The sequence below is a fragment of the Pseudomonas sp. Irchel s3h17 genome, from assembly GCF_900187505.1.
Taxonomy (GTDB): Bacteria; Pseudomonadota; Gammaproteobacteria; order Pseudomonadales; family Pseudomonadaceae; genus Aquipseudomonas.
Window position 1 is genome coordinate 188,724 of record NZ_FYDL01000004.1, and the last position, 198,429, is coordinate 387,152.

Genomic DNA, 198,429 nt, shown 5'->3' on the forward strand with positions numbered 1-198,429 from the left:
ATCGTTGCTCCCACAAGGAGCCCTGTGGGGGCCTGACCGGCACTAAACAACGACCCTGGCACGGCGCAGCGCTGCAATCTGTTCCTGGCTGTACCCCAACTCACTCAGCACCTGATCGGTATGCGCCCCCAGTGCCGCACCAATATGTCGAGGTTCAGGCAGCCCCTCGGAGAATTTCAACGGGCAGGCCATCTGCGCCTGTGTGCTGCCGTCACTGCGGGGCACCTGAGTCAGCAGTTCCCTCGCTTTGAGCTGGGGATGTTCCACCGCTTCGGCCAGGCTCAAGACCGGCTCGACGCACGCATCGACCCCGGCGAACAACTGGCACAGCTCGGCGAAGTCGTGTTTCTCGAACTCGATCTGCAACGCCAGCTTCAGTGCCTTTTGCTCTTCGGGCCGGGGCGACAATCCCTGCGCCGCCAGGTGCGGCTGGCCTAGCGCCGTACACAATTGCTGCATGAAGCCGGGTTCCAGGCTGCCCACCGACAACCAGCGTCCGTCGCGCGTGCTGTAGTAGTCGTAGAAGCTGCCACCGTTGAGCATCTGCTCCTCGCGCCCCGGCGTCACGCCGCACGCCAGGTAACCCGCACCCGCCATCGCATTCAGGCTGAACGCGCAATCGGTCATGCTCACATCCAGGTGCTGGCCCTGCCCGCTGTGCTGGCGGGCAATCACCGCCGCCAGCAAGCCGATGACACCGTGCAGCGATCCGCCGGCGATGTCCGCCGCCTGAATCCCCAGCGGCAATGGCCCGCTGTCCTTTCGCCCGGTGTAACTGGCCACTCCCGCCAGCGCCAGGTAGTTGATGTCGTGCCCGGCGCGATCCTTGTACGGACCGGTCTGGCCATAGCCGGTGATCGACACGTAGATCAGCCGCGGATTGATCGCCTTCAACGCCTCATAGCCCAACCCCAGGCGCTCCATCACGCCGGGGCGAAATTGCTCCAGGACAATGTCATGGTCTTGCAGCAACTGCTTGACCACCTCCAGCGCCTCGGGCTGCTTGAGGTCCAGCGCCAGGCTGCGCTTGTTGCGATTGAGGTAGGCGTGGCTGGCCGAGGTGCCCTGGTCGTGGGGCGGCAATACCCGCAACAGGTCCATGCGGGTCGGCGACTCGATGCGCACTACCTCGGCGCCCATGTCCGCCAGCAACAGCGAGGCAAACGGCCCCGGCAACAGTGTCGAGAAATCCAGAACCTTGAGTGATGCCAATGGACCCTGCATAAACCTTCTCCTTGAGCGATACCTCAAGCCTAGGCAGACGATGGCCCGGCGGCAATCACCTTTAGCATCAGCGCGAGTGACCGTTGCGCTCAAATCAGGGGCAAGAAAAAACCCGCCGTAGCGGGTTTTTTCATCGACTTGGGTGAATTACTTCACGGAAGTCGGGGTTGGGCCTTCAGCCACACCCAGGTCGTCGACTTCACGGGTGTCGGAGATACCGCGACCACCGGAAGCCAGCTCGACCTGCAGCTTGTCTTCGTCCAGCTCCTTGACCCACTTGGCCACGACCAGGGTGGCAACCGCGTTGCCCACCAGGTTCGTCAGGGCGCGGGCTTCGGACATGAAGCGGTCGATACCCAGGATCAGCGCCAGGCCGGCAACCGGCAGGTGGCCTACGGCGGACAGGGTGGCGGCCAGCACGATGAAGCCGCTACCGGTCACGCCCGCAGCACCTTTGGAAGACAGCAGCAGCACCAGCAGCAAGGTGATCTGGTGGGTGATGTCCATTTGAGTGTCAGTCGCCTGAGCGATGAACACCGCCGCCATGGTCAGGTAGATCGAAGTGCCGTCGAGGTTGAACGAATAACCCGTCGGGATCACCAGGCCCACTACCGATTTCTGTGCGCCCAGGCGCTCCATCTTGATCAGCATGCGCGGCAGTGCGGACTCGGACGAGGAAGTGCCCAGCACGATCAGCAGTTCTTCACGGATGTAGCGGATCAGTTTCAGTACGCTGAAACCGTGAGCGCGGCAGATCGCGCCCAGTACCACCACCACGAACAGGACGCAGGTGATGTAGAAGCAGATCATCAGTTGCCCCAGCTGCACCAGCGAGCCGACACCGTAGGCGCCGATGGTGAAGGCCATGGCACCCAGCGCACCGACGGGCGCCAGCTTCATGATCATGTTGATGATGTTGAACATCACGTGGGCAAAGCGATCGATGAAGTCCAGCACTGGCTTGCCATAGGCACCCAGGCGATGCAGGGCGAAACCGAAGATCACCGAGAACATCAGCACTTGCAGGATGTCGCCGTTGGCAAAGGCACCAACGATGGTGTTCGGGATCACATTGAGGATAAAGCCGACAATGCTCTGGTCCTTACCGGCAGTGACGTAGGCGGCGACCTTGGAGGCATCGAGCGTCGACACATCGATGTGCATGCCGTTGCCCGGCTGCACGACGTTGACCACGACCAGGCCGATCAGCAGCGCGATGGTGGAAACGACTTCGAAGTACAGCAACGCGTAGCCGCCGGTTTTACCGACCGACTTCATGTTCTGCATGCCCGCGATACCGCTGACGACGGTACAGAAGATGATCGGTGCGATGACCATCTTGATCAGTTTGATGAACCCGTCACCCAGTGGCTTGAGCGCCACCCCGGTCTGCGGATAGAAGTGACCGAGCAAAATGCCGATAACGATGGCAACGATCACCTGGAAATACAGGGATTTGTACAGTGGCTGACGAGTCGTCATTGCAAAGTTCCTCAAGAGCACCGCGCTGCAATCATCCATCTGATGCAAGCGACGCCTACCGTGCGAACCCTCCTGCACTGGAGGGATTTGTTGTGTCGAGCTGCACGCTGGCAGACCTCTCGCTTCTAGTGCAAACCCCGCGCCATCTTTCAAAAAACCCTCGAAAGCCTTTTGCTACAAGGGCTGCAGCAAATCTTCCCTTGCCGACCGCGTCGTTGCCGATGGCGGATTCCCGCCCACCCACCGAACCCCGTCCTACAATTTGGCGGATATCCGCCTTGCCCCACCCCGGGGTGATGGCTAAGATCCGCCACTCAATGGACGGACCACCCCCCATGCGCGAACGCACCATTGCCAGTCATTTTGCTCGTGCGGCCACCGGTGGCGCGCGCCGGGCTGGCTACGACTGTTCAAGCCTGCTGCACAGGCTCGGGATCAGCGCCGAACTGCTCGACGAACCCCGTGCCCGGATCGCACCGGAGCAGTTCACGGCCCTGCTGCAAGGCCTGTGGCTGGCGCTGGACGACGAGTACCTGGGGCTCGCCCGCCGCCCAAGCAAGCGCGGCACCTTCGCCATGATGTGTCACGCCCTGATCCACTGCCGCAATCTGGAAAAAGCACTGGAACGCGGCCTGTTGTTCTACAGCCTGTTCCCCGACGCGCCGAGCCTGACCCTGAGCCGCGAAGGCGAATGGGTGCGCTTGAGCCTGGATGATTCACAGCTTCTGGATCCGGATCACTTTCTCACTGAAAGCCTGCTGGTGATCTGGCATCGCCTGGGCAGCTGGCTGATCGGCCAGCGCATTCGCCTGGAGCAAGCCTGCTTCAGCTACCCGAAACCCGGGCACGGCGCCGAATACGACCTGCTGTTTCCCTGCACGCTGGCGTTCGGCGCCGAACACAGCGGCCTGCTGTTTCACAGTCGCTACCTGGCCATGCCCCTGCTCCAGGACGAACGGACCCTCAAGCACTTCCTTGAGCACTCGCCAGCCGACCTGCTGTCGCGACCGGATGACGGCGACAGTTTGAGCAGCCAGCTACGACGCCTGCTCAGCCGCGACAGTGCTCGCTGGCCGGATCTGGAGGCCGTTGCCGCGCACCTGCACATCAGCCCGCAAACATTGCGTCGGCATTTGCGTGAGGAAGGTTCGAGTTTTCAGGAGTTGAAGGATCAGCTACGTCGCGACATCGCGATTTATCACCTGAGCCGCGCCGACCTGTCATTGCAACAGATCGCCGAGCAGCTGGGTTTCTCGGAGCCCTCGGCGTTTCACCGGGCGTTCAAGAAGTGGACCGGGTTAACGCCGGGGGCCTATCGGGCCCAGGAGAACTGAGGATGATCATGGCCCCCCTCCCGTAGCGAGGTGGGCTTCACAGCGCCGGGAAATGAATCCGGAACGCCGCGCCACCCAGGTCAGAATCCCCCAGCGTCAACTGCGCGCCATAGCTTTCGATGATGTCCTTGACCACCGCCAGACCAATACCCTGCCCCGGATGCTGACGGTCCAGCCGTTCGCCACGCTGCAGAATTCGTGCTCGCTGATCCACGGGGACACCCGGACCGTCGTCTTCCACGCACAACTCGATCCCTGCCAATGTCTGGCGCAGGCTGACGTGCACTTCGCCCAGGCACAGGCGATAGGCGTTTTCCAGCAGGTTGCCGAGCATTTCCAGCAAGGCGCCCTGCTCGATCGGTACATGGCACGAGGCAGGCAGGTCGAATGAGGCCTTGACCCGTTTGTCACGGTAGACCTTGTCCAGCGTATCGCACAGGCTCTTGAGCACCGGCTGCAACTGGACCTGATGACGCACCAGGCCACTTTTACGCAAGCTGGCGCGCTGCAACTGGTAGCTGATTTGCTGGCTCATGCGCTCGATCTGCGATTGCAGCACCCACGCCTGTTCCCGGTCTTCAGGTCGCTGGGCCATGTCTTCGCTGACCCCTTGCAGCACCGCCAACGGGGTTTTCAGGCTGTGGGCCAGGTCGTCCAGAGAGTCACGGTAGCGACTGCGTTGCTCCCTCTCGCTGCTCAGCAACCGGTTCAGGGAACCGGTCAGGCGTAACAGTTCCCGCGGGTGTTCCTCGCTGAGGCTTTCGCGCTCACCGCTTTCGATCTGGTCCAATTCCTGGCTCAAGCGCCGCAATGCCTTCAAGCCCCAGGTAAGGCCGATCCAGAGTAACGCGAGCAACACAAGCAACGCTGCGCCAAAGCCCAGGTAGAGATTCTCCCTCACCCCCTCAAGGGTCTGCTGGTATTCACGCACTGGCTGCAGCGCAACGATACTGAACGCCGCACTCTTGCCACCCAGCAGTTTGATTTCGACGTCATAGACGAAGAACTCCTGGCCGCTGTCATCGCGAATCCGCGCGAATTCATTTCCGCGTCCGTCGTAACGTGGCTTGTAGTCGATGTTCTCGTTCTGAGTGGCCCGCGAACGCCAGACCAGATGGCCTTCGCGGTCATAGATGTAGCCCAGCAGGCGGCTGTCGGCGAAATTGAAGCGCTCATCCGGCAACTGCGAGGGCATCTGCAGCAAGTTGTTTTCAACCCGTGCCGCAGAAATAAGGGTGGTGACATCCGAGGCCAGGCGCTGCTCGATCGAGTCTTGCAACGCCAGGCTGAAGGCGCCTTGCATCGCCGGCAACAGCGCCAACATGAACAACACCGCCAAGGTGGTGGCGGCCAGCATCAGCCGTAGCCGAAGCGAACGAATCACTTGCAGCGCTCATTGAACAGGTAGCCAAGGCCCCGCACGGTCTCGATCGGTTTGAAGCCGGACGGCGCCTCCAGCTTGCGCCGCAAGCGCCCGACCAACACTTCGATCACATTCGGATCGCGCTCGTCGTCATTCGGGTAGAGCTGCTCCATCAAGCGATCCTTGGCCACCACCTGCTGATGGTGGCGCATCAGGTACTCGAGGATTCGGTACTCATAGGCGGTGAGCGCCAACGGCTGGTCGTCGAGACTCGCCTGCTTGCGGTTGAGGTCCAGCAGCAACGGCCCGGCGACGATGGTCGACTGGGTGAAGCCACTGGAACGGCGCAGCAGCGCATTCAACCGCGCATCCAGCTCTTCGAACTGGAACGGCTTGACCACGTAGTCGTCGGCTCCGGCGGCCAGGCCTTCGACCTTGTCCTGCCAGTTGCCGCGCGCGGTGAGGATCAGGATCGGGAAGGTCTTGCCCTGAGACCGCAGCTGGCGAATCAGATCCAGCCCACTCATGCCCGGCAGGCCCAGGTCGATCACCGCCAGGTCATGGTTGAACTGGCCGGACTGGTACAAGGCCTCTTCGGCGTTGGCAACAGGCTCCACCACGTGGCCATTTTCGGTCAGGCGAGTGTGCAGGTGATGACGCAACAGCGCCTCGTCTTCGACGACCAGTAGTTTCATAACGCTCTCCCAGGCAAATCAACGTCTCCACGGGTGCCCCGCACCCAGCTTGCTGACACACCCGCGCCAGATCGCCCAAAGGTTGATCCGGCGCGGTTCGATGGTACCCGGATATCAGAACGCGTAGTTGGCGGACAGGTAGGTTTGTGCGCTGCTGGTCAGGCTCAACGAGCCCTGCTTGCTACCTTGGGTGCTCATTTCGGTGCTGGCATTGCTGCGCAGGTAACGGTAACCCAGTTCTACCGACGCATTCTTCGAAACCTGTTGCAAGATACCGGCCTGGACGCCCATGGCATAGCCGATGTCGCTGTCGCGGCTGTAGCCCGGCGAGTCCTGGGTCAGCTTGGTCAGGCCGGCGGTGCCGCCGCCGAACAGTTTGGTGGTGCTGGTCACTGGCAGGAACATATCGTAGCTGCCCAGGAGGTTTTCCTGGCGCAATTTGATGCCGTTATGACTGCCGGATACGTTGTCATAGGTCGCATAGTACCGACGCTCATCGTTTTGCTGACCCAGACGCACACCCCAGGTGGTGTCCTTGCTGATCACGCCATCGGTGTTCGGGTGATTCAGGTTGCGGTTCAGTGAACTGGATTTGCTGACCTTGTCGCTGGTCTGGCCCAGGGTCAGGCTGGCGAAGTTTTCGTCAGCGGCTTGAACAGCGGCGCTGGCGCCCAGTACGGTCATGGCCAGGATCAGTTTCTTGAAAGTAGTCATAGTGTGTTTCCTCGTTCGCATCGTGCTGTAGGGGGATGCGTGCAGGTTAACCACCCACCACTGAACTCCTCCTGAACACGCGCTGAACCTCGGCTGAACGAGTTCGACGGCGCTGAATCCACTGCGCGGGCCCCTGCCGAAGGATCACGCACCCCAGGGCTATCCAGCCCCAGGCCAACCCGGCAAAATGCCGATATGAACTCGCTCCCCCCTATCCCCGCTTGCTGCACGCCCCTCGACGCCCACTGGCCGTTGCCTGATGCACTGCCCGGCACGGTATTGCTCAGTACCCGGTTCGATTCGTCCCGCCTGGAATACGAGGATTTCCGCCGCTGCACCATCGAGCCGCCCCCCAGTATCCAGCGCTCGGTCGCCAAGCGTCAGGCCGAGTTTCTCGCCGGACGGGTGTGCGCACGCGCCGCACTGCAGCAACTGGAAGGGCTGGGCTGTGTACCGGCCATTGGCGAGGATCGTGCACCGGTCTGGCCAGCACACATATGCGGCTCGATCACCCACAGCACCGGCCGGGCCGCCGCGATCGTTGCCCACAAGGCGCAGTGGCGAGGCCTGGGCATGGACCTGGAAAACCTGCTCAGCACCGAACGCGCCGAGCGCCTGGCCGGTGAGATTCTCACCCCTTGCGAACTCGAGCGCATGGCGGCAGATAGCCGGGAGCAACGGGCGTTACGGGTCACCCTGACCTTTTCAGTCAAGGAAAGCCTATTCAAGGCGCTCTACCCCATCGTGCAAAAACGCTTCTACTTCGAGCATGCACAGGTGCTGGAGTGGACTGAGGACGGGCATGTACGCCTGCGCCTGCTGACGGACCTGTCCAGTGAGTGGCATAACGGCAAGGAGCTGGACGCGCAGTTCGGGATGAAGGACGGGCAGTTGCTGAGCCTGGTCAGCATCAAGGCCTGAACCCTCAGCGCTCGGCTTTTTCCTGATTGCGCGGCCAACTCAGGCTGAAACACGCCCCGCCCAGGTTTTTGCTGTTGCTGATCAATGCCCGGCCACCGTGCCAGTGCACGATTCGGCGCACGATAGACAACCCTAGCCCGTGACCACCCGAGGCTCGGGTGCGGCTGTCGTCGAGGCGCAAAAACGGCGTGAAGATTTTTTCCCAGGCACTTTCCGGCACGCCCGGGCCGTCGTCCTCGACGTCGACGCGACACCGTTGCTGGCCCACCTGATAACTGATCGAGACCTGCGCCTGGGCATGACGCATGGCGTTGCCCACCAGATTCTGCAGCGCACGATGCAGATAGCGCGGTTCGGCTTCGACCCAGGCACCGTCACAATCGGCCGCCGACAGGCACAGTCCGCGCTGCACCGTCACGTTGGCCCGCAGCGGCGCCAGCTCGCTGATCACCTGATTGATCAGGGCATCCAGGTCCACCCGCTGGAAGTTCAGTGCCGGCGAGCCCTGCTCCAGTCGCGCATAAGTGAGCATTTCATCCACCAGGCCATCCAGGTCCTGGATGTCGTGATCCATGCCTTCGAGGTACTTGTCGCGCGCCTGCGGCGTGGTTGCCGAACCGATCATTTCCAGGCCAAAACGCAATCGCGCAACGGGCGTGCGCAGTTCATGGGACACCGCGCGCACCAGCTCGCGCTGAATTGCCAGCAGTTGCTGCAGATGTTCGGCCATCCCGTTGAAGGCGGCTGCCAGGCGGCCGACCGAGTCCGCGCCACGTGTCGGCACCCGGGTCTCCAGGCTGCCCTTGGCAATTCGCGTCGCGGCCGACTCCAGGCCACTGAGCCGACGCTCCAGTTGTCGCACCAGCAAATAGACGATCAAGCCGATCAGGCTCAGCCCCAGCGCCGCGATCAAGATCAGCCACTCCGGCGGATAAGGGTTCATCTGATACAGCGGGCCGATTTCCAGTACCCACGGCGTGCCCACCATCCCGGAAAATACCCGGATCGAATCGCCGCCCTTGCCCAGCGCCATCACCGTGTCGCCCTCGGACACACGACGTCGCTGGTCCTCGTCCATGTCGGCCTGGTCCACCGTGACCAGGTTCAGCTCGAAGCCGAACCCCTTGTCCCTCTTCAAGGACTCCAGGCGCTTGGGCTGTTCAGCCACCGGGTAGCGCACCAACTCGTCGGCCAGCAGGTAAATAGTCGCCCGCGCCAGTTGCTCGCTGATCTGCTGCACCTCCCCGGTGAGCACCAACTGCTCCTTGTCGCTGACCAGGCGGTAGACCTTGGCCGCGTGCGGGCCTGTCTGCTCCACCAGCGCCTGGCCACGCAGCACACGGGTGCGCTGCCCCAGGTCGAGATCCGTCTGGCTGAAGGTCTGCACGCTCAACGGAATGCCCAGCAAACGCTCCCACACCAGCAGCGCCCGATGACGCTCGGTCTCGTTCATCGGCCGCAGGTTGTCGGCCATCAGCGAAAACGTGCCATGGGCCAGTCGCTCCCGGTATTGCTCGCTGCGCACCTCATTGAGCAGGTGCAAGGCCAGCACCCCGAGCACGGCCACCAGTATCAGCGCAGCGCACATGCCGCCGTAGATGCGCAGGAAGATCGAGTTCACAGGGGCTGGTCTGCACAGGCTTCGGGAACGAACAGGTAGCCCTTGCTGCGAATGGTCTTGATCAGGCGCGGGTGTTCCGGGTCATCGCCTATTTTCGGGCGGATCCTGGAAATGCGTACATCGATGGAGCGGTCCTGGCCGTCATAGCCAATGCCGCGCAGTGCGGTAAAAATCTCTTCGCGGGACAGAATCCGCCCGGCGTTGGCTACCAGCAGCCACAGCAGGTCGAACTCGGCACTGGTCAACTCGATGCCGTTGCCATGCAGCCAGGCCTCGCGCAACGCGTGGTCGACCACCAACGGGCCGAACTGCAAACGACGGAGCTTCTCGGGAGCCGCCGGCTCGGGCGCCTCGCTACGCCGCAGCAACGCCTGGATACGCGCCAGCAACAAGCGTGGACGTACCGGTTTGCACACGTAGTCGTCGGCCCCCATGTCCAGGCCCTGGATCTGGTCCATGTCGTCGGTACGTGCGGTGAGCATCAGGATCGGTCCGTCGTAGCGATCACGAACCTTGCGGCAAATCGTCAAACCGTCTTCGCCGGGGAGCATCAGGTCAAGGATCACCAGGTCCGGTTGCTCGTCGATGATCCGCGCCGCCGCCAACGCGCCATTGCCTTCGATGGCAACACGCAGTCCATTGCTTTCCAGGTACTCACGAGTCAACTCAGCCAGGCGCTGGTCATCCTCGACAATCAATACCTGCCAGGCTTCTTGCTCCACGGGTGACCTCTGCTTGCCAGAACACTATTAAGGAAGAATCCACCCGTCTTTTTGTAATGATTGGCGTGGATAAAACTGCATGGGCAGCAGCCGATTGTAGCAACGCCTCCCCTCGAGAACACAAGCTGGCAAATGCGCTCGGTAACTGCATTATTTTGTGGTAGGGTTCGCGCCCGCAAAAATCCGCCCCAGGCTATTTCCCAGGGTAAAAAACAGTGACAAACGGTCTACCCCAGCAAGGTCGCGGCCTACACGACGATCGACCGTTTCATACACATTTTACGCACAGCTTTATCCACAGGTAGTACGTTGCAATCACCCCCTAAAACGCATTATCTTGTAGCTCAAGTTCAAAAAATCCCTAGATGTAGGGTTTCGAGCTGAAAACCAAACACAAATCAGACAAGAAACTCAAGTGCTTTTCTTGCATGTTTTTGGTTGAACCAAACGCTTTTTCAGAAGCCCAAACCGCTCCCGCGGATGGCGACCGTTTTCCAGCTCAAAACAGCGAAAACGGTACGGGTGTTGCAGTCATTTACTGTCACCCAAACGGAATCCGGTTTTCAGCCCCTGGCTTGAAACCAAAGACTTCGGCATGGAAGCGGCGCACGACAGCCCCTTCCTACTGTCCCGAAGTTGTTATGTCCGGCGCTTGCCGGTTGTAGTGCTTCAGGACGGAACGGTGGGCACCGTGATGGTGCCCAAACAAACATAGAGAATGTGGAGACACCCCCCCATGCAAACCGACACAACTCGCGAGAACCCGCAAGGCACCTTGCCGCAGGGCGCTGATTCGAATTCGGATCTGTCCGCCACCGCGCCTGGCCAATTGCGCGTGATCAAGCGTAACGGCACTGTCGTTCCTTACACCGATGACAAAATCACCGTCGCTATCACCAAAGCGTTTCTCGCAGTTGAAGGCGGCACCGCTGCCGCTTCGTCGCGAATCCACGACACCGTTGCCCGTCTGACCGAACAAGTCACCGCGACCTTCAAGCGTCGCATGCCCTCGGGCGGCACGATCCACATCGAAGAAATCCAGGACCAGGTCGAACTGGCCCTGATGCGTGCCGGCGAGCAGAAAGTAGCGCGTGACTACGTGATCTACCGTGACGGTCGCTCGAAAGAACGCGCTGCCCACGCACCGGCCGAAGAAGCGGTCAACGCTCACCCGTCGATCCGCATCACCCGCGCCGATGGCACCTTTGCTCCTCTGGACATGGGCCGCCTGAACACCATCGTGACCGAAGCCTGTGAAGGCCTGGAAGAAGTCGATGGCGACCTGATCCAGCGCGAAACCCTGAAGAACCTGTACGACGGCGTGGCCCTGACCGACGTCAACACCGCCCTGGTGATGACCGCCCGTACCCTGGTCGAGCGTGAGCCAAACTACTCGTTCGTGACCGCTCGCCTGCTGATGGACACCCTGCGTGCCGAAGGCCTGGGCTTCCTCGGCGTCGCCGAGAGCGCCACTCACCACGAAATGGTCGACCTGTACGCCAAGGCGCTACCCGCCTATATCGCGAAAGGGATCGAATTCGAATTGCTGAACCCGGTCCTGGCGTCCTTCGACCTGGAAAAACTCGGCAAGGCGATCAACCACGAGCGTGACCAGCAGTTCACCTACCTGGGCCTGCAAACCCTGTACGACCGTTACTTCATCCACAAGGATGGCGTGCGCTTCGAACTGCCGCAGATCTTCTTCATGCGCGTGGCCATGGGCCTGGCGATCGAAGAGAAAAACAAGGAAGACCGTGCGATCGAGTTCTACAACCTGTTGTCGTCCTTCGACTACATGTCCTCGACCCCGACCCTGTTCAACGCCGGCACCCTGCGTCCACAGCTGTCGAGCTGCTACCTGACCACCGTGCCGGACGACCTGTCGGGCATCTACCACGCGATCCACGACAACGCCATGCTGTCGAAATTCGCTGGCGGCCTGGGCAACGACTGGACGCCGGTTCGTGCGCTGGGTTCGTACATCAAGGGCACCAACGGCAAGTCGCAAGGCGTGGTTCCGTTCCTCAAAGTAGTGAACGACACCGCCGTCGCCGTTAACCAGGGTGGCAAGCGCAAAGGCGCTGTCTGTGCCTACCTGGAAACCTGGCACATGGACATCGAAGAGTTCATCGAACTCCGCAAGAACACCGGTGATGACCGTCGTCGTACCCACGACATGAACACCGCCAACTGGATCCCTGACCTGTTCATGAAGCGCGTCTTCGATGATGGCCCGTGGACCCTGTTCTCGCCGTCCGAAGTGCCGGACCTGCACGACCTGACCGGCAAGGCCTTCGAAGAGCGCTACGAGTACTACGAAGCCCTGTCCCAGTACCCGGGCAAGATCAAGCTGTCCAAGACCATCCAGGCCAAAGACCTGTGGCGCAAAATGCTGTCCATGCTGTTTGAAACCGGCCACCCATGGCTGACCTTCAAGGACCCGTGCAACCTGCGCAGCCCGCAGCAGCACGTGGGCGTGGTGCACAGCTCGAACCTGTGCACCGAGATCACCTTGAACACCAACAAGGACGAGATCGCCGTTTGCAACCTGGGTTCGATCAACCTGCCGAACCACATCGTCGATGGCAAGCTGGACACCGCCAAGCTGGAACGCACCGTGAACACCGCCGTGCGCATGCTCGATAACGTTATCGACATCAACTACTACTCGGTGCCACAAGCGAAGAACTCCAACTTCAAGCACCGTCCGGTCGGCCTGGGCATCATGGGCTTCCAGGACGCCTTGTACCTGCAGCACATCCCTTACGGCTCCGACGCGGCCGTCGAGTTCGCCGACAAGTCGATGGAAGCGGTCAGCTACTACGCGATCCAGGCTTCCTGCGACCTGGCTGACGAGCGTGGCGCCTACGAGACGTTCCAGGGCTCGCTGTGGTCCAAAGGCATCCTGCCGCTGGACTCGCAACAGATCCTGATCGAAGCCCGTGGCCAGAAGTACATCGACGTTGACCTGAACGAATCCCTGGACTGGGCACCTGTGCGCGCCCGTGTGCAGAAAGGCATTCGTAACTCCAACATCATGGCCATCGCACCGACCGCTACCATCGCCAACATCACCGGCGTGTCGCAGTCGATCGAACCGACCTACCAGAACCTCTATGTGAAATCGAACCTGTCGGGCGAATTCACCGTGATCAACCCGTACCTGGTTCGCGACCTCAAGGCTCGCGGCCTGTGGGACTCGGTCATGATCAACGACCTGAAGTACTACGACGGTTCCGTGCAGCAGATCGAACGCATCCCGCAAGAACTCAAGGAGCTCTACGCGACCGCCTTCGAAGTGGACACCAAGTGGATCGTTGACGCGGCCAGCCGTCGCCAGAAGTGGATCGACCAGGCTCAGTCCCTGAACCTGTACATCGCTGGCGCTTCGGGCAAGAAGCTCGACGTGACCTACCGCATGGCCTGGTACCGTGGCCTGAAAACCACTTACTACCTCCGTGCCCTGGCCGCGACCAGCACCGAGAAGTCGACCATCAACACCGGTAAGCTGAACGCTGTTTCCAGCGGCGGCAACCACGGTGACGACTCGGTCCTGGCCGCTCCTGCCGGTCCTGCTCCAGTGCCGAAGGCTTGCGCCATCGACGAGCCGGATTGCGAAGCTTGCCAGTAAGCTGAGCCGGCAGGCGCCGCAAGGCGCCTGCCTGAAACCCCCGATAGACCCCCTGGGTTTATCGGGGGTTTTCTTTTGCCCCGGGAAAAGCGCTGACACCCCGCACCCGCCTCCACGCAAACCGGAGCAACGTGCGTCTACGCCCTCCCCCCCAAGCAACGGCTACACGGCCTCCAGAGGCTTTGTGCAGACGAAAAAAAACGCCTCTTGCGAGGCGTTTCTTTTACAAGCGAGTAACCGGGTTACTCAGCCAGCTTGAAGGTAATGAAGCTGGCACGACCCTGACGCAGAACCCGCATCGACACCGAACGGTTCTTCGGCAACGCCTTGGCGATCTCCGTGAACTCCTTGGCCGAACCGATGGCCTGGTTGTTCAGGTGGGTGATCACATCGCCTGGCTGCAAGCCAATCAGCGCGGCAGGACCTTCCAGCACTTCCTTGATCACAACGCCGCTCTTGAGGTCGAACGCTTTCTTCTGCTCATCGCTGAGCTCGACCACGGCCACGCCCAGGCGATTGCTGCTGCGCTCGACACCGGATTTATTAGCAAGGGCATCGAGCTCTTTGCCTTCTTCCGGAATCGCCCCGACGGTCAGCTCGACGTTTTTGCGCTTACCGTCGCGAATCACTTCAAGATTGGCCTTGGCGCCGGCCTTCAGCGCACCCACCAGGTGAGGCAGGTCCGCCGACATGACAATCGGCTGATCGTTCATGGTCAGAATCACGTCACCGACCTGCAAGCCACCCTTGGCGGCCGGACCATCGTCCTGAATCTGGGCCACCAGCGCACCGGCCGGCTTGTCCAGGCCAAAGGACTCGGCGAGATCCTTGTTCACTTCCTGGATGACCACGCCCAACCAGCCACGACTCACCTTGCCACCGGCTTTCAGCTGATTGGAGACATCCATGGCAACGTCGATCGGGATGGCGAACGAAACGCCCATGAAACCACCGGAGCGGGTGTAGATCTGCGAGTTGATCCCCACCACTTCGCCCGCCAGGTTGAACAGCGGACCACCGGAGTTACCCGGGTTGATCGGCACGTCGGTCTGGATGAACGGTACATAGTTCTCGTTCGGCAGGCTGCGCCCGATGGCGCTGACGATACCTTGCGTCACGGTGTGGTCAAAGCCGAACGGCGAACCGATGGCCACGACCCATTGCCCGGCTTTCAGGTCCTGGGACTTGCCCAACTTCAGGACCGGCAGGTCCTTGCCTTCGACTTTCAGCAGCGCCACGTCGGAACGTGGGTCAGTGCCAACCACTTTGGCCTTGAGCTCGCTGCGGTCCGCCAGGCGCACGATAATTTCGTCCGCATCGGCGATCACATGGTTGTTGGTCAGGACATAGCCATCAGGCGAGATGATGAACCCCGAACCGAGGGATTGCGCTTCACGCTGGCGATCACCACGAGGGGGGCGCGTCTGAGGCGGCATGCCACGCTCGAAAAACTCGCGCAGCATCGGCGGCAAGCCTTCCAGGTCAGGCATCTGCTGACTGGATACCTTGCGCTCGGGCAGTTTCTGGGTGGTACTGATGTTCACCACCGCGGGTGAGGCCTCCTCAACCAGCTGTGTGAAGTCAGGCAGCTCGGCTGCCTGGGCAGTGACGGCCTGACCCAGCACCAGCACAGAGGCAAAAATGGTCAGGTAGGATTTCAAACGTGGTATCGACATACGGCTCCCGTTACGACGAGCAGGGTTAAGCGATATGGAGCAATAAACACCGGGAAAACATGCACCGGTACTTTTGTTCCGGGAACAACTATACAAGGCCAGAGCCGAGGGACCCTGACCTATAAAAAAATTTAAGGTTTTTTGCAAATTGAAATGCTCACCAAACATTTCGACAGCTCGATTGCGACGTGGACATTGACTGACCTTGTGCACAAACGAGCTGTCGTTCGATCAGCGTCACCGGATCGACTTACTGCTTGACCGTAGCGGCGTCGGTGCGCATGGAGAGCGCAATCCGCTCAGCGGTACCGATGGGGATTTCCCCCACTACCGTGACCATGATCTCGCCCTTGGGAGTGGTCAGGCGCCGGGAAACGGCAACGGTTGGCCCCAGCTGAGTACGGGTATCGGTGACCGTTGCGCCATTGAGCGGCTCAAGGAATACCGAAAAGCGTGCCAGGCCATCGTCATACATCAGGCTGCTGACTTGGGCCTTGGTCTGGGGATCCTTGTGTGCGCCACTGGCGGTCAGCTCAAAGCCCGGCGGTAACCAGTCGGAATGCCAGTCCTGAGCGGCTTTGACAGCAGACGCCTTGTCGCCCTCGAGCACCACGGGCTTGCACTCGGCAGTGGCCTGCAGATCGTGATCGGTCGGTACGTCGGCCGTGTCCAGGCGAGTGAACTGGAATCGCTCCAGCAACTGCCCTTTTTCATTCAGCAACAATGACTTCAATGGCAGGCCGGTTTCGCGATCCAGGTGCAGTTCGAAACCATAACGATGCTGGTCACGGGGCGTCAGCGCAACAATCACTGCTGGCCGCCCGGCCACGCGCGACTTGCCGATGACGGCAAGGTCGTACCAATTCTTGAGCTTTTGCGAGTCCAGCGCACGAGCAGAGGTATCGGGCGTATCCCCCAGCCCCGCCACCAGGTTACCGCTGACGCATTGAGTATGCCCATCAATGCGTACGACTTCCTGGGCCGAGCCGTCGAGCTGAAGCAAACGCTCGAGGACTTTGCCTTCCTGGACACGATGCCAGATGGTGTGGGTAGAAAAACTACCGTTACGCTCGTAAACGAAAGTGCCTTGAAAGCTTTGCTGCTGCTCGGCCTGGCTCAGACGGGTCAACCATTCCTGAGCCTCATCGGCATGGGCTGGAACAACAAACCAGCCGCTAAGCAAAAGCGTAAGTAGAGGTATGGCGCGCATGATCCTCCTTAACGGTTTTCCAGGCTCGCTGCACGAGCGTAAGGCAGGGCACTTTCAGTGCCTTTGAGTGCAGCTTGTTGAGCATGTTGACGCAAATAGCCTGGCAGACGCTGATCGTGCCAGCCTGGCTGACCTTGCAATACGCCATTGGCCATGGGACCCGTGGCTTGCGAACCTTCATTGTAGCCTGCCAATACGGCGGGGCCTTTGACTTGAGGAACGCTCAGGCCAGGTTGAGTCGATTGCTGGGCCAGTTCGACACCGGCGATCTCGTCCTGGTTGTACAGGCGCACACCCGCCAGGACAGCAAGAGTCACCGAAGCGGCTACCGCCAGGCGACCCAGGCTACGCCAAGGTCCACGACTGGCTTTTGCCGGCACGGCTTCGTCAGCCAGCGCGGCCGAAACGGCCGAAGCAAGGTCAAGACGCGGGATCAGCAAGTCCTTGTGCATGACGGCACGAGCGATCTGGTAGCGAGCCCAGGTTTCGCGGGTTTCAACATCGTCAAAGGCATTCAATACCCGACGCAATTCCAGTTCGTCCGCTTCGTTATCCATCACTGCGGACAGCGATTCCTGCAGGGCTTCACGACTCATGGCGTTCCTCTCTTGGCTGTCGCCGCTGTCTCAGTTTTCCTGCAACAACGGCTGCAGGGCTTTATCGATGGCTTCCCGGGCGCGGAAAATCCGCGAGCGCACGGTACCCACCGGACACTGCATGACGCTCGCAATGTCCTCGTAACTCAGACCGTCGAATTCACGTAAAGTTAAAGCCGTACGCAAATCTTCTGGCAGTTGCTGGATGGTTCGATGGACGGTGCCTTCGATCTCATCGCGTAGCAATGCCCGCTCCGGCGATTCGAGGTCCTTGAGGCCGTGATCGCCATCGTAGAACTCTGCATCCTCGGTACTGACATCGCTATCCGGCGGCCGACGGCCGCGTGAAACCAGATAGTTTTTCGCCGTGTTGATGGCGATACGGTAAAGCCACGTATAAAACGCGCTGTCCCCGCGAAAATTACCAAGTGCACGGTAAGCCTTGATAAAAGCTTCCTGTGCGACATCCTGGGCTTCATGGGTGTCGTGCACGAAACGCACGATCAACCCGAGAATTTTGTGCTGGTATTTCAGCACTAGCAGATCGAATGCACGCTTGTCGCCGCGCTGAACGCGCTCGACCAGCTGCTGATCCTCTTCCTGGGTTAGCATGAACACTCCTCGATAAGCTCGGAGGAGGCTTGCATCACTAATCGATCAGGCTTGCAAACATAGACTCGTGCTTTTCGCAAAAGTTCTCCCCCTCCAGGCAAGTTTCCTGCGTGCTCTGATTTGGCACACACGAAAAGCGCAGCACCGGCTTGGCCGGCTGCGCCAATAATCTTGTCGTCGAATCCATTCGCAAGGACCGAAACACGGATCCTGCGCAAAACCGACGCTGTCCCTTGTCTCAGGTAACCGTCTATTGAGCTTGAGCGCGGTGCAAAAGTTCCCATGTTTTATCGTCGAACCAAACGGACAATGTGTAACCGTGAAGCGAACATGCGCGCTTTGTCCGCGATAAAGCACGCTTGACGGCCTTTCAACAGGTAAATCACCTGACACAACCTTCAGGCTTTTCCATCACGGTAGTCTCACATTGCCACGAAGGCCCGACTATTGTGCCGATCCACCCCTCTATATACTAGTAGGCTGTGTGGCTGCCTTGACTCGCCGAATCAGGTGTCTTGCGCCAACCCCGACCCGGGTCGCTTTGAGCGGAATCCTGAAATGAGCCAACAGTTTCAACACGATGTTCTGGTGATTGGCAGCGGTGCTGCCGGTTTGAGTCTGGCGCTGACGCTGCCCGACCATTTGCGCATTGCCGTATTGAGCAAAGGCAACCTCGCCAATGGCTCGACCTATTGGGCCCAGGGTGGCGTCGCGGCCGTCCTGGATGACACCGATACCGTTGAATCCCACGTTGACGACACCCTCAACGCTGGCGGCGGCCTGTGCCACGAAGACGCCGTACGGTTCACCGTCGAACACAGCCGCGAAGCCATTCAGTGGCTGATCGATCAGGGCGTCCCCTTCACCCGCGACGAACAGTCCGGGACAGAGGACGGCGGTTTCGAATTCCACCTGACCCGCGAGGGCGGCCACAGTCATCGGCGCATCATCCACGCCGCCGATGCCACAGGTGCCGCCATCTTCAACACCCTGTTGGCACAAGCACGGCTGCGCCCGAACATCGAACTGTTGGAGCAGCGGGTCGCCGTCGACCTGATCACCGAGAAGCGCCTGGGCCTGGCTGGCGATCGCTGCCTTGGCGCCTACGTCCTCAATCGCGGTACCGGCGAAGTCGACACCTATGGCGCGCGTTTTGTCATCCTCGCCTCTGGCGGCGCGGCAAAAGTCTACCTCTATACCAGCAACCCCGATGGTGCCTGCGGTGATGGCATTGCCATGGCCTGGCGCTCGGGCTGCCGGGTCGCGAACCTGGAGTTCAACCAGTTCCACCCCACATGCCTCTATCACCCGCAAGCCAAAAGCTTCCTGATCACCGAAGCCCTGCGAGGCGAAGGCGCCCACCTGAAACTGCCGAATGGCGAGCGTTTCATGCAGCGCTTCGACCCCCGGGCCGAACTGGCCCCGCGCGATATCGTCGCCCGGGCCATCGACCACGAGATGAAGCGCCTGGGTATCGACTGCGTTTACCTGGACATCAGCCACAAGCCTGAAGCGTTCATCAAGTCGCACTTCCCGACCATGTACGAGCGCTGCCTGGAATTCTCCATCGACATCACCAAGCAGCCGATCCCGGTGGTTCCGGCCGCGCACTACACCTGTGGCGGGGTCATGGTCGATCAACAGGGACGCACGGACGTGCCCGGGCTGTACGCCATTGGCGAAACCAGCTTCACCGGCCTGCACGGCGCCAACCGCATGGCCAGCAACTCGCTGCTGGAGTGCTTCGTCTACGCCCGCTCGGCGGCTGCGGACATCCTTGAGCAGTTGCCGCACATTGCCGTCCCCAGCACCCTGCCCGCCTGGGACGCCAGCCAGGTCACCGACTCCGACGAAGACGTGATCATTGCGCACAACTGGGACGAACTGCGGCGTTTCATGTGGGACTACGTCGGCATCGTGCGCACCAACAAGCGCCTGCAGCGGGCCCAGCACCGCGTGCGCCTGCTGCTGGACGAGATTGACGAGTTCTACAGTAACTACAAGGTCAGCCGGGACTTGATCGAACTGCGCAACCTGGCCCAGGTGGCCGAGCTGATGATTCGCTCAGCCATGGAGCGCAAGGAAAGCCGGGGCCTGCACTACACCCTCGACTACCCGGACCTGCTGCCGCAAGCACTGGACACTATTCTGGTGCCGCCCACCTACGCCGACTGAACTTGAGCCGCACCCGCAGGCGCCGGTGGACATCCGCCGCCTGCGCGTCGCGCGGCACACAGATCGAACGCACCCGCCGCTCCCCACGCAGTCGAAAGCGCAACACCACGATCAATGGCAAGGCCAGGCTGTCAGGGCGCAGCTGCACCGCTTGCCAACCGCTGGCCTGACTCCACAGCTGCCAGCCGTCGACATCGCGGCGCACACCGCGAATTGCACCGGGATGAGTCAGCAGAATCTGCCGTGGCAGCGCCCACGCCCCATGGGCCAGGCACAGCAAGGCGCCGGGCACGCTTGCCCACCCGGGAACATCGAGGATCAACAGCGACCCCAGCGCGAACAGCTGGGCGAGGAGATAAGCCGCCAGCAATTGCCGTGAGGCATGCCAGCGGCATTCAAACGAATTACTTGGGTTGGACACGGTCCAGGATCATGCGAACCATGCGCTGCAGTTCAGGATCTTCCGATTCGGAACGCTCCATGAACCAGCCGAACATGTCCTGGTCTTCGCATTCAAGCAGCCTGACATAGCACTCGCGATCAACCTGATTCAGGTGCGGATAAACCTCTTTGACAAACGGCACCAGCAACACGTCAAGTTCAAGCATGCCGCGACGGCTGTGCCAGTAGAGGCGATTGAGTTCAACATCTTCGACCATGGAGCGCTCCTCAAATAGGGCGCAAGTATACAGCCCCTGTCCCGGTCGAACAGTCGGCTTTGGTCGGTCACCCACGCTCCTTTGTGAACTACCCATTTCAACAGCGCCCCCTTATGATGTCCCCCAGACTTTTTTACCCTGCGATGACCCATGGCCGATTCCACTTTTTTCTGCACCTTGCCCCATGAAGGCGTTCTCGCCGTCCGTGGCTCTGACGCCAGCAAGTTTCTTCAAGGGCAATTGACCTGCAACCTCAACTACCTGAGCGACACCCGGGCCAGCCTCGGTGCGCGCTGCACCCAGAAAGGCCGCATGCAGTCGAGCTTTCGCATCCTGCTGGAAGGTGACGGGGTGGTGATGGCGATGGCCAGCGAGTTGCTGGAGCCACAACTGGCGGACCTGAAAAAATACGCCGTGTTCTCCAAATCCAGGCTCACCGATGAAAGCGCTGCCTGGGTTCGCTTCGGCCTGGCCGACGCCGACGCTGCACTGGCGGCGCTCGGGCTCGATGTACCGGCGGAGACCGACTCGGTAGTACGCCACAACGGCTTGATCGCGATTCGCGTGTCCCCTGGCCGTACCGAGCTCTGGGCCGCCGCCGACCAGGCGCAAACCCTGACCGAAAAGCTCTCGCCAACACTGGCCCAGGGTACGCTCAACGATTGGTTGCTGGGCCAGATCCGCGCAGGCATCGGCCAGGTCATGCCTGGCACCCGCGAGCTGTTCATCCCGCAAATGCTCAACCTGCAAGCCGTGGGCGGCGTCAGCTTCAAGAAAGGCTGCTACACCGGCCAGGAAATCGTCGCGCGCATGCAGTACCTGGGCAAACTCAAGCGCCGCCTGTATCGCCTGCAACTGGACGCCAGCGAACTGCCCGAGCCCGGCACCGCCCTGTTCTCCCCGACCCATGGCAGTTCCATCGGTGAAGTGGTGATCGCCGCCCACGCCGGCCAGGGCATTGAACTGCTCGCCGTGCTGCAAGCCGAAGCCGTCGACAGCGCCGACCTGCACCTGGGCGCGCTTGAAGGCCCCGCCCTGCACCTGCTCGACCTGCCTTACCAACTGGATCGCGATCTTGAGATCCAGCGTTAAAGCGTCAATAAGCAGCACCTTTTGGCAACACCCTAGAGAAACGAAATGAGCGAGCTGGCGGAAAAGATCCAACAGGACTTGGTTGAGGCCATCGATAACGATGACCTGGTTCTGCCAACGTTACCGGAAGTGGCCCTGCAGATTCGCCGGGCCGCTGAAGACCCGGAAGTCAGCGTCACCGCCCTGAGCAAAGTCATCGGCCGTGACACCGCGTTGTCGGCGCGCCTGATCAAAGTGGTCAACAGCCCCATGCTGCGCGCCACCCAGGAAGTGACCGACCTGAACGCGGCCATCACCCGCCTGGGCGTCAACTACAGCAGCAACCTGGCCATCGGACTGGTCATGGAGCAGATTTTCCATGCCCGGTCCGAGGTAGTGGAACAGAAGATGCGCGATGTCTGGCGCAAGAGCCTGCAAATCGCCGGCATCAGCTATGCCCTGTGCCGCAGCCACACCCAACTGAAACCGGACCAGGCCGCACTGGGCGGGCTGGTGCACCAGATCGGCGTACTGCCGATCCTGACCTACGCCGAAGACCACTACGAGCTGTTGTCCGACCCCGTGAGCCTCAACCACGTGATCGAGCACATTCATCCCCTGCTCGGCGACAAACTGCTGCAGGTCTGGGAGTTTCCGGAAAGGCTGGCCAAGCTGCCGGGCCAGTACCTGGACCTCAAGCGACAACCCCAGCAGGTCGATTATGTCGACCTCGTGCAAATGGCAACCGTGCACGGCTACCAAGGCACCGATCACCCGCTGGCACAGATTGACATCACCGCCCTGCCATCCTTCAAGCGACTCGGTCTCGACCCGAACAACCCGCTGCTGTGCAACGACCTGGAAGAGTCACAGTCGATGTTTTACTGAGCGGGTGCGCCGGCAGGGCCAGGGTTTGCGTGAGTCTCTCGGCAACCCCGTCCCAACCCAGCAAAAAATTCCCGATCCCCGGCAAAAAAATTCTATGCCGGCCAAAGCCCCATAAATGCTCGCTCCGTCTTGAGCAGCGCCCTCAATGGCCGCTTGCTAGGCGATTTCGTCGCACCACAAGCCCAAAAAAACACCTATAATGCGCCGGTAAATCGGGCCTGCAACACCTCCTTACATGAGAGTGAAAGCCACGCTGAAGCCACCACCGGAACTGACCCTGTCGATTCCGCCCTTCAGCGACTTCAGGACACCCGTAGACATTTCTGTTTTTTGCCTGCGTTCTGCTGCAACAAAACGATTCCTTTAGATCCACCGCGGCCACCACGCCGTGTGAATAACCGACCATCAGAGTTTTCACACGGGCATCTGGCCCTCACGCAGGAGACGACACGTCATGCTGAGCTGGGACGAATTCGACAAAGAAGACGGCGAAGTTGTCGCCAAGGGCGCCAATGCTGGCCACGCTACAGAAGCCAACATGGACCGCCTCGACAGCGCCGGTGGTGCTGCAGCGCTTGAAGCGCGCGCCGTAACCGCCACCGACTCGGCCGCGATCATTCGCGCCAAGGCCGCCCTCGACAAACTCGACATCGCCGAAGGCCTGGCCGAACTCGAAGGTGCCTCCGCCCGCGTTGCGGTCGACGAGAAGCGCATGATCAACTGCCGCGCCGACCTCAACCAACTCGTCCCGTTCAAGTACGACTGGGCCTGGCAGAAGTACCTGGACGGTTGCGCAAACCACTGGATGCCGCAAGAAGTCAACATGACCGCCGACATCGCCCTCTGGAAAAACCCGGAAGGCCTGACCGACGACGAGCGCCGCATCGTGATGCGCAACCTGGGCTTCTTCTCCACCGCCGACTCCCTGGTTGCCAACAACCTGGTACTGGCCGTGTACCGCCTGATCACCAACCCGGAATGCCGCCAGTACATCCTGCGCCAGGCGTTCGAAGAGGCGATCCACACCCACGCCTACCAGTACTGCATCGAATCGCTGGCCATGGATGAAGGCGAGATCTTCAACATGTACCACGAGATCCCGTCGGTCGCTAAAAAAGCCACCTGGGGCCTGAAGTACACCCGTTCGATCTCCGATCCGAAGTTCGAAACCGGCACCGTCGAAACCGACAAGGAGTTGCTGCGCAACCTGATCGCCTACTACTGCGTTCTGGAAGGCATCTTCTTCTACTGCGGCTTCACCCAGATCCTCTCCATGGGCCGCCGCAACAAAATGACCGGCGTCGCCGAGCAGTTCCAGTACATCCTGCGCGACGAATCCATGCACCTGAACTTCGGCATCGACGTGATCAACCAGATCAAGATCGAAAACCCGCACCTGTGGGACGCCGAAATGAAGGAAGAAGCCTCGCAGATGATCCTGCAAGGCACCCAGCTGGAAATCGAATACGCCCGCGACACCATGCCTCGCGGCGTACTGGGCATGAACGCTGCGATGATGGAGGACTACCTCAAGTTCATCGCCAACCGTCGCCTGTCGCAGATCGGCCTGAAGGAAGAATACCCAGGGACGACCAACCCGTTCCCGTGGATGAGCGAGATCATGGACTTGAAGAAAGAGAAGAACTTCTTTGAGACTCGGGTTATTGAGTATCAGACAGGTGGGGCTTTGAGCTGGGATTGATTCCTGGGGCTCATCTCTACTGAGTCAACGACCTGTGAAAGCCCTGAGCATGTTATGTGCCCAGGGCTTTTTTGTGGTTGAGATAAAAAGCCTGCTTTCTTGGCTACGGGATTACTCCCGAAAGACACAGCCTGACTCTTTGAAGGTAGCAACACTTCAGCCTGTAGGAAATTTCGTAGACAGCCATGATGGCCACTCAGTATCGTCCGAAGGTATTCAACCCTCGGCGATTGTATGGATATCGAAAAAGAAAAGAATGACTGGAGCGACGAGGAACTGGAAGCTGCAGTCGAAGGCTACTTGAAGATGTTGGCGATCGAGAAAAGTGACCAGAAGCTCAATAAGGCCCACGAGAATCGCCTTTTGCGCGAGGGGGTGCTGATGAGTCGCAGCAGAGTATCCATCGAGTATCGAATGCGTAATATTTCCACCGTACTCCATGATTTGTGCCTGCCTTACATTGTTGGATATCTGCCCGCTAAACATCTTGGCGCCGGAGTCACCCAACGCGTACGAGCAGCGATGATTGCAAAAGGTGCTTTCGATCCTGACGACTATGCACCTACTGCGAATGATCAAACGTTGAACACGAAGGTTCAAAAGCTTGAGCAGAGAGAGTTCATAGGCATCCCGCGAGGTATCGATAAACCACAACGGTTGAACGGTACGATCTCCACGTTCTTGCGCGATCCTCTGGTTAAAACTTGGGTATTGAAGGAGGCGAATGGCGTCTGTGAAGGCTGTGGTCAAGACGCACCGTTCAAGCAGGCTAACGGATCGCACTTTCTTGAGCTTCATCATGTTAAGCATTTGGCAGACCTTGGGTCGGATCGTCCTAGCAATGCTGTGGCGCTGTGCCCGAACTGTCATCGGCGTTGTCACTATTCGAGCGACCGGGATGAGTTCACTGCTTCGCTTTATACGAAGGTAGAGCGGTTAAAGCCTGAATAACTGACTGCTTGAGATTTGTGGCGAGGGAGCTTGCTCCCGTTCGGCTGCGGAGCAGTCGCCGAGCAAACACCTTGATCTGTCTGATGTACCGCGCTTGCCGGTTTTGGGGCTGCTGCGCAGCCCAGCGGGAGCAAGCTCCCTCGCCACAGTAAGTTGCGTTGCCACAGAGTGAGTGCAGGGCATATGGATCGAGTTGATGCTCGGAATCGCGAGCAAGCTCACTCCCACAGGCTTGGTGTTTTACCGCAGATTTTGTGGTGTATTGAAAACAGTCAGTGCAACCCGTCCCACCTCCCGCTATTAATCTCCTCCTCCCTCAAGGACCCGAGCCCGCCATGAAATTCGACCTCGCCTACTGCCTCAGCCTCGACGCCAAGCTGTCGATCTATGACGTGCGCGACCTGAATTTCGACGAGACGATGGCGTTCGATTCCGCCCGGGAGCACTTCCAGTGCCCCAACGATGCCTGTCGGGCGGCGTTGGGCGAGGCGAGTGTGCTGGGGACGTTCAATGCCAAGAATGTGAACTACATCAGGACGCCGCACTTCAAGAACGTGCCCAGTACCCGGCACGTTGAGGGTTGTCCTTATGCCAGCCTCAAGACATCAGGTTCCGAAGGTGCGGAAACGGACGATGGGCCGGAGGAGCATTTTCCGTCGGAGTTACTGCTGACCCGGCGTCAGTATGTGCGTAAGCCGTCCAGTCCGACGACGGCGACAGATGGGGGACAGGCTGCGTCGGAAACGCCTTCACCCGCTCGCCACATCGAGCACCCGCCCCAGGATTCGGCACCGAACAAGACCAGTGTCTTTGCCCATCCCGTGGAGTGCTTCGTTTCGAACTTCGATAACAAGGACCTGCTCAAGCGCATGCCGCTGAAGATCGGCGAGCACACGGCGTCTTACGGTGCATTCTTCAAGAAGATCGAGTACCTGCAGGACAACAAGGGGCTGATTTACTGGGGCAAGATCAAGGCGATCAAGGACTACAACACCAGTTTCCGCATCGATTTCGAAAAGAAGGTCTGGCTCGACAAGAAGCCCTACTCGGTGAACGTTTACCTGAGCAAAAGCCTGGTCGAGAACTACCGCAAGCGCAAAGCCTTCCTGGAGGAGATCAAGAGCGCCATCGACAGCGACCGGGAGTTGTTTTGCTTTTTCTATGGTGTGACGCCGGAGTTGAAGCAGGTGCCGAGCAAGAAAAACCCCGAGCAGACGTTCGGGGTGTTCAGTGGCGATATCGAGAATCTGGATCACTTCATCATTCGGGAGGTACCGGGATTGGAGGGCTGAGCACCCAATAGCCCCATTGCTTCACCACCACCGATCCCCCGCCCCGCGGGGCCGCGACGCCACCCATCAAAAAATTGAGTTTGATCCGGACGCAAAACAACTGTACAAAAACACAGTACTTGTTGATTTGCCACTCTCGACCCCGGAGAAAACCCATGGCCGCTCTTGCGATGAAAATTACCCTGGAACGTATCGCCCTGTTCCAGTTCACCCCCAAACACAGCACGCAGGCCCGTGCGTTGCTGGGTTGGTCTCTGGAGACGTTGTCCAGGGAGGCCGGGGTCAGCGTTGAAGCGATACAACGGTTCGAGGCCGGCGCTGAAGTGCTCGACGTCACCCGCCTGGCCCTCGCCTATCGGCTGGAGGCAGAGGGCCTGGTGTTCTTCCCGGGCTTTGCGCCGGGCAGAGCCATGAGTGTCCGGGGTTCAACCCCCGACCCGGTGGGACGCGCGGATTACGCGATGATTGAGTGATCGCGTTTCACGGCTTGACGATTATCCCTAAATAGGTATATTTCACATGAGTACAGGGAAGCCACTCTTGTGGGTCGGTAGCAGTAAAAAGGACCTGAAACAGATGCCTGAAGGCATATGGACGTTTTTGGGTTCGCCCTCCACTTGGCACAGGACGGCGCAAAGCATCCTCAAGCGAAACCATTGAAAGGTTTTGGTGGCGCGGGTGTACTTGAGGTCGTTGAAGACTTCAATACCAATACGTATCGAGCCGTATATACCGTTCGTTTTAAGACTGCGATTTACGTTCTCCACTGCTTTCAGAAGAAATCGACCAAGGGTATCGAAACCGCCCAGTACGATATCGAACTGATCAAAACGAGGCTGCTTGCGGCCCAGAATCACGCAAAGGGATCAGGACATGATTGAGATCGAAGAAAGCACAGGCAATGTGTACGAAGACCTGGGTGGGGCCGACGCCAACGAAATGCGGGTTAAAGCGCAACTCGCCACCAAGATCGGCGAAATCATCAAAGCTCGTCACCTGACCCAGGTTCAGGCTGCCGATATCCTGGGATTATCACAGCCCAAGCTTTCCGAAATGCTCCGTGGAAAATTTCGAGGCGTCAGTGAGGCCAAGATGATGGAATGTCTTTCCCGTCTTGGCCGCGATATACAAATCGTCGTCAAGACCGTGCCGAGATCAAGGCGCGAAGGGCGGATTGAAGTGGTCTTTGCCTGATCACTGACCATGGCGGAAGAACCAACGACTTCCGCCCGCCTCTCTAGCCGCTGACAACCACCGGCTCGACCTCCCCTTCAACCTCCAGCCACCAGGCTTCGCCCCGTTGCGGTTGACTCAGGCTGAAAGCCTCACCCATTTGCGGCGTGGCAATGGAGACATTGCGCTCCCAGGCCAGGGCCAGGATGCGATCGAAGGGTTCGTACCAGGCGTGCATCGACAGGTCGAAGGTGCCGTTGTGAATGGGTAGCAGCCAGCGCCCCTTGAGATCGATGTGGGCTTGCAGGGTTTGCTCCGGCTGCATGTGAATCAGTGGCCAGTCGACGTTGTAGGCTCCGGTTTCCATCAAGGTCAGGTCGAAGGGCCCGAACTGTTCGCCGATTCGCTTGAAGCCGTCGAAGTAGCCGGTATCACCGCTGAAGAAAATGCGCCGGTCGGCGTCGATGATCACCCAGGAAGCCCAGAGCGTGCTATTGCCATCGAACAGTCCGCGACCGGAGAAGTGTTGCGAAGGGGTGGCAATGAAATGAATCCCGTCGACCTGGGTGCCCTCCCACCAATCCAGTTGACGCACTTTGTTGGCATCAATGCCCCACTTGATCAGGGTATCGCCGACACCCAACGGGGTGAGGAAGTACCGGGTTTTTTCGGCGAGCTTCAAGATGGACTGATGGTCCAGGTGATCGTAATGGTCATGGGACAGGATCACCGCTTCGATTTCCGGCAGTTCATCGAGGCTGATCGGTGGCTGGTGGAACCGTTTGGGGCCGGCCCATTGCACCGGGGAGGCGCGCTCGGCGAACACCGGATCGGTCAGCCAGAATTTGTCGCGCAGTTTCAGCAGTACGGTGGAATGCCCCAGGCGAAACACGCTGTGATTGGGGGCGTCCAGCAGCTGTTGGCGGGTCAACCCCTGAACCGGCACGGCACCCGTTGGCCGTGTATTGGCAGGTTTGTGGAACAGCATGTTCCAGAAAACCCGCAAGCTCTTGCGCAAGCCCAGTTGATGGACGACCGCATGGTTGAGATAGCGCCCCTGTTCCTGTCGGGAGGTTTTCAGTTCCTTGGCGGTATCTGCCTGGTAAGAGAACGTGGCCATGTTGGTGGGACTCCAGAAAAACCAATGAGGCTGAGGGTTTTCTTTTCGGACGATAAATGGCCAATGCACGCACGCGTCAGCCGCAAACTCTAATTTTTTTTGCCGCACAATTACACTGTACGGTGTAGTTTCAAGATTGCATCAAAGCCGGGACTAAGTAAACTGTGGAGTGTAATTATCCATTTACCTTGCCGAAGCGTATTTATGACAGCTCTACAGCGCCTGACCGACCGTAAACGCGAAGCCATCGTTCAGGCGGCGATTGCCGAATTCCGCACCCACGGTTTCGACATCACCAGCATGGACAAGATCGCTGCGACGGCAGGCGTGTCCAAGCGCACCGTGTACAACCACTTCCCTAGTAAAGAAGAGCTGTTCGCGGAAATTCTGCAACGATTGTGGACCAACGTCACCGCGCAGGAAGACACCGTCTACAACCCCGACCTGCCGGTTCGCGAGCAACTCAGCCAGTTGCTTCACTGTAAATTGACACTGCTGGCAGACAACAGTTTCCTGGATCTGGCACGCGTGGCCATTGCCGCCACCATTCATACCCCGGAGCGGGTCCGGGACATGGTCTTGCGCATGGGCGAACGTGAAGAAGTACTCAGCGCCTGGATTCGCGCCGCTCAAGCTGACGGCAAGCTCAAGCCCGTCGATCCCGGCTTCGCCGCCCAACAAATGCACGGGATGCTCAAGGCCTTCGCCTTTTGGCCGCAGATTTCCATGAACGAACCGGCGTTATCTCCCAAGATGCAGACACAGGTCATAGAGTCGGCGCTGGACATGTTCCTGGCCTGCTACCAGCGCTGAACTCCGGACTATCCTGACAACTGATGCCCCCTCCACCAGCGACTGGCTGGCGAGGGTGTTGATGAACGCGCGTGCAATAAATGACACTATTGATGCGTGGCATCCGCTGGATGAACGCCCTGAATAAAACACAACAAAGTATTTCAGCGCGAACCGGGCACAGGGACTTATGGAAAACCAACGCGGCAAAGGGCTGTCGTTTGCCAAGCGCATCTACAAACCCCGCATCATCGGCCTGAGCATTGGCGCCCTCAGCGTAGCAGCGGCACTCCATCCACTACAGGTTCCCGCCTGGGTCTGGGCCGCGCTGCTGTTCAACGCCGTGGTCTGGCCACACCTTGCATATCTACTGTCGACACGCTCGCCGTTTCCGTACAAGGCCGAACGCCACAATCTGCTGTTCGATTCGCTGCTGGGCGGCTTCTGGGCCGCCAGCATGCAGTTCAACCCGCTGAGCACCGTGACCATCCTGTCAATGATGACGATGAACAACGTGGCAGCCGGTGGCGTGCGCCTGCTCGTGCAGGGCAGCCTGGCACAACTGACAGGCGTAGCGGTTTCATGGTTGCTGCTCGGTGCAGCCTTCTCGCCGACGGTCAGCCAGCTCCAGGTTTACGCCTGCCTGCCGATGCTGACGCTCTACCCCCTGGCGGTTGGCATGGTCTGTTATCAATTGGCGATCAAACTGTCCGAGCACAAACGCACCCTCAGTGCCTTGAGCCGTACCGACAGCCTGACCGGGTTGCTCAATCACGGTGCCTGGAAAGACCTGCTGCAGATCACGTTCCAGCAGTGCCAGCAGCAACAGACCCAGGCCACCGTTGGCTTGATCGACATCGATCATTTCAAACTCATCAATGACAACTACGGGCATATCGTTGGCGATACCGTGCTGCGTCAACTCAGCCTCGAGCTAAAACGCAACCTGCGGGAAAACGATCTGGCGGGACGTTATGGAGGGGATGAGTTCTGCGTGATTCTGCCCGATCTGCCGCTGGAACATGCCACCGCGGTCATGGAGCGCCTGCGTGAAGTGTTCGGCAATTATCGCCACCCGCAAATACCCGGGCTCAGGGTCAGCCTGAGTATCGGCCTGGCCACCTGCCAGCCTCACTTCACCGATGCCGCCAGCTGGCTGGATGCCGCGGACAAGGCGCTGTACAGCGCCAAGAGCAATGGCCGCGACAGAATCAGCAGCGCCGGCCGGTTCACGCCCTCAATCGCGTGAAAGGCGTCAGTGCGGCAAGCGAATGGCCCGCGCCAATTGATCAAACAAGGTCACCACCGAACGCAATGCGCGACAGTCCGGCCGGGTCAGTAACCACAGGCTGGTGTCGTAGCCTTGCAGGGGGTCGCTCAGGGGTCGCACGCCTTGCGCGGGATCGATCAGAAAGTCCGGCAGCGCTGCCACACCCAGCCCGGCGCGCACCAACTCGGTCACGGCGAGCATGCTGTTGCAGCGATAGCCCGGGATCACGCCAGGCAGTTGCTGACGACGCCAGATGACCGTCGGATGGTCGGGCAGAAAGTCATCCGGCGCGATCCAGCTCAGGCGTGACAAATCACCCTGATCCACCGCCTGCAAATAGGCGGTACTGGCGCACACCCTGTATGACACCGCCCCCAATCGCCGCCCTACCAGATGCTCCGGGGGAGAACGGGTCAGGCGCAAGGCGATATCGGCATCGCGACGGCTGAGGTTGGCGAAATCATTGGAGGTACTCAGCTCCAGGGTCAACGCCGGGTACGACGGCATGAACTGCGCCAAGGCAGGCAACAGCAAGGCATGCAACACCGAGTCGGTACAGGTCAGACGCACGGTGCCACTGATGACTTCACCGCCCTGCTCCACCCCGATACGCGCCGCTTCCAGCGCCTGCTCGGCACGCTCGGCCTGTTCGGCGAGGGTTCGGGCCAGGCTGGTCGGCAAGTAGCCCGCGCGGCTCTTGTCGAACAGCACCTGGCCCAACGCGGCTTCCAGGCGCCGCACCGCACGAAACACCGTGGACACATCGACCTTCAACAGTGCCGCCGCCCGGGCCAGGGAGCCGCCGCGCACCAACGCCAGAATCAGGGCCAGGTCAGGGTAGTCCAGTCGATAGTGCAGCGGTGCATTGATCACTTGGGCAAACGCCAATATTGATTGCGTGAACGCCAATTTATAGTGGCCTCCAGGAATCAACAAGCCTCGGGAGCCTCCATGCAAACGTCCCCTCACCTGCGCATCGCCCTGATCGGTGACTACGACCCACACGTCATCGCCCACCAGGCCATTCCTGTGGCGCTGAACCGGGCCGCGCAGCACGCCGACCTTGATGTTCGGTTTCACTGGCTGGCCACCGACCAAATCGACGCCGGTACCCGTTTCACTGACTTCGATGGCTTCTGGTGCGTGCCCGCCAGCCCTTATCGCCACACCAACGGCGCGCTGCGGGCGATTGAATATGCCCGTGAACAACGCCGGCCGTTCCTCGGCACGTGCGGCGGTTTTCAGCATGCGGTGCTTGAGTACGCCCGTAACGTGCTGGGCTGGGCCGATGCCGAGCATGCTGAAACCTCGCCGGACGCCGCTCGCGCCGTGCTCTCGCCACTGGCCTGTTCACTGGTCGAGGCCGTCGACCGCATTCACTTGATCGAGGGTTCGCTGATCGCCCGTGCCTACGTCAGCCACGACATTCAGGAAGGTTACCGGTGCCGCTACGGGGTCAATCCCGAGTTCGAGCGCGCGCTGCTCAATCAGGACCTGCATGCCACCGGCCACGACGCGGCGGGTGAGGTGCGAGCCGTGGAATTGCACGATCATCCGTTTTTCGTCGCGACCTTGTTTCAACCCGAACGCGCAGCGCTCGCCGGCAAACACGTGCCCTTGGTCGACGCCTTGGTCCAGGCCTGCGCGAGGCACCGCTGATGATTGCCAACACACCGGCGGCGCCTTACTACGCGGTCATCTTCACTTCGCTGCGCACCGCTGGGGATCAAGGCTATGGCCAGGCCGCGCAACGCATGCTCGACCTGGCCCGCGATCAACCGGGGTTTCTCGGCGTGGAGTCGGCGCGGGGTGAGGACGGGCTGGGGATCACCGTGTCCTACTGGGCCAGCGAGGCAGCAATCCTCGCCTGGAAGCATCACGCCGAACACAGTGCCATCCGCGAGCAAGGACGCTCGACCTGGTACGAAGCGTTTCACACCCGGGTGTGCAAGGTTGAGCGCGCGTACGGCTTCGAGCGGTAAGTTGCAGCACGCCTCAGGCGCCTTGAAACCCTCAGCCCTGCACCAGACTCCTCACCGCCGAGATCTCCGGCAGGTCCTCACGACGCATGTACACCCGCAACGGTTCGGTGATGTTGATCCGGTCATCGATATTCTGCTCCAGCAGCAACCGGATCAACTCACGCTTGAGGGTCATGGTCTGGCCGTCTTCGCACGCCCAGACGAACTCGCTGGCCGGGATGATGGCATCGTCGGCGACATCCATGCCGAACGAGTCTTCGCTGAAACGGACGATGTAGTGAGCGGTCTTGCGATTGAAGCCGACGAAACCGTTGAGTTGGTCGGCGGCCTGGCAGATGAGCTCGGACGTGATGCGCATGGTAAACCTCACAGGTGCGTCCCGAAGGACAGCTGAACGATGGTTTACACGCAGGGCGGGCTGAAGATTGTTGCGGGTTTCCCTCTGGCGGGGAAATGGCTGGAGCGGATCGTACTGCAAAGGACTGCACAAATGCGCGGGAAAAATCGCCCTCATGGATGTTTATGTCGGTCTGGCGATAGCACATCCTGCGCTCAATTGTTAAAAGGTACTCTTTTGCAATTGCATCTTACGAAAGGACCTCGACCATGCCTGTTACCTTCACTCAAAGCGCCCTGCTGCTGAGCCTGATGCTCGGCTTCGGCCAGGCACAGGCTACCGGCCAACAGAGCCCGACCGCACTGGCCACGGCCAACGGAATCCCGCATCCGGCCGTGATCGCCCACCGTGGTGCGTCCTTCGATGCACCGGAATCCACCGCCGCCGCCTACAAGCTGGCACGCGACCTGGGGGCCGACTACCTGGAACTGGACCTGCAACGCAGCAAGGACGGCGTGCTGTTTGCCCTGCACGACGACAACCTGCAACGCACCACCGATGTCGCCATCAAGTTTCCAGAGCGCAAGGACAGCCCGGCCAACGCGTTCACCCTCGCCGAACTCAAGACCCTGGACGCCGGCAGCTGGTTCAACACCGCCTACCCGGATCGTGCACGCGCCCACTACGCGGGCCTGAAAATCCTGACCCTGGACGAAGTCATCGACATTGCCCAGGGCAACCCGTTGCACAAACCCGGCCTGTACATCGAGACCAAAGAGCCGAAGCAGTTTCCGGGGATCGAGCGCGACCTCAAGGACAAGCTGCAAGACCGTGGCTGGCTGAGCCCGATTGGCTCCAAGCTGGCCAAAAGTGAACTGAGCGTTGGCCAGGGCAAAGGCAAAGTCGTCCTGCAGACCTTCGACAAGAGCAGCCTGGAAATGCTCCACAAAGAAATGCCGCAAGTGCCGAAGATCCTGCTGCTGTGGGTCGGCGTCGGCGGTATCGACGCGAAGTCCAACCTGAGCTTTGCCGAGTCCGGCGACAAGGACAAAGCCACCTACTACGCCAGGCAGGAACCCAAGGACAACGCCGCCTTCGAACAATGGGTCGACTACGCCAAGGCCCAGGGCGCAATCGGCACCGGCCCTTCGGCAACCTTGACCCAGCTCGGCGATCAGAGTTATTCGGACCTGGTGAAGCCATGGATGAACCGCTACGCCCACGACAAGGGCCTGTTGGTACACGTCTACACCATCGACGATGACGTGGATTACAAGAAGGTGATGGACGCCGGTGTGGACGGCATCTTCACTAACCGCGCCAGCGAGCTGCTCAAGTACTACAAGCGCCCGATGACGGGCAGCGTTGCCCAGTTGCTTGAGGTCAACGGCTACTGAGTCGTCATCTGCTAGTGTGCAAGATCGTTGCCGCGTACCGCGCGGGAACGATCCTGCTGCTGGACATCCACTCGGGGGAATTAAGGATCAATTAAGTTGCGCCGGTTAACCTGCCCCCACTTAAACAGCTCACCAAGGAATGCCCCCATGAAGAAGTTGACCACCCTGTTCACTGCCGCCGCCCTGACCCTGACCGCCGGTTTCGCCATGGCCGACGTGCGCCCGGACCTGATCCCGGGCCTGCTCAAGGCCGGCACCATCATGGACATGGAAAAGCTCAATCAGGCTGCATTGGCTCAGCACCCGGGCAGCACCGCGGCGAACATCGTCGACACTGAACTGGATCACACCGCTGCGGGTGCCTATGTGTACGAAGTCGAAATTCGTGACGCCAAGAACGTGAAGTGGGACGTAAAACTGGACGCCAAGACGGGCGCAGTACTGAGCAACAAACAAGACACTTGATCCACAGACGTCAACAGCCGCACCGCCTCAGGGCCGTGCGGCTTTTTTACGTCTTAGGCACTTAGGCGCGCGGTCACAGCATTGAGCTGGCCCGACAGGTCGTGCAGGTTGTTGCTCGCGGCTTCCGTACGCTGCACGTTGTCCAGGTTGGTACTGGCGATACTGGTGATCTCGGTCAGGTTGCGCGAAATGTCCTCGGCCACCGAGGTCTGTTCTTCCGCCGCGGTGGCGATCTGGCGGTTCATGTCGCGAATCGCTTCCACCGATTCGGTGATGCGCTCCAGCATGGCACCGGCCTCAGTCACTTGCTCGACACTCTCCTCACTGCGCGACTGACCGCTTTCAATCGCCTGCGCCGCATCCACGGCGCCCATTTGTACGCTCTGGATGATCTGATTGATCTCGATGATCGACGCCGCCGTGCGCTGGGCCAGGCTGCGCACTTCATCGGCCACCACGGCAAACCCGCGTCCGGCTTCCCCGGCCCGCGCCGCTTCAATGGCAGCATTGAGCGCCAGCAGATTGGTTTGCTCGGCAATACCGCGAATCACCTCCAGCACCTTGCCAATCCGGCCGCTGTCGGTTTCCAGGCGACGGATCACGGTCGCTGTGTTGGCGATTTCCTCGCGCATTTGCGTGATCGCATGAATCGTATTGTGCATCACCTTTTCGCCCTGCTGGGCCGACTGGTCGGCATCGTCGGCCGCCCGCGCCGCATCGGCGGCATGCCGCGCGACTTCCTGGGCCGTGGCCGACATTTCGTTCATCGCCGTCGCCACTTGATCCGTGCGGCTGAACTGTTCGCTGGTGCCGTGGGACATCAGGGTGGCGATGGAGTTGAGCTCGCCACTGGCGCTGTCCAGATCCGAGGCGCTGCGTTGCAGGCGGCCGAAGGTTTCGGCCAGAAAGTCGCGCAAGGTATTGGCCGCCACCGCCAACCGGCCCAACTCGTCCTGACGATCGCTGGCCACGCGCTCGGCGAAGCGCCCCTGGCTCAATTCGGCAACGTAGCCGATCAGCCGGCGAATCGGCTCCACCAGATGGCGGTTGACCAGCCACAAGCTCAGCAGGCCAATCAACAGCCCCGAGAGCAGCATCACCACAATACCCGCCAGCACGGTGCGATCGGCGTTGGCACTGATCAGCCTCGACTGCTCGTCACCCTGCTTGCGCAACGCATTGACCAACTCGCTCATCTGCTCGCTGGTCGCGCGGTCCACGCCTTTGACTGCGTTGTCACCCACTGCCGGATCGCCCCCGGCGGCCAGGTATGCGTCACGCCCCTTTTGATAGGCCATGCCCAGCATCCGATGCTCTTCACGCAAGCGTTCGATTCGGGCCTTGAGCGACGTGTCGATTGCCGGTTGACGGGTCAACTCGCCGAGGATGTTCCGCACATCGCCCTGACGGTCCTCGAATTGCTTCCAGTACTTGTTCAGGTCGGCCGGCTGCTTGCCGCGCAGCAGGACGTTTTTCCACTCCTGCACCTGCGCCTTGAACTGCAGGTTGGCTTCATCGATCAGTTGCGAGGTGTGCAACGGGCCTTCGATCAGGTTGCGATAGTTCTGCACCCCGTTGGAGAGGAAGTGAAAGCTGGCCAGCGCGATCAGCAACATCGCAAACAGGCTGCCACTCAGCAGTGCAAGGATTTGAGCTCTCAGGGACTTCTGCAAAAACATCGAGGGATATCTCACGACAGGAATAAGGCGGGCACCGGGGTGCGCAAACCAGCCTAGGCATCATCGGCGCCGCCGTGGATTTCTTGAGCGGCTCCGACCAGTGGTCCTGGGCTTTTCGCGGGCAAGCGAAGCGCCAGCGGCGCCCCACTCCCATACTGTGCGCGTACGCACTCATACCGATCAATCAAGCGTGAACGCCGTCCCGTGGCGAGCGAGCTTGCTCGCGCTAGGGCGCATAGCGCCCTCAACACGCCTATTGCAGGCGTTCAGATAAATCCCGGTGACCGGTTTTGGGGCTGCCGCGCAGCCCAGCGCGAGCAAGCTCGCTCGCCACGGGGCATGTGTTTGGCATCCCCACGCCTGACAAGACCATGCATCTGTTCAAGACAATTGCTCCCGCACTGATCGGCAATGCACACGCCCGCCACGGGGTTGAGAGGAGGTCGGATCAACGGATCTGCAAACATCCAAAACACTGACCCACCGCAGCGTTTGCGCAATGTTTAGCGCCGATCATGACGAACACCCCTCCTCTCCACAGGATTGTCCGGCAATGGCTACTCCCCTCTCGACTGCCGCCACCCCCTCTTCTGCTAGCGGCGTCAGCCCCAACGTCGATAAAAAACCCAGCGTACTGACCGTCGTGGTGTTCTTTTCCGTGCTGGCCATGGGGCTGTTGTTCACGGCCTACAGCCTGATGCATGACATCAATCGGGTCGGCACCACGATGACCACCTGGACCCCGTTTTTGCTGCTGGGCGTGGCGCTGCTGATTGCCTTGGGCTTTGAGTTCGTCAACGGTTTCCACGACACCGCCAACGCCGTGGCGACAGTGATCTACACCCATTCGCTGCCGCCGCAATTCGCGGTGGTCTGGTCGGGCTTCTTCAACTTCCTCGGGGTGCTGCTGTCCAGCGGCGCCGTGGCCTTCGGCATCATCGCCCTGCTACCGGTGGAGCTGATTCTGCAAGCCGGCTCCTCGGCCGGGTTCGCGATGATCTTCGCCCTGCTGATTGCGGCGATTCTGTGGAACCTCGGCACCTGGTGGCTAGGCCTGCCGGCATCCTCCTCGCACACCCTGATCGGCTCGATCATCGGCGTCGGCGTTGCCAATGCCCTGATGCACGGGCGCGATGGCACCAGTGGCGTCGATTGGGCCCAGGCCACCAAAATCGGCTATGCGTTGCTGCTGTCACCGCTGGTCGGCTTCGGGTTCGCCGCGCTGTTGCTCCTGGCCCTGCGCGCCTTCGTCAAGAACCGCGCCCTGTACCAGGCCCCGACCGGCAACGCCCCGCCGCCATGGTGGATCCGCGGGATGCTGATCCTGACCTGCACCGGCGTGTCCTTCGCCCACGGCTCCAACGACGGCCAGAAAGGCATGGGCCTGATCATGCTGATTCTGGTCGGTACCCTGCCGATGGCCTATGCACTGAACCGCACCATGCCCGCCGATCAAGCGTTGCAGTTCGCCGCCGTGGCCGAGGTGACCCAACAGGCGCTGGTCAAGGGTGCGCCACGACTCGCCCCCGCCGATCCACGTTCGACACTCACCGATTACGTGCGCAGCAAGCAGGCCACGCCCGAACTGGTCCCGGCCCTTGCCGCGCTGGCCGGTCATATCGGCAACGAAGTGAAGGGCTACGGCTCGCTGGCCAAGGTGCCGGCCGAAGCCATGGGCAACGTGCGCAATGACATGTACCTGGCCAGCGAAACCATCCGCCTGATGGACAAGAACAACGTCGGCCATTTCGATGCCGACACTACCGGCAAGCTGCAACTGTTCAAGCAACAGATCGACAGCGCCACGCGCTTCATTCCGTTGTGGGTGAAAATCGCCGTGGCGATTGCACTGGGACTGGGCACCATGGTCGGCTGGAAACGCATCGTGGTGACCGTCGGCGAAAAGATCGGCAAAACGCACCTGACCTATGCCCAGGGCGCCTCCGCCGAAACCGTGGCCATGCTGACCATCGGCGCTGCCGATATGTTCGGCCTGCCGGTCTCGACCACTCATGTGCTGTCGTCGGGGGTGGCCGGGACCATGGTGGCCAATGGGGGTGGGCTGCAGATGAAGACCATCCGCAACCTGTTGATGGCCTGGGTACTGACCCTGCCCGCGGCGATTGTGTTATCGGGCAGTCTGTACTGGTTGTTCACCCGGTTGTTCTGAACAATCACCGACTGCAGCCGAAAGAGCCGATGGGAACACCCATCGGCCCGGCCGGCAATTGGTCAACCGCAACTGTTCTTTCACCGGGTGGCAACTACGCCCTGGCCAATACCATCCGCTCACGCAGCACGTCGTAGGCCCAGTGGTAGATGTAGGTGTACGGCAGGAAGAACAGCAGTACCCCGATGTCCAGAATCAGCGCTTCCATCAGGCTGACCTTCAGCCACCAGGCAATCAGCGGGATACTGATCGCCACCAGGCCACCTTCAAACATCAGTGCGTGCAAGACCCGGGTCCCGGCACTGGGGACCAGCGCCAGACGCTTGAGCAGCCGATCGAACAGGCCGTTGAACACCACGTTCCAGCCCAGGGCGATCAGGCCAATGCCAAGCGTGACCACGCCCATGTCGACCATCGGTTTGTCCATCAGCCAGGCCAGCAGCGGAGTACACAGTATGATCGCGAGCACTTCGAATCCAATGGCTTGGAAAACACGTTCAGTGAAGGATTTATGGGTGCTCATCATCAAGCTCCTTGGTAAGTGTGGTTGCCATGATCTCTCACCAAGACGATACTTCATAATCAATAACCATCGATCAAGGCGATAGTTCATGCCCTCCCATGAAGTGCTGCTGGCGTTCGTCCAGGCGGCGACCCAAGGCTCGTTTTCCGCTGCGGCGCGCAAACTGGGCAAGAGCCAGTCCACCATCAGTGCTGCCGTCGCCAGCCTGGAAATCGACCTGAACGTGAAACTGTTCGACCGCAGCAGCCGCAAACCCGGCCTGACGTCGGCCGGGCATGTCATGTTGCAACGGGCCGAGGAGATCCTGGCAGCCACCAGCCGCCTGAAAATGACCGCCGCCCAACTGTCACAGGGTGTAGAGGCCAAGCTGACGGTGGCGCTTTCCGATACCTATCATTCCGATCGGTTTGATGCGGCACTGAGCAGCTTCGAACAGCGCTACCCGGACCTTGAGCTCGAATGCCTGATTGCCGAATGCGATGACTTGGTCGCCCTGGTGCAAAGTGGCCGCGCGCATATCGCCCTGGCCGAGATGAAGGACAGCTACCCCGCCGACCTGGACTGCGCGGCCCTCGACGAACGCACGGAGATCGCCTTGTTCGTATCGCCACGGCACCCGCTGGCGGCGTTGCACACGGTCGACCAGCAAACCCTTGCGCAACATCGCGAGCTGCGCCTGGCGACCATCATCAACCCCTACGAAACCCGCGCCAAGGGACGGGTGTGGTCAACCCCCAGCTATCTGATGCTGCTGGAAATGGCGCAGGGGGGTTACGGTTGGGCGCCCTTGCCGCGCTGGGTGGTTGCACGCTTTGGCGCCGGGACAGTGCAGGAACTCAAGGTGCGCGGCTGGCCAAAATCCGTATCGGTTCACGCACTCTGGTCACGGCTGCATCCACCGGGGCCGGCGGGGAGCTGGTTACTGGCCAAGATACTGGAGTGAGGCCTTCAAGCTGCCCCGACAGCGGGCGGCCGGTTGGTCTGGCAGTACTCGTGCAGGACGCGCACCGTGGGCAATTCAAGTGCCTGGGCGACGTAGCACAGCCCAACCCGACGCGTCGGCGCCGGCCCGTGCAAGGCCCGAGTGACAACCCGCGGGTGCCCATCCACCAACGACTGCGGCAACATGGCCACGCCAACGCCTGCAGCCACCATGCGCAGCGCCTGCATCAGTGACCCCGCATGCCCGGCCACCGCTTCCGGCGAGCGCCCGTAGAGCGCCATCAAGCGCTGATGGGAAACGTGTTGCGGGCAGGTGATCCAGTTCTCGATGGGGGCGGAATCTGCTCCCGAGTCGAGCCGGGCCATGGGATGCCCAAGGGGCAGCGCCATGACGTAGGGTTCTTCCCAGAGCGGCAGAAACAACTCGTCCTCGCAGCACAGCTCCTCCACTGCCAGTCGCGCATCGCCCTGACAACCTTCCTGCAATGTCAGCAACAGATTGGGCAACGCCTGGTGGATCATGCGGACAACCCCCTCGACCTGGCTGTCGGCAATATCACCCTCCACGCCCAGCTCCAACGATGCACGGTCTTCACCACCACGAAACAAGCGCCGCAGAGCGTCAGCCTCAAGCACCATCCGGCGTGCCTGCGGATAGAGCACTCGCGCCTGGTCCGTGACCTCCACACCGCGCGGCTGACGAGTAAACAGCGCCGCCCCCAGGTCCTCTTCAAGCTGCTTGATGGTGACCGACAGGGTTGGCTGGCTGATGAACAGCCGCTGCGCCGCGCTGGTGATGTTGCGCTCCTCGAAGACCGCGAGAAACGCCTTGAGGTGACGAATACCCATAGAGCATTCCGATAGCAGACAGAGAAACAAGGCATTTTTCAGCCTTGAAACTGGTAAATATACTGCGACCCAAGATCAGCCATCCGTTTTTATTATTTCAGGAGCCATTCCATGAGCAAGCCATTGATCATCATCACCGGTGCCAGTTCCGGCATTGGCGAAGCCTGTGCCCGTCTGTTTTCGGCAGCCGGCCACCCTTTGCTGCTACTGGCCCGACGCATTGAGCGCCTGGAAGCCCTGGCCCTACCCGACACGTTGAGCCGTGGCGTCGACATCACCGACCGTTCGGCCCTGATTCAAGCGGTCAAAGAAGCCGAGGCACAGTTCGGCCCAGCCGACGCCCTGATCAATAACGCTGGCGTCATGCTGCTGGGGGACATCACGACCCAGGATCCGGCACAGTGGGAGCAGATGCTCGACGTCAATGTGAAAGGCCTGCTCAACGGCGTTCATGCCGTGGTGGCCGGCATGGTCGAGCGCAAGCATGGCACGATCATCAATGTCAGCTCCGTGGCCGGGCGCAAGACCTTCCCCAACCACGTGGCCTACGTGGGCACCAAGTTCGCGGTGCACGGGATCTCTGAAAACCTGCGCGAAGAACTTTCGCCACATAACGTGCGGGTCATCACCATCGCACCGGGTGCCGTGGAAACCGAGTTGCTGAGCCATACCACGGATGAAGCGATCAAGAGCGGCTACCACGCCTGGAAGCAGGATATGGGCGGCACCGTGCTAAGCGCGCAAGACGTCGCATCGGCGATTCAATACGCCTATGCACAACCGCAGAACGTGTGCATCCGCGAAATCGTGTTGGCCGCGACACGCCAACAAGCCTGAGTTGCGGCGAGGGCGTGCGCGCCCTCGCCACTAACTCAACTCCGCCAATCGCCGCTCGATAAACCGTCGCTCCGGCGCTTGCCGAGTCAGCTCCAGCGCACGCCGATAGGCCGCCTTGGCTTCCTCCACACGGCCCAATTGTCGACAGAATTCGGCTCGCGCCGAATGGGCCAGGTGATAGTCGAGCAGTTCTCCCCGGTTCAATATCCCCTCGACCAGGTTCAGCGCCACCAACGGTCCATCGCGCCGGGACAGTGCCGCCGCGCGATTGAGCTCGATCACCGGCGAAGGCATGGCCTGCAACAAGACGTCGTACAGGCCGACAATCTGTGGCCAGTCGGTGTCCTCGGCCACCTTCGCTTCGGCATGCACGGCCGAGATTGCCGCTTGCAGGCAGTAAGGCCCGAACCCCCGGGTACCCAGCGCCCGCTCGACCAGGGCACTGCCTTCGGCAATCATGTCGGCATCCCACAGCGAACGGTCCTGCTCATCGAGCACAATCAACTCGCCCGCAGCCGAGGTCCTGGCCGGACGTCGCGACTCATTGAGCAGCATCAGTGCCAGCAACCCCATCACCTCGGGCTCCGGTAATAGCTCCATCAACAAACGGCCGAGACGAATCGCCTCGCGGGTCAGGTCTTCACGGGTCAACTCACTGCCTACCGACGCCGAATAGCCTTCGTTGAACACCAGGTAGATCACCCGCAGCACACTGTCGAGGCGCTCGGGCAACTCGGCCATGGACGGCACTTGATACGGGATGGCGGCGTCGCGAATCTTTGCCTTGGCGCGCACGATTCGCTGGGCAATGGTCGCCGGTGTGGCGAGAAACGCCCGGGCGATTTCTTCAGTGGTCAGGTCGCAGACTTCACGCAAGGTCAACGGCACTTGCGCATCGGCTGCCAGGGCCGGGTGACAACAGGTGAAGATCAGCCGCAGGCGATCGTCTTCCACGTCTTCGACACTCCACTCGGCCTCTTCCAGCGCTTCGAGCTGCGCCACCAACAGCGCCTGCGAGGCGACAAATCGTGCCCGGCGGCGCAAACCGTCAATCGCCTTGAAGCGCCCGGTCGACACCAGCCAGGCGCGAGGATTGTCGGGCACGCCATCGCGCTGCCAGCGCTCGACCGCGACAAAGAAGGCTTCATGCAGCGCCTCTTCGGCCAGGTCGAAATCCCCCAGCAAGCGAATCAGGGTGGCGAGGATGCGCCGCGAGTCGTTGCGATATACCGTCTCGACCAGCGCCTTGACCGCCTCGCCCGGCATCAGTCCGGCATGCCCGTGGTGACCAGGGTAACCAGCCGGTCCAGGCTCTGCCCCCAACCGTCATGAAACCCCATGGCCTCATGCGCCTTGCGATCTTCTGCACTCCAGTGCATGGCCCGGGCGGTGTACAAGGTCTTGCCATCGATGTCGTCGAAGGTCACTTCAGCGGTCATGAAGGGTTTACCCGAGGGCGTCCAGCCTGGTGTGAACGCATCGGTGAAGACCAGTCGCCGGGGCGCATGAATCTCCAGGAACACCCCACTGGTCGGGTACTCGCTGCCGTCCGGCGCACGCATCAGTGTGCGGAATTGACCGCCGACCCACAGGTCCATTTCGCACTCCGGCGTGGTCATGCCGTGCGGCCCCCACCACTGGGTGAGCCATTGCGGCTCGGTCCAGGCGCGGAACACCTTATTGCGCGGCGCATCAATCAAGCGACTGATGGATAACTCGAACTCGGCCGGCTGGCGGTCAGCGTGATGAGTACTCATGAACAACCTCCTGTTTATCGTTGTTATTGATCGTGGTTATCAGGGATTCAACTCACGTATCGGACGCACTTCCACACTGCCGACCCGGGCCGCCGGAATCTTGCCGGCGACCTGGATGGCTTCGTTCAGGTCCTTCGCCTGAATCAGATAAAAGCCTGCCAACTGCTCCTTGGTCTCAGCGAACGGACCATCGGTAATCGACAACTTGCCGGCGCGCATGCGCACCGTGGTCGCGGTCTGCACGGACTGCAACGCCTCGGCGGCGAGCATCCGGCCGCTGCCCTGGACAGACTCGGCATAGGCCATGCACTCGGCGTCTTCGGGGCTGTCGGGCGAGCTGTGCAGCACGCGCTCGTCGCTGTAGACCAGACATAGGTATTTCATAAGGCTCTCCAACATCAGGCTGATCAACTATGGCTGCAGATCGAGGGTTTGGCGAAAAACCCGACGATCAGGGCTGCAACTCGAACAACGCGGCGCCACTGGTCATGTCGAAGGGGGCCGACCAGTGTTCGTGAACGATTCGCCAGTGCTCACCGACCCGTTGATAACCGGCGGTCACGCGCATCCAGCAACCTTTGGTCTCACCCTTGTCGTCGGTACCGCCGCAGTGAGCCAGCCAGTGGGCAAACGCTATGTCTTGGGCACGCAGGACGTTGACCTGATGAAACTCGAAGAGGTCCGGGCCAGGGCACATCGTCATGCACTCTTCCCAGTGCGCGCGGTAGGCCGCCTTGCCCTTGAACTGCAGCGCCTTGACGGCATCGAACGAGACAATGTTGTCGGCGTACAGCCCCATGAGCCGGTCAATGTCCTTGGCGATCACCAACTGCCGGTACGTCTCGATCAGGTTCTGGATATCGGTGTTTTCTGTGTGTGCATTCATGACGCAACTCCGAGTGTTTTGTGTGAGGACACCCTTAGTCGACTGACCCAAAAGCAAATCGACAGCCGAAATAAAAAAAACTCGAAGCGGCAAACTGGCTAGAATCCGAACCTCACATTTGTCGGAATACGGACACCGTCGGTGACCACTCAACTCGTTCCTTATGAACAGCTTTCGCCCCACCAGCGCGAGCGTGTGCAAGACATCGAGATCCACCCGGCGCAGAAGTCATTCTCCGGGGATATTCACGGTGCCCTGCACTCGCTCAGCGCGACCGCGGGCGACGCCATCAGGGGCTTTGCCCTGATCGCGGACGAAAGGCCTGTCGCCTTCCTGCTGCTCAAGCGCCCACCGTTCCTGCCGGACTGGGCCCACGAAGACACCGCCACCCTGCACGCCCTGCAGGTGGACCACCGCTGCCAGGGCCAGGGCTATGGCACTGCCTGCCTGCAAGCCTTGCCGGAGATCGCGCGCCAGGCCTGGCCGGACATCAAGGGCCTGGAATTGTCGGTGGATGCCCATAACGAAGCGGCGCTGGGGCTCTACCTCAAGCAAGGCTGGGTCGACAGCGGCCATGCCTATAAAGGCCGGATCGGCCATGAGCGGCGCATGACCCTGGACTTCTGACTCCCCGCCCACTGTCACGGATGATACAAGCGATGCTCACGACCATCGAACAACTGGAAGCCCTCTACGGCCTGCCCCACGACCGCGCCGTCAACAAGCAGATCCCCTGCCTGAACCTCGGCTATCAGGCGATGGTGCAGGCCTCGCCACTGGTGATCATCGGCTCGGTCGGGCCGCACGGCATGGACTGTTCACCCCGTGGCGATGCACCGGGATTCGTGCGGATCATTGACGAGCGGACCCTGGCGATCCCCGACCGCCCGGGCAACAACCGGATCGACACCCTGCGCAACATCGTCCTCGACTCGCGGATCTCGTTGCTGTTCATCATTCCGGGTATTGGCGAGACATTGCGGGTCAACGGCACGGCAACCATCAGCGCCGAGCCGCAGCTGCTGCAAAGCTTTGCCGTGAATGGCAAACCGGCGCGGACGGTGATGGTGGTGACGGTGGAAGCGGCGTTTTTCCACTGCTCAAAGGCGATCGTGCGTTCGGATTTGTGGAACCCGCAGAAGTACCTGGACCGCTCGGCACTGCCCACCGCGGGCGCCTTTCACAAGCGCCTGAACGATGGCCGGTTCGATGCCGAACGTTATGATCAGGAGGCGCCCGCGAGGTTGCGCGACAGTCTGTATTGAGCCTCCTCGCATTGCCCCGGCGGGGAGGCTTACAGGTCCAGGGCCATTTCGTGCCAGGCCAAGCCGCCATGGTCTGACTCGGAGGCCTTGAGGTAGGCAAAGCCAAAACTGGCGTACCAGGCAACGTGTTGTTCCCGGCACATCAGATTGATACGGATCTTGCCCATCTCCCGCATGCGCTCGATGAACTCGGTCATCAACTGTTTGGCCAGGCCTTGCCCCTGATAGTCCGGGTGCACCACCACGGACATGATCACCACCTGTGGGCCGTCCGGGTCGTGACCGATCATTTCCTTGAAGGCCTCATCGGCCATTTCCACCTGATACGCCGCACCCGAATTGATAAACCCGACCACGACACCGTCGACCTCGGCCACGATAAAACCCTCTGGCCAGGTGTCGATGCGCGTGGCGATTTTCTCGCGAGTGGCTGCCTCATCGCCTTCATACGCCTCGGTTTCAATGGCGAAACAGCGATCAAGGTCATCCGGTGTGACCTGGCGTATGACAGTCGTGGAGGTGTTCATGGCGTGACCCGATCAGCGAGAAAAGAGGGGGCGAATCATAAATGAATAAGCACCGCATATCGATCATACGCGCGGCCGTAAAGCCTTCGTATAGCCTTTGCATCGCGGCTTTATATCGCCCTGGTTTCGGACTATTGGTAATCCCTGTCTCTCACCACACACAAGGAATTTCACCATGACGAGCGTTCAGGCTGGCCTGCTGATGCTGTTCACCATCAGTGCTTTTGGCTTCATCTCCCTGATGTTCGATGTGATCCGGGCACGCCGTATCGGCAAAGACCAACAGTGAGCCATCAAGAGGCGAGCCGCAGGTAACTGCGCCGCCTCTCGCATCGTTCAGATCGCCTTGAGCGGCAACCAGATTTCCAGCACACCTTCCCTCGTTTGCGGATTGAAGTCGGCGCTGTAGCGCTCGAACTCCGGGGCGTCCGCCGCTTCACGGCCCGACGCCGGCAGCCAGGTTTTCCAGATGTACTGAAAGGTCCGGGGCAAGTCGCCCAGTGAGCCTTTGTGTTCGAACACCGCATAGTGCTGGGGCTGCACTTCGATCCAGCGGTACTGTTCCGGCAGGTCATCGAGCCTGCTGATCTCGACACCGGCGATGTACTCAAAACCGCCTTTGCCATCCGGATTGCAGCAGATGCCGTAGGTCACATCGCCCATTTGCCCAGGCACCTTACCGATATGGGGGATGAATTTATCCCAGAGAGCGGGAATGCCTTCGGTGGTCTCCTGGGTAAACCGTTCGCCTAGCCCGGCGATCAACAAGAAATGCCCTTTTTCGAGGCGCGGTTCGGCGACGACGCCCTTTTTTGGATCATCCATGAATCAACTCCTGCCGCTCAAAGGTGGGTTCAGCCAAGGAGTATAGAAGGCAAACCGGATTCTCCCCCATCAGAGCCCGGGAAGTTCTTCGACACCCGTCGAGCCAATAAACTCCTGATAGCCGGAAACGATCACGTAGACCGCGAAATAGCAGAAGATCGCCGCAGATGCCAGATAGGAATACCGCAGCAGCTTATCGCCCAACAGTTTGCCTCCCTGGGTCGCCGCCAGGCACAAGGCAACGCACCAGAGTAGCCCGGCACAAAAGAACCCCGCCAGGAACAACCCGGCGCTGGCCAGGCTGCCGCCCCCGGAACGGGCGATCAGCGTACCGCCCACGGCCGCAAACCAGAGAATGGCACTGGGTGACGACATGGCCAGAAAGATCCCGCGAAAGAACTCTCGACGATGGGAACCGCTACTCACCTCGCCCGCCTCCGCCAGCACGGCACTGTGATGGATCGCCGAGTAAATCATCCTGGCGGCGAAATAGAGCAACAACGCCGAGCCACCGACCCACAACACCCAGCGCACCGCCGAGTACTGCAGCAGCACGGTCATGCCGGCCAGCGCCAGCACCGCATAAACCAGGTCACCGACACAGGTCCCGAGCCCCAGCGCGAAGCCCTGGAAATACCCCCGCTGCATGGCCAGGGTGATCATCGCGATGTTGGCCACGCCGATGTCCAGGCACAGTGAAAGGCTCAGCAAAAAGCCGCTGGAAAACTCCATGTTTCATCCCGTTCGAAGGTGGTTGAGTCAGTGGCGCGTAGCTATGCAAGAAGCAGGCAAGACGGTGTCTTGTCCGCAACAATCCACTGCGAGCGGGTCAGTGTCGTCGAAAAAAGTTGATCTTCGCTACTGGACAAGCCGTCATCGGCGCCCTTATCTTGCGTCCAGGCCACCGCAGTGGCCAGCGTCGCTCGGACGGTTCCGGGCGCTTACGTACTCCAGAGGCAACAATGGCAGACCAAGGTTCGCCGCGCCGCTTTGCGCGCATAGATCGACTCCCCCCTTACGTATTCAATATCACTGCCGAGCTGAAGATGGCCGCCCGTCGTCGTGGCGAAGACATCATCGACTTGAGCATGGGCAACCCCGATGGCGCGACCCCGCCGCACATCGTTGAAAAAATGGTCACGGTCGCCCAGCGCGAAGACACCCACGGCTACTCCACGTCCAAAGGCATTCCTCGCCTGCGCCGGGCCATTTCGCGCTGGTACAAGGATCGCTACGAGGTCGACATCGACCCGGAAAACGAAGCCATCGTCACCATCGGTTCCAAGGAAGGCCTGGCGCACTTGATGCTCGCCACCCTGGACCAGGGCGACACCGTGCTGGTGCCCAACCCCAGCTACCCGATCCACATCTACGGTGCCGTGATTGCCGGCGCCCAGGTGCGGTCGGTACCACTGATTCCTGGCGTGGACTTTTTCGCCGAACTGGAGCGCGCCATTCGCGGCTCGATCCCCAAGCCGAAAATGATGATCCTCGGCTTCCCGTCGAACCCGACCGCGCAGTGCGTGGAACTGGACTTCTTCGAACGCGTCATCGCCCTGGCCAAGCAGTACGACGTGCTGGTGGTCCACGACCTGGCCTACGCCGACATCGTCTATGACGGCTGGAAAGCCCCGTCGATCATGCAGGTACCGGGCGCCAAGGACATTGCCGTGGAGTTCTTCACCCTGTCCAAGAGTTACAACATGGCGGGCTGGCGCATCGGTTTCATGGTCGGTAACCCGGAGCTGGTCAACGCACTGGCACGGATCAAGAGCTACCACGACTACGGCACATTCACCCCGCTGCAAGTGGCTGCCATCGCGGCACTGGAAGGTGATCAGCAGTGCGTCAAGGATATCGCCGAGCAGTATCGGCAACGTCGCAACGTGCTGGTCAAGGGCTTGCATGAACTGGGCTGGATGGTCGAGAACCCGAAAGCCTCGATGTACGTCTGGGCCAAGATTCCCGAAGCCTATGCCCACCTGGGTTCGCTGGAGTTCGCCAAGAAATTGCTGGCCGAAGCCAAGGTCTGCGTCTCGCCGGGGGTTGGCTTTGGCGAGTATGGGGATGATCACGTGCGCTTCGCGCTGATCGAGAACCAGGACCGGATTCGCCAGGCTGTCCGCGGGATTCGCGGGATGTTCCGGGCCGATGGGTTGGTTACCAAAACCAACGCCTGACATACAAAAAACCTGTGGAGAACAAACATCTGTGGCGAGGGAGCTTGCTCCCGCTGGGTCGCGAAGCGGCCCCAAAACCAATCACTGTGTTTTTTCAGATAGAACACTGTGGACGGATTTACGACTGCTGCGCAGCCGAGCGGGAGCAAGCTCCCTCGCCACAAAAAGCTTGCTCGACATTGGGTTAAATCTCACCCACAAAAACCGCATCGCTGCGGTTTTTGTGTCTGCTCCAAACTGTTTAAACGAACATCGACAGCAGCAGGATAAAGCCCAGCGCCACCACGGACAGGATGGTTTCCATCGCGGTCCAGGTCTTGAAGGTTTCCGCCACGGTCATGTTGAAGTACTGCTTGACCAGCCAGAAGCCCGCGTCGTTCACGTGGGACAGAATCAACGAGCCGGCACCGGTCGCCAGTACCAGCAGCTCACGGTTCACACCCGGAATCATCCCCACCACCGGCACCACGATACCCGCGCCAGTAATGGTCGCCACGGTCGCCGAACCGGTCGCGATACGAATCACCGCCGCCACCAGCCAGGCCAGCAGGATCGGCGAAATCTGCGCGTTCACCGCCATGTGACCGATCACATCACCCACACCGCTTGTCACCAGCATCTGCTTGAAGCCACCACCGGCACCGATGATCAGAATGATCGCGGCGGTCGGGGCGAGGCTCGCGTCCAGCCATTTGAGCATCTGGCTGGAACCGATGCCCTGCTTGTAACCGAAGGTGTACAGCGACAACAGCAACGCCAGCAGCAGCGCCGAGATCGGGTGGCCGATCATGTCCATCCAGGTGCGGAAGAAGTTGCCGTCCGGCAGCGTCACGTCAGCAAAGGTCTTGAGCAGCATCAGGAACACCGGCAACAGCACGGTGAGCAGGGTGATGCCGAAGCTCGGCAGTTCGCTTGAATCCGACTCACGGACCAGTTGATCCACCAGCTCCTGGTTCGGATGACCGGGAATGTGCTTGGCGATGAACGTACCGAAGATCGGACCGGCAATGATGGCTGTCGGCAGCGCCACGATCAGGCCATAGAGAATGGTTTTACCGATGTCGGCACCGAACACGCCGATGGCCAGCAGCGGGCCCGGGTGCGGTGGCACCAGGCCGTGGACCGCCGACAGACCGGCGAGCAGCGGGATACCGATCTTGATGATCGACACGCCGGTGCGCCGGGCAACGATGAACACCAGCGGAATCAGCAGCACGAAGCCGATTTCGAAGAACAGCGGAATGCCCACCAGGAACGCGGCGAACATCATCGCCCACTGCACCTTGTCCTTGCCGAAAGCACGGATCAGGGTCTGGGCAATCTGATCCGCCCCGCCCGACTCGGCCATCATTTTGCCGAGCATGGTGCCCAGCGCGAGGATGATGCCGACAAAACCCAGCACGCCACCGAAGCCGTCCTGGAATGCCTTGATGATGGTGCCGATCGGCATGCCCGAGGTCAGCCCGAGGAAGGCTGCAGCGATGATCAGGGCGATAAAGGGGTGAAGCTTGAACTTGGTGATCAGGACAATCAAGCCGATCACCGTGACCACTGCATCGAGCAGCAGAAACGTCTCGTGGGACATGCCAAACATTAGGGGTGTCTCCTGGTTGTTGTTGTTATGAAAGCAGGGAATTTGTAAGCCATCAGGACAGCGCTACCTTTCAAAGCAAAATTCATACGGCGAGCTTCAAACCATGGCCCAGCCACCAGTGGTGCGCTTGCACGGCCAATTCATCGACACTGTGGGTCGATGCATCCAGCGCCAGGGTCAACGGCTCCCCGACGGGTGATTCAAGGGTTGCGAACTGGCTGGCGATCAAGGTCGACGGCATGAAGTGACCGGGACGATGGGACACTCGGTCGGCGGCGACTTCCGGAGTCAGTTCCAGGAACACGAACCCCAGCCCAGGCAGAGCGCTGCGCAGGCGTTCGCGGTAAATATGCTTGAGCGCCGAACAGGTCAGCACCGGGTGCCCGCCCGTGGCATCGACACGACGCAATTCTTCGCACAGGCTGTCGAGCCAGCCGGCACGGTCGTCGTCGTTCAGGGGAATGCCAGCGCTCATCTTTTCGATATTGGCCGCAGGATGAAAGCTATCGCCTTCAATGCCGGTCGCACCGCTGAGCTGGCACAGGGCCTCGCTGACGCTGGACTTGCCGCAGCCGGCCACGCCCATGATGACCAGGGCGGTGATTGGTTGACTCATCTAACACCTCAGCGCGCAGACAGCGCTACCTTTGCCAATGGAAACTCTCGTGCAAAAGCAGGCATTGCCGACGCCTTCTTGTCATTTTTATGGGTTGCAGCAGGTTCTTTCCCAACGCCAAAAAGCAGGGATCAGGCAACCCCTGCTCAAGCATTTGCAGCCGCATCGAGACAGCGCTACCTTAGTGCCTTGAATTTTGTTTGGCAAGCCGTCCGATGACCTCCTCTAAAAACGATAAAAATACCCGCACCACTGGCCGCCCTACCCTGAACGAAGTCGCCCGCCTGGCCGGGGTCAGTCCGATTACCGCGTCCAGGGCCTTGCGCGGCATCAGTACGGTTGCCACCGAGCTGGTGGAAAAGGTCCAGCAGGCCGCCCTGGAACTGAACTACGTGGTCAACCCCGCCGCCCGCGCCCTGGCCTCGGCCCAGAGCCAGTCGGTCGTGGTGCTGGTGCCGTCGTTGTCGAACCTGCTGTTCATCGAAACCCTGGAAGCCATTCATCAGGTACTTCGCCCCAAAGGCTTCGAAGTATTGATCGGCAACTACCACTACTCGCGCGACGAAGAAGAAAACCTGCTGCGCAACTACATGGCCTATCAGCCTCGCGGCCTGTTGTTGACCGGTTTTGATCGCACTGAAAGTGCCCGGCGCATGGTCGAGACCAGCAACATCCCCTGCGTCTACATGATGGACCTTGACCCCGGCGCCGGTCTGAACTGCGTCGGTTTCTCGCAGCTCAGTGCCGGTGAAACGGCTGCCCGGCACCTGATTTCGCGAGGCCGCAAGCGCCTGGCCTATATCGGTGCACAACTCGACCAGCGTACCTTGCTGCGCGGTGAGGGTTTCCGCCGTGCCCTGCAACAGGCCAACCTCTACGACCCGGCCCTCGAGCTACTGACGCCGCGTCCGTCCTCGGTAGGCCTGGGCGGTGAGTTGTTCCTGCACATGATGGCGGCCCACCCACAGGTCGACGCCATTTTCTTCGGCAACGACGACCTGGCCCACGGCGCCTTGCTCGAAGCCATGCGCCACGGAATCAAGGTCCCCGAACAAGTGGCCGTACTGGGCTTCAACGACCTGCCGGCCTCGGCGCACATGGTGCCGCGCCTGAGCAGCATCAGCACCCCGCGCGAGGCCATTGGCCGCCGCGCGGCCGAGCACATGCTGACCTTGATGGCCGGCAACACGATCGCCAGGCCAGTGGTCGACCTGGGCTTCGAGCTCAAGGTGCGCGAGAGTACGTAACAGCGGCTCAGTGACGCAGGCTGTGGGCACCAGCACGACAAATGCCGTTCACTCAGGCCTGCCCGGCCATCAATTCGACAAACGCCAGCGCGCCCTTCTGCAGCGGCTGGTTTTTGAGCCACACCGCGTGCACCGGCAGCACCAGGCCATTTTCGATGTTCCTGAAACTCAAACGCTTGAGCCGCCCGGACGCCAGCAACGGCTCGACCACCGACTTATCCGGCCGGTGCCGAGGGCTTTCTGGACGAGAAACGGTTCAGCCGGGAACAGATTGCCAACACAACGGTGGCGGCACGGGAAGGGGGTTCGACTTGTTCAGGCAGGTGTGGATCACGTAATGGGACATGCCTCGGTTCAAAACAAGTGCAAGCCAACAGTCAACGCTGGCCCTCTCCTTCTGTGCCACGGTGCAGGGAAATCTTGCAGATCGATTGCTGATTTGCCTGGAGGTGATAACGGAGCCCGATTGCCGGGCTCCGTCAAAGCAGGCTCAATGGCCGAACACCCCAACCTTTTTAGCCTTCTTGTCAGCGCGTTTTTCATCGGCGCTTTTCGCCGGCTTTTTTTTCGCAGCTTTCTTTGAATCCATGCCTTTGGCCATGATACGTACTCCACTCATACGGGATGTGAAGTCAGGTATACACCTATCCTGGTGCGCGCGTTCTTTTATAATCGCCGGCTTTGCGCACTGGCGATCCCCTTTATGCCCGACACCCGATACATCCAGCTCGACGAGCCGCTGTGGCCCTTGATGAACAAGTTCTACCGCACACACCAGTCTTCGATGAAAGCCGTGCGTGATGCGCAATTGTGGGTTGGCAAACGCGACGAAATCATCGCCGGACTCTGTCTACGGCCGATTGCGGACGGGTTCTGGCTGACCGGCTTGTTTGTCGACCCGGGATGTCGTGGGCAAGGCATTGCGGGCGCCTTGATGGCCGAGGCGCTGCAGCCGATCAGCGCCCCCGTGTGGCTGTTCTGCCACCCGGACTTGCGCCAATTCTATGAACGCAACGGCTTCGCCGCCGGCCCGCAGCTGCCTTATGCGCTGGCCGAGCGCCTGCTGCGCTACAGCCGCAGCAAGCCGATGATTGCAATGGGCCGAGGCCTGGTCACTGACGCGGCTTAGCCGTCTGCCCCAGGGTCCAGGTCGGGGAACATCACCTCGGTAAACCCGAACTTGCGAAAGTCGCTGATTCGCGACGGGTACAACCGGCCGATCAGGTGATCGCACTCGTGCTGCACGACACGGGCATGGAACCCAGACGCGAAACGCACGATCGGTTGCCCCTTGGGATCGACACCTTCATAGCGAATGTGCTGGTAACGCTCCACCGCACCGCGCAACCCGGGCACCGACAGGCAACCTTCGAAGCCTTCCTCCAGCGTGGGCTGCAGGGGCGTGATCAGCGGGTTGATCAGGATCGTCTGCGGTACGGCTTCAGCATCCGGGTAACGTTCGCTGTGCTCGAAGCCGAAGATCACCAGTTGCAGATCGACGCCAATCTGCGGGGCGGCCAGGCCGACACCGCCGACGCTTTCCATCGTCTGGAACATGTCGTCGATCAACTGCCACAGCTCAGGGCTGTCGAACATCTCGTCCGGTACTGGCGGGGCAATACGCAGCAGGCGCTCATCGCCCATTTTGAGAATTTCACGGATCATCGTCAGGCTTCGTCAGAGGTCGGTTTGAGCGAGTGATCCCGACCCAATCCCGATACGTGTTGTTTGGGGATGTCGTGTTCACCGAAGGGCGTTTGGCCAGGCCCCTTGCCCTCGGTCGACATGTGATCGATCACCGCGTTCATCTCCGCGCCCAGCAACAGGACCGCCGCGGAAATGTAGAAGTACAGCAACAGCACGATGATCGCACCGATACTGCCATACATGGCGTTGTAGTTGGCGAAGGTTTTCACGTAGAAACCAAAGCCCAGCGATGCAATGATCCAGACCACCACCGCCAGCACGGAACCGGGGGTAATGAAGCGAAATTCCTGCTTCACATCCGGCATCACGTAGTACGTCAGCGCCACGGCCACCATCAACAGGATCACGATCACCGGCCAGCGCAAAATCGTCCAGATCGTGACAATGACCTCCTGCATGCCGATCTGCGAGGCGATCCACTCCATCACCTGCGGGCCGAGCACCATCAGGGCCGCCGCCACCAGCAACATGCCGGCGATGCCAACGGTGTAGATGATCGACAGTGGGAAACGCTTCCAGATCGGGCGGCGCTCGACCACGTCATACGCCGCATTCATGGCACTCATCATCAGCCGCACACCCGCCGATGCCGTCCACAAGGCGATGACGATACCGACCGAGAGCAATCCGCCCTTCGATTGCTGGAGCTGGTCAATGACCGGATTGACCTGCTCCAGTGCCTGGGGCGGCAACACCAGCTCCGACTGCAGGCGCAACCAGGAAAAGAAGTCCGGCAGGTGCAGGAAGCCGATCAGGGCGATCAGGAAAAGAATGAAAGGGAACAGTGAGAACAGCATCTGATAGGCCAGCGCCGAGGCATAGGTCGACATCTCGTCAGCGATGAACTCCGTGACGGTGCGGATCATCACACGGTGCAACGGCAAGCCTTTCAAATCCGGGAAAAACATAGCGTCTCCTTTCGCCGCAACAGGGTTGAAGTCAGGGGGGGCGACTCAAGGGCCGTTCGTTGCATCAAAGTAACCTACTTGGCGACCTTGAAACAGTTTCGAGGGTAGCAACCAGCGGACAATAGCCGACGTCAAAACGGCCATCCGCCCATGACCGTTGCACCGCACCGGGGCCGGCGACCCGATCAAGCCTTGTCGACGGTGGCTTGAGCCCATCGCCAACCGTGACGTTCACTCGATCGACCCAGTGGTTCGCCGTGGTTACCGGTGAACATCCAGGGTTAACCTCGTGCGCTGCGATTGACCGCCGAGCCCTGGGCAGAGTTTCATCTGTTTTAACTGCATCATTTCATCACCCCATGCAGGTTGGGCTTTATGTTTGCGGGCTTTGCCGGGAGAATGCATCACGTATTCAGGCCATGGCACTGAAGAACCAATCCCGTAGGAACGTTATGAAACTCGATAAAAAGCAGGCCATTGCCCGCAGGAACCAGGAACTGGGCGGTGCAGTGCTGGGTGTGAACAACTGCCACTTCACCGAATTGAACCGCAACCGCAACATCTGGTGGTTTGATATCCCGGTGTCGCGTCTGGCCATTGGTCAGTACGAGTGGGTTCACCTGCTGATGCACACACCCGATACCGACGAACTGCTGCACCTGAAAGTGCCGACCGTGTTTCTGCGCGAGAAGCTGGAAGGCCTGGTGGTGCGCAACGAAGGCAAGCGCAAGGCGGCCCTGAGCCTGGAACTGAGCGCCGACAAGGACTCCTACCTGCAGGACATGCGCCCGGCAGGCACCAACGTGAATTTCACGCAGTTCCAGCAGTAACGCGAGCACTGTGGCGAGGGAGCTTGCTCCCGCTGGGGCGCGAAGCGCCCCCTACAATGCTACTGCGGTCATTCAGAATGAACTCGGCGATAGTTTTTAGGGCTGCTTCGCATCCCAGCGGGAGCAAGCTCCCTCGCCACACAAGCGCTGCGGGTATCGCAGATAGCAAAAAGCCCCGCATCCGCGGGGCTTTTTGGTGATCGGCGCCTTACTTCTTCACGCCCAGCTTCTTCAACTCTTCGTCGCGCAGTTCACGACGCAGGATCTTGCCCACGTTGGTGGTCGGCAGCGCATCGCGGAACTCGACAGCCTTGGGCACCTTGTAGCCGGTGACATTGGCGCGCATGTGCGTCATCACCTGCTCTTTGGTCAGCGTTACACCCGGTTTGGCGACGATGAACATCTTGATCGCTTCGCCCGATTTATCGTCCGGCACGCCAATGGCCGCGCACTGCAGCACGCCCGGTACCGCAGCCAGCACGTCCTCGAGCTCGTTCGGGTACACGTTGAAACCGGAGACCAGAATCATGTCCTTCTTGCGATCGACGATTCGCAGATAGCCATCTTCCTGGATCAGCGCGATGTCACCGGTCTTCAGCCAGCCTTCGCTGTCGAGCATTTCATCGGTGGCTTCCTGACGCTGCCAGTAGCCCTTCATCACCTGCGGCCCCTTCACGCACAGCTCGCCGATTGCGCCCAGCGGTTGTTCAACGCCAGCATCATCGATGACCTTGCACAGGGTGGATGGCACCGGAATGCCGATGGTGCCGATCTGGATGTTCTGGATCGGATTGACGGTCGCCACCGGGCTGGTTTCAGTCATGCCGTAACCTTCGCAGATCGGGCAGCCGGTCACTTCCTTCCAGCGCTCGGCCGCCGCCAGTTGCAAGGCCATGCCACCGGACAGGGTCACTTTCATGGCCGAGAAGTCCAGCTTGCGGAAGCCTTCGTTGTTGCACAGCGCCACGAACAGCGTGTTCAACCCGACAAAACCGCTGAACTTCCACTTCGACAGTTCCTTGACCATCGCCGGCAAATCGCGCGGGTTACTGATCAGGATGTTGTGGTTGCCGATCAGCATCATGGCCATGCAATGGAAGGTGAAGGCATAGATGTGGTACAGCGGCAGCGGCGTGATCAGGATCTCGCAACCCTCATTGAGGTTGGACCCCATCAGCGCCTTGCACTGCAACATGTTCGCTATCAGGTTGCGATGGGTCAGCATCGCGCCCTTGGCTACGCCGGTGGTGCCGCCGGTGTACTGCAGCACGGCCACGTCGCTGCTGGCCGGGCTGGCTTCGGTCACGGGCTGGCCGTGTCCTTTGCTCAACACGTCATTGAACTTGATGGCCTTGGGCAGGTTGAACGCCGGCACCATCTTCTTCACGTACTTGATGACGCTGTTGATCAGCAGGCGCTTGAGCGGCGGCAGCAGGTCGGCCACTTCCGTGACGATGACATGCTTGACGCCCGTCTTGGGCACCACGGCCTCGGCCAGGTGCGCCATGTTCGCCAGGCACACCAGCGCCTTGGCACCGGAGTCGTTGAATTGATGTTCCATTTCCCGCGCGGTGTACAGCGGGTTGGTGTTGACCACGATCAGGCCGGCGCGGATGGCGCCAAACACGGCGACCGGGTATTGCAACAGGTTCGGCAGTTGCACGGCGATTCGATCACCGGGTTGCAAATCGGTATGCTGTTGCAGATAAGCGGCAAATGCACCTGACAGTTCGTACAGCTCACCGTAGGTGAGTGTCTTTCCGAGGTTACTAAAGGCCGGCTTGTTGGCGAAGCGTTGGCAGGACTGCTTCAACACTGCCTGAATATTCGGATACTCGTCTGGATTGATGTCGGCAGCAATCCCAGCTGGGTACTTATCCTTCCAAAAGTCTTCGATCATGGAAGCCCACTCCTCAGCAACGCGAATTCTTCACCGCATTTGATGCGATTATTATTGGTGTGTGTTTTTGGTGAATCTGGCTTACAACATTAAGGCCGAGAAGTCACAAAGCGCGCCGAGAGTAGCAGCTTTGCAAAAGCCCTACTAGGGCCAAAGAAAGCCCATACAGTCACTTTGATGACTCAAGACAATTTAATAGTCAATTTTAGAGTAAAGATTCTACACGATCTTCGAACCCTCTAATTCGGGCAACCGAGCCAGATTCAAGGGACAAAAAAGGGGCGCCTGGATTCGGGCGCCCCTTTTTGGTGCTGCGCTGCTAACAAAACATTACGCGATGTCGCGCAACTCCCTGCGCAGGATCTTGCCCACCGGTGTCATCGGCAGCGACTCACGCAACACGATGTGCTTGGGTACTTTGTAGGCAGTGAAGTTCTCCTTGCAGTACGCCTTCAGCTCTTCGAGGCTGATCCCCGCTTCGCGCGCCACCACGAACAGTTTCACCGCCTCTCCGGAGCGGTCGTCCGGCACGCCGATGACCGCGCAGTTGGCCACTTTCGGGTGCGCCATGACCACATCCTCGATCTCGTTGGGGTACACGTTGAAACCCGAGACGATGATCATGTCTTTCTTGCGGTCGACGATGCGCACAAACCCGTCCGGGTCGATCACCGCGATGTCGCCGGACTTGAACCAGCCCTCGGCATCCAGCACTTCGGCCGTGGCGTCGGGTTTCTGCCAGTAGCCCTTCATGATCTGCGGCCCCTTGATGCAGAGCTCGCCGCGCTCGCCCAGCGGCTGCTCGACACCGTCGTCGTTGATCACCTTCAACGTGGTACCGGGTACCGGCAGGCCCACGGAGCCAATGCGCGACTGGTCGCCGTAGGGGTTGGTGCAGGCGACCGGCGAGGTTTCGGTCAGGCCGTAGCCTTCGGTAATCCGGCAGCCGGTCATGGCTTCCCAGCGCTCGGCCGTGGCCTTCACCAGGGCGGTACCGCCGGAGTTGGTCAGCTTGAGGCTGGAGAAGTCCAGGGTCTTGAAGTCCGGGTGATCCATCAGCGCGACAAACAGCGTGTTGAGCCCCAGCAGTGCCGAGAATCGCCAGTTCTTCAGCTCCTTGATGAAGCCGGCGATGTCCCGTGGATTGGTGATCAACACGTTGTGGTTGCCGGTCACCATCATGCACATGCAGTTCGCCGTGAATGCATAGATGTGGTACAGCGGCAGCGGCGCGATCATCACTTCCTGGCCTTCGCGCAGCAGTGGCTGGCCATCCTTGCCATGTTGGCCGAGGCACGCGCGGGCCTGTTGCATGTTGGCCACGAGGTTGCCATGGGTCAGCATCGCCCCCTTGGCCAGGCCGGTGGTGCCGCCGGTGTATTGCAGCACGGCGACGTCGTCGAGGCTGACCTTCAGTGGCTTGATGCCCTGGCCACGGCCCATGCGCAATGCGCCCTTGAAGGAAATGGCCTGCGGCAGGTCGTAGGCCGGCACCATCTTCTTGACCTTGTCGACCACGGTATTGATCAGCCAGCCCTTGGCGGTGGGCATCAGGTCGCCCATCTTCGCTTCGATCAGGAACTGGATATCGGTGTCGGGCAGCACTTCCTGGACCTTCTGCCCGAACATGTTCAGGTACACCAGCGCCCGGGCACCGGAATCCTTGAATTGATGCCGCATCTCGCGCGCGGTGTACAACGGGTTGGTGTTGACCACGATCAGCCCGGCACGCAGCGCACCGAACACGGCAATCGGGTAATGCAGGACGTTGGGCATCTGTACCGCGATGCGATCGCCCGGCACCAGGTCGGTCTGGCTTTGCAGATAACCGGCGAAGGCTGCGCTGTAGCGCTCCAGGTCGGCGTAGGTCAGGGTCACCCCCATGTTACTGAACGCTGGACGGTCGGCGAACTTCTTGCAGGAACGCTCGAACACCTCGATCACCGACTTGTAGCCACCCAGATCGATATCGATGGGTACGCCGGCCGGGCGTTTATCATTCCAGAAATCAGGTTGCATTATTCTTGTCCTCTTTACCTGAGCGAGTCCGTGCCGCATCTCGATGATAGTGAAAAGCGGGGCTTCTGGGACACTAGCAGTTATGGCAATTCAGGCAAATATAAGCACGACTGTCATTGATGGTGTGAATCTTGCCGCCTTGGGAGGCCCGCATCGGACGCCAGGCGCTTGATCAGCTATACAATGCAACGACTCAGCGCAAAGGAATCGCCATGATCCACGACACGTTCTGGTTGACCGCGAATGACCACAGCCAGCTTTTCGTCAACCAGTGGTTACCCGAAGGCCCGCTCAACGCGGTGATCCTGCTGTCCCACGGGATGGCGGAACATAGCGCAAGGTACGAACGCCTGGCGCAGGTATTGTGTAACCAAGGGTACGGCGTCTATGCCCTGGACCAGCGTGGCCATGGCAAGACCGCGGAAAACGGGGTACTCGGGCATTACGCGGACAAGGATGGCTGGCGCAAAGTGGTCGGTGACCTGGCCAGCCTGAACCAGCACATCGGCCAACAGCATCCGGGCACGCCGATTGTGTTGCTGGGCCACAGCATGGGCAGCTACATTGCCCAGGCTTACCTGCTGCACCACAGCGCCAGCCTGTATGGCGCCGTACTCAGCGGCTCGAATTTCCAGCCCGTGGCGCTGTATCGCATGGCGCGCCTGATTGCCCGCCTCGAACGCTGGCGCCAGGGCGCGACCGGTCGCAGTGCGCTGATCGAGTGGCTGTCGTTCGGTTCGTTCAACAAGGCGTTCAAACCCAACCGCACCCCGTTCGACTGGCTCAGCCGCGACCCGGCGGAAGTCGACAAGTACGTCAACGATCCACTCTGCGGCTACCGCTGCACCAACCAGTTGTGGATCGATATGCTCGGCGGCTTGCAGCAGATCAGCAAAGCGTCCAATCTCGCGCAGATCGATCCGGGCCTGCCGTTGCTGGTCATTGGCGGAGAATGTGATCCGGTGAGTGAAGGCAAGCGTCTCAAGGCGTTGGCCGAAGCACTGCGCCAGGCCGGCAACCAGTGCCTGCAACTGACGATCTACCCGCAGGCACGGCACGAACTGTTCAACGAAAGCAACCGCGATGAAGTGACCGCGGACCTGCTCACCTGGCTGGCCCAGGCATTGAGCCACCGCCGGCCACCCAGAACCGAATAACGTTTGGTTATTACACTTAACTCGTCACAGGATTCAAGACACATGACCCAGGTTACCAACACGCCGTACGAAGCCCTCGAAGTCGGCCAGACCGCCAGCTACAGCAAATCCGTCGAAGAGCGCGACATTCAGCTGTTTGCCGCCATGTCCGGCGACCATAACCCGGTGCACCTGGATGCCGAGTTCGCAGCGGCGAGCATGTTCAAGGAGCGTATCGCCCATGGCATGTTCAGTGGCGCACTGATCAGTGCCGCGGTCGCCTGCGAGCTGCCTGGGCCCGGGACCATCTACCTCGGCCAGCAGATGAGTTTCCAGAAGCCGGTGAAGATCGGCGACACCCTGACCGTGCGCCTGGAAATCCTCGAGAAACTGCCGAAATTCCGCGTGCGCATCGCCACCCGCGTGTTCAACCAGCGTGATGAGCTGGTGGTCGATGGCGAAGCCGAGATCCTCGCGCCCCGCAAGCAACAGACCGTGACCCTGCCTACCTTGCCGACCATCAGCATCGGCTGATTGACCGCTCACCGGTGGCGAGGGAGCACGCTCGCTCGCCACAAGGCCGAGCCCCTTTACGATTGTTCAACGCTTGCGAACGGGCGCGCTCCTGGCTGCTCCGCCCGCACGTCGCCGTGAACAGCGCCTGATCGCTTGGAGCTGTCCGCTGCATCACCCGCAAGCATCTGTATGCTGGTTATTGGCAGGATCTGTCGATTGGCGTGCCTGCGCAATGCCTGTATTTTCCGGACTGTATGAATCAAGACGACTGACCGATGAACCCCGAAACGCTTGAACTGCTGGTCACCCGAGAAATGCCCTTCGGCAAATACAAAGGGCGCATCATTGCCGACCTGCCCGGCCCGTACCTGAACTGGTTCGCCCGCCAGGGTTTCCCCCACGGTGAACTGGGGGGCCTGCTGGCCCTGATGCAGGAAATCGACCACAACGGTTTGTCCGACCTGCTCGACCCACTGCGCGCCAAGCACGGCAAACCCAAGCCTCGCCACTGAACCACCGAATCCAGACCGAGTTCTCCCCATGCCCGATAACACCTTCCGCGCCCATGATGAAGCCTTCTGGCGGACCTTTGCCGATCGCTACGATGTCCAGCCTGGCCCCATCAACCTGGAAAACGGTTACTTCGGCCGCATGTCGCGCACGGTCATCGAGGAATACCAACGCAACATCGAACTGATCAACAGCAGCAACTCGGTACACGTGCGTCAGCGCTTCGAAAAACTCGAAAGCGTGGAGATTCGCAAGCAACTGGCGGACTTGCTGCGAGTACCCGCGCAAGCCGTGGCCCTCACCCGCAATGCCTCGGACGCGCTGCAATCGTTGATTCGCAACTACAACCGCTTGCAGCCGGGTGACCAGGTACTGATCTGCGACCTGGAATACGACACGGTCAAAAGTGCGATGCGCTGGCTGGCACGCTATCGTGGGGTCGAGGTGATCGAAATCGAGCACTCCCACCCCGCCAGCTTCGAAAGCCTGGTGGCGAGCTATCGCGCGGCATTCGAGCAGCACCCACGAATCAAACTCATGGCCCTGACCCACGTCACCCACCGCACCGGCCTGGTGATGCCGGTCAAGGCCATTGCCGCCAGTGCCCGTGAGCACGGGATCGACGTGATCCTCGACGGCGCCCATGCCCTGGGCCAGATCGAATTCGACCTCGATGAACTGGGCATCAGCTTTGCCGGCTACAACCTGCACAAATGGATCGGTGCACCGCTGACCCTGGGCTTCCTCTACATCGCCCCGCAACGCCTGGCCGACATCGATCCAGACATGGACGAGTTTCATTTCCCGGCCACCGACATCCGCTCACGCACGCCGTACAGCACGCCGAACATTCCCGCCTTGCTGACCTTGCCGCTGGTGTTCGAAGAACATCGCGCCATCGGCAGCGCGGCCGCCAAGGGCGCCCGGCTCAACTACCTGCGCAATCTGTGGGTCGACGCCGTTCAAGGCGCGCCAGGCATTGAGGTCATGACCCCGAATGACCCGCGCCTGTATTGCGGCATCACCTCGATGCGCTTCACTCGCCAGGCCGACCAGCAGGCGATGGTCGACCGCCTGCTCAGCGACTACAACCTGTTCACCGTGGCCCGCAGCGGTTCGGCCTGTGGGCCGTGCATTCGCATCACCCCCGGCCTGATCAGCACGGCAGCGGACATGCACCTGATGGCGCAGGCGCTGATCGAACTGAGTTGAGGCCCGCCGCCCCTTGAATGCAACGGGGCGGCACTTTTCGCCAGGCAAAAAAAACGGCGCACCGACCAAGTGCGCCGAAAAGCCGTAGAACGCAACTACTACAATTCTTCGTAAAACCCTGCGGGCTACCCCGTCAGTCCAGCAGCGCCAGCGCCTCGGCGGTGCACTCCTGAATGCGTGCCCAGTCGCCGTTCTTGATCCACTCCGGATCCAGCATCCAGCTGCCACCCACGCACATCACGTTTTTCAACGCCATGTAGCTCTTGATGTTGGCCGGGCTCACGCCACCGGTGGGGCAGAATTTCACTTCGCCGAACGGGCCGCCAAGGGCCTTGATCGCCGCCACGCCACCGCTGACCTCTGCCGGAAACAGCTTGAAGCGGCGGTATCCCAGGGCATAGCCTTCCATGATGCCGGAGGCGTTGCTGATGCCGGGCAACAGCGGAATCGGGCTGTCCACGCTGGCTTCGAGCAAGTCGCGGGTGATGCCTGGCGTAACAATGAACTGCGAGCCTGCCGCTTCAGCGGCGGCCAGCATGGTGCGATCCAGCACGGTGCCGGCACCGGTGAGCAACTCCGGACGCTGCTCGCGCAGAATCTGGATGGCCTTGAGGCCGAACTGCGAGCGCAGGGTCACTTCCAGGGCCGTCAGGCCACCCGCTGCCAGGGCATCGGCCAACGGCAACACGTCCTGTTCGCGAGCGATGGTGATGACCGGCAGGATCCGCGCCTTGGCGCAGAGACTGTCGATCAGGGCAACTTTATCCGCCATGGAAACGGCAAGGGATGGGGTTGTCATAGCGGATGATCCTTGGCTCATGGGCACCAGTAAATCTCTAACGTGGGTTGCAAAAACGCGCGAATCGGCATTGCGGCGACATCGTCACCGGCCAGTGCGGCGCTCAGGGTGATCAGCTTGGACTGACCGGAAATCGATAGAACGGTATGCGTCGCCGACGCCAACAATGCACGACTCATGGTCAGGCGCTGATGCGGCACGGTGGGCGCCAGCATTGGCCAGCAACGGCGCGTACCGTCGGCCTGCAACGCTTGCGCAAGATTCGGACTGTCCGGGAACAGCGAGGCGGTGTGACCGTCATCGCCCATCCCCAGCACCAGCACGTCAATCCCTGGCAGCTCGGCGAGCAAACGATCCGCCTGCTCGGCGGCCAACTCCAGGTTGGCGCTGGCGCTGTACAGGCTCAGAAACTGCGCCTGGGCCGCCGGGCCTTGCAGCAGGTAACGCTTGAGCAGGCCGGCATTGCTGTCGGCGTGTTCGACGGGCACCCAGCGCTCGTCAGCCAGGCTGACCACCACCTTCGACCAGTCCAGTTTCTGCTTGGCCAGGTGCTGGAAAAATGCCACCGGACTGCGCCCACCGGACACCACCAGCGTTGCCGTTCCCGTGGCGTCGAGCGCATCGCTCAGTTGCTTGGCCACCTTCAGTGCCAGGCCTTCGGCCAGCAGCACCGGGCTTTTGAACTCATGGGCGCTGACGCCCCGGGGCAGTTTCAATTTAGATATCGCCATACCACGACCTCCCGTCCCGCGTGATCAGAGCAATGGAGCTCATTGGCCCCCAGGATCCGGCTGCGTACGGCTTGGGCGCATCACCGGACTTCTTCCATCCGGCGATCAACTGGTCGCACCATTTCCACGCGGCCTCGATTTCATCTTTGCGGACAAACAGGTTCTGATTGCCGCGCATCACTTCCAGCAACAACCGCTCGTAGGCGTCGGGGATCCGCGCACTGCGCCAGGTATCGGAAAAGTTCAGCTGCAACGGCCCGCTGCGCAACTGCATGCCCTTGTCCAGGCCCTGCTCCTTGGTCATCACCCGCAAGGAAATGCCTTCGTCCGGCTGCAGGCGGATGATCAGCTTGTTGCTGATCTGCAAGCGCTGCTCGGGGGCGAAGATGTAGTGCGACGGTTCCTTGAAGTGGATGACGATCTGCGACAGCTTTTCCGGCATGCGCTTGCCGGTACGCAGGTAAAACGGCACACCGGCCCAACGCCAGTTGCGGATGTCGGCGCGCAGGGCGACGAAGGTCTCGGTGTCGCTCTGGGTATTGGAGTTTTCTTCCTCCAGGTAACCCGGTACCGCCTTGCCTTCACTGTGCCCGGCGATGTACTGGCCACGCACCACCTGAGTGCTCAGGCCTTCCGGACTGATCGGTGCCAGCGCTTTGAGCACTTTGACTTTCTCGTCGCGGATGCTGTCGGCCGACAGGTCCGCCGGAGGGTCCATGGCGATCAGGCACAGCAGCTGCAGCAGGTGATTCTGGATCATGTCCCGCAACTGCCCGGCCTTGTCGAAATAGCCCCAACGGCCTTCGATCCCGACCTTCTCGGCAACGGTAATTTCCACGTGGGAAATGTAGTTCTGGTTCCACTGGGTTTCGAACAGGCTGTTGGCGAAACGCAGGGCGATCAGGTTCTGGACCGTTTCCTTGCCCAGGTAGTGGTCGATACGGTAGGTACGGTTTTCCGGGAAAAACCGCGCCACGGCGTCGTTGACCTTGCGCGACGATTCCAGGTCCGAACCGATGGGTTTTTCCAGCACCACGCGGGTGTTTTCAGTCAGGCCAACCTGCGCCAGGTTCTCGCAGATTGCCCCGTAGACCGCCGCCGGCGTGGCGAAGTAGGCAATCATCCGCTGCGTCGTGCCTGCCAGTTCAGCCAGGACCACATAGTCATCGGTCTTGAGAAAGTCGACATGCAGGTACGTCAGCCGCGCCAGGAAGCGATCGATCACGGCTTCGTCCAGTTCCTTGGCAGGCACATAGTGGCGCAGTTCCCGGGCGATGAAGGCCAGGTGCTCCTGCGCGCTGCCCGGCTCACGGGCCAGTGCGATAATGCGCGAGTCCTCATGCAGCAGGCCTGCACCATCGAGTTGGTACAAGGCAGGAAACAGCTTGCGCAGGGCCAGATCGCCCAAGGCGCCGAACAAGGCAAAGGTGCACGGTTCAACCGTAATCGAAGGCATGATGTTTGTTCTTTTATCAAGTTAAGCTACAAATACCTTTTTTCAAGGCATCACTCAAGGGAAAATGTAGTAATAACCACAACATTATTCCAAAATACAGATTCCCGGTGGTGGTCAGTCAGGGCCACCAGTAGGATAGGCCACCGCAAAGGGCCTTACCAAAGGCCCGATTTTCATAGCCGAGCCTTTACTTGCAAGCAGCGAGTCTGCTGGCATAGCAGCCGCTCTAAGGAAACATTTATGGACCGCGTGCGAAATTTACTGGAACAGATCCAGAATCGCCTTGCCGACCTGAACAAGGCTGAGCGTAAAGTCGCCGAAGTCATCCTGCTCAACCCGCAGCAGGCGACTCGCTTCAGCATCGCCGCCCTCGCCCAGGCCGCCTCGGTCAGCGAACCGACGGTCAACCGTTTCTGCCGCTCGTTCGGCGTCAGCGGCTACCCGGAACTCAAACTGCAGTTGGCCCAAAGCCTGGCCAGCGGTGCCGCCTATGTCTGTCGCGCGGTGGAAGCCGACGACAACCCGGAGGCCTACACCCAGAAGATCTTTGGCAGCGCCATCGCCTCGCTGGACAGCGCCTGCCAGGCCCTGGACCCGAACCTGGTCAGCCGCGCCGTGGACTTGCTGATCCAGGCCCGGCAGATCCACTTCTTCGGCCTCGGCGCATCGGCGCCGGTCGCGCTGGATGCCCAGCACAAGTTCTTTCGCTTCAACCTGGCCGTCACCGCCCACGCCGATGTGCTGATGCAGCGCATGATTGCTTCCGTGGCCCATACCGGTGAGCTGTTCGTGATCATTTCCTACACCGGTCGCACCCGTGAGCTGGTGGAAGTGGCGCGCATTGCCCGCGAGAACGGTGCCTCGGTACTCGGCCTCACGGCTGAAGGCTCGCCACTGGCCAAGGCCAGCACCCTGAGCCTGAACATCCCGTTGCCGGAAGACACCGACATCTACATGCCGATGACCTCGCGGATCATTCAGTTGACCGTGCTCGACGTACTCGCCACCGGCATGACCCTGCGCCGCGGCGTCGACTTCCAGCCGCACCTGCGCAAAATCAAGGAAAGCCTCAACGCCAGCCGGTATCCGGTGGGGGATGAGTTCAACTGAGACCAGATGCTTCTGTGTTGAATGATCCGGCCTCTTCGCGGGCAAGCCCGCTCCCACAGGTTCAATGGCAGCCGCAAGTTTTGTGCTCGACATGGACACTGTGGGAGCGGGCTTGCCCGCGAAGGGGCCAGTCCAGACACCGCAATATCTTGAACTAAGCCGCCGCCCACGCCTGCAAACTCAAATGCGCCCGCTCCCCCGGGGCCAGGCTCAGGCTGTCGGTACCACCGCTGGCCGCTTCCACGCAGACAAACTCGCTCACCTCATTCCAGCTCACCCCCAGCAGCGGGCGCGATCCGGGGTGCCAGACCACGGTGTCCGCGCTGTCGCCGGTATCGATGCACAATTGGCGCTGCCAGGCATGGTCCTTGAGCTGTAGCTCGCCCTCGTGCTGAAACACGCGCTGGCAGCCACCCTCGACCCGCAACTCGCCTTTTTGCTCGCACGCCTCACGCTTGAGCTGGTCATAACCCTGCGCGCCATCCAGCCCAGACAGCGCTACCTCACCAACATCGCCAATACGCCAATACGCATGCAAAGCATGACTCAACTGGCACGGCAGGCTGTCCTGGTGCTCGGTGCTCAGGCGCAGGTCCATACGCTCGCCCAAGTGCGCGTGCAGCTCGACTTGCCAATCGCACAGCTGTAACTGCCAGTGCAGGTGCACGCCGTCGTCATCGCTGCGACTGTCGATCAGCTTCCAGTCCAGCAGCCGTGCCCAGCCATGGGATGGCCAGGCGTTTTCACTCGGATGCCGGCCATACCACGGCCAGCACACCGGGACTCCGCCGCGAATGGCGCCGACCTGCGGCCACTTCGCCGCGCACCACAACCAGGGTTTCTGGCCTGTGGGCTGGAAGTGCAACAACTGCGCGCCCTGGCGACTGAACACCGCCTGGCACAGCGGATGATCAATCACCAACACGTCGCGCTTCTGATAGCGCTCCCACGCGAACACCGGACGCTCGCGCAAGGACTTGAAGAAACGTTGTAGCGGATGCTCTGGCATGTGCCACGGTCCTGAAAATCAGCGATCACCAAGGGGCGCGCCACCCCAAAAAAAAGCGGACAGCCTGGGCCGTCCGCAAAAATGCGCACATGGGAAGGAGCTTATCGCAACAGCGTTAGAACACCGACTGAATTTTCAGGCCGGCGACCAAAGCGTTATCGACTTCATCCACGCCACCTGGGTGAGTGACGTATTGCAGGTTAGGACGCACGGTCAACCAGTTGGTAACGTGGAAACCATAGTTGAGTTCGTAGTTGTACTCGGTGTCACGCAGCGGCGAGAACAGCGGATCCTCGTAGTTGGCGACACCGTTGGCGGCGTTGGTCAGCTCGGCGTTTTTCTTCACGTCATCGTTGACATGGATACGGGCAAAACCGATACCGACATCATCTTTTGGACGTGCATCGAACGGGCCCTTGTACACAAACATCAGCGACTGGTAGTTGTCGACGATGTTGGTGTCCTTGTCGTGGAAAGTGGCGTTGGCCGCAATGTTCAGGCCGCGCGTAGCGTCACCGCCATGGCTGGTGAGTTGCTGCTGTGCAACGAACCAGTAGCCGTGCTTGCTGCTGTGGCTGCGATAGGCATTGCCGCTGGTGGCCGCATCATTACCGTTGTCATCCTCACGGACGTCATCGGCCTTGGCCGTACTTTTGTAGTAACCGACACGGTACTCGCCCGGCAGGCTGTTGACCTTCGGCGACCAGACCAGCTCGACCGGCAGCACGGTGCCTTCGGTACCGCTGCCGCTGAGCTTGAAACCATTACCGTGTTCCAGTTGCGACGGGGTCTGGTTGTACGCGCCGATCTGCGCATAGAACTCGGGCGAGATGTTGTACTTCACTCGGATCGCCGCCTGGCTGACCGGCCAGTTGTACCAGATGTTGGTGGCCCAGTTACCCACCTGGGAGCCGCAGAACGCCAGGTTCTGGAACTCACACGGGAAGGTGTTGAAGTCTTCGCCTTCACCGAAGTAACCGGCCTTGACGTCCAGTGTGTTGTCGAAGAACTGATGCTGGATCCACAACTGGGTCAGGCGGACCATATGGCCACGGCCGTAGACTTCCTGAGAGGAACTCAAGGTGCCGGCACGCGGGTCGCCGATACGGTCATTGGAGATGTTCTCGCCGTTACGGTTGGTGAGCTGGATCTTGGCCTGGGTGTTATCCCAGCCGAGCAATTTTTCCAGGTCCAGCGCCGCGCCCAGGCCAAACTGGTCGGCGTAACGCGCAGTCTTGTCGTCGTTGTAGCCGCCGTGGAGGTTACCGCCGACTTCACCGACGTAGTCCATTTTGATGTCGATGCCTTGATCGATCAGCTTGGTCCGCTCGCCGCCCCAGTCACCCGTCATCCACTTGGAATCGGCACTGAACGCCTCGGCCGCGTGCACGCTGCCGGCCAGGCTCATCGCCGCAATCGCGGACAGCTGGCAGATAATCCGGGCACTGGTGTTGTTCTTCTTCATCCCTACATCCTCGTCTTATTGTTATTAACTTTTCTTTTTCTAACGCGGTTACTACGGTGGTGTCGGACGACAGGCCGTCCGTCACGGATATCCCCCTTGTAGGAGCGAGCTTGCTCCGGGCGGCGTTCCGACGATGGTCTCAAATGCACCGCGTTCACCCAGACGGCGCACGTCATCGTTAACGTCCATCGCGAGCAAGCTCGCTCCTACAGTTTTGATTTTCAGCGGCCTTTGAATTGGGCGACGTTGGCTGTGTGCAATTCGGTTTGTGGTTGACCGGCAGCCCCCAAACGCTCCCCGGTCCTGGCATCGAACAGCAGAACTTTCGATGGGTCGAATTGCAGCGTCAGGGTCTCGCCCACGGCCGGCGCGACGTCCGGTGCCAGGCGGCAGCAGACCTTGGTTTCGTTCAGGTTGACGAACACCAGGGTGTCGGGGCCGGTGGGCTCGGTGACCTGTACTTCGGCCCGAATGGTCGGCAGGCCATTGGCCTCGCCGTTCGCCAGCACGATTTGCTCCGGGCGCATGCCCAGGATCACTTCTCGATCCTCGAGCCCCGCGTCCTGCATGCCCAGCGGCAGCTCGCAGCGGGCCTGGCCACTGTCGAGCAACGCCAGCAGGCGGCCGTCCTTGCGCTGCAGGCGCAGGGGAATGAAGTTCATCGGCGGCGAGCCGATGAAGCTGGCCACGAACAGGTTGGCCGGGTCGTTGTAGATCTGCTTCGGGGTGCCGAACTGCTGAATGATCCCGTCCTTCATCACCGCCACCTTGTCGCCCAGGGTCATGGCTTCGATCTGGTCGTGGGTCACGTAGACAGTGGTGGTTTTCAGGCGCTGGTGCATCAGCTTCATTTCGGTGCGCATCTCGACCCGCAGCTTGGCGTCGAGGTTGGACAACGGTTCATCGAACAGATAAATCTTCGGCCGCCGCGCCAATGCCCGGCCCATGGCCACGCGCTGTTGCTGCCCCCCCGAGAGCTGACCCGGCTTGCGGCTGAGCAGGTGTTCGATTTGCAGCAGCCTGGACACCCGCGCCACTTCTTCATCGATGTCGGCGGCGGGCATTTTGCGAATCTTCAAACCGAAGGCGATGTTGTCGCGCACGCTCATGGTCGGGTACAGCGCATAGGACTGGAACACCATGGCGATGTCGCGATCCTTGGGGCTCATGCCGCTGATGTCGGCGTCATCCACCAGGATCGCCCCGCCGCTGATGTTCTCAAGGCCGGCGATGCAGTTCATCAAGGTCGATTTGCCGCAGCCGGACGGGCCGACCAGGATCAGGAATTCACCGTCATCGATCTTCAGTTCGATGTTCTTCAAGGTGTCCGGCAAGCCAGCGCCGTAGGTTTTGTTGACGTTGCGTAATTCGAGCGTTGCCATGTTCTACCCCTTGACCGCGCCGGACGTCAGCCCGCGCAGGAAATACTTGCCAGCGAATATGTAGACCAGCAGTGTCGGCAACCCGGCGATCATCGCCGCCGCCATATCAACGTTGTATTCCTTGGCCCCGGTGCTGGTGTTGACCAGGTTGTTCAAGGCCACGGTGATGGGTTGCGCATCGCCGCTGGCGAAGACCACACCGAACAGGAAGTCATTCCAGATCTGGGTGAACTGCCAGATCAGGCAGACCATCACGATCGGGATCGACATCGGCAGCAGGATCTTGCCGAAGATGGTGAAGAAGCCCGCGCCATCCAGGCGTGCCGCCTTGACCAGTGCATCGGGAATGCTCACGTAGTAGTTGCGAAAGAACAGCGTGGTGAATGCCAGCCCGTAGACGATGTGCACCAGCACCAGCCCGGTAGTGGTGTTGGCCAGGCCCAGCTTGCCGATGGTGAACGAGGCTGGCAGCAGCACGGTCTGGAACGGCAGGAAGCAGCCAAACAGCAGCAGGCCGAAAAACAACTGCGAACCGCGGAAGCGCCACATCGACAGCACATAGCCGTTCATTGCACCGACGAAGGTGGAGATCAGCACCGCCGGCACGGTGATTTTCACCGAGTTCCAGAAGTAGCCGCCCACGGTGTCCCAGGCCTTGATCCAGCCAATGCCGTCGATCACTTGCGGCCAGCTCAACAGGTTGCCGGTGCGAATGTCTTCCGGGGATTTGAAGCTGGTCAGCAGCATCACCACCAGCGGGATCAGGTACACGGCCGCCGCCAGCAGCAGCGTCGCGTAGATGGCAATGCGGCTGAGGCTCAGGGTGGGTCTGGCGAGTGGATTACTCATGGCGTTTGCCCCGCAGTTCGGAGTACAGGTACGGCACCAGAATCGCCAGGATCGCACCGAGCATCATCATCGCGCTGGCCGATCCGATGCCCATCTGGCCACGGCTGAAGGTGAAGGAATACATGAACATCGCCGGCAGGTCGGAGGAGTAGCCCGGCCCCCCTGCCGTCATCGCCGCCACCAGGTCGAAGCTCTTGATCGCGATATGCGCAAGGATCATGAAGGCACTGAAAAACACCGGGCGCAGGCTCGGCAGGACGATCTTCAGGTAGATGGTCGGCAGGCTGGCACCGTCGACCTGGGCAGCACGGATGATCGACTGATCGACACCGCGCAGCCCCGCCAGGAACATCGCCATGACAAACCCGGAGGCTTGCCACACGGCAGCGATCACCAGGCAGTAAATCACCCGGTCCTGATCCACCAGCCAGTCCAGGCGAAATCCTTCCCAGCCCCAGTCGCGGAGCATTTTGTCCAGGCCCAGGCCCGGGTTGAGCAGCCACTTCCAGGCAGTACCGGTGACGATCATCGACAGCGCCATCGGGTACAGGTAGACCGTGCGGATGAAGCCTTCCCGGCGGATGCGCTGATCCAGCAGCACCGCCAGAAACACCCCCAGCACCAGGCTGATGGCGATGAACATGCCACCGAAGACCGCGAGGTTCTTGCTGGCGACCCACCAACGGTCGTTGTCCAGCAAGCGCACGTACTGCTGCAGGCCGACCCACTTGTAGCTCGGCATGAAGCTGGAGTTGGTAAAGGACAGGACGAATGTCCAGAGGATGTAACCGTAGAAGCCGACCAGGACGATCAGCATGCTCGGCGCCAAAACCAGTTTGGGGAGCCAGCGCTGCAGTGCGTCGAACGGTGAGGCTTTGCTGAAAACCGCCACAGAGCTCATCGGGATTATCCAGGTGAAGAGAAGTGAATGCGCACAGTGACCCCTTGTGGGAGCGGGCTTGCTCGCGAAAGCGGACTGACATCCAACACAGATGTCGACGGATTCACCGACTTCGCAAGCAAGCCCGTTCCCACAGGATCAGGCAGTGTTCGGGATTACTGGGCGGCTTTGACGGCCGATGCCAGTTGGGCGCTGGCCTTGGCCGGGGCAGCATCCTTGTCGTTCATGAAGTTGGTCACGACGTCGAAGATCGCACCTTGCACGGCCAGGGACGTGGCCATGTTGTGGGCCATGCTCGGCTGCAGGCCGCCGGACTTGTCGCTCGCCAGGAAGTCCTTGGCCGAGGCCTGGGCACAGGCGTCGAAGCCCAGGGCACTCATGTCGCCGAGCATGTCGGTGCGAACCGGGATCGAGCCCTTGTTGACGCTGAAGACCTTCTGGAAGTCCTTGCCCAGCGCAACCCGGGCCAGGTCCTGCTGAGCCGCGATGTCACCCTTGCGATCGGCGTTGAGCTTGAACACCGCCAGGGAGTCGATGTTGTAGGCGAAGGCTTTTTCAGTCCCCGGGAACGGTACGCACAGATAGTCCTTGCCGGCGACCTTGTTGGCGGCGGTCCATTCGCTCTTGGCCCAGTCCCCCATCATCTGCATGCCGGCCTTGCCATTGATCACTTCGGCGGCGGCGATGTTCCAGTCACGGCCCGCACGGTTAGGGTCCATGTAACCGGTGAGCTTCTTGAGTTCGGCGAAAGACTTGACCATCTCGGGGCCGGAGAGGGTTTTCTGGTCCAGGTCCACCAGGGCTTTCTTGTAGCCGTCCGTACCCATGACCGACAGCACCACGTCTTCAAACACGGTGCTGTCCTGCCATGGCTGACCGCCGTGGGCCAGGGCGATGAAGCCGGCAGCCTTGAGCTTGTCGCCAGCGGCGTAGAATTCCTCGAGGGTGGTCGGGGCCTTGTCGATACCGGCTTGCTTGAAGACTTGCGGGTTGATCCACAGCCAGTTGACACGGTGAATGTTCACCGGGACGGCCACATAGTCGCCTTCATACTTGACGGTGTCGGAGACTTTCTTCGAGAGCAGGCCGTCCCAGTTTTCCGCTTTGGAAACGTCCTTCAGGGTATCGGTGCTGAGCAGGCCGGTGCTGCCCCACTCCTGGATGTCCGGGCCTTTGATCTGGGCAACGCCCGGTGGATTGCCCGCGACCGCGCGGCTCTTGAGGACGGTCATGGCGGTAGCGCCACCGCCACCGGCGACTGCACCGTCCTTCCAGGTAAAGCCGTCTTTTTCGACTTGCGCCTTGAGGACATCGACGGCGGCTTTTTCACCACCGGACGTCCACCAGTGCACGACTTCCACGGCACCTTTGGAATCGGCGGCATGGGCGTTCAGAGGAAACAACGAGGCGAGAGTAATGACCGTGGCGAGGCGGGAAATCCCATTCATCTGAAGTACCTTTCTTGTTGTTATGCATGCAAGTCTGGTGCTTGCGCTGCAAACGAGTTTAAACAGCGTCGCGCGCCCGGCAGGTAACGAAGCGACGGCAAAATGTCACAGCATGGTTACATAGACGCCGGGACAGACACCCGGGCCAATGCACTGGCCATGCTCGGCGCCAGCGGCAGGCGTGGAATCAACACTGCTTGCCAGGCGTGATACAGGTCCGGCTTGCCTCCCCAGATCTCGGCGCTCGGGCGATTCGAGGCGTCGAGTTCGTGGTGCCAGCTGCCATGGGTTCGGTCGATCAGGTAGCGTTCGCTGTATTCCCAGAAACACCGGTACCAGGTTTCGTACTGCGCCTCGCCCGTGCGCTTGAGCAAGGTGCTGGCCGCCGCGCTGGCCTCGCAGTGAACCCAATGCAACCGCTGGCGCACCACCGGCTGGTTGCCCCAGTCGAGGGTGTAGACCAGGCCTGGCGCTCCATCGACGTGCCAGGCGTGAAGACAGTTGCTGGCAAACAGTCTTTGCGCGTCGACCAACAGCCAGCCAGGGGCCGGCATGCCCGCCACAACCAGCGCCGCCTCAAGGTGCAACAGCAACCGCGACCATTCAAAGCCATGGCCTGGCGTGGTGCCGTAGGGGCGGAAACCATCGGCCGGACAGGCCTGGTTGTACTCGCGCAACGGCTGCCACTGTCGGTCAAAATGCTCGACGACCCGATAGTCGTTGGCCGCCGCGTGACCGTGGATCACCCGCTCGACAATCCGCAACGCGCGGCGTAGCCAGCGGCTGTCCTGGGTGACATCGGCCAGGGCGAGAAAGGCTTCGGTCGCGTGCATGTTGCTGTTGGCACCGCGATAGGCCTCCTCGACGCTCCAGTCGCGGTTGAAGGATTCGCGCAGGGCGCCCTCCTCCTCGCTCCAGAAATGCTGGTCGATGACATTGACCGCCTCCATGAGTAAAGCCTCGGCGCCCGGTCGCTGAGCGACCACCGCAGAGCTGGCCGCCAGCGCGACGAATGCGTGCAGGTACGCCGCCTTGTCCGTGTGGCCATCAGGGTACTCGGGCGCGGCGAACCAGCCACCGAACCTGGCGTCACGCAAGGGTCCCATGAGGGCATCGAGCCCATGATCCACCCACTCGGCAAACCCCGGCAGCCCCTGGATATGGGCCATGGCAAAGCAATGGGTCATGCGGGCGGTAGTCAGGGTGTGGGCCTGGGCATCGGCCGGCATCTGGCCGTGAGCGTCCAGGTTGCCAAAGCCTTCGGGCAGCTTCGAGGCCTTGGCGAACGCGAGCAGGCGCAAGCCTTCATCGGCCAGCCATTGTTGATGGGCAGGTGCGTTCAGCCAACTGCTGAATGCAGGTTGGAAGGTGTTCATGGGGTGCCTTTTTTTGTTGTTATGACTGCGGTGAGTCTAAACAACGTGGAGGAAGGTGCAGGTAACGAAGGGGGCTGGGTGTGTCACTGACGTGTGACAAATGCTCAGAGCTTTTGTGGCGAGGGCGCTTGCTCCCGCTGGAGCGCAAAGCGCTCCCAAAACCTGCCACCGGAGTTGAGCTGACGTACTGAGGTGCAGACTTTACGACGGCTGCGTCCGAACGCGGACCGGCCGACGGGAGCAAGCTCCCTCGCCACAGGATCGGTGCCAGTCAGTCAAGAGAGCGCGGCAGCTGCAAGGTCACCCGCAAGCCGCCCTCGCGCAGGTTCTGCAAGCTGACTTCACCGCCATGGCTATGGGCGATGTTGCGGGCGATGCCCAGTCCCAGGCCATACCCCTGCTGTTGCCCGGCCAGGCGAAAGTGCGGTTCGAACACCTGCTCCAGGCGCTGCTCAGGCACGCCCGGCCCTTCGTCATCGACGTGCAGGATAAACGCACTGTCGTCGTCATCGATGTGCAGGTGAGCGTTCTGCCCGTACTTGAGGGCGTTGTCGATCAGGTTGCCAATGCAGCGCTTGAGCGCCAACGGCTTGCCGGGATAGGGTGCCAGCGCCCGCCCCTGCTGGGTCACGCGGCCGTTGCCGTTGGGCGCCAGGTAAGGTTCCACCAGGCAATCGAGCACATGGTTGAGATCCACCGGTTCGATGTTCTCGTGGATGTCGGTGTCCTTGACGCATTGCAGCGCGCCTTTGACCAACAGCTCCAGCTCATCCAGGTCTCGCCCGAACTTGGCTTGCAGCTGTTCGTCCTCCAGCAATTCGACGCGCAGGCGCAGACGGGTGATGGGCGTGCGCAAGTCATGGGAAATCGCACTGAACAACTGGCTGCGTTCGGTCAGGTAGCGGCTGATGCGCTCGCGCATCGCATTGAACGCGCGCCCCACCTCGACCACTTCACTACCGCCGCCCTCGGCCACCGGTTCCACCTCGGCCCCCAGCGACATGTCCCGCGCCGCCCGTGCCAGGCGCTTGAGCGGTCGGCTTTGCCAGTGCACCAACAGGCCGATGAACAGCAACAGGAAGCCGCTGGTGAGCACAATGAACCAGACCTGCTGCGAAGGCAGGCCCTGCTCTTCAAGGCTGGTATAGGGCTCTGGCAACAGGGAGGCGATGTACAGCCATTCCCCCTCGGCCAGCTTGATCTGGGTGACCAGCACCGGCGGGTTGACCGGCTCCAGGGTCAGCGCGTAATGGGCCCAGGAACGCGGCAGCTCATCGAGCTTCAAGCCGCCGTTGAAAATCCGCAGGTCGTCCGGGCTGACAAATTGCACCGAGAGATCGGTATCGACCCCCAACGACTTGCGCAGCACCTCATCCACCGCCGCCAGCACCGCTTGCTTGCGCGGGGTCGCCGGCAGCAATTGCATGTCCAGCGGCTTGTCGTTGAGGGTCACCACGAACCGGGTACCGCCCATGCTGCGCAGCTGATCGAGGACCAACGGCCGATAGGCCACCGGCAACGAACGAAAGTAGCTGACACTGGCGGTCATCGAATGGGCCAGGCTGCGGGCGGCCGTCACCAGGCCTTCCAGCTGCGTGGCGCGCAATTGCGACACCCAGATCACGCTCGACAGCGCCTGGGCAAACAACACCGCCAGCAAGGTCAGCAGCAACATGCGCCCAAGCAGCGAGCGCGGCACCGGCACCTTGCGGATCAGCCGGGTGAAGGCTTCAGTGACCATTGCTGGCGACCACACTGGCGGCCAATTGATAACCGCTGCCGCGCACGGTGCGAATCAGGCGTGGCGGTTTCTCGGTATCGCGCAGACGCTGGCGCAAGCGGCTGACCGCCATGTCGACAATGCGGTCCAGGGGCATCAGGTCACGACCCCGGGTGGCATTGCCGATGGTGTCGCGATCAAGGATTGCCTGCGGATGATCGAGGAAGAGCTTGAGCAGGGCGAAATCGGCACCGGAGAGGATCACCTCTTCGCCGTCAGTGTGAAACAGGCGGTGACTGACCATGTCCAGGCGCCACTCATCGAAGGCCAGCACCTCACCGCCAGGGCGGTCCTGGCCAAACTGCGCCCGGCGCAACAGGGCCTTGATCCGCGCCTGCAGTTCACGGGGGCTGAAGGGTTTGCCCAGGTAGTCATCGGCCCCCAGTTCCAGGCCTATGACCCGGTCGGCTTCGTCGGAACTGGCAGTGAGCATGATGATCGGCACATGGGGCTGGCGCGGGTGTTGACGCACCCAGCGACACAGGCTGAAGCCGTCTTCGTCCGGCAGCATCACATCAAGGATCACCAGATCGCTCGGAGCCTCGTTCAGCGCCTGGCGAAAACCCGCGCCATCGGGGGTGGTACGCACCTGAAACCCGGCTCGGCTGAGGTAGGTGTCCAGCAACTCACGTATCTCTTGATCGTCATCGACCAACAAAATCGACTTGTTGACTGAGCTCACTTCGAAGGCGTCCTTGTTGTGATGGAGGGGCGGATTATGCCTGATCAACAATGCATCGCGAACGAGCCTTTGTGGCGAGCGAGCTTGCTCGCGCTCGGCTGCGAAGCAGTCGTAAACCTGAAATCGCGGTTCTTGGATAATCCGCGTTCGCTGGGTTCAGGAGCGCTTCGCACTCCAGCGCGAGCATGCTCCCTCGCCACAGGTTTCAAGCCTGTTCCAGCGCCACACCCGCACCGGTCAAACCGGAATACGGTGCCGTCACCAGCCACACCGGAATGCCATTGAAATAATCGCTCATACAGCCTTTGTCGGCGAAGCAGCGGGCGAAACCGCTTTCGAGGAAGACCTCGGCGAACCGCGGAATCACTCCACCGACGATGTACACCCCGCCGCGCGCACCGGCGGTCAGCACGTTGTTGCCGGCCACGCGCCCCAGCCAGCAGCAGAATTGCTCCAGCACTTGCAGGGCAATCGGGTCGCCCGCCAGAGCGGCCGCGGTGATCGCCTCGGGGGTGTCGAGTACCGGCGCATGCCCATCCACCGCGCAAATCGCCCGATAGACACGCGGCAAGCCGCCACCGCTGAGGGCCGTCTCTGCACTGACATGGCCGATCTCGTTGAAGAGGTGCTGCCACAGCTGGACTTCACGCGGGCTGCCCAGTGGCAGGTCGACATGCCCGCCCTCCCCTGGCAATGCGCTCCAGCGACCGTCACCCTGATCAAGCAAGGTGCCGACCCCAAGGCCGGTGCCGGGGCCGATTACCACCGCCGGGCGCAACGGCTCGGGAGTGCCTTCGCAGACCACTCGGAACTCGCCCGGCTGCAGGCGCGTCATGCCCAGGGCCATGGCCGAGAAGTCATTGACCAGCAACAGCCGGTCGACCTGCAAGGTCTGGCAAAATCCCCGGCGACTCAGTCGCCAATGGTTGTTGGTAAACCGAAACGCGTCACCACTGACCGGACCGGCCACCGACAGGCACACCGAGCCAATCGCGCCCGGTGCCAGGCCCAGGCCGGCCAGGTAAACGCCAATGGCGTCTTCCGGGCACTCATAGTCGGCGGTGGCCAGCACCTGGATCGATTCCAGTTGCCGGTTCTTCCACAACGCAAACCGTGCGTTGGTCCCTCCGATGTCACCGACCAGCGCTAGCTTCACTTAAGGCTCTCCAGAGCAGAGGTAAAGGCGCTGGCGCCCTGCTCTGCCGAGCTGAAGGCCATGCGCATGAAACCAAACAGTTCGCGACCGCTGCCGACGTTGTCCGCCAACAGGCACTTGGCCGGCTCGCGCGCGGCGAATTCGTCGGCGTCCACCTTCAGCTCCAGGGTGCCTTTGACGCCGTCGACGCGGATGATATCGCCCTCTTGCACCCGCGCCAAAGCGCCGCCCACATAGGCCTCGGGGCTGACGTGAATGGCCGCCGGGATTTTCCCCGAGGCACCGGACATGCGTCCGTCCGTCACCAACGCGACCTTGAAGCCCCGATCCTGCAGCACACCGAGGAATGGCGTCATCTTGTGCAGCTCCGGCATCCCGTTGGAACGCGGGCCCTGGAAGCGCATCACCGCGACGAAATCTTTCTCCAGCAAACCGGCCTTGAACGCGTCGGCCAGGTCCTGTTGATCCTGGAACACCATGGCCGGTGCTTCGACAATCTGGTTTTCCAGCGCCACTGCCGAGACCTTCATCACACCGCGACCGAGGTTGCCCTCCATCACGCGCAGGCCACCTTCGGCGGAGAACGCACGAGCAACCGGGCGCAGGATGGTTTCATCGAGGCTTTCGGTCACGCCTTCGCGCCACACCAGCTCACCGTTGTCGAGGAACGGCTCCTGGGTGTAGCGGCTCAGGCCGTGACCCAGCACGGTGTTGACGTTTTCGTGCAGCAGCCCGGCTTCCAGCAGCTCGCGGATCAGGAACGACATGCCGCCGGCGGCCTGGAAGTGGTTGATGTCGGCTTTGCCGTTCGGGTAAACGTGGCTCAGGGTCGGCACCACCTCGGAGAGGTCGGCCATGTCCTGCCAGGTCAGTTGAATGCCCGCGGCCATGGCGATGGCCGGCATGTGCAGCGTGTGGTTGGTCGAGCCGCCGGTGGCGTGCAAGGCCACGATGGAGTTGACCAGCGCACGCTCGTCGACGATTTCGCCGATCGGCATGAAGTTGCCGTTCTGCTTGGTCAGGCGAGTCACCTGGTGCGCCGCCTCACGGGTCAGGGCATCGCGCAACGGGGTGTTCGGGTTGACGAAAGAGGAACCCGGCAAGTGCAGGCCCATCACCTCCATCAACAGCTGGTTGGTGTTGGCGGTGCCGTAGAAGGTGCACGTGCCCGGGCTGTGGTAGGACTTCATTTCCGATTCCAGCAGCTCTTCGCGGCTGGCCTTGCCTTCGGCGTAGCGCTGGCGAACGTCGGCTTTCTGCTTGTTGGAGATCCCCGAAACCATCGGCCCACCCGGGACGAAGATCGTCGGCAGATGACCGAAGCGCAACGCGCCCATCATCAGGCCGGGCACGATCTTGTCGCAGATGCCGAGCATCAGCGCGCCATCGAACATGTTGTGGGACAGCGCCACGGCGGTGGACAGCGCGATCACTTCGCGGCTCGGCAGGCTCAACTCCATGCCCGGCTCGCCCTGGGTCACGCCATCGCACATGGCCGGTGTGCCGCCGGCGAACTGGCCGACCGAGCCGATCTCGCGCAGGGCTTTCTTGATCAGCTCAGGAAAGACTTCGTAAGGCTGATGCGCCGAGAGCATGTCGTTATAGGACGAAACAATCGCAATGTTGGCGGCGTTCATCATCCGCAGGCTGTTCTTGTCTTCACTGCCGCAGCCGGCCACGCCATGGGCGAAGTTGGCGCACTGCAGCTTGCCGCGCACGGGACCGTCGCTCGCCGCACCGCGAATCAGTGCAAGGTATGCCTCACGCGTGGCGCGGCTGCGGGCGATAAGCCGTTCGGTGACCTCAAGGACGCGGGGATGCATGTGTAGAACTCCAGGCTAACGGATGTGGCGACCTGATTGTCTATGCTGATCAAAGGCCGTTGTGATTGGGATGACAAACGGTTTTCTTGACCACTCGGACCAGTTGATTCAGGTCACTCGTTGTAGATAAGACAAAATATTGCCACTAAAAAGGCTTGTTTTCTATTTTTTTGCGAATAATCTTGTAATTCCAATAACAAAACGACGGCGGCGCAGTTAAAAATGACTCTTCGAATCGCAATCAATGGTTTTGGCCGTATCGGCCGCAATGTCCTGCGCGCCCTGTATTCCCAAGGTTATCGCCAGGATTTGCAGATCGTTGCCATCAACGATCTGGGCGACAGTGCAATGAACGCCCACTTGCTCAAGTACGACACCGTACACGGCACCTTCGATGCCGATGTGCAGCATGACCTTGAAAGCCTGACCGTCAATGGCGACCGGATCGCCGTCAGCGCCATTCGCAACCCCGCCGATTTGCCCTGGGCCGCGGAGAGAGTCGACGTGGTATTCGAATGCACCGGCCTGTTCACCGACCGTGCCAAAGCGGCCGCGCACCTTACCGCCGGTGCGCGCAAAGTGATTATCTCGGCACCGGCCAAGGGCGCCGATGCCACGGTAGTGTACGGGGTCAACCACGACATTCTGCGCCAGTCGCACCAGATCATCTCCAATGCATCGTGCACCACCAACTGCCTGGCACCGGTGGCCCAGGTGCTGCACCGCGAGCTGGGCATCGAGAGCGGCCTGATGACCACCATCCACGCCTACACCAACGACCAGAACCTGACGGACGTCTATCACAGCGACCCGTACCGCGCCCGCTCCGCCACCCAGAACATGATCCCGAGCAAGACCGGTGCCGCTGAAGCCGTGGGCCTGGTGCTGCCGGAGCTGGCAGGCAAGCTGACCGGCATGGCCGTGCGCGTACCGGTGATCAACGTGTCACTGGTGGACCTGACCGTGCAGCTCAAGCACGACGTCACCGCCCATGAGGTCAACGAACTGCTCAGGGAAGCCAGCCAGCACTCCAAAGTCCTCGGCTACAACACCCTGCCGCTGGTCTCCAGCGATTTCAACCACAACCCGCTGTCATCGATTTTCGACGCCAGCCACACCAAGTGCAGTGGCCGGCTGCTCAAGGTCCTGGCCTGGTACGACAACGAATGGGGCTTCTCCAACCGCATGCTCGATAACTGCCTGGCGCTGTGCAACGCCGAATGACCCCCGTTGCCGTGGAGCCGCCAATGATTGGTATCAGTTTTACCCACACCACCATGGCGGCGCGTAAACGCATCGCCCTGGTCGCCCATGACCACTGCAAGGTGTTCTTGCTCGACTGGGCCGAACGCCAGAAGCACAAGCTCGCGCAACATGAACTGGTCGCCACCGGCACTACCGGCCTGTTGTTGAGCAAACGCCTGGACCTGCCGGTTGAAAGCATGATCAGCGGCCCGCTTGGCGGCGATCAACAGCTCGGTGCGCGAATCGCCGAGCAGCGGGTGGACATGCTGGTGTTCTTCTGGGACCCGTTCGAGCCACAACCTCACGATCCGGACATCAAGGCGCTGTTGCGCGTGGCGGCGGTGTGGAACATTCCGGTGGCCTGCAATGAATGCAGCGCCGACTACCTGCTCAGCAGCCCCTTGATGGATCAGCCGCACGAGTACCGGATTCCCGATTACCCGGCGTACCTGCAGGGGCGCAGATAATTCCTCAAAGTAGAGCTTGACCTTTCATATAGATGATAAGCATTATCATTCGCTTGAAATGGATCAGGTCCTACTGTGAGTCAGTCACGCTTCAATCATGTCTTCCTCGCTCAGCGCGTCTCGCTGCTGCGCACCCTGGAGCGGATGGTCAACAACCACAGCACCGCCGAGGACCTCTTGCAGGAAACCTACCTGCGCGTGACCCGGGCACTGAGTGAGCGGGCCATCGATCACCTGGAACCGTTCGTGTTTCAAACCGCCCGCAACCTGGCACTGGATCATTTGCGCGCACGGCGCATCCAGTCGCGAACCATGGTTGAAGACGTTCCGCTGGAGGTCGTGCAAAACGTCGCGGCGCCGCTGAGCAGTGCCGAGGACGCTGCCCACGCCGAACAGATGCTCGAGCGCCTGAACGTCAGCCTCAACCAATTGACCCTGCGCCAGCAGCAGATTTTCATCCTCAGCCGCTTGCACGGCCACAGCTATCTGGAGATTGCCGAGAAGCTTGGCGTCTCTCTGAGCACCGTGCAGAAAGACCTGAAGCTGATCATGGCAATCTGTGTCGGCGTTGCCGATCGCCATAACCGCCATTGATTCTGTCGGACAATGGTGTTGCACGACTGCGTCAGGACGCAGGCTTTGTTACCCTTGGCCGACGTTTGCATCACCCCAATTAAAAACCAGCCGTGCGCAGACACGGTCGAGGAACACCCGTGACGGACACCCCGCCCTCCCACCCGCCAGCCTCGGCGCGGGACGCTGCCAGTACCCGCGCGATGGATCAGGCGCTGGACTGGCTGATCGTGCTGGACAGTCCGAGCGAAGCGCAAACCCGCGAGTTCCAGGCATGGCTCACCGCCGCCCCGTGCAACGCCGAGGCGTTCGCCAGGGCCCAGGCCATCTGGGAAGGACCGCAGGTCGCGCAGTGCGCCCAGACCCTCGATACCGCCAAGCACAAAGTCAGTGTGCTCGGACGCCTGCGCCCTCACTGGAAACCGCTGGCCACGGCGGCGGTGCTGATCCTCGGCTTGTTCAGCTTCAGCAACCTGCCCATGCGCCTGCAGGCCGATCACCTGACCGTGATCGGCGAGCGCCAGCGCTTGCAGCTCGAAGACGGCTCAAAAGTGCTGCTCAACACCAACTCGGCGTTCTCCAGCACCATCAACGATCAGCAACGCATTGCCCGCCTGTATCAGGGCGAAGCCTACTTCGAGGTCCCCGCCAATCCCGGCCTGCCGCTGGAAATCGACGCCGGGCCGGTCACCGCCAGCGTGCGCGACACGACGTTTGCCGTGCGTTACCTGGACGGTATCGCCCAGGTCCGCGTGCAACGCGGCGATGTCGACTTGCGCAGTACCCACAGCGACGCCCGTGTCCGCCTGAGCGCGGGCGAAAGCATCCGGATCGGCCCCAATGGCTTCGACCAGCCGGCCAGGCTCGACCCGGCGACCGACCTGGCCTGGGTCCAGGGGCGACTGGTGTTTGAAAACTGCCCGTTGAACCAGGTGCTGGCCGAACTGCGTCGCTACTACCCGGGCTGGATCATCAACACCAACGAACAACTGGCCAACGTCGCGGTGACCGGCAATTACCGGCTGGACCAACCGCTGGATGTGGTCCGCTCGCTGGCCCACATCACCTCGGCCAACGTCCGGGAGTTTCCGGCGCTGGTGATCCTGAATTAACCCGCCACGCACTGAATGAGAATTATTTTTACTCGATAGCGATGCCCAGTACGTCTCGTCTTAGCCAATGCAATTGATTCGCATCATTGATGCCGATCTGCACCTATACGATTCGTGCGACACGGAGCGCTCTCGATGTCCCCTCGCCTCACCCACCGATCCTCGTCACCTTCCACTCGCGTGCAGCACTGCACGCTGTCCTTGCTGACCGCGGCTATCCTGCTGGCCGGGGCGCAAGCGGCGCCTGTCATGGCCGCCACTGCGACCCAACAGCCAAGCCGCAACATGGGCGACTACACCTTCGCCATTGCCCAGCAGCCACTGGTGTCGGCCCTCAACGCCTTCACCGTCGTCACGGGCTGGCAGGTCGGCTTGTCGGCTGAGCTGGCCGAAGGTGTTGCCTCGCCGGGGGTTCAGGGCGCACTGACACCGGAAAAAGCCCTGGATCGTCTGTTGGCGGGGACCAACCTGAGCTATCGCAAGCTGGGCAATAACAACATCGTGCTGGAGAAGCGCAACCTCGGTGGCACCGTTGCCCTGCAACAGATGACCATCAGCGCCACGCGCCAGGAACAGAGTGTCGACAGCGTGCCGGGCACTGTCACCGTGCACACCCGCGAAGAACTGGACCGCAACAACGTCAACACCATCAAGGACCTGGTGCGCTACGAACCGGGTGTTTCGGTCGGCGGCACCGGCACCCGGGGCGGCATCAGCGGCTACAACATCCGGGGTATCGACGGCGACCGGATCCTGACCCAGGTCGACGGTGTCGAGATTCCCAACGGTTTCTTCAACGGGCCCTATGCCAAGACCCAGCGCAACTACGTGGACCCGGAAATCGTCAAGCGCGTGGAAATCCTGCGTGGCCCGGCCTCGGTGCTGTACGGCAGCAACGCCATCGGCGGTGCGGTGAGCTACTTCACCCTCGACCCGGACGACATCATCAAGCCTGGCCAGGACGCCGGTGCCCGCCTGAAAACCGGCTACAGCTCCGCCGATGACAGCTGGTTGAAATCCGCCACGGTCGCAGGTCGCGCCGAGCAGTTCGACGGCTTGCTGCACTTCAGCCAGCGCGACGGTCATGAAACCGAGTCCTACGACCACTACAACGGCACCGGCCTGGACCGTACCGCCGCCAACCCGGAAGACGTGCGCACCACCAACGTGCTGGCCAAGGCCGGCTGGAACTACGCCGACGACGCACGCCTGGGCCTGACGTACGAGAAGTACAAGGACGACCGCGACACCGATCAGCAAAGCGCCATCGGCGGCCCGTTCAACAACGGCCAGCCACTGGGCATGTACCGCTCGCGCACCGGTAACGACACCATTACCCGCGAACGCTATGGCCTGGAAAACACCTTCGCCCTCGATTCCCTGCTGGCCGACAACGTCAAATGGACGCTGAACTATCAGATCGCCAAGACCGACCAGAGCACCCTGGAAAACTACTTCCCGTTCAGCCGCAACGTGATGCGGACCCGCGAAACCCTGTACGAAGAAAAACAGTGGGTGTTCGATGCGCAACTGGACAAGGCGTTTGCCATTGGCGAAACCGGCCACGTGCTGACCTACGGCACCACCCTCAAGCAGGAGAAAGTCACCGGCTCGCGCAGCGGTAGCGGCTACTGCCTGGCGGTAGGACGTGGTTGCAGCGCAATCGGTGCCATCAGCCCCGCCGATGTCCTGAAAAAGTCCAGCGACTTCCCGGACCCGACCATCAACACCTACAGCCTGTTCGCCCAGGACCAGATCAGCTGGAACAACTGGACCTTCCTGCCGGGCCTGCGCTACGACTACACCGAACTCAAGCCGCACGTCACCCAGGAGTTCCTCAACACTGTGTCCCCCGACGGACGTGGCACCGTCAGCGACGAGAACAAGACCTGGAACCGCGTCTCGCCCAAGTTCGGCCTGACCTACGCCCTGACCGACAGCTACACCTGGTACGGCCAGTACGCCGAAGGCTTCCGCACCCCAACGGCCAAGGCGCTGTACGGTCGCTTCGAGAACAGCACCATCGGCTACAACATCGCACCGAACCCGGACCTGGAACCGGAAAAAAGCCAGAGCTACGAGACCGGCCTGCGCGGCAACTTCGAGTCGGGCAACTTCGATGTGGCGGTGTTCTATAACAAGTACCGCGACTTCATCAACGAAGACGCCGTCTCCCCCGGCTACAACGAGCTGACTTTCCAGAGCAACAACATCAAGCACGCGACCATCAAGGGCGTGGAACTCAAGGGCCGCCTGAACCTGGACGTCTTCGGCGCACCCCAGGGCCTCTACACCCAAGGCTCGATTGCCTATGCCCACGGGCGCAACAACGACACCGGCGAGCCACTGAACTCGATCAACCCGATGACCGGTGTGTTCGGCCTGGGCTATGAGCAGGACAGCTACGGCGCCTTGCTCAACTGGACCCTGGTGCAGAAGAAAAACCTGGTCGACGACAGCAGCTTCAAGTCGCCGGACGGCGTCAACAGCCAGTTCAAGACCCCCGGGTACGGCGTGCTCGACCTGGCCGGTTTCTACAAGGTCACCGACGACGTGACGGTCAGTGCGGGTGTGTACAACCTGGCCGACAAGAAGTACTGGCAGTGGGACAACGTACGCGGCTACGACAGCGTGGGTGAGGCCGCCGTGCTCAGCCCGGCCAACCTGGACCGGCTGACCGAGCCAGGCCGCAACTTCGCGATCAACCTGATCTGGGATATCTGATCGCCACACCGTGAAGGGACACTCACTGCGCTTTCTATAAAGGCGCGGTGAGGATTTTTTACTGTGCCGCGTTCCCTGGTTCGTCTAGTTACCAAGCGCACCTCATTCTCAAGGACTTCTACATGACCGCTGTCGACACCACCCAACGCGCGAGCCTGCGCTCACAACGCCTGAACCAGATCACCCACGAGCCGCACGCCAAACTCGATGCCCTGGTCAAAGCCCATGCGCCCTTTGAAACCCAGGCCAACTTTGCTCGTTTCGTCGTGGCCCAGTACCTGTTCCAGTCGGAACTGGTGTCGCTGTACAACGATGCGCAACTGACCGCCATCGTGCCCGACCTGCCACAACGCTGCCGCGCCGAGGCAGCCAAGGCTGACCTGGCCGACCTGGAAACCGAGGTTCCAGCGCCAGTGGCCGGCGCCGTGAAAAACCCGGGCAAGGCCGAGGCCCTGGGCTGGGTCTTCGTTTCCGAAGGTTCGAAACTCGGTGCGGCATTCCTGATCAAGCGTGCGGTTGGCCTGGGCCTGAGCGAAACCTTCGGTGCCCGTCACCTGGGCGAGCCGGCCGGTGGTCGCGCCGAAGGCTGGAAGAGCTTCGTCAAAACCCTCGACGGCCTGGCGTTCAGTGCAGAAGAAGAAGCCGCGGTAGAGAAAGGCGCGATTGACGCATTCAACCGTTTCACCGTGCTGCTGGAACAGGCGTACGCCACCGCACCTGAATTGGCCTGACTCATGAAGGAGCGGGCTAGCCCCAATGCCGGTAGGAGCGAGCGTGCTCGCGATGGACGTTAACGATAACGCGTGCTTTCTGATTGAACGCGTTGCTCTTGAGTTCATCGCGAGCATGCTCGCTCCTACAAAGGTCGGCGTTCGCCTAACTGACCGGCATTGGGGCTTGCCCGCTCCCACTGAGACAGGTGCCCTGCGCACGACCAAACCGGCCCTTGCCGACCGAACGCCACACTCGTCACCATGAGTCCCATGTCTCACCTCGCCACCTCCAAACTCGCCCGCCTCCTCTTCGGCCTGCTGGCCTACGTCAGCCTGGGCATCGGTCTGCTGGCCATCGTCATTCCCGGCCTGCCCACCACTGAATTCATCCTGCTGGCCGCCTGGGCGGCGACCAAGAGTTCACCGCGCCTGAGTGCCTGGCTGGAGAACCATCGGTTGTTCGGACCGATCCTGAGCAACTGGCGTAACGGCAGAATCATCGCCCGCCGGGCCAAGGTCAGCGCCACCGTCAGCATGCTGCTGTGCGCCGGGCTGATGCTGGTGATGCTCGACCCTGGCTGGCCGGTCTACCTGGCCATCGCCGGCATGAGCCTGGGCAATCTGTGGATCTGGTCCCGGCCGGAGTCCCTGGCACCGGCAGCCTGAGATCACGCGTTAATTTTTCTCAACGAAAATGGGCTGAACGCGAGTCGATAATCCATTGATCCTGCCAAAACACCCGTCATTCATGACAAACACATGACCGTTCATCGGCTTCGATTCATGCCCGCTAACAGTAAGCCGATGTGACAAACATGGCGCTGAATGGATTTGGCGAAGAGGTCGACACCGACCCGATGCCAACCAGTCATCCATTCGCGAGATCGCCCCATGTTCGACTCTCTTTCCATCCGCCTTAAAATCGTGCTGTTGTCCGGACTGTGCCTGCTGGGTGTGGTCGGGCTGATTGTCGGTATGAACATCTACCAGACCAATCAGAACGATGCGCTTGTCAGCACCTCCAGCACACAGATGCTGACCGCCAGTGTCGAGAACCTACTGCAGGCCCGGGCCGCGGAACAAGCGGTGCGGGTACAGAAGACCTTCGGTGAAAGCCTGCTGGTGGTGACCGCCCTTGCCGATCAGGTGGCGGACCTGCGCGCCATGGCCGCTCACCGCTCGCTCGACGCCGGGGCCTTGCGTGAGGCGTTGAACCAGAGCCTGAAAACCGCCTTCGAACGCAACACCGGGGTACTGGGCATCTGGCTGGCCTATGAACCCAACGCCCTGGACGGCAAGGACAGCGAGTTCGCCAACGACGCCGCCCGGATGTCCAACGAGGCCGGACGCTTTGCCAGCTACTGGAGCCGCGCCGCAGGTCAGGGGAGCAACACCGTCATGGTCGAGGAAGACATGACCAAAACCACCCTGAACCTCAGTGGCACGCCCTACAACAGTTGGTACACCTGCCCACGCGACAGCAAACGCACGTGCCTGCTGGACCCATACGCCGACATCGTCAACGGCAAGGAAATGTTGATGACCACCATTTCCATACCGCTGCTGGTCGATGGCAAAGCCATTGGCGTGATCGGTATCGACATCGCCCTCGACGCCTTGCAAGCAGCTGCCGTCAACGCCCAGCACGCGCTGTTCAACGGTGCCGGGCACATGCTGATCGTGTCCGGCAGCGGGGTGCTGGCCGCCTACAGCACCGACACCAAACACGTCGGCAAAAGCATCGGCGATACCCTCGGCAGCGACGGCAAGGAAGTGCTGCAACAGCTCGCGGCCGGTAGCCCGGACATCCTCAGGCAGGGCGACCTGATTCGCGCGGTGTTCCCGGTCAGCCCGATTGCCGACACCAAGGCCTGGGGCGTGGTGATCGACCTGCCACGGCAGGTGCTGCTGGCCGACTCGGTCAAACTGCAAGCCGTGCTCGATGACGCCCAAAACAGCGGCACCTTCAAAACCCTGGCCGTGGCCATCGGTGCCGGGGTGCTCGGCCTGTTGCTTATCTGGCTGACCGCCTCCGGCGTGACCCGGCCGATCAATAGCGTAGCCGCCATGCTCAAGGCCATTGCCAGCGGCGACGGCGACCTGACCCAACGCCTGAACTACAGCAAGCAAGACGAACTGGGCGAACTGGTGAGCTGGTTCAACCGCTTCCTCGACAAACTGCAACCTACCATCGCGCAGATCAAGCAAAGCATCGCCGATGCCCGAGGCACCGCCGACCAGTCTTCGGCAATCGCGCGCCAGACCAGCGAAGGCATGCAGGTGCAGTTCCGCGAAATCGACCAGGTCGCCACGGCGTCCAATGAAATGAGCGCCACCGCCCATGACGTGGCCAACAGCGCTTCGAATGCAGCCAACGCCGCCAAGGGGGCCGACCAATCGGCCCGTGACGGGATGTCGATCATCGAGCGCAGCACCCGCGACATCAACCAGCTGGCCGAGGAAGTCAGCAAGGCCGTGACCGAAGTCGAAGCGCTGGCGGTGAACAGCGAGCAGATCGGTTCGGTACTGGAGGTGATCCGCAGCATCGCCGAACAGACCAACCTGCTGGCCCTCAACGCCGCCATCGAGGCGGCCCGCGCCGGGGAAAGCGGTCGTGGTTTTGCGGTAGTGGCCGATGAAGTGCGCAACCTGGCCAAGCGCACCCAGGATTCGGTCGAGGAAATCCGCCTGGTGATCGAACGGATTCAGAGCGGCACGCGCGGCGTGGTCGCCACCATGCACTCGAGCCAGACCCAGGCCCACAGCAACGCCGGGCAGATCCAGCAAGCGGTGCAGGCATTGGGCAAGATCAGCGAAGCGGTCACGGTGATCAGCGACATGAACCTGCAGATCGCCAGCGCCGCCGAACAGCAGAGCGCCGTGGCCGAAGAGGTCAACCGCAACGTCTCGGCGATTCGCACCGTCACCGAAACCCTGACCGAACAAGCCACCGAGTCGGCGCAGATCAGCAGCCAGTTGAACTCACTGGCCACCCAGCAGATGAAACTGATGGATCAGTTCCGGGTGTAAAAGGGCGAGTGCATCCCAGTGGCGAGCGAGCTTGCTCGCGCTGGGTTGCGCAGCAACCCCAAAAAGGTCGCCGAAGTTTTTCTGAGAGACCGCAATCACCCTGTCAGGGCCGCTCCGCGCCCCAGCGGGAGCAAGCTCCCTCGCCACGAAACATCGAGCACCACCCCCTATGACGCATCGACACCTCCCGTGGCGAGCAAGCTTGCTCGCGCTGGGTTGCGCAGCAACCCCAAAAAGGTCGCCGAAGTCTTTCTGAAAAACCGCAATCCCCCTGTCAGGGCCGCTCCGCGCCCCAGCGGGAGCAAGCTCCCTCGCCACGAAACATCGAGCACCGCCCCCTATGACGCATCGACACCTCCCGTGGCGAGCGAGCTTGCTCGCGCTGGGTTGCGCCGCAACCCCAAAAAAGTCGCCGAAGTCTTTCTGAAAGACCGCAATCACCCCGTCAGGGCCGCTCCGCGCCCCAGCGGGAGCAAGCTCCCTCGCCACGAAACATCGAGCACCGCCCCCTATGACGCATCGACACCTCCCGTGGCGAGCGAGCTTGCTCGCGCTGGGTTGCGCAGCAATCCAAAAAAGGTCGACGAAGTTTTTCTGAGAGACCGCAATCACCCTGTCAGGGCCGCTCCGCGCCCCAGCGGGAGCAAGCTCCCTCGCCACGAAATATCGAGCACCGCCCCCTATGACGCATCGACACCTCCCGTGGCGAGCGAGCTTGCTCGCGCTGGGTTGCGCAGCAACCCCAAAAAGGTCGCCGAAGTCTTTCTGAAAAACCGCAATCCCCCTGTCAGGGCCGCTCCGCGCCCCAGCGGGAGCAAGCTCCCTCGCCACGAAATATCGAGCACCGCCCCCTATGACGCATCGACACCTCCCGTGGCGAGCGAGCTTGCTCGCGCTGGGTTGCGCAGCAACCCCAAAAAGGTCGCCGAAGTCTTTCTGAAAGACCGCAATCACCCCGTCAGGGCCGCTCCGCGCCCCAGCGGGAGCAAGCTCCCTCGCCACGAAATATCGAACACCTCCCCCAGTGATGCATCGACACCTCCCGTGGCGAGCAAGCTTGCTCGCGCTGGGTTGCGCAGCAACCCCAAAAAGGTCGCCGAAGTTTTGCTGAAAGACCGCAATCACCCCGTCCGGGCCGCTCCGCGCCCCAGCGGGAGCAAGCTCCCTCTCCACGAAACATCGAGCACCGCCCCCTATGACGCATCGACACCTCCCGTGGCGAGCGAGCTTGCTCGCGCTGGGTTGCGCAGCAACCCCAAAAAGGTCGACGAAGTTTTTCTGAGAGACCGCAATCACCCCGTCAGGGCCGCTCCGCGCCCCAGCGGGAGCAAGCTCCCTCGACACGAAATATCGAACACCTCCCCCCTGTGACGCATCGACACCTCCCCCGTGGCGAGCAAGCTTACTTGCCACAATTGCTCTATGCTCAGCCCTCTCTTGCGGAGGGCCTTCGATGACCGATTTCCTGACGTCTATTCAAGCCGCGCTCGGTTTGCCTGCGACGGCCATCACGTTCACCGGCGACGGTGCCCTGCCCTCGGCGTTTGCCGTCACCGACCTGGCCTGCGCCAGCATCGCGGTGGCCGGCCAGGCCGTCAGCGAACTGCTGCGACAACAGACCGAGCGCCTGCCGGCCCTTGAAGTCGATCGCCGCCTCGCTTCGTTCTGGTTTTCCACCTCGCTGCGCCCACTGGGCTGGAGCGTGCCACCGCTGTGGGACCCGATCGCAGGCGATTATGCGACCCACGATGGCTGGATCCGCCTGCACACCAACGCCCCGCACCATCGTGCCGCCGCCGAATCGGTCCTCGGTGCCTGTGCCGACCGCAAGACGATGGCCGCCAAGGTCGCGCAATGGGCGAAAGACGATCTGGAGCGTGCGGTGATCGAAGCCGGTGGTTGCGCCGCGCAAATGCGTTCATGGCAAGCCTGGCAGGCGCACCCCCAAGGAATGGCGGTCAACGCAGAACCACTGATTGATCTCTCGACCGATGACGGCGCACGTTCGCCGGCCTGGCAAGGTTCGGTCGCGCAACCCTTGGCGGGCGTCAAGGTACTGGACCTGACCCGCGTGCTGGCCGGCCCCGTTGCCAGCCGATTCCTCGCGGGCCTGGGTGCCGATGTGCTGCGCATCGATCCACCGCACTGGAACGAACCCGGTATGACTCCGGAAGTCACCCTCGGCAAACGCTGCGCACGCCTGGACTTGCACGACAGCAGCGACCGCCAGGTATTTGAAAGCCTGCTCAAGGAGGCCGATCTCCTGCTGCATGGCTACCGTGCCGACGCCCTGGAGCGCCTCGGCTATGGCGCCAGCGAACGGCAGACACTCGCCCCGGGCTTGATCGACATCAGCCTCAATGCCTACGGCTGGAGCGGCCCGTGGCAGCATCGCCGGGGCTTCGACAGTCTGGTGCAGATGAGCTGTGGCATCGCTGAGGCCGGCATGCACTGGAAGCACGCTGGCACGCCCACCCCACTGCCCGTTCAGGCGCTCGACCACGCCACCGGCTACTTGATGGCCGCCAGTGCGATCATGGCTCTGACCCAGCGCCTGAAAACCGGGCAAGGGAGTACGGCACGCTTGTCATTGGCGCGAACCGCGAAACTGCTGATTGAACAAGGCCCCGGGACCGGGGCGCCATTACGGGCTGAAGAGAGCCGCGACCGAGGCTCGCTGATCGAGCAAACGGCCTGGGGCCCGGCGCATCGCTTGCAGGTACCGCTGAAGATCAGCGCAACGCCGTTGCAGTGGGCAGTCCCGGCCGGGGAGCTGCGCGCGCATCGGGCACAGTGGTGAGGCTCACGCCACGGACGTGCTCGCGCTGACCACCTGACACTCAGTCGGCTCGACTCAACGACGTCCACAACACCTGAGCCGCATACGCCCGGTGCGGTCGCCAGGCCTCGGCGCGGGCCAACAACCCGCCCGGCGTCACCGGCCCGCCTTCCAGCGCCGTCAGTGCGTTGATCAAGCCCGCATCCCCTGACGGAAAGGCATCGACCTCACGCATCTGCCGCAAGGCGATGTACTGCGCCGTCCAGTCACCGACGCCCCACAGCGCCAGCAATGGTGTGGTGGAGGCAGGTAAATCCCCCTTCGGCTCGAACAGCCGGGCATCCTCAAGCAGTGCCTGCGCCACCCCCGACAAGGTTCGCCCACGGCTGCGGGGCATGCCGAGGGTCGCCAGGTCCGCCTCGGCCAGCACCCGGCTCGACGGAAAGACGTGGGTCAGCGGCGCGAACGACGGCGGCAGGCGCTCGCCATACTGCGTAACCAGCTTGCCCGCCAGCCTGATCGCCGCGCCGACGCTGATCTGCTGCCCCAGCACCGCGCGAATCGCCAGTTCCAGGCCATCCCAGGCTCCGGGAACGCGCAGACCGGGATGCCTGGCAATCAATCGCGCCATCAGTGGGTCCGTCGACAGGTGCCGATGAATCACGGGCAAGTCGGCGTCCAGGTCGAACATCCGCCGCAGCCGCCGCACAATTCCCGGCACCGCCAACGGGTCAGGAAACCGCAGCACGGCCTCCAGGGCATCACCGGGCGCCTGGGTGATCGAAACCGTGCCATGCATACCGCTCAGACTGATGCTGCGCGAATACACGCCATCGACCACCGTCTCCAATCCGGCAATCGCCCGGGCCGATAGAAACCCCAGCATCGCCGGCCAGTCATAGGCCCCCTGATAGTCGAGCCGCAGCCTCACAACGACAGCACACCACTGTACAGTCCATAGGAGGCCACCCCGGCGCCCGCGATGACACAGGCAAAGATGCCTTTCTCGAGGTGGGTGAACAGTGGCTGGCCCTGCTCCCGCTTGGCCTTGGCGAACAGAATCACCCCCGGCGCATACAGCAGCGCCGATAACAGCAGGTACTTGACCCCGCCGGCGTACAACAACCAGACCGCGTAACTGAGCGCGATGGCACCGATGATCAGGTCCTTGGTGCGCTCGGCGGACGCGTGCTCATAGGTTTCGCCACGCCCGCTCAACAACACCGCATAAGCCGCCGACCACAGGTAGGGCACCAGGATCATCGACGACGCCAGATAGATCAGGCTGGTGTAGGTGCCTTCGGAAAACAGGGTGATCAGCAGGAAGATCTGGATCATCACGTTGGTCAGCCACAACGCGTTGACCGGCACGTGGTTGGCGTTTTCCTTTCTCAAAAACGCCGGCATGGTCTTGTCCCGGGCCGTGGCGAACAGGATCTCGGCGCACAGCAACGCCCACGATAGCAACGCGCCCAACAGGGAAACCGCCAGGCCGAGACTGATCAGCAACGCCCCCCATGGCCCGACAATGTGCTCCAGCACCGCCGCCAACGACGGGTTCTGCAGGTTGGCCAGTTCCGGCTGGGTCATGATGCCCAGCGACAACACGTTGACCAGCACCAGCAATGCCAGCACCCCGACAAATCCGATGACCGTGGCCCGGCCCACATCCGAACGCTTTTCGGCACGGGCCGAATAGACGCTCGCGCCCTCGATGCCGATGAACACGAACACCGTGACCAGCATCATGTTGCGCACCTGATCCATCACGCTGCCGAAGTCCGGGTTGCTGTGCCCCCAGATGTCACGGGTGAAGACATCCGCCTTGAACGCCACCGCGGCAATCACGACGAACATCACCAGCGGCACGATCTTGGCGACGGTGGTCACCTGGTTGATGAACGCCGCCTCCTTGATCCCGCGCATCACCAGAAAATGCACGGCCCACAGCAACAGCGAAGCGCAGCCGATGGCAATCGGCGTGTTGCCCTGGCCGAAAACCGGAAAGAAATATCCCAGGGTGCTGAACAGCAGCACGAAGTAGCCGACGTTCCCCAGCCAGGCGCTGATCCAGTAGCCCCAGGCAGAGGAGAAACCCATGTAGTCGCCAAAACCGGCCTTGGCGTAGGCATAAACCCCGGAGTCCAGTTCGGGCTTGCGGTTGGCCAGGGTCTGGAAGACAAACGCCAGGGTCAACATGCCCACGGCCGTGATGGCCCAACCGATCAGGATTGCCCCGGCGTCAGCGCGAGCCGCCATGTTTTGTGGCAAGGAGAAGATCCCCCCGCCAATCATCGAGCCAACCACCAGGGCGATCAACGCACTGAGTCGTAGCTTTTGCGCCGGTTGCGACATCGTTACCTCTCAAATCGACTGTTTGTCATGTTGGCGAACCATAACAAGGGTTCACCCGATTAAATATCCAACGCGGCATATCGTTTATCAGATAAGGATAAAAATAGACCGCTTTTAGAACTATCTCATCTATACCGCCTGGGTATTTTCGCCAGTTTTATGGCTTATTCCAGATAAATCCATGCTGTACTGAAAACAGACGCCAAAAATTTGCAGATTCTGGAAAACGAACTAGCTTCATACCCTGCGGCAATAGCAACAATTCCCGTTCCAATCCATCCGAGGCCTCTGGGAGAGGCTTCTCAGCCCGTTTCGCGAGCATCCATAAGTCACTCATTAACAATGGAATGTCGCAATGAACTGATCTACGTCAGCTGATGGAAATGCAAGCAGTTCTACTCTGTGGTCTCACTTCTCCTGCATTGGAGTCACGCAATGTCTGAATCTCCCGGAAAACTACGACTTGGTGCCTTAGTCGCGCTGGTGGTCGGCTCAATGATTGGTGGCGGGATCTTCTCGTTGCCACAAAACATGGCGGCAAGTGCCGATGTCGGTGCCGTCCTGATTGGTTGGGCCATTACCGCTGTCGGTATGTTGACCCTGGCGTTTGTGTTCCAGACGCTGGCCAACCGCAAGCCTGACCTGGACGGCGGTGTCTACGCCTACGCCAAGGCCGGTTTCGGCGACTATATGGGTTTTTCCTCCGCCTGGGGCTACTGGATCAGTGCCTGGCTGGGGAACGTCGGTTACTTCGTGCTGCTGTTCAGCACCCTGGGCTACTTCTTCCCGATTTTTGGGGAGGGCAATACCGTAGCCGCTGTGATCGGTGCCTCGGTGCTGTTGTGGGCCGTGCATTTCCTCGTCTTGCGGGGGATCAAGGAAGCGGCGTTCATCAACCTGGTGACCACCGTCGCCAAGGTCGTACCGCTGTTGCTGTTTGTCATGATCGCAGTGTTCGCGTTCAAGCTGGATATCTTCACCGCCGACATCTGGGGCCTGAAAAACCCTGACCTGGGCAGCGTGATGGACCAGGTGCGCAACATGATGCTGGTCACCGTCTGGGTGTTCATCGGTATCGAAGGCGCGAGCATCTTCTCCGCCCGTGCCGAAAAGCGTTCTGACGTCGGTAAAGCCACCGTGATCGGCTTCATCACCGTGCTGCTGTTCCTGGTGCTGGTGAACGTACTGTCGCTGGGCATCATGACCCAACCGGAACTGGCCAAACTGCAGAACCCATCGATGGCCGCCGTGCTTGAGCATGTGGTCGGTCACTGGGGTGCGGTGCTGATCAGCGTCGGCCTGGTGATCTCCCTGCTCGGCGCACTGCTGTCGTGGGTCCTGTTGTGTGCGGAGATCATGTTCGCCGCCGCCAAAGACCACACCATGCCGGCGTTTTTGAGAAAGGAAAACGCCAACCACGTGCCGGTCAATGCCTTGTGGCTGACCAACGCGATGGTGCAGGTGTTCCTGATCATCACCCTGTTCTCGGCCAGTACTTACCTGTCGCTGATCTACCTCGCCACCTCGATGATCCTGGTGCCTTACCTGTGGTCGGCGGCCTACGCCCTGCTGCTGGCGGTGCGCGGCGAGACTTACGAGAACGCCCTGGCCGAACGCAAGAAGGACCTGATCATCGGCGGTATCGCCCTGATCTATGCGGTCTGGCTGATCTATGCCGGTGGGTTGAAGTACCTGCTGCTGTCCGCCCTGCTCTATGCCCCTGGCGTGATCCTGTTCGCCAAGGCCAAGCACGAGTTGGGCAAACCGGTTTTCACCAACGTCGAGAAGCTGATTTTCGCCATGGTGGTCGTTGGCGCCCTGGTGGCAGCCTACGGTCTCTACGACGGCTTCCTGACCCTGTAACAACCAAGTTTGTATTGTCATCTGGAGGATCACTGTAATGAGCACGGAAAAAGTTAAGTACGGCGTACATTCCGAAGCCGGCAAACTACGCAAAGTCATGGTTTGCTCCCCGGGCCTGGCCCACCAGCGGCTGACCCCGAACAACTGTGACGAACTACTTTTCGATGACGTTATCTGGGTCAACCAGGCCAAGCGTGACCACTTCGACTTCGTGACCAAGATGCGCGAGCGCGGTGTCGAAGTGCTGGAAATGCACAACCTGCTGACCGATACCATCCAGAACCCGGAAGCCCTGAAGTGGATTCTGGACCGCAAGATCACCCCGGACACCGTGGGTGTAGGCCTGTGCAACGAAGTACGCAGCTGGCTCGAAGGCCTTGAGCCACGCAAACTGGCCGAGTACCTGATTGGCGGTGTGGCCGGTGAAGACCTGCCGGACAGCGAAGGTTCCAGCGTCATCAAGATGTACCGCGACTACCTGGGCCACTCCAGCTTCCTGCTGCCGCCGCTGCCCAACACCCAGTTCACCCGCGACACCACCTGCTGGATCTACGGTGGCGTGACACTCAACCCGATGTACTGGCCGGCACGACGCCAGGAAACCCTGCTGACGACCGCCATCTACAAGTTCCACCCTGAGTTCACCGGTGCCGAGTTCGAAGTCTGGTATGGCGATCCGGACAAGGATCACGGCCAGGCCACCCTCGAAGGCGGCGACGTCATGCCTATCGGCAATGGCGTAGTGCTGATCGGCATGGGCGAGCGGACCTCGCGCCAGGCCATCGCCCAACTGGCCCAGTCGCTGTTCGCCAAAGGCGCCGTGGAGAAAGTCGTGGTCGCCGGCCTGCCGAAATCCCGCGCGGCGATGCACCTGGACACCGTGTTCAGCTTCTGCGACCGCGACCTGGTCACTGTCTTCCCTGAAGTGGTCAAGGAAATCGTGCCGTTCGTGATTCGTCCTGACAGCAGCAAGCCTTATGGCATGGACGTGCGCCGGGAAAACAAATCCTTCCTCGACGTGGTGGCCGAGTCCCTCAACCTCAAGACCCTGCGCGTCGTGGAAACCGGTGGCAACAGCTTCGCCGCCGAACGCGAGCAGTGGGACGACGGCAACAACGTGGTGGCCGTGGAGCCTGGCGTGGTGATCGGTTACGACCGCAACACCTACACCAACACCCTGCTGCGCAAGGCCGGGATCGAGGTCATCACCATCAGCGCCGGCGAGCTCGGCCGCGGCCGTGGCGGCGGCCACTGCATGACCTGCCCTATCGTGCGCGACCCAATCGATTACTAACCTTTAGCCAAGGCCCACGCTTATCCGGCGGGGCCTTGGGGATAACCGAAACCCAAGGAGATCCAAAATGGCTTTTAACATTCATAACCGCAATCTGCTGAGCCTGGAACACCACACCCCTCGCGAATTGCGCTATCTGCTCGACCTGTCCCGCGACCTCAAGCGCGCCAAGTACACCGGCACCGAGCAGCAACACCTCAAAGGCAACAACATCGCGTTGATCTTCGAAAAAACCTCGACCCGCACCCGCTGTGCGTTCGAAGTCGCGGCCTATGACCAGGGCGCCAACGTGACCTACATCGACCCGAACTCCTCGCAGATCGGCCACAAAGAAAGCATGAAGGACACCGCCCGCGTGCTGGGGCGCATGTACGATGCCATCGAATACCGTGGCTTCAAGCAGGAAATCGTCGAAGAACTGGCCAAGTTTGCCGGTGTACCGGTGTTCAACGGCCTGACCGATGAGTACCACCCGACCCAAATGATCGCCGACGTCCTGACCATGCGTGAGCACGCCGACAAGCCGATCCACGACATCAGCTACGCCTACCTGGGCGACGCGCGTAACAACATGGGTAACTCGCTGCTGCTGGTCGGCGCCAAGCTGGGCATGGACGTGCGGATCTGCGCTCCTAAAGCGCTGTGGCCGGCGGACGACCTGGTCGCTCGCTGCAAGCAATACGCAGAAGAAAGCGGTGCCCGCATCACCCTGACCGATGACCCGAAAGCCGCGGTCAAAGGCGTGGACTTCATCCACACCGACGTCTGGGTCTCGATGGGCGAACCGGTTGAAGCCTGGGCCGAACGCATCAAGCAACTGCTGCCGTACCAGGTCAACGCTGAACTGATGAAAGCCACCGGCAACCCACGCACCAAGTTCATGCACTGCCTGCCGGCCTTCCACAACAGCGACACCAAGATCGGCAAGCAGATCGCCGAGCAATACCCGCACCTGGCCAACGGTATCGAAGTCACTGACGACGTGTTCGAATCGCCGGCCTGCATCGCCTTTGAGCAAGCGGAAAACCGCATGCACACCATCAAGGCGATCCTGGTATCGACCCTGGCTGACTTGTAACGGCTGACAACTGCCCGTTCCAACTGGAACGGGCTCCTGTGGCGAGGGAGCTTGCTCCCGCTCGGCGGCGGAGCCGTCGCAAACGCTTCAACCGCAATGCATCAGAGTGGCCGCATTGCAACCGATTGCGAGCGCTACGCGCTCGAGCGCGAGCAAGCTCGCTCGCCACAGGAATCCGTCGTTTCCACGGTAAACGCTTTTCCTAGAAGGACTGCAATTATGCGTATCGTCGTTGCCTTGGGCGGTAACGCCCTCCTGCGTCGTGGTGAACCCATGACGGCGGACAATCAACGCGCCAATATCCGGATCGCCACCGAACAGATCGCCAAGATCCACCCTGGCAATCAACTGGTGATCGCTCACGGTAATGGCCCGCAAGTCGGCCTGCTGTCGTTGCAAGCTGCAGCCTACACCTCTGTCTCCCCTTATCCGCTGGACGTGCTCGGTGCCGAAACCGAAGGCATGATCGGCTACATCATCGAACAGGAACTGGGCAACCTGCTGGCCTTCGAGGTGCCGTTCGCGACCCTCCTGACCCAGGTTGAAGTCGACGCCAACGATCCGGCGTTCAAGAACCCGAGCAAGCCGATCGGCCCGGTCTACACCAAGGCCGAAGCCGAAGCGCTGGCCGCCGAAAAAGGCTGGGCGATTGCCCCCGATGGCGACAAGTTCCGTCGCGTGGTGGCCAGTCCGAAACCCAAGCGCATCTTCGAGATCCGCCCGATCAAGTGGTTGCTGGACCAGGGCAGTATCGTGATCTGCGCCGGCGGTGGCGGCATTCCGACCATGTACGACGAGAACCGCAAGCTCAAGGGCATCGAAGCGGTGATCGACAAGGACCTGTGCTCGGCGCTGCTGGCCGAACAGCTGGAAGGTGATCTGCTGGTCATCGCCACCGACGTCAATGCCGCGTACATCGACTTCGGCAAGCCGACCCAGAAAGCCATCGCCCAGGCACACCCGGACGAAATGGAAAAACTCGGCTTCGCGGCAGGCTCCATGGGCCCCAAGGTTCAAGCCGCCTGCGAGTTCGCTCGTAACACTGGCAAAGCCGCGGTAATCGGTTCACTCTCGGACATCGAAGCGATTGTCCAGGGTAAGGCCGGGACCCGCATCAGCACCGAAAAACCTGGTATCACTTACCTATAAAAACCGACGGGGCAGGACGTGAGCCCGCCCCGCTTCAATGCCTTCGAAGGAGAAGACGCCCATGGCTATGTTCGAGCCCGGTCACTTGCATATCGAGCGCCACGCGCTGAACAGGGACGACTTCAGCTACAACCTGCACATCACGTATGAAGTCAGCACCGATCCCCGGGATGGCAAGGGCATGTTGTTCAAGATGAACGGCATGATCGAGGGCAAGGAGGTCAAGGAGGAATTCTTCCTGCCCAAGGATCAGGCGTACAACTTTGCGAGCAACGTGACGAAAATCGCGGAAAAGTACGGCATCCCCAGAGAGGCCAGCAGCATCGGCTCGAAACACGTGCACTACGACAAGATGTTCGAAGACGTGAGGGTGCAACTGAACATGAAATCCGGCGACCCGGTCAAACCGGAACACCTGGAATAACCGGCAGCACAACACCCCGTGGCGAGGGCGCAAGCTCGCGCTCGGCTGCGCTGCGGCCGCAATCCGCTTAGCGCAGCCGGTTTGTTGAGACACAGTGGCTAATGCCAGTCAGTTAAGAGAAATAAAGCCGAACACGAAACCCGTGGCGAGGGAGCTTGCTCCCGCTGGGGCGCAAAGCGACCCTGTTTTTGGGCTGCTACGCAGCCCAGCGGGAGCAAGCTCCCTCGCCACGGGTACTATGTTCGGCTGGTCTTCGGCTTAACTGATCGGCATTAGACACAGTGGCTTCTTTTCGGACGGCCTTGCCGTCCGGCCGGAGCAAGCGCCCTTGCTACATCCTGATTTCCCCCACGCATCCGCTACGTGGGATTTCACCTAATCCCCCCGCTCCAAGGCATAATTGCCACCCTCCGCACTGCAGAACACTGAAACCGCCCCATGCGTATCCACGTCAGCTTCATCGACCGCGTCGGCATTACCCAGGAAGTCCTGGCCTTGCTCGGCGGGCGAAATCTCAACCTGGATGCGGTGGAAATGGTCCCGCCGAACGTTTACATCGATGCCCCGACCCTCAGCCCTCAAGTGCATGAAGAGTTGCGCGATGCGCTGTTCAGCGTACGCGGCGTGCAAGCGGTCACCGTGGTCGACATCCTTCCCGGCCAGCGTCGGCACCTGCAACTCGATGCATTGCTGGCGGCCATGACCGACCCGGTGCTGGCCCTCGACAGTGCCGGCAACATCCTGCTGGCCAACCCGGCACTGATTGCCCTGTACGGCCGTGAGCCGGCCGGGGAAAGCGTGACCGAGTTGTTTGCCGACCCAGCGCTGCTCGACGCCCTGCTCGAACACGGCTTTCGCCTGGCGCTGCGCGAGATCACGGTCAATGGCCAGACCTTGCTGCTGGACGCGACACCGATCACCGATGCCGGCGCCCTGTTGACCCTGTACCAACCCAACCGTATTGGCGAACAACTCTCGGCACTGCACCACGATCACGCCGAAGGGTTCGATGCCTTGCTTGGCGAGTCCCCGGTCATTCGCACCCTCAAGGCCCGCGCGCAACGGGTCGCGGCCCTCGATGCACCGCTGCTGATCCAGGGTGAAACCGGCACCGGCAAGGAGTTGGTGGCCCGCGCCTGCCACGCCATCAGCGCCCGGTACAGCGCGTCATTCCTGGCGCTGAACTGCGCGGCATTGCCGGAAAACCTCGCCGAAAGCGAGCTGTTCGGCTATGCCCCCGGCGCCTTCACCGGCGCGCAACGGGGCGGCAAGCCGGGGCTGATGGAGCTGGCGAACCAGGGCACGGTGTTTCTCGACGAGATCGGCGAGATGTCGCCGTACCTGCAGGCCAAGTTGCTGCGCTTCCTCAACGACGGCAGCTTCCGCCGGGTGGGCGGTGATCGTGAGATCAAGGTCAATGTACGGATCCTCAGTGCGACCCACCGTGACCTGGAAAAAATGGTCAGCGAGGGCCAGTTCCGCGAAGACCTGTTCTACCGCCTCAACGTGCTCAACGTCGAAGTGCCGCCGCTGCGCGAGCGCGGCCAGGACATTCTGTTGCTGGCGCGCTACTTCATGCAGCAGGCCTGTGCGCAGATCCAGCGCCCGGTCTGCCGCCTGGCGCCCGGCACCTACCCGGCCCTGCTCGGCAACCGCTGGCCGGGCAATGTGCGGCAGTTGCAGAACGTGATTTTCCGCGCGGCCGCGATCTGCGAAAGCAGCCTGGTGGACATCGGCGACCTGGATATCGCCGGCACTTCCGTGGCACGGCAAGGCGACAGCGAGGTCGACAGCCTGGAGCAAGCCATGGAGTCGTTCGAAAAGACCCTGCTGGAAAAGCTCTACGTCAATTACCCCTCGACCCGCCAACTGGCCAGCCGCCTGCAAACCTCCCACACCGCCATCGCTCATCGGCTACGCAAGTACGGGATTCCCGGCAAGGTCTGAGCCCCGATAACGGCCCCGTGGCGAGGGAGCAAGCCCCTTCGCCACAATTGAGCACAAGGCACCGGTTCTTCGCGCCAAAAGCGACCTCCACCTGTACTGAAAGCGCTACAGCGGAACGATATCGCTACACACCCCCTTCAGCGTGGCTACGCAAGGCTTTGATCCCCATAGGCTTTTTTCCACCCCTTGTTCTGTAGCGATTTCGCTACAGATGTATTCGCCCGCCCTCCAAAAACAATTCGTAACTTATTGATTTGAAACAATTTAATAACGTTGGCCGCGATTTTGCTTTGTAACCATTCATAAAACAGGGCCTTGCCCGAACAATCCATCGCGTCCACCAGACAAGTCTGGCCCCCTGAGGAGTTTCCATGAGCGAGTTGCGTTTTACTGAAGATCACGAATGGCTGCGTACCGAAGCTGACGGCAGCGTTACAGTCGGCATCACCGCGTTCGCCCAGAACGCCCTGGGGGACGTTGTTTACGTACAGCTGCCAGAACTGCAGTCCTACGAGCAAGGCGCCGAAGCCTCCACCGTTGAATCGGTCAAGGCCGCCAGCGGCGTGTACATGCCGTTGACCGGTGAAGTCGTCGAAACCAACTCGGCACTCGAAGGCAACCCTGAGCTGGTCAACGAAGACCCGCTGGGCCAAGGCTGGTTCTTCCGCTTCATTCCGGCGGACGCCGGCGCTGTCGGCCAACTGCTGGACCAGGACGCCTACGACCGCCTGATCAAAGCCCAAGCCGAAGCCTGAGGAGACCGCACATGACTCAAGTCAACCTGAGCACTGCCAACGAATTCATCGCGCGCCACATCGGCCCGCGTTCGGGCGACGAGCAAGCCATGCTCAACAGCCTGGGGTTTGATTCCCTGGAAGCCCTGAGCGCCAGCGTCATCCCCGACAGCATCAAGGGCACCAGCGTGCTGGGCCTGGGCGACGGCCAGAGCGAAGCCGAGGCCCTGGCCTCGATCAAGGCCATCGCTGGCAAGAACCAGCTGTTCAAGACCTACATCGGCCAGGGCTACTACAACTGCCATACACCTTCGCCGATCCTGCGCAACCTGCTGGAAAACCCGGCCTGGTACACCGCCTACACCCCGTATCAGCCAGAAATCTCCCAAGGCCGCCTGGAAGCGCTGCTGAACTTCCAGACCCTGATCAGCGACCTGTCCGGCCTGCCGATCGCCAACGCCTCGCTGCTCGACGAAGCCACCGCCGCCGCCGAAGCCATGACCTTCTGCAAGCGCCTGAGCAAGAACAAGGGCAGCCATGCATTCTTCGCTTCCAGCCACTGCCACCCACAAACCCTCGACGTGCTGCGCACCCGTGCCGAGCCATTGGGCATCGACGTGGTGGTGGGCGATGAGCGTGAGCTGACCGACGTCAGCCCGTTCTTCGGTGCGCTGCTGCAATACCCGGCCAGCAACGGTGACCTGTTCGACTACCGCGAACTGACCGAGCGCTTCCACGCCGCCAATGCCCTGGTCGCCGTCGCGGCCGACCTGCTGGCCCTGACCGTGTTGACCCCGCCGGGCGAGTTCGGCGCCGACGTGGCCATCGGCAGCGCCCAACGCTTCGGCGTGCCGCTGGGCTTCGGTGGCCCGCACGCGGCTTACTTCGCCACCAAGGACGCCTTCAAGCGCGACATGCCGGGCCGTCTGGTCGGTGTATCGGTAGACCGTTTCGGCAAGCCGGCCCTGCGCCTGGCCATGCAGACCCGCGAACAACATATCCGTCGCGAGAAAGCCACCAGCAACATCTGCACCGCCCAGGTGCTGTTGGCCAACATCGCCAGCATGTACGCGGTGTACCACGGCCCCAAAGGCCTGGTGCAGATCGCCACGCGCATTCATCACCTGACCGCGATCCTGGCCAAGGGCCTGGGCGCGCTGGGCCTGAACGTCGAGCAAGACAGTTTCTTCGACACCCTGACCCTGGCCACGGGTGCACAAACCGCGGCCCTGCACGACAAGGCCCACGCCCAGCGCATCAACCTGCGCGTGGTCGATGACCAGCGCCTGGGTCTGTCCCTGGACGAAACCACGACCCAGACCGACATCGAAACCCTGTGGAGCCTGCTGGCCGACGGCAAGTCGCTGCCGGACTTCGCCGCACTGGCCGCCTCGATCCACAGCCGCATCCCGGCGTCGCTGGTTCGCCAATCGGCGATCCTCAGCCATCCAGTGTTCAACCGTTATCACTCGGAAACCGAGTTGATGCGCTACCTGCGCAAACTGGCGGACAAGGACCTGGCCCTGGATCGCACCATGATCCCGCTGGGCTCGTGCACCATGAAACTCAACGCCGCCAGCGAAATGATCCCGGTGACCTGGGCCGAATTCGGCGCCCTGCACCCGTTCGCCCCGGCCGAGCAAAGCGCCGGCTACCAGCAACTGACCGACGAGCTGGAAGCGATGCTCTGCGCCGCCACCGGCTACGACGCGATCTCGCTGCAACCGAACGCTGGCTCCCAGGGCGAATACGCCGGCCTGCTGGCGATTCGTGCCTACCACCAGAGCCGTGGCGAAGACCGTCGCGACATCTGCCTGATCCCGTCCTCGGCCCACGGTACCAACCCGGCCACCGCCAACATGGCCGGCATGCGCGTGGTGGTCACCGCTTGTGATGCCCGTGGCAACGTCGACATCGAAGACTTGCGCGCCAAGGCCATCGAGCACCGCGAACACCTCGCCGCGCTGATGATCACCTACCCGTCCACCCACGGTGTGTTCGAGGAAGGCATCCGCGAAATCTGCGGCATCATTCATGACAACGGCGGCCAGGTGTACATCGACGGCGCCAACATGAACGCCATGGTCGGCCTGTGCGCCCCGGGCAAGTTCGGCGGCGACGTCTCGCACCTGAACCTGCACAAGACCTTCTGCATCCCTCACGGCGGTGGCGGCCCGGGCGTCGGCCCGATTGGCGTGAAGTCCCACCTGACCCCGTTCCTGCCGGGTCACGCGGCGATGGAACGCAAGGAAGGCGCGGTCTGCGCGGCACCGTTCGGCAGCGCGAGCATTTTGCCGATCACCTGGATGTACATTCGGATGATGGGTGGCGCGGGTCTCAAGCGTGCTTCGCAGTTGGCGATCCTCAACGCCAACTACATCTCCCGTCGCCTCGAAGAGCACTACCCGGTGCTGTACACCGGCAGCAATGGCCTGGTGGCCCACGAATGCATCCTCGACCTGCGCCCGCTCAAGGACAGCAGCGGTATCAGCGTCGATGACGTGGCCAAGCGCCTGATCGACTTCGGTTTCCACGCCCCGACCATGTCGTTCCCGGTGGCGGGCACGTTGATGATCGAGCCGACCGAAAGCGAATCCAAGGAAGAGCTGGACCGTTTCTGCGAGGCCATGATCCGCATCCGCGAAGAAATCCGCGCGGTGGAAAACGGCACCCTGGACAAGGACGACAACCCGCTGAAGAACGCCCCGCACACCGCGGCGGAAATCGTTGGCGAGTGGTCGCACCCGTACAGCCGTGAACAGGCGGTGTACCCGGTGGAGTCCTTGATCGAAGGCAAGTACTGGCCACCGGTCGGTCGCGTCGACAACGTGTTTGGCGACCGCAACCTGATCTGCGCCTGCCCGTCGATCGAAAGCTACGCTTAAACGAATGAGGGGGCGGGTTTGACCGCCTCCACTTTCAAGAACACCGCATTCCCCTCGTGGGAGCGGGCTCGCTCGCGAAGGCGGTGTGTCAGCCACCACCGGTGCTGCCTGTTACGCCGCCTTCGCGAGCAAGCCCGCTCCCACAGGGATCTGTGTCAAGCCCCTGATTCCGCCTATTCCTATAACAAGAAACCGGAGAAACACCATGTCGTTAAGCGTGTTCGACCTGTTCAAGATTGGCATCGGCCCCTCCAGCTCCCACACGGTTGGCCCGATGCGCGCCGCGGCACGCTTTGTCGAAGGCCTGCGTCGGGAGAACCTGCTCAAGGACACCACCTGCGTCAAAGTCGAGCTCTACGGCTCACTCGGCGCGACCGGCAAAGGCCACGGCAGCGACAAGGCGGTACTGCTGGGCCTGGAAGGTGAACACCCGGACACCGTGAACACCGAGAACATAGCCGCCCGCCTGCACGATATCCGCAGCACCGGACGCCTGAACCTGCTCGGTGAGCACCCGATCGAATTCAATGAAAAACTCCACCTGGCGATGATCCGCAAGCCGTTGGCCTATCACCCCAATGGCATGATCTTTCGCGCCTTTGATGCCGCTGGCCTGCAAATCCGCAGCCGCGAGTACTACTCGGTGGGCGGTGGCTTTGTGGTCGACGAAGACGCCGCCGGTGCCGACCGCATCGTCGAAGACGCCACGCCCCTGACCTTCCCGTTCAAAAGTGCCAAGGACCTGCTGGGTCATTGCAGCACCTACGGCTTGTCCATCAGCCAGGTGATGCTGACCAACGAAAGCGCCTGGCGCCCGGAAGCCGAGACCCGCGCCGGCCTGCTGAACATCTGGCAAGTGATGCAGGACTGCGTCGACGCCGGCTGTCGCAACGAAGGCATTTTGCCCGGTGGCCTGAAGGTCAAGCGGCGCGCGGCGGCGTTGCACCGGCAACTGTGCAAGAACCCGGAGTCCTCGCTACGCGACCCACTGTCCGTGCTGGACTGGGTGAACCTGTATGCCCTGGCCGTCAACGAAGAAAACGCCAACGGCGGGCGCGTGGTGACCGCGCCCACTAACGGTGCAGCGGGGATCATCCCGGCCGTCTTGCATTACTACATGCGCTTTATCCCCGGCGCCAATGAAGACGGTGTGGTGCGCTTCCTGCTCACGGCGGCCGCCATCGGCATCCTGTACAAGGAAAACGCCTCGATCTCCGGCGCCGAAGTCGGCTGCCAGGGTGAGGTCGGCGTGGCCTGTTCCATGGCTGCCGGCGCCCTGTGCGAAGTGCTGGGCGGCAGTGTCCAGCAAGTGGAGAACGCCGCCGAAATCGGCATGGAACACAACCTCGGCCTGACCTGCGACCCGATTGGCGGCCTGGTGCAAGTGCCCTGCATCGAGCGCAACGCCATGGGTTCGGTCAAAGCCATCAACGCGGTACGCATGGCCCTGCGTGGCGACGGTCAGCACTTCGTCTCCCTCGACAAGGTCATCCGCACCATGCGCCAGACCGGCGCCGACATGAAAAGCAAATACAAGGAAACCGCCCGTGGCGGTTTGGCGGTCAACATTATCGAGTGCTGAGGCATACCCGTCTGCCCCAGTACATTTTCCAGGAGTTGTCTATGTCCACCGAAAACCTGTCGAAAACCCCGCTGCACGCACTCCACATCGAGCTCGGCGCCCGCATGGTGCCCTTCGCCGGCTACGACATGCCGGTGCAGTACCCGCTCGGCGTGATGAAGGAGCACCAGCACACCCGTGAGCAGGCCGGCCTGTTCGATGTCTCGCACATGGGCCAGATCCGCCTGACCGGCGCCCAAGCCGCCAAGGCCCTGGAAACCCTGGTGCCGGTGGACATCATCGACCTGCCCGTGGGCATGCAGCGCTATGCCATGTTCACCAACGAAACCGGCGGTATCCTCGACGACCTGATGGTCGCCAACCTCGGTAACGACGAACTGTTCCTGGTGGTTAACGCCGCCTGCAAGGACCAGGACCTGGCGCACCTGCGCAAATACCTCGGTGAGCAGTGCAGCATCGAGCCGCTGTTCGAAGAGCGCGCCCTGCTCGCCCTGCAAGGTCCGGTCGCGGTCACCGTGCTCGCCCGCCTGGCCCCTGAAGTGGCAAAAATGACCTTCATGCAGTTCGCCCGCGTGACCTTGCTGGGTGTCGAGTGCTTTGTCAGCCGTTCGGGCTACACCGGCGAAGACGGTTTTGAAATCTCCGTACCGGCCGCCAATGCCGAAGCCCTGGCCCGCGCCCTGCTGGCCGAACCGGAAGTCGCCGCGATTGGCCTGGGTGCCCGCGACTCGTTGCGCCTGGAAGCCGGCCTGTGCCTCTACGGCCATGACATGAACACCGAGACCACCCCGATCGAGGCGAGCCTGCTGTGGGCTATCTCCAAGCCTCGGCGTGCCGATGGCGCCCGTGCCGGCGGCTTCCCGGGGGCTGAAAGCGTATTTGCCCAGCAACAGAACGGCGTCGGCCGCAAACGCGTCGGCCTGCGGCCTCAAGAACGCACACCGGTGCGCGAAGGCGCGGAAATCGTCAACGAAGCGGGCGAGATCATCGGCAGCGTCTGCAGTGGCGGCTTCGGGCCCACCCTGGGTGGTCCCTTGGCAATGGGTTACCTGGACAGTGCGTACATCGCACTCGATACCCGGGTCTGGGCCATCGTGCGTGGGAAAAAGGTGCCTTTGCTTGTAAGCAAAATGCCATTTGTTCCGCAACGCTACTATCGCGGCTGATTGACTGTTCCTATAAGTAACGCGGTTGCGTAACAGCGCACTAATCTGTAACGCAACCGCCATGAAACAGTGCAAACGTTTGACTCTAAGCTTCGATAATGAACTTGCGTTATAACGTTCGAAAACATGTGAACAACGGTATCGATCAAGCCGCAGCAAAACCCGACGAAACCGCCACAAGCCCAGCGGCACAAGGCTTACAGGGGGCTTGTTTTTTCTCTCGTAGTTGGCGTAGAGTTTGTTCACTGTGTTTGCATGGGTCGCCTGGAATCGTGACCTGGGCAGTAGCCAACAAGTTTGCTACACCCGTTCTACGTCTTTCTACTTTCCTGCAACCAGCCCCAGTACTCTTTCATGAGAAAGAGGCTGCCATCAATTTTTGCGTCATAGGAAATAAGAAATGTCCCAACGTCAGAGCGGCACCGTCAAGTGGTTTAACGACGAAAAAGGTTTTGGTTTTATCACTCCAGAAAGCGGCCCGGATCTGTTCGTACATTTCCGTGCCATCCAGGGCAACGGCTTCAAGAGCCTGAAAGAAGGCCAGAAAGTGACCTTCATCGCGGTGCAGGGCCAAAAAGGCATGCAAGCTGACGAAGTTCAAGCAGAAGGCTGATCTTCTGTTACTAAAAAGCCTCTGATGCTGACATCAGGGGCTTTTTTGTGCGCGTAATTCCGTAAAATGGCTTCTTTTTATCAGCCGAGAGCCATTCCATGTCGAAACACCTGCTCAGTCCCCAGGGTGAGTTCCCCATCGCCGGCCTGGGTCGTCGCCTGGCAGCGATGTTCTACGACTTCCTGCTGTGCACCGCCCTGCTGATCGTCACAGGCGGCGTCTACAAGATGATCCAGATGGCAATCATCGGCGAAGAGCGGATGCGCGCCCTGACCGATGCCGGCGCACTGGACGGCGATCCCCTACTCTCCACCATCTTGCTGTTCGTGTTGTTTGGTTTCTTCGCCAAGTTCTGGACCTATTCCGGCCAGACCCTGGGCATGCAGGTCTGGTGCATCCGCGTGCAGAACGCCGACGGCTCGGCCATCAGCCTGTGGCAGGCGCTGCTGCGCTTTGTGGTCTCGATCGCGTCGCTGCTGTGCGTCGGCCTGGGTTTCTTCTGGATGCTCTTCGACAAACAGAAACGCAGCTGGCACGACATGTACTCCAACAGCCAGCTGGTGCGGATCCCGAAGAAGAAAAAGTGACCCGCCAGATACCAAAACGCCCAAAGTCATCGGGCACCACTGCTGTTAAGAAAAATTTGAAGCGAGTGAAGAACCCGTGGCGAGCGAGCAAGCGCTCTCGCCACGAAGAGGATGTATTGAGCACCCTCCCCTTAACTGACCAGCATGACGAACCATCGGGGCGTTTTGCCAGGCAGTCAAAGTAGACGATCAGGCATTACCCGCCAGCTTCATCCGCGCAGCCGCGGTGAAGTCGAGCATGCGCTTGAGCGGGCGAATCGCCTGGGGGATCAGCGCCGGCTCGACGAAGATCTCGCCTGAGCCCTCTCGCAGGCACTGCAACGTGCGCTCAAGGGTGTTCATCGCCATCCACGGGCAATGCGCGCAACTGCGGCATGCCGCGCCGTTGCCGGCCGTAGGCGCTTCGATAAACACCTTGTCCGGACACAGCTGCTGCATCTTGTAGAAAATGCCGCGGTCGGTGGCCACGATCAGGGTCTTGTTCGGCAGGCTTTGCGCCGCTGCGATCAACTGACTGGTGGAGCCCACCGCGTCGGCCAACTCGATCACCGCCGTTGGCGACTCCGGGTGCACCAGGATGGCCGCATCCGGGTACAGCGCCTTCATGTCTTCCAGCTGCTTGGCCTTGAACTCTTCATGGACGATGCACGCCCCGTCCCAGAGCAACATGTCGGCGCCCGTTTTGCGCTGGATGTAGGTGCCCAGGTGCTTGTCCGGGCCCCAGATGATCGTCTCGCCGTTGTCCATCAGGCTTTCGACGATTTCCAGCGCGCAACTGGAAGTCACGACCCAGTCCGCTCGTGCTTTCACCGCTGCCGAGGTGTTGGCATACACCACCACCGTACGCTCCGGATGCTGGTCACAGAACGCCGAGAACTCGTCTACCGGGCACCCCAGGTCCAGCGAACAGGTCGCCTCCAGGGTCGGCATCAGCACGCGTTTTTCCGGGTTGAGGATTTTCGCCGTCTCTCCCATGAATTTCACGCCTGCCACCACTACGGTCTTGGCCGGGTGTGCATTGCCGAAGCGGGCCATTTCCAGGGAGTCGGAAACACAGCCGCCGGTTTCTTCGGCCAGGGCCTGAATGATCGGGTCGCAATAGAAGTGGGCAACCAGCACCGCATCCTGAGCCTTGAGCTCGGCGGCGATGGCACTGCGGTAATGGGCTTGCTCTTCGGCAGTCAGCGGCTTGGGCTGCTTGGCATCGAGGTGAGCTTGAACCAGAAGGCGTTCGGAAATTTGCGTCATGATCGCAAGACCTGCGGGCGCTTTCGCGCGAAAGTCAAGTATACACCCGGCTCCGGACCTTTCGAGGTACCGCCGGGAGAGTGAGTAGTCATCAGGCACGGACAACATTGAAGCCGGGCAAGGCTACAGAATATCCCGCGGATGCAAAAGATCATTCTGACCTGCGTGATGAATAGAAGCGTCCTGAAACAAATCCTAGGGCCTTGATCTTTCAGAAAAAACATCCGCTGCGGCATTTAATGCGCAGGACTTGAATGGATTTACCACTAGCCTGCGCAACTGCGGCCGGCAGTGCTATGTCACTGCCACATATGCCCCACCCTCCAGGGAAACAGGGTGGACAACAAAAGGATGGAACAACAGCATGTCGATCCAACGCTTCATTAAAACCATAAACAGCCACTCGGCATCGCTACTGACGGCATGGCTGATGTCTTCAGCGCTCGTATTGTCGGGCGCTGATCTGCATGCCGCCGCGACAACCGAGCGTTGCGAAACACCCCCCCTGTGCTCCCAGTCGATCCAGGCAGGCAGCAGCACCTGGTCCTATTACGAAGGCGAGCGACATGGAGCGACCGTCATACTCGTCCACGGCTTTTCATCACGCAAGGAAGTCTGGCTCGAATTTGGGCAGGCGCTAAGCTCCCGCTTCCACGTCATCATCCCCGACCTCCCCGGCTGGGGAGCGTCCAGCTACATTGAACATGCGAACTACGATATCGATGCTCAAGCGGCCCGGCTCCATGAGTTTGTTCTTGCACTCGACGCGGACAACATCATTCTCGTCGGGCATTCAATGGGTGGAGCCATTGCCGGCGTATACGCAGCCAATCAACCACAACGGGTAAGCCGGCTGGTGCTGGTTGGGGCGCTGGGGCTGAGTTTCGCTGAGAACGACTTCATGCGGATGCTGAATGCCGGGGGCAATCCGTTTATCTACGATAATCGCGCAGGCGTCGAACGCACCGCCCGCCTCGTGTATCTGGACCCACCGTACATGTCTGATCAGCAGGTGCAGCAAGCGATTCTTGCCAACCGTGCGCAGCGAGCGTTTATCGACTCCACACTGGCGCAGATCCGCCCGCCCGCCCAATGGTTCGCGCTCAACCACCGACTGAAAGAGTTGAGCATGCCGGTACTCGGCATCTGGTGCCGCAAGGATAAGGTGATCGATGTCTCGGCGCTGGACACCCTGCAAAATGGCCTTCCTGCCCGCCAAACGAACAGCACGGTCACTCTTGAAGGCTGCAACCACCTACCGATGATTGAACGCCCGGCCGAGCTTCTCAAGGCGCTGAGCACTTTCATTGCAACAAGCGACTAGCCCATGCAGAGCAGACTCGCACGCCAAGAAAACCGACCTGCCAGAGCCCGTCAGCTCACCGATGGCGTGAGCACTGTTTCGAAGGCAAAAAAACCCGGAAATCCTCACTTGCGTGGGCCTTCCGGATTTTTAGAACAGCTTGAAAACCAATTGAACAGTCTGCTCCTGCAAGCGTCTGACGGATGGTTGTGCCTAGACAATATGATGCCGCCCTTCAAGGATCACTTTGACCCTTGTACTGATCTAATCTCACCCTGACAGTCGACGCACGTACAATCGAACAATCGGTGTGCGAGATATTTAGGACAACAATAAAATCATCGTTCTGAACTGCACCCTTCCTATCGCTGTGGTGTTTCGTAACGCCGCGCCCCTAGTCAAACCGGCACATCGCCTGAAGTACCAACCGCCGTCCAACCGCCCATTGTTATCCTTGCCAGTATCTGCCAGCTAGTCGTTGAACTTTTTCCAGCGCGGAGTAAGCGTTTCGAAGGCTTAACCCAAAGACCATCCTGTACGACTACCAGGGAGAGTTTATCGACAAACCCATGACGCGACAGAGCTCCTCTACTCAATGTATCTATCTGTCACTTCTTAGGAACCTCCCTACAAAACAAATATCAATCTCCCACAAAAACAGTGATGACACATTAATTAGGAACGGATAACCTCTGCCTGCACAAAAAAAATAACTACACTCGCGCGCACCGATTGTTATCGGACAAGGATGTGACATACATGTCTTCCCTAACGACTTCGCCAACCACTCTCTACGAAACCGTCGGTGATGGCGTAGAGTCCAGTAATGCCTCATGGAGTTTCGGAGGCGCGACCCCTGAGCACTTTGACTCCCATGTATCGAAATCCGTACCCAAATACAAGGATGGACACGATATCGTGCTGTCGCTCAGCGACTTTTTTGTAAAGAACGATAGCACCTGCTACGAACTTGGCAGTTCCACCGGCACCCTCACTCGGCAACTTGCACAGCGCCATTGCGCCTCGGTGAAGTGGGTGGGAATTGATGTGGAAGAAGCCATGACCCGCAAGGCGAATGAGCTTTTGAGCGCATTACCGCAGCATAATGTCAGCTTTATTACTGATGACATTCTGACCTTTCCCTATGAAAAAAGCGATCTGATAGTTGCTTATTACACTATCCAATTCGTGCACCCGCGTATTCGCCAAACCTTGTTCGATCGTATCTACGAATCCTTGAACTGGGGTGGTACTTTTATCATGTTTGAAAAAGTACGCGCCCCAGACGCACGCTTTCAAGACATCCTCAGTAGCCTGTATGTAGATTATAAGCGGAACCAAGGTTATAACGCCGATGAAATCCTGGCGAAAACCAGAAGTTTGAAAGGTGTACTTGAGCCTTTTTCCACGACCGGCAATATCGACATGTTATCTCGCGCCGGCTTCAAAGATACAACCAGTATTTTCAAGTACATTTGCTTTGAAGGCTTCTTCTGCATCAAGTAACCAGGATGTGATCGTGAGCGCAACCATAGAGCAACAGTACTTGCAACTTTTGCAGATGCCAGACACGTTTCGCGCGCGAAAAATGATTTGTGAGTTGTGCAATTCAAAAGAACATTGGGTTTTGCTGGAAAACATCCGGGGTCCCGGTGACCAAGCAGTGGCATTACCGGTGTTAGGTTGCCAGGATTGTGGACATATTTTCCAAAAATACCGCTTCGAGGAAGCTTTCTACAGCGCGTACTACGACAAATTCTACCGCTTAAGTTTGTTCGGCAATACGGAACCGGAGCGTACCTTCTTTCTCGATCAGGTACGCCGCGGCGAATACCTGTATCGGTACTTGCAAGATGTGCTTCCCGCCCAAGGCAAAATGCTTGACGTCGGTTGTTCCGCCGGTGGCGTGATGATTCCTTTCGCTAAACGGGGCTGGACAGTAAGAGGCAATGACCCCGACCGGGCCTATGTGAAATACGGCAAAAACATCGGCCTGGACATCGACCCGGTGGGTGCCGAACGTATGAGCGCAAGTGGTGATTTCAACCTGATCATCATCAATGGTTCGCTGGAACATGTTCATGATGTCAACCAAGTCATGCAACTTTGTCGGCAGGCCAGTGCCGAAGACGGGTTGTTGTTGATTGAAGGTCGCGCGCTGGGTTATGGCATCGAACAAGGGTTTCTAACCCATAACCATCGCCGTTACTTGAGTGCCAGCAGCATCGAGTACCTGATGTGCCGGCATGGTTGGGTACCGATCCAGACCACCCATGAGCCCGTATGCGGGCCGACCCGGCCGGGAGCTGTATTCGTGCTAGGGCGCGTCTGTGCCCAACCTGTCACCGAACACCTCGAAAGCATTAAGGCCCAGGGCCGCAAGGCACTTCAGGATTCGTACATGCCCAGCCTGCACGCGTTGCGAGCCCGCGCATGAGTGCCTCTGCATGTGCCCTCGAAAAGTCGAGGGCCAAAATCCATTCCTGCTTCAGGGATGACCTGGTCGTGACCCCGCCGCCAGCCGATTCGGTCATGTGGCGCTACAACCTCTACGACCCCCGTAATGATATTGGCTTTGAACTGGGCAGGGCCGAGTACTCACTTGCTTTGCTCTTCGATGGCCAGCGAAGCCTGCACGATATTGCCGAGGCCGCCCTTGCGCAGCATCGAATCAAGGTCAGCCCTGAGAAGCTTGCGCAGTTCGAGCGCAAGTTGCTCAACCTGAAACTGCTGAGCAGCGAGCAAACCGCGCATAAAAAGGACCTGCGCGACCCCGCCACGGGCATCACCTACGGCCCGCTGAAAGAGCATCTGCTGATTAATCTGGTGAAAACCAACCCGCAGCCACTGCTCGATCACATTTACCGGTTGGCGCCCTGGTGCTGCCGCGCGACATTCATTTTGCCGCTGCTGGCGCTGGCCCTAGCGAGCTTCGTGTACCTGGGCGCGCACTTCGGCACGTTCATGACCGATGCTGGCGACACATATATCCAAAGTTACCGCTGGTTGCTCTGGCACTTCCCGGTCATTTTGACTTCCATCGCCCTTCATGAACTGGGGCACGCGATGGCCTGTCGTCACTATGGGGTCAAGGTCAACGATTTCGGAATCGGCATTTACTTGTTGCTGGCTACCGGCTGGGTACGTCCGGTGCAGGCGCAGTGGTCGCGGCTGCCGCTGAACCAACGAGTGATCACCATTCTTGCAGGCCCCTTGGTCAGCCTTCTGTATGCAGGTGTGGGCATTGTCCTGTGGGCAATGTTCCGTGATTCCCAAGGGGGGTTGCCTGCTCTTTTTGTGGTGATGATCGTGGCTTCGTTAGTTTCCCTCGTACCGACGCTGCTGCCCATTTTTAATGGTGACACGTACCTGGCGATTACCGAAGTTCTCGGACAACCGCGCCTGCGCCAGCGTGCATTCAACTATGTAAAGCGGCATTGGCGCACCGCGCCGCTGGAAGCGGTTTCCCCTGCATTGCGCAGGCTCTACTGGAGCACATTCCTGTTGACCTGCCTGGGCTGGGTAATCGCCTGGTGTTTCACCGCAGCCACCCTGATTCGCCTTTTCAACCACCCGTAAGGACAGTGTCATGACTCAATCTACAATGGCCCCAGCTATCGCCAACACGGATGAACTCACCACCGAATCCGCTAGCAGCGTAGCGCCGCAAGCCCTCAACGATACGCCGTTCGAGGAATTCGACCTCGACGATATCGAAATCATCGAAAGCAAAGTTTTCGCCTGATCGTCCCGCGCTTCCTCGGCTTTACGCCGAGGGAGCCGCCTTCTTCCTCTGACTGGGCAACCACATGGCTCACTTCGTTAAGCCCGAACCGATTGGTGTGGGTATCCAGTACAACCCCGAGATCCTCGACTGGTTTCCATTTGAGGACATCGAAGTCGATGTGCTGGAAATACTGCTCGACAACATCATGGCCCCCATGGATGGCCCGCAGATTATCAGGCCCGCGGCCCAGGCGATGATCAACCGGCTGGCTGAGAAATTCACGCTGCTGGCGCATTCCAATTACGGTTGCGACTTTGGTTTCAGCCCTCTTGAAAAAACCGCCGCCGTGCAACGCCACGTACCCCTAGCCAAGATGCTGAACAGCCCATGGGTCGCCAACCATTGTTTTTATGGCGACAACTCCTGGCTGGATATCTGGAGCAGCCCGCTGCAGTTTTCCAATGCCGAGGTGCTGCGCTGCGCCGAACGCGCGAAGACGTTGCAGGCGCATTACGGGACGCCGCTGGCCCATGAAAACGCCGCCTATTATCTGCAATGTCCGGGCGCAGAAATGCGTGAAGCCGAGTTCCTGGCCCGACTCGTGCAGCAGTCCGGCACCTTTTTGCATCTGGACTTGCACAACATCTACACCAATCACCTGAACCTGAAAAACTTCGACTTGCGCGACTACCTCGACACCTTGCCATTGGACAAGGTGATCTCGGTGCATCTGGCCGGCGGCAGTTGGCACGAAGGGCTTTACCACGACTGGCATGACTCGTGTGTACCCGAACCTGTTTGGGATCTGTACCAGGAACTCATGTCACGCACCCAACCCTCGGCGATCATCCTGGAATACCAGGGGCAGGCTCACCACGCACGGACACGAGTGATGGAAGCCAATGACGAACACATGATCGTCACCGATGTGCGGCGCGCACAGAAAATCTGGAACCACTACACAAAACCGATACAGGAGCTGATGCATGGATGCTGAGCTAGTCTGGAAGCTATGGCGACGCCTGCTTCGCGATGAAACACTGCAGAAGCAGTTATATGAGGCTCAGGGCGCGACTCAATGGCTGCAACACTTTCCCAATGACGAGCGGGCGATTCTGCACGCCTACGCCAGTCAGTTTGATAGGGTGAAATGGTTCGTCGAAAACTATCAGTTCCGCTTGGCCAATTCCTTTATCAATGCGCTGGAAACCGGCGCCCCATTGACTTTGCGTGCACTGATCAACATCGGGCTGGATCTACCGACACTGTCCAAGGCATTCCTGCGTCAACAAGAGTGGTTCGACTACGGACCAAGGGTTTATGGCTATTGCGATTCGGCGCTGGGCTTTTTGCTCGAACGCCAGGAACTCGCTGACTACCCGCAGATTCGCGACCTGATGGGGCTTGAACGCGAATGTGTGCGCCTCTACACCGGGCTGGTAGAAGCCAGCGACGTAGTGCCGGGATATTATCAGCGCACTGACGGTGCACGCATTTACCAGAGCCGTTATGCGCTGTCGCACTGGTTGCGTGATAAAAGCCTGCTGGGGCGTAGCAGCCCTGAGGAAACCAGCCAACACATCCTGGTGTATTTGCCCACCCCTGAGGCCCGCCACAAATTTACGCTGATAGGCCCGCGCGCGGCGCACCTCTACCAATGCCTGGAGCAACCGCAGTCTCAAGACACCTTGATGCAGATGCTGAGTTCCACAGCCGCCGCGCAACCCAGCGGCGAAGACCTGGCACTGCTCGGTAAACTGCATCGACTCAACGCAATCAGGATGCCGGTCTAGAACATGGAAAGCTCACAGTACTTTTGGCTGCGATCGACCGGTTTCCCCATTCATCACTTGACGAATTTGGGCCGATTCGCTGAGCTGCCATCGTGCCGCGCCTTTGAACAAGACTTCCGCTCATTGCAGGCACAGAAGGCAACGTTACTTGAAGAGGCCAACTCGCATTCACCCCAGGCCTGCCGAAAACTCATCCGCAAACTCAACGAGGACCAAGTCCTGCAGTCCTCCGACCTGCCGGAAGTGTTGCGCGAATCTCTGGCCGAAGCTTTGCAGCGTTGGAACGGTTTGTTGGAGCGAACTTCGGCGTGTGAAGAGGCCACCCAGGAATACGACGCCTATCTGGAAAGCGCCCGCCAAGGGCTGATCGACTTCCTGGATGACGAAGCGGTGGCCGAGGCCTTGTTCATATCCAACCCGTCGGCGATGACACGCATCCGTGAGCTGGTCAGGGACCGGCACAACAGAAACGACACCCGCAAAAAGCAGAAGCTGCGTTTGGGCTGGAGCTACGCGCAACGTTTCTGCGCCAAGAACGATACCTCAAGTTTTTTCGGACCTTTGGCCTGGGGCCGGTTCGATGACCGCCAGACGGAGCATATACGGCTAACCCAGGGCGACACGGCGTGGATCAAGGAACGCCGCACCTTCTTCGAAAATTGGGTGGTACAGCGGTTGGTAGAACAGATCAACCTGCAGTGTCCAGACACCGACCGCATGCCCTTGCAGCTCAATTTCGGTTGCTACCTGAACGAACAGACCCTGTTCATGCCGATTGGCAAAAGCCAGCCCCTCAACCCGAAAACCGCACAGGTACTGCACTACATCAGTGACCAACAGGGTCGAGAACCGACGTTTGCCGGGGTGTTGAGCGCCTGTTCGGAAGTCGCTGCCAGCACATTGCACGATCTACTGGAACACCTTGTGAGCAACCGGATCGTGCACCGAGGCTGGCAAATGTCCCCTCGTGAGCGTAATCCAATCGTGCGGCTACAACACTGCTTGGCCAACGCAGGGGTATCCCATAGATTCAGCCAGGTCTGGCAATCGCGCCTTGAAGCACTGGAAGGTTTGCGCCGCGACTATGCCCACGGCGACCTGCTGCGCCGGACCGAATGCCTGGAGGGCTTGAACCAACTGCTGGGCGAGGCAGGGGTCGACCTCAGCCGAGAAACCGGCGCCATGTATGTCGGCCGTTACCCGGTGTACGAGGATTGTTCGAGAAACATGGACATCAGCCTCGGCCAAGCCATGCTCAATCAAGTCAACGAAGAGCTGGCGCCGCTGATGCGCATCAATCAGTGGCTGATCAAAGCCATCGCGCATCAACTCAATGAGGCTTTCATTGAGGTCTGGGAACAGCGCCACACTGATAACCCCGGGCAGCAGGTTGATTTTCTCGATTTGATCAGCACGCTTGCTCCTCTGTTTCCGGCACTGGAAGCGCGCATCATCCTCGACCTCGATCAGCGCCTGAAAACGGCCTGGACGCATCTACTTCAGGACTTCCCAGCGCATCCTGAGGTGCATCTTTGTGCGGCGGACATCGAACGCCTGATCACCCTGTTGAACGCCGATCTGGAGGTCGCCGGCTTCGAGGTCTTTGGCAGTGACTATCACTCTCCGGATATCCTGCTTTCCAGCGCGTCGGTGGCGGCGTTCAATCGTGGCGATTACGAAATCATCGTGGGTGAAGTGCATCCGGCAGTCCATACGCTGAGCCAGCCCGTTGCCGCACCGTTCGGACCGTTCAATACGCAGATAAACCAGCAGGTAGAGGCGATTTTCCAACGCCCTCGCCTGATGCTCGCGGACTCGCCCGACAGTTATCAACGCTCGCACATAGACTGGCCGCTGCAGCCCTCTTACTTGCAACTGGTACTGCCTTCTGGTGGCGGTTGTGTCGCGGCGAACCAGCAGTTTGCCGCCGGTAGGGCAAAAGTGCTGCGAGTGAATGGTCGCCTGCAAGTGGTCGACGCCCTGGGGGAGTTCAGCGAAGACTTGCTGTGTGTGTATTCCACCGCTATTCATCGGCTGGGCTTCGCCCTGGCCGGTAGTGCCGTGGCCAAACACGAGCACCGACGTATCTGGTTGGGTCGTACCCTCTACAAGCGCGCTTCCTGGCTATTCACCAGAGATCGCCTGCCAGAGCCGAAGGGCTCGGTCGACGAGCTTGAACACACTCTGCAATGGCGTGCCTGGGCCGCCGATCATGGCTTGCCCCGTTATGCCTTCATCAAGATCGATACCGAACCCAAACCGCTGTTCCTCGACTTCGATAACCCGTTGTCCTTCGACGGCATCAGCAACGCCCTGAAGAACGCTGGTCACGTAAAGTTCTCGGAAATGCGACCGTGCCCCGATGAGCTTTGGCTTGAAGATGAGCGGGGTCGTTTCTGCTGTGAAATACGCACAACCTTTTCCACATGCGAGACGCCTGCGACGTGAGTAATGAGAACATAGACTCCTGCACCAAAGCCGATAAGGAAGCCAAACACTCGTTTTTGTACTTGTTTTTGACCATATTCATCCCATTTGGCCTCGGGCATTTTGTTTCGTATCTGTTTCGCACGGTCAACGCCTTGATCTACGTGGATCTGGAACGGGAACTGCACCTGCCCGCCAGTAGCCTCGGCCTGTTGACCGGCGTGTACTTTCTGACTTTCGCCGCAGCGCAGATTCCGCTGGGCGTCATGCTCGACCGCTACGGTCCGCGTAGCGTGCAGGCACCCATGCTGCTGTTCGCTGTGTTGGGCTCGCTGATTTTCAGCTTCTCCCATACGGAACTGGGCCTGATCATTGGTCGCGGCCTGATCGGCCTAGGTGTTGCTGGCTCGCTGATGAGTGCGATCAAGGCGTGCGCGATCTGGCTACCTGCCGAACGCCTGCCGCTGAGTACAGCATGCCTGTTATCTGTGGGCGGCTTGGGCGCAATGGCATCCACCACGCCGCTGCATGAACTGCTCAAGTGGATCTCATGGCGTGAAGCATTCTTGATTCTGGCGCTGCTGACTTTGTTCGTCTGCGTAGTCATACATCGGAGCGTGCCGCGCACCTACAACCCCAAACACACCACTCTTGCCGAAATGTCCAAGGCCGTGGGAACGCTTTACTCCTCCTGGGTATTTTGGCGACTGGCGTTGTACTCGGTGTTTGCCCATGCGATCTACATGTCGGTGCTGTCGCTATGGATGGGGCCGTGGCTACGCGATGTCGCCCAGTTGAACGAGTCCGGCATGGCCAATACCTTACTCTGGGGCACCGTGGCAATGGTGGCAGGCTCGCTGGCCTTCGGCTCGCTCACCGACTACCTGCGGCGCTTTGGTGTGCAGCCGATCATGGTGTGCGGCGCCGGGGTTTCAATCTTCATCGTATTTCAATCACTGATGATCAGCGAACTACCCGTATCGCCGCTACTGATTGCAATGGGGTTCAGCTTCTTCGGCACCTCCACCACCATGAACTACGCGATCGTCGCTCAGTCGGTATCGCCTGAACTGGCCGGGCGGGTCAGTTCATCGTTCAACCTGGTGGTGTTCGTGCTGGCGTTCGTCCTGCAATGGTTGATAGGGGAAATCCTGAACCTGTGGCCAAGATCTGGACAAGGGCATCCAGTGGAGGCTTATCAGTGGTCGCTGGGAGTGATGATCGCGTTGCAGGTACCAGGGGTGTTGTTGTGGCTGAGTTTTAAACCGTGGGAACTGAAAATCGCGGCGACGCGGTAAAACCGGGCAACCACTACTACCTTAGCGAAAGCCCCACCCTCCAGACCTGCGAGCACTGAATTTCAGGCAAAAAAAAACCCGGAAATCCTCACTTGCGTGGGCCTTCCGGATTTTCTAAACCGCCAAATATGGTGGGTCGTGTGGGATTCGAACCTACGACCAATTGGTTAAAAGCCAACTGCTCTACCAACTGAGCTAACGACCCGCTGTGTGGTGCGCGTATAATACTGATTTTTAAGGACTATTCAACACCTTTTTGAAAATAATTCAAAAATAAGGTGTTGGGTCGCTGATCCCGGCCGCCGCGAAGCCTTCCGCACGCAGGCGGCAGCTGTCGCACTTGCCGCAGGCACGGCCGTTATCGTCCGCCTGATAGCAGGATACGGTCAGCCCATAATCGACGCCGAGCTTGACGCCGGCCTGAATGATTTGCGCCTTGCTCAGGTTCTGCAGCGGCGCCTGGATACGGAAGCCCTGCCCTTCCACCCCGGCCTTGGTCGCCAGGTTGGCCATGCGCTCGAAGGCTTCGACGAACTCGGGACGGCAATCCGGGTAACCGGAGTAGTCCACGGCGTTGACACCAATGAAGATATCCCGCGCACCGAGCACTTCGGCCCAGCCCAGCGCCAATGAAAGGAATACGGTATTGCGGGCCGGCACATACGTCACCGGAATGCCTTCGCTCGGCGCTTCAGGGACGTCGATGGAACTGTCGGTCAGTGCCGAACCGCCAATGCCGTTCAGGTTCAGGCCAATCACTTTGTGCTCGACCACGCCCAGGTCACGCGCCACGCGCTCGGCCGCATGCAACTCGGCACGGTGACGCTGGCCATAATCGAAGCTCATGGTGTAGCAGCTGTAGCCTTCGGCTTGGGCCATGGCCACGACAGTCGCCGAGTCCAGTCCGCCGGACAGCAGAATGACAGCACGTTTTTCTACTTGATTCAGTTGTTCAGTCATCTCAGCGCCCCGGCTCGTCGTTCCAAAGATATTTGTGCAACTGCAATTGCAAGCGCACCGGCAGGTTGTCCGCGACAACCCAGTCCGCCAGGTCGCGCGCATTCAGGTCGTGATGGCTCGGCGAGAACAACACCTCACCGGCTCGCTGGTCGAGGCCGTACTGAATCAGCTTGGACACCGCCCAGTCATAATCCTCCCGCGAGCAGATCACGAACTTGACCTGATCGTTGGGGGTCAGCAGCTCGATGTTCTCGTAGCGGTTACGATGCGCTTCCTTGGAGCCCGGGGTCTTCAGGTCGACGACGCGACTGACCCGTGGATCGACCGCACTGATATCCAGGGCGCCACTGGTTTCCAGCGACACCTCGTAGCCGGCATCACAGAGTTGCTTGAGCAAAGGGATGGCATTGGGTTGCGCCAGGGGCTCGCCGCCAGTCACACAGACATAACGGGGCCTGAAGCCGGCAACCTGCTCGAGGATGTCGTCGAGGGATCGAACCGTGCCGCCGCTGAACGCATAGGCACTGTCGCAGTAACCGCAACGCAGTGGGCAACCGGTCAGGCGCACGAATACAGTGGGCAGCCCGGCAGTCCGCGTTTCACCCTGCAACGAGTAGAAAACTTCGGTAATTCTCAATGTGTCTTGCATAGTCGCCACGGGCGTAACAGCTAAACAGGCTGTCCGCCTCCGTCAGGCACTTGATGGAACCCCGCCAACGCGCAGATCCCAAAAAGCGGTGTTGCTAAAAAGGGCGTGAATTCTAACGAAAAAACCCGCGGCAAGCGCGGGTTTCTTGTAAAGCCGGTCAAACAACCTTACATGCGCTGCAGATCGCGCTGTGCCAACTGAGCGGCGGAAGTCCCCGGATACTGGGAAACGACCTGCTGCAGAATGCCCTTGACCTTGTCAGTATGACCCAGGCGGCGCTCTACATCAGCCAGCTTGTACAGCGAATCCGGCACCTTGGCGTGCTTGGGGTACAACTGCGAAACCTTGGCAAATGCCTGGCCGGCGCCTTGCAGGTCGCCTTTGGCCAGGTTCACTTCGCCCAGCCAGTACTGGGCGTTACCCGAATACTGGCTGTTGGGGTACTTGCGCAGGAATGCGGTAAACGCCAGGCTGGCCTTGTCGAAGTCCTTGGCCTTGATCAGGTCGAAGGCCGCATCGTAGTAGAGCTTTTCCTTCGCCGGATCACCCGGTTCGCTGCTGGCCGCTGGCGCCTGGGTAGCAGCACCCGCGCCTGCCGCAGCACCGGCGGCATCGCCACCGGCTGGAGAATTTTCAGGAGCCGCAGCGGATGCACCGCCGGTTCCAATACGCCGATCAAGATCCTGGTATCGCTCCAGGCTTTCTTGCTTCATGCGCGCAACATCGTTTTGCAGAACCTCGATCACGCCTTGTTGGCGTGCGATCTGTTCCTGCATTTGTTGCAGTTGGTTGAACAGCTCGCCCTGTGCCGAGACAGGGGTCGAAACCCCTCCCCCGGCATAGGCGCCGTTCGTACCGTAACCTGCAGGCGGATAACTGCTCCCGCTATTGTTATAACCGGAATCGTTATCGACCACAGGAACCGCAGCCCACACCGCAAGCGGGGCGAGACTGAGAGCCAAGACAGTTACAGCACGACGGCATGTTCGCATGACGAATTACTTACGCAGTTCGACGCGACGGTTTTGAGCCCAGGACTGCTCGTCGTTGCCGGTAGCAACTGGACGCTCTTCGCCGTAGGAAACCAGTTCCAGCTGGGCTGGGGAAACGCCTTGCAGTACCAGGTAGCGCTGAACGGCTTTCGCACGACGCTCGCCCAGTGCCATGTTGTACTCACGAGTACCACGTTCGTCGGTGTTGCCTTCCAGAACAACGCGAGCGCCGTTTGCTTTCAGGTCCTTGGCGTGAACGTCCAGAGCGCGCATGGCTTCTGGCTTCAGGTCCGAGCTGTCGTATTCGAAGTAGAAGGTGGTGATTGCGCGCAGAGCAGCTTCTTCGCTCAGGGAACCGTCAACAGCACCAGTGTTAGCGCCGTAACCAGCGTTTGGATCTACTGCGCCTTCACCGGCATTGTCGCCGCCTTTGGACGAGCAACCTACAGCTACAGCCATGGCCAGGGCCAGCGCAGCAAACTTACCAAACTTCAGCATTTCCATCGTGAAACTCCTAATGAACCCCAATGTGTTATGTAATACGTGTTGCGCCGCGTCAGTTCAGGTAAGGGGACCAGGACGGTTCTCTGACTTCGCCTTGTGCGGTAGGAAGTGGGAGCCTTACGCGTCCATTGATGGACACGAGCATCAAGACTCCCCGGCCCTGCTGGCGGGTGGCGTAGATTACCATGGTGCCGTTAGGCGCGACAGTAGGCGACTCGTCCAGAGTGCTATCAGTGAGGATTTTTACGCTACCGCGCTGCAAATCCTGGGCCGCCACCTTGAAATTGGTGAAGCCTTGCTGACGATGGATCATCACCAGGGTCTTTTCATCGGCCGACAGTTTCGGGTTGGCGTTGTAGTTACCGACGAAAGTCACACGCTCGGCACCGCCGCCGCTGGCACTGGTCTTGTAGATCTGTGGCTTGCCACCGCGATCGGAGGTGAAGTAGATGGTCGAACCATCCTTGCCCCAGAACGGTTCGGTGTTGATGCCGGGACCGGCTGTGACACGACTGATCTGGCGCGACCCCAGGTTCATCACATAGATGTCCGGGTTGCCGTCCTTGGACAGCACGAACGCCAGGCGAGAACCGTCCGGCGACCAGGCTGGCGCACCATTCAGGCCTTCGAAGTTGGTGATCTGCTCACGACGACCGGTGTCGATGTTCTGCATGAAGATACGCGGACGCTTCTGCTCGAACGAGACATAAGCGATGCGCTTGCCATCGGGCGCGAAACGCGGCGACAGGATCGGTTCACGCGATTGCAGCAGGGTCACCGCGCGAGCACCGTCGTAGTCGGAGCGTTGCAGGGTGTAGCGGGTGTTCTTCTCGGAGAAACGCTCGGCCGTCACGTACAACAGACGCGTGGAGAACGCGCCCTTGATACCGGTGAGCTTTTCAAACGACTGGTCCGAGATGTAGTGCGCCATGTCACGCAGTTGATCGACACCGCCCGACACGCTACCGGTCAGCACTTGCTGCTCGGTGTTGACGTTGAACAGGGCGTACTGCACCTGCAGGCGACCGCCCGCCGGAACAATGCTGCCGACCATGATGTACTGGGCACCCAGGGCCTTCCAGTCGCGGTAGATGACTTCGCTGGCCTGGGTTGGCTGGCTGATCATGTTCTGCTTTGGAATCGGCGAGTAGTAACCCGAGTTGCGCAGGTCGTTACCGATGATTTCCGCCATGTCATCCGGCAGGACGCTACCGCCCTGCCAGCCAAACGGCACGACTGCAATCGGGGTTGCCCGGTCACTGCCGCTGGTGACCAGAATGTTTTTTTCATCCGCCGCCGCTATCCCTGCCATGCAGCAAATAACGACAAGCATTCCTCGAAGAAGGTTTCTCACAAGGCTAGATCCTCAGGTGTGAATGTCATCTTGAATGAACGATAGGGAGCGAAGTCGCTTGGCTTCATTCCCTGCATTTCCGTCAAACGACCAATGTTTTTGACCGCCGCCACAGCCGAGCTGTCGAACGGACCATCGCCACTGGACTTGGCCACGCTGACCGAAGTCACCGTGCCATCTGGCAACATGCCAATTTGCAGCACGACCGTCATGTTCTTGCGTGCCGAAGGAGGACGAGCCCAGCCTTCCGCTGCCCGAGCACGAATCAGATCGTCGAAACTGCCCGCGACTTCATCGCCCAGCTCATCGGCCAAGGCCTGCTGGCGCTGCGGCGTGTCGGAAAGCAAATCAGCCAAGGCCTGGGCCTTTTTCTCTTCGGCGGATTTACGTGCTGCTTCCTGCGATTTCTTCTTCGCAGCATCGGCAGCAGCTTTCTTCTTCGCATCTTCGGCGACTTTCTTCTTCGCCTCTTCAGCTTCAGCTATCTTCTTGGCGTCTTCCGCGGCTTTTTTCTTCGCGTCTTCGACTATCTTTTTCTTCGCTGCTTCAGCGGCCGCTTTCTTGGCCTCTTCTTCAGCGACTTTCTTGGCTTCTTCTTCGGATTTCTTCTTGGCTATATCAGCCAATTGTTTCTCTTCAGCCTTCTTGGCTTCGGCGGTCTTCTTCGCGTCGTCGGCTTTTTTGGCTTCATCAGCCTTCTTCGCCTCTTCCGCTTTCTTGGACTCGTCGGCCTGCTTGGCTTCCTCGGCTTTTTGAGCCACCTCTTCTTTCTTTTGTTCCGCAGCCTTCACCGCTTCCTGCTCGACCTTCTTCTGCTCCATCTGTTCGACTTCGGTCTGGCGCGCAGCGGATTTCTTCGCTTCACCCGCAATCTTCTGATTGGTCTGGGTCGTCGCCTGACTTTTCGATTTCAACTGGTACAGGGTCGCCTGGACGATCGGCTTGGCCGGCGGCAATTCCGGGGTAAAGGCAAAACTGACGAACAGCATGCCAAACACCAGAATGTGCAGGGCAATCGCCCAGACACTAGGCCAGAAGTAGCTTTCCGAGGCTGTTGGCTCTCGCTGTTGCTGCATCAGGGCGCCTCGGTAATCAGGCCAACGTTACCGACCCCGGCTTTCTGCAGCCCACCCATGGCGCCCATGACGGAACCATAGTCGACGGTCTTGTCGCCGCGAATGAATACCTGGGTGCGCTTGCCGCCTTCGGTGCCGGCGCGAATGATCTTGGTCACCGCGTCGGTCATCTGCGGCAAGGTCATTGCCCGATCCTGTTGCTTGTCGGTGTCGACTTCGCTGCCAAGGTTCCAGTAATAGGTCTTGTCAGCCTTGATCGAAATGGTCAGGACCTGGGTGTTGTTGTCCTGCGGCAAGGCTTCGCTGGAAACCTTGGGCAGATCAACTTTCACGCCCTGATTGAGCATCGGCGCGGTCACCATGAAGATGACCAGCAGTACCAGCATCACGTCGATGTAAGGCACCACGTTCATCTCGGCAACCGGCTTGCGCTTTTTGCGAGCTCGAGCGATTAAAGCCATTGGGAAATACCTGCTTATTCTTCGCTGGTGTGCACTTTACGGTGCAGGATCGCCTGGAACTCATCGGCGAAGGTGTAGTAACGGCTGGTCAGGGTTTCGCTGCGCGCCGCAAAACGGTTGTACGCGATGACGGCCGGGATGGCGGCGAACAGGCCGATCGCCGTGGCGATCAGTGCCTCGGCAATGCCTGGAGCCACGGTGGCCAGGGTCGCTTGCTGGGCAGTGGCCAGGCCGCGGAACGAGTTCATGATGCCCCAGACCGTACCGAACAGACCGATGTACGGGCTCACGGAACCGACGGTGGCCAGGAACGGCAGGCTCTGCTCGAGCTTTTCTTCCTCGCGGGAAATGGCCACGCGCATGGCACGGGCCACGCCTTCCATGACCGCTTCCGGGTCAACGCCCGGCTGCTGGCGCAGGCGGGAGAATTCCTTGAAGCCGGCACGGAAGATTTGTTCCACGCCCGAATCAGGGTCCGGGTTGCTGCCGGCCTGACGGTACAGCTTGGACAGGTCGATACCGGACCAGAAGCGCTCCTCGAAGCTCTCCAGGGCACGTCGACCGGCGCGCAGCAAGTTGCTGCGCTGAAAGATCATGATCCATGAGGTCACCGATGCGGCTACCAGGATCAGCATTACCAGTTGCACAACGATACTGGCATTGCTGACCAGGCTCCACATGGAGGAATGGTCGACGACGTTAGCTTCCACGCTTTATCTCCTGCTCTGAGTGTGTACCCGCGCCGCTCTCGCCGGCAAAAGCCGCGCGTAGAGCTTCGGGAATGGCCCGGGGTTTCAAACTATGGGTGCGCACACAGGCCACCAAAAACTGCCCTTCGCAGAGCAGTGCATTATCCGCGGCTCGCCTGACCTGCTGTTTAAAGCGCAGGCTGACACGGTTCAATTCGATTACTTGTGCACTTACCAGAAGCTCGTCGTCCAGTCGCGCCGGCGCGTGGTAGCGCGCTTCGCTGGAATGCACGACAAACAACAGGTCCTCGCCTGCCAGCTGCGACTGGGCAAAGCCCAGCTCACGAAGCCGCTCGGTTCGAGCCCGTTCCATAAACTTGAGGTAATTAACGTAATACACGATGCCGCCGGCATCGGTGTCCTCGTAATAAACGCGACAACGATGTGCGAACGACTCTAGCCCGTTTTGCGCGCGCATACTCTAGTGCTTACTCCTCAGGTTGCCAATCCGCCAGGCAACTGTTTTTCATACTTCTGCGCCTTTCCTGGCAAAGAAGGGTTTCGCAGCCACCTGAGACAGCGCAAAACCCGAAAAAATCGGCGCAGACCGCTTATTAATCGTCCACTGCATCCAGAAACTCGTCTACCACGGGCATCTCACCCATGCGCGACGGAATATTCAACCCAAAATGCAGATACGCGTGCCGCGTAACCACCCGGCCACGGGGCGTGCGCATGATATAGCCTTGCTGGATCAGGTACGGTTCCAGCACATCCTCGATGGTGTGCCGCTCCTCACTGATCGCCGCCGCGAGGCTGTCCACCCCCACCGGCCCGCCATCGAACTTCTCGATCATGGTCAGCAACAAGCGCCGGTCCTGATGATCGAAGCCACGCTCGTCGACGTCCAGCAGGTTCAACGCCAGGTCGGCAATCGGCTTGGTGATATGCCCCTTGGCCCGGACTTCGGCAAAATCGCGCACCCGACGCAACAAGCGGTTGGCAATACGCGGCGTGCCACGTGCTCGCCGGGCAATTTCGAACGAGCCTTCTGGGTCCAGCGGCAGCCCGAGAATACCGGCCGAACGGCTGACGATGGTCGCCAGGTCCGCCGTGCTATAGAACTCCAGGCGCTGGACGATACCGAAACGGTCACGCAGCGGATTGGTCAGCATCCCCGCGCGCGTGGTTGCCCCCACCAGGGTGAACGGCGGCAAATCAAGCTTGATGGAACGGGCAGCCGGCCCCTCACCGATCATGATGTCGAGCTGGAAGTCCTCCATGGCCGGGTACAGCACTTCCTCGACAATGGGCGACAGGCGATGGATTTCATCGATGAACAGCACATCGTGAGGTTCCAGGTTGGTCAACAGCGCCGCCAGATCGCCCGGCCGCTCCAGCACCGGCCCGGAGGTGCTCTTGATCGACACCCCCATTTCCTGGGCGATGATGTTGGCCAGCGTGGTTTTACCCAGCCCGGGCGGTCCGAAGATCAGCGTATGGTCCAGGGATTCATTGCGCCCGCGGGCAGCCTGGATAAACAGCTCCATTTGCTCGCGCACGGTTGGCTGGCCGATGTACTCGGCCAGGCTGACCGGACGAATCGCCCGGTCCTGGACTTCTTCGCGCTCGCGCGGGCCACCGGTGGCGGCAATCAGACGATCAGCTTCAATCACTTAGATCATTCCCTTCAGGGCACGACGAATCAGGTCTTCGCTGCTCAAGCCTTTCTCCTTGATGCCTGCGATCGCCTTGCTGGCCTCCTGCGGCTTGTAACCCAGGGAAATCAGCGCGCTGACCGCATCGTTTTCAGCACTGTGCAGCGGCGCCGGCGCATCCGGCTGGTTCGGCACCAGCGCGAACATGCTCGGCACGGTCTCCCAGGCCTTGAAGCGATCCTTGAGCTCCACCAGCAAACGCTCGGCGGTCTTTTTCCCGACACCCGGCACCTTGGTCAGCGCCGAGGTGTCCTGTGCCTGGACGCAGCGCACCAACTCATCGACCTCAAGGCTCGACATCAAGGCCAGCGCCAGCTTCGGGCCCACGCCATTGAGGCGGATCAACTCACGGAAGAAGTCACGCTCGCGCTTGCCGATGAAACCATAGAGCAACTGGGCGTCCTCCCGCACCACCAAATGGGTGTGCAAGGTGATCGGTTCACCGACCGACGGCAATCGGTACAGGGTGGTCATCGGCACTTCCAGCTCATAGCCCAGGCCGTTTACATCCAGAATCAGGTGCGGCGGCTGCTTCTCAGCCAAGGTGCCGCGTAAACGTCCAATCACGTTTCAAATCCTTAAGCGTTGGCCAGATCTGGCTTTCGGGTAGCAAAATGAGCGTGATCGCCGACGGGACAGGCGCAAAACGCTCAACGGAAAAAACACGAGGGCTGATGCTATCAGATCACAGGCGAAGACGACCGCCGCGACTGCGAGCAGCCCCCAGGCCATGAGGCAACAGGCTGGAACGGGTGTGGGCATGGCAAATGGCGATGGCCAGGGCATCCGAGGCGTCGATTTGCGGCTTGCTGGTGAGTTTGAGCATGTGCATGACCATCATCTGCACCTGCTCTTTATTCGCCCCGCCGGTCCCGGTCACTGCCTGCTTGACCTGGGTGGCGGTGTATTCGGCGATTTCCAGGCTTTCTTCTGCCCCGGCGACAATGGCCGCACCACGTGCCTGCCCCAGCTTCAGGGCCGAATCGGCGTTACGCGCCATGAAAACCTTTTCGATGCCCATGGTCACCGGGCCATACGTCTGAATGACTTCGCGCACGCCGCGGTAAACAATTTGCAACCGTTCATGTAGCTCGCCGCTGCCGGTACGAATACACCCCGAAGCCACGTACACGCAGCCACGACCGGTATCGCGCACCACGCCATAACCGGTAATGCGTGAACCGGGGTCGATACCAAGAATTAAAGTCATAACGCCTGCGGGTTAAGAGAGTGAGGCCAGCATAGAGCAGGCTGTGCCGGATGCACATTTTGTAGCCCTACCGAGAACCCTGTGGGAGCCGGGCTTGCCCGCGATAGCGGTAGAACATTCAACATCAATGTCGAGCCTGCCGACGTCATCGCGGGCAAGCCCGACTCCCACACTAGATCTGCGTCGCCCTTCAGCCGAGCTGTTGGGCCACCGACTCGGGGATGTCCGCATTGGAATAGACGTTCTGCACGTCATCCAGGTCTTCGAGCATGTCGATCAGCTTGAGGACCTTCTCGGCCCCCTCCAGGTCCAGTTCGGCACTGGTGGTCGGCAACATCACGATCTCGGCATCGTCAGCCTTGAAACCCGCCGCTTCCAGGGCGTTACGCACCGCATAGAAACCGGCGAATGAGGTGAACACATCAATCGAGCCGTCTTCGTTGGTCACGACGTCATCGGCGTCGGCCTCCATCGCCGCCTCCATGAGCGCATCTTCATCAACGCCCGGAGCGAAGGAAATCTGCCCCTTGCGCTCGAACAGATACGCCACCGAGCCGTCGGTCCCCAGGTTGCCGCCACACTTACTGAAAGCATGGCGAACAGCCGCCGCCGTACGGTTGCGGTTATCGGTCATGCACTCGACCATCACGGCCACGCCACCCGGGCCGTAACCCTCGTAGCTCAGCTCGACCATGTCATCGGTATCGGCCGCACCGGCACCACGGGCAACGGCACGATCGATGATGTCGCGGCTCATGTTCGCGCCAAGGGCCTTGTCCAGCGCCAGCCGCAAGCGCGGGTTGGAACCCGGGTCACCGCCACCCTGACGGGCCGCGACAGTCAGCTCGCGAATCCACTTGGTGAAAATCTTGCCCTTCTTGGCATCCTGACGTTCTTTGCGGTGCTTGATGTTCGCCCACTTGGAATGACCCGCCATAACTCGCTCCGAATTCTCTAAAAAAACAATGCCCGCACGCCCTGGAAGGCGAGCGGGCAACGTAATCTGCTCTGACACCCCGTGACGCATACTGCGATGCGCCACGGCGATCAAGCCTTACTCAGCCTTCGGCTGTTCGCGCAAACGGATGTGCAGTTCGCGCAGTGCCTTCGCATCCACCAGACCCGGGGCCTGGGTCATCACGCACGCCGCGCTCTGGGTTTTCGGGAACGCGATCACTTCACGGATCGACTGGGCGCCGGTCATCAGCATCACCAGACGGTCCAGGCCGAAAGCCAGGCCGCCGTGGGGCGGTGCGCCGTACTTCAGGGCGTCCAGCAGGAAGCCGAATTTCTCTTCCTGTTCCGCTTCGCTGATACCCAGCAGGCGGAATACCGATTGCTGCATTTCCTTGCGGTGGATACGGATCGAACCGCCACCCAGCTCGGTGCCGTTGAGCACCATGTCGTAGGCACGCGACAGCGCGGTCGCCGGGTTGGCTTCCAGCTCTTGCGGCGTGCACTTCGGCGCGGTGAACGGGTGGTGCAAGGCGGTGAAGCTGCCGTCGTCGTTCTCTTCGAACATCGGGAAGTCGACGACCCACATAGGGGCCCACTTGCAGGTCAGCAGGTCCAGGTCGTTACCGACCTTGATCCGCAATGCGCCCAGGGCTTCACTGACGATCTTGGCTTTGTCGGCACCGAAGAACACGATGTCGCCGTCAACCGCGCCAACGCGATCGAGGATCACATTGAGGTTAGCTTCAGGAATGTTCTTGACGATAGGCGACTGCAGGCCTTCGACGCCTTTGGCGCGCTCGTTGACCTTGATGTATGCCAGGCCCTTGGCACCGTAGATGCCGACGAACTTGGTGTAGTCGTCGATCTGCTTGCGCGGCATGCTCGCAGCACCAGGAACGCGCAGTGCGGCAATCCGGCATTTCGGATCGTTGGCCGGGCCGCTGAAGACTTTGAAATCGACTTCTTTAAGCTGGTCGGCAACGTCTACCAGTTCCAGCGGGTTACGCAGGTCCGGTTTGTCGGAACCGTAACGGCGCATGGCCTCTTCGAAGGTCATGTGCGGGAATTCACCAAATTCCAGATCCAGCACTTCCTTGAACAGGTTGCGGATCATTTTTTCGGTGATGCCCATGATCTCTTTTTCATCGAGGAAACTGGTTTCGATGTCGATCTGGGTGAATTCCGGCTGGCGGTCAGCGCGCAGGTCTTCGTCACGGAAGCACTTGGCGATCTGGTAGTAGCGGTCGAAGCCAGCGACCATCAGCAGTTGCTTGAACAGCTGTGGCGATTGCGGCAATGCAAAGAACGAACCGGCGTGGGTACGGCTCGGCACCAGATAGTCACGAGCGCCTTCTGGTGTGGCGCGGGTCAGGATCGGCGTCTCGACGTCGAGGAAGCCGTTCTCGTCGAGGAAGCGACGAATGCTGGTGGTCATGCGCGAACGCAGACGCAGCTTCTCGAGCATTTCCGGGCGACGCAGGTCGAGGAAGCGATAACGCAGGCGGGTTTCTTCGCCGACGTCGGAGAACTCGTTGAGCGGGAACGGCGGAGTTTCCGCTTCGTTCAGCACTTCCAGTTCGTAACCCAGGACTTCGATCATGCCCGAGGCCATGTTGGCGTTGGTGGCTCCGGCCGGACGCAGACGCACCTTGCCGGTGATCTTGACGACGTATTCGCTGCGCACGCGATCGGCGGCGGCGAAGCTCTCGGCGCGATCCGGATCGAATACCACTTGGGCCAGACCATCACGATCACGGATATCGAGGAAAATCACCCCGCCGTGGTCACGACGACGATGGACCCATCCGCAAAGGGTAATTTCCTGACCTTCCAGGCTTTCGTTCAGTTGGCCGCAATAATGGCTGCGCATCATGGTAGTGGTTTCACTTCTCGTAATTCGAAATTCGATGGAGGTCTTGCCGACCGCTGCATTTGAATGAAGCGTCAGATAATGCAAGAGCCCGGTGTGTCGTTCAACTCAGTCAGCTTTGTCGCCGCCAGCCAGATTTTTCTTCGAACCGGTCTTGAAGTCGGTTTCGTACCAACCGGTACCGCTCAGGCGGAAGCCTGGCATCGACAGCATTTTTTTCAGTTCGGGTGCCTGGCAGGCGGGGCAGTCGACCAACGGTGCTGCGCTGATCTTCTGAATGGCTTCCAACTGATGACCACAGGAAGCACATTGATAGTCGTACATCGGCATGGGGTTGTCTCGGCGATCAGATAGTTCCCGCGTAAACATTCGGTTTCGCGGCAAAGAGCGGGATTATATCCATTAAATCGAGCCTGTGCAGCCGTAACGCTGTACGGGCACGCGCTCAGCGGGGTCTGCCACCGACAGGCACCTGAACACGGAGCCGTCCAGACCGGCAATCCACCGATCACCGCGGGTGATGGCCGCCCTCGCTCAAACTGTGCACAACACACACCACCCGGACCAACCCACTGAAATTCTTCACACCGCCATGACGCAGGTGCACCTCCCGATCGACATAAGAAAGCAGGGCGCTTACCGAACAATCATTGCGCCTTGCCATATCGGCCAGAATATCCCAGTAGACCCGCTCCAATCTCAAGCACGTCGCGAATCCGTTCAACCGAACCGATCGCGACAACGGGCACACCAGCCCCATATCAAACTCCCGGACAAAGGGATCAATCCTTATATCCGGAAACCTGGCAATCTCACTTACATCACGCCCTGATAATCGAGCCATACCGTCGACACTCCCTTGCCTTAGTTCCATAACAGAAACAACGATCCGTTCCGTTATATAAGCGCAAGCCGACCGTTATTTCCAGATGCCTTTATAACAACGCACGTAGGACAAACCAACTAAAGAAAGAAGATTATTAACGCAGCCCTGACTTAATCTATAAAAACAGGCACGCTGAAAAATCCAATAACCGCGCACGCAAAAGCGTTGCACGCGATCAGGAAACAGCCCCCCACCACCCCGCAGGACGGAACGCACCGATGGCACCGCAGGACGCCACCCGCCAACGGGCGGCTACCGATTGTCCAACAGCGAGCGCAACATCCACGCGGTCGGTTCATGAACGCGCATGCGCTGCGCCAGCAGGTCCGTCGTGGACTCGTCACAGACTTTATCCAGCAGGGGCAACAGACTTCGTGCAGTGCAAGTGACCGCTTCCTGCCCTGGGACAAGTTGCTTGATCATGTCCTAGGCACTTGGTATGCCCTCTTGTTCCGTGATGAAATAAAGACGCGCACAGATCGAATATGCGCCCGACCGTGGAAAACCCATTGCACGAATACGCTCGATAATCAGATCCACCGCCGACGCCAACTCGCTACATTGTTCTTTAAACATCAAATGAAGGATGCGAAACATCGACCTTGTCACATCCCAGTGAAATCACGGGCTTTCAGATAAAACACATAAGTATCCGATAACAATCACAAAACCCCGTCAACGATGGACTTGCAATCTGCCTCACCGATACCGATATCAATGACCATGCCTTTGCCCTTGTTGGTAATGAATCCATTCCACGGGTGCGCCACCACTGCAGCAAGAGCTCCCGCACCTCACAGACTCGCTTCACGCCCCTCCCGCGACAGATTGTCCCTCCCATTACGCATTGCCTGGTGACACCTCGCTCAAGCCCCCCGAAAACCGGGCAAACCCTCTAGGACAGGCGCTCAGACGGCACCGGGTTCAGCTCTCGCGCTGATTGCTCCGTGCCCTTGGTCACACGCCGCCCGCGCTGATTTGAGAAGGTACGGTCTTTGCTGTTAAATAGGCGATGTGTCACTGCCGCTCTTTCCTTGCGTGCCGTGCATAGGCTGATAGCGGGCGCGTGTCCAACGCCTCCCATTGTTCAGAAGCGAACCGCGCTCAATCAGCTCTTCCTTGCGATCCGTCTTAACGTGAGTCAATCAAAATGTTGAAAATCGTCCACCTGCTAACGGGCGCAGCAGCCTTGCTGTTGTCCTTTATCCCTAGCTTGCGAACCGAAGCCATACCCTACCTGCAACAACCTGACGCGCTGTACCTGGCGTTCTTCGGCCTGCTCAACCTGACCCTCGCGCCGGTGATTCCGTACTGGAACAAAGGCGTTCGTCAGCAACTGCAAAATCTGGTCAGCGCCTTGCTGGTGCTCACTGTCGTCCTGCAAACCCTGACACTTCTGGCGCCCATGCCGGAAATTGGCGGTCATCCCGCCGTTCTGTTCAGCCTTATCGTCGCGCTGGTCGCGGTAGTGCTGCATCTGGCCGTCAGCTTCTACAAGTCCTCGCCAGCAGTCGCCACCCATCAAAACTATGACATGACCAACCGTGATACCGGGACCGTCAAGTGGTTCAATACCTCCAAGGGCTTCGGCTTCATTTCTCGCGACTCGGGAGATGATATTTTCGTGCACTTCCGCGCCATTCGCGGCGAAGGTCACCGTGTCCTGGTCGAAGGCCAGCGCGTGGAGTTCTCGGTCATGAACCGGGATAAAGGCCTGCAAGCCGAAGATGTGATCGCAGCGTTGCCGCGTCGCTGATTCCAGCCACGCTTCCACGCTCAAAAAAAACCGCGAGCAGCCAGGCTGCTCGCGGTTTTTTTATTGCCAGCCGACAGGCGGCACACAGCAACACTCAGTAGTGCGGTGGCGGAGCTTCCTCTTCAAAGGACTCAAACTGCCCCGCCATTTCCTCCTGTCGCTTGAGCAACGCGGTCATCTGCAACTGCAAGCGCTCCACGACCCGTTGCTGCACCACCAGCACGTCGTTCATTGCCTCAATGGTGTCGTCCTGGAAAGCCAGACGACTTTCAAGATCCATGACGCGCTCTTCCAGGCTCATGACTCAACCCTCCAGAAACGTGAAATCATCGGTCAACACCAAACGCAGCCGCTCTCGAATCGCCGCCACCTGCTCGGCCGTGTAAGGCGTGGCCGGGTGCTTGCCCCAGACTGGCGCTGGCCAGGCCGCATCCTCGCGCTTACGGACAATGACATGCATGTGCAACTGACTGACCACATTACCCAGGGTCGCGACATTCAACTTGTCGGCATCGAACGAGTCCTTGAGCAACTCGGCAAGTCCTGTAGTTTCTCGCCACAACTGCGCCTGGTCTTGACTGTCCAGTTGAAACAGTTCGCTGATATCCGCTCGTCGCGGCACCAGGATGAACCAGGGGTAATTCGAATCGTTGGACAGCAACAACCGACAGAGAGGGAAGTCCCCGATCGGCAGGGTGTCTTGTTCCAGTCGTGGATCTAAAGCGAACACCGCACACACTCCCGCATATTCAATGAGTTTTGCCAAGCGCCCGCCTTCGAGACTGCGGCGCGTGCCATACCAGACCAGCATACCCGCGAACCGGGCACGGTTCACGACCAATGTCACACCCCGACCAAGGGGGAACCTGCCACGCACGACAACGCCCCACCACGTAACAACCTCACCTTCCCACGCACCAATCCGGTACGAACGTACAGGCTCCGGATCGAGCATTTTCTCTGTCCAGGCCGGGCAACGCCCTATCCAAAGCTCTCTGGATCGCTGACCTGATTAAAATTTACAGAGTTTTTGCGGCACGAATCTGTAATGCGTCTACGCTGAGTTCCTCAAGCATCCGCCGTTTACTCACTTGAAAGGGTGGACCGGTAACATTTCGTGTTGATCACCACGCCCAGTCTTGGTGCAACACCAGAACAACCTGGGAGTCAAGCACGAACAATCGGGCCTCGTCCCCCCGTATTCATGAGGCCTTGCCCACAGAAACGACGTTTATTGAAAAAATCGAGAGAAAAAAGCCGTTTTGTGCACGTTTGTTGCATTCATTCCCACATCGTCTATAAGGCGGCCGCCGGAAGCGGAAACCTCTAGACCATAAAAAATAGCGGCAAGGTAGCCCAAGGAGATTCAAGTGCGGGACAAGGACTCTTTTTTCTGACACCCAAGCCTTGCCAAACAACGCTGAAGTTGTCGGTCCGATTGCACAGAATTTGCAGAATTACGACCTCGAGCGAGCATTTTGCGACAGGCCCGTACAGATGCAGAAAGGATGAAAGCGCAAGTATCGCCAACATTGTCGGCGTGATATAAGTTTGCGCCGACACAAAAAGAAAGAGCCGCCCAGATAATAAATCAGGTGGGACGGCAGAACTCTTCAAAAAAACCAAAGGAGCAAATCACGATGCGCGTGATGAAGTGGAGCATAATCGCACTGGCTGTTTCAGCAGGCACCTCGCAGTTCGCAATCGCGTCCTCTCAGGACGAAGCCAAAGGCTTTATTGAAGACCAAAGTCTGAATGCCAAGACTCGTATCGAGTACATGAACCGCGACTTCAGGAACGGTGCTGGCAACATTGCCAAGTCCGGTGGCGGCTACAAAAGCGGCTATCGTCAGGACACCGGTATCAGCGAGCTGGTGACCTATGAGTCCGGTTTCACCCAAGGCCTCATCGGCGTAGGCGTGGACGCAATGGTCATGGGTACCGCCAAGCTGGATGGCGGTGAAGGTCGCTCCGGCAACGGCATGTTCGCCCGCAATGGCGCTGGCGAACCTGAAGACGCACAAGGCAAATCCGGTGCCGCAGTCAAGTTCCGCCTCTCCGACACCACCCTGAAGTACGGCCGCCAGTTCGTTGCCAGCCCGGTATTCGCGACCGACGACAGCCGCTTGCTGCCAGAAGTTGCCGAGGGTACCTACCTCTCCACCAAAGAAATCAAAGGCCTGGAAGTCAGTGCAGGTCGTTTCACCGCCCTCAGCTCGCAAACCGGCATGGGCAAGGACAGCATCAACGGTGCTGGCAACCCTGGTCTGACCAGCGCCAATATCGCTGGCGCCACCTACCAGTTCACCGATAACTTCGTGGCTGGCATCGCGGCATCCGACGTTGAAGACTACTTCAAGAAGCAGTACATCAACGCCAACTACACCCTGCCGATCAACGAAGACCAGTCTCTGAACTTCGACTTGAACGCGTACAAGACCAAAGACCAGGGCCAGGCGCTGTACGGCGCGCAGGACAACAAACTGTGGAGCTTGGCAGCTGCCTACAGCCTCGGCGCACACAAGTTCACCCTGGGTTACCAGCAGTCGTCCGGCGACACCAACTACCTGTACGGCGTTGACGGTAACGGCACGATCTTCGTCGCCAACTCCATCCAGATCTCCGACTTTATCGGTCGTGACGAGAAATCCTGGCAGGGTCGCTACGACCTGAACATGGCCACCTACGGCGTACCCGGCCTGAGCTTCATGAGCCGTTATGTTTACGGTAACAACATCGAGACCGATTCCGGTACCGAAGGTAAGGAGCACGAGTTCAACTTCGAAACCAAGTACGTGTTCCAGGAAGGTCCGGCCAAGGATCTGTCGCTGCGTCTGCGTAGCGCCATCTACCGCGCCAACACGGCTTACAACGAAGAGTACACGGCTGACAACAACGACGTACGTATCATCGTTGAATACCCTCTGAGCATCTTGTAATCAGCGGCTTTCAATAGCGTCTAGAGCCTGGCTCAACTAAAAAGCCCCTCACCCGAATAAGGTGAGGGGCTTTTTTGTTACTGTTTGATGACAGTTACAAACAAAGGCAGTGTCGCAGACAATTTAGTAGCAAGCTAATAATAAGTTAGCGCACTATTAATCTTCCCGCTTTGTAAAAACACTCAAGGGGCCAATTGGCCCCTTGAGTCAAACACCGATACTCGTTCTACAACGTCGAGTATTCAGGCTGTTTCCTGAACCATGCGAATCACGCGCTGTGGAAACGGAATATCAATACCCGCCCCTTTCAGGCGATCGCGGGAGTGCTCATTGAAGTGGAACAGCACATCCCAATAGTCCGCCGTCTTCACCCAGACGCGCAGCGACAGAGTGATTGAGCTATCGCCCAGGGTCGATACCACCGCCACTGGCTCAGGGTCGGCCAGTACACGCGCATCATTGGCCAGTTCCAGCAGCACCGCACGGGCCTTCTGCAAATCGGCGTTGTAGTCCACGCCAACGTCGAACACTACTTTGCGCGTAGGTTGACGGTTAGTGTTGGTGATGATGCCGTTGGACAGCACACCGTTCGGCACGATGACGGTCTTGTTGTCGCCGGTGCGAATAATCGTGTGGAAGATCTGGATGCTGTCGACGGTGCCCGCCGTGCCCTGGGCTTCAATCCAGTCACCAATGCGGAACGGACGGAACAACAGAATCAGCACGCCACCCGCGAAGTTCGCCAGGCTGCCCTGCAGGGCCAGGCCGATGGCCAGACCCGCGGCACCAATGGCGGCCACGAACGAGGTGGTTTCAACGCCGATCATCGACGCGACACTCACCACCAACAGCACCTTGAGCACGATGTTGGCCAGGCTGCTGATAAACCCTTGCAGGGCCAGGTCGGCATTGCGCAGCGCCAACAGCTTGCCAACCTTGTGGGTCAGCTTGTTGATCAGCCACCAGCCAATGGCCAGTGTCATGACCGCCAGCAGCACACGACTGCCGTATTCCATGATCATCGGGATCCAGGCCTGGGAAGCCTTCACCAGGTTGTCCACTTCAGCGTTCAAATCCATATTTTCTCTCCTGATTCCCGGCTACCCGGCACATAAAAACCAAGCAGCAGAAAGATCATGCCCCTCGAGGCTCGATCATTTCTGCTGTTGCTTGGGCCTCGGACGTCAATAACGCCGAGAGGTTCCCCCGAAGACTGATCAGTCGCGGAAGTTGTTGAACTGCAGCGGCATGCCGAATTCCTTGCCGCGCAAGGCCGCGATGGCCTCTTGCAGGTCGTCGCGCTTCTTGCCGGTGATGCGCACCTGCTCGCCCTGAATGGCGGCCTGGACCTTGAGCTTGGCGTCCTTGACGTGAGCGACGATCTTCTTCGCCAGCTCCTTGTCGATGCCTTCCTTGAGAACGGCTTCCTGCTTCATCAGCTTGCCCGAAGCGTAGGCCTCTTTGACCTCAAGGCATTGCACATCGATCTTGCGCTTGACCAGCGCCAGCTTGAGGATCTCGATCATCGCTTCCAGCTGGAAGCCGGCTTCGGCGGTCAGGTTGACGGTCAGGTCCTTTTCCTTGAACTCGAAGCTGCCTTTGCCCTTCAGGTCATAACGACGATCGAGTTCCTTGACGGCGTTCTCGACCGCGTTGGTGAGTTCGTGTTTGTCCAGTTCGGATACCACGTCGAACGACGGCATGTAGTCTCTCCAGTAAAAAAGGGCGCACGCAATAAAGATGGAGCACGCCTGGCTTGCGGTTAAAATCCGCGCTGATTATAACGGGTCTTTCCCCTTCTTCGCTGCGAGCCTCACATGCGCCTGCCAATCCGAGCAAAAAACTGATGTCGACCACCTGGCATGTCCTCGGCGCCGGCAGCCTGGGCACCCTGTGGGCCACGCGCCTGGCAAGGGCCGGGCTGCCCGTGCAATTGATACTGCGCGATGCCGCGCGATTGCAGGCCTATCAGGCAGCAGGCGGCTTGACCCTGGTCGAGCAGGGTGAAGCGCAGCACTATGCGATCCCCGCGACCACCCTCGAGCGTGTCGGCCCGGTCGATCGCTTGCTGGTCGCCTGCAAGGCCTACGATGCCGAAGGCGCCGTGGCGCAATTGGCGAACCGCCTGACACCCGATGCCGAATTGATCCTGCTGCAGAACGGCCTGGGCAGCCAGGATGCCGTGGCCGCGCGCGTTCCGCACGCTCGCTGCATTTTTGCCTCGAGTACCGAAGGCGCCTTTCGCGATGGCGACTGGCGTGTGGTGTTCGCCGGTCACGGCTACACCTGGCTGGGCGACGCCCGTCAACCGGTGGCACCGGTCTGGCTGGAGGACTTGAGCGCGGCGGGCATCCCTCATGAGTGGAGCACGGACATTCTGACTCGACTCTGGCGCAAGCTGGCACTCAATTGCGCGATCAACCCGCTGACCGTCCTGCACGATTGCCGCAACGGCGGCTTGCAGCAGCACCCTTGCGAAGTCGCCACCCTGTGCACCGAGCTGAGCGAGTTGCTGGAACATTGCGGCCAGCCCGCCGCCGCCCACGACCTGCAGCAGGAAGTCGAGCGGGTGATCCTGGCGACGGCAGCCAATTACTCATCCATGTACCAGGATGTGGCCAACCAGCGCCGGACCGAAATCAGCTACCTGCTGGGTTATGCCTGCGTCGTCGCCTCGCGGCATCAATTGGTATTGCCGCACCTCAACCAACTCCAGCAACGCTTGATTGCGCACCTGCGTACCCGTGGATTGCCCAGCGACTGAGCAGCGGCTACGCTGGCCTCCTGTTCTTCTTTAGCGACGACCCCCATGCCTTTGCGCCAGCGCCTTGAAAACCTTCCGGTCGGCCAGAAACTGCTGGCCGCCCTGTTGGTGCTGTTGATCACCGTGCTACTGGTGGCCAACCTGACCTTTATCAGCGCCGCCTACTGGATCTCCCAGGAAAGCATGGCACCGCAAGCCCTGCAGACCATCGGCCGGCTGGTCTCCAATCCGGCGCTTGCCAGCCAGTCATTGAATTCGCCACAAGACGCTGAAAACCTGCTCAACGAGCTCAACAGCTACACCCCGTTGCGGGCAGCGGCCCTGTACGACGGCAAAGGCCAGCGCCTGGCCCAGGTGCAGCATGGCGACCAACTCGAACTGCCCAGACACTTTCGGCACATCGAAACCTGGCAGGCCACGGAGTTTCGCAGCAATCAACTGATCACACTGCCACGCCCGGGCCAGGCCCCCGGCCATCTGCTGCTGGTGGCCAGCAGTGAGTTGCCGGTCGCGTTCTATACCGGCACCCTGACAGCGAGCCTGGGGATCCTGATTTTCAGCGTGCTGTTGTGGCTGCTGATTGCCCAGCAGATCAAACGCCTGATTACCCAGCCGATTCATCAACTCGAAGAACTGTCCCGGCAGGTGACCCGCGAAGAGAACTACGCCCTGCGCGCCGCTCGCGGTAACCATGACGAAATCGGCAGCCTCGCTGAAGCCTTCAACACCATGCTCTCGCGCATCGAAGCCCGCGAGCAGCAACTCAAGCGCGCCCGCGACGACTCCCAGGCCGCCTACGACCAGGCCCAGGGCCTGGCTGAAGAAACCCGCCATACCAACCGCAAGCTGGAGCTGGAAGTCCAGGTGCGCAGCAAGATCGAGAAAAAGCTCACGGGCTTTCAGAACTACCTCAACAGCATCATCGACTCGATGCCGTCAGCCCTGATTGCCCTGGATGAACAGCTGTACGTGACCCAGTGGAACCAGGAAGCCAGCGCCCTGTCCGGCACACGCCTGGATGAAGCCTTGAACCAGCCGATTTTTCTCGCCTTTGAACCCCTCAAGCCGTTTCTGCCACAACTACGGGAGACCGTCGAACAGCACAGCGTGGTCAAGATCGAGCGTGTGACCTGGACCCGGGACGAGGAAGCCAAACACTATGCGCTGACCTTCTATCCGTTGATGGGCGGTGCCGGACGTGGCGTGGTGATCCGGATCGACGACATCACCCAGCGCCTGTCCCTGGAAGAAATGATGGTGCAATCGGAGAAAATGCTCTCGGTGGGTGGGCTTGCGGCCGGCATGGCCCACGAGATCAACAACCCGCTGGGCGCCATCCTGCACAACGTGCAGAACATTCGCCGGCGCTTGTCCGCCGACCTGCCCAAGAACATCGAAACCGCCGAACAACTGGGCCTGGAACTGGACAGTGTCAATCAGTACCTGCAACACCGCGAAGTGCCGCAATTGCTCGACGGCATCCAGCAGGCCGGTGCCCGGGCGGCGAAGATCGTCACCCACATGCTCAGTTTCAGCCGCCGCAGCAACCGGCAAATGGCGCCCTGCGACTTGCCGGCGCTGATCGACCAGGCCGTGGAGATCGCCAGCAATGATTTCGACCTGACCATTGGCTTCGACTTCAAGGGCCAGGCCATCGTTCGCCAGTTCGACCCGCAACTGGGCCCCGTCCCCGGCACCGCCAACGAGCTGGAACAAGTGCTGCTCAACCTGCTGAAAAATGCGGCCCAGGCGATCCACCAGCGCGAGGACGACCGCGAACCTGGTCGAATCATCCTGCGCACGCGCCTGAACCCGCCATGGGCGGAAATCCAGGTCGAGGACAACGGCATCGGCATGAGCGAGAGCGTGCGCAAGCGCACCTTCGAACCGTTCTTCACCACCAAGGAAATCGGCCAGGGCACGGGCCTTGGGCTTTCGGTGTCGTACTTCATCATCACCAACAATCACAAGGGTCAGATGGAAGTGCAATCGACTCAGGGCCAGGGCACCTGCTTTACCTTGCGCCTGCCATTAATCGCGAGCGCCCCGCTCGCCCCCCACGAACTCAGACAACTGGAGCGCTAAGCATGGGTTTTCGCCTGTCGAAAATTTACACCCGCACCGGCGACAAAGGTGAAACCGGGCTTGGCGATGGTCGCCGGGTACCCAAGGACCATCCACGGGTCGAGGCCATCGGCGAAGTCGATACGCTGAACAGCCAGTTGGGGCTGCTGCTGGCCGGACTGGCCGAAAGCCAGCGAGTACATCCCGGCCTGCAAGCGATCAGCGACGTGCTGGAACCTTGCCAGCACCGCTTGTTCGACCTGGGTGGCGAACTGGCGATGCCGGTCTATCAAGCGCTGAATGCGGCGGAAGTCGAGCGCCTGGAAGCAGCCATCGATACCTGGAATGAAGAGTTGGGGCCATTGGAGAACTTCATTCTGCCCGGTGGCTCGGCGCTGATCGCTCAGGCCCATGTTTGCCGCAGCCTGGCCCGCAGTGCCGAGCGCCGCTGCCAGCAGTTGAATGCTGTCGAGCCGTTGGCTGGCGTGGGACTGGCCTACATCAATCGCTTGTCGGATTTACTGTTTGTAGCGGCACGGTTGATTGCCAAGCGCCAGGGGATTGCGGAGATTTTGTGGCAGGCGGCGGCAAAACCTGGGGGTTAGTCCAAGTTAGATACGCCATACTTCGCGAGCAAGCCCCACAACATCCGTATCTTCAGTAATGCCACTCAATCAAGTGCGAACGCTGCCCCCGTGGCGAGCGAGCTTGCTCGCGCTGGGGCGCGAAGCGCCCCCAACAAGACGATTGCAGTCTTTCAGATAACACTCTGCAACTGGTTTTTGGGCCGCTGCGCAGCCCAGCGCGAGCAAGCTCGCTCACCACGGGACATGTGTTCGGCATCCCGCACCTGACGAGAGCGGCCATATGTCCCAGACCGTTGCTCCCACAATAGACCTGCTGTGACCACATTACGTGTGAACAGCAAAGATCTAATGTCGGAGCTTGCTCACGATGACGCCAGTAGCCTCACCGCGTATTCAAGCCTCTGGCCAGAACGCCCGGATCCCCGCCACGCCCTGCGCGCCTGTTTCCCAAGCCTTTTGCCGCTCGGCAGGGCCAACACCGCCCAGCAGAAACACCGGCTTGCTGAACCCGGCAATCAACTGCGCGGCCTGTTCCCATCCCAGCGGTACTGCATCGGGGTGAGTCCGGGTCGGCTGGACCGGCGACAGAGTGACGAAATCCACTCCCATCTGTTCGGCCAGGCTCAATTCCTCAGCGTTGTGGCAGGACGCCGCCAGCCAGCGCGACGCTGGCAGTGGACGCCCGGCGCTGGCGTACTTGCGCAACTGAGCTGCCGTGATGTGCCAACCCGCGGACGGGAAGTCGCCCAGCCACTCGAACGGCCCCTTGAGCATCAGCTGCGCCTTGCCAGCACACAACCCCACCGCATCCACCGCCAGATCGCGATACTTGGGATCGTAGCCGTTGGGCGCGCGCAGCTGGATCAACTTGATCCCACCGGCAATGGCCTTCTGGATACCCCGCAGCATCACCGGGGTTTCCAGATCATCCGGGGTGATCAGGTACTCGCTCGGCAAACGGGCCGCCGCGACGATCGGCTGGTTGGCAGCCGGAAACTCATAGTTGCCCAGCTCACGCCCGGTCACCCAGGCCAATGGCTGGCCTTCAGCGCCGTGGGGCTCGCCGGTAAACGCCGAGACCTCCCAGACATCCAGCAGCACCTGCTTGTCCGGGTAATCATGGTGAACCGTGATCAGCGGCCGGGCTGCCGTGACCACAATCCCCAGCTCTTCGTGCAGTTCGCGGGCCAGCGCAACCTGCACGGCTTCGCCCTCCTCGACCTTGCCGCCGGGAAACTCCCACAATCCGCCCTGGTGCTGGGCATCAGCACGGCGAGCGATGAGGATCTTGCCATCGGCATCACGGATGACCGCTGCCGCTACATGAACTCGTTTCACCGCCCTGCTTCCTCTAGACCGGCTTTCTGCCAGACCTTGAAGGCTGGCCACTGGTAGATCGTCTCGACATAAGCCGCATCGACCGCTGGCAACTCGACCTGATAGGTGCGCAGGCGCACGGCAATCGGTGCGAAGAAGGCATCGGCCAGGCTCACCTCACCGAACAGGAACGGACCGCTTTCGTTCGAGGCAGCGCGGCATTCAGCCCACAGTGCCAGCATGCGCTCGATTTCCGTCTTCACTTCAGGCGGCATCGGCGACAGCGGTGCGTCGCGACTCAGGTCGAACGGCATATTGCCGCGCATGGCAAAGAAACCGCTGTGCATTTGCGCGCAGGCAGAACGGGCCTGGGCACGGGCGGCGATGTCCTTGGGCCAGAGACTGGCACTCGGAAAGCGTTCGACCAGGTACTCGGCGATGGCCAGCGAGTCGGCGATGGTGCCGTGCTCGGTTTTCAGCAAGGGCACCTTGGCGGTTGGCGAATGCTTGAGCAGTTGCTCGCGGGTATCGGGCTGGTTGAGCTTGATCAGCTCTTCGGTGTAGCTGGCGCCGGCCAGGTCGAGGGCCAGTGCTGCCCGCAGGGACCAGGAAGAATGCAACTTGTCGCCGATGATCAGGTGATAACTCATGTTCGGGACCTTTTGAAGTAGGAAACAGGCCAGTCTAGTTAGCGACTGACAAACCGCCATCGCAGGCAGGTGGAATACCTGCCCGCGATGGCGGCGACACGATCCGAACGTGATTACGTCCGGTATTCGGCGTTGATTTTCACGTACTCGTGGGACAGGTCGGTGGTCCAGATGGTTTCGCTGCAATCACCGCGACCCAGCTCGATACGAATGGTGATTTCTTCACGCTGCATCACGGCCGAGCCCTGGGCCTCCGTGTAGGTCGCTGCACGGGCACCCCGGCTGGCGATACACACTTCACCCAGGAACACGTCGATCTTGCTCACGTCCAGGTTCGGCACCCCGGCACGACCTACCGCCGCCAGGATACGGCCCCAGTTCGGATCGGAGGCAAACAGCGCGGTCTTGATCAACGGCGAGTGCGCCACGGTGTAGCCGACATCCAGGCATTCCTGGTGATTGCCGCCGCCGTTGACTTCAACGGTGACGAACTTGGTGGCACCTTCGCCGTCACGCACGATGGCCTGCGCCACGTCCATGCACACCTCGAACACGGCCTGCTTGAGCGCCGCGAACAACGGACCTTCGGCGGTGGTGATTTCCGGCAACGCGGCCTTGCCGGTGGCGATCAGCATGCAGCAATCGTTGGTCGAGGTGTCGCCATCGATGGTGATGCGGTTGAACGACTTGTTCGCGCCGTCCAGCATCAGGTTCTGCAGCACCTCGCGGGAGACCTTGGCGTCGGTGGCAATGTAGCCGAGCATGGTCGCCATGTTCGGGCGAATCATGCCGGCGCCTTTGCTGATGCCGGTCACGGTGACGGTCACGCCTTCGTGCTGGAACTGGCGACTCGCCCCCTTGGGCAGGGTGTCGGTGGTCATGATCCCGGTGGCCGCGGCTTCCCAGTTGTTTTCCGACAGGTCGTCCAGCGCCGCTTGCAGGGCGCCCTCGATCTTCTCGACCGGCAGCGGTTCGCCAATCACGCCCGTGGAATACGGCAACACCAGGCTTGCATCAACGCCGGTCAGCTCTGCCAGCTTGGCGCAGGTACGCTCGGCGGCGGCCAGGCCCGGCTCACCGGTGCCAGCGTTGGCGTTGCCGGTGTTGGTCAACAGGTAGCGCACCGGGCCTTGCACACGTTGCTTGGCCAGGATTACCGGTGCCGCGCAAAAGGCGTTCAGCGTGAACACACCGGCAACGGTCGAGCCTTCAGCACAGCGCATGACCACAACATCCTTGCGCCCGGGGCGCTTGATGCCAGCCGAGGCGATACCGAGTTCAAAACCGGCAACCGGGTGCAACGTTGGCAAAGGACCAAGACCAACAGCCATGAATGCGCTCCTCAATAGGTGATGTCTGCACCGTCGCCACGACGGTGTTTCGAATGGTAAAACGCCGCGACGGCTGATGCCGGTCGCGGCGCGGGTATTTCAGCGTATGAAACAGGTTTTACTGGATCTGCCCGTGGCAATGCTTGAATTTCTTGCCCGAACCGCAGTAGCACAGCTCGTTGCGACCCAGCTTCTGCTCGGTGCGTACCGGTGCAGTGGCGAGGGCAACATCGACCTCTTCACCCAACAGTTCCGGTTGTTCCAGGCCAGGGGCCTCGTCGTGCTGGAACTGCATGCGAGCGGCCAGAGCCTCGGCTTCCTGACGCAGACGTGCTTCTTCTTCGATCGGATCTTCGCGGCGAACCTGAACGTGGGACAGTACACGGATCGAGTCGCGCTTGATCGAATCCAGCAGCTCGGAGAACAGCGTGAACGACTCGCGCTTGTATTCCTGCTTCGGGTTCTTCTGGGCGTAGCCACGCAAGTGGATGCCGTGACGCAGGTGGTCCATGGTCGCCAGGTGGTCTTTCCACAGGTCGTCCAGAACGCGCAGCACGATTTGCTTCTCGAAGGTGCGCAGCGCATCGGCACCCGCTTGATCTTCTTTCTCGTTGTACGCCGCAATAAGCTCCTGCATCAGCTTCTCGCGCAGGGTTTCTTCGTACAGGTGATCGTCTTCGTCGAGCCATTGCTGGATCGGCAGCTTCACCCCGAAACCGCTTTCCAGTTCCGCTTCCAGACCGGCAACGTCCCACTGCTCAGGCAGCGACTGTGGAGGAATGTGCGCCGAAACGGTGGCGTTGAGTACATCCTGGCGAAAGTCGGCGATGGTTTCACCGATGTTGTCGGCGGCCAGCAACGTGTTACGCATGTGATAGATCACTTTACGCTGTTCGTTGTTGACGTCGTCGAACTCCAGCAGTTGCTTGCGAATGTCGAAGTTACGACCTTCAACCTTGCGCTGGGCCTTTTCGATGGCGTTGGTCACCATGCGGTGCTCGATCGCTTCGCCAGGCTGCATGCCCAGGGCCTTCATGAAGTTTTTCACCCGGTCAGAGGCAAAAATGCGCATCAGGCTGTCTTCCAGCGACAGGTAGAAGCGGCTGGAGCCGGCGTCGCCCTGACGGCCGGCACGGCCACGCAGCTGGTTGTCGATACGGCGCGATTCGTGACGCTCGGAAGCGATGACCTGCAGGCCGCCCGACTCGAGCACTTGCTGGTGACGCTTCTGCCAGTCAGCCTTGATCTGGGCGATCTGCTCCGGCGTCGGGTTTTCCAGCGAAGCCACTTCCACTTCCCAGTTGCCGCCCAACAGGATGTCGGTACCACGACCGGCCATGTTGGTGGCGATGGTCAGTGCGCCCGGGCGACCGGCCTGGGCAATGATCTCGGCTTCCTTTTCGTGGAACTTGGCGTTCAGGACCTTGTGTTCGATGCCTTCATTTTCGAGCAGACGGGACATGTGCTCCGACGTTTCAATCGTCGCGGTGCCCACCAGTACCGGGCGACCTGCCGCCATGCTTTCCTTGATGTCGGCAACGATGGCGACGTATTTCTCCTCCGCGGTGAGGAACACCAGGTCGTTGTAGTCTTTACGCGCCAGCGGCTTGTTCGGTGGAATGACCATGACCTGCAGGCCATAGATCTGGTGGAACTCGAACGCTTCGGTGTCGGCGGTACCGGTCATGCCGGACAGCTTGTTGTACAGGCGGAAGTAGTTCTGGAACGTGGTCGATGCCAGGGTCTGGCTCTCGGCCTGGATGTTCAGGTTTTCCTTGGCTTCGATGGCCTGGTGCAGGCCTTCGGACAAACGACGGCCCGGCATGGTACGCCCGGTGTGTTCGTCGACCAGCACCACCTGGCCGTCCTGCACGATGTATTCGATGTTGCGATGGAACAGCTTGTGCGCACGCAGGCCGGCATAGACGTGGGTCAGCAGGCTCAGGTTGTGCGCCGAGTACAGGCTCTCGCCTTCAGCCAGCAGGCCGATGCGGGTCAGTACTTCTTCGATGTACTGGTGACCGGCTTCGTTGAGTTCGACCTGACGGGTCTTCTCGTCAACGGTGTAGTGGCCGGCCTTGGTGACGACGCCTTCCTCTTCCTCGACGTGCAGCTCCAGTTGCGGGATCAGCTTGTTGATCTCGATGTACAGCTTGGAGCTGTCCTCGGCCTGACCGGAGATGATCAGCGGGGTACGGGCTTCGTCGATCAGGATCGAGTCGACTTCGTCGATCACGGCAAAGTTGAGTTCGCGCTGGAATTTTTCTTCCATGCTGAACGCCATGTTGTCGCGCAGGTAGTCGAAACCGAATTCGTTGTTGGTGCCGTAGGTGATGTCGGCGGCGTAGGCGGCACGCTTCTCTTCCGGCGGCTGGAACGGCGTGACCACGCCGACCGTCATGCCGAGGAATTCATAGAGCGGGCGCATCCAGTTGGCGTCACGACGGGCCAGGTAGTCGTTCACGGTTACGACGTGCACGCCATTGCCCGACAGCGCGTTGAGGTAAACACCCAGTGTCGCCACCAGGGTCTTGCCTTCACCGGTACGCATTTCGGCAATCATGCCTTCGTGCAGTGTCATGCCGCCGATCAACTGAACGTCGAAGTGGCGCATGCCCATGACGCGCTTGCCGGCTTCGCGGGCGACCGCAAAGGCTTCTGGCAACAGCATGTCGAGGCTTTCCCCTTTGGCGATGCGAGCCTTGAATTCGTCGGTCTTGGCACGCAATTGATCGTCCGAAAGGGCCACCATTTGCTCTTCGAAGGCATTGACGAGTTGCACCGTCTTGAGCATGCGTTTGACTTCACGCTCGTTCTTGCTTCCAAAAAGTTTCTTTAACAAAGGCGCAAACATATCGGCAGGATCTTCCACACTAAAGGGATGGAGGGCGGCCCCGTGAGTCGCCCGAGCAGCCCTCATGGCCGCATGCGAACGAGCATTCTACCCGGAAACGGTGGTGAGGAAAGTGGCGTTATTCCACGATGCTGGCACAGCGCTGTGAGGGGGCTCACTTAAAATAAGGGCTTTTTACTGAACTTCAAGCCACCCAAGGCAGAAGTTACTCATTGATTTAATGAGTAAAGCGCCAACAAAGCAATGGGGCGAGTGCATCCCGTGCTTTCTGCTACCATGGCGGCTCTGTTACTTCAGGTGTCTGATCATGGCATTTCGCCCTCTTACGGCCAGAGCACCCGCCGTTCTGCTACGCGAAGCCAAACCGCTAAAAGCCATTCTGGGCCACGCGCAACGCCTGGGGCACTTGCAACGCTTGCTCGAAAGCCAACTGCAACCGGCTGCCCGTGAACATTGTCATGTGGCGTCCTGGCGCGAAGGCAGCTTGCTGCTGATCGTCACCGACGGTCACTGGGCCACCCGCCTGCGCTATCAGCAAAAACGCCTGCAACGGCAATTGCAGGCCTTCGACGAATTCGCCAGCCTGACGCGGATTCTGTTCAAGGTTCAACCGCCTACCGTGCAGCACGGGGCGGCTGGCCACACCATGGACCTGTCGACCGATGCCGCGGCCACCATCCAGGCCACGGCCGACGGCATCAGCGATCCCAACCTGCGGGCAGCGCTGGAGCGGTTGGCGGCTCACGCCAGACCCAAAAGCTGATCTTGAGAGCGCCCATATGCGCGCATGCTGCTCAACAAAGCATCAACGCGATCCCCGTGGCGAGCGAGCTTGCTCGCGCTGGCGCGCACAGCGCGCCTTGACAAGGTAATTGCGGTCTAACAGAAAGCCCCAGGCGACCGGTTGGGGCTGCTGCGCAGCCCAGCGCGAGCAAGCTCGCTCGCCACGGGGCGGGTGTTCGGGCGAGAGCGAGCCGCGCCTGCCGTCAACGGCGTTTGCTGCCGCCGAGCAACGAGCCCATCAAGCCGCGAACCAATTGCCGCCCCAACTGGTTGGCCGCCTGACGCATCGCGGATTTCAGCGCCTGCCCGGCCGCCGTGCCCAGGAACTCGCCAGCCTGCTCGGTGAAGCTCGGCTCCTGCGCAGCCGGCTTGCCCGGAACGGCCTCGGCGTCGGACGCCAGGCCCTTGCGCCCCATCAGCACTTCATACGCCGACTCGCGATCGATCGGTTTGTCATACCGTCCGACCAACGGTGAGCTGGCAATCAAGGCCGCGCGCTCGGACTCGCTCAACGGCCCGATCCGCGATTGCGGCGGTGCCACCAGGACCCTCTGGACCATTTCCGGTGTGCCTTTGTCCTGCAGCGTCCCCACCAGCGCCTCGCCAATCCCCAACTCGGTCAGTACCTCCAGGGCGCTGAATGCCGGGTTAGGCCGGAAGCCATCGGCCACTGCCTTCAGGGACTTCTGCTCTTTGGCGGTGAATGCCCGCAGGCCGTGCTGGATACGCAACCCCAGTTGCGCCAGCACGTCATCCGGCAAGTCGCCCGGTGACTGGGTGACGAAGTACACGCCGACGCCTTTGGAGCGGATCAGGCGCACCACCTGCTCCAGGCGCTCCTGCAAGGCCTTGGGGGTGTCGGCGAACAGCAAGTGCGCCTCATCGAAGAACAGCGCCAGCAGCGGTTTCTCGGCATCGCCACGCTCCGGCAATTGCTCGAACAACTCGGCCAGCAGCCAGAGCAGGAAGGTCGCGTAGACCTTGGGCGCTTCGTGCACCAGGCGACTGGCATCGAGCAGGTGAATCCGCCCGCGACCATCGCTGGCGGGCGCCAGGATGTCTTGCAGTTGCAACGCCGGTTCACCGAACAGTGCTTCGGCGCCCTGCTGTTCCAGCGTCGCCAGGCGCCGCAACAGCGCCTGGCTCGAGCCGGTGGTCATCAGCGCGGTGTCATCGCCCAGCAACTCGGGATTGTCCTTGAGGTGATTGAGCAGCGCCTTGAGGTCCTTGAGGTCCAGTAACAACAACCCTTCGCGGTCCGCCACCTTGAACGCGGCATAGAGCGCCGACTGCTGGCTGTCGGTCAATTCCAGCAGGCTGCCCAACAGCAATGGCCCCATTTCACTCAAGGTGGTGCGCAATGGATGACCGGACTGACCATGGATATCCCACAGCGTGACCGGATAGGCCGCGGGCGAATAATTGAGCCACGGCATGCCGGCGATCCGCTCGGCCACCTTGCCCTGTGGATTGCCCGCGGCCCCCAGCCCACACAAGTCACCCTTGATGTCCGCGGCAAATACCGCCACGCCGGCATCACTGAAGGCCTCGGCCAAGCGTTGCAGGGTGACCGTTTTCCCGGTCCCTGTGGCACCGGCCACCAGGCCGTGGCGATTTGCCAGGCGCATTGCCTGGGCAATCGGTTGCCCCTTCAGGTCTGCACCGATAACGAGTTGTAATGAGTCAGGCATTTTGTCACCCATGGTTAAGCTTTGGTCCTACACAGCCGATAGAGATAAGCGAGAGACCAGACTGATAATCAGGTCCGATAATTCCCTAAGGAAAGACGGAAATATCAACTTACGTGAACCAGCGCCTATTTTCGCGCTTTTTATCGCAACACGCCCCACACAACAAGACCTTAGCGGACACCACAAGCCATGAATAAAAATCTGCGCTTCAGCCACAAAATCCTGCTTGCCGCCGCCCTCATCGTCATTGCCGCGTTCGCCACATTTACGCTGTACAACGACTACCTGCAGCGCAATGCGATTCGCCAGGACCTCGACAGTTACCTGCATGAAATGGGCGATGTCACGGCGAGCAACATCCAGACCTGGCTGACCGGGCGCATTCTTCTGGTCGAAAACCTGGCCCAGAACATCGCCATCGACGCCGACGGCAGCAAGGTTGCCGCACTGCTGGAACAGAATGCACTGACGTCGACCTTCATGGCGTCCTACCTGGGTGACGCCGGTGGCAGCTTCACCATACGCCCGGACGTGAAAATGCCGGACGGCTTCGACCCGCGTGTTCGCCCCTGGTACAAAGGCGCTGAAAACAGCCCCATGGCCACACTGACCGAACCCTATGTCGATGCGGCAACCGGCCAGACCATTATTTCCATCGCCACGGCCTCGAAAAAAGCCGGTAACAGCGTGGGTGTCGTGGGGGGTGACCTGAGCCTGCAGACCCTGATCGACAACCTCAAGGCCCTGGACTTCGACGGCATGGGTTATGCCTTCCTGGTCAGCGCCGACGGCAAGATCCTGGTGCATCCGGACAAAGCCCTGGTGATGAAGTCCCTCAGTGAGGCCTTCCCACGCAATACCCCGCGCATCAGCAACGACTTCACCGAGGTCGAGGTCGATGGCAATACGCGCATTGTCACCTTCACCCCCATCAAAGGCCTGCCTTCGGTCAACTGGTACATCGGCCTGTCGGTGGACAAGGACAAAGCCTACGCCATGCTCAACGATTTCCGCGCCTCGGCGATCGTGGCCACGGTGATCGCGGTCGCCATCATCATCGCCTTGCTGGGCATGCTGATCCGTATCCTGATCCAGCCGCTGCACGTCATGACCCGCGCCATGCAGGACATTGCCGACGGTGAAGGCGACCTGACCCGGCGCCTGAGCATCCAGAACCAGGACGAATTCGGCCAGCTCGGCAACGCCTTCAACCGCTTTGTCGAACGCATCCACGGCTCGATCCGCGAAGTCTCGTCGGCCACCGAACAGGTCAACGAAGTCGCTTTGCGGGTGGTCAGCGCCTCCAACTCCTCGATGCTCAACTCAGACGAACAATCGAGCCGTACCAACAGCGTGGCCGCCGCGATCAATCAGCTGGGCGCCGCAGCCCAGGAAATCGCCCGTAACGCGGCGCAAGCCTCGCACCAGGCCAGCGACGCCCGCAGCCTGGCCGAAGACGGCCAACAAGTGGTCGACCGCAGCATCGCCGCGATGAATCAACTGTCGAACATGCTCAGCGCCTCCAGCTCCAATATCGAGTCGCTGAACAGCAAAACCGTGAACATCGGGCAGATTCTCGAGGTGATCACCAGCATTTCCCAGCAAACCAATCTGCTGGCGCTCAACGCCGCCATCGAAGCGGCACGGGCCGGTGAAGCCGGACGCGGGTTTGCGGTGGTGGCCGATGAGGTGCGCAACCTGGCGCACCGTACCCAGGAATCGGCACAACAGGTTCAGACCATGATCGAGGAGCTGCAAGTCGGCGCCCGCGAATCGGTCAGCACCATGGGGGACAGTCAGCGTCATAGCCAGGACAGTGTGGAAATCGCCAACCTGGCCGGTGAGCGCCTGAACAGCGTCACGTTGCGTATCGGCGAGATCGACGGCATGAACCAGTCGGTGGCCACCGCGACCGAGGAGCAGACCGCCGTGGTGGAGTCCATCAACATGGACATCACTGAAATCAACACCCTGAATCAGGAAGGCGTGGAGAACCTGCAATCCACCTTGCGTGCGTGCTCCGACCTGGAACAACAGGCGGCGCGACTCAAGCAGTTGGTCGGCAGTTTCCGGATTTAAGGCCCTTCAGGGCTTGTTTGCCGGCAAGTCCGTACCTGCAGCGGCAGGTGCGGACGCCTCCTGCAACTGCTCCCAGAGCTCGGCGGCGCCGGGGAACTCGGTGCCATCCTCGACACTCAGGTCATCCGGGTCGTAGCGACTCAGACAACCCTCTCCCAGGGTTGCGGGTGCCCTGGAAGTTGCTTTATCCAGTGGATCAGTCATTTCCCCTGCCTCCCCCAGACCGCGTAACGCAGAGCGTCACAGGCGGCATTCCCACGCAGAGCGCGGAAACAATCAGGGCCTGAAGCGATTGAACGCCCAGGCCCTTGTCTTTACAACCACTGCGTCCGGTCAGAACACCACGGTCTTGTTGCCGTGCACCAGCACGCGATCTTCCAGGTGATAGCGCAGGCCACGGGCCAGCACCATCTTCTCGACGTCACGGCCGAAGCGCACCATGTCTTCAATGCTGTCGCTGTGGCTGACGCGAACCACGTCCTGCTCGATGATCGGGCCGGCATCCAGCTCTTCGGTGACGTAGTGGCAGGTGGCGCCAATCAGCTTCACGCCACGCATCGAGGCCTGGTGGTAAGGCTTGGCCCCCACAAACGACGGCAGGAAGCTGTGGTGAATATTGATGACCTTGTGCGCATACTCGCTGCACAGCTCAGGCGGCAGGATCTGCATGTAGCGCGCCAGCACGACGACTTCAGCATCATGCTGCTTGACCAGGCGCGAGACTTCGGCAAACGCCGGCTCTTTGTTCTGCGGGTCAACCGGCACATGGAAATAAGGAATGCCGTGCCACTCGACCATGCTGCGCAGGTCGTCATGGTTGGAAATCACGCAGGCGATTTCGCAGTCCAGTTCGTCGCTGTGCCAGCGGTGCAGCAGGTCTGCCAGGCAGTGGGACTCACGACTGGCCATCAGGACTACACGTTTTTTCTGCGCGGTGTCGGTGATGCGCCAGTCCATCGAGAACTCTTCGGCAATCGGCGCAAACGCCTCGCGGAATGCCTCAAGGCCGAACGGCAGTGAATCGGCACGAATTTCGTGACGCATGAAGAACCAGCCACTGAGATTGTCCGAGTGATGGCTCGCTTCAGTGATCCAGCCATTGTGTGACGCCAGAAAGTTACTGACTTTAGCAACGATGCCGACGCGGTCCGGGCAAGCAATCACTAGCCGAAAAGTGCGCATGGGGGGAAAACTCCAGAACTTCGCAAAGGCCGCCATTCTAGCGATTGCGCAGCAAAACTGCAGTACTCCCGAACAATCGCGGGATGTGCCCGCCCAGTGATCGGGGCTGGTCCAGCCGGATTTCCACGCTCGAATCCGATGCCGGCCCCATTGAAAACGGACAAAAAGGATTGTGTGAGTAACTGTAATCATCCCCACAGAAGTTTTAATTGTCAGTCCTTTTTTCATGCCATCGACATTAATCACCGCAAATAAAAGTTTGCATTAATGTTTACTTGATGAAACACCCTGACTATTATTGCGCCACTGTCTTCCCCGCTACTCAGCGCCCAACATAAGGTAATCCTCATGTCCCTGATCAACGAATACCGCGCCACCGAAGAAGCTATCAAAGAGCTGCAGGCCCGTTTGAAGAACCTGTCCCAAGACGACAAACTGCAAACCGAGCTGGAATTCGAAGGCAAACTGCGTACCCTGATGGGCGAATACTCCAAATCCCTGCGCGACATCATCGCCCTGCTGGATCCGGAATCGAAAGTTAAAGCCCCGCGCGGCGCAGTCAAAACTACCGGCACCAAACGTGCTCGCAAGGTTAAACAATACAAAAACCCGCACAACGGCGAAGTCATCGAAACCAAAGGTGGCAACCACAAGACACTGAAAGAGTGGAAAGCCAAGTGGGGCGGTGACGTGGTTGAAAGCTGGGCTACCCTGCTGGGCTAAGCCTCGACGCGTATCGCAGGTTCACTTGCGAACACCAGAAACGCCAGCGAGTGCTGGCGTTTTTTTATGCCCGGCATTCGCCGGCTTCATGCCGAGATTTCAAAGATTCAAACGGCTGCGTAATTCGTCTGCGTGCTCACGCCACTCATCCAGCACCTGACGCTGAGTATTCGTGGCACTAAGCGCCCATTGCTCCATCGCCTCATAAAAGTCCTGCAGAGTATTGGGGGCCCCCCATCGAGGGTCCGACAATCGTTGCTGGCAGAATAATTTCCAGCGTTCTTGCTCCGACGCATTCAACGTATCAGGGAAGTTACGTGCGCGATATCGAAATAATAATTCCGGCAAACGTTCATCATCGAACGGCCATTGTTCTTGTGCTAATTGCAGCGGATCGGCGGCTCTGACTTGCTCACATAAACGTCGATCCCGATCCCCGATGAAGCCGTCGTACAACTGTTGCTCGGGATCCTCGCTCGGCGTGAAATCATCACGGGCATAAATGGCCGAAACTTTGTCTTGCCATAATGCCTGTGCGTCACTTAGCCGCAGCGCCCGCGCCTGATACAACGCCATATCCAGTTGCAGTCGTTGCTGATCCACGTCGCGCAACACCGATAACGGTGCCACCACCGGACACCGATTGATTTGAATCAGCTTGAGCGGCACCGGCAACTCACCCTCGCCAAGGTCTTCACGACGGGTGTACAGGCGTTCACGCAAGGTCTCGGCGTCCAGATCCAGCAACCCCTGCGGATCCAGATGCAGGTCGCAGACAATCAAGGCATTGCGGTTGCGCGGATGCCAGGCCAGTGGAAGGACAACCCCCACATAACTGCGGGCAGCCGAAAAACGTCCGGAAATATGCACCATCGGTTGCAACAGACGGACTTGATCCATGACTTTCTGCTTGCTGCGCAACGTGAACAGCCAGTCGTAGAGCCTGGGCTGTTTGTCCCGGATCAACCGCGCCAGGGCAATGGTTGCGCGCACATCGGACAATGCATCGTGGGCCTGGCCATGATCGATGCCATTGGCGGCCGTCAGGCGCTCGAGCTTCAAGGTGACGCGACCATCCTCCTGCGGCCAGACGATACCGTCCGGGCGCAACGCATAGGCGGCACGCACGACATCGATCAGGTCCCAACGACTGTTACCGCCCTGCCACTCTCGCGCATAGGGATCGAAAAAATTGCGGTAGAGGCTGTAGCGGGTCATTTCATCGTCAAAGCGCAAGGTGTTGTAACCGGCGCCACAGGTCCCGGGGGCCGCGAGCTGCCCATGCACCCGGGTCATGAAATCGGCTTCACACAGCCCCTGCCCGGCCAGCCGGCCCGGGGTAATCCCGGTGATCACGCACGCCGCCGGGTGAGGCAGGATGTCGTCGCTGGGCTGGCAATAGAGATTGACCGGCTGATCGATCTCGTTGAGGTCGAAATCGGTGCGAATGCCGGCCACTTGCAGCGGACGGTCGCGGCGCGGTGTGATGCCAGTGGTTTCGTAGTCGTACCAGAAGATGGAGGTCACGGGCTGTTCCTGAACTTGAGACCGACGAAGTCTAGGCGCTCTAGCGCTGCGCCGACCAGTCCTCTTGTCATTCAAGCCGTTATCGCCAACACCTTGTCAGACAGCATTATCTCGTTCCCGGGCGAAGCAACCGACCCTCATGACAGCTGAACCTCACACCGAGGCCGACACGGGATAAAAGCTGAAGTAGTGCCGCAAGGCACTCACCACCTGCCCGTATTCCGGCGGTACATGCTCTATCACGAACCCGGCATCATAATGATGGGGTGTCGCATCTTCATGGCACCACAAGCAACAGGCCCGCAGGTCGATCGCCTGCACGACGCCGTCGCTGGCGGGGATCTTCAAGCGCAAATCAAACACCGCGCCCACCATCATCGGCAACTGGCTGATGAGCATCAGCCCGTCTTCGCAGACACTGCCGATAGAGCCCATGGGCTTGTCGGTGACGCAGTTGAATACTTTCAGAAAACACGGCAACTGGTGCCGCTCGATCCGGCGTTCTGTGAACATGCTGGGTATCGCTTTGCCAGGACCCTTGAGCTGGGTCGCATTAATGCTTCGCAACGGGCCCGCATCGCCGGCGCGCTGTGCCTGATTCCGGAGGCGAGCACCCTTGCTATCGAGGTGCTCGCATGATCTGTGCCGTTCACAGGTATCAACGACATTCGGGGTCAACGCTCCAAACGTCTTGATCGAATACTAGCTCAAGGACGGCGCACGACCAGCCTTCAAATGATAATCAACATCACAGAGCCGCGGGCGTGCTCCTGGCACTGCTTCGTGCTGGATACCAGCCCAACGACTGCAGGGTCTCCAGGCGTGCGCGGGCACGGTAGGCGTACTCGTTGTCGGGGTACCGGGCCATGATGAACTGGTAGGTCTGGGCGGCGTCGATGTACAGTTTCTGACGTTCCAGGCACTGCCCGCGCAGCATCGATACCTCAGGCTGAATATAACGCCGCGCGCGGCTGTCACGGTCGACCTGGGACAGTTCGAGCATGACACGCTCGCAGTTGCCAGCGTCATAGGCGCGGTAGGCGGTGTTCAGGTGATGGTCCATCGACCAGCGGGTGCAACCCACGGCACTGAGGGCAAGGGCAGCTATGAGCACGAATCGCATGAGGGGGGGTCTCCTGTCTTGAGCTCTGTATCGACCCGGCGTCAAAAATCTTCAGTGCGGCTTGTTCAATAAAGAAAGCATTAAGTAGTGCAAACGAACAATGACTACAACTTCGCAGCATAGTAGCCTCACTCAGCGCTTGAACTCAGGAGTCTTTGCATGTCCGTCCGTCGTACCAAAATCGTCGCCACCCTTGGCCCGGCCAGTAACTCGCCGGAAGTTCTCGAACAGCTGATCCTGGCTGGCCTGGACGTTGCCCGCCTGAACTTCTCCCACGGCACCCCCGACGAGCACAAGGCTCGCGCCCAACTGGTCCGTGACCTCGCCGCCAAGCACGGCCGCTTCGTTGCCCTGCTGGGTGACCTGCAAGGCCCGAAAATCCGCATCGCCAAGTTCGCCAACAAGCGCATCGAGCTGAAGATCGGTGATCAGTTCACCTTCTCCACCAGCCATCCGCTGACCGAAGGCAACCAGCAAGTGGTCGGCATCGACTACCCGGACCTGGTCAAGGATTGCGGTGTGGGCGACGAACTGCTGCTCGACGACGGTCGCGTGGTGATGCGCGTTGATACCGCCACCGCCAACGAACTGCACTGCACCGTGACCATCGGCGGCCCGCTGTCGGACCACAAAGGCATCAACCGTCGTGGTGGTGGCCTGACCGCTCCGGCCCTGACTGAAAAAGACAAGGCCGACATCAAGCTCGCCGCCGAAATGCAGGTCGACTACCTCGCCGTGTCGTTCCCGCGTGACGCCGCCGACATGGAATACGCCCGTCAACTGCGCGACGAAGCTGGCAGTACCGCCTGGCTGGTGGCCAAGATCGAACGCGCCGAAGCCGTGGCCGACGACGAAACCCTCGACGGCCTGATTAAAGCGTCCGACGCCGTCATGGTGGCCCGTGGTGACCTGGGCGTGGAAATCGGCGATGCCGAACTGGTGGGCATTCAGAAGAAGATCATCCTGCACGCACGCCGTCACAACAAAGCGGTGATCGTGGCGACCCAGATGATGGAGTCGATGATCCAGAACCCGATGCCGACCCGCGCTGAGGTGTCCGACGTGGCCAACGCCGTGCTCGACTACACCGACGCCGTGATGCTCTCGGCCGAAAGTGCCGCGGGCCTGTACCCGCTGGAAGCCGTTCAAGCCATGGCGCGTATCTGTGTTGGCGCTGAAAAGCACCCGACCAGCAAAACCTCCAGCCATCGCATCGGCAAGGTGTTCGAAAGCTGCGACCAGAGCATCGCCCTGGCCGCCATGTACACGGCCAACCACTTCCCGGGCGTCAAGGCGATCATCGCGCTGACCGAAAGTGGCTATACCCCCCTGATCATGTCGCGTATCCGTTCTTCGGTGCCGATCTACGCGTTCTCCCCGCACCGCGAGACCCAGGCCCGCGCAGCCATGTTCCGTGGCGTCTACACCGTACCGTTCGACCCGGCGTCCTTGCCGCCTGAGCAAGTCAGCCAGGCCGCCATCGACGAGTTGCTGGCACGTGGCGTGGTCGAGAAAGGCGACTGGGTCATCCTGACCAAGGGCGACAGCTACCACACCATCGGCGGCACCAACGGCATGAAGATCCTGCACGTTGGCGACAAGATGGTCTGAGTAACGGACCGCTGAAAAACGAAAGCCCCGTCATGTGAATGGCGGGGCTTTTTTCGTTTTAAACCAGTCAAATAGGTGATTTAAGCACTTCTAACCTGTCAGTTCTGACAGTAGACACTCCCACTGCTCTGCTCCTTTAATCGATCTCGTCCACCTCGGCTATCGCCGTCATCAAAGCGTTATCACGCTTGGCTGTTGCGGCCTGTCATTGGTGATTTAGACAGATAACCACGCTCATTAAAGGACAAGAACAATGACTACAGACACGCTGCAAAATACCCTCACAGAAGGTGGTCTCGATCCTACGTTTGGAAACAATGGCAAGATCACTCTAATAACCGTCAATTATCACAATGCGCGTGGTCGATACATCGTTGAGGGCCCCGACAACGCATTGTATGTCGCAGGAAAATTCAACTACCTTCAAACTCCCGACTTCCCTGCGATTGCTCGAGTTCTGGGAAACGGACAGGCGGATCTTGGCTTCGGCGATCTTGGCGTCATCAGCATTCGTGATGCACACAACTTCAACATTCGAAAACCGATATTTAGTGTGCAGGCCTCACCCGAACAAACAAAGATCCTGATCTGTGCTGTTTCCTCTGACCAAATAGCAATGGCTCGGTTTGATATGAATGGCCGCCCGGACCAAAGCTTCGGTAACAATGGTGTAGTGAGGTTGAGAGTGCCGGTCAATCCATCAATGAGCGATCAAGAGGAATTACAAACATCACGCGCCAGCGATGAAACAGGTCCTTGCATCGAACACAATGGAAAAATCTACGTCATCAACAGGGTCTTCATGCCCATCTGGATTGCCAATGTCGCGGTGCTGTGCCGTCTCAACGGCGATGGATCGCTTGACACCAGTTTTAATGGCACCGGGTATGTGCCGATCGCCAATAAGCACTGGGGAAATACCCAGATCATGGACATGATCGTCAAGAACGGAAAAATCACTTTATGTGGTGCCCTGCACATAGCTGAAGGGGCCCAAAACGCCCTAGTGGTACGCCTTAACGAAGATGGCAGTTTTGACAATGAGTTTGCCGAAAAAGGCTGGGCGACTTTCGAAGGCACGGACATTCGGTTCGAGAGACTGATCGAAGACTCTACTGACCGAATACTCGTCGCAGGTTATGGGCAAAAAGACACTTCTCGCTCCGGTCTGCTGGCCTGCTTGACTAACGAGGGTAAACTCGCTCCGGATTTCAATCGGGGAGCACTGCTTTTTGAAAACCTCGGGGGGCACTCCTTCGAGTTTTCGGGTGTCGCGAAAGCCGCAGACAAGTTCATTGTTACAGGTTCGCTGGTTTTGCCAGACGCAGCTTCCGGATTTTTGGTTGCCCGTTACATGACCGACGGGAAGTTGGATCTCAACTTTGGGGATGGCAACGGTTGGACTTACACCCCGATTGCAGGCAACAGGGCAGAGGCCCAGAACATGTCGCTGCAAAAAGACGGAAAAATACTGGTCGTCGGTAATCAAATCGATGGGCAAGGTATGCTCAGAACGCTTATTTACCGTTATCTCAACGGCATCCAGTAACGCCTTCTGGATACTGCGCAGCAGCATGCTGCGCAGACTCCCTCGATACGGCCTCCAGCCTTTCGAACGAAAACCACAAAAAACAAACGCCTGTCTAGCCCTGAACATGTGTCGCCCGGCCTGCCGTCTCAGACTCAATGCCGGTTGATAAACCCCGACAGCGCGGCAAGCGCTTCCGGCGAACGCAACCGCTGGACGAACAACTTGCCCTCCTCCTCGACCACCGAGCGCAGCCGTTCGCGGTCGGGGGCTTTCATCAGTTGCTTGCTGATGCGCACCGCTTCCGGAGGCAGCTTGTCGAAACGCAACGCCATCTCGCGGGCCCTGGCGAATGTCGCCTCTGCGTTCGGCAATGCCTGGGTGGCAATGCCCCAGGCGGCAGCCTGCTCACCGTTGAAACTTTCACCCAACAGCAACAGCTCGGCGGCTTTGGCCTGGCCGAGCAGTCGCGGCAGGATCAGGCTTGAGCCGAATTCGGGGCACAACCCCAGGTTGACGAATGGCATGCGCAACCTGGCATCCGCGCTGACATAAACCAGATCGCAATGCAGCAGCAGCGTCGTGCCAATGCCCACCGCGGCACCGGCCACGGCGGCGACCACCGGCTTGCGGCACTCCAGCAGGCTGCGCATGAACTGGAACACCGGGCTGTCGAGGTCGCTGGGCGGTTCCAGGATGAAGTCCGCGATGTCGTTGCCGGCGGTAAAGCACTCGTGGCTGCCGGTAATCAATATCGCCTTGATCTGCGGATCGGCGTCAGCCTGCTGCAGGGCTTCGCCCAACTGACTGTACATCGCACGGGTCAGGGCGTTTTTCTTGTCCGGGCGGTTCAGGCGCAAGGTCAGCAGGCCGTGCTCGCGCGCTATCAAAATGGCGTCGGTCATGGTGAATCTCATGAAAAGAAAATCAGCGCTCAACCGCGGGGCAGGAACACATCGGCCAGCAGTTGATTACGCGGCAGCCCCGCCAGGTACAGGCGCCGGGCAAAGGCGTCGACGCTGTCAGGGTGACCGCAGAGTAAAGCCAGGGTCTGCCGGGAAACAAGGCGCAATTGCGCCAAAGCCGCAGACTGCTCGGCCGTCGTCAGCAGTTCGACACGGAGGTTTTCACGGTTCGCCGCCAGTGCCGCCAAGGGGCTGGCCAGGTAGTGCTCGCTGGCGTCATGGGCCAGGTGAATGACCCGGATCGGGCCTTGGTGATCCTGGCGCAACGCCTCGCGCAACACCCCGAACAATGGCGCCAGCCCGGTGCCGGCGGCCAGTAGCCAGAGTGGTCGGGTTTGCCAGTCGGGATCGTAATGCAACGCACCGCCACGCAGCTCCCCCAGGCGGATCGGATCACCGATCTTCAGCAGACGCGCCGCGTCGCTGAAGTCCCCCGGCAAGCGGCAATCCAGGTGAAACTCGAGAAAGCGATCTTCCTGCGGCAGGCTGGCCAGTGAGTAAGGCCTGGCCACATGACCGGCCCACAGCACCAGGTGCTGCCCGGCCTGATAACGCAACGGTCGCTCGGGCTGCAAGCGCAGGCGCAGGACTGTGGGGCTCAGCCAGTCAGCGGCCTGGACAATGGCCGGCAAGCCGTCGCGCACGGGATCGAACACCGCCACCTGCAAATCATCGACCACCTCGCACTGACAGGCCAACCGCCAGCCTCGCTGGCGCTGATCCGCACTCAGCGCATCCGGTCGGCGATCACTGACCTCGCCGTGCAGGCAATGCACCAGGCAGGCGTGGCAACTGCCCGCGCGACAGCTGTAGGGCACCTGCATCCCGTTGCGATTCAAGGCATCGAGCAGGTTGCTGCCAGCCGCCACCGTCCATTGCTGTTCGCCCACGCGCAGCTCAGGCATCGGCACTTTCCCAGGCCGCGGCGCAGCGGTTACGGCCATCGCGCTTGGCGCGATACAACGCCTGGTCGGCGCGGTGCAGCGCGTCGTCCAGGTCCTCCTCCGCCTCAAGCAGGGTCATGCCGGCGGACAGGCTCAGATCCCGCACGTTCAGGCCGACCAACTCGACGCCGGTGAAAGCGACGCGCAGGCGCTCGCAGCAGGTCGTCAGGCGTTCGGGATCGGAATCGGGCAGCAACAACACAAATTCTTCTCCGCCATAACGCGCCACCACATCGCCATCGCGCAGACAGGCGGTGGCGACAGCGGCGAAGGCCTGCAACACCTGATCGCCGGCCGCATGACCGTGGATATCATTGATGCGTTTGAAATGATCAAGGTCAATCAGCGCCAGGCCATGCGCGACTCCAGGCTCCATGCGCTGCAGTTCGCGGGTCGCCAGGCGCAGAAAATGCCGTCGATTGAACAACCCGGTCAACTCATCGGTGGCCACCAGGTCTTCGAGTTGCCGCATCATCCCGCGCAAGGTGTCCTGATGAGCCTGCAAGGCAAATCGTCGTTGCCGCATGCGCAGGCGCGAGGCCTGAACATAACTGGCATACAGCGCCAGCCAGACCAGCACGATAAACAGCACACAGACTTGCAGCGCCGCCAGCGCCGGGTCCGCCAACTCAAAGTGATAACCTTCCCAGAGGTTGATGCCGGCAAAGCTGAAGAACACCAGGGCCGCACAGCGGACAAACGTTCGACGCGGCAAGTGGAACAGTCCGAACAATAGAATCAGGACGTAGAACACCAGGAAGGCACCACGGGCCGAGTCCAGGTAGGCAATGAGCCAGCTCTGCCAACCGATCCCCAGCAGCACCTGGACTTCAGTCAGGCTGGGATCGGCAAAGCGCAGGTTGCGCCCGGTATAGAACAGTGTAAACAGCAGCGACTGGCAGGCCATCACCAACGCCGTGCCGATCACCGCGCCCAGCACGGAGCCTTGGTAATGCCCGCTGAGAACGGCCAGCCACAGCAGCAATAACGCCAGCGCATAGGTGCCCGTCGCCAGAATGAAGCGCTTGAGCAAAAGACTCTGGATCGCGTTATGGGCCAATCGTTGACTCACCGTGCAGAGGATGGCTGATAAGAGTGTCCTACCCTAAAAGGCCTGCTGTCACTTTAGTGTTGCTGCTCGAAAATGACCATTCAATTTTCGGCGCATCCCCCTCGCCCCCCGCGATCCAGGCATGCGACCTTCGTTTGACTGCCGGCGGGTGTGCCCGGCCTTGATGCGCGGTATACTGCCGCGCCTTTTTAGCGTCGCGCCAGCAACCCCGGCGTGCCTTGAAAGGTGTTTGCAGCCGACCGATGCACCCCAACTGCAAGCACCTTTATTAAATGTTCCCGTCTTTTAGAGGAGCGCGACTCATGACCGTGATCAAGCAAGACGACCTGATTCAGAGCGTTGCCGACGCCCTGCAGTTCATTTCCTACTACCACCCCGTGGACTTCATCCAGGCGATGCACGAGGCCTACCTGCGCGAAGAGTCGCCGGCTGCCCGCGATTCGATTGCGCAGATCCTGATCAACTCGCGCATGTGCGCCACCGGCCACCGCCCGATCTGCCAGGACACCGGTATCGTTACCGTGTTCGTCCGCGTGGGCATGGACGTGCGCTGGGACGGCGCGACCATGAGCCTGGACGACATGATCAACGAAGGCGTGCGTCGCGCTTACAACCTGCCGGAAAACGTCCTGCGTGCCTCGATCCTCGCCGACCCGGCGGGCGCTCGTAAAAACACCAAGGACAACACCCCGGCGGTGATCCACTACTCGATCGTCCCGGGTAACACCGTGGAAATCGACGTGGCGGCCAAGGGCGGCGGCTCCGAGAACAAGTCGAAAATGGCCATGCTCAACCCGTCCGACTCGATCGTCGACTGGGTGCTCAAGACCGTTCCGACCATGGGCGCTGGCTGGTGCCCACCGGGCATGCTGGGCATCGGTATCGGCGGCACCGCCGAGAAGGCCGCGGTGATGGCCAAGGAAGTGTTGATGGAATCCATCGACATCCACGAGCTCAAGGCCCGTGGCCCGCAGAACCGCATCGAAGAGATCCGCCTGGAGCTGTTCGAGAAGGTCAACCAGTTGGGCATCGGCGCCCAGGGCCTGGGTGGCCTGACCACCGTGCTCGACGTGAAGATCATGGACTACCCGACCCACGCCGCGTCCCTGCCGGTGTGCATGATCCCGAACTGCGCCGCGACCCGTCACGCGCACTTCGTGCTCGACGGTTCCGGCCCGGCGTCCCTGGAGGCGCCATCGCTGGACGCCTACCCGGAAATCGTCTGGGAAGCAGGCCCATCGGCTCGTCGCGTCAACCTCGACACCCTGACCCCGGAAGAAGTACAGAGCTGGAAGCCGGGCGAAACCGTCCTGCTCAACGGCAAGATGCTCACCGGTCGCGACGCAGCGCACAAGCGCATGGTCGAGATGCTGAACAAGGGCGAAACCCTGCCGGTAGACCTCAAGGGTCGCTTCATCTACTACGTCGGCCCGGTCGATCCGGTGCGCGACGAAGTGGTTGGCCCGGCGGGCCCGACAACGGCCACGCGGATGGACAAGTTCACCCGCCAGATCCTCGACCAGACCGGCCTGCTGGGCATGATCGGCAAGTCCGAGCGCGGTCCGACCGCCATCGAGGCGATCAAGGACCACAAAGCCGTTTACCTGATGGCAGTGGGCGGCGCGGCTTACCTGGTGGCGCAAGCGATCAAGAAGTCCCGCGTTGTCGCGTTCGCCGAACTGGGGATGGAAGCCATCTACGAGTTCGACGTCAAGGACATGCCCGTGACCGTTGCGGTCGACAGCAAGGGCGAGTCGGTGCACATCACCGGCCCAGCCATCTGGCAGCAGAAAATCAGTGAAAGCCTGGCGGTAGAAGTGCAGTAAGAAGCACTTAACCCCTGGAGCAAGGAAGCCGCGCTGTTTGCAAAAACAGCGCGGTTTTTTATGCGCCTCTGTAGCCCCTCCATCCCATGGGATCTTGTCGCGCATCCACAGGTGATGCCGGTGTACTCCCCCTTCAGGGCTCCATTCGTTGCAACACGCCGATGGCATTTGAGCCAGGCAAAGGTTTCTGAATGGTTCGCCAGCGACTTCGGTCAAGTGCTGATGGAGCACTGCATGCTATCGTGCGCACCCCGAACCTGTAGCCTGTGCCAACAGCATGCCGACCCTTTTTCGCCCCCTGCGCCTGACGCTCTACATCCTGCTCATCGTTACCGGCACCGTCCTGGTGGCTAGCGCTGCCATGCGCCACGCCGAGCGCCAGGCCCAGGAGGACGACGCCGAGCGCGCCAATCAGCAACTGGCGTTGTACGCCAACTCCCTGCACACCCTGATCGAACGTTACCGCGCCCTGCCCGCCGTGCTGGCACTGGACCCGCAACTGCGTTCGGCCCTGGATGGCCCGGTGAGCCCTCAGCAACAGGACGCACTGAACCGCAAACTCGAACAGATCAACGGTGCGGCAGAGTCGTCCACCCTCGAGTTGCTCGATCGCACCGGCCTTGCGGTGGCCGCCAGCAACTGGCGCTTGCCCAGCAGCTACGTTGGCCACAACTACGGCTTTCGCCCCTATTTCAGCCAGACCCGCAGCCAGGGTGCCGGGCGTTTCTATGCGGTGGGCGTGACCAGCGGGATTCCCGGCTACTTTTTGTCCAGTGCGGTCACCAATGATAGCGGCGAGTTTCTCGGCGCCATGGTGGTGAAGCTCGAATTTCCGGAGCTGGAGCGCGAATGGCGCCAGGGCACCGACACGCTGCTGGTGAGCGATGCCCGCGGCATCGTGTTTATCGCCAACCAGCCGGGCTGGCGCTATCGCCTGCTGGAAACCCTGTCGGACACCGATCGTGCCGAGCTCAAGGCTACGCGCCAGTACGACAAGCAAGCGCTCGTGCCGCTGGACCATCACATGATCCGGCGGTTTGACGACAACAGCTACCTGGCCCGCGTCGACGGCCCGCAGGGTTCGGCCGAGTACCTGTGGGAGTCGCTGCCACTGAGTGCCGAAGGCTGGACCCTGCACCTGTTGCGCCGCCCCCAGGTCACGTTCGAGGACTTGCGCAACGCGGGGCTGGCCGCCGCCGGACTGTGGCTGACCCTGGTGTTCCTGCTGCTGTTTCTCAGTCAGCGCTGGCGCCTGGCCAAGTTACGCCAGCGCAGCCGCGAAGAGCTCGAACGCCTGGTCGAAGAACGCACCCGTGACCTGCGCACCGCGCAGGACGGCCTGGTGCAGTCGGCCAAACTTGCCGCGCTGGGGCAGATGTCGGCGGCCCTGGCCCATGAAATCAACCAGCCACTGACCGCTCAGCGCATGCAATTGGCAACCTTGCGCCTGCTGCTTGAGCATGGGCGGGTCGATGATGCCTACAAGGCATTGAAACCGGTGGACGACATGCTGACCCGCATGGCGGCCCTCACCGGCCACCTGAAAACGTTCGCCCGCAAAAGCCCCAGCGGCTTGCGCGAGCAACTGGACCTGGCGGCAGTGGTCGATCAATCCTTGCAGTTGCTCGATACCCGCGTGCGCGATGAACAGGTCGACTGCGTGGTGCAACTGACTCGCCCGGCCTGGGTCCGTGGCGATGCGATCCGGCTGGAACAGGTCATGATCAATCTGCTGCGCAACGCCCTCGACGCCATGCGTGACAAACCGCTCAAGCGGCTGCACATCCAGCTCGAAGCCAATGATCAACTGTGGTGCCTGAGCGTTGCCGACAGCGGTGGCGGTATCGCCGAGCAGGACCTGCCGAATGTGTTCGACCCCTTCTTCACCACCAAGCCGGTGGGTGATGGCCTGGGCCTCGGACTGGCCGTATCCTTTGCCATCATCCATGAACTCGGTGGCCGCCTGAGCGCCGACAACCAGGGCGACGGCGCGATCTTCACCGTCACCCTGCCGATCGATCTGGAGGCGCACGTCCAATGCTGAACTCGGTAATCCTGGTTGATGACGAACGCAGTATTCGCGACGCGGTCGAGCAGTGGCTGAGCCTCTCGGGGTTCGACGTCAAACTGTTCAGCCGCGCCGAGGAGTGCCTGGCGCACCTGCCCGCCCACTTCCCCGGGGTGATTCTCAGCGATGTGCGCATGCCCGGCATGAGCGGCCTTGAATTGCTGGCGAAACTGCAACACCAGGACGTGGACTTGCCGGTGATCCTGCTGACCGGTCATGGCGATGTGCCGATGGCGGTCGAAGCCATGCGCGAGGGTGCCTACGACTTCCTCGAAAAGCCTTTCAGCCCCGAGACCTTGCTCAACAGCCTGCGCCGGGCGCTGGACAAGCGGCGACTGGTGCTGGAAAACCGGGCCCTGCACGAACAGGCCGACCACCGCAGCCGACTCGAGGCCAGCCTGCTGGGTGTTTCCCAGGGCTTGCAGACCCTGCGCCGGCAAGTGCTGGACCTCGCGACGCTGCCGGTGAACGTGCTGATCCGCGGTGAAACCGGCAGTGGCAAGGAACTGGTAGCCCGTTGCCTGCATGATTTTGGCCCGCGCGCCGATAAACCCTTCGTCGCCCTGAACTGTGCGGCGATCCCGGAGCAACTGTTCGAGGCCGAGCTGTTCGGTCACGAAAGCGGCGCCTTCACCGGCGCCCAGGGCAAACGCATCGGCAAACTGGAATACGCCGATGGCGGCACCCTGTTCCTCGATGAGATCGAAAGCATGCCGTTGGCGCAGCAGGTCAAACTGCTGCGGGTGCTGCAGGACAAAAAGCTTGAGCGACTGGGCGCCAACCAGAGCATTGATGTCGACCTGCGCATCATCGCCGCGACCAAACCCGATCTGCTGGATGAAGCCCGTGCCGGACGTTTTCGCGAAGACCTGGCCTATCGGCTGAACGTTGCGCAATTGCGCCTGCCGCCGTTGCGCGAGCGCCGTGAAGACATTCCCTTGCTGTACGAACATTTCGCCCAGGCCGCGGCGCAACGACTGGGACGCAGCCACGGCCCCCTGAGCGGTGCGCAATTGAGCCGGCTGTTGAGTCACGACTGGCCCGGTAACGTGCGTGAACTGGCCAACGTGGCCGAGCGCCAGGTACTGGGGCTGGATGAACCTGAACCGGCCGCAATCGAGACCGGCCAGTCCCTCGCCGCCCAACAGGAAGCCTTCGAAGCCCAATGCCTGCGCGCCGCGCTGACCCGCCATAATGGCGATATCAAGGCCGTCCTCGAAGAGCTGCAACTGCCGCGCCGCACCTTCAATGAAAAAATGCAGCGCCACGGCCTCACCCGAGAGACGTTCCTGCCCTGAGCCCTCGAACGATCAAGCCTCCGAACGATCACCACCTGTAAGCGGATTTCCGCTCATTAATTCCAGGTGATGAGCGGTATCTCGCTCACAAAAACAACCAACCCCCTCTAAACCGGCCCTCTACGAGTTGGCACAGCTCCTGCAATAGCCCCTGCAGGCTGCGTTTTTGCGCGCTCCACAAAAACAATTAAATGAAGGATCCGTCATGGATAACTCACAAGCCCTGCCTCTTGGGTCGGCTGCTTCGCCTGCCAAAGTAAGAACCACGGCCAGCCGCATCAAATCGATTTTCAGCGGTTCCGTCGGCAACATGGTCGAGTGGTACGACTGGTACGTCTACGCCGCATTCTCGCTGTACTTTGCAAAAGCCTTCTTCCCTGCCGGCTCTTCCACTGCACAGCTAATGAATACCGCAGCGATCTTTGCCGTCGGCTTCCTGATGCGTCCTATCGGTGGCTGGCTGATGGGCATTTACGCCGACCGTGTCGGCCGTAAAGCCGCGTTGATGGCCTCGGTCTACCTGATGTGCTTCGGCTCGTTACTGATCGCCCTGAGCCCGGGCTACGAGACCATCGGTATTGGTGCGCCGATCCTGCTGATCTTTGCCCGATTGCTGCAAGGCCTGTCGGTCGGTGGCGAGTACGGCACCTCCGCCACATACCTGAGCGAAATGGCGACCAAGGAGCGTCGCGGCTTCTTCTCCAGCTTCCAGTACGTGACCCTGATTTCCGGCCAGCTCATCGCACTGGGCGTGCTGATCGTTCTTCAGCAAACGCTGACCACCGAGCAACTGTATGCCTGGGGCTGGCGTATCCCGTTCGCCATCGGCGCCCTGTGCGCGGTCGTAGCGCTGTACCTGCGTCGCGGGATGGAAGAAACCGAGTCGTTCACCAAGAAAGAAAAGTCCAAAGAAAGCGCCATGCGCACGCTGATGCGTCACCCCAAGGAACTGATGACCGTGGTCGGCCTGACCATGGGCGGCACCCTGGCGTTCTACACCTACACCACGTACATGCAGAAGTACCTGGTGAACACGGTGGGCATGAGCATCAGCGACTCCACCACCATTTCGGCGGCCACCCTGTTCCTGTTCATGTGCCTGCAGCCGATCATTGGCGGCTTGTCGGATAAAATCGGTCGTCGCCCGATCCTGATCGCCTTCGGTGTACTGGGGACCCTGTTCACCGTGCCGATCCTGATGACCCTGCACACCATCCAGACCTGGTGGGGCGCGTTCTTCCTGATCATGGCCGCCCTGATCATCGTCAGCGGCTACACCTCGATCAACGCCGTGGTCAAAGCCGAACTGTTCCCGACCGAGATCCGTGCACTGGGTGTCGGCCTGCCATACGCACTGACCGTATCGATCTTCGGCGGTACCGCTGAATACATCGCCCTGTGGTTCAAGAGCATCGGCATGGAAACCGGCTACTACTGGTACGTCACCGCCTGCATCGCGGTGTCGCTGGTGGTCTACCTGACCATGAAAGACACCCGCAAACACTCGCGGATCGAAACTGACTGACGGCTACTCATCCGCCGGCTTCTACAAGCCTTGTAGAAGCCGGCGGGTACGCCTGCCACACCGCTTTGCCCCCCTGAATCCTCGACATCGCACGCCTGCAATCTCCCCTCGCCGCACTCCCCCCTCCCCCTCGAAAAAGACACCGCTCGTTCATCTCGCATTGATTAATGATCGGTTAATTCCCGGTTGTCATTCTGCTGCCATCTGAATCCCTATCGACGTTTCGTCCGTACAGCGAATGCAGGCCTGGGAAACCGTGCCTGAAAGCAATCTGCGAGGCTTAATACATCGAGAATTTCGATATCTTAAGGCAAATATTTGCGCTTTTTAATCAAATTAATCCGCGTAGTATCAACCCCATACCCAACGCACAACACATCAACGCACCTGGAGCACACACCATGAAAACCAAACTGATCCTCGCCCTGACCCTCTCCGTACTGGCCGCCAATACCTTCGCCGCCGATGGTTTTGAGCGCACCGGTTCTGCTGTCGCCGCTGATGGTTACGATCGCACTGGCGCTGCCACCCTGGCCGCCGACGGCTTCGACCGCACCCCACAAGGCCAGACCGTTGCCGAAGGTGGTCGTGATCGCCTGGAAGAAAAAGGCCTGGTTGAAGATGGCTACGACCGCACCGGTTCCGCCACCGTCGCTCAGGATGGTTTTGATCGCACCGGCACTGCCACGCTTGCGGCTGACGGTTTTGAGCGCACCGGTTCGGCTTCCATCAGCTGACCGCTGAACGCGGCATCACAGCCCGGCCTCGGCCGGGCTTAGTCGTTTTTATGGGGCAGGATCCCGAGCAAAAAATCCTTGGAGTAATCCGCACACGCCTTGCACTATTACCCCCTTTCCCCGCCCTGGAACCGCGCCCATGCCTGACGATATCCACTTCTACGAACCCGCCCTGGGCCACGGCCTGCCCCATGACCCGTTCAATGCCATCGTCGGCCCACGGCCTATCGGCTGGATTTCATCACAGAACACTCAAGGCCGGCTGAACCTGGCGCCCTACAGCTTTTTCAACGCGTTCAACTACATTCCGCCGATCATCGGGTTCTCGAGCGTGGGTCGCAAAGACAGCCTGAACAACATCGAACAGACCGGCGAGTTCGCCTGGAACCTGGCCACCCGCCCGCTGGCCGAACAGATGAACCAGAGCTGCGCCATGGTGGCGCCCGACGTCAACGAATTCGAACTGGCCGGGCTCACGACCGTGGCCTCGAAGATCATTCAGGTACCGCGCGTCGCCCAAAGCCCGGTGTCCTTCGAGTGCAAGGTCACCCAGATCATTCAGTTGCAGCGCGCAGACAAGGAGGTGGTGCCGAGCTGGCTGATTCTCGGCGAAGTGGTCGCCGTGCATATCGCCAAGTGGTTGCTCAAGGATGGGGTCTACGACACCGCCGCGGCAGAGCCGATTCTGCGCGGCGGCGGCCCGGCGGACTATTTCCAGGTGGGCCCGGAGGCCTTGTTCAAAATGTTCCGTCCGGGGGCAAACGGGCGGTGATTACCAGACCAGTTCGCCGTCTTCGCTGACGTCGGCCAGGTGCTCGAGTTGCTGCTCGGCGGCCTGATCGGCCTCAAGAGCGGTCTTGAACGTCTGTTCGATGAGGACTTTATTAAAGCGCGGGGCGCCCGAGCCACCCAGTGCCTTGACGGCGATGGCGGCGTTGTAGCCTTCCTCGGCGCGTACCGCGGCTGAAACGGCTTCGAACTGTGCAAACTCTTTACGTGCCATGTTGCGGATCCTGGCCAATGGAAAGTCGGCCATTCTAAACCCTTAAGCGGGCTGACGGCTGCATGGCCGAGGCGTTGGACCGTGGGTACTCAGCGCGGGCCTGTTGTGCCGACACGTCGCTGAAGGTGTGGAAGTCCAGGTGGTTGACCACCAGTTCCTGCACCAACTCGCCGAATATCGCCATGGCCGGACTGCCGAAATAGGCGGTCATGGTTTGCTGGTCGGCCCAGAAACCGGAGACCAGCCACAAGTCGGGGTCGCACAACGAGTGCTGCAGGGCAAAGTGCAGGCACCCGTGCGCCTGGCGCGAAGGTTCGATCAGGCTGCTCAAGCGCGCACCCAACTCCATCGAGCGACCCGCTCGGGCACGGACAAACGCCATATGGCTGACGGGGATTTGCATGGACATGTTCGAGTCTCCCAGGGTGTCGACGATCCGCAGCCTTGAGAGAGGCGGCGACAGGAACAGAGGTTAAGCACCTGGCTCAAGGGGCGTTAGTCGATTCCTGCCGGCTTGTTGCACAATCCTGCATCGGCACGGGATCGGTGCCACGCTCGTCCCCACCTGAGCGATGAACGTCACCCGGTGTTTCGAGCAAGTTTTTCAGTGCGCCCGGCAGATTTTCCATGCTCCACTGGACGACACGGCAGGATCAGGCAAGTTTTGCGCAGGATCGGCCTACCGCCCTGCCTTGCACAAATTTAAGCTGTGCCCATTCCATCAGCCTTGCCGAGGATGTGCCCATGACGTCTCTGGATTCCACCCACGCCCCGCTGGACGCCAACCTGGAACAACAACGCGTGGAACTCTCGGCAATCATTGGCCGTAACACCTGCGAGGACGGCAGCTACGCGACCGCCATCGGTTCGTTGTTCCTGTCGCGCCACAGCCAGTCCCACGAGTTCGCCCCGGTGCTCGCGCAGCCTGCGCTGTGCATCATGGCCCAGGGCCGTAAAGAGGTGCGCCTGGCGGACGAAGTCTTCAACTACGACCCGCTCAACTACCTGGTGGTCTCGGTCTCGATGCCGCTCAGCGGACGGGTAGTGAATGTGTCGCCCCAGGAACCGATCCTCGCCCTGCGCCTGGACATCGACCCCGCGGAGATCACCGCGTTGATCGCCGACGCTGGCCCCCTCGACGTCCCCACCCGCCCCGTCGGGCGTGGCCTGTATGTCGAGCAACTGGATCAACCGATGCTCGATGCCGTGCTGCGCCTGGCACGCCTGCTCGACACACCGAAAGACATCGCCATGCTCGCACCGCTGGTGCGCCGGGAGATTCTCTATCGTTTGCTGCGCAGCCCACAGGGCCACCGGTTGTATGAAATTGCGATCGCCAACAGTCAGAGCCATCGCATCAGCCAGGCCATCAAATGGCTCAACGGCAACTATGAGCAACCCTTGCGCATTGATGACCTGGCCCGGGAAGTGAACCTGAGTGTGTCGACCCTGCACCACCGCTTCAAGGCGATGACGGCCATGAGTCCACTGCAGTATCAGAAGCAACTGCGCCTGCAAGAGGCGCGGCGCCTGATGCTGGCCGAGGGCATCGACGCCTCCGCCGCCGGTTACCGCGTGGGCTATGAAAGCCCCTCACAGTTCAGCCGCGAATACAGCCGACTGTTCGGCGCCCCACCGCTGCGGGATCTGGTGCGGCTGCGGATATCGGTTTGATCAGAATCGTCGGCGAGTAAATGCAGCACCGTCCGTGGCGAGGGAGCTTGCTCCCGCTCGGTGGCGCAGCCGCCGCCATACAGCTGAATGCGGCTTGCCTGACATACCTCGATGGCCTTGTTGGGCCGGCTGCGCCGTCCAGCGCGAGCAAGCTCGCTCGCCACAGGGGATCTTCACTCGCCGCTGGGCTTTCACCTGGCAAGTGGCACCTCATGACTCAGGCTCATTACATCCAGACACCCCCTATCCCCGTGGCGAGGGAGCTTGCTCCCGCTCGGTGGCGCAGCCGCCGCCACTAAGCAGAATGCGGCTTGCCTGACATACCTCGATGGCCTAGTTGGGACGGCTGCGCCGTCCAGCGCGAGCAAGCTCGCTCGCCACAGGGGGATCTTCACCCGCCGCTGGGCTTTCACCTGGCAAGTGGCACCTCATGACCCAGGCTCACTACTGGCACCTCATGACTCGGGCCCACTACTTTCAGGCAACACTTGGCCCCGTGGCGAGGGAGCTTGCTCCCGCTCGGTGGCGCAGCCGCCGCCACAAAACTGAATGCGGTTTTCCTGACATACCTCGATGGCCTTGTTGGGACGGCTGCGCCGTCCAGCGCGAGCAAGCTCGCTCGCCACAGGGGGATCTTCACCCGCCGCTGGGCTTTCACCTGGCAAGTGGCACCTCATGACCCAGGCTCACTACTGGCACCTCATGACTCGGGCCCACTACTTTCAGGCAACACTTGGCCCCGTGGCGAGGGAGCTTGCTCCCGCTCGGTGGCGCAGCCGCCGCCATACAGCTGAATGCGGCTTGCCTGACATACCTCGATGGCCTTGTTGGGCCGGCTGCGCCGTCCAGCGCGAGCAAGCTCGCTCGCCACGGGCTGCAAAGAGAACCCACCTCTGACCTCAGGCGCCCAGTACCCGGCAGGCCTCGGACGGAATAGTCACCGACACCGGATTGCCGATGCTCAGACCGATGTCCTGGCACGGTGTGCTCAGGGCGGTCAGCGAAACGCCGGAACACTCGACCGTGGTTTCGATGGTCGCGCCGATATCCCGTACAAAAGTCACTTTGCCCAGTAGCCGGTTACCCGCCGTCGCCTGAGGATGGGACAGTTGCAAGTCCTCGGGACGCACCAGCATCTTGACCTTCTCGCCCACCACAACGCTGCTGCAGATCGGCACCCGCAGGGCATCGCCGCCTGGCAAACCGACCTTGCCGTCACCCAATGCGGTGGCCGGGAAAATGTTGCCCGAGCCGATAAAGTCCGCCACAAACTCGTTGGCCGGGTGGCGGTAGATCTCGATCGGTGTACCGATCTGCTGGATCCGGTGTTCACCCAGTACCACCACGATATCGGCCATGGTCATGGCTTCACGCTGGTCGTGGGTGACCAGGATGGTGGTGATGTTCAGGCGTTGCTGTAGCTGACGGATTTCCACCTGCATCGACTCACGCAGCTTGGCGTCCAGTGCCGACAGCGGCTCATCGAGCAACAGGATTTTCGGATGCGCGGCAATCGCCCGGGCAATCGCCACCCGTTGACGCTGGCCGCCGGACAGTTTCGACACCGGGCGGTCGACCATCTGTTGCAGCTGAATCAGTTGCAGCAACTCAGTGACCCGCGCCTGCTGGTCGCTCTTGCTCACGCCGCGCAGCTTCAAGGGATAGGCGATGTTCTCGCCGACTGTCATGTGCGGGAACAGCGCCAGGGATTGAAACACCATGCCGAAGTTGCGCAGGTGCGCGGGCGTATTGCCAATGTCTTCGCCGTCCAGGCGAATCTCGCCGCCACTGAGGGTTTCCAGGCCCGCGATCATGCGCAGCAAGGTGGTTTTACCGCAGCCCGAGGGGCCGAGAAAACACACCAGCTTGCCCTCGGGCAAATGCAGGTTGACGTCTTTTACCGCGCAGGCCGAGCCGTAATGTTTCTCGACGTTTTCCAGAATCAGACCAGTCATGTTGCTCACCTCAAATCATGGGTTCTGTCTGGAAGTAGCCGAGCGAAGATCAGGCAAGGCAAAAGGCGGCGAGGAAGCGTAGTTGACTTTAGTCAATGAGCATTCCGAGCTGACTTTTAACGCAGCATGATCAAGCGCAGGCACTTTCCAGACTGAAATCAAAAGGAAACGCCACCTTCACCGACCAACTTCTCCAACGCCCAGATCAGGACGAAGTCGATCAGCACGATCAGCACGGCAAACGAAAATACGGTGGGGTCCAGCGACGACACGGTGCGGCTGTACATCCAGATCGGCACGGTCATGACATCGATGGTGTAGAGGAAGTAGGTCACGGTGAACTCGTTGAACGAGACGATGAATGCCAGCAGCATCCCCGCCAGGATCCCCGACTTCATCAGCGGTACCACCACATCGAAAATAGCCCGGGTCGGCGAAGCACCGAGCATCTGCGCCGCCTCTTCGACTTCGCTGCCAATGGAAAGCATCGCCGCCGTGCAGTTCTTCACCACGAACGGCAGGGCCAGGATCACGTGGGCAATCACCAGCCGCGAGGTGGTCATCTGGAACGGCAGGCTGTCGAACACCAGCAGCAAGGCCAGCCCCAGCACCACCATCGGAAACACCAACGGCAGCGACATCAATTGCAGCGCCACGGCCTTGCCACGAAACCCGCAACGGGTCAGCGCATAGGCGGCCGGCACCGCGATGAGCGTGGCGAAGATCATGGTCAGGCATGACACCATCAGGCTGGTGCTCATGGCCGTGCCCAGGCTCAGCACATCGCTGGCGTCCGGCGAAACGAAGGTGTGCCAGGCGGCCTTGTACCATTGCAGGCTGTAGCTGCTGGGCGGGAAGTCGAGGTTCGACGCGCCACTGAACGACATGACGATCATGGTCAGGATCGGCAGCACCGCCAGCAGCAGGATGAAACCGGACAACACGCCGGCAAACCTGCCGGTATCGCCGGGCAACAGCGCCTGGCGCTTCTTGATCAAGGTGCTCATTGCGAAGCCTCCAGCATGCGCCGACGACGGCCGGTGATGTATTCGGACAGGGTCATGATGGCCAGGGTGGTGACGATCAACACCACGCCTGCCGCGGACGCGGCGGGCCAGTTCATCAGCGGGGCAATCTGGTCGTGCACCATCACTGCCAGCATCGGCACACGGCGGCCACCGAGCAGCAACGGCACCACAAAACTGCTGGCGTTGTAGGCGAAGACCAGGGTCGCACCGGTGATGATCCCCGGCAGGCTCATGGGCAACACGACCTGGCGGAACACCTGCAAGCGGCTGGCGCCGAGGGTCGCGGCGGCTTCTTCATAGGTCCGTGCCACGCCACGCATGGCGCTGGCAATCGGCAGGACGGCCAACGGAAACGCGGTTTGTACCAGCCCCATCAGTACGCCGTTCTGGTTGTACAGCAGCATGATCGGGCGCTGAATCAGGCCCAGCCCCATCAAGGCCTGGTTGAGCATGCCACCGGGGCCCAGGATCACCAGCCAGCCATAACTTTGCAGCAGCAGATTGACCAGCAACGGCAACAGCACCGCCGCCAGAAACACCCGGCGCAGCAAGGGTGAAGTCAGGCGTGACATGGTGTACGCCACCGGAATCGCCAGCAGCACCGCGATCACTGCGCTGATCAATGCCAGACGCAAGGTCAGCAGCAAGGACTTGAGGTAGTAAGGCTCCAGCAACTGGGTGTAGCTGGCCAGGCTGAAACCGCTCCACTCCGCGCCTTTGGTGCCGACGCTCATGCGCAGCACCAAGAGGCTGGCGGCAATCAGCACGCCGAGAAACAGCATGGAGGGCGTCAGGAAAATCCAGGCGCGCAGCGTTGGCGAAACGCCGAGGTGACGGCGCACGACAGCAGCGCCGACCGGGTGGGTCAGGGGTTGGTGTTCCATAGCAAGGGTCTCGTCAATGGAAAACAAATAACCTGGAGTCGCACGAGAAACCGTGGCGAGGGAGCTTGCTCCCGCGGGGTCGCAAAGCGACCCCGGAACCTGTTGACCGGTGTTCATCTGACACACCGCACCGCCCGCTTCACGACTGCTACGCAGCCGAGCGGCAGCAAGCTCCCTCACCACAATGGATCTCCAGACGACAGGCGTCAGGAAGAGAAGATTTCCGTGTAACGACGAATCCATTGGTCATGCACACTCGCCAGGAAGGCGTTGTCGTGCATGATCGCCTTCTCGGCGATCTGCTCCGGTGTCAGGATGTACGGGCTCTTGCGCGCTTCGGCGGAGATGATCGCCTTGGCGTTGACCGGGCCGTTGAAGATGTCTTCGGCCATCTTGCCCTGCACCAGCGGGTCGAGGGAGTGGTCGATGAAGGCATAGGCCAGGTCAGTGTCACCGGGACGGTTTTTCGGCATCACCGACAACATCAGGTCGGTGTAGAAGCCTTCCTTCATCCCGAACGTGGCGCCCAGGCCATAGGCCGGGTCACGGATCTGTTTCGGGAAGAACGCCGGGGCGTACAGGCCACCCATGTCCAGGGACCCGGTGCGGAACAGTTCGGCGATCTGGTTGGGGTTTTCACCCAGGGTCACGACACGGTCCTTGAGCTCGGCGAGCTTCTTGAAGCCAGGTTCGATGTTGTGTTCGTCACCGCCCGCCAGTTTCGCCGCGATGATGATCAGGTCCATCGCCTCGGTCCAGTTCGGCGGTGGCAGGAAGATGTTCGGCGCCAGATCGGCGTCCCACAGCGCCGCGTAGCTGTCCGGGGCCTCTTTCAAGGTACGGGTGCTGTAGACCAGGCTGTTGCACCAGAGCAGGTAACCAATGCCGTGGCCGTTGGCCCCGGTGCGGTATTTCTCCGGTACGTCGAGCAGGTTGGGAATGCGGTTGAGATCGGGCTTCTCCAGCAGGCCGGCGGCGGCCAGGCCTTCGGCACCGACACCGGCCAGGGTGATGATGTCGTATTGCGGGCGATCCCCCCCGGCCTTGAGCTTGGCGACCATCTCCGAGGTACTGCCGGTGCGGTCGGCGATGACCTTGGCACCGGTCCTGGCTTCGAAGGTCGCGGCAATGTTGCGCAGCGCGGCAAGCCCGGTGTCATCGGACCAGGTCAGCAGGCGCAGGGTCTTGCCCTGGAAACGGGTATCGCTGGCGCTGGCGCGGATGAACGGCATGCTCATGGCCGCCGCGGCAACCGAGGCGACACCTACGGTCTTGATGAATTGTCTTCTGTTCAGATCATGCTCGCCCATGGAGGACTCCCTTTATTGTTGTAGGTATAAGGTGGCTGCATCCCTTGCGACCGCACTGTTCGACTCGCGGCAAGCCCCCCGGATTACAAGGGCTTGGGCGGGGGCTTCGGGCTCATCCTGAGGTCACGCAAAACGCGCAACAATCGAAAAAAAATCATTGGAGCCATGTCCCGAGCGCATGCCTCGTCGCGAGGCATGCGTGGCCCGTTTTCATGCTCTCAGACGGCGCGAATCACGTGCTTGATTTCCTGGAACGCTTGCAAGCCCCAAGGCCCCAATTCGCGGCCGATACTGCTCTGTTTGTAGCCGCCCCAAGCGGTCTGCGGGAAGATCACCTGGGGCGCGTTGATCCATACCAGCCCGGCCTGCAAGGCGTTGGCGACCCGCTCGGCATTCTCGACATCACGGCTGACCACGCTGGCGACCAGGCCGAACTGACTGTCGTTGGCCAGCCCGATGGCCTCCTGTTCAGAGGCAAAACGGCGCACACACAACACCGGACCAAAAATCTCTTCACACCACAGCGCACTGTCCAGGGGCACGTCGGTGAAGACCGTGGGCTGCAAAAAATAACCGCGCGGCAGATCGACAGGACGGCCGCCACCACAGACCAGGCGGGCGCCAGCGCTCAGGCCGCGATCAATATGGCCCAGCACCCGCTGGTACTGCGCCTGATTGACCAGGGCGCCCATTTCCACGTCCGGGTCGAACGGATCGGCCACCCGGATCGATTCGGCGCGGGCCTTCAGCCGCAGGAGGAATTCATCCGCCAGTTCATCGGCCACCAGTACCCGGCTGGTGGCGGAACACATCTGCCCGGCGTTGAAAAAACCACCGCCGCTGGCCAGTTCTACCGCCAGGTCGAGGTCGGCATCCGCCATCACCAGCAACGAGGATTTACCGCCCAGTTCCAGGCTCACGCCCTTCACCGTTTCCGCCGCGCGCTGCATGACCTGCACGCCGACCGCGTTACTGCCGGTAAAGGAAATCTTTGCCACCCGTGGGTCGCCCGACAGCGGCGCACCGACCGCCAGGCCCGTCCCGCAGACCAGGTTGAACACGCCCTTGGGCAAGCCGCTCTCGGCAATGATCGCCGCCAGTTCCAGCTCCGCCAGCGGGGTGACTTCTGACGGCTTGAGCACCACGCAGCAACCCGCTGCCAGGGCCGGGGCGAGTTTCCAGGCGGTGGTGACCATCGGGAAGTTCCACGGCACGATCAACCCCACCACACCGCACGGCTCGCGGCGCACGCGGGCGGCAAAGTCGTCGCTCGGCAGCTCGACCGTGCGGTCCAGGCCGGCATCCAGTGCGTCGGCCAGACCGGCGTAATAGTCGAAGGTGGCGATCACGTCATCGACGTCGATCCCCGCTTCGAACCGGGGCTTGCCGTTGTTGATCGACTGCAAATACATCAGGCGCTCACGGCGAGCCTGCACACCGCTGGCGATGGCTCGCAGGATCGCGCCACGCTCGCTACCGGTGGTTTGCGACCAACCGGCAAACGCCGCGCTGGCTGCAGTCACCGCCTGCTGGACCGCACGTTCATCGCCGCCGTTGACCGTGGTCAACAAGGCTTCGGTGGCCGGGTTGATGACCCGCAGGTGTTCGTCGCCCGCCGACCATCGACCGTCGATGTAGAGGCCATTCAAGGTGACAGGAAAGCTCATGCCGACACCGCCTTCATCCACTGGGCCTGGTCGATTTCGATCAGGGTCGGGCCCTGACGGTCAACCGCCGCCCGCAGGGCTGACCGCAGTTCTTCAACGCCGTTGATGGCCAGTGCCGCGCAGCCCAGGCCTTTGGCCACGGTGATGAAATCCGGGGTGTAGATGTCGACGCCCACCGGCTCGATGGCGCGGTTGACCATGTACTTCTTGATCTCTTCGTAGCCCTGGTTGTTCCACAGCAGGACGATGACCGGGGTATGGGCTTCCACCGCGCTGGCCAGTTCCGGCAAGGTGAATTGCAGGCCGCCATCGCCGATCAGGCACACCACGGGCGGACGGGCGTTACGTTCGGCTCCACCGCCGAGCCAGGCGCCGATGGCGGCTGGCAAGGCGTAGCCCAGGGTGCCGTAGCCGGTGGACGAGTTGAACCAGCGACGCGGACGTTCCGGGTTGAACGTCAGGTTGCCGGTGTACACCGGTTGGGTCGAATCACCGACAAACACCGCTTCAGGCAGCGTGTCCTGCACGGTTTTCAGGAACAGCGTCTGGGCGCGGGTTGGCGCGTCCCAGGTCGTGTCGAGCTCCGCACGCAAGGTCGCCGCCCGAGCCTGGCCCCAGTCGCTGCTGCGTTCAGCCAGCGCATGCCTGGCCACGCCATCGAGCAACGCCTGCGCCGCGTTCCGGGCGTCGGACACCAGCGCTACCTGGGGCGGGTAGTTGCGCACGGTCTGGTCGGGATCGATGTCGACCCGCAGCAAAGCTCCCGGAATCTCGAAGCCACCGGCAAAGGTCACGTCGTAGTCGGTTTCCGCCAGTTCGGTGCCGATGGCCAGCACGACGTCGGCGTCCGCCACCAGGGCACGAGTGGCCAGCAGGGTCTGGGTCGAGCCGATCAGCAGCGGGTGCAGCGAGGGCAGCATGCCTTTGGCGTTGATGGTCAGTGCCACCGGGGCGTCGAGCCGTTCGGCCAGTTTCATCAGTTCGGCAGCGGCATCGATCGCACCGCCACCGGCGAGGATCAGCGGACGCTTGGCGTTGGCCAGCCACTCGCTCATTTGCGCCACGGCCGATGGGGCGGCACCGGCGCGAGTGATGTTTACCGGCTGGCTGTCGAGCAGTGCGTCGGCGTCTTCCACCAGCACGTCCAGGGGAATTTCGATGTGCACCGGACGCGGGCGACCCGCCTGGAACAAGGCAAAGGCGCGAGCCAACACGCCAGGCAATTCAGCCGCCGACATCAGCGTATGGGAGAACGCCGCCACACCGGCCACCAGCGCACCCTGGTTCGGCAGCTCGTGCAGCTTGCCGCGACCGCCACCCAATTGGCTGCGCGATTGCACGCTGGAGATCACCAGCATCGGGATCGAATCGGCATAGGCCTGGCCCATGGCGGTGGTGATATTGGTCATGCCAGGACCGGTGATGATGAAGCACACCCCCGGTTTGCCACTGGTGCGGGCATAGCCGTCAGCCATGAAGCCGGCGCCCTGTTCGTGACGCGGAGTGACGTGGTGGATGCTCGAACGGGCCAGCCCGCGATACAACTCAACGGTATGCACGCCGGGAATGCCGAACACCTGCTCGACCCCGTAGCCTTCGAGTAACTTGACCAATACTTCGCCACACGTCGCCATGTCTTTGCCCTTTTTATTTGCTGAGACGCTGACCCCGCGCGCCAACCCAGTGTGCGCGGCGAGGCTCAGTCATGGCGTTATTGGAACGGTCCGCGGGTAGCCGCAACAATCGATAAAAAGTCATACTCGCCATGTCCTCACCTCATGCCTTGGCGTCCCATGAAACGACTTCCCCCCCTTCCCGCCCTGCACACGTTTCTGATCACGGCCCAGTGCTGCAACTTCACCCGGGCAGCCGAGCAGTTGCACATCACCCAGGGTGCGGTGAGCCGGCAGATCGCCGGTCTGGAAGAACATTTGGGTTACGCCCTGTTTCACCGTCAGGCGCGCGGGCTGAGCCTGACCGCCGAAGGGCTGGAGTGGCTGCCACGGATCCAGCAGGTGTTCGGCCTGATCGACGAGGCGGTGGAACAGGTCGGCAAACACCGTGAAACCTTGCAACTCAAGGCGCCAACCTGTGTCATGCGCTGGCTGTTGCCACGTTTGCTGCAATGGCAGAAAGAACGCCCGGACGTGCCGGTGGAGCTGACGACCACCGTGCAGCACGGCGTGGACTTTCACCGCGAACAGTTCGACGCGGCCGTCATGTACGGCGCGCCACCGGACAGCTCGCTGGCGTCCTTGCGCCTGTTTGACGAACAACTGACGCCGGTCTGCTCCCGGCCGCTGCTCGACGGCCCGGTGCCGCTGCACAGCCCGAATGACCTGGGCAAGCACCTGCTGTTGCACCCCACGCGTGATCAACGGGACTGGAAAACCTGGCTGAAAGCGGCGGACGTCAACCTCAATACCCTGGGCAAGGGGCAGCATTTCGAAACCCTGGATTTGGCCATGTCGGTGGCGTCCCAGGGTACGGGCGTGGCGATTGGCGACTGGTCATTGATCGGCGATGACCTGAGTGCCGGACGGCTGGTCATGCCCTTTGATCTGAAGGTCAGCACAGGGTTGGCGTACTACCTGGTGTTCCCGCAAAAGCCGGGACCGTCGCCGCAGCTGCGCGAGTTGATGGAGTGGCTGATACTGCAGGCACAACAACGCGATGAGTGCTCGACGGTGTAGGTGCAATGCCTGCAAAACAAAGAAGGTCATGCGCATGGCATGACCTTCAGTTCGCTTGATGGATCAGCTTTTCTTGATGGCTTTCAAATAGCTCTGAAATACCTCATAACGTTCGGCGGTCGCTTCCAATGCCGACACATCCGCTATCGACTCAGGCTTGTTGGCCTGGAGAAAATGCGTGTAGGCCTCTGCGACCTTGGCGACTTCTTCCGACCAGCTACGGATAACCGGACCCAGTGCGTCCAGCTCATCCAGTGCATGGAGCTTGCGTCGCAACTCACGGACTTGCGACTCGTCAGACTTGAGGCTGGCATCGAGCATAGTCGTCCGCTCGCGCACGGCATCCCTGGCTTGCGCCAGATTGGTGAACTGACGCCCCTGGTCGACACCCTCAAGGTTTCCCTGGAGCTTGTTCAGCACCATTTGCAGGAACTCCTTATCCGGCTTTTGAGTCGCGACCAGCTTCATCGCGGCCTCGATTTCCTCTGCGCTCGGCAACAGACTGTTGACGATAGACCGCCAGCCTGGCGCCTTGAACCGCTGAATGGCGTCATCGATAAATCGTTTCTCCGCAGCGAGCTTCTCAAGGTCCCCCCTGTCGGTCTCAATGCGCCGTTCAGTAGCCGCCACCTCAGTACCGAAGGCGCTACGCAAACTACCGGTCGACTCAGCGAAACTGATCGACTCAAGCTCCCGGACCACCCTCGCCAGATCGCGATTGGCAGAAGCCACCACAACCTGCGAACCGCTGACCCGCCCAACTCCTTGATTCAGGAGCCTGCCTGTTTGTTCATCTTTCAATACGGAGGACAAATCAGTGAGGCTTCGAACCTCCTGGATGCTGGTTAACGTTGCGACGAATCCAGTGTTGGCCAATGACGCATGAACCTTCTTGATATCGTCGAACAGCTGTTGATGTGCGTCATTCAGCTCGCTCCCGACAAACGCAAGCTTGTCTTTCAATGAGGGTAGAAAATTAAACCCCTGACCTGCCACACTCATGTTCAGTCGGTCCTTGGCGACCCGCATTGCAACCGTATCGGGCACCACATAATGACTAACCGCAAAAAAACCATAGTTATTCATAGCCATATTCTTCCCTGAACAAAAAACAACTTAATTAGTCCGCAACAATCTGATTGAAAACACTTGACAGCGCACGGGCATGCCCCTTGATGGTTTTCCACGGCTCGAAAATAGCCTGAAGATTAAGCACCAGCAAAATCAGATCCAACTCACTCGCATCGTCTTCAAACGCCTCCAGAGACACACCCAGGCTACTCCAGACAATACCCAATACATCCTCGATACACTTGATGCCTTGCTCGGCATCCTTCATCAATGCACGCATCTCGGTAAAATTGGTCGCCAGGGTGATCAGGCTTTGCGACAAACGAGCCTTCGACAACTTCCCAAGCATTTCATCCTTACGCTCTAACAATAGATTCTTTTGCGCCCTGGTTTCTTCAGCCTGGGCACCGAATATACCACCGGTCACTATCAAGCCAATCGGACCAAACACCAGCCCGGTAAAGGCATACCCCACTTGACTGTCATACTCTGATTGCTTTTCGGCAATAGCCTCGTCAAGTAACTTTAATTGCTTACGAAGTTCATCAACCTCTCCGTGCCCGTCAATACGCGCCTCATCAACAACTTTCTGCTTGAGCGCCACCTGAATCAACAACTCATCCGATATCTTGCGTGAAAACTCAATAGCCAATGCATTGACGCTGTTAACATTCAGGTAAAACTCCGCGATATTCTTTTTCGCCCAAGTCAATGCCTTTCCGAGGCTTTCAACACATTTTAAATCGATAATGCTAAGCGGAATAACTGCCAAACGTGCTTTCTCATCCTCGCTCAACGAGTCAACATTGCCCTGAAAATTTTTGTAGGCTGTGCTGCCTTTCAAAATCTCGATAATGATCGAGCCCGACCTGATAAACGTACTGGCAAACAGATCCAACTGATTGCCAATATCCTTTGTTCTACGTTCCAGCGTTGCCCATGACAGTGCATGCTGATGAATCTGCTGATGTAACTGCTGCATGCTCGCCGGTTCAAGCGCTTCGTAACCCGAGTCACGATAGCCCAGAAAAGATTTAACCTCACTGAGATCTACCGGCAAGGCAAGCCCCGCACGAACATAACGCTTAATTGATAACACATGACTCTTCTTTACGATAAATGTCTCATCATCTTTTTTTTTCGCGCCCTGCTCAAAATACTGAACCGGCACGAATTTCGAGGCTTCCATCACATCGCCAACGCCCTCCAACGTTGGAACAACTTGCTCCGCTATGGCTTGCAACTGCTTAGCGGCAAACTCTAAATCCTGTCCCATACATCCTCCGGCGCATCATTAGAAATACAGCCACAACTTAAATAGCTACTCATGCACTCCCTGGATCGATGAGTAACAGATTTACTGCCAAGCAACCGTATCGCGCCAACATCCTTATCCGCAATCGCCCACCAGAACCAGGCAACGTAGGACTTTAAACCTGAACACCGTCAGCCATCTAAAAATACCCCACTTAAAACAAATTACACATTGACCAAACAACCTATAGTTACTCAGCACGCTCCGCCATACCCGTACAAACACACTCGACGCGACAACAGCACACACCCACTCCGATAAACGCGCAAAAAGGCCACTCAGTGGCTAATGCCGGTCAGTTAAGAGAAATAAAGCCGAACACGAAACCCGTGGCGAGGGAGCTTGCTCCCGCTGGGCTGCGTAGCAGCCCCAAAACAGGGCCGCTTTGCGCCCCAGCGGGAGCAAGCTCCCTCGCCACGGGTACTATGTTCGGCTGGTCTTTGGTTTAACTGATCGGCATTACACTCAGTGGCCTTTTTAAATATTCAATCAGTAACCCACCGTAAATCTCTGCCGGGAATAGGCGTGTTTCTCCACTTCATCGAGCATCGCAATCGCATAGTCGGCGAAAGTTATCCAGCTCTTGCCTTCAACACTCACCAGCAAGTCATCCTGGCCGATACGAAAAGTCCCGGTGCGCTCGCCTTCAACGAACAGCGCGGACGGTGAGAGGAAGGTCCAGTCCAGCTCCTGCTCCTGGCGCAAGGTGTCGAGGAATACCGCGCCGGCACTGGCCTCGGCCTTGTACTCAGCCGGAAAGTCCGGGCTATCGATGACCCGGGTGCCGGTTGGCAGCAGCAGCGAGCCGGCGCCACCGACCACCAGCAGGCGCTTGACCCCGGCTTGCTTCACCGGATCGATGATGGCGCTGGAGGGGATGGTCGCGAAGTGTGCGGCGCTGATCACCAGGTCATGGCCAGCCACTGCCGCTTGCAAGGCAGCGGCATCGAGAACGTCCACGTTCTTGCTCACCACTCCAGGGCGCGGGCTGAGTTTCGAGGTGTCGCGGGCGATGGCGGTGATGCTGTGACCACGACGCAGGGCCTCTTCCAGCAGCTGGCTGCCGGCACGACCGGTGGCACCAATGATTGCGATCTTGCTCATGAACAGTACTCCAAGTTCGGGTGTGACGCAGCGCGTCACTGGCGGCATTCCCACGCGAGCGTGGGAACGATCATTCAGTTACTCGGTGAACACGAGTTACCACTTCATTTCGCCCTTGGCGACTTTGGCACTCAGCTCCAGGGAGCTTTCTTCGCCCAGGGTCGGGTAACGTTTTTTCATGGCGCCGATCAGCTCGGCGGAATCCTTGGCGTTGGCTGTTTCTTCATCGAATGCCTTGATGTAGTCGGCGGTGAAATGCACGGCTGCCAGCGACCGGGCGCTGTCACCCAGGTAGTGGCCGGGAACGACAGTCTCGGGTTTCAGGCGCTCAATAGTGTTCAGGGTCGTCAGCCAATCCGCATGGGACTGTGAGGTTTGCGTATCGGCCATCCACACGTGGATGTTGTCTGCCACCACCACGCCGCCAACCACGGCCTTGATCGACGGGATCCAGACAAAACTGCGATCCGGTTGCTGGCCGTCCAGGCCGATGATCTCCAGTGGCTTGCCTTCCAGGATCAGGCTATCGCCCTTGAGCACACCCGGGACGATGGTTCTGGCCGGTACGTCAGCGCCCATTTTCGGCCCCCAGAACGCAACCTTGCCGGCAACGGTTGCCTTGATGTGATCGACCGTAGGCTGCGACGCCAGCACCTTGGCCTTGGGAAACGCCGCGGTAATCGTGTCCAGGCCAAAGTAGTAGTCCGGGTCGCCATGGCTGATGTAAATGGTGGTCAGTTGCTTGCCGCTGGCGCGGATTTTTTCCACCACTTGCTCGGCCTGGGATTGACCAAACTGTGCGTCCACCAGAATCGCTTCGCGCTCACCGCTGACCAGTACCGAGGTCACCGGGAAAATCGCGGCGGTACCTGGGTTGTAGACATCCAGGGTCAACGCGGGCGTGGCGGCGGCCGCATGAGCCAAGAAACCCAGGGTGGCGGTGGCGAGTAAAAGACGCTTGAGCGAAGTGAAGCCGATCATGGTGGTGCTCCGTGTTCCGTTGGCCGTATCTGGCGATGGGACAGAGCTTAGTTGCCTGACTCAGTACAAAAAATGCGATGCTTGGACATAGTTTGTTTCTGAAAGCGGGCAAATCATGGATCGTCTTCAAGCAATGCGGGTATTCGTCACGGTGGTCGACCTGGGCAGCCAGTCGGCCGCGGCGGATCATCTGGACCTGTCACGCCCGGTGGTCTCGCGCTACCTGGCGGAACTGGAAGACTGGGTCGGTGCGCGGTTGATGCACCGCACCACGCGCAAACTGAGCCTGACCGCTGCCGGCAGCGAAATCCTGCCGCGTTGTCGGCAGATGCTCGACTTGTCGAGCGACATGCAGGCCGTGGTGAGCGAACCGGACGATACGCCACGGGGCTTGCTGCGGATCAGCGTCAGCACCTCCTTCGGCCAGGCGCAACTGGCCGACGCCGTGGCCGCCTACGTCAAGCGCTTTCCCGGTGTCAGCATTGACCTGCAGATGCTCGACCGCACGGTGAACCTGGTGGACGAGCGCATCGACCTGGCGATCCGCACCAGCAACGACCTGGACCCGAACCTGATCGCCCGGCGCCTGACCGTCTGCCGCTCGGTGATCTGTGCCTCCCCCGCTTACCTGCGCGAACACCCGACACCCCTGCGGGTGGAAGACCTGCGCCTGCACAATTGCCTGACCCACTCCTACTTCGGCAAAAGCCTCTGGCATTTCGAACAGGATGGCGAGCAGGTCTCGGTACCGGTGCAAGGCAACATCAGCGCCAACGAAGCCAGCACCTTGCTGCGTGCGGCCATGGCTGGTGCCGGGGTGGCGATGCTGCCGAGCTATCAGGCCTACGTGCACATTCACAGCGGCGAACTGGTGCGCCTGCTGCCCCATGCCGAGCCCCGGCAGATGAACATGTATGCGGTCTATGCATCACGCAAACACATGCCGGCGGCGTTGCGCAGCATGCTGGATTTCCTGGTGGCGCGGTTCCCGGAAATTCCGCAATGGGACGCGAACCTGTAGGTGCTTTGGGCCATGATCGTTTTCGACATCACGGCCCTGAATACCCGGCTACACGCGAGGGCCGCTTGCATGGCAAGTCCCTGCGCCTGACCTATGCTGACAGTAATACCCACGGGTATTCGTTCAGAGGTCAACGCCATGAACATCAGAACAAGAAGATACCTCGCCATTTTCATTACCTGCACCGCCACCCTGGCGTTGTATGGCACCGCTGCCTACCGGGTCGAGCAAGCCCGACAACAACCCAGGGTCACCGCCAGCTGTAGTGTCGACCAGTGCATTCCACACAACGCAACCCTGAACTCCCTCAGGTAACGGACCGTCTCAGTCGTCGCTGCCCTGATCGGACTTCAAGCCATCGCGAAATGCCTTGGGCGAGATCCCGACACGCCGCCGGAACAGCCGCGTGAAGTTGGTCGGATCGGAAAAGCCCAGCCAATCGGACATCTCATAGATGGTCATGCTGGTGTAGGTCAACAAACGCTTGGCCTCCAGCAACTGGCGCTCGTGCATGATCTGCAGCGCCGGCTGCCCCGCCAGCTCGCGGCACGTGCCATTGAGATGGGACACGGAGATCCCCAGCCGGTGCGCCAGGTCCTCGACCTTGATGTGCTGCCGATAGTTTTCTTCCACCAGCTGAATGTACCCATTGAGGTACTCCCGCGCGCGCTGGGGCCGCTGGTTGGCCGCTCGGCGCTGGATCACCTGTCGGCTGACCCACACCATGATGACGCTGACCAGCGAATGCATGAGCATTTCACGCGCCGGTTGATGCCCGGTGTACTCATTCTGCAAGGCACTGAACAGGCTGTTCAGGTAATCGGCTTCGCCACCGGCGGGGTAGCTGGCGGCCTGCGCCAAGGCATTCACCGAGTTGCCGAGTTGCGCTTGCAGGTGAGCCACCAGCGGTGCCGCCAGCGTCACCACAAACCCTTCAACGTCTTCATGGAAGCGAAAACCATGCACGGACAGTGGCGGCAGGATCTGGATCGCGGCTTCGTTGAGCAGGGTACGCTGGCCTTCGATCTCCAGCTCTGCCTGGCCTTTGAATACAAACAGCAACTGACATAAATCGGCGTGCCGATGGGGTTTGATTTCCCAGTGGTGTTCGCGGCTGCGCTTGGAGATGGTTTCACAATGCAGCAAGTCCGGGGTCGGCCAGTCCAGACTTTCACCATAGAGCTTGAACACAGGAATCGCAGGCTTGTTCATAACTTCAGTCCAGGCCTCAGCATAACGGGCGATAATCGCCCCGATTGGCGAAATGTACAGGTATCGGCTCAGTTTTCACCTTCAATTGACAGACTCACAAGCGAAAAATGCAAGCACTCGATTCTGAATAACCATTCACCGGCGTTGTCCGCGTGAAGCTTGCGAGCCATAACAACAATGAAAATTCTCAAGACCCAAGTCGCCATTATCGGCGCCGGCCCCTCTGGCCTGCTGCTCGGCCAGTTGCTGCACAACGCCGGCATCGCCACCGTGATTGTCGAACGCCAGACACCTGACTACGTACAACAACGAATCCGCGCCGGCGTCCTGGAACAAGGCATGGTCGACCTGCTGCGCCAGGCCGGGGTCAGCCAGCGCATGGACGCCGAAGGGCTGGTGCATGGCGGCTTTCAGTTGGCCTTGGGCGAGCGCCAGGTGCACATCGACCTGCACGCCCTGACCGGCGGCAAGACGGTGATGATCTATGGCCAGACCGAAGTCACCCGCGACTTGATGATTGCTCGTCAGAACGCCGGGGCCACGACCCTGTACGAAGCCCACAACGTCGTGCCCCACGGCATGAAATCCGACGAGCCTTTCCTGACGTTTGAAAAGGATGGCGAGACCTGGCGCGTGGATTGCGACTACATCGCCGGGTGCGACGGGTTCCATGGCGTCGCTCGCCAATCGATTCCCGCCGACAGTTTGAAGGTCTTCGAGCGGGTGTATCCGTTCGGATGGCTGGGCATCCTCGCCGACACCCCGCCCGTCCACGAAGAACTGGTCTATGCCCGGCATGCTCGTGGCTTTGCCTTGTGCAGCATGCGTTCACCCACCCGCACTCGCTACTACGTGCAAGTACCGACCGAGGAAAAAGTGGAGGACTGGTCCGACCAGCGCTTCTGGGATGAGTTGAAAGCACGCCTGCCCTCGGCGCTTGCCGAACGCCTGGTGACCGGTCCGTCCATCGAAAAAAGCATCGCGCCGCTGCGCAGCTTTGTGGTCGAACCGATGCAGTACGGGCGCATGTTCCTGGTCGGCGATGCCGCGCACATCGTCCCGCCAACCGGTGCCAAGGGGCTGAACCTGGCGGCCAGCGATGTCAGCACCCTGTTCAACATCCTGCTCAAGGTGTTGCGTGACGGCCGTACCGACTTGCTGGAAAAGTACTCCGAAATCTGCCTGCGCCGAGTGTGGAAGGCCGAGCGATTCTCCTGGTGGATGACCTCGATGCTCCATACCTTCGAAGACAGCGACGCCTTCAGCCAGCGCATCAGCGAATCGGAACTGGAGTACTTCGTCGACTCCGAGGCCGGGCGCAAGACCATCGCCGAAAATTACGTCGGCCTTCCTTATGAGGCTATCGAATAGCTTCCTACCGACTTAAACTGCCGAGCATCCCCGCTCGCCATGCTCCCTGCGGGTCAATCACTGCCCGCAGGTTTACCCGTGACCCATCTGAACCCGCCCGACACCTCCAGACCGGCCATTCGCAGCGTGTTGATTGCCTTGATGCTGGCAATCTTTCTCGGGGCGCTGGACCAGACCATCGTCGCCGTGTCGATGCCGGCCATTTCCGCGCAATTCAAGGACGTCAGCCTGCTCGCCTGGGTGATCTCCGGCTACATGGTGGCGATGACCGTCGCGGTACCGATCTACGGCAAGCTTGGCGACCTGTATGGCCGGCGCAAGCTCATGCTGTTCGGCATGGGACTGTTCACCCTGGCCTCGCTGTTCTGTGGCATCGCCCAGAGCATGGAGCAGCTGGTACTGGCGCGGATCATCCAGGGCATCGGGGCCGGCGGGATGATTTCGGTCAGCCAGGCGATCATCGGTGACATCGTGCCCCCCCGTGAACGCGGACGTTATCAGGGCTACTTCAGCAGCATGTACGCGGTGGCCAGCGTGGCCGGCCCGGTACTCGGCGGCTACATGACCGAGTACCTGTCGTGGCGCTGGGTGTTTCTGATCAACCTGCCGCTGGGCGTCGGCGCCTGGCTGGTGGCCAATCGCACGCTGGTGGGGTTGCCGGTGCCGCACCGCAAGCCGGTGATCGACTATCTGGGCACGCTGTTGATGATCCTTGGCCTGACCGCCTTGTTGCTGGGCATCACCGAGGTGGGCCAGGGTCATTCCTGGCGCAGCGGTGAAGTCCTCGCACTGCTGCTGTGCGCGGTGCTGGGCCTGGCGTTGTTCGTCGGGCATGAGCGTCGAGCTCCCGAGCCGCTGCTGCCCATGCACCTGTTCGCCAACCGCAACGCGGTCCTGTGCTGGTGCACGATTTTCTTCACCAGTTTTCAAGCGATTTCGCTGATCGTGCTGATGCCGCTGCGCTTCCAGAGCGTCACCGGTGCCGGTGCCGACAGCGCTGCGCTGCACCTGTTGCCCCTGGCGATGGGCTTGCCGATGGGGGCCTACTATGCCGGGCGCAGGACGTCGGTGACCGGTCGCTACAAACCGATGATCCTGACTGGCGCGGCGCTCACTCCGCTCGCGATCCTCGGCATGGCCTTCAGCTCGCCGCACGCGGTGGTCCTCAGCAGCCTGTTCATGCTGCTCAGCGGTATCGCCGCCGGCATGCAGTTCCCGACCTCCCTGGTGGGCACGCAAAACTCGGTCGCGCAACGGGACATCGGCGTTGCCACCAGCACCACCAACCTGTTTCGTTCGCTCGGCGGCGCGGTGGGGGTCGCCTTGATGTCGGCGTTGCTGCTCGCGCTGTTGCAGGACTCGAGCTTCGCTCACCTGACCGGCGCCTCACTGATCGGCGAAGGTCACTCCGGGAACGTGCTCCTCGACGGATTGAACGCAGCACCGGGCGATGCGCAAGACGCCTTGCGCGGCGAGTTGCTGCTGACCTTCAGGCATTTGTTGATGGTCAGTGCGGGGGTTTCGCTACTGGGGCTGGCGGCGGCGATCGCCATGCCGAACATGCTGCTGCGCGGGCGGGAAGACAGGGCTGTGTAGTGACGCGCCACGCAATCGAACGTGAACGCGCCTGTGGCGAGGGAGCTTGCTCCCGCTGGCGTGCGCAGCGCGCCCTGACCAGGCGATGGCGGTCGTTCAGAACGACCTGGTTTACCGGCTTTGGGGCTGCTGCACAGCCCAGCGCGAGCAAGCTCGCTCGCCACGGGGCAGGTGTTCGGCACTTCATCCCAGGTGATCAAGGCTGTTGCTCCCATAGGCCTGTGGCGGAGGGAGCTTGCTCCCGCTGGCGTGCGCAGCGCGCCCTGACCAGGCGATGGCGGTCGTTCAGAACGACCTCGGTTTACCGGCTTTGGGGCTGCTGCACAGCCCAGCGCGAGCAAGCTCGCTCGCCACGGGGCAGGTGTTCGGCACTTCATCCCAGGTGATCAAGGCTGTTGCTCCCATAGGCCTGTGGCGAGGGAGCTTGCTCCCGCTGGCGTGCGTAGCGCGCCCTGACCAGGCGATGGCGGTCTTTCAGAGG

177 protein-coding genes, 1 tRNA gene and 5 pseudogenes are annotated in these 198,429 nt (G+C 60.4%); 85 read left to right on the forward strand and 98 right to left on the reverse strand.

The window, feature by feature from the left end; translation table 11 throughout:
* Positions 1–42: 42 nt before the first annotated feature.
* Both CKW25_RS06920 and CKW25_RS06925 read right to left on the reverse strand, forming a co-directional pair.
* Complete coding sequence (locus CKW25_RS06920) at positions 43–1,224, reverse strand: CaiB/BaiF CoA-transferase family protein (protein WP_095078440.1); 1,182 nt, start codon at positions 1,222–1,224, stop codon at positions 43–45.
* Between the two features lie 147 nt (positions 1,225–1,371).
* Entirely contained in the window at positions 1,372–2,706 is a 1,335-nt protein-coding gene (locus CKW25_RS06925; protein WP_095078441.1) for a dicarboxylate/amino acid:cation symporter, read from the reverse strand.
* Between the two features lie 335 nt (positions 2,707–3,041).
* Between CKW25_RS06925 and CKW25_RS06930 the strand changes: the two genes are divergently transcribed.
* The gene (locus CKW25_RS06930; protein ID WP_095078442.1) at positions 3,042–4,040 is read left to right on the forward strand and encodes an AraC family transcriptional regulator; all 999 of its coding nucleotides are present in this window, start codon (positions 3,042–3,044) and stop codon (positions 4,038–4,040) included.
* A 37-nt stretch (positions 4,041–4,077) separates the two neighbouring features.
* On the opposite strand, the gene CKW25_RS06935 is transcribed toward CKW25_RS06930, so the two are convergent.
* The 3 genes from CKW25_RS06935 to CKW25_RS06945 form a co-directional block, all read right to left on the reverse strand.
* Positions 4,078–5,424 carry an ATP-binding protein gene (locus CKW25_RS06935; protein WP_095078443.1) on the reverse strand — a complete coding sequence of 449 codons (1,347 nt, stop codon included), beginning with the start codon at positions 5,422–5,424 and terminating at the stop codon, positions 4,078–4,080.
* A complete protein-coding gene (locus CKW25_RS06940; RefSeq protein WP_095078444.1) occupies positions 5,421–6,098 on the reverse strand; it encodes a response regulator transcription factor in 678 nt (225 codons plus the stop codon). Before CKW25_RS06940 ends, CKW25_RS06935 begins: the two co-directional genes overlap by 4 nt.
* A gap of 114 nt (positions 6,099–6,212) precedes the next feature.
* On the reverse strand, positions 6,213–6,812 hold the full coding sequence (locus CKW25_RS06945) for a hypothetical protein (RefSeq protein ID WP_095078445.1): 600 nt from the start codon (positions 6,810–6,812) through the stop codon (positions 6,213–6,215).
* A gap of 195 nt (positions 6,813–7,007) precedes the next feature.
* Here CKW25_RS06945 and CKW25_RS06950 point away from each other — a divergent pair, with 195 nt between their 5' ends.
* Complete coding sequence (locus tag CKW25_RS06950; protein WP_095078446.1) at positions 7,008–7,733, forward strand: 4'-phosphopantetheinyl transferase; 726 nt, start codon at positions 7,008–7,010, stop codon at positions 7,731–7,733.
* 4 nt (positions 7,734–7,737) lie between these two features.
* Here the strand turns inward: CKW25_RS06950 and CKW25_RS06955 are convergent, their stop codons facing one another.
* Positions 7,738–9,354 (reverse strand): ATP-binding protein, encoded by a 1,617-nt coding sequence (locus CKW25_RS06955; protein WP_095078447.1) that lies wholly within the window; start codon positions 9,352–9,354, stop codon positions 7,738–7,740.
* Positions 9,351–10,076: a response regulator gene (locus CKW25_RS06960; RefSeq protein ID WP_095078448.1), complete on the reverse strand. Its 726-nt coding sequence runs from the start codon at positions 10,074–10,076 to the stop codon at positions 9,351–9,353. Before CKW25_RS06960 ends, CKW25_RS06955 begins: the two co-directional genes overlap by 4 nt.
* A gap of 736 nt (positions 10,077–10,812) precedes the next feature.
* Here CKW25_RS06960 and CKW25_RS06965 point away from each other — a divergent pair.
* Positions 10,813–13,707 carry a ribonucleoside-diphosphate reductase subunit alpha gene (locus tag CKW25_RS06965; RefSeq protein ID WP_095078449.1) on the forward strand — a complete coding sequence of 965 codons (2,895 nt, stop codon included), beginning with the start codon at positions 10,813–10,815 and terminating at the stop codon, positions 13,705–13,707.
* A gap of 242 nt (positions 13,708–13,949) precedes the next feature.
* Here the strand turns inward: CKW25_RS06965 and CKW25_RS06970 are convergent, their stop codons facing one another.
* The 4 genes from CKW25_RS06970 to rpoE form a co-directional block, all read right to left on the reverse strand.
* Positions 13,950–15,383 carry a DegQ family serine endoprotease gene (locus CKW25_RS06970; RefSeq protein ID WP_095078450.1) on the reverse strand — a complete coding sequence of 478 codons (1,434 nt, stop codon included), beginning with the start codon at positions 15,381–15,383 and terminating at the stop codon, positions 13,950–13,952.
* Between the two features lie 250 nt (positions 15,384–15,633).
* Positions 15,634–16,593, reverse strand: a complete 960-nt coding sequence (locus CKW25_RS06975) for a MucB/RseB C-terminal domain-containing protein (protein WP_095078451.1) — start codon at positions 16,591–16,593, stop codon at positions 15,634–15,636.
* Between the two features lie 8 nt (positions 16,594–16,601).
* Positions 16,602–17,189, reverse strand: a complete 588-nt coding sequence (locus CKW25_RS06980) for a sigma-E factor negative regulatory protein (RefSeq protein ID WP_095078452.1) — start codon at positions 17,187–17,189, stop codon at positions 16,602–16,604.
* A 30-nt stretch (positions 17,190–17,219) separates the two neighbouring features.
* Positions 17,220–17,801, reverse strand: a complete 582-nt coding sequence (gene rpoE / locus CKW25_RS06985; RefSeq protein WP_095078453.1) for an RNA polymerase sigma factor RpoE — start codon at positions 17,799–17,801, stop codon at positions 17,220–17,222.
* A gap of 558 nt (positions 17,802–18,359) precedes the next feature.
* On the opposite strand from rpoE, the gene nadB reads away from it, so the two are divergent.
* On the forward strand, positions 18,360–19,976 hold the full coding sequence (gene nadB / locus CKW25_RS06990) for an L-aspartate oxidase (protein WP_095078454.1): 1,617 nt from the start codon (positions 18,360–18,362) through the stop codon (positions 19,974–19,976).
* Here nadB and CKW25_RS06995 read toward each other — a convergent pair.
* Both CKW25_RS06995 and CKW25_RS07000 read right to left on the reverse strand, forming a co-directional pair.
* A complete protein-coding gene (locus CKW25_RS06995) occupies positions 19,945–20,397 on the reverse strand; it encodes a protein YgfX (RefSeq protein ID WP_095078455.1) in 453 nt (150 codons plus the stop codon). The genes nadB and CKW25_RS06995 overlap by 32 nt on opposite strands.
* Entirely contained in the window at positions 20,381–20,635 is a 255-nt protein-coding gene (locus tag CKW25_RS07000) for a succinate dehydrogenase assembly factor 2 (RefSeq protein ID WP_095078456.1), read from the reverse strand. Before CKW25_RS07000 ends, CKW25_RS06995 begins: the two co-directional genes overlap by 17 nt.
* 150 nt (positions 20,636–20,785) lie before the next feature.
* Here CKW25_RS07000 and CKW25_RS07005 point away from each other — a divergent pair, with 150 nt between their 5' ends.
* From CKW25_RS07005 to CKW25_RS07045, 8 genes and pseudogenes are all read left to right on the forward strand, one after another.
* A complete protein-coding gene (locus CKW25_RS07005; RefSeq protein ID WP_095078457.1) occupies positions 20,786–21,727 on the forward strand; it encodes a folate-binding protein YgfZ in 942 nt (313 codons plus the stop codon).
* 45 nt (positions 21,728–21,772) lie between these two features.
* Positions 21,773–22,594 carry an HDOD domain-containing protein gene (locus CKW25_RS07010; RefSeq protein WP_095078458.1) on the forward strand — a complete coding sequence of 274 codons (822 nt, stop codon included), beginning with the start codon at positions 21,773–21,775 and terminating at the stop codon, positions 22,592–22,594.
* Positions 22,595–23,048: 454 nt separating this feature from the next.
* Positions 23,049–24,296: a ribonucleotide-diphosphate reductase subunit beta gene (locus CKW25_RS07015; protein WP_027619933.1), complete on the forward strand. Its 1,248-nt coding sequence runs from the start codon at positions 23,049–23,051 to the stop codon at positions 24,294–24,296.
* A gap of 234 nt (positions 24,297–24,530) precedes the next feature.
* Positions 24,531–25,247: an HNH endonuclease signature motif containing protein gene (locus CKW25_RS07020; RefSeq protein ID WP_095078459.1), complete on the forward strand. Its 717-nt coding sequence runs from the start codon at positions 24,531–24,533 to the stop codon at positions 25,245–25,247.
* Positions 25,248–25,582: 335 nt separating this feature from the next.
* A complete protein-coding gene (locus CKW25_RS07030; RefSeq protein WP_095078461.1) occupies positions 25,583–26,539 on the forward strand; it encodes a hypothetical protein in 957 nt (318 codons plus the stop codon).
* Positions 26,540–26,694: 155 nt separating this feature from the next.
* Positions 26,695–27,012, forward strand: coding sequence for a helix-turn-helix transcriptional regulator (locus CKW25_RS07035; RefSeq protein ID WP_095078462.1), 318 nt, complete (start codon positions 26,695–26,697; stop codon positions 27,010–27,012).
* A gap of 103 nt (positions 27,013–27,115) precedes the next feature.
* A pseudogene (locus CKW25_RS07040) lies at positions 27,116–27,420 on the forward strand (type II toxin-antitoxin system RelE/ParE family toxin).
* Positions 27,413–27,733 carry a helix-turn-helix domain-containing protein gene (locus CKW25_RS07045; protein ID WP_095078464.1) on the forward strand — a complete coding sequence of 107 codons (321 nt, stop codon included), beginning with the start codon at positions 27,413–27,415 and terminating at the stop codon, positions 27,731–27,733. The pseudogene CKW25_RS07040 and the gene CKW25_RS07045 overlap by 8 nt, the downstream one beginning before the upstream one ends.
* A gap of 43 nt (positions 27,734–27,776) precedes the next feature.
* Here CKW25_RS07045 and CKW25_RS07050 read toward each other — a convergent pair whose 3' ends face one another.
* Positions 27,777–28,832, reverse strand: coding sequence for an MBL fold metallo-hydrolase (locus tag CKW25_RS07050; RefSeq protein WP_095078465.1), 1,056 nt, complete (start codon positions 28,830–28,832; stop codon positions 27,777–27,779).
* Between the two features lie 204 nt (positions 28,833–29,036).
* Between CKW25_RS07050 and CKW25_RS07055 the strand changes: the two genes are divergently transcribed.
* Entirely contained in the window at positions 29,037–29,645 is a 609-nt protein-coding gene (locus CKW25_RS07055; protein WP_095078466.1) for a TetR/AcrR family transcriptional regulator, read from the forward strand.
* A 169-nt stretch (positions 29,646–29,814) separates the two neighbouring features.
* Positions 29,815–30,873: a diguanylate cyclase gene (locus CKW25_RS07060; RefSeq protein ID WP_095078467.1), complete on the forward strand. Its 1,059-nt coding sequence runs from the start codon at positions 29,815–29,817 to the stop codon at positions 30,871–30,873.
* Between the two features lie 6 nt (positions 30,874–30,879).
* On the opposite strand, the gene CKW25_RS07065 is transcribed toward CKW25_RS07060, so the two are convergent.
* Positions 30,880–31,830, reverse strand: a complete 951-nt coding sequence (locus CKW25_RS07065) for a LysR family transcriptional regulator (RefSeq protein ID WP_095078468.1) — start codon at positions 31,828–31,830, stop codon at positions 30,880–30,882.
* A 15-nt stretch (positions 31,831–31,845) separates the two neighbouring features.
* Between CKW25_RS07065 and CKW25_RS07070 the strand changes: the two genes are divergently transcribed.
* Together CKW25_RS07070 and CKW25_RS07075 are read left to right on the forward strand one after the other, a co-directional pair.
* On the forward strand, positions 31,846–32,553 hold the full coding sequence (locus CKW25_RS07070) for a CTP synthase (protein ID WP_095078469.1): 708 nt from the start codon (positions 31,846–31,848) through the stop codon (positions 32,551–32,553).
* Complete coding sequence (locus tag CKW25_RS07075; RefSeq protein WP_095078470.1) at positions 32,553–32,876, forward strand: antibiotic biosynthesis monooxygenase; 324 nt, start codon at positions 32,553–32,555, stop codon at positions 32,874–32,876. The genes CKW25_RS07070 and CKW25_RS07075 overlap by 1 nt, the downstream gene beginning before the upstream one ends.
* A gap of 31 nt (positions 32,877–32,907) precedes the next feature.
* Here the strand turns inward: CKW25_RS07075 and CKW25_RS07080 are convergent, their stop codons facing one another.
* Positions 32,908–33,234 (reverse strand): DUF2025 family protein, encoded by a 327-nt coding sequence (locus CKW25_RS07080; protein WP_095078471.1) that lies wholly within the window; start codon positions 33,232–33,234, stop codon positions 32,908–32,910.
* 248 nt (positions 33,235–33,482) lie between these two features.
* Between CKW25_RS07080 and CKW25_RS07085 the strand changes: the two genes are divergently transcribed.
* The gene (locus CKW25_RS07085; protein ID WP_095078472.1) at positions 33,483–34,610 is read left to right on the forward strand and encodes a glycerophosphodiester phosphodiesterase; all 1,128 of its coding nucleotides are present in this window, start codon (positions 33,483–33,485) and stop codon (positions 34,608–34,610) included.
* Between the two features lie 147 nt (positions 34,611–34,757).
* A complete protein-coding gene (locus CKW25_RS07090) occupies positions 34,758–35,075 on the forward strand; it encodes a PepSY domain-containing protein (protein WP_095078473.1) in 318 nt (105 codons plus the stop codon).
* Between the two features lie 53 nt (positions 35,076–35,128).
* Here CKW25_RS07090 and CKW25_RS07095 read toward each other — a convergent pair whose 3' ends face one another.
* Positions 35,129–36,754, reverse strand: a complete 1,626-nt coding sequence (locus tag CKW25_RS07095) for a methyl-accepting chemotaxis protein (RefSeq protein WP_095078474.1) — start codon at positions 36,752–36,754, stop codon at positions 35,129–35,131.
* Positions 36,755–37,307: 553 nt separating this feature from the next.
* Between CKW25_RS07095 and CKW25_RS07100 the strand changes: the two genes are divergently transcribed.
* On the forward strand, positions 37,308–38,924 hold the full coding sequence (locus tag CKW25_RS07100) for an inorganic phosphate transporter (protein ID WP_095078475.1): 1,617 nt from the start codon (positions 37,308–37,310) through the stop codon (positions 38,922–38,924).
* Between the two features lie 94 nt (positions 38,925–39,018).
* Here the strand turns inward: CKW25_RS07100 and CKW25_RS07105 are convergent, their stop codons facing one another.
* On the reverse strand, positions 39,019–39,447 hold the full coding sequence (locus CKW25_RS07105) for a multidrug/biocide efflux PACE transporter (protein WP_095078476.1): 429 nt from the start codon (positions 39,445–39,447) through the stop codon (positions 39,019–39,021).
* 88 nt (positions 39,448–39,535) lie between these two features.
* Between CKW25_RS07105 and CKW25_RS07110 the strand changes: the two genes are divergently transcribed.
* Complete coding sequence (locus tag CKW25_RS07110; RefSeq protein ID WP_095078477.1) at positions 39,536–40,390, forward strand: LysR family transcriptional regulator; 855 nt, start codon at positions 39,536–39,538, stop codon at positions 40,388–40,390.
* A gap of 5 nt (positions 40,391–40,395) precedes the next feature.
* Here CKW25_RS07110 and CKW25_RS07115 read toward each other — a convergent pair whose 3' ends face one another.
* On the reverse strand, positions 40,396–41,238 hold the full coding sequence (locus CKW25_RS07115) for a LysR family transcriptional regulator (protein WP_095078478.1): 843 nt from the start codon (positions 41,236–41,238) through the stop codon (positions 40,396–40,398).
* A 111-nt stretch (positions 41,239–41,349) separates the two neighbouring features.
* Between CKW25_RS07115 and CKW25_RS07120 the strand changes: the two genes are divergently transcribed.
* Positions 41,350–42,075 (forward strand): SDR family oxidoreductase, encoded by a 726-nt coding sequence (locus tag CKW25_RS07120; RefSeq protein ID WP_095078479.1) that lies wholly within the window; start codon positions 41,350–41,352, stop codon positions 42,073–42,075.
* A gap of 30 nt (positions 42,076–42,105) precedes the next feature.
* On the opposite strand, the gene CKW25_RS07125 is transcribed toward CKW25_RS07120, so the two are convergent.
* From CKW25_RS07125 to CKW25_RS07140, 4 genes are all read right to left on the reverse strand, one after another.
* On the reverse strand, positions 42,106–43,341 hold the full coding sequence (locus CKW25_RS07125) for an RNA polymerase sigma factor (RefSeq protein ID WP_095078480.1): 1,236 nt from the start codon (positions 43,339–43,341) through the stop codon (positions 42,106–42,108).
* Positions 43,341–43,832, reverse strand: coding sequence for an SRPBCC family protein (locus CKW25_RS07130; RefSeq protein WP_095078481.1), 492 nt, complete (start codon positions 43,830–43,832; stop codon positions 43,341–43,343). Before CKW25_RS07130 ends, CKW25_RS07125 begins: the two co-directional genes overlap by 1 nt.
* Positions 43,833–43,871: 39 nt before the next feature.
* The gene (locus CKW25_RS07135) at positions 43,872–44,216 is read right to left on the reverse strand and encodes a YciI family protein (RefSeq protein WP_095078482.1); all 345 of its coding nucleotides are present in this window, start codon (positions 44,214–44,216) and stop codon (positions 43,872–43,874) included.
* A 67-nt stretch (positions 44,217–44,283) separates the two neighbouring features.
* Positions 44,284–44,718, reverse strand: coding sequence for a nuclear transport factor 2 family protein (locus tag CKW25_RS07140; protein WP_095078483.1), 435 nt, complete (start codon positions 44,716–44,718; stop codon positions 44,284–44,286).
* Positions 44,719–44,859: 141 nt separating this feature from the next.
* Between CKW25_RS07140 and CKW25_RS07145 the strand changes: the two genes are divergently transcribed.
* Together CKW25_RS07145 and CKW25_RS07150 are read left to right on the forward strand one after the other, a co-directional pair.
* On the forward strand, positions 44,860–45,345 hold the full coding sequence (locus CKW25_RS07145) for an N-acetyltransferase (RefSeq protein WP_095078484.1): 486 nt from the start codon (positions 44,860–44,862) through the stop codon (positions 45,343–45,345).
* Between the two features lie 32 nt (positions 45,346–45,377).
* Entirely contained in the window at positions 45,378–45,983 is a 606-nt protein-coding gene (locus CKW25_RS07150) for a pyridoxamine 5'-phosphate oxidase family protein (protein WP_095078485.1), read from the forward strand.
* Between the two features lie 29 nt (positions 45,984–46,012).
* On the opposite strand, the gene CKW25_RS07155 is transcribed toward CKW25_RS07150, so the two are convergent.
* The 3 genes from CKW25_RS07155 to CKW25_RS07165 all read right to left on the reverse strand — a co-directional run bounded on the left by CKW25_RS07155 (position 46,013) and on the right by CKW25_RS07165 (position 48,067).
* On the reverse strand, positions 46,013–46,510 hold the full coding sequence (locus CKW25_RS07155) for a GNAT family N-acetyltransferase (RefSeq protein WP_095078486.1): 498 nt from the start codon (positions 46,508–46,510) through the stop codon (positions 46,013–46,015).
* A gap of 336 nt (positions 46,511–46,846) precedes the next feature.
* The gene (locus tag CKW25_RS07160; RefSeq protein ID WP_095078487.1) at positions 46,847–47,335 is read right to left on the reverse strand and encodes a GyrI-like domain-containing protein; all 489 of its coding nucleotides are present in this window, start codon (positions 47,333–47,335) and stop codon (positions 46,847–46,849) included.
* 69 nt (positions 47,336–47,404) lie between these two features.
* Complete coding sequence (locus CKW25_RS07165; RefSeq protein WP_095078488.1) at positions 47,405–48,067, reverse strand: LysE family translocator; 663 nt, start codon at positions 48,065–48,067, stop codon at positions 47,405–47,407.
* Between the two features lie 230 nt (positions 48,068–48,297).
* Here CKW25_RS07165 and alaC point away from each other — a divergent pair, with 230 nt between their 5' ends.
* Entirely contained in the window at positions 48,298–49,515 is a 1,218-nt protein-coding gene (alaC, locus tag CKW25_RS07170) for an alanine transaminase (protein WP_095078489.1), read from the forward strand.
* A gap of 241 nt (positions 49,516–49,756) precedes the next feature.
* Here the strand turns inward: alaC and CKW25_RS07175 are convergent, their stop codons facing one another.
* Positions 49,757–51,109, reverse strand: a complete 1,353-nt coding sequence (locus CKW25_RS07175; RefSeq protein ID WP_095078490.1) for a GntP family permease — start codon at positions 51,107–51,109, stop codon at positions 49,757–49,759.
* A gap of 82 nt (positions 51,110–51,191) precedes the next feature.
* Positions 51,192–51,725, reverse strand: a complete 534-nt coding sequence (locus CKW25_RS07180; protein ID WP_095078491.1) for a gluconokinase — start codon at positions 51,723–51,725, stop codon at positions 51,192–51,194.
* Between the two features lie 215 nt (positions 51,726–51,940).
* Between CKW25_RS07180 and CKW25_RS07185 the strand changes: the two genes are divergently transcribed.
* Positions 51,941–52,972 carry a LacI family DNA-binding transcriptional regulator gene (locus CKW25_RS07185; RefSeq protein ID WP_095078492.1) on the forward strand — a complete coding sequence of 344 codons (1,032 nt, stop codon included), beginning with the start codon at positions 51,941–51,943 and terminating at the stop codon, positions 52,970–52,972.
* A 52-nt stretch (positions 52,973–53,024) separates the two neighbouring features.
* On the opposite strand, the pseudogene CKW25_RS07190 reads toward CKW25_RS07185, so the two are convergent.
* Positions 53,025–53,186: pseudogene (locus tag CKW25_RS07190) on the reverse strand (LysR family transcriptional regulator); the annotation flags it as partial.
* Positions 53,187–53,675: 489 nt separating this feature from the next.
* Between CKW25_RS07190 and CKW25_RS07195 the strand changes: the two are divergent.
* Positions 53,676–54,101, forward strand: a complete 426-nt coding sequence (locus tag CKW25_RS07195; protein WP_095078493.1) for a GNAT family N-acetyltransferase — start codon at positions 53,676–53,678, stop codon at positions 54,099–54,101.
* Here the strand turns inward: CKW25_RS07195 and def are convergent.
* On the reverse strand, positions 54,098–54,637 hold the full coding sequence (def, locus tag CKW25_RS07200) for a peptide deformylase (protein ID WP_095078494.1): 540 nt from the start codon (positions 54,635–54,637) through the stop codon (positions 54,098–54,100). The genes CKW25_RS07195 and def overlap by 4 nt on opposite strands.
* Before the next feature lie 2 nt (positions 54,638–54,639).
* The gene (locus tag CKW25_RS07205) at positions 54,640–55,587 is read right to left on the reverse strand and encodes a YihY/virulence factor BrkB family protein (protein ID WP_095078495.1); all 948 of its coding nucleotides are present in this window, start codon (positions 55,585–55,587) and stop codon (positions 54,640–54,642) included.
* A 452-nt stretch (positions 55,588–56,039) separates the two neighbouring features.
* On the opposite strand from CKW25_RS07205, the gene CKW25_RS07210 reads away from it, so the two are divergent.
* Positions 56,040–56,417: a hypothetical protein gene (locus tag CKW25_RS07210; protein WP_095078496.1), complete on the forward strand. Its 378-nt coding sequence runs from the start codon at positions 56,040–56,042 to the stop codon at positions 56,415–56,417.
* 208 nt (positions 56,418–56,625) lie between these two features.
* On the opposite strand, the gene fadD1 is transcribed toward CKW25_RS07210, so the two are convergent.
* Together fadD1 and fadD2 are read right to left on the reverse strand one after the other, a co-directional pair.
* Complete coding sequence (fadD1, locus tag CKW25_RS07215) at positions 56,626–58,317, reverse strand: long-chain-fatty-acid--CoA ligase FadD1 (protein ID WP_095078497.1); 1,692 nt, start codon at positions 58,315–58,317, stop codon at positions 56,626–56,628.
* 330 nt (positions 58,318–58,647) lie between these two features.
* The gene (fadD2, locus tag CKW25_RS07220) at positions 58,648–60,336 is read right to left on the reverse strand and encodes a long-chain-fatty-acid--CoA ligase FadD2 (RefSeq protein WP_095078498.1); all 1,689 of its coding nucleotides are present in this window, start codon (positions 60,334–60,336) and stop codon (positions 58,648–58,650) included.
* Between the two features lie 212 nt (positions 60,337–60,548).
* On the opposite strand from fadD2, the gene CKW25_RS07225 reads away from it, so the two are divergent.
* The 4 genes from CKW25_RS07225 (at position 60,549) to CKW25_RS07240 (ending at position 63,710) form a co-directional block, all read left to right on the forward strand.
* Positions 60,549–61,493: an alpha/beta hydrolase gene (locus CKW25_RS07225; protein WP_095078499.1), complete on the forward strand. Its 945-nt coding sequence runs from the start codon at positions 60,549–60,551 to the stop codon at positions 61,491–61,493.
* Between the two features lie 42 nt (positions 61,494–61,535).
* Positions 61,536–62,006 carry a MaoC family dehydratase gene (locus tag CKW25_RS07230; protein WP_095078500.1) on the forward strand — a complete coding sequence of 157 codons (471 nt, stop codon included), beginning with the start codon at positions 61,536–61,538 and terminating at the stop codon, positions 62,004–62,006.
* Between the two features lie 257 nt (positions 62,007–62,263).
* A complete protein-coding gene (locus tag CKW25_RS07235; protein WP_040070258.1) occupies positions 62,264–62,500 on the forward strand; it encodes a DUF3820 family protein in 237 nt (78 codons plus the stop codon).
* A 28-nt stretch (positions 62,501–62,528) separates the two neighbouring features.
* On the forward strand, positions 62,529–63,710 hold the full coding sequence (locus tag CKW25_RS07240) for an aminotransferase class V-fold PLP-dependent enzyme (protein WP_095078501.1): 1,182 nt from the start codon (positions 62,529–62,531) through the stop codon (positions 63,708–63,710).
* A 133-nt stretch (positions 63,711–63,843) separates the two neighbouring features.
* Here the strand turns inward: CKW25_RS07240 and CKW25_RS07245 are convergent, their stop codons facing one another.
* From CKW25_RS07245 to zwf, 3 genes are read right to left on the reverse strand one after another with little or no spacing between them, the layout of a single operon-like run.
* The gene (locus tag CKW25_RS07245) at positions 63,844–64,509 is read right to left on the reverse strand and encodes a bifunctional 4-hydroxy-2-oxoglutarate aldolase/2-dehydro-3-deoxy-phosphogluconate aldolase (protein ID WP_095078502.1); all 666 of its coding nucleotides are present in this window, start codon (positions 64,507–64,509) and stop codon (positions 63,844–63,846) included.
* Positions 64,510–64,526: 17 nt separating this feature from the next.
* On the reverse strand, positions 64,527–65,240 hold the full coding sequence (gene pgl, locus CKW25_RS07250; protein ID WP_095078503.1) for a 6-phosphogluconolactonase: 714 nt from the start codon (positions 65,238–65,240) through the stop codon (positions 64,527–64,529).
* Positions 65,227–66,696, reverse strand: coding sequence for a glucose-6-phosphate dehydrogenase (gene zwf, locus CKW25_RS07255; RefSeq protein WP_095078504.1), 1,470 nt, complete (start codon positions 66,694–66,696; stop codon positions 65,227–65,229). The genes pgl and zwf overlap by 14 nt, the downstream gene beginning before the upstream one ends.
* A gap of 249 nt (positions 66,697–66,945) precedes the next feature.
* On the opposite strand from zwf, the gene CKW25_RS07260 reads away from it, so the two are divergent.
* Complete coding sequence (locus tag CKW25_RS07260; RefSeq protein WP_172736448.1) at positions 66,946–67,806, forward strand: MurR/RpiR family transcriptional regulator; 861 nt, start codon at positions 66,946–66,948, stop codon at positions 67,804–67,806.
* Positions 67,807–67,960: 154 nt separating this feature from the next.
* Here the strand turns inward: CKW25_RS07260 and CKW25_RS07265 are convergent, their stop codons facing one another.
* The 11 genes from CKW25_RS07265 to edd form a co-directional block, all read right to left on the reverse strand.
* Positions 67,961–68,815 carry a D-hexose-6-phosphate mutarotase gene (locus CKW25_RS07265; protein ID WP_095078506.1) on the reverse strand — a complete coding sequence of 285 codons (855 nt, stop codon included), beginning with the start codon at positions 68,813–68,815 and terminating at the stop codon, positions 67,961–67,963.
* A 115-nt stretch (positions 68,816–68,930) separates the two neighbouring features.
* A complete protein-coding gene (locus CKW25_RS07270) occupies positions 68,931–70,280 on the reverse strand; it encodes a carbohydrate porin (protein WP_095078507.1) in 1,350 nt (449 codons plus the stop codon).
* Between the two features lie 221 nt (positions 70,281–70,501).
* Positions 70,502–71,662, reverse strand: coding sequence for an ABC transporter ATP-binding protein (locus tag CKW25_RS07275; RefSeq protein ID WP_095078508.1), 1,161 nt, complete (start codon positions 71,660–71,662; stop codon positions 70,502–70,504).
* A 3-nt stretch (positions 71,663–71,665) separates the two neighbouring features.
* Positions 71,666–72,511 (reverse strand): carbohydrate ABC transporter permease, encoded by an 846-nt coding sequence (locus CKW25_RS07280; RefSeq protein ID WP_095078509.1) that lies wholly within the window; start codon positions 72,509–72,511, stop codon positions 71,666–71,668.
* Positions 72,504–73,412, reverse strand: a complete 909-nt coding sequence (locus CKW25_RS07285; protein ID WP_095078510.1) for a carbohydrate ABC transporter permease — start codon at positions 73,410–73,412, stop codon at positions 72,504–72,506. Before CKW25_RS07285 ends, CKW25_RS07280 begins: the two co-directional genes overlap by 8 nt.
* 155 nt (positions 73,413–73,567) lie before the next feature.
* On the reverse strand, positions 73,568–74,860 hold the full coding sequence (locus CKW25_RS07290) for an ABC transporter substrate-binding protein (RefSeq protein WP_095078511.1): 1,293 nt from the start codon (positions 74,858–74,860) through the stop codon (positions 73,568–73,570).
* 116 nt (positions 74,861–74,976) lie between these two features.
* Positions 74,977–76,236 (reverse strand): AGE family epimerase/isomerase, encoded by a 1,260-nt coding sequence (locus tag CKW25_RS07295; RefSeq protein ID WP_095078512.1) that lies wholly within the window; start codon positions 76,234–76,236, stop codon positions 74,977–74,979.
* Positions 76,237–76,507: 271 nt separating this feature from the next.
* Complete coding sequence (locus CKW25_RS07300) at positions 76,508–77,935, reverse strand: ATP-binding protein (protein WP_172736449.1); 1,428 nt, start codon at positions 77,933–77,935, stop codon at positions 76,508–76,510.
* 31 nt (positions 77,936–77,966) lie between these two features.
* Complete coding sequence (locus CKW25_RS07305) at positions 77,967–78,698, reverse strand: response regulator (RefSeq protein ID WP_095078514.1); 732 nt, start codon at positions 78,696–78,698, stop codon at positions 77,967–77,969.
* Between the two features lie 205 nt (positions 78,699–78,903).
* The gene (locus CKW25_RS07310) at positions 78,904–79,854 is read right to left on the reverse strand and encodes a glucokinase (protein WP_095078515.1); all 951 of its coding nucleotides are present in this window, start codon (positions 79,852–79,854) and stop codon (positions 78,904–78,906) included.
* On the reverse strand, positions 79,851–81,677 hold the full coding sequence (edd, locus tag CKW25_RS07315) for a phosphogluconate dehydratase (RefSeq protein WP_095078516.1): 1,827 nt from the start codon (positions 81,675–81,677) through the stop codon (positions 79,851–79,853). Before edd ends, CKW25_RS07310 begins: the two co-directional genes overlap by 4 nt.
* 222 nt (positions 81,678–81,899) lie before the next feature.
* Between edd and gap the strand changes: the two genes are divergently transcribed.
* The 10 genes and pseudogenes from gap (at position 81,900) to CKW25_RS07370 (ending at position 94,341) form a co-directional block, all read left to right on the forward strand.
* A complete protein-coding gene (gene gap / locus CKW25_RS07320; protein WP_095078517.1) occupies positions 81,900–82,901 on the forward strand; it encodes a type I glyceraldehyde-3-phosphate dehydrogenase in 1,002 nt (333 codons plus the stop codon).
* Between the two features lie 23 nt (positions 82,902–82,924).
* The gene (locus tag CKW25_RS07325; protein WP_095078518.1) at positions 82,925–83,389 is read left to right on the forward strand and encodes a methylglyoxal synthase; all 465 of its coding nucleotides are present in this window, start codon (positions 82,925–82,927) and stop codon (positions 83,387–83,389) included.
* A 75-nt stretch (positions 83,390–83,464) separates the two neighbouring features.
* Entirely contained in the window at positions 83,465–83,983 is a 519-nt protein-coding gene (locus CKW25_RS07330; protein WP_095078519.1) for an RNA polymerase sigma factor, read from the forward strand.
* A gap of 119 nt (positions 83,984–84,102) precedes the next feature.
* A complete protein-coding gene (locus CKW25_RS07335) occupies positions 84,103–85,074 on the forward strand; it encodes a FecR domain-containing protein (RefSeq protein ID WP_095078520.1) in 972 nt (323 codons plus the stop codon).
* A gap of 135 nt (positions 85,075–85,209) precedes the next feature.
* The gene (locus tag CKW25_RS07340; protein ID WP_095078521.1) at positions 85,210–87,798 is read left to right on the forward strand and encodes a TonB-dependent receptor; all 2,589 of its coding nucleotides are present in this window, start codon (positions 85,210–85,212) and stop codon (positions 87,796–87,798) included.
* Between the two features lie 122 nt (positions 87,799–87,920).
* On the forward strand, positions 87,921–88,529 hold the full coding sequence (locus tag CKW25_RS07345; RefSeq protein ID WP_095078522.1) for a biliverdin-producing heme oxygenase: 609 nt from the start codon (positions 87,921–87,923) through the stop codon (positions 88,527–88,529).
* 252 nt (positions 88,530–88,781) lie between these two features.
* Positions 88,782–89,177, forward strand: a complete 396-nt coding sequence (locus CKW25_RS07355; protein WP_095078524.1) for a YbaN family protein — start codon at positions 88,782–88,784, stop codon at positions 89,175–89,177.
* Between the two features lie 498 nt (positions 89,178–89,675).
* Positions 89,676–90,635 (forward strand): annotated as a pseudogene (locus CKW25_RS27350) (chemotaxis protein); the annotation flags it as partial.
* A 375-nt stretch (positions 90,636–91,010) separates the two neighbouring features.
* Positions 91,011–91,541, forward strand: a pseudogene (locus CKW25_RS27355) (methyl-accepting chemotaxis protein); the annotation flags it as partial.
* A 1,453-nt stretch (positions 91,542–92,994) separates the two neighbouring features.
* The gene (locus CKW25_RS07370; protein WP_095078527.1) at positions 92,995–94,341 is read left to right on the forward strand and encodes a CoA transferase; all 1,347 of its coding nucleotides are present in this window, start codon (positions 92,995–92,997) and stop codon (positions 94,339–94,341) included.
* A gap of 40 nt (positions 94,342–94,381) precedes the next feature.
* Here the strand turns inward: CKW25_RS07370 and CKW25_RS07375 are convergent, their stop codons facing one another.
* Both CKW25_RS07375 and arcD (CKW25_RS07380) read right to left on the reverse strand, forming a co-directional pair.
* Positions 94,382–95,251 (reverse strand): DNA-3-methyladenine glycosylase, encoded by an 870-nt coding sequence (locus CKW25_RS07375; protein WP_095078528.1) that lies wholly within the window; start codon positions 95,249–95,251, stop codon positions 94,382–94,384.
* Positions 95,248–96,675, reverse strand: coding sequence for an arginine-ornithine antiporter (arcD, locus tag CKW25_RS07380; RefSeq protein ID WP_095078529.1), 1,428 nt, complete (start codon positions 96,673–96,675; stop codon positions 95,248–95,250). The genes CKW25_RS07375 and arcD (CKW25_RS07380) overlap by 4 nt, the downstream gene beginning before the upstream one ends.
* Before the next feature lie 435 nt (positions 96,676–97,110).
* Between arcD (CKW25_RS07380) and arcD (CKW25_RS07385) the strand changes: the two genes are divergently transcribed.
* The 12 genes from arcD (CKW25_RS07385) to CKW25_RS07440 all read left to right on the forward strand — a co-directional run bounded on the left by arcD (CKW25_RS07385) (position 97,111) and on the right by CKW25_RS07440 (position 111,997).
* The gene (gene arcD, locus CKW25_RS07385) at positions 97,111–98,538 is read left to right on the forward strand and encodes an arginine-ornithine antiporter (protein WP_095078530.1); all 1,428 of its coding nucleotides are present in this window, start codon (positions 97,111–97,113) and stop codon (positions 98,536–98,538) included.
* 37 nt (positions 98,539–98,575) lie between these two features.
* The gene (gene arcA / locus CKW25_RS07390; protein ID WP_095078531.1) at positions 98,576–99,832 is read left to right on the forward strand and encodes an arginine deiminase; all 1,257 of its coding nucleotides are present in this window, start codon (positions 98,576–98,578) and stop codon (positions 99,830–99,832) included.
* A 67-nt stretch (positions 99,833–99,899) separates the two neighbouring features.
* Positions 99,900–100,910: an ornithine carbamoyltransferase gene (locus tag CKW25_RS07395; protein WP_095078532.1), complete on the forward strand. Its 1,011-nt coding sequence runs from the start codon at positions 99,900–99,902 to the stop codon at positions 100,908–100,910.
* Between the two features lie 219 nt (positions 100,911–101,129).
* Positions 101,130–102,059 (forward strand): carbamate kinase, encoded by a 930-nt coding sequence (gene arcC, locus CKW25_RS07400; protein WP_095078533.1) that lies wholly within the window; start codon positions 101,130–101,132, stop codon positions 102,057–102,059.
* A 61-nt stretch (positions 102,060–102,120) separates the two neighbouring features.
* Entirely contained in the window at positions 102,121–102,483 is a 363-nt protein-coding gene (locus CKW25_RS07405) for a DUF5064 family protein (RefSeq protein WP_095078534.1), read from the forward strand.
* A gap of 438 nt (positions 102,484–102,921) precedes the next feature.
* Positions 102,922–104,430: a sigma-54-dependent transcriptional regulator gene (locus CKW25_RS07410; protein WP_095078535.1), complete on the forward strand. Its 1,509-nt coding sequence runs from the start codon at positions 102,922–102,924 to the stop codon at positions 104,428–104,430.
* 371 nt (positions 104,431–104,801) lie between these two features.
* Positions 104,802–105,185: a glycine cleavage system protein GcvH gene (gcvH, locus tag CKW25_RS07415; protein WP_095078536.1), complete on the forward strand. Its 384-nt coding sequence runs from the start codon at positions 104,802–104,804 to the stop codon at positions 105,183–105,185.
* An 11-nt stretch (positions 105,186–105,196) separates the two neighbouring features.
* Positions 105,197–108,049, forward strand: a complete 2,853-nt coding sequence (gene gcvP, locus CKW25_RS07420; protein ID WP_095078537.1) for an aminomethyl-transferring glycine dehydrogenase — start codon at positions 105,197–105,199, stop codon at positions 108,047–108,049.
* Positions 108,050–108,254: 205 nt separating this feature from the next.
* Positions 108,255–109,631 carry an L-serine ammonia-lyase gene (locus CKW25_RS07425; RefSeq protein WP_095078538.1) on the forward strand — a complete coding sequence of 459 codons (1,377 nt, stop codon included), beginning with the start codon at positions 108,255–108,257 and terminating at the stop codon, positions 109,629–109,631.
* Positions 109,632–109,672: 41 nt separating this feature from the next.
* On the forward strand, positions 109,673–110,797 hold the full coding sequence (gene gcvT, locus CKW25_RS07430) for a glycine cleavage system aminomethyltransferase GcvT (RefSeq protein WP_095078539.1): 1,125 nt from the start codon (positions 109,673–109,675) through the stop codon (positions 110,795–110,797).
* Between the two features lie 400 nt (positions 110,798–111,197).
* Positions 111,198–111,410, forward strand: a complete 213-nt coding sequence (locus tag CKW25_RS07435) for a cold-shock protein (protein WP_007931076.1) — start codon at positions 111,198–111,200, stop codon at positions 111,408–111,410.
* Between the two features lie 98 nt (positions 111,411–111,508).
* On the forward strand, positions 111,509–111,997 hold the full coding sequence (locus CKW25_RS07440; protein ID WP_095078540.1) for an RDD family protein: 489 nt from the start codon (positions 111,509–111,511) through the stop codon (positions 111,995–111,997).
* A 189-nt stretch (positions 111,998–112,186) separates the two neighbouring features.
* On the opposite strand, the gene nadA is transcribed toward CKW25_RS07440, so the two are convergent.
* On the reverse strand, positions 112,187–113,245 hold the full coding sequence (gene nadA, locus CKW25_RS07445) for a quinolinate synthase NadA (protein ID WP_095078541.1): 1,059 nt from the start codon (positions 113,243–113,245) through the stop codon (positions 112,187–112,189).
* Positions 113,246–113,609: 364 nt separating this feature from the next.
* Between nadA and CKW25_RS07450 the strand changes: the two genes are divergently transcribed.
* The 9 genes from CKW25_RS07450 (at position 113,610) to CKW25_RS07485 (ending at position 123,793) form a co-directional block, all read left to right on the forward strand.
* Positions 113,610–114,569 carry an alpha/beta fold hydrolase gene (locus CKW25_RS07450; RefSeq protein ID WP_095078542.1) on the forward strand — a complete coding sequence of 320 codons (960 nt, stop codon included), beginning with the start codon at positions 113,610–113,612 and terminating at the stop codon, positions 114,567–114,569.
* Positions 114,570–115,307: 738 nt separating this feature from the next.
* A complete protein-coding gene (locus tag CKW25_RS07455; protein WP_095078543.1) occupies positions 115,308–116,054 on the forward strand; it encodes a methyltransferase domain-containing protein in 747 nt (248 codons plus the stop codon).
* 13 nt (positions 116,055–116,067) lie between these two features.
* On the forward strand, positions 116,068–116,985 hold the full coding sequence (locus tag CKW25_RS07460) for a bifunctional 2-polyprenyl-6-hydroxyphenol methylase/3-demethylubiquinol 3-O-methyltransferase UbiG (protein WP_256577940.1): 918 nt from the start codon (positions 116,068–116,070) through the stop codon (positions 116,983–116,985).
* The gene (locus CKW25_RS07465) at positions 116,982–118,127 is read left to right on the forward strand and encodes a M50 family metallopeptidase (protein ID WP_172736431.1); all 1,146 of its coding nucleotides are present in this window, start codon (positions 116,982–116,984) and stop codon (positions 118,125–118,127) included. Before CKW25_RS07460 ends, CKW25_RS07465 begins: the two co-directional genes overlap by 4 nt.
* Positions 118,128–118,137: 10 nt before the next feature.
* On the forward strand, positions 118,138–118,293 hold the full coding sequence (locus CKW25_RS26635) for a TglA family RiPP precursor (RefSeq protein WP_158248601.1): 156 nt from the start codon (positions 118,138–118,140) through the stop codon (positions 118,291–118,293).
* 64 nt (positions 118,294–118,357) lie between these two features.
* Positions 118,358–119,272 carry a DUF692 family multinuclear iron-containing protein gene (locus CKW25_RS07470; protein WP_095078545.1) on the forward strand — a complete coding sequence of 305 codons (915 nt, stop codon included), beginning with the start codon at positions 118,358–118,360 and terminating at the stop codon, positions 119,270–119,272.
* Positions 119,262–120,068 (forward strand): hypothetical protein, encoded by an 807-nt coding sequence (locus CKW25_RS07475; protein ID WP_095078546.1) that lies wholly within the window; start codon positions 119,262–119,264, stop codon positions 120,066–120,068. Before CKW25_RS07470 ends, CKW25_RS07475 begins: the two co-directional genes overlap by 11 nt.
* A gap of 123 nt (positions 120,069–120,191) precedes the next feature.
* A complete protein-coding gene (locus tag CKW25_RS07480; RefSeq protein ID WP_256577941.1) occupies positions 120,192–122,516 on the forward strand; it encodes a lantibiotic dehydratase in 2,325 nt (774 codons plus the stop codon).
* On the forward strand, positions 122,513–123,793 hold the full coding sequence (locus CKW25_RS07485) for an MFS transporter (RefSeq protein WP_256577942.1): 1,281 nt from the start codon (positions 122,513–122,515) through the stop codon (positions 123,791–123,793). The genes CKW25_RS07480 and CKW25_RS07485 overlap by 4 nt, the downstream gene beginning before the upstream one ends.
* 129 nt (positions 123,794–123,922) lie before the next feature.
* Here CKW25_RS07485 and CKW25_RS07490 read toward each other — a convergent pair.
* The 18 genes and pseudogenes from CKW25_RS07490 to CKW25_RS07575 all read right to left on the reverse strand — a co-directional run bounded on the left by CKW25_RS07490 (position 123,923) and on the right by CKW25_RS07575 (position 137,763).
* Positions 123,923–123,998: transfer RNA gene (locus tag CKW25_RS07490), tRNA-Lys, on the reverse strand.
* A gap of 62 nt (positions 123,999–124,060) precedes the next feature.
* Positions 124,061–124,753, reverse strand: a complete 693-nt coding sequence (gene queC / locus CKW25_RS07495) for a 7-cyano-7-deazaguanine synthase QueC (RefSeq protein ID WP_095078548.1) — start codon at positions 124,751–124,753, stop codon at positions 124,061–124,063.
* Position 124,754: 1 nt separating this feature from the next.
* Positions 124,755–125,402 carry a 7-carboxy-7-deazaguanine synthase QueE gene (gene queE / locus CKW25_RS07500; RefSeq protein WP_095078549.1) on the reverse strand — a complete coding sequence of 216 codons (648 nt, stop codon included), beginning with the start codon at positions 125,400–125,402 and terminating at the stop codon, positions 124,755–124,757.
* Between the two features lie 167 nt (positions 125,403–125,569).
* Positions 125,570–126,394: a tol-pal system protein YbgF gene (gene ybgF / locus CKW25_RS07505; RefSeq protein WP_095078550.1), complete on the reverse strand. Its 825-nt coding sequence runs from the start codon at positions 126,392–126,394 to the stop codon at positions 125,570–125,572.
* Positions 126,395–126,400: 6 nt separating this feature from the next.
* A complete protein-coding gene (gene pal / locus CKW25_RS07510) occupies positions 126,401–126,898 on the reverse strand; it encodes a peptidoglycan-associated lipoprotein Pal (RefSeq protein WP_003178634.1) in 498 nt (165 codons plus the stop codon).
* Between the two features lie 52 nt (positions 126,899–126,950).
* Entirely contained in the window at positions 126,951–128,231 is a 1,281-nt protein-coding gene (tolB, locus tag CKW25_RS07515) for a Tol-Pal system beta propeller repeat protein TolB (protein ID WP_172736433.1), read from the reverse strand.
* Positions 128,232–128,248: 17 nt separating this feature from the next.
* Positions 128,249–129,328 (reverse strand): cell envelope integrity protein TolA, encoded by a 1,080-nt coding sequence (gene tolA, locus CKW25_RS07520; protein WP_095078552.1) that lies wholly within the window; start codon positions 129,326–129,328, stop codon positions 128,249–128,251.
* Positions 129,328–129,780 (reverse strand): protein TolR, encoded by a 453-nt coding sequence (gene tolR, locus CKW25_RS07525; RefSeq protein WP_172736453.1) that lies wholly within the window; start codon positions 129,778–129,780, stop codon positions 129,328–129,330. The genes tolA and tolR overlap by 1 nt, the downstream gene beginning before the upstream one ends.
* A gap of 23 nt (positions 129,781–129,803) precedes the next feature.
* Positions 129,804–130,499, reverse strand: a complete 696-nt coding sequence (gene tolQ / locus CKW25_RS07530; protein WP_095078554.1) for a protein TolQ — start codon at positions 130,497–130,499, stop codon at positions 129,804–129,806.
* The gene (gene ybgC / locus CKW25_RS07535) at positions 130,489–130,956 is read right to left on the reverse strand and encodes a tol-pal system-associated acyl-CoA thioesterase (protein WP_095078555.1); all 468 of its coding nucleotides are present in this window, start codon (positions 130,954–130,956) and stop codon (positions 130,489–130,491) included. The genes tolQ and ybgC overlap by 11 nt, the downstream gene beginning before the upstream one ends.
* Positions 130,957–131,092: 136 nt before the next feature.
* The gene (gene ruvB / locus CKW25_RS07540) at positions 131,093–132,154 is read right to left on the reverse strand and encodes a Holliday junction branch migration DNA helicase RuvB (protein WP_095078556.1); all 1,062 of its coding nucleotides are present in this window, start codon (positions 132,152–132,154) and stop codon (positions 131,093–131,095) included.
* The gene (gene ruvA, locus CKW25_RS07545) at positions 132,155–132,763 is read right to left on the reverse strand and encodes a Holliday junction branch migration protein RuvA (protein WP_095078557.1); all 609 of its coding nucleotides are present in this window, start codon (positions 132,761–132,763) and stop codon (positions 132,155–132,157) included. It abuts the gene before it with no gap.
* Between the two features lie 118 nt (positions 132,764–132,881).
* Positions 132,882–133,406, reverse strand: coding sequence for a crossover junction endodeoxyribonuclease RuvC (ruvC, locus tag CKW25_RS07550; RefSeq protein WP_038981958.1), 525 nt, complete (start codon positions 133,404–133,406; stop codon positions 132,882–132,884).
* Between the two features lie 190 nt (positions 133,407–133,596).
* On the reverse strand, positions 133,597–134,343 hold the full coding sequence (locus CKW25_RS07555) for a YebC/PmpR family DNA-binding transcriptional regulator (protein ID WP_095078558.1): 747 nt from the start codon (positions 134,341–134,343) through the stop codon (positions 133,597–133,599).
* Between the two features lie 117 nt (positions 134,344–134,460).
* On the reverse strand, positions 134,461–136,236 hold the full coding sequence (aspS, locus tag CKW25_RS07560) for an aspartate--tRNA ligase (RefSeq protein ID WP_095078559.1): 1,776 nt from the start codon (positions 136,234–136,236) through the stop codon (positions 134,461–134,463).
* Positions 136,237–136,341: 105 nt separating this feature from the next.
* Positions 136,342–136,563 (reverse strand): FmdB family zinc ribbon protein, encoded by a 222-nt coding sequence (locus CKW25_RS07565; RefSeq protein ID WP_010457489.1) that lies wholly within the window; start codon positions 136,561–136,563, stop codon positions 136,342–136,344.
* Positions 136,564–136,741: 178 nt separating this feature from the next.
* A complete protein-coding gene (locus CKW25_RS07570) occupies positions 136,742–137,077 on the reverse strand; it encodes a ribbon-helix-helix domain-containing protein (RefSeq protein WP_095078626.1) in 336 nt (111 codons plus the stop codon).
* A 294-nt stretch (positions 137,078–137,371) separates the two neighbouring features.
* Positions 137,372–137,763: pseudogene (locus CKW25_RS07575) on the reverse strand (Dps family protein).
* A gap of 506 nt (positions 137,764–138,269) precedes the next feature.
* Here CKW25_RS07575 and CKW25_RS27260 point away from each other — a divergent pair.
* The gene (locus tag CKW25_RS27260; protein WP_095078560.1) at positions 138,270–138,875 is read left to right on the forward strand and encodes a cold-shock protein; all 606 of its coding nucleotides are present in this window, start codon (positions 138,270–138,272) and stop codon (positions 138,873–138,875) included.
* 94 nt (positions 138,876–138,969) lie between these two features.
* Here the strand turns inward: CKW25_RS27260 and CKW25_RS07585 are convergent, their stop codons facing one another.
* Together CKW25_RS07585 and CKW25_RS07590 are read right to left on the reverse strand one after the other, a co-directional pair.
* Positions 138,970–139,176: a SlyX family protein gene (locus CKW25_RS07585; protein ID WP_095078561.1), complete on the reverse strand. Its 207-nt coding sequence runs from the start codon at positions 139,174–139,176 to the stop codon at positions 138,970–138,972.
* A gap of 3 nt (positions 139,177–139,179) precedes the next feature.
* Complete coding sequence (locus CKW25_RS07590; RefSeq protein ID WP_095078627.1) at positions 139,180–139,605, reverse strand: HIT domain-containing protein; 426 nt, start codon at positions 139,603–139,605, stop codon at positions 139,180–139,182.
* A gap of 910 nt (positions 139,606–140,515) precedes the next feature.
* Between CKW25_RS07590 and CKW25_RS07595 the strand changes: the two genes are divergently transcribed.
* Positions 140,516–141,814 carry an OprD family porin gene (locus tag CKW25_RS07595; RefSeq protein ID WP_095078562.1) on the forward strand — a complete coding sequence of 433 codons (1,299 nt, stop codon included), beginning with the start codon at positions 140,516–140,518 and terminating at the stop codon, positions 141,812–141,814.
* A gap of 242 nt (positions 141,815–142,056) precedes the next feature.
* Here CKW25_RS07595 and CKW25_RS07600 read toward each other — a convergent pair whose 3' ends face one another.
* Both CKW25_RS07600 and CKW25_RS07605 read right to left on the reverse strand, forming a co-directional pair.
* Complete coding sequence (locus CKW25_RS07600; protein ID WP_095078563.1) at positions 142,057–142,893, reverse strand: mechanosensitive ion channel family protein; 837 nt, start codon at positions 142,891–142,893, stop codon at positions 142,057–142,059.
* 138 nt (positions 142,894–143,031) lie between these two features.
* Positions 143,032–143,517: a YajQ family cyclic di-GMP-binding protein gene (locus CKW25_RS07605; RefSeq protein ID WP_095078564.1), complete on the reverse strand. Its 486-nt coding sequence runs from the start codon at positions 143,515–143,517 to the stop codon at positions 143,032–143,034.
* Between the two features lie 143 nt (positions 143,518–143,660).
* On the opposite strand from CKW25_RS07605, the gene CKW25_RS07610 reads away from it, so the two are divergent.
* From CKW25_RS07610 to CKW25_RS07620, 3 genes are read left to right on the forward strand one after another with little or no spacing between them, the layout of a single operon-like run.
* Positions 143,661–144,578, forward strand: a complete 918-nt coding sequence (locus CKW25_RS07610) for a putative 2-dehydropantoate 2-reductase (RefSeq protein ID WP_095078565.1) — start codon at positions 143,661–143,663, stop codon at positions 144,576–144,578.
* 45 nt (positions 144,579–144,623) lie between these two features.
* A complete protein-coding gene (locus tag CKW25_RS07615; RefSeq protein WP_095078566.1) occupies positions 144,624–146,663 on the forward strand; it encodes a HAMP domain-containing sensor histidine kinase in 2,040 nt (679 codons plus the stop codon).
* Between the two features lie 2 nt (positions 146,664–146,665).
* The gene (locus CKW25_RS07620; RefSeq protein ID WP_095078567.1) at positions 146,666–147,247 is read left to right on the forward strand and encodes a cob(I)yrinic acid a,c-diamide adenosyltransferase; all 582 of its coding nucleotides are present in this window, start codon (positions 146,666–146,668) and stop codon (positions 147,245–147,247) included.
* A 375-nt stretch (positions 147,248–147,622) separates the two neighbouring features.
* Here the strand turns inward: CKW25_RS07620 and CKW25_RS07625 are convergent, their stop codons facing one another.
* The 4 genes from CKW25_RS07625 to secA form a co-directional block, all read right to left on the reverse strand.
* Positions 147,623–148,567, reverse strand: a complete 945-nt coding sequence (locus tag CKW25_RS07625; RefSeq protein WP_095078568.1) for a Nudix family hydrolase — start codon at positions 148,565–148,567, stop codon at positions 147,623–147,625.
* A complete protein-coding gene (locus CKW25_RS07630; RefSeq protein WP_095078569.1) occupies positions 148,564–149,196 on the reverse strand; it encodes a glutathione S-transferase in 633 nt (210 codons plus the stop codon). The genes CKW25_RS07625 and CKW25_RS07630 overlap by 4 nt, the downstream gene beginning before the upstream one ends.
* 113 nt (positions 149,197–149,309) lie before the next feature.
* Positions 149,310–150,527 carry a bifunctional glutamate N-acetyltransferase/amino-acid acetyltransferase ArgJ gene (argJ, locus tag CKW25_RS07635; protein WP_095078570.1) on the reverse strand — a complete coding sequence of 406 codons (1,218 nt, stop codon included), beginning with the start codon at positions 150,525–150,527 and terminating at the stop codon, positions 149,310–149,312.
* A 118-nt stretch (positions 150,528–150,645) separates the two neighbouring features.
* Positions 150,646–153,381, reverse strand: a complete 2,736-nt coding sequence (gene secA / locus CKW25_RS07640) for a preprotein translocase subunit SecA (protein WP_095078571.1) — start codon at positions 153,379–153,381, stop codon at positions 150,646–150,648.
* A 307-nt stretch (positions 153,382–153,688) separates the two neighbouring features.
* On the opposite strand from secA, the gene CKW25_RS07645 reads away from it, so the two are divergent.
* Positions 153,689–154,144, forward strand: coding sequence for a DUF721 domain-containing protein (locus CKW25_RS07645; protein ID WP_095078572.1), 456 nt, complete (start codon positions 153,689–153,691; stop codon positions 154,142–154,144).
* Between the two features lie 223 nt (positions 154,145–154,367).
* Here CKW25_RS07645 and CKW25_RS07650 read toward each other — a convergent pair whose 3' ends face one another.
* Complete coding sequence (locus CKW25_RS07650) at positions 154,368–155,855, reverse strand: helicase HerA-like domain-containing protein (RefSeq protein ID WP_095078628.1); 1,488 nt, start codon at positions 155,853–155,855, stop codon at positions 154,368–154,370.
* A gap of 189 nt (positions 155,856–156,044) precedes the next feature.
* On the opposite strand from CKW25_RS07650, the gene CKW25_RS07655 reads away from it, so the two are divergent.
* Positions 156,045–157,934 (forward strand): methyl-accepting chemotaxis protein, encoded by a 1,890-nt coding sequence (locus CKW25_RS07655; RefSeq protein WP_095078573.1) that lies wholly within the window; start codon positions 156,045–156,047, stop codon positions 157,932–157,934.
* Between the two features lie 6 nt (positions 157,935–157,940).
* On the opposite strand, the gene CKW25_RS07660 is transcribed toward CKW25_RS07655, so the two are convergent.
* The gene (locus CKW25_RS07660; protein ID WP_095078574.1) at positions 157,941–158,138 is read right to left on the reverse strand and encodes a hypothetical protein; all 198 of its coding nucleotides are present in this window, start codon (positions 158,136–158,138) and stop codon (positions 157,941–157,943) included.
* A gap of 129 nt (positions 158,139–158,267) precedes the next feature.
* Positions 158,268–159,116: a formyltetrahydrofolate deformylase gene (purU, locus tag CKW25_RS07665; protein ID WP_095078575.1), complete on the reverse strand. Its 849-nt coding sequence runs from the start codon at positions 159,114–159,116 to the stop codon at positions 158,268–158,270.
* A gap of 348 nt (positions 159,117–159,464) precedes the next feature.
* Between purU and mvaT the strand changes: the two genes are divergently transcribed.
* Positions 159,465–159,839 carry a histone-like nucleoid-structuring protein MvaT gene (gene mvaT / locus CKW25_RS07670; RefSeq protein WP_083356977.1) on the forward strand — a complete coding sequence of 125 codons (375 nt, stop codon included), beginning with the start codon at positions 159,465–159,467 and terminating at the stop codon, positions 159,837–159,839.
* Positions 159,840–159,938: 99 nt separating this feature from the next.
* Here mvaT and sbcB read toward each other — a convergent pair whose 3' ends face one another.
* From sbcB to CKW25_RS07685, 3 genes are all read right to left on the reverse strand, one after another.
* Complete coding sequence (gene sbcB, locus CKW25_RS07675) at positions 159,939–161,366, reverse strand: exodeoxyribonuclease I (protein WP_095078576.1); 1,428 nt, start codon at positions 161,364–161,366, stop codon at positions 159,939–159,941.
* A gap of 153 nt (positions 161,367–161,519) precedes the next feature.
* Positions 161,520–161,879 carry a pilus assembly protein PilZ gene (locus tag CKW25_RS07680; protein ID WP_095078577.1) on the reverse strand — a complete coding sequence of 120 codons (360 nt, stop codon included), beginning with the start codon at positions 161,877–161,879 and terminating at the stop codon, positions 161,520–161,522.
* 235 nt (positions 161,880–162,114) lie between these two features.
* Complete coding sequence (locus CKW25_RS07685) at positions 162,115–162,489, reverse strand: tol-pal system YbgF family protein (protein WP_095078578.1); 375 nt, start codon at positions 162,487–162,489, stop codon at positions 162,115–162,117.
* Positions 162,490–162,648: 159 nt separating this feature from the next.
* Between CKW25_RS07685 and pyk the strand changes: the two genes are divergently transcribed.
* Together pyk and CKW25_RS07695 are read left to right on the forward strand one after the other, a co-directional pair.
* A complete protein-coding gene (gene pyk, locus CKW25_RS07690; RefSeq protein WP_095078579.1) occupies positions 162,649–164,100 on the forward strand; it encodes a pyruvate kinase in 1,452 nt (483 codons plus the stop codon).
* 253 nt (positions 164,101–164,353) lie between these two features.
* A complete protein-coding gene (locus CKW25_RS07695; protein WP_095078580.1) occupies positions 164,354–165,649 on the forward strand; it encodes a hypothetical protein in 1,296 nt (431 codons plus the stop codon).
* A gap of 134 nt (positions 165,650–165,783) precedes the next feature.
* Here the strand turns inward: CKW25_RS07695 and CKW25_RS07700 are convergent, their stop codons facing one another.
* From CKW25_RS07700 to CKW25_RS07710, 3 genes are read right to left on the reverse strand one after another with little or no spacing between them, the layout of a single operon-like run.
* Complete coding sequence (locus CKW25_RS07700; RefSeq protein WP_095078581.1) at positions 165,784–166,533, reverse strand: enoyl-CoA hydratase-related protein; 750 nt, start codon at positions 166,531–166,533, stop codon at positions 165,784–165,786.
* A gap of 29 nt (positions 166,534–166,562) precedes the next feature.
* On the reverse strand, positions 166,563–167,498 hold the full coding sequence (locus CKW25_RS07705) for an iron-sulfur-binding ferredoxin reductase (RefSeq protein WP_095078582.1): 936 nt from the start codon (positions 167,496–167,498) through the stop codon (positions 166,563–166,565).
* Positions 167,491–168,597, reverse strand: coding sequence for a diguanylate cyclase (locus CKW25_RS07710; protein ID WP_095078583.1), 1,107 nt, complete (start codon positions 168,595–168,597; stop codon positions 167,491–167,493). The genes CKW25_RS07705 and CKW25_RS07710 overlap by 8 nt, the downstream gene beginning before the upstream one ends.
* A gap of 314 nt (positions 168,598–168,911) precedes the next feature.
* Between CKW25_RS07710 and CKW25_RS07720 the strand changes: the two genes are divergently transcribed.
* The 6 genes from CKW25_RS07720 (at position 168,912) to CKW25_RS07745 (ending at position 176,835) form a co-directional block, all read left to right on the forward strand.
* Complete coding sequence (locus tag CKW25_RS07720; RefSeq protein ID WP_095078584.1) at positions 168,912–170,435, forward strand: fumarate hydratase; 1,524 nt, start codon at positions 168,912–168,914, stop codon at positions 170,433–170,435.
* Positions 170,436–170,712: 277 nt separating this feature from the next.
* Entirely contained in the window at positions 170,713–172,479 is a 1,767-nt protein-coding gene (locus tag CKW25_RS07725; RefSeq protein WP_095078585.1) for an ATP-binding protein, read from the forward strand.
* Positions 172,473–173,801 (forward strand): sigma-54 dependent transcriptional regulator, encoded by a 1,329-nt coding sequence (locus CKW25_RS07730; RefSeq protein ID WP_095078586.1) that lies wholly within the window; start codon positions 172,473–172,475, stop codon positions 173,799–173,801. Before CKW25_RS07725 ends, CKW25_RS07730 begins: the two co-directional genes overlap by 7 nt.
* A gap of 205 nt (positions 173,802–174,006) precedes the next feature.
* Positions 174,007–175,326, forward strand: a complete 1,320-nt coding sequence (locus CKW25_RS07735) for an MFS transporter (protein ID WP_095078587.1) — start codon at positions 174,007–174,009, stop codon at positions 175,324–175,326.
* Between the two features lie 401 nt (positions 175,327–175,727).
* Entirely contained in the window at positions 175,728–176,063 is a 336-nt protein-coding gene (locus CKW25_RS07740) for a hypothetical protein (RefSeq protein ID WP_095078588.1), read from the forward strand.
* 139 nt (positions 176,064–176,202) lie between these two features.
* The gene (locus tag CKW25_RS07745) at positions 176,203–176,835 is read left to right on the forward strand and encodes a flavin reductase family protein (RefSeq protein WP_095078589.1); all 633 of its coding nucleotides are present in this window, start codon (positions 176,203–176,205) and stop codon (positions 176,833–176,835) included.
* On the opposite strand, the gene CKW25_RS07750 is transcribed toward CKW25_RS07745, so the two are convergent.
* The gene (locus CKW25_RS07750; RefSeq protein ID WP_095078590.1) at positions 176,836–177,099 is read right to left on the reverse strand and encodes a hypothetical protein; all 264 of its coding nucleotides are present in this window, start codon (positions 177,097–177,099) and stop codon (positions 176,836–176,838) included.
* A 1-nt stretch (position 177,100) separates the two neighbouring features.
* The gene (locus tag CKW25_RS07755; RefSeq protein WP_095078591.1) at positions 177,101–177,475 is read right to left on the reverse strand and encodes a putative quinol monooxygenase; all 375 of its coding nucleotides are present in this window, start codon (positions 177,473–177,475) and stop codon (positions 177,101–177,103) included.
* Between the two features lie 335 nt (positions 177,476–177,810).
* Between CKW25_RS07755 and CKW25_RS07760 the strand changes: the two genes are divergently transcribed.
* Positions 177,811–178,740 (forward strand): AraC family transcriptional regulator, encoded by a 930-nt coding sequence (locus CKW25_RS07760; protein WP_095078592.1) that lies wholly within the window; start codon positions 177,811–177,813, stop codon positions 178,738–178,740.
* 899 nt (positions 178,741–179,639) lie between these two features.
* On the opposite strand, the gene CKW25_RS07765 is transcribed toward CKW25_RS07760, so the two are convergent.
* The 6 genes from CKW25_RS07765 to CKW25_RS07790 form a co-directional block, all read right to left on the reverse strand.
* Entirely contained in the window at positions 179,640–180,695 is a 1,056-nt protein-coding gene (locus CKW25_RS07765) for an ABC transporter ATP-binding protein (RefSeq protein WP_095078593.1), read from the reverse strand.
* Between the two features lie 158 nt (positions 180,696–180,853).
* On the reverse strand, positions 180,854–181,702 hold the full coding sequence (locus CKW25_RS07770; protein WP_095078594.1) for an ABC transporter permease: 849 nt from the start codon (positions 181,700–181,702) through the stop codon (positions 180,854–180,856).
* Entirely contained in the window at positions 181,699–182,607 is a 909-nt protein-coding gene (locus tag CKW25_RS07775; RefSeq protein ID WP_095078595.1) for an ABC transporter permease, read from the reverse strand. The genes CKW25_RS07770 and CKW25_RS07775 overlap by 4 nt, the downstream gene beginning before the upstream one ends.
* A gap of 206 nt (positions 182,608–182,813) precedes the next feature.
* Positions 182,814–183,917: an ABC transporter substrate-binding protein gene (locus CKW25_RS07780; protein WP_095078596.1), complete on the reverse strand. Its 1,104-nt coding sequence runs from the start codon at positions 183,915–183,917 to the stop codon at positions 182,814–182,816.
* 218 nt (positions 183,918–184,135) lie between these two features.
* Positions 184,136–185,584 carry an aldehyde dehydrogenase family protein gene (locus CKW25_RS07785; RefSeq protein WP_095078597.1) on the reverse strand — a complete coding sequence of 483 codons (1,449 nt, stop codon included), beginning with the start codon at positions 185,582–185,584 and terminating at the stop codon, positions 184,136–184,138.
* Entirely contained in the window at positions 185,581–187,218 is a 1,638-nt protein-coding gene (locus tag CKW25_RS07790; RefSeq protein ID WP_095078598.1) for a 5-guanidino-2-oxopentanoate decarboxylase, read from the reverse strand. The genes CKW25_RS07785 and CKW25_RS07790 overlap by 4 nt, the downstream gene beginning before the upstream one ends.
* Before the next feature lie 159 nt (positions 187,219–187,377).
* Here CKW25_RS07790 and CKW25_RS07795 point away from each other — a divergent pair, with 159 nt between their 5' ends.
* Positions 187,378–188,277 (forward strand): LysR substrate-binding domain-containing protein, encoded by a 900-nt coding sequence (locus CKW25_RS07795; protein ID WP_095078599.1) that lies wholly within the window; start codon positions 187,378–187,380, stop codon positions 188,275–188,277.
* A 63-nt stretch (positions 188,278–188,340) separates the two neighbouring features.
* Here CKW25_RS07795 and CKW25_RS07800 read toward each other — a convergent pair whose 3' ends face one another.
* The 4 genes from CKW25_RS07800 to CKW25_RS07815 all read right to left on the reverse strand — a co-directional run bounded on the left by CKW25_RS07800 (position 188,341) and on the right by CKW25_RS07815 (position 192,748).
* Positions 188,341–189,363 (reverse strand): alpha-xenorhabdolysin family binary toxin subunit B, encoded by a 1,023-nt coding sequence (locus tag CKW25_RS07800; protein WP_143497279.1) that lies wholly within the window; start codon positions 189,361–189,363, stop codon positions 188,341–188,343.
* A gap of 34 nt (positions 189,364–189,397) precedes the next feature.
* Complete coding sequence (locus CKW25_RS07805; RefSeq protein ID WP_095078601.1) at positions 189,398–190,624, reverse strand: alpha-xenorhabdolysin family binary toxin subunit A; 1,227 nt, start codon at positions 190,622–190,624, stop codon at positions 189,398–189,400.
* Positions 190,625–191,152: 528 nt separating this feature from the next.
* A complete protein-coding gene (locus CKW25_RS07810) occupies positions 191,153–191,767 on the reverse strand; it encodes an NAD(P)-dependent oxidoreductase (RefSeq protein WP_095078602.1) in 615 nt (204 codons plus the stop codon).
* Positions 191,768–191,863: 96 nt separating this feature from the next.
* Positions 191,864–192,748 (reverse strand): MBL fold metallo-hydrolase, encoded by an 885-nt coding sequence (locus tag CKW25_RS07815; RefSeq protein WP_095078603.1) that lies wholly within the window; start codon positions 192,746–192,748, stop codon positions 191,864–191,866.
* 115 nt (positions 192,749–192,863) lie between these two features.
* Here CKW25_RS07815 and CKW25_RS07820 point away from each other — a divergent pair, with 115 nt between their 5' ends.
* A complete protein-coding gene (locus tag CKW25_RS07820) occupies positions 192,864–193,769 on the forward strand; it encodes a LysR family transcriptional regulator (protein WP_095078604.1) in 906 nt (301 codons plus the stop codon).
* 138 nt (positions 193,770–193,907) lie between these two features.
* Positions 193,908–194,084 carry a hypothetical protein gene (locus tag CKW25_RS26640; RefSeq protein WP_172736434.1) on the forward strand — a complete coding sequence of 59 codons (177 nt, stop codon included), beginning with the start codon at positions 193,908–193,910 and terminating at the stop codon, positions 194,082–194,084.
* A gap of 9 nt (positions 194,085–194,093) precedes the next feature.
* Here the strand turns inward: CKW25_RS26640 and CKW25_RS07830 are convergent, their stop codons facing one another.
* Positions 194,094–194,981: a helix-turn-helix domain-containing protein gene (locus tag CKW25_RS07830; protein ID WP_095078606.1), complete on the reverse strand. Its 888-nt coding sequence runs from the start codon at positions 194,979–194,981 to the stop codon at positions 194,094–194,096.
* A gap of 177 nt (positions 194,982–195,158) precedes the next feature.
* Between CKW25_RS07830 and pobA the strand changes: the two genes are divergently transcribed.
* Positions 195,159–196,352, forward strand: coding sequence for a 4-hydroxybenzoate 3-monooxygenase (pobA, locus tag CKW25_RS07835; RefSeq protein WP_095078607.1), 1,194 nt, complete (start codon positions 195,159–195,161; stop codon positions 196,350–196,352).
* 78 nt (positions 196,353–196,430) lie between these two features.
* A complete protein-coding gene (locus CKW25_RS07840; protein WP_095078608.1) occupies positions 196,431–197,948 on the forward strand; it encodes an MDR family MFS transporter in 1,518 nt (505 codons plus the stop codon).
* Positions 197,949–198,429 lie beyond the last annotated feature (481 nt).

Excerpts from the sequence above, each read along its gene's own strand:
- CKW25_RS07425 (WP_095078538.1), top strand. The coding sequence starts at position 108,255 with ATGTCGTTAAGCGTGTTCGACCTGTTCAAGATTGGCATCGGCCCCTCC.
- tolA (WP_095078552.1), bottom strand. The coding sequence starts at position 129,328 with ATGCAGCAACAGCGAGAGCCAACAGCCTCGGAAAGCTACTTCTGGCCT.
- pobA (WP_095078607.1), top strand. The coding sequence starts at position 195,159 with ATGAAAATTCTCAAGACCCAAGTCGCCATTATCGGCGCCGGCCCCTCT.
- CKW25_RS07325 (WP_095078518.1), top strand. The coding sequence starts at position 82,925 with ATGATTGGTATCAGTTTTACCCACACCACCATGGCGGCGCGTAAACGC.
- CKW25_RS07600 (WP_095078563.1), bottom strand. The coding sequence starts at position 142,893 with ATGGATTTGAACGCTGAAGTGGACAACCTGGTGAAGGCTTCCCAGGCC.
- CKW25_RS07780 (WP_095078596.1), bottom strand. The coding sequence starts at position 183,917 with ATGGGCGAGCATGATCTGAACAGAAGACAATTCATCAAGACCGTAGGT.
- CKW25_RS07660 (WP_095078574.1), bottom strand. The coding sequence starts at position 158,138 with ATGACTGATCCACTGGATAAAGCAACTTCCAGGGCACCCGCAACCCTG.
- pgl (WP_095078503.1), bottom strand. The coding sequence starts at position 65,240 with ATGGCGATATCTAAATTGAAACTGCCCCGGGGCGTCAGCGCCCATGAG.
- CKW25_RS07775 (WP_095078595.1), bottom strand. The coding sequence starts at position 182,607 with ATGGAACACCAACCCCTGACCCACCCGGTCGGCGCTGCTGTCGTGCGC.
- CKW25_RS06970 (WP_095078450.1), bottom strand. The coding sequence starts at position 15,383 with ATGTCGATACCACGTTTGAAATCCTACCTGACCATTTTTGCCTCTGTG.
- CKW25_RS07235 (WP_040070258.1), top strand. The coding sequence starts at position 62,264 with ATGAACCCCGAAACGCTTGAACTGCTGGTCACCCGAGAAATGCCCTTC.
- CKW25_RS07160 (WP_095078487.1), bottom strand. The coding sequence starts at position 47,335 with ATGGATGATCCAAAAAAGGGCGTCGTCGCCGAACCGCGCCTCGAAAAA.
- CKW25_RS07455 (WP_095078543.1), top strand. The coding sequence starts at position 115,308 with ATGTCTTCCCTAACGACTTCGCCAACCACTCTCTACGAAACCGTCGGT.
- CKW25_RS07280 (WP_095078509.1), bottom strand. The coding sequence starts at position 72,511 with ATGAGTAATCCACTCGCCAGACCCACCCTGAGCCTCAGCCGCATTGCC.
- CKW25_RS07125 (WP_095078480.1), bottom strand. The coding sequence starts at position 43,341 with ATGCCGGGCGAGGCGGTCAAGGCGCTGGTCGAGACGGTATATCGCAAC.
- CKW25_RS07155 (WP_095078486.1), bottom strand. The coding sequence starts at position 46,510 with ATGAACACCTCCACGACTGTCATACGCCAGGTCACACCGGATGACCTT.
- CKW25_RS07755 (WP_095078591.1), bottom strand. The coding sequence starts at position 177,475 with ATGTCCATGCAAATCCCCGTCAGCCATATGGCGTTTGTCCGTGCCCGA.
- gcvP (WP_095078537.1), top strand. The coding sequence starts at position 105,197 with ATGACTCAAGTCAACCTGAGCACTGCCAACGAATTCATCGCGCGCCAC.
- CKW25_RS07030 (WP_095078461.1), top strand. The coding sequence starts at position 25,583 with ATGAAATTCGACCTCGCCTACTGCCTCAGCCTCGACGCCAAGCTGTCG.
- pal (WP_003178634.1), bottom strand. The coding sequence starts at position 126,898 with ATGGAAATGCTGAAGTTTGGTAAGTTTGCTGCGCTGGCCCTGGCCATG.
- CKW25_RS07735 (WP_095078587.1), top strand. The coding sequence starts at position 174,007 with ATGGATAACTCACAAGCCCTGCCTCTTGGGTCGGCTGCTTCGCCTGCC.
- CKW25_RS06930 (WP_095078442.1), top strand. The coding sequence starts at position 3,042 with ATGCGCGAACGCACCATTGCCAGTCATTTTGCTCGTGCGGCCACCGGT.
- CKW25_RS27260 (WP_095078560.1), top strand. The coding sequence starts at position 138,270 with ATGTTGAAAATCGTCCACCTGCTAACGGGCGCAGCAGCCTTGCTGTTG.
- CKW25_RS06945 (WP_095078445.1), bottom strand. The coding sequence starts at position 6,812 with ATGACTACTTTCAAGAAACTGATCCTGGCCATGACCGTACTGGGCGCC.
- CKW25_RS07650 (WP_095078628.1), bottom strand. The coding sequence starts at position 155,855 with ATGCCTGACTCATTACAACTCGTTATCGGTGCAGACCTGAAGGGGCAA.
- CKW25_RS07605 (WP_095078564.1), bottom strand. The coding sequence starts at position 143,517 with ATGCCGTCGTTCGACGTGGTATCCGAACTGGACAAACACGAACTCACC.
- CKW25_RS07270 (WP_095078507.1), bottom strand. The coding sequence starts at position 70,280 with ATGAAGAAGAACAACACCAGTGCCCGGATTATCTGCCAGCTGTCCGCG.
- CKW25_RS07705 (WP_095078582.1), bottom strand. The coding sequence starts at position 167,498 with ATGCCTGAGCTGCGCGTGGGCGAACAGCAATGGACGGTGGCGGCTGGC.
- CKW25_RS07080 (WP_095078471.1), bottom strand. The coding sequence starts at position 33,234 with ATGCGCATCACGTCCGAGCTCATCTGCCAGGCCGCCGACCAACTCAAC.
- CKW25_RS07095 (WP_095078474.1), bottom strand. The coding sequence starts at position 36,754 with ATGTTTTTGCAGAAGTCCCTGAGAGCTCAAATCCTTGCACTGCTGAGT.
- mvaT (WP_083356977.1), top strand. The coding sequence starts at position 159,465 with ATGTCCCTGATCAACGAATACCGCGCCACCGAAGAAGCTATCAAAGAG.
- CKW25_RS07090 (WP_095078473.1), top strand. The coding sequence starts at position 34,758 with ATGAAGAAGTTGACCACCCTGTTCACTGCCGCCGCCCTGACCCTGACC.
- CKW25_RS07815 (WP_095078603.1), bottom strand. The coding sequence starts at position 192,748 with ATGATCGGCTTCACTTCGCTCAAGCGTCTTTTACTCGCCACCGCCACC.
- CKW25_RS07730 (WP_095078586.1), top strand. The coding sequence starts at position 172,473 with ATGCTGAACTCGGTAATCCTGGTTGATGACGAACGCAGTATTCGCGAC.
- CKW25_RS07610 (WP_095078565.1), top strand. The coding sequence starts at position 143,661 with ATGTCGACCACCTGGCATGTCCTCGGCGCCGGCAGCCTGGGCACCCTG.
- CKW25_RS07015 (WP_027619933.1), top strand. The coding sequence starts at position 23,049 with ATGCTGAGCTGGGACGAATTCGACAAAGAAGACGGCGAAGTTGTCGCC.
- CKW25_RS07765 (WP_095078593.1), bottom strand. The coding sequence starts at position 180,695 with ATGACTGGTCTGATTCTGGAAAACGTCGAGAAACATTACGGCTCGGCC.
- CKW25_RS07555 (WP_095078558.1), bottom strand. The coding sequence starts at position 134,343 with ATGGCGGGTCATTCCAAGTGGGCGAACATCAAGCACCGCAAAGAACGT.
- queE (WP_095078549.1), bottom strand. The coding sequence starts at position 125,402 with ATGCAAGACACATTGAGAATTACCGAAGTTTTCTACTCGTTGCAGGGT.
- CKW25_RS07830 (WP_095078606.1), bottom strand. The coding sequence starts at position 194,981 with ATGAACAAGCCTGCGATTCCTGTGTTCAAGCTCTATGGTGAAAGTCTG.
- CKW25_RS07240 (WP_095078501.1), top strand. The coding sequence starts at position 62,529 with ATGCCCGATAACACCTTCCGCGCCCATGATGAAGCCTTCTGGCGGACC.
- CKW25_RS07115 (WP_095078478.1), bottom strand. The coding sequence starts at position 41,238 with ATGGGTATTCGTCACCTCAAGGCGTTTCTCGCGGTCTTCGAGGAGCGC.
- CKW25_RS07795 (WP_095078599.1), top strand. The coding sequence starts at position 187,378 with ATGAAACGACTTCCCCCCCTTCCCGCCCTGCACACGTTTCTGATCACG.
- CKW25_RS07570 (WP_095078626.1), bottom strand. The coding sequence starts at position 137,077 with ATGGCTCGATTATCAGGGCGTGATGTAAGTGAGATTGCCAGGTTTCCG.
- edd (WP_095078516.1), bottom strand. The coding sequence starts at position 81,677 with ATGCATCCCCGCGTCCTTGAGGTCACCGAACGGCTTATCGCCCGCAGC.
- CKW25_RS07720 (WP_095078584.1), top strand. The coding sequence starts at position 168,912 with ATGACCGTGATCAAGCAAGACGACCTGATTCAGAGCGTTGCCGACGCC.
- CKW25_RS07725 (WP_095078585.1), top strand. The coding sequence starts at position 170,713 with ATGCCGACCCTTTTTCGCCCCCTGCGCCTGACGCTCTACATCCTGCTC.
- queC (WP_095078548.1), bottom strand. The coding sequence starts at position 124,753 with ATGACTGAACAACTGAATCAAGTAGAAAAACGTGCTGTCATTCTGCTG.
- CKW25_RS06965 (WP_095078449.1), top strand. The coding sequence starts at position 10,813 with ATGCAAACCGACACAACTCGCGAGAACCCGCAAGGCACCTTGCCGCAG.
- aspS (WP_095078559.1), bottom strand. The coding sequence starts at position 136,236 with ATGATGCGCAGCCATTATTGCGGCCAACTGAACGAAAGCCTGGAAGGT.
- fadD1 (WP_095078497.1), bottom strand. The coding sequence starts at position 58,317 with ATGATCGAAGACTTTTGGAAGGATAAGTACCCAGCTGGGATTGCTGCC.
- CKW25_RS07630 (WP_095078569.1), bottom strand. The coding sequence starts at position 149,196 with ATGAGTTATCACCTGATCATCGGCGACAAGTTGCATTCTTCCTGGTCC.
- def (WP_095078494.1), bottom strand. The coding sequence starts at position 54,637 with ATGATCCGTGAAATTCTCAAAATGGGCGATGAGCGCCTGCTGCGTATT.
- CKW25_RS07405 (WP_095078534.1), top strand. The coding sequence starts at position 102,121 with ATGGCTATGTTCGAGCCCGGTCACTTGCATATCGAGCGCCACGCGCTG.
- CKW25_RS07100 (WP_095078475.1), top strand. The coding sequence starts at position 37,308 with ATGGCTACTCCCCTCTCGACTGCCGCCACCCCCTCTTCTGCTAGCGGC.
- ybgF (WP_095078550.1), bottom strand. The coding sequence starts at position 126,394 with ATGCGAACATGCCGTCGTGCTGTAACTGTCTTGGCTCTCAGTCTCGCC.
- purU (WP_095078575.1), bottom strand. The coding sequence starts at position 159,116 with ATGCGCACTTTTCGGCTAGTGATTGCTTGCCCGGACCGCGTCGGCATC.
- CKW25_RS07435 (WP_007931076.1), top strand. The coding sequence starts at position 111,198 with ATGTCCCAACGTCAGAGCGGCACCGTCAAGTGGTTTAACGACGAAAAA.
- ybgC (WP_095078555.1), bottom strand. The coding sequence starts at position 130,956 with ATGCGCGCGCAAAACGGGCTAGAGTCGTTCGCACATCGTTGTCGCGTT.
- CKW25_RS07130 (WP_095078481.1), bottom strand. The coding sequence starts at position 43,832 with ATGAGTACTCATCACGCTGACCGCCAGCCGGCCGAGTTCGAGTTATCC.
- CKW25_RS07475 (WP_095078546.1), top strand. The coding sequence starts at position 119,262 with ATGGATGCTGAGCTAGTCTGGAAGCTATGGCGACGCCTGCTTCGCGAT.
- CKW25_RS07760 (WP_095078592.1), top strand. The coding sequence starts at position 177,811 with ATGACGTCTCTGGATTCCACCCACGCCCCGCTGGACGCCAACCTGGAA.
- CKW25_RS07810 (WP_095078602.1), bottom strand. The coding sequence starts at position 191,767 with ATGAGCAAGATCGCAATCATTGGTGCCACCGGTCGTGCCGGCAGCCAG.
- CKW25_RS07620 (WP_095078567.1), top strand. The coding sequence starts at position 146,666 with ATGGGTTTTCGCCTGTCGAAAATTTACACCCGCACCGGCGACAAAGGT.
- CKW25_RS06980 (WP_095078452.1), bottom strand. The coding sequence starts at position 17,189 with ATGAGTCGTGAAGCCCTGCAGGAATCGCTGTCCGCAGTGATGGATAAC.
- CKW25_RS07655 (WP_095078573.1), top strand. The coding sequence starts at position 156,045 with ATGAATAAAAATCTGCGCTTCAGCCACAAAATCCTGCTTGCCGCCGCC.
- CKW25_RS07195 (WP_095078493.1), top strand. The coding sequence starts at position 53,676 with ATGCCCGACACCCGATACATCCAGCTCGACGAGCCGCTGTGGCCCTTG.
- CKW25_RS07275 (WP_095078508.1), bottom strand. The coding sequence starts at position 71,662 with ATGGCAACGCTCGAATTACGCAACGTCAACAAAACCTACGGCGCTGGC.
- CKW25_RS07120 (WP_095078479.1), top strand. The coding sequence starts at position 41,350 with ATGAGCAAGCCATTGATCATCATCACCGGTGCCAGTTCCGGCATTGGC.
- CKW25_RS07745 (WP_095078589.1), top strand. The coding sequence starts at position 176,203 with ATGCCTGACGATATCCACTTCTACGAACCCGCCCTGGGCCACGGCCTG.
- alaC (WP_095078489.1), top strand. The coding sequence starts at position 48,298 with ATGGCAGACCAAGGTTCGCCGCGCCGCTTTGCGCGCATAGATCGACTC.
- secA (WP_095078571.1), bottom strand. The coding sequence starts at position 153,381 with ATGTTTGCGCCTTTGTTAAAGAAACTTTTTGGAAGCAAGAACGAGCGT.
- CKW25_RS26640 (WP_172736434.1), top strand. The coding sequence starts at position 193,908 with ATGAACATCAGAACAAGAAGATACCTCGCCATTTTCATTACCTGCACC.
- CKW25_RS07265 (WP_095078506.1), bottom strand. The coding sequence starts at position 68,815 with ATGCCAGAGCATCCGCTACAACGTTTCTTCAAGTCCTTGCGCGAGCGT.
- CKW25_RS07465 (WP_172736431.1), top strand. The coding sequence starts at position 116,982 with ATGAGTGCCTCTGCATGTGCCCTCGAAAAGTCGAGGGCCAAAATCCAT.
- CKW25_RS07175 (WP_095078490.1), bottom strand. The coding sequence starts at position 51,109 with ATGTTTGGCATGTCCCACGAGACGTTTCTGCTGCTCGATGCAGTGGTC.
- gcvH (WP_095078536.1), top strand. The coding sequence starts at position 104,802 with ATGAGCGAGTTGCGTTTTACTGAAGATCACGAATGGCTGCGTACCGAA.
- CKW25_RS07695 (WP_095078580.1), top strand. The coding sequence starts at position 164,354 with ATGACTACAGACACGCTGCAAAATACCCTCACAGAAGGTGGTCTCGAT.
- CKW25_RS07010 (WP_095078458.1), top strand. The coding sequence starts at position 21,773 with ATGAGCGAGCTGGCGGAAAAGATCCAACAGGACTTGGTTGAGGCCATC.
- CKW25_RS07345 (WP_095078522.1), top strand. The coding sequence starts at position 87,921 with ATGACCGCTGTCGACACCACCCAACGCGCGAGCCTGCGCTCACAACGC.
- CKW25_RS07565 (WP_010457489.1), bottom strand. The coding sequence starts at position 136,563 with ATGCCGATGTACGACTATCAATGTGCTTCCTGTGGTCATCAGTTGGAA.
- CKW25_RS07020 (WP_095078459.1), top strand. The coding sequence starts at position 24,531 with ATGGATATCGAAAAAGAAAAGAATGACTGGAGCGACGAGGAACTGGAA.
- CKW25_RS07770 (WP_095078594.1), bottom strand. The coding sequence starts at position 181,702 with ATGAGCACCTTGATCAAGAAGCGCCAGGCGCTGTTGCCCGGCGATACC.
- argJ (WP_095078570.1), bottom strand. The coding sequence starts at position 150,527 with ATGGCTGTTGGTCTTGGTCCTTTGCCAACGTTGCACCCGGTTGCCGGT.
- CKW25_RS07645 (WP_095078572.1), top strand. The coding sequence starts at position 153,689 with ATGGCATTTCGCCCTCTTACGGCCAGAGCACCCGCCGTTCTGCTACGC.
- pyk (WP_095078579.1), top strand. The coding sequence starts at position 162,649 with ATGTCCGTCCGTCGTACCAAAATCGTCGCCACCCTTGGCCCGGCCAGT.
- CKW25_RS07700 (WP_095078581.1), bottom strand. The coding sequence starts at position 166,533 with ATGACCGACGCCATTTTGATAGCGCGCGAGCACGGCCTGCTGACCTTG.
- CKW25_RS07450 (WP_095078542.1), top strand. The coding sequence starts at position 113,610 with ATGTCGATCCAACGCTTCATTAAAACCATAAACAGCCACTCGGCATCG.
- CKW25_RS06975 (WP_095078451.1), bottom strand. The coding sequence starts at position 16,593 with ATGCGCGCCATACCTCTACTTACGCTTTTGCTTAGCGGCTGGTTTGTT.
- fadD2 (WP_095078498.1), bottom strand. The coding sequence starts at position 60,336 with ATGCAACCTGATTTCTGGAATGATAAACGCCCGGCCGGCGTACCCATC.
- CKW25_RS07740 (WP_095078588.1), top strand. The coding sequence starts at position 175,728 with ATGAAAACCAAACTGATCCTCGCCCTGACCCTCTCCGTACTGGCCGCC.
- CKW25_RS07050 (WP_095078465.1), bottom strand. The coding sequence starts at position 28,832 with ATGGCCACGTTCTCTTACCAGGCAGATACCGCCAAGGAACTGAAAACC.
- CKW25_RS07045 (WP_095078464.1), top strand. The coding sequence starts at position 27,413 with ATGATTGAGATCGAAGAAAGCACAGGCAATGTGTACGAAGACCTGGGT.
- CKW25_RS07680 (WP_095078577.1), bottom strand. The coding sequence starts at position 161,879 with ATGTTCACAGAACGCCGGATCGAGCGGCACCAGTTGCCGTGTTTTCTG.
- CKW25_RS06940 (WP_095078444.1), bottom strand. The coding sequence starts at position 6,098 with ATGAAACTACTGGTCGTCGAAGACGAGGCGCTGTTGCGTCATCACCTG.
- CKW25_RS07075 (WP_095078470.1), top strand. The coding sequence starts at position 32,553 with ATGATTGCCAACACACCGGCGGCGCCTTACTACGCGGTCATCTTCACT.
- CKW25_RS07055 (WP_095078466.1), top strand. The coding sequence starts at position 29,037 with ATGACAGCTCTACAGCGCCTGACCGACCGTAAACGCGAAGCCATCGTT.
- CKW25_RS07060 (WP_095078467.1), top strand. The coding sequence starts at position 29,815 with ATGGAAAACCAACGCGGCAAAGGGCTGTCGTTTGCCAAGCGCATCTAC.
- CKW25_RS07785 (WP_095078597.1), bottom strand. The coding sequence starts at position 185,584 with ATGAGCTTTCCTGTCACCTTGAATGGCCTCTACATCGACGGTCGATGG.
- CKW25_RS07245 (WP_095078502.1), bottom strand. The coding sequence starts at position 64,509 with ATGACAACCCCATCCCTTGCCGTTTCCATGGCGGATAAAGTTGCCCTG.
- ruvC (WP_038981958.1), bottom strand. The coding sequence starts at position 133,406 with ATGACTTTAATTCTTGGTATCGACCCCGGTTCACGCATTACCGGTTAT.
- gcvT (WP_095078539.1), top strand. The coding sequence starts at position 109,673 with ATGTCCACCGAAAACCTGTCGAAAACCCCGCTGCACGCACTCCACATC.
- CKW25_RS07340 (WP_095078521.1), top strand. The coding sequence starts at position 85,210 with ATGTCCCCTCGCCTCACCCACCGATCCTCGTCACCTTCCACTCGCGTG.
- arcD (WP_095078529.1), bottom strand. The coding sequence starts at position 96,675 with ATGTCGCAACCGGCGCAAAAGCTACGACTCAGTGCGTTGATCGCCCTG.
- CKW25_RS06920 (WP_095078440.1), bottom strand. The coding sequence starts at position 1,224 with ATGCAGGGTCCATTGGCATCACTCAAGGTTCTGGATTTCTCGACACTG.
- CKW25_RS07370 (WP_095078527.1), top strand. The coding sequence starts at position 92,995 with ATGACCGATTTCCTGACGTCTATTCAAGCCGCGCTCGGTTTGCCTGCG.
- CKW25_RS07185 (WP_095078492.1), top strand. The coding sequence starts at position 51,941 with ATGACCTCCTCTAAAAACGATAAAAATACCCGCACCACTGGCCGCCCT.
- CKW25_RS07285 (WP_095078510.1), bottom strand. The coding sequence starts at position 73,412 with ATGAGCTCTGTGGCGGTTTTCAGCAAAGCCTCACCGTTCGACGCACTG.
- CKW25_RS07110 (WP_095078477.1), top strand. The coding sequence starts at position 39,536 with ATGCCCTCCCATGAAGTGCTGCTGGCGTTCGTCCAGGCGGCGACCCAA.
- CKW25_RS07585 (WP_095078561.1), bottom strand. The coding sequence starts at position 139,176 with ATGAGCCTGGAAGAGCGCGTCATGGATCTTGAAAGTCGTCTGGCTTTC.
- CKW25_RS07105 (WP_095078476.1), bottom strand. The coding sequence starts at position 39,447 with ATGAGCACCCATAAATCCTTCACTGAACGTGTTTTCCAAGCCATTGGA.
- CKW25_RS07165 (WP_095078488.1), bottom strand. The coding sequence starts at position 48,067 with ATGGAGTTTTCCAGCGGCTTTTTGCTGAGCCTTTCACTGTGCCTGGAC.
- CKW25_RS07070 (WP_095078469.1), top strand. The coding sequence starts at position 31,846 with ATGCAAACGTCCCCTCACCTGCGCATCGCCCTGATCGGTGACTACGAC.
- gap (WP_095078517.1), top strand. The coding sequence starts at position 81,900 with ATGACTCTTCGAATCGCAATCAATGGTTTTGGCCGTATCGGCCGCAAT.
- CKW25_RS07355 (WP_095078524.1), top strand. The coding sequence starts at position 88,782 with ATGTCTCACCTCGCCACCTCCAAACTCGCCCGCCTCCTCTTCGGCCTG.
- CKW25_RS07615 (WP_095078566.1), top strand. The coding sequence starts at position 144,624 with ATGCCTTTGCGCCAGCGCCTTGAAAACCTTCCGGTCGGCCAGAAACTG.
- CKW25_RS07000 (WP_095078456.1), bottom strand. The coding sequence starts at position 20,635 with ATGGTCGAAGATGTTGAACTCAATCGCCTCTACTGGCACAGCCGTCGC.
- CKW25_RS06925 (WP_095078441.1), bottom strand. The coding sequence starts at position 2,706 with ATGACGACTCGTCAGCCACTGTACAAATCCCTGTATTTCCAGGTGATC.
- CKW25_RS07470 (WP_095078545.1), top strand. The coding sequence starts at position 118,358 with ATGGCTCACTTCGTTAAGCCCGAACCGATTGGTGTGGGTATCCAGTAC.
- CKW25_RS07005 (WP_095078457.1), top strand. The coding sequence starts at position 20,786 with ATGGCCGATTCCACTTTTTTCTGCACCTTGCCCCATGAAGGCGTTCTC.
- CKW25_RS07290 (WP_095078511.1), bottom strand. The coding sequence starts at position 74,860 with ATGAATGGGATTTCCCGCCTCGCCACGGTCATTACTCTCGCCTCGTTG.
- CKW25_RS26635 (WP_158248601.1), top strand. The coding sequence starts at position 118,138 with ATGACTCAATCTACAATGGCCCCAGCTATCGCCAACACGGATGAACTC.
- CKW25_RS07205 (WP_095078495.1), bottom strand. The coding sequence starts at position 55,587 with ATGTTTTTCCCGGATTTGAAAGGCTTGCCGTTGCACCGTGTGATGATC.
- CKW25_RS07210 (WP_095078496.1), top strand. The coding sequence starts at position 56,040 with ATGAAACTCGATAAAAAGCAGGCCATTGCCCGCAGGAACCAGGAACTG.
- CKW25_RS07085 (WP_095078472.1), top strand. The coding sequence starts at position 33,483 with ATGCCTGTTACCTTCACTCAAAGCGCCCTGCTGCTGAGCCTGATGCTC.
- CKW25_RS07410 (WP_095078535.1), top strand. The coding sequence starts at position 102,922 with ATGCGTATCCACGTCAGCTTCATCGACCGCGTCGGCATTACCCAGGAA.
- CKW25_RS07230 (WP_095078500.1), top strand. The coding sequence starts at position 61,536 with ATGACCCAGGTTACCAACACGCCGTACGAAGCCCTCGAAGTCGGCCAG.
- CKW25_RS07295 (WP_095078512.1), bottom strand. The coding sequence starts at position 76,236 with ATGAACACCTTCCAACCTGCATTCAGCAGTTGGCTGAACGCACCTGCC.
- CKW25_RS07790 (WP_095078598.1), bottom strand. The coding sequence starts at position 187,218 with ATGGCGACGTGTGGCGAAGTATTGGTCAAGTTACTCGAAGGCTACGGG.
- arcD (WP_095078530.1), top strand. The coding sequence starts at position 97,111 with ATGTCTGAATCTCCCGGAAAACTACGACTTGGTGCCTTAGTCGCGCTG.
- tolB (WP_172736433.1), bottom strand. The coding sequence starts at position 128,231 with ATGCTTGTCGTTATTTGCTGCATGGCAGGGATAGCGGCGGCGGATGAA.
- CKW25_RS06950 (WP_095078446.1), top strand. The coding sequence starts at position 7,008 with ATGAACTCGCTCCCCCCTATCCCCGCTTGCTGCACGCCCCTCGACGCC.
- CKW25_RS07140 (WP_095078483.1), bottom strand. The coding sequence starts at position 44,718 with ATGAATGCACACACAGAAAACACCGATATCCAGAACCTGATCGAGACG.
- CKW25_RS07685 (WP_095078578.1), bottom strand. The coding sequence starts at position 162,489 with ATGCGATTCGTGCTCATAGCTGCCCTTGCCCTCAGTGCCGTGGGTTGC.
- CKW25_RS07750 (WP_095078590.1), bottom strand. The coding sequence starts at position 177,099 with ATGGCCGACTTTCCATTGGCCAGGATCCGCAACATGGCACGTAAAGAG.
- CKW25_RS07805 (WP_095078601.1), bottom strand. The coding sequence starts at position 190,624 with ATGGGACAGGATTTAGAGTTTGCCGCTAAGCAGTTGCAAGCCATAGCG.
- zwf (WP_095078504.1), bottom strand. The coding sequence starts at position 66,696 with ATGCCTTCGATTACGGTTGAACCGTGCACCTTTGCCTTGTTCGGCGCC.
- CKW25_RS07595 (WP_095078562.1), top strand. The coding sequence starts at position 140,516 with ATGCGCGTGATGAAGTGGAGCATAATCGCACTGGCTGTTTCAGCAGGC.
- arcC (WP_095078533.1), top strand. The coding sequence starts at position 101,130 with ATGCGTATCGTCGTTGCCTTGGGCGGTAACGCCCTCCTGCGTCGTGGT.
- CKW25_RS07150 (WP_095078485.1), top strand. The coding sequence starts at position 45,378 with ATGCTCACGACCATCGAACAACTGGAAGCCCTCTACGGCCTGCCCCAC.
- arcA (WP_095078531.1), top strand. The coding sequence starts at position 98,576 with ATGAGCACGGAAAAAGTTAAGTACGGCGTACATTCCGAAGCCGGCAAA.
- CKW25_RS07440 (WP_095078540.1), top strand. The coding sequence starts at position 111,509 with ATGTCGAAACACCTGCTCAGTCCCCAGGGTGAGTTCCCCATCGCCGGC.
- CKW25_RS07180 (WP_095078491.1), bottom strand. The coding sequence starts at position 51,725 with ATGAGTCAACCAATCACCGCCCTGGTCATCATGGGCGTGGCCGGCTGC.
- nadB (WP_095078454.1), top strand. The coding sequence starts at position 18,360 with ATGAGCCAACAGTTTCAACACGATGTTCTGGTGATTGGCAGCGGTGCT.
- CKW25_RS07800 (WP_143497279.1), bottom strand. The coding sequence starts at position 189,363 with ATGAATAACTATGGTTTTTTTGCGGTTAGTCATTATGTGGTGCCCGAT.
- CKW25_RS07135 (WP_095078482.1), bottom strand. The coding sequence starts at position 44,216 with ATGAAATACCTATGTCTGGTCTACAGCGACGAGCGCGTGCTGCACAGC.
- nadA (WP_095078541.1), bottom strand. The coding sequence starts at position 113,245 with ATGACGCAAATTTCCGAACGCCTTCTGGTTCAAGCTCACCTCGATGCC.
- CKW25_RS07820 (WP_095078604.1), top strand. The coding sequence starts at position 192,864 with ATGGATCGTCTTCAAGCAATGCGGGTATTCGTCACGGTGGTCGACCTG.
- CKW25_RS07395 (WP_095078532.1), top strand. The coding sequence starts at position 99,900 with ATGGCTTTTAACATTCATAACCGCAATCTGCTGAGCCTGGAACACCAC.
- CKW25_RS07225 (WP_095078499.1), top strand. The coding sequence starts at position 60,549 with ATGATCCACGACACGTTCTGGTTGACCGCGAATGACCACAGCCAGCTT.
- rpoE (WP_095078453.1), bottom strand. The coding sequence starts at position 17,801 with ATGCTAACCCAGGAAGAGGATCAGCAGCTGGTCGAGCGCGTTCAGCGC.
- CKW25_RS07035 (WP_095078462.1), top strand. The coding sequence starts at position 26,695 with ATGGCCGCTCTTGCGATGAAAATTACCCTGGAACGTATCGCCCTGTTC.